Origin of the sequence: Dysgonomonas sp. GY75 (assembly GCF_015234155.1) — a bacterium.
Classification (GTDB): domain Bacteria; phylum Bacteroidota; class Bacteroidia; order Bacteroidales; family Dysgonomonadaceae; genus Dysgonomonas; species Dysgonomonas gadei.
This window is the reverse complement of record NZ_JADCLQ010000012.1, coordinates 57672-288357: the sequence shown is the minus strand read 5'-3', so window position 1 is coordinate 288357 and position 230686 is coordinate 57672. Positions and strand designations below refer to the sequence as shown.

At 40.3% G+C, this 230686-nt stretch carries 200 protein-coding genes and 1 riboswitch (1 of these 201 running past the window's edge); of the genes, 93 read left to right on the top strand and 107 right to left on the bottom strand.

The window, feature by feature from the left end; all coding sequences use genetic code 11:
• Positions 1-42 precede the first annotated feature (42 nt).
• The 4 genes from IR083_RS06570 to IR083_RS06555 are packed head-to-tail and all read right to left on the bottom strand — an operon-like array spanning position 43 to position 3755.
• Entirely contained in the window at positions 43-1128 is a 1086-nt protein-coding gene (locus tag IR083_RS06570) for an RnfABCDGE type electron transport complex subunit D (RefSeq protein WP_194223685.1), read from the bottom strand.
• Positions 1115-2401 carry an electron transport complex subunit RsxC gene (gene rsxC / locus IR083_RS06565; RefSeq protein ID WP_194223684.1) on the bottom strand — a complete coding sequence of 429 codons (1287 nt, stop codon included), beginning with the start codon at positions 2399-2401 and terminating at the stop codon, positions 1115-1117. Before rsxC ends, IR083_RS06570 begins: the two co-directional genes overlap by 14 nt.
• Before the next feature lie 28 nt (positions 2402-2429).
• Positions 2430-3353, bottom strand: coding sequence for an FAD:protein FMN transferase (locus tag IR083_RS06560; RefSeq protein WP_194223683.1), 924 nt, complete (start codon positions 3351-3353; stop codon positions 2430-2432).
• Between the two features lie 6 nt (positions 3354-3359).
• The gene (locus tag IR083_RS06555) at positions 3360-3755 is read right to left on the bottom strand and encodes a hypothetical protein (RefSeq protein WP_194223682.1); all 396 of its coding nucleotides are present in this window, start codon (positions 3753-3755) and stop codon (positions 3360-3362) included.
• A 165-nt stretch (positions 3756-3920) separates the two neighbouring features.
• Here IR083_RS06555 and IR083_RS06550 point away from each other — a divergent pair, with 165 nt between their 5' ends.
• Complete coding sequence (locus tag IR083_RS06550) at positions 3921-4445, top strand: hypothetical protein (protein ID WP_006798598.1); 525 nt, start codon at positions 3921-3923, stop codon at positions 4443-4445.
• 48 nt (positions 4446-4493) lie between these two features.
• On the opposite strand, the gene IR083_RS06545 is transcribed toward IR083_RS06550, so the two are convergent.
• Positions 4494-6143, bottom strand: a complete 1650-nt coding sequence (locus IR083_RS06545; protein WP_194223681.1) for an alkaline phosphatase — start codon at positions 6141-6143, stop codon at positions 4494-4496.
• Between the two features lie 604 nt (positions 6144-6747).
• On the opposite strand from IR083_RS06545, the gene IR083_RS06540 reads away from it, so the two are divergent.
• Together IR083_RS06540 and IR083_RS06535 are read left to right on the top strand one after the other, a co-directional pair.
• Complete coding sequence (locus tag IR083_RS06540) at positions 6748-7125, top strand: DUF3796 domain-containing protein (protein ID WP_006798596.1); 378 nt, start codon at positions 6748-6750, stop codon at positions 7123-7125.
• A 4-nt stretch (positions 7126-7129) separates the two neighbouring features.
• Entirely contained in the window at positions 7130-7330 is a 201-nt protein-coding gene (locus tag IR083_RS06535) for a helix-turn-helix transcriptional regulator (protein WP_044215596.1), read from the top strand.
• Between the two features lie 57 nt (positions 7331-7387).
• Here the strand turns inward: IR083_RS06535 and IR083_RS06530 are convergent, their stop codons facing one another.
• The 14 genes from IR083_RS06530 to IR083_RS06465 form a co-directional block, all read right to left on the bottom strand.
• Entirely contained in the window at positions 7388-8773 is a 1386-nt protein-coding gene (locus tag IR083_RS06530; RefSeq protein ID WP_194223680.1) for an NADH-quinone oxidoreductase subunit N, read from the bottom strand.
• A gap of 112 nt (positions 8774-8885) precedes the next feature.
• Positions 8886-10316, bottom strand: coding sequence for a NuoM family protein (locus IR083_RS06525; protein ID WP_194223679.1), 1431 nt, complete (start codon positions 10314-10316; stop codon positions 8886-8888).
• 16 nt (positions 10317-10332) lie between these two features.
• Positions 10333-12228: an NADH-quinone oxidoreductase subunit L gene (gene nuoL / locus IR083_RS06520; protein ID WP_194223678.1), complete on the bottom strand. Its 1896-nt coding sequence runs from the start codon at positions 12226-12228 to the stop codon at positions 10333-10335.
• Between the two features lie 6 nt (positions 12229-12234).
• Positions 12235-12558: an NADH-quinone oxidoreductase subunit NuoK gene (gene nuoK, locus IR083_RS06515; protein ID WP_006798591.1), complete on the bottom strand. Its 324-nt coding sequence runs from the start codon at positions 12556-12558 to the stop codon at positions 12235-12237.
• Positions 12559-12561: 3 nt separating this feature from the next.
• Complete coding sequence (locus tag IR083_RS06510; protein ID WP_194223677.1) at positions 12562-13065, bottom strand: NADH-quinone oxidoreductase subunit J; 504 nt, start codon at positions 13063-13065, stop codon at positions 12562-12564.
• A gap of 133 nt (positions 13066-13198) precedes the next feature.
• Entirely contained in the window at positions 13199-13735 is a 537-nt protein-coding gene (locus tag IR083_RS06505; protein ID WP_006798589.1) for a NuoI/complex I 23 kDa subunit family protein, read from the bottom strand.
• Positions 13736-13751: 16 nt separating this feature from the next.
• Complete coding sequence (nuoH, locus tag IR083_RS06500; protein ID WP_194223676.1) at positions 13752-14795, bottom strand: NADH-quinone oxidoreductase subunit NuoH; 1044 nt, start codon at positions 14793-14795, stop codon at positions 13752-13754.
• A gap of 78 nt (positions 14796-14873) precedes the next feature.
• Positions 14874-15920 carry a 2Fe-2S iron-sulfur cluster-binding protein gene (locus tag IR083_RS06495; RefSeq protein ID WP_194223675.1) on the bottom strand — a complete coding sequence of 349 codons (1047 nt, stop codon included), beginning with the start codon at positions 15918-15920 and terminating at the stop codon, positions 14874-14876.
• An 85-nt stretch (positions 15921-16005) separates the two neighbouring features.
• Entirely contained in the window at positions 16006-17379 is a 1374-nt protein-coding gene (nuoF, locus tag IR083_RS06490; RefSeq protein WP_194223674.1) for an NADH-quinone oxidoreductase subunit NuoF, read from the bottom strand.
• 5 nt (positions 17380-17384) lie between these two features.
• Positions 17385-17912 carry a complex I 24 kDa subunit family protein gene (nuoE, locus tag IR083_RS06485; protein ID WP_194223673.1) on the bottom strand — a complete coding sequence of 176 codons (528 nt, stop codon included), beginning with the start codon at positions 17910-17912 and terminating at the stop codon, positions 17385-17387.
• Positions 17913-18009: 97 nt separating this feature from the next.
• The gene (gene nuoD / locus IR083_RS06480) at positions 18010-19245 is read right to left on the bottom strand and encodes an NADH dehydrogenase (quinone) subunit D (protein WP_194223672.1); all 1236 of its coding nucleotides are present in this window, start codon (positions 19243-19245) and stop codon (positions 18010-18012) included.
• A 14-nt stretch (positions 19246-19259) separates the two neighbouring features.
• Entirely contained in the window at positions 19260-19793 is a 534-nt protein-coding gene (locus tag IR083_RS06475) for an NADH-quinone oxidoreductase subunit C (protein ID WP_006798583.1), read from the bottom strand.
• 9 nt (positions 19794-19802) lie between these two features.
• Positions 19803-20354, bottom strand: coding sequence for an NADH-quinone oxidoreductase subunit B (locus IR083_RS06470; protein WP_194223671.1), 552 nt, complete (start codon positions 20352-20354; stop codon positions 19803-19805).
• 105 nt (positions 20355-20459) lie between these two features.
• Positions 20460-20828: an NADH-quinone oxidoreductase subunit A gene (locus IR083_RS06465; RefSeq protein ID WP_006798581.1), complete on the bottom strand. Its 369-nt coding sequence runs from the start codon at positions 20826-20828 to the stop codon at positions 20460-20462.
• Positions 20829-21509: 681 nt separating this feature from the next.
• Between IR083_RS06465 and IR083_RS06460 the strand changes: the two genes are divergently transcribed.
• Both IR083_RS06460 and IR083_RS06455 read left to right on the top strand, forming a co-directional pair.
• A complete protein-coding gene (locus IR083_RS06460; protein ID WP_317174699.1) occupies positions 21510-24569 on the top strand; it encodes a SusC/RagA family TonB-linked outer membrane protein in 3060 nt (1019 codons plus the stop codon).
• A gap of 35 nt (positions 24570-24604) precedes the next feature.
• Positions 24605-26275, top strand: coding sequence for a SusD/RagB family nutrient-binding outer membrane lipoprotein (locus IR083_RS06455; protein WP_006798579.1), 1671 nt, complete (start codon positions 24605-24607; stop codon positions 26273-26275).
• Positions 26276-26403: 128 nt separating this feature from the next.
• On the opposite strand, the gene IR083_RS06450 is transcribed toward IR083_RS06455, so the two are convergent.
• Positions 26404-28446, bottom strand: coding sequence for a copper-translocating P-type ATPase (locus IR083_RS06450; protein ID WP_194223669.1), 2043 nt, complete (start codon positions 28444-28446; stop codon positions 26404-26406).
• Between the two features lie 149 nt (positions 28447-28595).
• Here IR083_RS06450 and IR083_RS24465 point away from each other — a divergent pair, with 149 nt between their 5' ends.
• From IR083_RS24465 to IR083_RS06430, 5 genes are all read left to right on the top strand, one after another.
• Positions 28596-28829, top strand: coding sequence for a hypothetical protein (locus tag IR083_RS24465; RefSeq protein WP_206759852.1), 234 nt, complete (start codon positions 28596-28598; stop codon positions 28827-28829).
• Positions 28830-29145: 316 nt separating this feature from the next.
• Positions 29146-29559: a methylmalonyl-CoA epimerase gene (gene mce / locus IR083_RS06445; RefSeq protein ID WP_006798576.1), complete on the top strand. Its 414-nt coding sequence runs from the start codon at positions 29146-29148 to the stop codon at positions 29557-29559.
• Between the two features lie 88 nt (positions 29560-29647).
• Entirely contained in the window at positions 29648-31198 is a 1551-nt protein-coding gene (locus IR083_RS06440) for an acyl-CoA carboxylase subunit beta (protein ID WP_006798575.1), read from the top strand.
• A gap of 20 nt (positions 31199-31218) precedes the next feature.
• Complete coding sequence (locus tag IR083_RS06435; protein ID WP_194223668.1) at positions 31219-31395, top strand: hypothetical protein; 177 nt, start codon at positions 31219-31221, stop codon at positions 31393-31395.
• A 15-nt stretch (positions 31396-31410) separates the two neighbouring features.
• Positions 31411-31863 (top strand): biotin/lipoyl-containing protein, encoded by a 453-nt coding sequence (locus IR083_RS06430; RefSeq protein WP_006798573.1) that lies wholly within the window; start codon positions 31411-31413, stop codon positions 31861-31863.
• Positions 31864-31928: 65 nt separating this feature from the next.
• On the opposite strand, the gene IR083_RS06425 is transcribed toward IR083_RS06430, so the two are convergent.
• Entirely contained in the window at positions 31929-32870 is a 942-nt protein-coding gene (locus IR083_RS06425) for a LysR family transcriptional regulator (RefSeq protein ID WP_194223667.1), read from the bottom strand.
• A gap of 109 nt (positions 32871-32979) precedes the next feature.
• Between IR083_RS06425 and IR083_RS06420 the strand changes: the two genes are divergently transcribed.
• A complete protein-coding gene (locus tag IR083_RS06420; RefSeq protein ID WP_194223666.1) occupies positions 32980-33576 on the top strand; it encodes an NAD(P)H-dependent oxidoreductase in 597 nt (198 codons plus the stop codon).
• A 71-nt stretch (positions 33577-33647) separates the two neighbouring features.
• On the opposite strand, the gene IR083_RS06415 is transcribed toward IR083_RS06420, so the two are convergent.
• From IR083_RS06415 to IR083_RS06395, 5 genes are all read right to left on the bottom strand, one after another.
• Positions 33648-35009 carry an alpha-amylase family glycosyl hydrolase gene (locus tag IR083_RS06415; protein WP_194223665.1) on the bottom strand — a complete coding sequence of 454 codons (1362 nt, stop codon included), beginning with the start codon at positions 35007-35009 and terminating at the stop codon, positions 33648-33650.
• Between the two features lie 21 nt (positions 35010-35030).
• On the bottom strand, positions 35031-36368 hold the full coding sequence (locus IR083_RS06410) for an SLC45 family MFS transporter (RefSeq protein WP_194223664.1): 1338 nt from the start codon (positions 36366-36368) through the stop codon (positions 35031-35033).
• A gap of 22 nt (positions 36369-36390) precedes the next feature.
• On the bottom strand, positions 36391-37425 hold the full coding sequence (locus IR083_RS06405) for a LacI family DNA-binding transcriptional regulator (RefSeq protein WP_194223663.1): 1035 nt from the start codon (positions 37423-37425) through the stop codon (positions 36391-36393).
• 37 nt (positions 37426-37462) lie between these two features.
• Complete coding sequence (locus tag IR083_RS06400) at positions 37463-39307, bottom strand: glycoside hydrolase family 13 protein (RefSeq protein WP_006798567.1); 1845 nt, start codon at positions 39305-39307, stop codon at positions 37463-37465.
• Between the two features lie 635 nt (positions 39308-39942).
• Positions 39943-42621: a 4-alpha-glucanotransferase gene (locus tag IR083_RS06395; RefSeq protein WP_194223662.1), complete on the bottom strand. Its 2679-nt coding sequence runs from the start codon at positions 42619-42621 to the stop codon at positions 39943-39945.
• Positions 42622-42953: 332 nt separating this feature from the next.
• Here IR083_RS06395 and IR083_RS06390 point away from each other — a divergent pair, with 332 nt between their 5' ends.
• Positions 42954-43754, top strand: coding sequence for a threonine/serine exporter ThrE family protein (locus tag IR083_RS06390; RefSeq protein WP_194223661.1), 801 nt, complete (start codon positions 42954-42956; stop codon positions 43752-43754).
• A 15-nt stretch (positions 43755-43769) separates the two neighbouring features.
• Positions 43770-44279: a threonine/serine exporter family protein gene (locus tag IR083_RS06385; RefSeq protein WP_006798564.1), complete on the top strand. Its 510-nt coding sequence runs from the start codon at positions 43770-43772 to the stop codon at positions 44277-44279.
• Here IR083_RS06385 and IR083_RS06380 read toward each other — a convergent pair.
• Genes IR083_RS06380 through smpB form a run of 5 tightly spaced genes read right to left on the bottom strand, consistent with a single transcriptional unit; the run spans position 44276 to position 52079 of the window.
• Positions 44276-45103 carry a metal ABC transporter permease gene (locus IR083_RS06380; RefSeq protein WP_194224016.1) on the bottom strand — a complete coding sequence of 276 codons (828 nt, stop codon included), beginning with the start codon at positions 45101-45103 and terminating at the stop codon, positions 44276-44278. The two genes, IR083_RS06385 and IR083_RS06380, sit on opposite strands and share 4 nt — an antisense overlap.
• 25 nt (positions 45104-45128) lie before the next feature.
• Positions 45129-46514, bottom strand: coding sequence for a DUF6056 family protein (locus IR083_RS06375; protein ID WP_194223660.1), 1386 nt, complete (start codon positions 46512-46514; stop codon positions 45129-45131).
• 4 nt (positions 46515-46518) lie between these two features.
• Positions 46519-50211, bottom strand: coding sequence for a methionine synthase (gene metH, locus IR083_RS06370; protein WP_194223659.1), 3693 nt, complete (start codon positions 50209-50211; stop codon positions 46519-46521).
• Positions 50204-51616, bottom strand: coding sequence for a DUF6056 family protein (locus IR083_RS06365; RefSeq protein WP_194223658.1), 1413 nt, complete (start codon positions 51614-51616; stop codon positions 50204-50206). The genes metH and IR083_RS06365 overlap by 8 nt, the downstream gene beginning before the upstream one ends.
• A 10-nt stretch (positions 51617-51626) precedes the next feature.
• Entirely contained in the window at positions 51627-52079 is a 453-nt protein-coding gene (gene smpB / locus IR083_RS06360; RefSeq protein ID WP_044215471.1) for an SsrA-binding protein, read from the bottom strand.
• 193 nt (positions 52080-52272) lie between these two features.
• Between smpB and IR083_RS06355 the strand changes: the two genes are divergently transcribed.
• Together IR083_RS06355 and der are read left to right on the top strand one after the other, a co-directional pair.
• Positions 52273-52866, top strand: coding sequence for a hypothetical protein (locus IR083_RS06355; RefSeq protein ID WP_194223657.1), 594 nt, complete (start codon positions 52273-52275; stop codon positions 52864-52866).
• 116 nt (positions 52867-52982) lie between these two features.
• Positions 52983-54296, top strand: a complete 1314-nt coding sequence (der, locus tag IR083_RS06350) for a ribosome biogenesis GTPase Der (RefSeq protein WP_006798557.1) — start codon at positions 52983-52985, stop codon at positions 54294-54296.
• A 69-nt stretch (positions 54297-54365) separates the two neighbouring features.
• Here the strand turns inward: der and IR083_RS06345 are convergent, their stop codons facing one another.
• The 3 genes from IR083_RS06345 to IR083_RS06335 form a co-directional block, all read right to left on the bottom strand.
• Complete coding sequence (locus IR083_RS06345; RefSeq protein ID WP_006798556.1) at positions 54366-55346, bottom strand: beta-ketoacyl-ACP synthase III; 981 nt, start codon at positions 55344-55346, stop codon at positions 54366-54368.
• A 76-nt stretch (positions 55347-55422) separates the two neighbouring features.
• Positions 55423-55608 (bottom strand): 50S ribosomal protein L32, encoded by a 186-nt coding sequence (gene rpmF, locus IR083_RS06340; protein ID WP_006798555.1) that lies wholly within the window; start codon positions 55606-55608, stop codon positions 55423-55425.
• Positions 55609-55673: 65 nt separating this feature from the next.
• Positions 55674-56252, bottom strand: coding sequence for a YceD family protein (locus tag IR083_RS06335; protein ID WP_006798554.1), 579 nt, complete (start codon positions 56250-56252; stop codon positions 55674-55676).
• 548 nt (positions 56253-56800) lie between these two features.
• Between IR083_RS06335 and IR083_RS06330 the strand changes: the two genes are divergently transcribed.
• Positions 56801-57064, top strand: coding sequence for a hypothetical protein (locus tag IR083_RS06330; RefSeq protein ID WP_006798553.1), 264 nt, complete (start codon positions 56801-56803; stop codon positions 57062-57064).
• A gap of 78 nt (positions 57065-57142) precedes the next feature.
• Here IR083_RS06330 and IR083_RS06325 read toward each other — a convergent pair whose 3' ends face one another.
• The 6 genes from IR083_RS06325 to IR083_RS06300 form a co-directional block, all read right to left on the bottom strand.
• A complete protein-coding gene (locus IR083_RS06325; RefSeq protein WP_006798552.1) occupies positions 57143-57859 on the bottom strand; it encodes a head GIN domain-containing protein in 717 nt (238 codons plus the stop codon).
• An 81-nt stretch (positions 57860-57940) separates the two neighbouring features.
• On the bottom strand, positions 57941-58330 hold the full coding sequence (locus IR083_RS06320; RefSeq protein ID WP_006798551.1) for a DUF423 domain-containing protein: 390 nt from the start codon (positions 58328-58330) through the stop codon (positions 57941-57943).
• A complete protein-coding gene (locus IR083_RS06315) occupies positions 58327-59688 on the bottom strand; it encodes a citrate synthase (protein ID WP_006798550.1) in 1362 nt (453 codons plus the stop codon). The genes IR083_RS06320 and IR083_RS06315 overlap by 4 nt, the downstream gene beginning before the upstream one ends.
• A 45-nt stretch (positions 59689-59733) precedes the next feature.
• The gene (locus tag IR083_RS06310) at positions 59734-60174 is read right to left on the bottom strand and encodes a GNAT family N-acetyltransferase (protein WP_006798549.1); all 441 of its coding nucleotides are present in this window, start codon (positions 60172-60174) and stop codon (positions 59734-59736) included.
• Positions 60171-60773 carry a DJ-1/PfpI family protein gene (locus IR083_RS06305; RefSeq protein ID WP_006798548.1) on the bottom strand — a complete coding sequence of 201 codons (603 nt, stop codon included), beginning with the start codon at positions 60771-60773 and terminating at the stop codon, positions 60171-60173. Before IR083_RS06305 ends, IR083_RS06310 begins: the two co-directional genes overlap by 4 nt.
• Positions 60774-60787: 14 nt before the next feature.
• Complete coding sequence (locus IR083_RS06300) at positions 60788-63052, bottom strand: aconitate hydratase (RefSeq protein WP_194223656.1); 2265 nt, start codon at positions 63050-63052, stop codon at positions 60788-60790.
• A 1215-nt stretch (positions 63053-64267) separates the two neighbouring features.
• On the opposite strand from IR083_RS06300, the gene IR083_RS06295 reads away from it, so the two are divergent.
• From IR083_RS06295 to IR083_RS06195, 20 genes are all read left to right on the top strand, one after another.
• A complete protein-coding gene (locus IR083_RS06295) occupies positions 64268-65314 on the top strand; it encodes a tetratricopeptide repeat protein (protein ID WP_006798544.1) in 1047 nt (348 codons plus the stop codon).
• A gap of 18 nt (positions 65315-65332) precedes the next feature.
• Positions 65333-65884: an RNA polymerase sigma factor gene (locus IR083_RS06290; protein ID WP_006798543.1), complete on the top strand. Its 552-nt coding sequence runs from the start codon at positions 65333-65335 to the stop codon at positions 65882-65884.
• A gap of 57 nt (positions 65885-65941) precedes the next feature.
• Entirely contained in the window at positions 65942-66280 is a 339-nt protein-coding gene (locus IR083_RS06285; protein WP_006798542.1) for a hypothetical protein, read from the top strand.
• A gap of 19 nt (positions 66281-66299) precedes the next feature.
• Positions 66300-66782, top strand: a complete 483-nt coding sequence (locus IR083_RS06280) for a hypothetical protein (RefSeq protein ID WP_006798541.1) — start codon at positions 66300-66302, stop codon at positions 66780-66782.
• Between the two features lie 262 nt (positions 66783-67044).
• The gene (gene hisG, locus IR083_RS06275; RefSeq protein WP_006798540.1) at positions 67045-67899 is read left to right on the top strand and encodes an ATP phosphoribosyltransferase; all 855 of its coding nucleotides are present in this window, start codon (positions 67045-67047) and stop codon (positions 67897-67899) included.
• On the top strand, positions 67896-68423 hold the full coding sequence (locus IR083_RS06270) for a GNAT family N-acetyltransferase (RefSeq protein WP_006798539.1): 528 nt from the start codon (positions 67896-67898) through the stop codon (positions 68421-68423). The genes hisG and IR083_RS06270 overlap by 4 nt, the downstream gene beginning before the upstream one ends.
• Positions 68424-68427: 4 nt before the next feature.
• Complete coding sequence (gene hisD, locus IR083_RS06265; protein WP_194223655.1) at positions 68428-69705, top strand: histidinol dehydrogenase; 1278 nt, start codon at positions 68428-68430, stop codon at positions 69703-69705.
• An 11-nt stretch (positions 69706-69716) separates the two neighbouring features.
• Positions 69717-70769, top strand: coding sequence for a serine hydrolase domain-containing protein (locus tag IR083_RS06260; RefSeq protein WP_194223654.1), 1053 nt, complete (start codon positions 69717-69719; stop codon positions 70767-70769).
• Positions 70759-71643 carry a GNAT family N-acetyltransferase gene (locus IR083_RS24630; protein ID WP_242052375.1) on the top strand — a complete coding sequence of 295 codons (885 nt, stop codon included), beginning with the start codon at positions 70759-70761 and terminating at the stop codon, positions 71641-71643. Before IR083_RS06260 ends, IR083_RS24630 begins: the two co-directional genes overlap by 11 nt.
• A gap of 97 nt (positions 71644-71740) precedes the next feature.
• Positions 71741-72319, top strand: a complete 579-nt coding sequence (locus tag IR083_RS06245) for a DJ-1/PfpI family protein (protein ID WP_006798535.1) — start codon at positions 71741-71743, stop codon at positions 72317-72319.
• Positions 72320-72427: 108 nt separating this feature from the next.
• A complete protein-coding gene (hisC, locus tag IR083_RS06240) occupies positions 72428-73456 on the top strand; it encodes a histidinol-phosphate transaminase (protein ID WP_006798534.1) in 1029 nt (342 codons plus the stop codon).
• Position 73457: 1 nt separating this feature from the next.
• Positions 73458-74573: a bifunctional histidinol-phosphatase/imidazoleglycerol-phosphate dehydratase HisB gene (gene hisB / locus IR083_RS06235; protein WP_006798533.1), complete on the top strand. Its 1116-nt coding sequence runs from the start codon at positions 73458-73460 to the stop codon at positions 74571-74573.
• 187 nt (positions 74574-74760) lie between these two features.
• Positions 74761-76848 carry a putative porin gene (locus IR083_RS06230; RefSeq protein WP_194223653.1) on the top strand — a complete coding sequence of 696 codons (2088 nt, stop codon included), beginning with the start codon at positions 74761-74763 and terminating at the stop codon, positions 76846-76848.
• Positions 76849-76855: 7 nt separating this feature from the next.
• The gene (locus IR083_RS06225; protein ID WP_006798531.1) at positions 76856-77665 is read left to right on the top strand and encodes a transporter substrate-binding domain-containing protein; all 810 of its coding nucleotides are present in this window, start codon (positions 76856-76858) and stop codon (positions 77663-77665) included.
• A 219-nt stretch (positions 77666-77884) separates the two neighbouring features.
• A complete protein-coding gene (locus IR083_RS06220) occupies positions 77885-79075 on the top strand; it encodes an AAA family ATPase (protein WP_006798530.1) in 1191 nt (396 codons plus the stop codon).
• Between the two features lie 94 nt (positions 79076-79169).
• Positions 79170-82739 carry a pyruvate:ferredoxin (flavodoxin) oxidoreductase gene (gene nifJ, locus IR083_RS06215; protein WP_194223652.1) on the top strand — a complete coding sequence of 1190 codons (3570 nt, stop codon included), beginning with the start codon at positions 79170-79172 and terminating at the stop codon, positions 82737-82739.
• Positions 82740-82940: 201 nt separating this feature from the next.
• Positions 82941-85133 (top strand): SUMF1/EgtB/PvdO family nonheme iron enzyme, encoded by a 2193-nt coding sequence (locus IR083_RS06210; RefSeq protein ID WP_194223651.1) that lies wholly within the window; start codon positions 82941-82943, stop codon positions 85131-85133.
• A 55-nt stretch (positions 85134-85188) separates the two neighbouring features.
• Complete coding sequence (gene gldL, locus IR083_RS06205; protein WP_194223650.1) at positions 85189-86139, top strand: gliding motility protein GldL; 951 nt, start codon at positions 85189-85191, stop codon at positions 86137-86139.
• 46 nt (positions 86140-86185) lie between these two features.
• Positions 86186-87757: a gliding motility protein GldM gene (gene gldM, locus IR083_RS06200; RefSeq protein WP_194223649.1), complete on the top strand. Its 1572-nt coding sequence runs from the start codon at positions 86186-86188 to the stop codon at positions 87755-87757.
• Positions 87758-87778: 21 nt separating this feature from the next.
• Positions 87779-88639: a gliding motility protein GldN gene (locus IR083_RS06195; RefSeq protein ID WP_194223648.1), complete on the top strand. Its 861-nt coding sequence runs from the start codon at positions 87779-87781 to the stop codon at positions 88637-88639.
• Between the two features lie 124 nt (positions 88640-88763).
• Here IR083_RS06195 and IR083_RS06190 read toward each other — a convergent pair whose 3' ends face one another.
• The 5 genes from IR083_RS06190 to ybaK form a co-directional block, all read right to left on the bottom strand.
• Positions 88764-89318, bottom strand: coding sequence for a 2-oxoacid:acceptor oxidoreductase family protein (locus IR083_RS06190; protein ID WP_006798524.1), 555 nt, complete (start codon positions 89316-89318; stop codon positions 88764-88766).
• 10 nt (positions 89319-89328) lie between these two features.
• Positions 89329-90087, bottom strand: a complete 759-nt coding sequence (locus IR083_RS06185; RefSeq protein WP_006798523.1) for a thiamine pyrophosphate-dependent enzyme — start codon at positions 90085-90087, stop codon at positions 89329-89331.
• Between the two features lie 32 nt (positions 90088-90119).
• The gene (locus IR083_RS06180; protein ID WP_006798522.1) at positions 90120-91202 is read right to left on the bottom strand and encodes a 3-methyl-2-oxobutanoate dehydrogenase subunit VorB; all 1083 of its coding nucleotides are present in this window, start codon (positions 91200-91202) and stop codon (positions 90120-90122) included.
• A 72-nt stretch (positions 91203-91274) separates the two neighbouring features.
• On the bottom strand, positions 91275-91505 hold the full coding sequence (locus IR083_RS06175; RefSeq protein ID WP_006798521.1) for a 4Fe-4S binding protein: 231 nt from the start codon (positions 91503-91505) through the stop codon (positions 91275-91277).
• A gap of 187 nt (positions 91506-91692) precedes the next feature.
• Complete coding sequence (gene ybaK / locus IR083_RS06170) at positions 91693-92181, bottom strand: Cys-tRNA(Pro) deacylase (protein WP_006798520.1); 489 nt, start codon at positions 92179-92181, stop codon at positions 91693-91695.
• A 115-nt stretch (positions 92182-92296) separates the two neighbouring features.
• Here ybaK and IR083_RS06165 point away from each other — a divergent pair, with 115 nt between their 5' ends.
• On the top strand, positions 92297-93319 hold the full coding sequence (locus IR083_RS06165; protein ID WP_006798519.1) for a DUF4349 domain-containing protein: 1023 nt from the start codon (positions 92297-92299) through the stop codon (positions 93317-93319).
• 49 nt (positions 93320-93368) lie between these two features.
• Here IR083_RS06165 and pdxH read toward each other — a convergent pair whose 3' ends face one another.
• The 6 genes from pdxH to IR083_RS06135 form a co-directional block, all read right to left on the bottom strand.
• Positions 93369-94007 carry a pyridoxamine 5'-phosphate oxidase gene (gene pdxH, locus IR083_RS06160; RefSeq protein WP_006798518.1) on the bottom strand — a complete coding sequence of 213 codons (639 nt, stop codon included), beginning with the start codon at positions 94005-94007 and terminating at the stop codon, positions 93369-93371.
• 682 nt (positions 94008-94689) lie between these two features.
• Complete coding sequence (locus tag IR083_RS06155) at positions 94690-95037, bottom strand: DUF2023 family protein (protein WP_006798517.1); 348 nt, start codon at positions 95035-95037, stop codon at positions 94690-94692.
• A gap of 15 nt (positions 95038-95052) precedes the next feature.
• A complete protein-coding gene (gene fldA, locus IR083_RS06150; protein WP_006798516.1) occupies positions 95053-95553 on the bottom strand; it encodes a flavodoxin FldA in 501 nt (166 codons plus the stop codon).
• A gap of 205 nt (positions 95554-95758) precedes the next feature.
• Positions 95759-96022 carry a 50S ribosomal protein L27 gene (rpmA, locus tag IR083_RS06145; protein WP_006798515.1) on the bottom strand — a complete coding sequence of 88 codons (264 nt, stop codon included), beginning with the start codon at positions 96020-96022 and terminating at the stop codon, positions 95759-95761.
• 19 nt (positions 96023-96041) lie between these two features.
• On the bottom strand, positions 96042-96353 hold the full coding sequence (rplU, locus tag IR083_RS06140; protein ID WP_006798514.1) for a 50S ribosomal protein L21: 312 nt from the start codon (positions 96351-96353) through the stop codon (positions 96042-96044).
• A gap of 128 nt (positions 96354-96481) precedes the next feature.
• The gene (locus IR083_RS06135; protein WP_194223647.1) at positions 96482-97006 is read right to left on the bottom strand and encodes a hypothetical protein; all 525 of its coding nucleotides are present in this window, start codon (positions 97004-97006) and stop codon (positions 96482-96484) included.
• A 259-nt stretch (positions 97007-97265) separates the two neighbouring features.
• On the opposite strand from IR083_RS06135, the gene asnB reads away from it, so the two are divergent.
• Positions 97266-98933, top strand: a complete 1668-nt coding sequence (gene asnB / locus IR083_RS06130) for an asparagine synthase B (RefSeq protein ID WP_006798512.1) — start codon at positions 97266-97268, stop codon at positions 98931-98933.
• A 57-nt stretch (positions 98934-98990) separates the two neighbouring features.
• Here asnB and IR083_RS06125 read toward each other — a convergent pair whose 3' ends face one another.
• Positions 98991-100199 (bottom strand): glycosyltransferase family 87 protein, encoded by a 1209-nt coding sequence (locus IR083_RS06125; RefSeq protein ID WP_194223646.1) that lies wholly within the window; start codon positions 100197-100199, stop codon positions 98991-98993.
• Positions 100200-100690: 491 nt separating this feature from the next.
• On the opposite strand from IR083_RS06125, the gene dapF reads away from it, so the two are divergent.
• From dapF to IR083_RS06110, 3 genes are all read left to right on the top strand, one after another.
• Complete coding sequence (gene dapF / locus IR083_RS06120; RefSeq protein ID WP_199343193.1) at positions 100691-101533, top strand: diaminopimelate epimerase; 843 nt, start codon at positions 100691-100693, stop codon at positions 101531-101533.
• A gap of 125 nt (positions 101534-101658) precedes the next feature.
• A complete protein-coding gene (locus tag IR083_RS06115; protein ID WP_006798509.1) occupies positions 101659-102891 on the top strand; it encodes an LL-diaminopimelate aminotransferase in 1233 nt (410 codons plus the stop codon).
• Positions 102892-103008: 117 nt separating this feature from the next.
• Positions 103009-105186 carry a glutamine synthetase III gene (locus tag IR083_RS06110; protein ID WP_006798508.1) on the top strand — a complete coding sequence of 726 codons (2178 nt, stop codon included), beginning with the start codon at positions 103009-103011 and terminating at the stop codon, positions 105184-105186.
• A 67-nt stretch (positions 105187-105253) separates the two neighbouring features.
• Here the strand turns inward: IR083_RS06110 and IR083_RS06105 are convergent, their stop codons facing one another.
• A complete protein-coding gene (locus IR083_RS06105) occupies positions 105254-105928 on the bottom strand; it encodes a flavin reductase (RefSeq protein WP_006798507.1) in 675 nt (224 codons plus the stop codon).
• 254 nt (positions 105929-106182) lie between these two features.
• Between IR083_RS06105 and gltB the strand changes: the two genes are divergently transcribed.
• The 6 genes from gltB (at position 106183) to IR083_RS06075 (ending at position 115459) form a co-directional block, all read left to right on the top strand.
• Entirely contained in the window at positions 106183-110700 is a 4518-nt protein-coding gene (gene gltB, locus IR083_RS06100) for a glutamate synthase large subunit (protein ID WP_194223645.1), read from the top strand.
• Positions 110701-110781: 81 nt separating this feature from the next.
• Complete coding sequence (locus IR083_RS06095) at positions 110782-112206, top strand: glutamate synthase subunit beta (protein WP_006798505.1); 1425 nt, start codon at positions 110782-110784, stop codon at positions 112204-112206.
• A gap of 146 nt (positions 112207-112352) precedes the next feature.
• Positions 112353-113042 carry a calycin-like domain-containing protein gene (locus IR083_RS06090; RefSeq protein WP_006798504.1) on the top strand — a complete coding sequence of 230 codons (690 nt, stop codon included), beginning with the start codon at positions 112353-112355 and terminating at the stop codon, positions 113040-113042.
• A 106-nt stretch (positions 113043-113148) separates the two neighbouring features.
• Entirely contained in the window at positions 113149-113691 is a 543-nt protein-coding gene (locus IR083_RS06085) for a C40 family peptidase (RefSeq protein WP_006798503.1), read from the top strand.
• A gap of 95 nt (positions 113692-113786) precedes the next feature.
• Positions 113787-114539 carry a C40 family peptidase gene (locus IR083_RS06080; protein WP_194223644.1) on the top strand — a complete coding sequence of 251 codons (753 nt, stop codon included), beginning with the start codon at positions 113787-113789 and terminating at the stop codon, positions 114537-114539.
• Between the two features lie 164 nt (positions 114540-114703).
• Positions 114704-115459: a creatininase family protein gene (locus IR083_RS06075; RefSeq protein WP_194223643.1), complete on the top strand. Its 756-nt coding sequence runs from the start codon at positions 114704-114706 to the stop codon at positions 115457-115459.
• A 5-nt stretch (positions 115460-115464) separates the two neighbouring features.
• Here IR083_RS06075 and IR083_RS06070 read toward each other — a convergent pair whose 3' ends face one another.
• The 4 genes from IR083_RS06070 to IR083_RS06055 form a co-directional block, all read right to left on the bottom strand.
• Positions 115465-116073, bottom strand: coding sequence for a hypothetical protein (locus IR083_RS06070; protein WP_006798500.1), 609 nt, complete (start codon positions 116071-116073; stop codon positions 115465-115467).
• Between the two features lie 28 nt (positions 116074-116101).
• A complete protein-coding gene (locus IR083_RS06065) occupies positions 116102-119341 on the bottom strand; it encodes a UvrD-helicase domain-containing protein (RefSeq protein WP_194223642.1) in 3240 nt (1079 codons plus the stop codon).
• A complete protein-coding gene (locus IR083_RS06060; protein ID WP_006798498.1) occupies positions 119319-119657 on the bottom strand; it encodes a translation initiation factor in 339 nt (112 codons plus the stop codon). The genes IR083_RS06065 and IR083_RS06060 overlap by 23 nt, the downstream gene beginning before the upstream one ends.
• Positions 119658-119746: 89 nt before the next feature.
• Positions 119747-120226, bottom strand: a complete 480-nt coding sequence (locus IR083_RS06055) for a methylglyoxal synthase (RefSeq protein ID WP_006798497.1) — start codon at positions 120224-120226, stop codon at positions 119747-119749.
• Positions 120227-120487: 261 nt separating this feature from the next.
• On the opposite strand from IR083_RS06055, the gene IR083_RS06050 reads away from it, so the two are divergent.
• From IR083_RS06050 to IR083_RS06035, 4 genes are all read left to right on the top strand, one after another.
• On the top strand, positions 120488-120916 hold the full coding sequence (locus tag IR083_RS06050) for a MarR family winged helix-turn-helix transcriptional regulator (RefSeq protein ID WP_194223641.1): 429 nt from the start codon (positions 120488-120490) through the stop codon (positions 120914-120916).
• On the top strand, positions 120917-122224 hold the full coding sequence (locus IR083_RS06045; protein ID WP_194223640.1) for a TolC family protein: 1308 nt from the start codon (positions 120917-120919) through the stop codon (positions 122222-122224).
• A 93-nt stretch (positions 122225-122317) separates the two neighbouring features.
• Positions 122318-123415 (top strand): HlyD family secretion protein, encoded by a 1098-nt coding sequence (locus tag IR083_RS06040; protein ID WP_194223639.1) that lies wholly within the window; start codon positions 122318-122320, stop codon positions 123413-123415.
• Between the two features lie 100 nt (positions 123416-123515).
• Entirely contained in the window at positions 123516-125123 is a 1608-nt protein-coding gene (locus IR083_RS06035) for an MFS transporter (RefSeq protein ID WP_194223638.1), read from the top strand.
• 106 nt (positions 125124-125229) lie between these two features.
• Here IR083_RS06035 and IR083_RS06030 read toward each other — a convergent pair whose 3' ends face one another.
• The gene (locus IR083_RS06030; RefSeq protein WP_006798492.1) at positions 125230-126153 is read right to left on the bottom strand and encodes a 3-phosphoglycerate dehydrogenase; all 924 of its coding nucleotides are present in this window, start codon (positions 126151-126153) and stop codon (positions 125230-125232) included.
• A gap of 75 nt (positions 126154-126228) precedes the next feature.
• Entirely contained in the window at positions 126229-127302 is a 1074-nt protein-coding gene (serC, locus tag IR083_RS06025; protein WP_006798491.1) for a 3-phosphoserine/phosphohydroxythreonine transaminase, read from the bottom strand.
• 379 nt (positions 127303-127681) lie between these two features.
• Here serC and IR083_RS06020 point away from each other — a divergent pair, with 379 nt between their 5' ends.
• The 3 genes from IR083_RS06020 to IR083_RS06010 all read left to right on the top strand — a co-directional run bounded on the left by IR083_RS06020 (position 127682) and on the right by IR083_RS06010 (position 132036).
• Positions 127682-128926 carry a DUF1015 domain-containing protein gene (locus tag IR083_RS06020; protein ID WP_194223637.1) on the top strand — a complete coding sequence of 415 codons (1245 nt, stop codon included), beginning with the start codon at positions 127682-127684 and terminating at the stop codon, positions 128924-128926.
• Positions 128927-129038: 112 nt separating this feature from the next.
• Entirely contained in the window at positions 129039-130202 is a 1164-nt protein-coding gene (gene pncB / locus IR083_RS06015; protein ID WP_194223636.1) for a nicotinate phosphoribosyltransferase, read from the top strand.
• Between the two features lie 268 nt (positions 130203-130470).
• Positions 130471-132036, top strand: a complete 1566-nt coding sequence (locus tag IR083_RS06010; RefSeq protein ID WP_194223635.1) for a sulfatase — start codon at positions 130471-130473, stop codon at positions 132034-132036.
• A gap of 93 nt (positions 132037-132129) precedes the next feature.
• Here the strand turns inward: IR083_RS06010 and IR083_RS06005 are convergent, their stop codons facing one another.
• The 5 genes from IR083_RS06005 to rfbB all read right to left on the bottom strand — a co-directional run bounded on the left by IR083_RS06005 (position 132130) and on the right by rfbB (position 137265).
• Positions 132130-132771, bottom strand: coding sequence for a DUF6891 domain-containing protein (locus IR083_RS06005; RefSeq protein ID WP_194223634.1), 642 nt, complete (start codon positions 132769-132771; stop codon positions 132130-132132).
• Between the two features lie 35 nt (positions 132772-132806).
• Positions 132807-134111: a UDP-N-acetylglucosamine 1-carboxyvinyltransferase gene (gene murA / locus IR083_RS06000; protein ID WP_006798486.1), complete on the bottom strand. Its 1305-nt coding sequence runs from the start codon at positions 134109-134111 to the stop codon at positions 132807-132809.
• A gap of 94 nt (positions 134112-134205) precedes the next feature.
• Positions 134206-135213, bottom strand: coding sequence for a UDP-N-acetylmuramate dehydrogenase (murB, locus tag IR083_RS05995; RefSeq protein ID WP_006798485.1), 1008 nt, complete (start codon positions 135211-135213; stop codon positions 134206-134208).
• 30 nt (positions 135214-135243) lie between these two features.
• The gene (locus IR083_RS05990) at positions 135244-136113 is read right to left on the bottom strand and encodes a phage holin family protein (protein WP_194223633.1); all 870 of its coding nucleotides are present in this window, start codon (positions 136111-136113) and stop codon (positions 135244-135246) included.
• A gap of 15 nt (positions 136114-136128) precedes the next feature.
• Positions 136129-137265: a dTDP-glucose 4,6-dehydratase gene (rfbB, locus tag IR083_RS05985; RefSeq protein ID WP_194223632.1), complete on the bottom strand. Its 1137-nt coding sequence runs from the start codon at positions 137263-137265 to the stop codon at positions 136129-136131.
• A 198-nt stretch (positions 137266-137463) separates the two neighbouring features.
• Between rfbB and IR083_RS05980 the strand changes: the two genes are divergently transcribed.
• Positions 137464-138798 (top strand): NADP-specific glutamate dehydrogenase, encoded by a 1335-nt coding sequence (locus IR083_RS05980; RefSeq protein ID WP_194223631.1) that lies wholly within the window; start codon positions 137464-137466, stop codon positions 138796-138798.
• Positions 138799-138856: 58 nt separating this feature from the next.
• On the opposite strand, the gene IR083_RS05975 is transcribed toward IR083_RS05980, so the two are convergent.
• Positions 138857-139453 (bottom strand): IMPACT family protein, encoded by a 597-nt coding sequence (locus IR083_RS05975; protein WP_194223630.1) that lies wholly within the window; start codon positions 139451-139453, stop codon positions 138857-138859.
• Positions 139454-140446: 993 nt separating this feature from the next.
• Between IR083_RS05975 and IR083_RS05970 the strand changes: the two genes are divergently transcribed.
• Entirely contained in the window at positions 140447-142975 is a 2529-nt protein-coding gene (locus tag IR083_RS05970; protein WP_006798480.1) for an ATP-dependent Clp protease ATP-binding subunit, read from the top strand.
• Positions 142976-143049: 74 nt separating this feature from the next.
• Here the strand turns inward: IR083_RS05970 and IR083_RS05965 are convergent, their stop codons facing one another.
• The 3 genes from IR083_RS05965 to IR083_RS05955 are packed head-to-tail and all read right to left on the bottom strand — an operon-like array spanning position 143050 to position 147595.
• The gene (locus IR083_RS05965; protein ID WP_194223629.1) at positions 143050-143652 is read right to left on the bottom strand and encodes a hypothetical protein; all 603 of its coding nucleotides are present in this window, start codon (positions 143650-143652) and stop codon (positions 143050-143052) included.
• Positions 143653-143683: 31 nt separating this feature from the next.
• Entirely contained in the window at positions 143684-147043 is a 3360-nt protein-coding gene (locus IR083_RS05960) for a DEAD/DEAH box helicase (protein ID WP_194223628.1), read from the bottom strand.
• Positions 147044-147049: 6 nt separating this feature from the next.
• Positions 147050-147595 carry a hypothetical protein gene (locus tag IR083_RS05955; protein WP_006798477.1) on the bottom strand — a complete coding sequence of 182 codons (546 nt, stop codon included), beginning with the start codon at positions 147593-147595 and terminating at the stop codon, positions 147050-147052.
• Positions 147596-147749: 154 nt separating this feature from the next.
• Positions 147750-147846, top strand: a riboswitch (TPP riboswitch).
• A gap of 113 nt (positions 147847-147959) precedes the next feature.
• Between IR083_RS05955 and IR083_RS05950 the strand changes: the two genes are divergently transcribed.
• The 17 genes from IR083_RS05950 to IR083_RS05875 all read left to right on the top strand — a co-directional run bounded on the left by IR083_RS05950 (position 147960) and on the right by IR083_RS05875 (position 167283).
• Positions 147960-150188 carry a TonB-dependent receptor gene (locus IR083_RS05950; protein WP_194223627.1) on the top strand — a complete coding sequence of 743 codons (2229 nt, stop codon included), beginning with the start codon at positions 147960-147962 and terminating at the stop codon, positions 150186-150188.
• A 72-nt stretch (positions 150189-150260) separates the two neighbouring features.
• Positions 150261-150857, top strand: coding sequence for a nicotinamide riboside transporter PnuC (gene pnuC, locus IR083_RS05945; RefSeq protein WP_194223626.1), 597 nt, complete (start codon positions 150261-150263; stop codon positions 150855-150857).
• Positions 150858-150964: 107 nt separating this feature from the next.
• Entirely contained in the window at positions 150965-152029 is a 1065-nt protein-coding gene (locus tag IR083_RS05940) for a glycosyltransferase (protein WP_006798474.1), read from the top strand.
• Entirely contained in the window at positions 152026-153090 is a 1065-nt protein-coding gene (locus IR083_RS05935) for a glycosyltransferase family 2 protein (RefSeq protein ID WP_006798473.1), read from the top strand. Before IR083_RS05940 ends, IR083_RS05935 begins: the two co-directional genes overlap by 4 nt.
• A 3-nt stretch (positions 153091-153093) precedes the next feature.
• Entirely contained in the window at positions 153094-154383 is a 1290-nt protein-coding gene (locus tag IR083_RS05930; RefSeq protein WP_194223625.1) for a hypothetical protein, read from the top strand.
• 93 nt (positions 154384-154476) lie between these two features.
• Complete coding sequence (locus tag IR083_RS05925; RefSeq protein ID WP_006798471.1) at positions 154477-155172, top strand: nucleotidyltransferase family protein; 696 nt, start codon at positions 154477-154479, stop codon at positions 155170-155172.
• Positions 155173-155190: 18 nt separating this feature from the next.
• The gene (locus IR083_RS05920) at positions 155191-155736 is read left to right on the top strand and encodes a D-glycero-alpha-D-manno-heptose-1,7-bisphosphate 7-phosphatase (protein WP_194223624.1); all 546 of its coding nucleotides are present in this window, start codon (positions 155191-155193) and stop codon (positions 155734-155736) included.
• A gap of 14 nt (positions 155737-155750) precedes the next feature.
• Positions 155751-156779, top strand: coding sequence for a dehydrogenase (locus tag IR083_RS05915; RefSeq protein ID WP_006798469.1), 1029 nt, complete (start codon positions 155751-155753; stop codon positions 156777-156779).
• A 5-nt stretch (positions 156780-156784) separates the two neighbouring features.
• Positions 156785-157618, top strand: a complete 834-nt coding sequence (locus IR083_RS05910; RefSeq protein WP_194223623.1) for a hypothetical protein — start codon at positions 156785-156787, stop codon at positions 157616-157618.
• A 16-nt stretch (positions 157619-157634) separates the two neighbouring features.
• Positions 157635-159068 (top strand): MBOAT family O-acyltransferase, encoded by a 1434-nt coding sequence (locus IR083_RS05905; protein ID WP_194223622.1) that lies wholly within the window; start codon positions 157635-157637, stop codon positions 159066-159068.
• A gap of 6 nt (positions 159069-159074) precedes the next feature.
• Positions 159075-160169 carry a hypothetical protein gene (locus tag IR083_RS05900; RefSeq protein ID WP_194223621.1) on the top strand — a complete coding sequence of 365 codons (1095 nt, stop codon included), beginning with the start codon at positions 159075-159077 and terminating at the stop codon, positions 160167-160169.
• A 94-nt stretch (positions 160170-160263) separates the two neighbouring features.
• Positions 160264-161325 carry a glycosyltransferase family 4 protein gene (locus tag IR083_RS05895; protein ID WP_194223620.1) on the top strand — a complete coding sequence of 354 codons (1062 nt, stop codon included), beginning with the start codon at positions 160264-160266 and terminating at the stop codon, positions 161323-161325.
• Between the two features lie 807 nt (positions 161326-162132).
• Entirely contained in the window at positions 162133-162834 is a 702-nt protein-coding gene (locus tag IR083_RS05890; RefSeq protein ID WP_194223619.1) for a succinate dehydrogenase cytochrome b subunit, read from the top strand.
• A gap of 44 nt (positions 162835-162878) precedes the next feature.
• On the top strand, positions 162879-164852 hold the full coding sequence (locus IR083_RS05885; RefSeq protein ID WP_194223618.1) for a fumarate reductase/succinate dehydrogenase flavoprotein subunit: 1974 nt from the start codon (positions 162879-162881) through the stop codon (positions 164850-164852).
• A 19-nt stretch (positions 164853-164871) separates the two neighbouring features.
• On the top strand, positions 164872-165627 hold the full coding sequence (locus tag IR083_RS05880) for a succinate dehydrogenase/fumarate reductase iron-sulfur subunit (RefSeq protein WP_006798461.1): 756 nt from the start codon (positions 164872-164874) through the stop codon (positions 165625-165627).
• A gap of 86 nt (positions 165628-165713) precedes the next feature.
• Positions 165714-165917 carry a hypothetical protein gene (locus IR083_RS24460; protein WP_206759851.1) on the top strand — a complete coding sequence of 68 codons (204 nt, stop codon included), beginning with the start codon at positions 165714-165716 and terminating at the stop codon, positions 165915-165917.
• Between the two features lie 430 nt (positions 165918-166347).
• Positions 166348-167283, top strand: coding sequence for a putative 2-dehydropantoate 2-reductase (locus tag IR083_RS05875; RefSeq protein WP_194223617.1), 936 nt, complete (start codon positions 166348-166350; stop codon positions 167281-167283).
• 52 nt (positions 167284-167335) lie between these two features.
• Here the strand turns inward: IR083_RS05875 and IR083_RS05870 are convergent, their stop codons facing one another.
• The gene (locus IR083_RS05870) at positions 167336-167986 is read right to left on the bottom strand and encodes a helix-turn-helix transcriptional regulator (protein ID WP_006798458.1); all 651 of its coding nucleotides are present in this window, start codon (positions 167984-167986) and stop codon (positions 167336-167338) included.
• Positions 167987-168237: 251 nt separating this feature from the next.
• Between IR083_RS05870 and IR083_RS05865 the strand changes: the two genes are divergently transcribed.
• Together IR083_RS05865 and IR083_RS05860 are read left to right on the top strand one after the other, a co-directional pair.
• The gene (locus IR083_RS05865) at positions 168238-169983 is read left to right on the top strand and encodes a hypothetical protein (RefSeq protein WP_194223616.1); all 1746 of its coding nucleotides are present in this window, start codon (positions 168238-168240) and stop codon (positions 169981-169983) included.
• 85 nt (positions 169984-170068) lie between these two features.
• Positions 170069-170803 (top strand): BT1926 family outer membrane beta-barrel protein, encoded by a 735-nt coding sequence (locus tag IR083_RS05860; RefSeq protein ID WP_006798456.1) that lies wholly within the window; start codon positions 170069-170071, stop codon positions 170801-170803.
• 778 nt (positions 170804-171581) lie between these two features.
• Here the strand turns inward: IR083_RS05860 and gldN are convergent.
• The 7 genes from gldN to IR083_RS05825 all read right to left on the bottom strand — a co-directional run bounded on the left by gldN (position 171582) and on the right by IR083_RS05825 (position 180054).
• The gene (gene gldN / locus IR083_RS05855) at positions 171582-172628 is read right to left on the bottom strand and encodes a gliding motility protein GldN (RefSeq protein ID WP_194223615.1); all 1047 of its coding nucleotides are present in this window, start codon (positions 172626-172628) and stop codon (positions 171582-171584) included.
• Between the two features lie 57 nt (positions 172629-172685).
• A complete protein-coding gene (locus IR083_RS05850; RefSeq protein ID WP_194223614.1) occupies positions 172686-174110 on the bottom strand; it encodes an SUMF1/EgtB/PvdO family nonheme iron enzyme in 1425 nt (474 codons plus the stop codon).
• Positions 174111-174261: 151 nt separating this feature from the next.
• Complete coding sequence (locus IR083_RS05845; protein ID WP_194223613.1) at positions 174262-175215, bottom strand: type IX secretion system membrane protein PorP/SprF; 954 nt, start codon at positions 175213-175215, stop codon at positions 174262-174264.
• A 354-nt stretch (positions 175216-175569) separates the two neighbouring features.
• Positions 175570-177261, bottom strand: a complete 1692-nt coding sequence (locus IR083_RS05840) for an LIC_10190 family membrane protein (protein WP_194223612.1) — start codon at positions 177259-177261, stop codon at positions 175570-175572.
• A 101-nt stretch (positions 177262-177362) separates the two neighbouring features.
• Positions 177363-178568, bottom strand: a complete 1206-nt coding sequence (locus IR083_RS05835; protein ID WP_194223611.1) for a DUF763 domain-containing protein — start codon at positions 178566-178568, stop codon at positions 177363-177365.
• Between the two features lie 20 nt (positions 178569-178588).
• Positions 178589-179503, bottom strand: a complete 915-nt coding sequence (gene miaA, locus IR083_RS05830; protein ID WP_194223610.1) for a tRNA (adenosine(37)-N6)-dimethylallyltransferase MiaA — start codon at positions 179501-179503, stop codon at positions 178589-178591.
• A complete protein-coding gene (locus IR083_RS05825; protein ID WP_006798447.1) occupies positions 179503-180054 on the bottom strand; it encodes an IS1096 element passenger TnpR family protein in 552 nt (183 codons plus the stop codon). The genes miaA and IR083_RS05825 overlap by 1 nt, the downstream gene beginning before the upstream one ends.
• A gap of 270 nt (positions 180055-180324) precedes the next feature.
• Between IR083_RS05825 and IR083_RS05820 the strand changes: the two genes are divergently transcribed.
• Positions 180325-180795, top strand: coding sequence for an outer membrane beta-barrel protein (locus IR083_RS05820; protein WP_194223609.1), 471 nt, complete (start codon positions 180325-180327; stop codon positions 180793-180795).
• 63 nt (positions 180796-180858) lie between these two features.
• On the opposite strand, the gene IR083_RS05815 is transcribed toward IR083_RS05820, so the two are convergent.
• Together IR083_RS05815 and IR083_RS05810 are read right to left on the bottom strand one after the other, a co-directional pair.
• Positions 180859-181377: a hypothetical protein gene (locus IR083_RS05815; RefSeq protein ID WP_194223608.1), complete on the bottom strand. Its 519-nt coding sequence runs from the start codon at positions 181375-181377 to the stop codon at positions 180859-180861.
• A gap of 77 nt (positions 181378-181454) precedes the next feature.
• Complete coding sequence (locus IR083_RS05810) at positions 181455-182912, bottom strand: ATP-binding cassette domain-containing protein (RefSeq protein ID WP_194223607.1); 1458 nt, start codon at positions 182910-182912, stop codon at positions 181455-181457.
• 828 nt (positions 182913-183740) lie between these two features.
• On the opposite strand from IR083_RS05810, the gene IR083_RS05805 reads away from it, so the two are divergent.
• The 3 genes from IR083_RS05805 (at position 183741) to IR083_RS05795 (ending at position 186499) form a co-directional block, all read left to right on the top strand.
• On the top strand, positions 183741-184403 hold the full coding sequence (locus IR083_RS05805; RefSeq protein ID WP_242052374.1) for an OmpA family protein: 663 nt from the start codon (positions 183741-183743) through the stop codon (positions 184401-184403).
• A gap of 232 nt (positions 184404-184635) precedes the next feature.
• The gene (locus tag IR083_RS05800; RefSeq protein WP_006798442.1) at positions 184636-184992 is read left to right on the top strand and encodes a BlaI/MecI/CopY family transcriptional regulator; all 357 of its coding nucleotides are present in this window, start codon (positions 184636-184638) and stop codon (positions 184990-184992) included.
• Positions 184993-185026: 34 nt separating this feature from the next.
• Entirely contained in the window at positions 185027-186499 is a 1473-nt protein-coding gene (locus IR083_RS05795) for a M56 family metallopeptidase (RefSeq protein WP_194223606.1), read from the top strand.
• A 45-nt stretch (positions 186500-186544) separates the two neighbouring features.
• On the opposite strand, the gene IR083_RS05790 is transcribed toward IR083_RS05795, so the two are convergent.
• The 3 genes from IR083_RS05790 to IR083_RS05780 all read right to left on the bottom strand — a co-directional run bounded on the left by IR083_RS05790 (position 186545) and on the right by IR083_RS05780 (position 189682).
• The gene (locus tag IR083_RS05790; RefSeq protein WP_006798440.1) at positions 186545-187819 is read right to left on the bottom strand and encodes a peptidase U32 family protein; all 1275 of its coding nucleotides are present in this window, start codon (positions 187817-187819) and stop codon (positions 186545-186547) included.
• Positions 187820-187964: 145 nt separating this feature from the next.
• The gene (locus IR083_RS05785; RefSeq protein WP_194223605.1) at positions 187965-188756 is read right to left on the bottom strand and encodes a tetratricopeptide repeat protein; all 792 of its coding nucleotides are present in this window, start codon (positions 188754-188756) and stop codon (positions 187965-187967) included.
• Between the two features lie 14 nt (positions 188757-188770).
• The gene (locus IR083_RS05780) at positions 188771-189682 is read right to left on the bottom strand and encodes a LysR family transcriptional regulator (protein WP_194223604.1); all 912 of its coding nucleotides are present in this window, start codon (positions 189680-189682) and stop codon (positions 188771-188773) included.
• A gap of 220 nt (positions 189683-189902) precedes the next feature.
• On the opposite strand from IR083_RS05780, the gene IR083_RS05775 reads away from it, so the two are divergent.
• Positions 189903-190559, top strand: a complete 657-nt coding sequence (locus IR083_RS05775) for a YceI family protein (protein WP_194223603.1) — start codon at positions 189903-189905, stop codon at positions 190557-190559.
• 78 nt (positions 190560-190637) lie between these two features.
• Positions 190638-191468, top strand: a complete 831-nt coding sequence (gene ygiD / locus IR083_RS05770) for a 4,5-DOPA dioxygenase extradiol (RefSeq protein ID WP_006798435.1) — start codon at positions 190638-190640, stop codon at positions 191466-191468.
• Between the two features lie 4 nt (positions 191469-191472).
• Here the strand turns inward: ygiD and IR083_RS05765 are convergent, their stop codons facing one another.
• From IR083_RS05765 to IR083_RS05740, 6 genes are read right to left on the bottom strand one after another with little or no spacing between them, the layout of a single operon-like run.
• Positions 191473-192342, bottom strand: a complete 870-nt coding sequence (locus IR083_RS05765) for a cation diffusion facilitator family transporter (protein ID WP_006798434.1) — start codon at positions 192340-192342, stop codon at positions 191473-191475.
• A 46-nt stretch (positions 192343-192388) separates the two neighbouring features.
• Positions 192389-193318, bottom strand: coding sequence for a hypothetical protein (locus IR083_RS05760; RefSeq protein ID WP_194223602.1), 930 nt, complete (start codon positions 193316-193318; stop codon positions 192389-192391).
• A 6-nt stretch (positions 193319-193324) separates the two neighbouring features.
• Positions 193325-194035, bottom strand: a complete 711-nt coding sequence (locus IR083_RS05755) for a histidine phosphatase family protein (RefSeq protein ID WP_194223601.1) — start codon at positions 194033-194035, stop codon at positions 193325-193327.
• A 38-nt stretch (positions 194036-194073) separates the two neighbouring features.
• The gene (locus IR083_RS05750) at positions 194074-194694 is read right to left on the bottom strand and encodes an outer membrane beta-barrel protein (protein ID WP_194223600.1); all 621 of its coding nucleotides are present in this window, start codon (positions 194692-194694) and stop codon (positions 194074-194076) included.
• A gap of 41 nt (positions 194695-194735) precedes the next feature.
• Positions 194736-195143, bottom strand: a complete 408-nt coding sequence (locus IR083_RS05745) for an acyl-CoA thioesterase (protein ID WP_006798430.1) — start codon at positions 195141-195143, stop codon at positions 194736-194738.
• 10 nt (positions 195144-195153) lie between these two features.
• Positions 195154-195564 (bottom strand): acyl-CoA thioesterase, encoded by a 411-nt coding sequence (locus IR083_RS05740; protein WP_006798429.1) that lies wholly within the window; start codon positions 195562-195564, stop codon positions 195154-195156.
• Between the two features lie 160 nt (positions 195565-195724).
• Between IR083_RS05740 and IR083_RS05735 the strand changes: the two genes are divergently transcribed.
• On the top strand, positions 195725-196891 hold the full coding sequence (locus IR083_RS05735) for a DUF418 domain-containing protein (RefSeq protein ID WP_194223599.1): 1167 nt from the start codon (positions 195725-195727) through the stop codon (positions 196889-196891).
• A gap of 60 nt (positions 196892-196951) precedes the next feature.
• Here the strand turns inward: IR083_RS05735 and IR083_RS05730 are convergent, their stop codons facing one another.
• The 5 genes from IR083_RS05730 to rluF all read right to left on the bottom strand — a co-directional run bounded on the left by IR083_RS05730 (position 196952) and on the right by rluF (position 205001).
• Positions 196952-198487, bottom strand: coding sequence for a hypothetical protein (locus IR083_RS05730; protein WP_194223598.1), 1536 nt, complete (start codon positions 198485-198487; stop codon positions 196952-196954).
• Positions 198488-198548: 61 nt separating this feature from the next.
• Positions 198549-202241 carry a phosphoribosylformylglycinamidine synthase gene (gene purL, locus IR083_RS05725; protein ID WP_194223597.1) on the bottom strand — a complete coding sequence of 1231 codons (3693 nt, stop codon included), beginning with the start codon at positions 202239-202241 and terminating at the stop codon, positions 198549-198551.
• Positions 202242-202462: 221 nt separating this feature from the next.
• Positions 202463-203071, bottom strand: a complete 609-nt coding sequence (locus IR083_RS05720; protein WP_194223596.1) for a hypothetical protein — start codon at positions 203069-203071, stop codon at positions 202463-202465.
• Positions 203061-203564, bottom strand: coding sequence for an RNA polymerase sigma factor (locus IR083_RS05715; RefSeq protein WP_006798424.1), 504 nt, complete (start codon positions 203562-203564; stop codon positions 203061-203063). The genes IR083_RS05720 and IR083_RS05715 overlap by 11 nt, the downstream gene beginning before the upstream one ends.
• Before the next feature lie 408 nt (positions 203565-203972).
• On the bottom strand, positions 203973-205001 hold the full coding sequence (gene rluF / locus IR083_RS05710) for a 23S rRNA pseudouridine(2604) synthase RluF (protein ID WP_006798423.1): 1029 nt from the start codon (positions 204999-205001) through the stop codon (positions 203973-203975).
• Between the two features lie 667 nt (positions 205002-205668).
• On the opposite strand from rluF, the gene IR083_RS05705 reads away from it, so the two are divergent.
• The 3 genes from IR083_RS05705 to dprA all read left to right on the top strand — a co-directional run bounded on the left by IR083_RS05705 (position 205669) and on the right by dprA (position 208888).
• Positions 205669-206988 carry a UDP-glucose dehydrogenase family protein gene (locus tag IR083_RS05705; RefSeq protein WP_194223595.1) on the top strand — a complete coding sequence of 440 codons (1320 nt, stop codon included), beginning with the start codon at positions 205669-205671 and terminating at the stop codon, positions 206986-206988.
• 106 nt (positions 206989-207094) lie between these two features.
• A complete protein-coding gene (locus tag IR083_RS05700; protein WP_194223594.1) occupies positions 207095-207766 on the top strand; it encodes an ABC transporter ATP-binding protein in 672 nt (223 codons plus the stop codon).
• Positions 207767-208888 (top strand): DNA-processing protein DprA, encoded by a 1122-nt coding sequence (dprA, locus tag IR083_RS05695; RefSeq protein WP_194223593.1) that lies wholly within the window; start codon positions 207767-207769, stop codon positions 208886-208888.
• 33 nt (positions 208889-208921) lie between these two features.
• On the opposite strand, the gene IR083_RS05690 is transcribed toward dprA, so the two are convergent.
• The 5 genes from IR083_RS05690 to IR083_RS05670 form a co-directional block, all read right to left on the bottom strand.
• Positions 208922-209569: a DUF1349 domain-containing protein gene (locus IR083_RS05690; RefSeq protein ID WP_194223592.1), complete on the bottom strand. Its 648-nt coding sequence runs from the start codon at positions 209567-209569 to the stop codon at positions 208922-208924.
• A 9-nt stretch (positions 209570-209578) separates the two neighbouring features.
• Positions 209579-210364 carry an IclR family transcriptional regulator gene (locus tag IR083_RS05685; protein WP_194223591.1) on the bottom strand — a complete coding sequence of 262 codons (786 nt, stop codon included), beginning with the start codon at positions 210362-210364 and terminating at the stop codon, positions 209579-209581.
• 181 nt (positions 210365-210545) lie between these two features.
• A complete protein-coding gene (locus tag IR083_RS05680) occupies positions 210546-213056 on the bottom strand; it encodes an outer membrane beta-barrel family protein (protein ID WP_006798417.1) in 2511 nt (836 codons plus the stop codon).
• Positions 213057-213275: 219 nt separating this feature from the next.
• Positions 213276-213626 (bottom strand): hypothetical protein, encoded by a 351-nt coding sequence (locus IR083_RS05675; RefSeq protein WP_194223590.1) that lies wholly within the window; start codon positions 213624-213626, stop codon positions 213276-213278.
• A gap of 104 nt (positions 213627-213730) precedes the next feature.
• A complete protein-coding gene (locus IR083_RS05670; protein ID WP_194223589.1) occupies positions 213731-214156 on the bottom strand; it encodes a DUF6249 domain-containing protein in 426 nt (141 codons plus the stop codon).
• Between the two features lie 791 nt (positions 214157-214947).
• On the opposite strand from IR083_RS05670, the gene IR083_RS05665 reads away from it, so the two are divergent.
• On the top strand, positions 214948-215502 hold the full coding sequence (locus tag IR083_RS05665) for an RNA polymerase sigma factor (RefSeq protein WP_194223588.1): 555 nt from the start codon (positions 214948-214950) through the stop codon (positions 215500-215502).
• Complete coding sequence (locus IR083_RS05660; RefSeq protein WP_006798413.1) at positions 215499-215879, top strand: hypothetical protein; 381 nt, start codon at positions 215499-215501, stop codon at positions 215877-215879. Before IR083_RS05665 ends, IR083_RS05660 begins: the two co-directional genes overlap by 4 nt.
• A gap of 1 nt (position 215880) precedes the next feature.
• On the opposite strand, the gene IR083_RS05655 is transcribed toward IR083_RS05660, so the two are convergent.
• Positions 215881-216426, bottom strand: coding sequence for a DUF4924 family protein (locus IR083_RS05655; protein WP_194223587.1), 546 nt, complete (start codon positions 216424-216426; stop codon positions 215881-215883).
• A 556-nt stretch (positions 216427-216982) separates the two neighbouring features.
• On the opposite strand from IR083_RS05655, the gene IR083_RS05650 reads away from it, so the two are divergent.
• Positions 216983-217807, top strand: a complete 825-nt coding sequence (locus IR083_RS05650) for an MBL fold metallo-hydrolase (RefSeq protein ID WP_006798411.1) — start codon at positions 216983-216985, stop codon at positions 217805-217807.
• A 61-nt stretch (positions 217808-217868) separates the two neighbouring features.
• Here IR083_RS05650 and IR083_RS05645 read toward each other — a convergent pair whose 3' ends face one another.
• Positions 217869-218591 carry a pirin family protein gene (locus tag IR083_RS05645; RefSeq protein WP_006798410.1) on the bottom strand — a complete coding sequence of 241 codons (723 nt, stop codon included), beginning with the start codon at positions 218589-218591 and terminating at the stop codon, positions 217869-217871.
• Positions 218592-218883: 292 nt separating this feature from the next.
• Between IR083_RS05645 and IR083_RS05640 the strand changes: the two genes are divergently transcribed.
• The 4 genes from IR083_RS05640 (at position 218884) to IR083_RS05625 (ending at position 222378) form a co-directional block, all read left to right on the top strand.
• Positions 218884-219579: a helix-turn-helix domain-containing protein gene (locus IR083_RS05640; protein WP_194223586.1), complete on the top strand. Its 696-nt coding sequence runs from the start codon at positions 218884-218886 to the stop codon at positions 219577-219579.
• Between the two features lie 408 nt (positions 219580-219987).
• Positions 219988-220758 (top strand): hypothetical protein, encoded by a 771-nt coding sequence (locus IR083_RS05635; protein ID WP_006798408.1) that lies wholly within the window; start codon positions 219988-219990, stop codon positions 220756-220758.
• Positions 220759-220788: 30 nt separating this feature from the next.
• Positions 220789-221781: an alpha/beta hydrolase family protein gene (locus tag IR083_RS05630; protein WP_194223585.1), complete on the top strand. Its 993-nt coding sequence runs from the start codon at positions 220789-220791 to the stop codon at positions 221779-221781.
• Between the two features lie 15 nt (positions 221782-221796).
• Positions 221797-222378, top strand: a complete 582-nt coding sequence (locus IR083_RS05625; protein WP_194223584.1) for a DUF1287 domain-containing protein — start codon at positions 221797-221799, stop codon at positions 222376-222378.
• 5 nt (positions 222379-222383) lie between these two features.
• Here IR083_RS05625 and IR083_RS05620 read toward each other — a convergent pair whose 3' ends face one another.
• The 5 genes from IR083_RS05620 to IR083_RS05600 all read right to left on the bottom strand — a co-directional run bounded on the left by IR083_RS05620 (position 222384) and on the right by IR083_RS05600 (position 226926).
• A complete protein-coding gene (locus IR083_RS05620) occupies positions 222384-223340 on the bottom strand; it encodes a tetratricopeptide repeat protein (protein WP_194223583.1) in 957 nt (318 codons plus the stop codon).
• Between the two features lie 486 nt (positions 223341-223826).
• A complete protein-coding gene (locus IR083_RS05615) occupies positions 223827-224303 on the bottom strand; it encodes a hypothetical protein (protein ID WP_006798404.1) in 477 nt (158 codons plus the stop codon).
• Between the two features lie 185 nt (positions 224304-224488).
• Positions 224489-225988: a PspC domain-containing protein gene (locus tag IR083_RS05610; RefSeq protein ID WP_194223582.1), complete on the bottom strand. Its 1500-nt coding sequence runs from the start codon at positions 225986-225988 to the stop codon at positions 224489-224491.
• A 12-nt stretch (positions 225989-226000) separates the two neighbouring features.
• Positions 226001-226336, bottom strand: a complete 336-nt coding sequence (locus tag IR083_RS05605; protein WP_006798402.1) for a PadR family transcriptional regulator — start codon at positions 226334-226336, stop codon at positions 226001-226003.
• Positions 226337-226344: 8 nt separating this feature from the next.
• Entirely contained in the window at positions 226345-226926 is a 582-nt protein-coding gene (locus IR083_RS05600) for a PspC domain-containing protein (RefSeq protein WP_006798401.1), read from the bottom strand.
• A 392-nt stretch (positions 226927-227318) separates the two neighbouring features.
• On the opposite strand from IR083_RS05600, the gene IR083_RS05595 reads away from it, so the two are divergent.
• Complete coding sequence (locus IR083_RS05595) at positions 227319-228446, top strand: GyrI-like domain-containing protein (protein ID WP_194223581.1); 1128 nt, start codon at positions 227319-227321, stop codon at positions 228444-228446.
• An 8-nt stretch (positions 228447-228454) separates the two neighbouring features.
• Here the strand turns inward: IR083_RS05595 and IR083_RS05590 are convergent, their stop codons facing one another.
• The 3 genes from IR083_RS05590 to gdhA form a co-directional block, all read right to left on the bottom strand.
• The gene (locus IR083_RS05590) at positions 228455-228985 is read right to left on the bottom strand and encodes a hypothetical protein (protein ID WP_006798399.1); all 531 of its coding nucleotides are present in this window, start codon (positions 228983-228985) and stop codon (positions 228455-228457) included.
• 7 nt (positions 228986-228992) lie between these two features.
• Entirely contained in the window at positions 228993-229733 is a 741-nt protein-coding gene (gene mtgA / locus IR083_RS05585) for a monofunctional biosynthetic peptidoglycan transglycosylase (protein WP_194223580.1), read from the bottom strand.
• 196 nt (positions 229734-229929) lie between these two features.
• On the bottom strand, positions 229930-230686 hold the 3' portion of the coding sequence (gene gdhA, locus IR083_RS05580; protein ID WP_194223579.1) for an NADP-specific glutamate dehydrogenase. 581 nt of this gene lie beyond the right edge of the window; only the last 757 of its 1338 coding nucleotides appear in the window; its start codon lies beyond the right edge, outside the window; its stop codon occupies positions 229930-229932.

Genomic DNA, 230686 nt, shown 5'->3' with positions numbered 1-230686 from the left:
TTTTGTATATAATACATGATCTTATTTGTTCTATGGCGACTGTTAATCATTAACTGTATCCCGCCTTATATCCTTAGCAATGAATCTCACCACACAATACAGGATGAAGATAAATATCAGATACATAATAGCTCCTAAGTGATGTAGGTATATTACAGCAAATGTAGCGATCAGAATAGCAGCTGTGACGGATAATGCCTGCCACAGACGTGTATATAGATCCAGCTTCTCTCCCCATACCTTTGGGCGGAATACCCAGTTGACTGGATGTACAAAAGCATTGAGCAGAAGAATCGAATAAGACATATATTCGTATTTCACATCATTGAGAATGCAGATAATAGCCACAATACCTATCATTGCGCCATAATAGAGTTTCCCACATTTAGTAGAGGCACTGGAGGGCATATCGGTAGCCATAAAGATAGCCCCCAATAACAAGCCTCCAAGAGAAAACTGTATTCTATATGAAGTATATGTAGAGAATATTAATAATAAAGCGGTGAATGCGATTAGTAAAGCAGTAGGTATATGCCAAGAAATCCGGCGACGTATCAGAAGAAATATCCCTCCTGCGACTAGCAGTAAAGCAGAGTATTCTCCTATTGCCCCCGATGCTTTATATATCAACTGGTCGAAAAAATTATCTCCGATAAGATTAAGTTCGGCTATATTAACGGCTGTTTTATCATACCATATGCTACGGGAAGTCATTACCACGGGAAAGAATATCGCCATAAACTCGCGCCCCACCAATGCCGGATTGAATATATTACGTCCGACTCCGCCCCATAGCAACTTTCCAAAGAGAACAGCCATAGCGCCGCCGAACGCAACAACATACAGCGGTGTAAAAGGCGCAATGGTAAACGATAACAGGATACCCGTTATAATGGCCGAACCATCAGCAATAGAATCAGTCTGTTTGAAAAAAATAGAGGAAAAGATAAATTCGGTTACCAATGCACTGCCCACTGCTACGAGTATCACCATCAATGGAACAAAGCCGAAGGCCAGATATGATATGGCTATACAGGGTAGTAAAGAGATAATGACATCGGTCATTATTTTGCTGGTACTCACATCTTTCCTTACAAAAGGAGCATATATCATTTTATCGTATTGCATCTGCCAGTTGTTTTAATTTGATTTTTCCCTCCTTTATACTCTCGATCAGGGGCACATTACTCGGACAGATATATTCGCAAGCAGCGCATTCTATACAGCTGCTAATGCTATATTTCTCGAGATTGAAGTATTTTCCCCTGCGGAAATTCTCTTCGAACTTCATCGGCATCAAATGCATGGGACATACATCGACACAATATCCGCAGGATATACAATTGCTTCGTTTAATTCTCTCTTTACGGAAGAACAGTACTCCGGATGATCCTTTCGAGACAGGTACATTCCAGTCGGTAATACCCCGTCCCATCATAGGGCCTCCTAATACAACTGTTTTATTGGTAACAGACAAGCCGAACAGGCCTATAAAATGACCGACAGGAGTACCGATCTTAACCTCGAAATTACCTTCGTTGAGTGATTCCTCTCCCGATATGGTTATTGTCCTGCTGATTACCGGATGGCGGTTTACCACTGCGTCATATATGGCACAAATAGTTCCTACATTACTGACAATAACTCCTATATCACGGGGACGTTGAGAGCGGGGCAACTCAATTCCCGTTACCGACCTGATAAGCTGGAGTTCGCCACCTTGAGGATATTCATTCGGGAGAACTACAACACGGTAGTTCTTATATCCGGCTTTTTGAAGAAATGGACTGAATATCTTCTGAAGCTCCTTATTCTGTTCTTCTATAGTGATGACAATATCATCTGCCTGAAGTATTCTGTTTGCTATGCCAATCCCTTTGAATAGTTCTTCTGTACGTTCTGCCATCAAAGCATAATCGGCCGTCAGGTACGGTTCACATTCTGTTCCATTTATGATAAAGGTATTTATCTTGTGCCCTTCAAGCTTATATTTCAGAGAGGCAGGAAACTGTGCTCCACCTTCGCCGACTATTCCGGCAGCTTCTATCAGTTCTATCAATTGCCCGGAAGTGTATAGATCAGTGTTATCTTTTGGCAGTTCGACCTCGGTCTCTTCAAAATCGTTACTTATCACAATTGTAGTCGCCATAAAACCGTCAGCCTGCAAAGCTTCCCTTATATCGGTCACTATTCCCGAAACGGGAGAATGCATATTAGCCGGCATATGGTTTATACTCCGTGCTATCAATTGGTATTTCTTTACCTTGTCGCCTACATTCACAACCGGTTCGGGCATACTGCCATAGGATCTGAGTAAAGGAATGTAAAGAACAGTGGCATCTTCGAGAGGCTGAATCTTTAGCTTCTTAGTCTTGCTCTTCATCGAAAAAATATGCATCATAAGCAGAATATTGATTATAAGTTATGAATTATAAATGATGAGCTAAAGCATCAAATCCTTTAGTACAGGTCATCCTGTTATTCTCATCTATAATGAAGCCTTCAAACGTGAAATAGGGAGCCAGCATATCTGCTTTTTGCAGAAATCCTTCCGCCGTTTCATTAAACAATGCGGTGGAGAGTATGTCTCCAACCATGCAACTATCGCTTATTATACCAATTTGTTTAGTGGTGGATGGAAATCCAGTTTTAGGATTCAATATATGTCCGTACTTTATCCCTTCTATATTCACAAAAGTCTTGTCTTGGGATGAAGTTGAGAAGCATTGGTTACTGATATCCAAGTTAAAAAGCAGTTGCTCATCATCAGGGTTTCTTGCTATTACCTGCCAAGCCGGATGCGATTCGTTATTGATTGCCCGTATAGTACTTCCTCCTGCATTGATAATAGCATCCGTAATACCAATATTGGCCATCTTTTCCACAAGTTTGTCAACTGCAAAAGCCTTGATAAACGAACCTGTGATAATCTCCTGACCTTCTGCTATCCTGACACGGTTTCCTTCTATTTCAATTCTGCGGTAATCAATTAGTTTCTTTGCCGCTATGAGTTCCTCAGAAGAGGGTATTCCTCGTTGTCTATCCTTGTAGAAACCCCATAGACGAAGCAGCGGCATGATAGTAATATCGTATGTACCATCGAAATAGGCGGAAAAGCTGATAATCCGCTCTAATATCTTAACCGTTTCATCGTCAACCTCAACAAAGTGTCCTGCATGTTTATTTATCCGGTCAATATATGAATCCGGCTGATAGGAGTTATATTTTTTGTCTATATCCTCCAAAACAGTATACAACTCATCCAAAATATCGTCCTCATAAAAAGCAGATATTTTAATTTTTATATGAGCATGAAATAGGAAACGCGTCTGTGCCTTGTATAATAACTCCATTATTTATTACTCGGTTCCTGAAGCTTCTTCCGGAGTCGCTTTTTCTATTATTGTTTGTTTTGGTTCTTCTACTTTCTTCGGCTCTTCTTCTATTTTCTTCTCCACTTCTTTTTTTACAGCGGGTACAGTAGATGCAGCTTTCGGTTTCGCCGGAGTATTCACAGGAGTTTCCTTCTTCACCTCTTTTGCTTGCGGTTCCGCAGGCTGTTCCGTTTGAGGTTTGTCTTCTTCTTTTTCAGTTGTAGCGACAGGCAGAACCTCTACCTCCTTAGTGGCCTTATCTTTCTCTTCTTCAGCTTTAGCTGTATTATTCGCTGCATTTACCTTGTAACCCCATATAATGAGAATGACACCGAAAAGGAATAGCGTTATTTTTTTTATATTTTGTATTATATTACGCATACTCTTAATAAGTTATGATTATTTAATTTCCTTGTCGCAAATGTAAAATAATAGTTTGACTTGAAAAAAAACATTAACTATTTATAGCATTTTGATTTTAGTATAGATAAAACTAATAAAGTTTTATACTTTTGCACCGGAACTAATTATATACTTATATTACTTATGATTAAAGCAAGACTTCTATTTATCCTCATCACATTTTGTTCATTACAAACATTTGCTACACCTCCCCGTACAAAAATAGAGAAAGACAAGGTTACTCTGACCTATATCGAAGTGAAAGACGAAGCTATTGAATTTGCAGCTTCCGATATACATAGTATGATTCTCCGGAAGAATAAAGGATTCTTATGGCCGGCTACAAAAATAGCATTCTCCAGGAAAAACGGTCAACTCTACTTTGACGTCACAGCGATAGATAACTCATGGTGCAATATGTTCCGTGCCGACGAAAACCCGTATGGCTATTTTGTTATCGGTGGAAGAATGTTCATCGTAACATCCAAAGGCAATGAGCCTATCGATCTGGCTGAATATTTTACCTGCGATAACGATATAGAAAGAACGTTCTATAAGCCGGATGCTACTGTGAAACCTGTAAGTAAAAATCCTGTCTGGTACTATCTCCATAAAGGGAAGATGGCAACCGTCCTGGATTCGATAAACATAGCAAGTTTAGGAAGATAAAATAAAAGGACTGAATTTTTCAGTCCTTTTATTTTATCACTATATTAATTATAACTTAGCGGCCAGGCTCTTCGGCAGATAAAATGTATCATTTTTATCTATATAGACTACAACTGAAGGCAGTGCAATAGGCTGATTATTTAAGTACACTACCGATTTGAAGGCGGGAACAGATAAAGTTACATTTCCTTTCTTTACTTTCAATACAGGAAAATCGGTAGACTTATCTATTGTATAGTCCATACCTTTAAATACATCCGTATGCTTTGCAAATATTTCCTGTCTCATTTCGGGTAAAGAGGTTTTCAACCCCAGCGCAGCGCACAGATACTGATTGATCTCCACATTTGTATTCATACCTACAGGTATGTCTCCATTGGGATGATAAGCTGCAAGAAATACTTCTTCTCCGGTGTGCCCTCCGGTGGTAAAGCCAAAGTAAGTATGTGAATCCATAATGTTAATAATGCTGGAACCCATATTTACGCTGTTGCTGACCTTCATATAATCTGCTTCTTTATAGTTCTTTGAACTCAACAACAGATTTAATTCTTCCTCGTTCAGATCAATATCCGTGTATTCTTTAAATATCGATTTAAAATCTTCCGGTTTAGATTTCAGTAAGATCCTTTCTAATCCTTCGCCTGTCTTCTTAAACTTCGATACATTCTTAAACAAGTCGTCAAGGGTTGCTTTATCATAGCTTTTCAAGTCTCTGCGACCGATAGTGAATCCACTGTTTCCATGATCGGGAAGTACTATAACTGTTGTTTCACCGTTTTTCTTTGCAAAGTCCATTACTGTAGCTACTGCTTTGTCAAAGGCCAGGTATTCTGTAATACATCCCACAGCATCATTTCCATGCGCCGACCAGTCTACTTTGCTGCCCTCCACCATAAGGAAGAATCCGTTTTCGTTCTGAGACAGCCTGTCTAGTGCTTTTTGGGTCATCTCCTGTAACGATGGGATTACTTCAGGGTCCCTGTCCAGATCGTACGGTAATTCCCTTTCATTGAATAATGCCCATACTTTTTCTTTTCCATTAAAAGACCTGAAAGTTTTGATGTCATCCTGAATCAGCGTGGTGCCGGTATTTTTGAAATGCTGTTTGATATCGTCTGTCAGTATGGAATTTCCCCCTCCAAACATTACATCCAGATTCTGGTATGCCATCTGAGACGCTATATATTCGTATTTGCCACGTGCGTAATAATGTGCCGAACAATCAGCAGGAGTAGCATGAGGAAACTCCACTGTTACTACCAGGCCTGTCGCTTTATTTTGTTGATATTTAGCAGCTTCTAATACAGTAGGCAAAGGCTGGTAGGCCATAGCCGGATCTACAGGTATCAGATCGTTTTCAGGATCAGCAACTGGATAAATAGCTACATTACCGGTCTGCTGTGGCATTCCCGTCATATAACATGAGGTAGTAGGGGCAGAATCACCAATAGGTGCATTGGATGAAAATGTTTTCACCGTACCGCACAGATAAGGGTCAACAGCCAGATTATCTCCACCCAGCTTATTATAAATCTGATACCAGCGTGCGGCCGAAACAACTCCGATAGATGTTCCATCCGGTATCATTACTATGACATTCTTTGTCGGTTTTACAGGTCTTCGATACTGCTGCTGGGCAAAAATAGTTATCGAAAATACAAAGAAGAGCAATAAGCCCACACTTACTTTTTTCATTTGTTTTTTTAGATTTTTCGTTTAATTAAGACTCTCAAAGTTACAAATTATTATTTAGCTAATTACAGACTATAAGCGCCAATATATCCTATATTAAAGATATTTATTATAAGATTCTTTTACTGGTAAAAATAAAAAGTAACAAAAGTAACAGGTATACTAATTAAATAACAGCACGTATTTGTTAAGAATAATTGAATATTTTCTACTTGTTTCACTAAAGTATAAAAGGTAACAAAAGTAACAGGGAAAGCAATTAAGAATTAAGAATGAAAAATTAAGAACTCTTTTCCTTATAACCCGTAACTGCGAAAGGTGAAGTAAATCGTAACTCTTAAAAAAGTAACAAAGGTTACAGTATTTTTACCTGATCCGGTATCTTGTCTACTCATATTTTTTACAAAAAGGTAACAAAGGTTACACTTATCACTCATTTGCTAATCTGCTAATTATTTTTTCAAAGAACTAATAACTCTAATCTGAAGGCTGATGGTTCCTATTCATAGATAAAGTTTTTCTATTATATTCTAACTTTTTTATGTGATATATTTGTCACTATAATAAAAAGTGATATATTTGTCACAAATCATAAATATATAACATTATGAAAGATGATAATAAGCAAGTAAAGTATCCGGCCAAATGGATGTGGATATTAGGAATTATAGGCTTTCAAGGTTTGGATTATTTTAAGACAGGAGATGTGAGTAAGTTATTTTTATTTTCATATTTTGCTTTCTTTGCCTATTATTTCTTAAATTATATAATCAGGCAAAGACAAGACGAGAGAATGCTGGAAAATCATAAAAAGGCGGTTACAATGGCAAGTAGAATACCCTTTCTGACTCTATTTGTGATAGGTCTTGTCCCTGCCTATTTCCCAGTGACTTCCATTTTCTTTATTGTGGTAAGTGCTTTTGGGGTTGCAGGATTTACTATAACGTATGTTAGTGCTTTCTTTTATTATGAGCGTTATACCTAACCCGATGCCGGAATTTATAAGTCATCTCAAGGAATACCGTATATTGGCAGGTCTCACACAGGAAGAACTGGCTGAGAAAGTAAATGTCCGCCGTGAAACGATTATTCGTCTCGAAGCAGGCAAGTATAACCCGTCTCTCAAACTGGGAATTGATATATCCAGAGTCCTTAAAGCACCGATAGAGGACATATTTGAATTTACATAAACTGAAAAGAGCAGACTGTCCGGCCTGCTCTTTCCATATATCATTTTTATTTCTTCTTTACAAAGTCAGTCCCATAATAAGATTAGGGAAGATACCCAGCAATAAATTGAGTACAATAGCTGCGACAGCAACCGCTTTATATTCGAATGGTACTCTCAATCGTTCGGTTGTTTCAGGTTCTTTTGTAATCATTACATTAGCAACGCCCAGATAATATGATACAGCTATTACAGAGTTGATTATACCGAATATAACCAGTATCAGATGGTTTGTTTGCAACATTTGTCCGAATACAAAGAATTTGGCGAAGAATCCGGCAAAGATGGGGATACCGCTCAGTGAAAGGAATGCGCATATCATTACTGCTGTCATCGCTGGTTGCCGTTTTATGAGCCCGAAGAAATTGGAAACATCTTCGTTGTCCTTACCTCTGCATACACCCAGTATAACAGCGAATGCGGCCACTCCGGCAAGACTGTACGCCGCAGCGTAATATAAAACTGTATTGGCAGAGCTTCCTATAGCCAGCAATGTCATCATCATGAATCCTGCATGCGAGATACCCGAGTAAGCCATCATACGTTTGATATTGGACTGTTTCATTGCGGTGATGTTACCTACTGTCATAGTCAGTATCGAAAGTACGATCAGGGCTATCTGATAAGCCGGGGTTATACCTGCGGCAAGGATACTTACTATTTTGTATAAAGCGCCTATTGCAGCTACCTTTACCAGCGTGCTCATTATAGCAGTGACAAGGGTAGGGGAGCCTTCATATACATCGGGTGCCCAGAAATGGAACGGAACGATAGATGCCTTAAAGAGCATACCCGCCGATATCATAATAAAGCCGATGCTGAACCATAAAGGCATTCCCGATAGCATCGAATTTACAGCTATTTCATTTATATCAAATGAGCCTGTTGCACCGTACACCAGAGCGATACCGAAGAGAATGAAACTGGAAGCAAATGCACCCATTATGAAATATTTCATACCCGCCTCATTACTTTTCAGGTTTTTCGGTTCGCTTGCCGCCAATACATAGGCTGCAATGGAAAGTACTTCGAGGCCAATAAAGAACATGGCGAAATTACCGAACGAAACCATTGCTACGGCTCCCGCGAGCATAAATACTTTCAGGGCTACATAGTCGGCGATTTTTACCATCTTGTCCTGATAGAATTTGGGGCTCATCGTAATGATGAGAATGGCAAGGACGATGAATAAAATGGAAAACCCTTGCGAAAATCCGCTTGTTACCACCATGTTGTATTTATCCGTGCCAAGGAACGACTCTCCCAGATAAAATTCGGTAACAGTCAATCCCAATGCTGCTATCAAACCGATAAGGGTGACAGGTATAAGGATCTTTCTTAAATTGAGAATCTCTAATAACAGGCAAATAATTCCTAATCCCGAGATGGCTATCAATGTACTCATTATATATCTGACTAAATTTTTATCTATTAAGGTCACAGACCTATTTGTTATTTTAGTATGTAAAACAGCAATAATAAATTATGATTCAACAATGTATCTTAAATACTATCTGCTACTTAATATGCATTACAATATCCTCTAAACTAGAAGAAACAAGGTCTGTTACCGGTTTTACATATACCCCGAAGAATATCAGCACGGTTACGATCAGACTAAACACGAATATTTCTGTTTTCGACAGGTCTCTGAACTTAGTTTCGGAAGGCTCTCCAAGCATTACTTGTTGAAACATCCGCAACATAAAGAGCGCTCCGAGGAATAATGATGTGCCTATTGTCAGGGCATACCATAGATTTACTTCATAGAGACCGTACATAATAGTAAACTCTCCGATAAAGTTAAATGTCAACGGCACTCCGATAGAGGATAATATGGCAAGGAAGAATGCTACTGTAAATTTGGGCGTATGAGATGCGATCCCTCCGAGTTTGCTAATAGATAATGTATTGGTACGGTTTTGTATTATGTCTACTGAGTAGAACAGCCCTACAATACCGAAACCGTGCGCAAGTATAAGCACCACCGCTCCCTGCAATCCGTCATACGTAAGCGCGTATGAACCTGCTGCCACAAATCCAACATGCGAAAGTGAGGCATAAGCCATAAAGCGTTTCAGGTCGTCTTGTCTCAAAGCCATTATTGCTCCATATACCACTCCGATAATACAGAGTATAAGAACAACCGTTCTTAGTTCCTGTGCTGCATAAGGTGTTGTCGGTATCTGCCAGCGTATAACACTGTATGCCCCCATTTTCGACATCAGACCCGCCAGCAGCATTGTGCCTACAGCCGGAGCTTTCTGGTACACATTAGCCTGCCATGTATGGAATGGAAAAATAGGTATTTTAATAGCATAAGCAAGGAAGAAGGCAAGGAATATCCATATTTGTTCCGTATTGCTCAGATTGGCATTATAGAATGCTTCTAACTGGAAACTGCCTGTCTTCGTATACATGTATATAATTGCAGCCATCATAAACAATGAGCCCGCGAATGTGAACAGGAAGAATGTCATGGCTGCCTTGCGGCGTTTGGTCATCTCTCCGTTACCCCATAGTATGATGATGAAGTAAATCGGGATAAGCGACATTTCCCAGAATACATAATATAGTAGCGCGTCACTGCTAAGGAAAGCCCCTGTCATGGCAAAAGCCATAAACATGATAAGGCTGAATAAGAGCTTTTCGTTCTTAAACTCGCGGTTATGCGCGGCCAGTATAATGATGGGTAATAGAATAGTTGTCAACAGGATCATGGCGATGGCCAATCCGTCGGCTTTGAGTGAGAATGATATATTCGGATTGCTTATCCACTCTGCACTGTAGTTTGTACCTGCGGCACCGAATTTTAGACATAGGGCAACAGAGAATATAGCCGCTGCGACACTGAACAGGATAGCAACCTTGGAGGCAAATCTGTTCCCTGAAAAATAAGTAAGAATTGCACCTACTAATAATATGATTAATATAATAGCGATATTCATGTTTCTTTAAAAATTTTTATACAAGGAATAAACAGATTATTAGTGCGCTGAAACCTAACACAAAGAAGAACAGATAAAATCCGAGGCTTCCGTTCTGCAACTTCTTGAAGTACGGTGAAGCAGCTTCGACAAGTTCGCCCCCTCCTTTGAAGAAGCCTTTGAGCCATTGTTCCATATATTTATCGAAGAAATTGGCCAAAGCATAGATTGGTTTCACAAATAATGCATTGTATATTTCGTCGATATAATATTTATTGTAAAGCACTTTTCCAAATCCTGTGATTTTATTATCCTCGGCAGGTACTTCCGATTTCTTAATATATTTGAAGTAAGCCAGTCCAAGACCTATAAATGCAATCAGAGATGAGATAATCACTGTTGTCAGCTGCATGTCCAGAGGCGGATGTTCTGCTGTTGCGCTTGGCAGTATCGGTGCAAGAAATCCGTTTAACCAGCTATGAACACCAAGGAAAGAAGGAAGGCTGATAACTCCGCCGAATACAGCTAAGAATCCTAATATGATTAATGGCATTGTCATTGTATTCGGTGACTCATGCAAATGATGCTTCTGTTCTTCTGTTCCTCTGAATTTTCCGAAGAATGTCAGGTATAGTACCCTGAACATATAGAAGGCTGTCAGCAGTGATGCCAAAGCGCCGAGTATCCATAGTATCTTGTTATGCTCGAAAGCTGTTAGCATTATTTCGTCTTTCGAGAAGAAACCTGCAAAGAGAGGTATTCCCGATATGGATAGTGTAGATACTAAGAATGTACAGTATGTTTTAGGCATGGCTTTCCTTAGTCCGCCCATCTTGCGCATGTCCTGTTCGCCACCCATCGCATGGATAACCGAACCCGAACCAAGGAAGAGACAGGCCTTGAAGAAAGCATGTGTGATAACATGGAACACTGCCACATGATATGCTCCCAGTCCTAAAGCGAGGAACATAAGTCCCAATTGCGACACGGTGGAATATGCCAGCACTTTCTTAATGTCGGTCTGTGCAATAGCTATCGATGCGGCGAATAATGCTGTTACTGCTCCCACAACGGCTATTAATAATCGAATACCTTCTGTTAAATCAAATAAGAAGTTAAGACGTGTCACCATAAAGATACCGGCTGTTACCATTGTAGCGGCATGTATCAGTGCGGAAACAGGAGTAGGCCCCGCCATTGCATCAGGCAACCATGTATATAAAGGTATCTGCGCACTTTTACCTGTAGCTCCAACAAATAGGGCTAAAGTAGCAACGCCGAGTAATGTGGAAACTTCAGGATTGGATGTTGTGGATACGGCCGTTTTCAATGTGTCGTAATCCACTGTCTTGAACAGATAAGCCAGTGTAAAGATACCGATAAGGAAGCCTAAGTCCCCGATACGGTTCATTATAAAGGCTTTCTTTGCAGCGTCATTGTATTTTTGATTTCTCGACCAGAATCCGATCAATAGATAAGAACACAGGCCGACGCCTTCCCAGCCGATAAACATAACCAGCAGGTTGCCTCCTGCTACCAGTACCGACATGAAGAAGATAAAGAGATTGAGATAAGCGAAGAAGCGATCTATATTTCTGTCATCGTGCATATATCCCATCGAATAGATATGGATCAGCGCACCAATACCTGTCACAAACAACAACCATAACAAAGACAGTTGATCGAGCGTGAAGGCCAGGTTTGTAGTGAACTCACCGAGAGCAATCCATTGAAATAAGTCTACATGTACAACTTCACCCGAAGAAAGTACACGGAGAAAAAATACAAGTGAGATAACAAAACTGACAAGTACAGCCGACGTGGCGATAATTCCGGGCATTGTCCGTCCCAGAAATTTTTTGCCAACGAGCAGATTGATTAAAAAACCAACAAAGGGGCTAAGCAGAAGTATTAATACTAATAGTGTGTCCATCCGTGTTTATCCTTTTAAGTTTTTTAATTCATCAATATCGATAGTGCCTATATTCCTGTAAATGGCTACCAGAATAGCCAGTCCTACGGCAACCTCGGCGGCGGCTACTGCCAGCGAGAAAATTACAAACACCTGTCCGCTGGTATCCTGATGGTAAACCGAAAATACTGCAAGCAACATATTGGCAGCTGCAAGCATCAGTTCTACCGACATCAGCATCACTATCGTACTCCGACGATACAACAACCCTATCGCACCCACCGTAAACAAAAGTATGCAGAGGTAGATGTAATTGTCGATTCCTACTTGTTCTAATATATTATTCAGCATAGCTTAAGCTTTTTTCTCTTTTTTAGAAATTAATACGGCTCCGATCATGGCTGTTATCAACAGTATAGAAGCAAACTCGAACGGAACAAGGTATTCGTCGAGTAGTACCTGTCCGATAATATTTACCGACTGGTAATCCAGCCCTTCAGCCTTATATGTCTCTACCACAGGCGCGGATTTTATCAATGCTGCCAGTAATACAATACCCATCAGGCAGGATGATACAGTGGCTGCTACACGGCTTATCACTTTCTTTTTAGGCTCGTGTTGCTCACTGAGGTTCATCAACATGAGGGTGAAAAGTAACAATACCATAATTGCTCCGGCATAGACCACAATGTTTACCACTGCCAGGAACAAAGCATTCAGCAACAGAAAATGTCCTGATATGGAAAAGAAACAGATAATCATATAGACTGCACTGTGGATAGGGTTCTTTGATATTACAGTCAAAATACCTGTACCGAGTGTAATGGCTGCCAGAATGTAAAAAATTACAGATATCATATATTATTAGTTAAAGCCCCTCCCGACCTCCCCGGAGGGAGGAGTGGTAAACCCACGATGGAGAGCGTTATATTATTATATTTTTTCGTCATTTCATTATTTCATTCTAAGTCCCCCTAGGGGGATTAGGGGGCTAATCGTATTTCCGTGCTTTACCATCTTCTACTGAAATCACCAGCTTATCCTTGCCATAGATAAAATCTTCTCTTTCCAGCTTAGGTTTTACCAGAAGCTTTGACTTGGTCAGGAAAATCGCTTCTTTAGGGCAAGCGTCTTCACACAGTCCGCAGAATATACAGCGCAGCATATTGATTTCATATGTAGCGGCATATTTTTCTTCCCGGTAAAGATGTTCCTCGCCCTTTTTACGTTCCGCAGCTACCATTGTAATAGCTTCTGCCGGACAAGCCAGAGCACATAGTCCGCAGGCAGTACAGCGTTCGCGTCCTTGATCGTCGCGCATCAGTACATGCTGGCCGCGATATACAGGACTGAACTCACGTTGCTGCTCGGGATACTGGATTGTGTTTTTCTTTTTAAAGAAATGCTTTATCGTAATCCACATCCCTTGCACAATAGCAGGCAAATAAATGCTTTCGATAAAAGTCATTTTTTTATCGGTGACTTCTACTTTCTTGCCTGATAACGATATATCTTTTATTGATGACATCTCAAATCCTTATTTTTTATTTAAAAATCAGAATAGCTATTCCCACAAGGAAGATATTCACGATAGCCAGCGGGAACAACATTTTCCATCCCAGTTTCATTAGCTGGTCGTATCTGAATCTCGGTATTGTCCAACGTACCCACATATAGAAGAATATGAAGAATGTTGTTTTTACCAATAAAGTCAGTACTCCAAGCCCATTTGCTATATTTAATCCCCAGTTTTCATTTACCCAGTCGATTCCCGGATAGTTATATCCCCCGAAGAAAAGTACGGATATGAACGCCGAAGAGAAGAACATACTTGCATATTCCGAGAACATGAAGAATCCCATTCCCAACGATGAATATTCGGTATGGTGACCGTTTACCAGCTCCGACTCACACTCGGCAAGGTCGAACGGTGTACGGTTACATTCTGCAAAAGAACAGACAAGGAAGATGATAAATGTCAGGGGCTGATACCATATATTCCATTGCAATCCATTCCATCCACTTTGCTGTTGAGTAATCTCTACAAGGCTGAGCGATCCGGTCATCATCACCAGCGCAATGATAGACAATCCCATCGCTATTTCATATGAAATCATCTGGGCACCTGCGCGGATACTTCCCATAAGCGAGTATTTGTTGTTAGACGCCCAACCACCGATTACCACACCGTAAACACTGGTAGATAATACAGCTACAATGTAGAGTACGGCTACATTTACATCTCCAATGTAACCCATTACTTCACCATAGCCCGGTATTTCGAACTTCTCTGCCCAGGGAATTACGGCAACACCTAACAAGGATACAGACATCGCAATGGCAGGAGCCACAACGAAGAGTATTTTATTGGGCGTGTTTGGCATAAACTCTTCTTTCGAGAAAAGTTTAGCGCCATCGCAAATAGGTTGCAATAGCCCAAATGGACCCGCACGGTTAGGCCCGTAGCGGTCTTGCAGGAATCCGGCGACTTTTCGTTCAGCATACGTGGAATACAATGCAAACAGCATTGTTACCGCAAATACGAGAACGATGAAGATTAATTTTTCTAAAATAAATGCAACTTCCATAAATTCAGTTATCAGTCATTAGTTAACAGCTATCATGATGTGAACTCATCATTCATAACTTATAACTCATCATTTATATCATTCTTCTTTTGTTTTCTCTATAGCTTCTTTTTCCTTTTCATCATAAGGCGAACCGGACATACTTATTTTCTTTCGGTCTTCATCCCTGCCTTCGAGTACAAGCTCCTCGGTTTCAATTTTTACCTTTTTCAGATGAGTGGTATAGTTATTGACATTGATTACAGATGGCTTCTCAAATTTACGAGGGCCTTCCACAATCCAGTCTTCTACATTCTTATGTTCGAAACGGCATTCGTTGCAGATGAAATCCTCTACCTCATGCCATTCATCCTTGCGTGCAGTAACACGCTGAACGGCATCTCCGAACATCCATAATGTAACTTTACCCGAACATTTGGTGCAATGACGGTGCGCATTGAAGGGTTTATTGAACCATACACGCGATTTGAAGCGGAATGTTTTATCGGTCAGTGCCCCTACAGGACATACGTCGATTACATTTCCCGAAAAGTCGTTGTCTATTGCCCGTTCGATGTAAGTAGATATTTCAGCATGGTCGCCACGTCCGACTACGCCATGAACTCGTTCAGGGGTCAGCTGGTCAGCTAATTTTACACAACGGTAACACAAGATACATCGGTTCATGTGCAACTGTATATACGGGCCGATGTTTTCGGGCTCGAAAGTACGTTTTTCTTCTATATAGCGCGATTTGAAGTTTCCGTTGCCATATGCGAGGTTTTGCAAATCACATTCTCCTGCCTGGTCGCAAACAGGGCAATCGAGTGGGTGGTTGATTAACAAAAACTCGGTAACAGCCTGGCGAGCCTCCAATGCGCGCGGAGAGTTAGCGCTTAATACTTCCATTCCATCCTGTACGGCTGTAACGCACGATGGCTGAAGTTTTGGCATAGGACGCGGGTCTCTCTCACTGCCTTTGCTTATTTCTACCAGGCAACAGCGACATTTACCACCGCAATCTTTGAGTTTGGAGTAATAACACATAGTAGGAGGAACGCTTGCTCCGCCAATCATGCGTGCAGCTTGCAGAACGGTAGTTCCTGCTTCGACCTCTATAATATGTCCATCTATTGTAACTTTCATTTTCTTAGCTGTTAGCCTTTAGCTTATAGCTATTAGCATTTTTAGAATAATATAAATATATAATGATAATCCGTTTTGCTAACAGCTAAAGGCTACTGGCTAACGGCTTCAATAAATGTCTGACTTTTTCCATCGGTTCATTTACAAAGTGGTTCCTGTCCTTAATCTTTTCAGGGAAACGGACATGATATTCGAATTCTTCACGGAAGTGACGTATGGCAGCAGCCACAGGCCACGAGGCGGCATCACCCAGCGGGCATATTGTGTTTCCTTCTATCTTGCTTTGTATACTCCATAGAAGGTCTATGTCTTCTTCACGGCCGAAACCGGTTTCGATGCGGTGAAGTATTTTATCCATCCATCCTGTTCCTTCGCGGCAAGGAGAACATTGTCCGCAGCTTTCGTGGTGGAAGAAGCGGGAGAAATTCCAGGTATTGCGAACGATACAGGCAGTATCGTTATAAACGATAAATCCTCCTGAACCCAGTGACGAACCTGTTACAAATCCACCGTCGGAAAGAGACTCGTAAGATAACAGGCGGTCCTCTCCGTTTGCTGTTTTGAATATATATTGAGGAGGCAGGATTGGCACGGAGCATCCGCCCGGTATAACAGCCTTGAGAGGGCGGTCGTCCAGCATACCGCCACAATATTCATCCGAATTAAAAAATTCATCGACGGACATGCCCAATTCTATTTCGTATACTCCCGGATTTTTGATATGTCCCGAAGCTGACATTAGTTTAGTACCTGTCGATCTGCCGACTCCGATTTTTGCATATTCTTCACCGCCATTGTTTATTATCCATGAAACGGTAGAGATGGATTCTACGTTATTTACTACAGTAGGTTCATTCCAAAGTCCGCTTACAGCAGGGAATGGCGGTTTGATGCGTGGATTTCCCCGTTTACCTTCGAGGGATTCTATCAGTGCGGTTTCTTCTCCGCAGATATAAGCTCCTGCACCACAGTGTACATAAAGGTCGAGGTCATATCCTGTACCTAATATATTTTTACCCAGCCAACCGTTGGCATAGGCTTCTTTTATTGCTTTTTCCAATATCTTGAATATCCACATATATTCTCCGCGGATATAGATATAAGAGAGATTTGCTTCCAGAGCATAGCTGGAAACGATAGCACCTTCGATAAGTAAATGAGGAATGTGGTGCATCAGGAAACGGTCTTTGAATGTACCCGGTTCCGATTCGTCGGCGTTTACTACCAGATGGCGTGGCTTTCCCGACTTCTTGTCGATGAAGCTCCACTTCATACCCATAGGGAAACCGGCTCCTCCACGACCACGCATGCCTGAAGTTTTCACTTGTTCAACGACTTCGTCGGGAGTCATTGTTTTCAGCGCTTTTTCTACAGATGCATAACCGCCGTTCTTGCGATAAACCTCGTATTCCTGTATTCCGGGAATATCTAATTTTTCAAATAATATCTTTTTAGCCATCGCAATTAATATAGGTTTACTTTTCCTTCTTTACAATCTTCTATGAGCGTATCTATCTTTTCCTTTGTCAGGTTCTCGTGATAGTTGTCTCCCAATTGAAGCATGGGGCCATAGCCACACGCACCGAGACACTCTACGCCCACAACACTAAACATGCCGTCGGGAGTAATCTCACCCTGTTTAACCCCGAGTTTCTGACAGGTATAGTCCATCAGGTCTTCTCCTCCGCGTAATCCGCAGCAAGCTGTACGGCAGAATTCAAACATATATTTTGCTATCGGTTTCTGGTTGAACATTGAGTAGAATGTCACAACTTCGTACACCTCGATAGGAGTTATCTCTAATATTTCGGCTACCTTATCCATGAGTTCGAGGCTCAGCCAGTTGTCATGAGCATCTTGCACAGCGTGAAGTACAGGAAGCAGCGCCGATTTCTTTTTGTCGGCAGGATAATGGCTCAACAATTCATTGATGCGTGCCATCAATTCTTCCGACATGTTTATTATTTGTTTGTAATCTCTTACTTGTTCCATTGTTTTTAGCTGTTAGCTGTTAGCCTTTAGCTATTAGCTTTTTTATATTATTATATTCAATTGGCACATTGACACATTTTCATATTGGTATATTAGATTATGCATCTAATTCTCCGGCAATAACATTTATACTTGAAAGGGTTGCCACGGCATCCGAAAATAGTCCGCCTTTTATCATTTCAGGGAATGCCTGATAATAAATAAAGCACGGCCTGCGGAAATGAACCCTGTATGGTACACGCGAACCGTCTGTAATCAGGTATACACCCAATTCTCCATTTGCTCCTTCTACCGAGTGGTATACTTCGGTTACGGGAACGGGAACTTCACCCATCACAATCTTAAAGTGCTGTATCAGTGCTTCCATCTCTGTATATACTTCTTCTTTCGGTGGAAGGTAATAATCAGGGACATCTGCATGGTATGAGCCTTCAGGCATATTGTCACGTGCCTGACGAATGATTTTCAGACTTTCTTTTATTTCGGCAGCACGTACACACCAGCGGTCGTAAGTGTCGCCCGATTCTCCGACAGGAACGGTAAAGTTGAAATCCTCGTATGAACTGTAAGGTTTTGCCACACGTACATCATAGTCGATACCGGTAGCACGGAGATTAGGGCCTGTAAAGCCGTAATTCATTGCTTTCTCTGCTGAGATTGCACCAACTCCGACAATACGATCCATAAATATACGGTTGCGAACAAAAAGAGCTTCGAGTTGTCCCCATGCTTTAGGGAATCCTTCGAGGAATTCATCCAGTTTGCGCCATGCAGCCTCACTCCAGTCACGCTCAAAACCTCCGATACGCCCCATATTAGTGGTTAGGCGGGCTCCACAGATTTCTTCATAGATTTCATATGCGAGCTCACGATACTTCATTACATAGAGGAAAGGAGTATATGCGCCCAGATCGACACCTAATATAGAATTACATATAAGGTGGTCTGTGATACGAGCCAGTTCCATAACTATGACACGCATATATTGCGCACGCTTCGGAACTTCGACTCCCAATGCTTTTTCTACAGTCATCCACCATGCCATGTTGTTGATGGGGGAGGAACAGTAATTGAGCCGGTCGGTAAGTGTTGTGATCTGATAGAACGTTCTGCGTTCGGCAATTTTTTCAAAAGCACGATGTATGTATCCGATCGTAGTATCTGCATCCAGAATACGTTCACCATCCATCAGCAGTATATTCTGGAATACACCATGGGTAGACGGGTGAGTAGGGCCGAAGTTTAATATATTCAACTCTCTTCCGTCATCGAACTTCTGTTCTCTTACTATTTTCGCAAAGCGATGTTCGGGATTTATTAGTTGGTCTGACATTTCCTTACTTTGCTTTATTTATTTGGTTCATAGTTGTTAGGCGTTCTTCCGAAGAAACGGTCGTCTTTGTCTGTACGGCCCGAATCTTCGAGAGGAAACTCTTTACGCATAGGGAAAGAGATCATGCCTTCATCGTTCAATATACGCTTCAGGTTAGGGTGTCCTTTGAAGATAATGCCGTAAAAATCATAGGTTTCGCGTTCCATCCAGTTGGCAGTTGCAAAAACTTCCACCAGAGTATCTATTTCCGGTTCGTCTCCGTTCAGGTACGTCTTTATTCTTACCCTAACATTATCTATCCAATTGTGTAGTAAATATACTACAGCAAATTGCGCACTTTTATCATTGTCGGGATAATGTACACCGCAAAGGTCAGTCATGAAGTTAAAACGTAGCGTTTCATCCTCTTTCATAAAACGGATCACGTCTTTAATGACAGCAGGTGTAGCCTCGAATACAAAAATATCGTGTTCCATTCTGAAGTTAAGAACTTCTGACCCGAACTTTTCACTTATCTTACTTTCAATAACTGTAGTTTCAAGTGCCATTATGCCTATTTATTCAAATTTATATGATTCAAGTAATTTGTCGTATCTGTCCGAACCTCTGCGATGGATAGATTCGTGTTTTACCAGTTCCTGCAATTGCATCACTCCATCGAGTATCTGTTCCGGGCGGGGAGGGCATCCGGGTACATATACATCTACCGGAATAACCTTATCTATACCTTGCAACACGGAATAAGTATCGAATATGCCACCCGATGAAGCGCAAGCCCCTACGGCGATGACCCATTTAGGTTCAGCCATTTGTTCGTATACGTGACGGAGAATAGGAACCATTTTTTTTGATATGGTTCCCATAACGAGTAACATGTCGGCCTGACGGGGAGAAAAACTGTTTCGCTCTGCGCCAAAACGTCCCATATCATAGGTTGAAGCCATTGTAGCCATGAATTCGATGCCGCAGCATGATGTGGCAAATGGTAAAGGCCATAGAGAATTGGCGCGTGCCAGTCCTATGACATAATCGAATTTTGTAGCAAAAAATCCATGTCCTGTGTATCCATCAGGAGCTGGTACTACATTTATATTAGAAGACTTGCTCATATTTCTTTTATATTAAAATCTTAAAACCTTATTAACCCTCTCTTTTGTGATAACAATAATAGCGGGTAATGGTTCTGGATTATAACTTTATATATCTTCTTTTAGTTATTTTTCCCACTCTAAAGCTTTACGCTTCACGATGTATAGATAACCTACAAGTAATAATGCAATAAATCCGCCCATTTTCAATAATCCATCCCATCCAATAGCCTTGAAGTTTACAGCCCAAGGGTACATGAATACGATTTCTATATCAAACAGAACGAAGAGTATCGCAACCAGAAAATACTTAATAGGGAAAGGCGAACGTGCATTGCCTATGGGATCGAGACCGCATTCGAAGTTTGCCTGTTTTCGTGCATTTTTGCGTTTTGGCCCTAACATATTTGATGCAAGTACTGTAGCAAAGACAAATACGACAGAAAAAGCTATCTGCATCAATATGGGTAAAAAATCATATAGATTTGAACTCATAATTTCTTTTTTAACATACTTTGTTTTACAGGACACAAATATACTTTTTTTATTTGTCAAAAAAGAATAAAATGACTCATATATTTTATCGATATTGGTAATTAAATGCGCACTGGGACAAAAATATAGCATTTTGTTCAGTGTAGATTGCAAATTGCGTTTAAAGAGTTTTTTTTAGACGTGCTTCATAGATGTTGTTTATAATGTTTTATTCCTTATAGTTTTATTTTATATTTTGCTCTTTTTTATGCAATTATTTCAATGTATTTTGTTTGTAAGATTCGTTTAGGTGTAGGTCTTATGGATTATGTTTATCTAGGTATAGATGCTTTTTATCAAATGTTAATTAAGATTTGGGTGCGAGTTTTTGGTTGTTGTGTTTTTTTTGAATATGTTTAATAACATATTTTCACAAATTAACTATTTTCTTTACATACTTTTACTTTGTTAAGTGTCCTATTATTAGTCTGTTGTTGTTTTGTGATTGTTTTTTAAGTTTTAAAATATCCAAAATGTTAATTAACACTTTGCATTATGTTTGTATTATTTTCTCTTATACATTTGCATATAAATGTGCTGAACCCTTAAATAAAAAAAACTATGATGTGTAAAATTAAAAGGAAAAGGATTAATCCTTTTGGGCGTAATGTCCATGCTTTCATTTATCTTCTTACATTTTTCATGATGCTGAGTGGTGCTGTTTACTCACAAACAGGAAGTAAGATTACAGTAAAAGGTGTGGTTACTGATGCTACCGGAGAACCTTTGGCCGGAGCTACAGTATCGGAAAAAGGTACTACAAACGGAACAATGACGGGCGTTGATGGAGATTTTACTCTTTCTGTTGCTTCTAATGGAACATTAACTGTGACCTATGTGGGATTTCACTCGAAAGAAGTGGAGGTTAACGGACAAACAACGTTTAAAGTCTCACTTATTGAAGACTCGAAGGTGCTTGATGAGGTCGTCGTTACTGCTTTAGGTATTAAGCGTGACCGGAAATCTTTGGGGTATGCTATGCAAGAAGTGAAAGGTGATAACTTGACTGAAACGCGTGATGCAAACGTGGCCAATTCTCTTGCGGGAAAAATTGCCGGGGTGCAGATCAAGCAAAGCGGTACTGGTGTCGGTGGATCGACAAGAATTGTGATTCGCGGTAATAACTCTATCGCGGGTAACAATCAGCCACTGGTAGTAGTAGATGGCGTGCCCATCGATAACTTCAGTAGTAAGACTGATGACTATTGGGGAAACAGCCTTGCCGATAAAGGCTCGGGGATCTCGGATATCTCGCCTGACGATATCGAAAGCATATCGGTGCTGAAAGGGCCTGCAGCTGCAGCTCTCTATGGTAGCCGTGCTGGTAATGGGGTTGTTATGATTACAACTAAAAAAGGGACTTCGGGTAAAGGGGTCGGTATTACATTTAATACGAACCTGACAATCGATAACCCGATGCAGACACCAGAATATCAAAATGTTTACGGGCAAGGATCTAATGGGAGTTTTGATAATAATCAGTTTGGTAGTTGGGGCCCTAAAATGGACGGTCAGACAGCTGAAATGGCATTGGGGAAATATCCTTATTCAGCCAGGGATAACAATCTGTACAAAGACTTTTTGCGTACGGGATCTAGTTGGACAAACAGTTTGGATGTAAGTAAGAATAGTGAAGATATGACATTCCGTGCTTCGGCGACACGCTTAGATAATAAAGCTGTGGTGCCTAACAGCGGAATGGACCGTACATCTCTTACTGTTCGTACGACTGCTAAACTGGCTAAATGGTTGTCTGTCGACTTTAAAGTCAATTATATTAATCAGAATACAAAGAACCGTATAGCTTTAGCCGCCGACCCTAACAATATATTTTATGACTATCTGATGATGCCTCGCAGTATAGGATTTTCCGACTGGGAGCCTTATCGGGGAAATGATTGGAAACGAGCTGATGGAAAACCGGCAGCTTATGTGCTGGATCATGGGTCAGCTCCTCGCAGTCCTTATTGGTCTACTGAGCGCAACAGAAACTCCGATAAGAGAGATCGTTATATTAGTTTTGCGGCCTTGGACTTCACTTTCACCGATTGGTTGAGCCTGAAATTACGTACAGGTATGGATAATTATAATTTCCGATATGAAACTATACGTGCTACAGGTAACCCATATTGGGAACAGGGAGGTAGTTACCGTGTTCAACAAGAAGGTTTTAAGGAGTTGAATTCAGACTTTCTGTTTACGGCTAAAGGCAACGCCGGTAAGTTTGGAGTGCTGGGTACTTTCGGTGGAAATATTATGTACCGTTCCACATCTTTTACCAATAGTTGGTCAGGAGAGTTAGAAATTCCGGATTTCTATTCGATAACAAATGGAAAAGCTCATCAGGCAGTAGAGGCAAGTACGAGTCGTAAAGAGATTAATTCTTTGTATGCAACAGCTTCTTTGTCTTGGGACAATTACTTGTATCTGGATCTGACAGGGCGTAATGACTGGTCTTCTACTTTGCCGAAAGATAATTACTCATATTTCTATCCGTCGGTAGGTGCTAGTTGGGTGTTTACGCAAATGTTGGAAAACATGGGGCATAATACAGGGCCACTGACTTTCGGTAAATTGCGTGCATCATGGGCACAGGTAGGAAATGATACAGATCCCTATATGCTTCGGGACTATTTCACTACTCTATATGATATAAAAGGAGGGATATACAATGTAACAAATAAAAACTGGATTGCCAATCTCGATCTTAAGAATGAAACTATCGAATCATGGGAGCTGGGCTTAGAGTTAAGAGGCTTCGATAATAGGCTCGGCGTAGATCTTTCTTATTACAAGAAGAACGCTAAGGATCAAATATTAAAGATATCTGTTCCGGCAGCTACAGGTTACCAGTATAAGATGATTAATGCAGGTAATATACAAAATAAAGGTTGGGAACTAGCCTTATTCGGTACACCTGTAAAGACGGCAAGCGGATTCCAATGGGAGACATTGTTGAACTGGTCGAAGAATGAAAATAAGATTGTCTCATTGTCAAAAGATACAAAAAAACAAATCTTAAGTGATGGAACCGGCATTAGTTTCTTACAGATAGTAGCAGAGGAAGGCGGTTCATATGGCGATATTTACGGTTATGCTTACGAGCGCAACAAAGATGGAAGTATCTTAATCGGGGATAATGGTATTCCTGTGCGTGCCAGCGAGATGAAAAAGCTGGGTAATAACCAGCCTGAATGGATGATGGGATGGACAAATACTTTTACTTACAAAAATTTGTCTTTAAGTTTCTTGATTGACCTCAATTATGGTGGGGATGTATATATGGGATCTATACAAACAGGTACACGTTATGGTAATTTGGCAATGACTCTGGATGGTCGTGATGGTATGGTTGTGCCGGGCTTGCTAGCTAATGGAACAGCTAATTCCACATCTGTTACTGCACAAAAATATTGGACCGAAATATCAGGTATTACCGAAGCCTTTATGTATGATGCGACAAATGCGCGTTTACGCGAATTGAATATAGGATATACTTTCCCTCGCTCTCTTTTGACGAAGACTCCTTTCAGTGGGCTTAAGGTTGGCTTTGTTGCACGTAATCTATTTATGATTTACAGCAAGACTAAAGGGTTCGATCCTGAAGCTGGATTTAGTAACGGGAATACTGTACAGGGGGTTGAGTTTGGTTCAATGCCTACAATGAGAAGCCTTGGATTCAATGTTAATGTTTCGTTTTGATGAAAAGGATTTATTCACTTAAAAAAGAATTCAATATGAAAATCACAAAAATATTTCTGGGATGTTTGCTCCTTACTTCGGTATTCGTGGGATGCGATATAACAAACCTCAATGATAATCCGAATGAGCCGACTGGTGATGTGGACTATAATATGAATAATTCCAGACTGGCTTCTGTTTTCCGCACGAGCATGCCTGCTATAGAAGGTGATGATGAGCAACGTGTGAAATCGCTTATGGTTGATTTTTACGCTCAAATGCTGGAGGGAGGTAACTTTACGACGAAGAATTATCAGATGAATGAAGATTGGCAACAGCGTTTGTATCGCCGAATACAGTCTCCGGTGGCTCAATTGAATATTGTTATCAGAAATCTCTCCGAAGAAAGTCCGGATTTATATGCAAACTCGATAGCTGTAGCTAAAATCTGGCGTGTATATGTACAATCGCAAGGAGTCGATTGTTTCGGACCTATTCCGTTTGCACCATATTCGGAAGTAGTTGACAATCCTCCGTATAAGTCGGTAGAGGATTCTTACAAAGAGTTCTTTAAAGAATTGGAAGAGGCGGCTGCTTTATTGGGCAAAGCCGGTTCTAAGCCTATTTTTACGGCTTCGAACTATGATATAATATATGCAAATGATGTTGCTAAATGGAAGAAATTTGCGAATTCGTTACGTTTGCGTTTAGCTTTACGTCTTTCAGAAGTGAATTCGAATCTCTGCTCAGAGCAGGCCAAGGCGGCTATTGCTGCCGGAGTGTTGGATAGTCCTGCAGATAATGCTTATTTACCACCTAAGGCGAATGGCGACTGGGGACAGGATTATAATTATACAATGTTTCAGATTTCTTGGGGCGGTCCTTTAATGATGACGACGTCGTTTGAAAAACTATTGACAGGTATCGGAGGTTTCGATTGGCCGACAGGTGTATCAAACAAAAGAGCCGCATTGAATGCTGGGACTGCAACTCCTGTTTCAACTGTTCATCCGGTAAAAGTAGATCCGCGCGGGCCGGTTATGTTCGATCCTGGATATGAAAATGGAGACTGGAAAGGAATCCCAGCGGGATTACCTTCAAATGAATATGGTACAGGGCAATACAAAACAGTATTGTATTCTGAATTGGGTATTCTTATACAGGCTGGAGCTCCATACAAGGCTCGCCCGTATGACCTATTCTTATACGAAGAAGTTTGTTTCCTGAAAGCCGAGGCAGCATTACGCGGATTCATTACAGGAAATGCCAAAGAGGAATACGAAAAGGGGGTAAAGGCATCATTCACTACATGGGGTGTCTCAGGGGTAACCGAATATCTTACTTCTATGGATAAGAATCAGGCAGGAACTAGCGCTAAATTTGAGGACATTGCCGGAGCGGGTAATACCCAACTGGAAAAAATTATTACGCAGAAGTATTTTGCTTTGTTCCCTGATATGTCTATGGAAGCATGGAACGATAAGCGTCGTTTGAATTTGCCTCGTATGGATGTACCGGTATTGCGTGATCAATTGCTGTATAATAATAGCGATAAGGATATTAAGAAACCCGCAAATTTTATCAGACGTGTACAATATCCTCAGAATGAGATTCAGATAAACAAAACTGAATATGATAAAGGTGTTCAGCTTTTGGGAGGAAAAGATAATGTAAGTACTTCGATCTGGTGGGATAAACAAGCCAACTATTGCACATCTGCAAATTAAGGAAAGTTTTACACTTTACAACTACTATTTCAGGGCCGCTCGAAAGAGCGGTCTTGTTTTTTTGCATATGGGTTAATATGTCGAAGAGCTCTCTTTATGCTGTTCTGTTTATAAGCGTATCGAATTTTTTATATTGGTTTTCTTCTCAATAGGAGGCTATTGCAGATGACACTCACCGAACTCAATGCCATAACAATGCCCGCAAACAGAGGGTCTAACAGAAAACCGTTTACGGGAAATAGTATGCCTGCCGCAACCGGTATCCCGATAGCATTGAAGATAAAGGCCCAGAATAGATTCTGGTGTATCGTTCTCGTAGTTATTTTAGATAGGTTTATCGTCTGTATCAGTTTATTCAGATCGGATGAGGTGACTGTGACCTGTGCCACCTCCATCGCTATGTCGCTGCCTTTGCCCATAGCCACACTTACGTCAGCCATTGCCAATGCACCTACATCGTTGATGCCATCTCCGGTCATGGCCACAGTTTCACCTTGTATCTTCAGGTCTCTTACGAAGGCTGCTTTGCCTGCCGGTAAAGCTCCGGCCATAACATTATCCGTATCTATTCCCACTTTTCTGGCAGTCATGTCGGCTGAGCGTTTGCTGTCTCCCGTGAGCATATACAGCTTCAATCTTGCCAACCTCATTCTTTCAATAGCATTCATAGACGTTTCTTTTACCGCATCGGTTATAGCTATAATAGCTAATAGAGAACTCTCATTTGCAAAGAGGACAATTGTATTTGACTTTTCGGTTTCCCGTTCTATCCATTCTTTCTCTTTATCCAAAATCTTTATGTTGTATTCTCCCAAGAGTTTAGATGTTCCCACATAATATTTATTGGTCGCGGTTTCTCCCATGAGTCCGCGTCCCGATAAAGAAGATACTGTCATCTCGGGTTTTATTCGCATGTCGTCTCTTATATAGTTTTTTACAGCATCGGCAAGCGGGTGTTCCGAATACGATTCGATACCATATAATATACCCTTCAGTTCAGGCGTAGCTCCTGTCAGCCATTTCATATCTGTAACTCGGAATATGCCTTCGGTTATTGTTCCTGTTTTGTCCAGAACAACTGCTGTTAGTTTCCGGGCGTTTTCGAGGGCTTCATCTCCTTTTATCAGGATGCCGTTAGCCGCGCCATTATCTATTCCTGCCATAATCGCGGTCGGGGTTGCAAGTCCCAATGCACATGGGCAGGCCATTATCAATACGGCTATCATCGAAGAAAGTCCCTGTGTAAAGCCATCTTCGGGAGATAGTAGTAGCCATGTCAAAAATGTAAGGATGGCAACAATCCCTACAATGGGAATGAATATAGATGAAACCCTATCCACCGCTTTTGAAACCGGGAGGCGGCTGCTTTCCCCCTCTTGTACCATTTTTACGATTTGGCCGATCAGAGTGTTTTTACCTACCTTATATGCCTCGAAGTAAAAGCTGTTGGCTTCATTGATTGTTCCTGCATACACTTTTTTTCCTTCACTTTTCTCCACGGGCATTGCTTCCCCGCTGATCATGCTTTCGTTGATAAAAGAACTACCTTGGGTAATTTTCCCGTCTACCGCAATTCTTTCGCCCGGTTTTACGAATATTTTATCTCCTATACGGATGTCTTTTATCGCAGTCTTTACCAGTTGCCCTTCTTTGACTACTGCGGCTGTGTCAGGCTGTAACCCTATCAGTTGTTTGATGGCTACAGTAATGTTCCTTTTTGCTTTATACTCCAGGTACCTTCCCAGTAGTACAAATGCTACAATCACTGCTGACACTTCAAAATATACATGCGCCTGCAGCCCTTTATCAGTCCAGAAAGAAGGATAAAAAGTATTGAACACACTTACAACATAGGCTGTACCTGTGCTCAGTGCCACCAATGTATCTACATTCGTTGTGAAGTGGCGGATTTGCACCCATGCTTTAATGAAGAATTGTTTTCCGAAGAGGATGATTACCGGAGTAGCCAGCAACCACATGATATAATTGACATAATTTATTTTACTGAAAAATATAGCTATAATCAATAGGGGAATACAGAGTAACATTGCATAAACGCAATTTTTTCTGATTCCGGCCAGATTATGGTTGTATATATCCACGATATCTTCACCCTCTATTATTTTCTCGATGTCCGATATGCTAAGAATATTTTCAGGATTGTTTGCCATGATTCTTAAATTTGAGATTCATATAAATCAACATCATAAAGTTATATAAAGTTTGGAGTCTGGCTCCTAATGCTGTTACTAATATTGGTATTCTGAGCTTGATAATTGAAAAAGTAACAAAGGTAATATGGAAACTGAAGCAATCTGTTATGAATCAAGACAAATATGCTTTCTCCCAATTGATTGATTTTTTTCTGGAATCAACCACTCTGATGTTATACGGGCCACTCTCAGACTGCGAAAGTATGCGTGATTTGTGTATTTTGGCCGATGCACACTACCAGAAACCGCATCGTTTGGGTTTTGGAAAGAATATAGCTCTTTTTACTCTATCCCGAGCTAACGCCAATCGTGATTATCGGATTTTTGAGAAATTTGCCTAAACGGATACTAATGATTATTAATTTTTAATTGCTTTCGTTAATATTGTTGCCTTTTTTTAAGAAATGCAATCAGAATTAAAAAATAAATGCAACTGGAAAAATCTAGATTTTTATCAACTGACCGCAACAAACTTCGCGAAAAAAGTAATACTTTAATGTTAAAAAACAAACATTTAGAAAAAGAAAAATGAACATTGCACACTTTTTGGTATTCTGTGCAAAAATGAAGTTTTTTTACAATTTTAATTTCGTTGTCTTATAATTTAATAGTACCTTTGCGCGGAACTAAATAATAACTTTTTATTCAGATAAAATCATGGATATTTCACACATTGAACATTTAGGTATTGCTGTAAAAAGCATCGAAGAACAACTACCTTATTACGAGGGTGTTTTAGGTCTAAAATGTTATAACATTGAAGTTGTAGAAGACCAAAAAGTAAAAACTGCATTCTTCAAAGTGGGACAAACGAAAATTGAACTTCTGGAGCCAACAAGCCCTGATAGTACAATTGCTAAATTTATTGAGAAAAAAGGAGAAGGCATCCATCATATCGCATTCAGCGTAGCAGACGGAGTAGCTAACGCTCTTTCCGAAATGGAATCGAAAGGTGTACAATTGATAGACAAAGCTCCTCGCGGTGGTGCAGAAGGCCTGAGTATAGCTTTCCTTCATCCGAAATCAACAGGAAGCGTCCTCACCGAACTGTGTGAACATCCAAACAAATAAAGTAAGAATGACTTTACTCACCCGATGATGATGTAAGGTCATTTTTATGTTGAACAGATTAATTTATTAGAATCTAAAATATTAAAACATGAGCCAACTTGAAAAGGTAAAAGAGCTAATGGAACTTCGTGCTAAAGCCCGTCTGGGTGGAGGTCAGAAAAGAATCGATTCTCAGCACGATAAAGGCAAATACACAGCACGCGAACGTATAGCTATCCTCCTTGACGAAGGAAGTTTCGAAGAATTTGACATGTTCGTAGAACACCGCAGTACAAACTTCGGAATGGACAAACAAAAATTCCTGGGAGACGGTGTTGTTACAGGTTGCGGTACTATCGACGGCCGTCTGGTTTATATTTTTGCACAGGATTTCACTGTAATCGGTGGTTCATTGTCAGAAACTATGGCGTTGAAGATATGCAAAGTAATGGATATGGCAATGAAGGTAGGTGCTCCGGTAATCGGAATCAACGACTCGGGTGGCGCACGTATTCAGGAAGGTGTGAACGCTTTGGCGGGTTATGCTGAAATATTCCAACGCAACATCCTTGCATCCGGTGTTATCCCTCAGATTTCAGGTATCTTCGGACCTTGTGCCGGTGGTGCAGTATACTCTCCGGCTCTTACCGACTTTACACTGATGACAGAAGGTACGTCTTATATGTTCCTTACAGGACCTAAAGTGGTAAAAACTGTTACAGGTGAAGACGTTACTCAGGAAGAACTCGGTGGTGCAAGTGTACATACAACAAAATCAGGTGTTGCTCATTTCTCTGTAGCAAACGAAGACGATGGACTTGCTCTTATCCGTCACTTATATAGCTTCCTTCCTCAAAACAATATGGAAGAAGCTCCTCGCAAAGAATGTACCGACCCGATTGCCAGAATGGAAGATTCATTGAATGAAATCATCCCTGACAACCCGAACAAGCCTTACGATATGTTTGAGGTTATCGGAGCGGTAGTAGACAATGGAGAATTCCTTGAAGTACATGGTAATTATGCTAAAAACATCATTATCGGTTTTGCCCGTATGAACGGACAATCGGTAGGTGTGGTAGCAAACCAACCTAAATATCTGGCTGGGGTGCTAGACATCAATGCATCACGCAAAGCTGCTCGTTTCGTGCGTTTCTGCGATGCATTCAATATTCCGTTGGTAACATTAGTAGACGTTCCGGGATTCCTTCCGGGAACAGGACAGGAATACGGCGGCGTAATCACTCACGGAGCAAAACTTCTTTATGCTTACGGTGAAGCTACTGTACCTAAAGTAACTGTGACTCTTCGCAAATCTTACGGTGGTTCTCACATTGTGATGAGTTGTAAACAACTTCGCGGAGACATCAACTATGCATGGCCTACTGCCGAAATCGCAGTAATGGGTGCTGATGGTGCTGCTGAAGTATTGTATGCTAAAGATATCAAAGAGGCTGAAAACCCTGCTGAAGCACTTGCCGCGAAGAAAGCTGAATACAACAAACTATTCTGTAATCCTTTCAATGCTGCACGTTATGGATATATCGACGATGTTATCGAACCGCGTAATACACGTTTCCGTGTGATCCGCGCTTTGGAACAACTGAGAACCAAAAAGCAAGTTAATCCTGCCAAGAAGCATGACAACCTGCCTCTGTAATCCTTCAAAATAATATAACAATGAGCGATCAGAATATATCAAAAGAAGTATTGGCGGCGATAGCACTGGCTATATATGATGCACAGCATCAGCATGACATAGAAAGCAATGTGCTTACTATAAAACATGTATCGAAAGATTATTTGCCTTGGGCCGACAAAAGGGAGGCTATGCTTCAAATGCCAGTAAGAAAATAAAATTCGAAAATCATCATGAAACAATTCATATACAGAATCAACGGCCAGGAATATATCGTAGCCGTAAACAAAATGGAAGGCGACCTTGCAGAAGTAGCTGTAAACGGAACTAACTACAAGGTAGAGCTGGTAAACAGCGACGAGGATGTAAATTTCGTTGCCCGCCCTGCTGCTAAAGCGGCACCAGCGCCTGCCGCCGCAGCTCCAAAAGCAACAGCTGCTGCCCCAAGTGCTAACAAACCTGCCGGAGGCGGCGCAGGTACAGTGAAATCACCACTACCGGGTATCGTTATCGGAGTTCAGGTAAATGTGGGCGATGAAGTGAAAAAAGGCCAGACAGTAGCTATGCTTGAAGCCATGAAAATGGAAAATGCGATACAAGCACCTATGGATGGCAAAGTAACTGAAATATATGTGAACGCCGGTGACTCAGTGCTTGAAGGCGTAGCCTTATTGGCGATAGGATAAAGAAAAATATCCCCAAATATGTAAAGAACACTGTATAATTTTATCTATACAGTGTTCTTACTTTATTACTTGCCTGTATCCTGTAAAAGTAAGATTTGATCTTTGACATCGATGGCCATATGTTTGAGAAAAACATCTTGTAACAATGCCAATTCTTTTTTATAAATCGTTTTTTTTCTTTGGGCAAAGTACAGCGTATTTTCTATTGGGCTGAAACCTTCCCACACAAGTTGGATATTTCCTTTTTCCAACTGCTTGCGACATAAAAAATCGGGAATAACAGCAAATCCTTCCTTACCAGATATACAACGTATAATCGAACTCATATTGGGAACAATATAGTTTGGCTTAAAATCGGCCCTTTTCTTGAAATTATGCAGCCAGAAATTGCGGAGATGCTCCATATCCCCTGTCGTTCCAAACCAGACCTGCTTATTCAGCCAGTCTTCAGCGGTTTCGGTATTGCCGGTATTTACAGCCTCTCTGAATCCGGATACATCATTCTTACTTCCCGCTATCAGTATCAGCCGCTCTTTCGAAAAAGGCGTATACTGAATATTAAACGTTTCGTCTTTTTGCGGTGAAATAACAAAATCGAGTAAGCCCTTATCCAAATCATTCAGCATATCCTGATATACTCCAAACTTTGTAATAAGATTGAAAGGTAACTCGCTGATAAAAGGCTCGAGCACATACTGGAACGTTTCAAAGCACATTCCAATGCTGATACTCGGCCTTACTGAATCTGCATTCCTGTAAAAATGCCCTTCAGCCTCCTCCAGTTTCTTCACGGCATCTACAATCGAATTATAGAGCATATTCCCATACTCGGTCGGCAACATCTTACGTGTCCCTCTATCAAATAATTTATTTCCGACATGTGCTTCCAAAGAATTCAGATGAAGACTGACACCGGGCTGGGATATGTAGAGCTTATTGGCAGCCGAGGTTAATGAACCTGTTTCGTATATTGCTTTAAATGTTCTGAACCATTCCAGATTTACCATAATACTTATTTATTATAATTATGATGCAAATATATAATTTATATTATTTTATTTATCAATAAAAAGGTTATAATTTTGTAGTAGAAAATTAAAAATAAGAAAAGCAATTATGAAAAAGATATTTGTAATAAACGGAGCACCAAAGTTTGCTCATTCGGGAGGAGAGTTCAACAAAACACTCACAGACTGGACAGTAGATTACTTCAAAAATAATAAAGGTTATGAAGTAAAAACTACAGATATCAATGACAGCTATAAACCTGAAGAAGAGGTAGAAAAGTTTGTATGGGCAGACGTCATTATCTACCATACTCCCATCTGGTGGTTCCAGTTGCCGAACGATTTGAAAAAGTATATAGACGAGGTTTTTACCGCAGGTCACCAGAACGGTATCTATTTCAGTGATGGCAGGCGCTCTGCCAACCCTACGCGCAACTATGGCACAGGCGGGCTGTTACAGGGACGGAAATATATGCTGACAACGACATGGAATGCTCCGGTTGAAGCATTTACCCTGGAGGATGAGTTCTTTAAACAACATAGCGTAGATAAAGGAGTTATGTTCGGCTTCCACCGGATGAATGCATTCGTAGGCTTAAAACCTCTTGATAGTTTTCATTTCTATGATGTAATGAAGAATCCGAATATCGAACAATCGGAAAAGAACTACAGGGCACATCTGGATATGGTATCCAAAGAGCTATAACATATATTATAGAATAATGAAGGCTCAGAATAATCTATCATCTGAGCCTTTATTATTGCTATAATTTCATTTTAGCGGGTAAATACTCTGTACTCCCATGCTTTCAGGGTATTAGGCAATTTGTCGACCTTCTTCCCTGAGAAATAGTCTACATAGTCATCCCTGTTTAAAGCGTCATTGCTCTGATAAGTAACGTTCTTTCCGGACAGGTTTAACATTACCATTATCTCTTTACCTGCCGCCTCACGCGAATAGATTAAGATATCTTTACTTGCAGATGATGTATAAAATCTTAGCTTACCACCTATCTCTCCTGCACGAAGGGCAGGGTGAGTATGTTTCAGTTCGTTTAGCTTCTTGTAAAAAGCGGTGGTTGCATTGGTTGTCCACGATGGTACCATATCTTTCTCGAAGAAAGAAAGACGCTTCTTCAAACCAACTTCCTGCCCTGTATATATCATTGGCATGCCATTCAGAGTATAAGTGAGCACGGCAAAAGTTTCCACTCCTTTTCCATAACGTTCAAACTCGGTACCATTCCATGAATTCTCATCATGGTTAGTAAGGAAATTCATCTTATACCCGTCCGGACACATAAGGCTATCCAGTTTCTGAACGTATGCCTGAATATCTTCGGCTGTCTTAGTTCCTTTATTCACGTCGGACATCATATGCATCAACTCCCATGAATAATTAGCATCGAAAGCATGCTCCAGTAAGTCATAATTTTCTGATTCAGCCAGCATAAATACAGGTTTGATGCTATCTAATGCAGGGCGTACATCGTTCCAGAAATCAGTAGGCACTTCATGTGCCATATCGCAGCGATAGCCGTCGATATTGAAATCTGTCACCCAATACTTCAACGCATCCGTCATTGCCGCACGCATATCCTTATTATCGTAGTTCAACTCGTAAGTATCCGTCCAGTCATATGGACTTTTTGGATTTCCGGCCTCATCCTTTACATACCAGTCGGGATGGTCAGAGAGCCATACATTATCACAACCTGTATGGTTGGCCACCCAATCCAGTATCACCTTAAATCCGGCTTCGTGCGCTTTATCGACAAGCCGCTTGAAGTCCTCTTTTGTTCCGTACTCAGGATTTATTCCTTTATAGTCCTTTACTGCATAATAGCTGCCCAAAGTTCCTTTACGGTTCTTCTCTGATATCGGATGTATCGGCATAAACCAAAGCACGTCGACGCCCAACTCTTTTAGCCGTGGCAGATGTTGCTCGAATGCTGCAAATGTGCCCTCTTTGGTATATTGTCTTACATTCACTTCGTAAATAACGGCATTGCGCGTCCAATCGAGATGCTGTACAGTACACTTTTCCTGTGGTTCATCAATTGCTGTCTGTGGCTTTTGTTTACATGAATAGCTCATAAGGGCTATTAAAGCGACCACAAATAATAGTTTATTTCTCATAAATTATATTTTAAATGGATATTACTTTATACTCTCCGGTTGTATCTCTGAATTCTTATCCTGTACAAATGCAACAGAGATTGCTGCCAATAACATAGATACGCCTGCTACTACCAGCATAGAAACAGAGCTTCCTCCCACAACATATTTCAATATCAATCCACCTGTTATACCCGCTACAATCTGCGGAATAGTTATAGTTGCATTGAATATCCCCATATATACACCCATTTTACTGGCTGGAAGCGCAGCCGACAGGATGGCATAAGGCATCGCGAGTATAGCCGCCCAGGCAATCCCCACACCGAGCATAGATACCAGCAGCATATATTTATCATCGAAGATATACATCGAAGCCAGCCCTAACGCTCCCATAAGCAGCGCGAACGAATATACTTTCTTCCGTCCCAGCTTATCTGCTATCCGAGCCATAAAAACAGAAAATACAACTGCAAAAACACCATATACCCCACTCAGTACACCATTCCAGTTGCCGGCATCGTTATAAGCCTGAGACAGGGGATCTGTCGTATGCCACACATTTTCGGCTATTCCTCCAATGGAATATACCCACATCAGGAATAAGGCAAACCAGGAGAAGAACTGCACAACTGCCAATTGAAGCATTGTCTTAGGCGTACTTTTAAGAATATCTATAAAAGACCGCTTCAGCTTTTCTTCCTCAGTGATGTTATTGTATTCTTCGTATTCTTTTGGAGGATATTCCTTAACCCTGAAGCTTGTCCATAAAACTGTCAGCAATAGAGCCGTCCCCCCTATATAGAATGACCAGATAACCGATGGTGCTACTTTTTCTCCTATGGCGGGTATATTTTGTATACCAATCCATGTAAGGATAAAAGGTAGGAAAGAGCCAACAACCGCACCTACATTGGTAAGGAAACTTTGGGTGGAATAACCCAGATTCCGCTGCTTGTCGTTTACCATATCACCTACTAAAGAACGGAAAGGCTGCATAGAAACATTAAAAGCACAATCCATGAACAATAACATAAATGCCCCGAAAAATACAGGAGGCATTATAGCTGCAACGAACTCCGAATTAGGCATAAAGAACATAGCTATAGCCGAGACTATTGCTCCTCCGAGGATAAACGGAATACGTCGTCCCAACTTTGTCCACGTGCGATCGCTCGACATACCTATAATCGGTTGTACAATCAGCCCGGCTATAGGGGCCGCAAGCCAGAATAAAGGTAGATGATGAGGATCGGCACCCAATGCCGACAATATACGGCTGGTCTGCGAACTCTGTAATGAATATCCTATTTGAATGCCTAAAAATCCGAAACTGAGGTTCCAGATCTGCCAAAAGGTAAGTGTTGGTTTTTGTTTCATGGTATAATTTAGTATGTATTAATCAATCTCCTCCTTCGGCGGGCAGTTTCCGTGTGGTTTGCCTTGCTATCAAAGAGGTCTTTATCAGTCTGTTCTTTCGCGATATATTTTCCGGATTCTCTATTTTCTCCAACATAAGCTGCATCGCTTCCTCCCCTACTTTTTTGGGATGCTGATCCATAGTAGTAAGCATGGGATCGGTATCCTGCGATATATTGGAATTGGAAAAGCCGAAGATTGAAACCTCTTCCGGCACTTTCAACCCAAGCTTTTTTGTAGCCAGTAATATACCCGAGGCTGTATAGTCGTTCATCGCCATAAATGCATCCGGCCTGTCAGGTTCCTGCAAGATCTCCATTGCTCTCTCATAACCGAGCTGCTTGGTATCAGCTATACGCATCAGATTTTCATCTACGGGCAGATGGTATTTGCGCAATGCATCCAGATAGCCATTTCTCCTGTTCTTGGATATTTCGAGATGCAACGGGGCCGAAAAAAAGGCTATACGCTTACAACCTGTCTTTATCATATATTCCACAGCGGTAAATGTTCCCGAATAATCATCTACCACTACCTTATCCGAGTCAATTCCCGTACAAATACGATCAAAAAAGATGACCGGTATATCATTATCTATCAACTCCTGAAAATGGTCGTATTTTGTAGTCATTTTCGACTGCGAAATCAACACGCCACATACACGGGCTTTGATAAGAGTCTGCACATTCCGTATCTCTTTCAGGTAATCTTCCGACGATTGGCATACAATCACATGATAGTCTTTCTCCTCAGCAATAGTCTCCATTCCCGATAATACTCCGGAAAAGAAATGGTTTGCCAATTCAGGAACGATAACTCCTATAATATTGGTATGCTGTGTTCTCAGACTCAAAGCCAACGCATTTGGCTTATATTTATATTTTTTCGCATAGTCCTGTACCAGTTTTCTGGTTTCGAGACTTATATCAGGATTATCTTTTAAAGCCCTCGACACAGTCGAGGGCGATATATTCAAATCTTTAGCAATATCTTTAATTGTTAACGGCCCTTTTTTCATCGTCTCCAAATTTTGAATTTACTTTGTATAAAAGTAATCAAAATTCTAATACCAAGACACTTCGAGGCTGCAATGTTAAAGACCCGTTACTTAAGTTTACAATATTTTCACTTATAACATCCTTTGCCTGACTCTTCGGCAACACTTCTTTATATGGCGAAAGGTCTATCGTTTTTTCACTATCCGATCCTGACAGGAATACAACAACGGACTTATCATTGTATTTACGTTCATAAACATAAACACTATTATTTGTCACAAAATGCTTTAGAGTTCCTTTTGACACAGCTTCATTCCCCTTTCTCCATTGCAATAATTTACGGAGGTAGTCGAAAGCCTCGTTCTGTTGCGGCGTTCTGTTAGCCGAAACGAACAGATCCGTCTTATCATCCTGCCATCCTCCGGGAAAATCGCGACGCAGATACCCGTCTCCTTCTCCTTTATCGGCAGCCATTAATATTTCAGTACCATAATATATTTGCGGGATTCCACGGGTAGTCAACAGGAATGCAAGAGCCTGTTTGTAACGGTTCAGATTAGAGGTTTGCTCTTCGGTCCTGTAAAAACGTGATGTATCATGGTTGTCAAGGAAGATAAGCAATTCCATAGGATCGGCATAAACTATATCCTGAGCCAGATATTCATGTATGCGCGACAGGCCTTGCCCCCAATCTGTAGTTTCCTGATCGAATGCACTGTTCATTATATCTGTAAGAGGAAAATCCATCACTGAACGCAGATAGGAATTTTTCGGATAAGCCAGCTTGCTGTCTTTCTGCCAATAAGCTACTCCTACATTGGTATTAAGCCATGTTTCGCCTACAATATTAAAATCGGGATATTCTTCTGTAACTTCCCTGCACCAGTCCGACATCATGTCATAATCGGCATACGGATGCGTATCCTGGCGAATACCGTCGATACCGGCATATTCTATCCACCAGATACTATTCTGGATAAGATATTTGGCTACATGCGGATTACGTTGGTTCAAATCGGGCATAGTCTCTACAAACCAACCATCCGCGGATCTCTTAAAGTCGTATGCTGATACGTGCGGGTCGAACTGTGTAACCGTCTTATATGAAGTCTGCACATATCCGTCAGGGTAATTGAACCAATCTTTAGATGGCCTGTCCTTAAAGAAGAAATGTTCACTGCCACAGTGATTGAAAATCATATCCATCACCACTTTCATCCCTTTAGCATGAACCTTATCCACTAAGTCTGCAAACTCCTGATTAGAACCGAAACGACGGTCTACTTTATAATAATCCGTTGTTGCATATCCGTGATATGAACCCTCCGGCATATCATTCTCCATCACCGGATTGAACCAGATGGCAGTTACACCGAGATCGTGTATATAATCCACACGGTCGCTTACTCCTTTAAAATCTCCGCCGTGACGGGCATATTGTCCGTTACGGTCTATTTTAGCTTCACGCATCCCTGCAATCACATCATTCGATGTATCTCCGTTTGCAAAACGGTCGGGCATAATCAGATAAAGCACATCCGAAGCATTGAAGCCTTCACGGTCGGCAGAGCCTGATTTCCGTTCTTTTACTTCATATGGAATTATTTTTTTGTCCTTACCCTGCTGTAACACAATATCGAACTTTTCCGGTTGAGATTCAGATAAGTCGAAATATAGGATAAGATAATTAGGACTTTCCAGCTTTACAGTTTCTTTCAGCCTTACCGATTTTGAGGTAATACTTACGTCCGATTTAGCCACACCTTCTCCGTGTATCAATACCTGCAATTCAGGATTTTTCATCCCTGACCACCAAAAAGCAGGATCTACTGTTTTTATATCGATTGCAAAAACCGATAAACTCAGAAAAACAAGTAATAATACTAAATAGATTTTCTTCATGTACTATATAATTTATATTTGATTTACGTCGATTTTGTCGCGCCTGCATTTTTTCAGTTAACAGACAATTGAAACAATATTCTCTCGCAAAAATGCAAAGTCTAACCCCGACATTTAATTCACGTTTATTGACTACATTTAGTTAAAACCTGACATATCTGACAGTTTTTTCATCGTTCTCACTTTCTCGTTTTTGCATCCGTTAACTACATTTAGTTAAAAGGTAACAAAGGTAACACGGAAAGCAATTAATAATTAAGAATGAAAAATTAATAATTAACTTGTCATACAGATCAGAGCGAAATATCCCGTCAGTGAATAGTCGTCAGTAAACAACTTGTATCTCGTGTCTTGTCTACTCGTATCTCATATAACTTTCAACTTACTACTTAAAACTCATTACTTGTTAAAAGGTTACAAAAGTTACAACCTTTCACTCATTTGCTAATATACTAATTTTAACTACACTTCGTTCTGTTGAACGATGTTTCAAATCTGCTAATTATCTTTTCAAAGAGCTATAAGCTAATAGCTAACGGCTAATAATATAGATAAAGTTATATAAAAAAAGTAACACCTGTTCAGTCATCAGTCACCAGTATAATATTATCTAATTTTTCACTCTTCCATTACATCTATTCCCTCCCCGATGAACCTACCATCGATTTAACCCTCCGGTTAAAATCTGTAGCTTCAAGTAATTCTTCCAGGGTAAGATGCATCCTGTACCGCCAATAGTGTTGCGATATAGCGGGGATATTTATGCGCTCGTCTTCAGCAACCGGACGTTTCAGTTTATCGTCTATCGACAGCCAGTCCTGAAGTGGCAGGATAGCAAGCATAGCCGGAGAATATAAATGATTACTTACAATCTGTGCACATAAATCAGATGTACATTCTTCGGGAGCAGCGCCCTGCTTCCACAATACCTGATTGTAATATTGCTGGGTCAGCTGCCTGTCTTCTTTCCACCACAAGCGGAGAGGCGACATATCGTGGGTAGATGTTGTGCAAACACTCAGGTATGGCAGGTGATGCAGGTCGTTGAACAATACCTCCCGTTCTTTTGGCATCCGTTCTATCTCGAGGCTCAATATCTGAAGTTCGTTCATCACCGAAGGCACAGATTCAGGTACCATACCCAAATCTTCACCGCAAACAAGCATCGAAGTCGAAGAAATAAGAGTAGGCAGCTTAGTCATCGCCTGATCGCGCCAATACTGCGAATGGCGGCGATAGAAAAATTCATTATATAGCCTGTTGAACGCTTCTTTGGCGCTATCGTCCAAGTCTCTGTACGAATAGTTGTACTGTGCGGTTATACGCGGATGGAACTTGTTTGGTTCGCGTTTGTCTCTTACAAACAGAACTTCGTTACATAAGCTGTATAAACCATCCCGGATAAAACTTGATTTTTCATCCTCCCTGCCGGCAAAATGAGCCTTAATCTTGGCCTGCGTATCAAATTCTTCTTTCAGCTCGAAACGCTGCCATCCGGTAGGTCGAAGGTATTTTTCAATCACCTCAGGCACATGGCTGCCGAATATATCAGCCAGGAAACTTTCGTGAATATAATGTTTCAGCATCCTGTCCTCATCGAACCAAAGGCCGTAAGAACGGATTTCATCGGCCGTAAGGGGAAGAGCCGGGCTAAAATATCCCAACAATCCCTGAACAGATGACAAAGGTATTTCCCAGATGCGGAAAAATCCCAGAATATGATCGATACGGTAAGCGTCGAAATAGTCTGCCATTTTGCGGAAGCGTTTCAGCCACCAACGGTAACCATCCTTTGCCATTTCTTCCCAATTATATGTAGGAAATCCCCAGTTTTGTCCGAAAAACGAAAAGTCATCAGGTGGCGCCCCCGTCTGTACATCCAGGTTGAACAGATGCGGCTCCACCCATGCTTCCACACTATCGCGGCTGATACCGATAGGGATATCACCCTTGAGAACGACCTCATTCTGGTGTGCATACTCTTTTACATCTACCAGTTGTTTGTGGAGCAAGTATTGTGTGAAACATGACAATTCGATATGATGTTTTGCTTCTTTGTCTGTTTCGGCCAGTTTAATAAGTTTCTTTTTGTCAAAAGCACTGTTTGTCTTCCAGTTTCTGAAATTGGCGGTTTCATATTTATCCCGAAGATAAGAGAAGCAGGCATACGGGAACAACCATTCTTCGTTCTGCTCATAAAAGGCCAGGTAGTCTTTGCTTTTTAATGTATTTGTGCCTGATTGGGTGAAAAGATCTTTTATATAACGCCATTTCAAAGCCAGAACCCTGTCATAATCGACATTCTCCAGAACGTTGAGTTCGCCTGCTTCTCTTTCGTATTTATTATATAGATTTTCATCTTTCAATGGATATGCTTTCAGCCCCAGATAGATGGGATGCAATGCGTAAATGGAGATCGCATTGTAAGGATACGAATCTATCCAGGTGTATGTAATAGTAGTATCATTGATCGGCAATACCTGTATTATTTTCTGTCCGGTCGCCACAGCCCAATCGATCATCTTTCTCAGGTCAGAGAACTCACCTATACCGAAACTGTCGTTCGAACGTAATGAAAATACGGGGATGGATACGCCCGCCGCTTTCCAGTTCAGCCAGCCATAACGGTAGGCGATGGATTCCACCTTAACCAGATCTTCTTTTGCCGGAGAGGAAGGCAATGGTGATAAGACACGGTTGAAACCCTCTTCCCAATGTACAATTTTCTTCGTGCTATTATCATAGATCGCAAGTTTGTATTCCAATGTGGTTTTTATCTGTGGTGCATTGATTGCTACCTGCCAGCTCCCGAATCTTACCTGCGTAAGAGACAGTGCATCTTCAGGTTTCCAATCTCCTAATGCTTTCGAGGCTCCGCAAAGTATCAGTTTCTGATTTTTCTTCACATTCACACAGGTAACATTAATAAGGATAGTCTTCTTATAATATTTGACTTTCGCATTGTCACCATGAGCAAAAAAACTTTCCGAGAAACACGATGTGTAAAGGAATTTCTGTTGAGGTACCCCCCGCCATACATCCTGCACATCGAACTGTTTATCAGTCTCTGTCCTTAACCAGTGCGGGCTTCCCCATTCGTGAGCTACTATGTTGCTTTGGTCTTTTACCAGATATTGGTATTCTATGTCGGTGACATCACCGGCTTCGATCTCCAGTTCCCATATGGATGGAGAAATATTTTTCATTTCCGCGGCTTTATCCTTCTCCCAATTACCCAAAGCAGGCACTGAACCGCAAACATATACAGTCTGTCCCCAATCGGTATGGTAATCTATTTGTAGTTTTAGTCTCATGAATGATGCTTTTTATGGTTTTTAGACTTATGCACTTTGTACATGGCTTTGTCCTAAACAAATCTACATAATAATGAGTTAGAATATATCCGGCTCCTCATTATTTTAGTCGAAATTAACTTGCAAACGATTGCAGGGAGCATGCTAACGAGTTACAAACAGGCGAAATACAAGTTGTTAACTGTTGTCTGTTAACTCTTAACTGAAAATTCTTATCTTTGCATCAGAATTATATATAAGTAAAAGAAAGTATTTAATAATATACTTTTAGTCTATAACAGTCTTTGGTTGTTATACCTACCAAAGTAATAAAAAGGTCTGAGACCTTAACAATGCCGGAATTTAGAAAAATAAACGAAAAAGAAAAAATATCAGCACAGCGGTTTGCCGATCTTATACTCGATATAGGGACATTCCTGCTGGCATCGGGTGCGCATTGCGGACGTCTCAGTAGCAATATAGGAAGGCTGGCCACGACATGGGAGTTCGATATAAATATGAGCCCTACTTTCAACGGCCTCACAGTTACAGTGAAAGACAAGAACGACCCTTCCAATTCCGTCACCTGCTATAAAAACTCTCCTCCACACAATGTACATCTGGCTATACTGACAGCCGTATCGCACATGTCGTGGAAAGTACAGGAAGAGAACCTGCCCATATCTTACGTGGAAAGGGAGTTTACCAGGATAAAAGCCAAGCCTAACTACAAAGATATTGTAGTGGCTGTAGCTGTCGGATTTTCGTGCGGAGGTCTTTGTCTGTTCTCGGCAGGGGACGAAAAAAATGCACTGGTAGCTTTCGTTGCTGCATTTATCGGTTATCTGGTAAGAGTTTTCTTTGCCAAGAAGAAATTCAATCCGATGATATGTATATCTATTGCTGCTTTTATCACAACGTTGATAGCAGGGTTTGGCAGATTATACGGATTCGGGGAGCATCCCGAAGCCGCCATGGCGACCGGAGTTCTATACCTGATACCGGGTGTACCTCTTATAAATTGTGTCATAGACCTGATAGAAGGTTATCTGCCTTCAGCTCTGAACCGGGCTTTATTCGGAGGGTTTATTCTGCTTTGTATCGCAGCAGGTATGACACTGTGTATTACACTGTTGGGAATAGGTAATTTTTAATCAGAAAATTAGCAAATGGAAGAACTGACAATCATAAATATATTCCGCGACTTTATCATCGCTTTCCTCGTAGGCTTTTGTTGGGCAATACTGTTCGGCTCGCCTAAACGTCTGTTGTGGGTTGCCGGACTGCTTGGCGGTATGGGGCATGCCCTCCGCTTCATCCTTATACAGCTCGATTTCGGGATGATAACGGCTACATTAGCCGGTTCGGTACTGATAGGGCTGATCGGCATTTTCGCGGCACACAGGGTAGACAGCCCGCCGGTAGTATTTACCATGCCGGCCTGTATTACAATGATTCCGGGTATGTTTGCCTATAAAACGATGCTGGCGGGAATAAAGGTTACCGACCTGCCTACAGTGGAACAAAACCCGCATATACTGATAGAGATGTCGCACAACCTGATGCTTACCATGTCATTACTGTTTACATTGGCGATAGGCATCTGTATAGGGGCACTGCTTTTCAGAAAGTCGAGCGTGAAAAATATATCGTTTAAAGATGTGATAGGAAAGGGTTAAGAAAGAGCCTTTTCCCGCTTACTTTTCTGAATGGCCTTCACTATCCATCGCGATACGAGGAATACGACTATCTGTGTGAAGATGATAAATACCCCTGATGGAACATCCAATACCGCAGACATAAACAGGCCTACAATACATCCGAAAAATCCGATAAGGATGGAAAGGATAATCATCTTTACAAAGTTGGAAGTAAATAAATTAGCCGTCATCTGAGGAACGGTGAGTATGGACATCAGCAGCACAATGCCGACAAGGCGTATCGATAGTACGATGGTAATAGCAATCGCCATCATCATGGCATACTTTATCAGGTTGACGGGCAGATTGCGTGTCTTAGCAAAATCGGAATCGAAAGCCGCGAACAGTATCTGACGGCCAAAGAGCAAAAAGACAATAATCAGCACTATGGACAAGATGGCCAGATAAGTGATATCAGGCTTTGTAATGGTGAGTATATTACCAAAGAGATAATCGGAAAGATTAGGAGCAAAGCCGGGTTTGATATATATAAAGATAATACCGACAGCCATTCCAAGCGACCAAAAAGAGCCTATTGCCGAATCTTCCCTCACCCCTTGTCTCGATGATAGCCATTCGATACCGAAAGCCGACAAGATGGAAAAGACCATAGCAGCGAGGATGGGATTCCAACCGAAATAGAAACCCATACCGATACCTCCCAGCGAAGCATGTGTTATTCCCCCGCTGATAAATACAAGGCGGCGTATAACCACATACGAGCCTACAATGCCACAGGCAATACTGGCAAAGAGACTACCCAACAGGGCATTCTGAAAAAAAGTATATGAAAGGAGGTCTATAAATTCCATAATTACAATAATAAAACTACTTAATTGAATCAGGCACTATCAGGCGAACTGATTGTATCTCGTAAAAACGTGAATAACAGTCATTCTCCCAATATCCGGGATCGTCTGAGAGGTCGGATATATAGTATTCCTCCGGCAACTCGAACCTCTTGGTGAAGACAATATCATACTCGCCTTTCTGTTTCTGTGCGTCAATATATGCCTCGCGCTCAGTCCAGAAGGAAGTTACATAGGTCAGGTTATCATATACTGTTTTATACTGAAAACCGTATATCAAAAGCAATGCAACGAAGACAATAACAGCAGGAACCTTCAAATAGTTCGCCCTAAAGTCTATATTAGCTAGCATAATTCCTATCGGTATAAGGAGTAAGACAATGATACCGAATAATGCCCTTTCGGGAAAGATTGGAGATACTACCATTACTACAAGAGCAACAGCAGCCGTAAGGATAAACAAGATAGAACTGTATATTACCTTCTGTTTATCATCTTTCTCTCTGGGAAACTTATTATATACGAATAATAGTACCAGATATATAGCAAATATAATGAGCAGGTGATTCCAGATATGAGTCAGTATATAGTTAATCCCCATCAGGAATATGTCTTTATACATTATTTCTGTCTGACCGAAAGAAGTGGTAACATCCTCAAGACGGACATAATTACCCGGAGCAGCCAGCATAATAATACATCCGATAATTGCTCCTGCAAGCCCTGTTACAGCCCATGCCGGAATTCTTAGCTTCTCATATTTATAGAGGACTAATGAAGCTATAATATAGAAGATAAGCGCTATCGCCATATTCTCGTTCGTCCATCCGGCAATGATACCGAACAGGAAGAAGAGAATAGCTTTCAATATATTATCATTAGTCACCCGTGAACGGTAGTATGCATAATACGAATACAGGAACAAGAGTATAATAAGCGTTCCCCACAGATAATTTGCCGCTCCTGTCTTCCACAATATAGTTGCAAAGAAAGCAGGTTGTGTAAACCAAATAAGCAGGCTGAATAGGAAGAATAGCACAGGATTCGGTTTATTACCCCTGTTAGCTATCATATATATTACATAGACGAAGGCTACAAATGCAAGCGAGTTTAGTACACACGTCCAGAAAAAGCCTGTCATCAGCATTGTTTCAGCTATAAAATGGACTACGCTACGTCCGCCCCAGGTCATGTAATGATTGTATTGCGAGGTGAATATATCTGAGAACGATTTTATTCTGGTAGCTTCTTCCCCGTGAACAAAGCTATAATTCCAATCATCGGCATAGAGAGGATACAAGCTATTTAATATATAGATCAGGACAAACATAACAAGCCCGGCCAGAAGCATAAGCGACAGCCTTACTTTATTATCCTTCAATATATCACCGGAAGATTCTTTCATTAAATCATATCAGGTTTGCACTCAGAAACTTGCGAATCTGCTCAGCATCCTCACCCCTTCTTTCTATATATGCCTGTAACTGGTCGTCGAGTATGTTGCCTATATTGAAATACTTGGATTTAGGATGTGAAATAATGATACCGCTCACCGAAGCATTCGGAAGCATCACGCCGTTTTCGGTCAGCTCTACACCTATTTCTTCGGATTGCAGCAAATCCTTGTTCAGCAGGAAATTGATTGACTGGTCGGGTATGGACGGATAGCCCACTGCCGGACGGATTCCCTGATATTTAAGTGTAAACATATCATTTACACTTATATTTTCATCGGGTGCGAACGCCCAGTACTTCCGCCTTATTTCGGCATGCAGCCATTCGGTAGTTGCTTCCGCCAGACGGTCTAAAACCGACTTGAGAAGCAATACTTTATATTCATCGCCCTGACGCTCGTATTCGCTCATCAGTTCATTCGCACCTACCCCTGCCGTTACGGTAAATCCTCCTACATAGTCTTTCTTTCCTGAAGACTTAGGTGCAACGAAATCGCATAGAGAGAGGTACTCCTTTTTGTCATTTTTCTTCTGTTGGCGCAGCATCGGGAAACGTATGCCGTCGATATACAGGGATTCATTATCGCTATATGATTCATAAACGCCGAATACAGCATTGATATAACCGGCCTTGTCATATACCAACTGATCGAGCAATGCCTTGGCATCTTTATACAATTGCATACCCTCGGCAGCTTTTTCCCTTTCGTGTTCAGGAAAAGAATTCAGCCATGTAGCCTTGCATGAAGGGCAATCATCTATATTCTGCACGGTGGCATAGCGTGCCGACAAATTCCATGAGTGGAAGAAGAACTTCCAGTCTATATAAGGTACAATAGTCTCAACGGGAATATGTTTCAGCGTCTGACGTCCTTTCACCTGTGGTTCGGGAGTTTTATAATCCCCCCAATTCAGTTTCATGCCCTTATCCAGCACTTCGCACAATGGAAGTAAATCCGCTTTCTTATCACCCGCCGTATCACGCAATGAAGCATATTCGGTGCGTACATCTTTTATATAGTCTTCCTTTGTTTTCGGATTTATCAACTTACCCACAGCCGCAGGCGCTTGAGAAGCATCCTTGACATATACCACCGAACCGTTATTGTATTTCGGGTCTATCTTAATTGCAGTATGCAGCTTAGATGTAGTGGCCCCGCCGATCATCAGCGGAATGGTAAAGCCTGCCTTTTCCATTTCATGCGCAACGATGCTCATTTCTTCCAGAGAAGGGGTTATCAGACCACTCAGACAGAGTATATCGGGCTGTTCTTCTTTTACTTTCTGAATAATCACTTCCGGCGGAGTCATCACCCCGAGATCGATTACTTCATAGTTGTTACAAGCAAGGATAATAGATACGATGTTCTTACCGATATCGTGCACATCACCTTTCACTGTGGCAATAACCAGTTTCCCGGCTTTATTACTTCCTGCCGAAGATGCCTTTTGTGCTTCCAGAGTCGGTTGCAGGATAGCCACTGCACGTTTCATTGTACGGGCAGTTTTTACAACTTGCGGAAGGAACATCTTACCGGAACCAAAAAGATCGCCTACCTTGTTCATACCATCCATCAGCGGTTTATCAATAATATCTACGGCCTTCGGATATACCTGAAGCGCTTCCGTCAGGTCTTCTTCCAAATAGTCGCTGATACCTTTTATCAGAGAATATTGGATACGTTCATCGAGCGGATAAGAACGCCATTCTTCCACTTTCTGCTCTGTCTGTCCTGTATTTTCATTCTTTATCTTTTCGGCATATTCAATCAGTTCATCCGTTGCCTCTGCCCTACGATTGAAGATAACATCCTCCACAAGATTTCTCAGATCGGTAGGAATATCATCATATACAACAGATTGCCCCGGATTTACGATACCCATATCCATACCCCGCTGAATGGCGTAATAAAGGAATACGGCATGCATAGCCTCACGCACATAATCATTTCCACGGAACGAGAATGAGAGATTACTTACTCCTCCGCTGATTTTGGCATGCGGCAGGTTTTCTTTTATCCATGTTATCGTTTCTAAGAAGTCGACTGCATAGCCGCGATGTTCTTCTATACCGGTGGCGATAGCAAGTATGTTGGGGTCGAAAATAATATCCAATGGATTGAATCCGTCATTGACCAATAGATTATAAGCCCTTTTGCAGATTTCGATTCGGCGGGCAAATGTATCGGCCTGACCTGTTTCGTCGAAAGCCATGACAATGACTGCCGCACCATAAGCCTTAACCAGTCGTGCCTGGCGAAGAAAATCTTCTTCTCCACCTTTTAGCGAAATAGAGTTTACAATCGGCTTACCCTGCACACATTTCAGTCCGGCTTCGAGTACCTCCCATTTCGAAGAGTCTATCATTACAGGAATGCGTGACACATCGGGGTCGGATGCCATCAGATTGAGGAAAGTGGTCATTTCCTTCACTCCGTCCAGCAAACCTTCATCCATGTTCACATCCAATACCTGCGCACCGTCTTCCACCTGCTTGTGGGCAATAGTCAACGCTTCTTCGTATTTCTCTTCCTTTATCAGACGGAGGAATTTGCGGGAACCCGCCACATTGAGACGCTCCCCTATATTTATAAAGTTGATCTCCGGCTTTGCTTCCAGTAATTCCAGTCCCGACAGCCACATATATTCAGGCTTCCGGGCAGGTTTATGCGGAGTCGCACCTTGTATGAGATCTACATATTTTGCAATGTGATCGGGGGTTGTACCGCAACATCCACCCAGAATATTTACAAGACCTTCGTCAATATATTCTTTTATCTGGCCTGCCATTATTTCGGGCGTCTCGTCATATTCTCCAAACTGGTTTGGCAGTCCGGCATTCGGATAGGCTGAAATAAAATTAGGAGCTATGCGTCCCAATTCTTTCAGGAATGGCTTCATATCTGATGCTCCGAATGAACAGTTAAGTCCGATAGATAAGAAATCGATATGACTGACCGATGCCACAAATGCGCCGACTGTCTGCCCTGACAATGTCCGTCCCCCCTTATCGGAAAGAGTAACAGAAATCATTATCGGCAGGTCAATATTGCGTTCTTTCCTCACCTCATCGGCTGCAAATAAAGCCGCTTTGGCATTCAATGTATCGAAGATAGTCTCGATAAGCAATAAATCCACGCCTCCGTCTGCAAGTCCTTCAATCTGCTCTTTGTAAGCATAATACAGATCATCGAAAGTCACCGCTCTGAATATCGGATTTTCAACTTTGGGACTCATCGAAGCTGTCTTGTTAGTAGGTCCTATAGAGCCGGCAACAAACCGTGGTTTATCAGGATTGCGCTTCGTATAATCGGCGGCGGCTTTCTTTGCCAGTCTGGCCGCTTCTGTATTTATCTCCTTTACCAAATCGGACATATGATAGTCTTCCATGGATATGGAAGTCGCATTGAACGTATTGGTCTCAATGATATCGGCGCCTGCTTCGAGATATTCACGGTGGATAGCTTCTATCACATCGGGACGGGTAAGGCAAAGCAAGTCATTGTTACCTTTCAGTAATGTAGTCGAATCTTTAAACCTGTCTCCGCGGAAATCCTCCTCTGTCAGTTTATAGCGTTGTATCATGGTGCCCATGGCACCGTCGAGGATAAGTATTCTATCCTTCAGTATATCGTGTATTTTACTCATTTTTATCTTCTATTTTCTTTATCCTTATGGTATTGACTCCCATATATAAACCAAACTTTTCAATCCAGAAATGCCCCTCTCCCACATAGGCTTCTTTTAGCGTGAAAGCAGCGAAAGGAGATGCTTCCGAGTTGAAATCAGTGTATACTACTATATCTTGTATTCCTTCTTTTTTCTGCCGTTCTATTTCTACAACCCACTCTTTATACCGCATATCAAACAACTTCATCTCGGAATATGTTTCTTTTGCCGAATAAATAAATGTAACAAGTGCGACTATAACCAGAATATAGTTTATTATTCTCAAAGGCAGGAACGATATATCTATATTAGCATATAATATCATAATAGCAACTATCAGGAAAATAAAGATACCACACCATGCCCGAGACGGAAAGTATGGCGCGCCCGACATAACCACTGTGGCAATAAGTGCTACCCCCAGAAACAGGAAAGACAGAATTAATTTTTTCCTCCGCTCTATTTTATCTTTTGGCCCTTTCCTCAAGTATATCAGCAACACACCTGCATATACAGCCATCGGCAAAAACAAGTATATATATGCCAGTTTGATAACTGTAACGAAACGGTAAAAATAGAAAGACAGACTAACATCTTCAAATCCGTGCACATTCAGTAGTTCAAACTTTCGCCTTATATTATTCCCTGGTGAAACTTGCAATATGATGCATCCGATAATAAATCCAATGATACCGAATATCATCCATTTGGGAACAGCAATCTTTTGATACCTCATTATCAAAACCAATGCAATCAGAAAGACGACAAAGGCTAACGATGTATTTTCGTTGGTCCATCCGGCAATAACACCGAATAACAATAAAAAGACACTTCTGAATGCTGCATTATTCCTTTCCCGAGCATCTAAATAATAAGAGACGAACGGATAGATAAACATCAGGATAATCAACGATCCCCAAAGGTAATTGGCACTACCTGTTATCCAGAATAAATTCTGGGACAAATCGGGTAGTAAAAACCATACCGACACAAGCAATACAATGAAGAATATGATATTTGTCTTGTTATTCTTATTTGCTATAGCATAGATAAACAGTAACAGGAGTATAAATGCAGCAGCATTGAGTATATCGGCCCATAGAGGATTTATCCAGAGTAGAAACTGAGCTATGAAATGGCCCACACAGCGTCCTCCCCATGTGAAATAATGACAATACTGACTTACAAAGATATCCCAAACAGAAGTAATCTCACTTTCGTCGCAAGCGCTGAATGCATATGCCCAATCGTCCATATATACAGGATACAGCCGATTGAGAAGAAAGCAATATACTCCCAATATAAGTATAATTGAAGCAAAAACAACTTTTACTACTTTCGATGAAGTATCACTGTTTTTTTGCATCGATCTAAATAAGTCCATCTTTGATATATTATTGTTTCATCGCCCTGTCCATAGCCCGTTTATCGTCTTTTTCACGTAGACTCTGACGTTTATCATATTGCTTTTTACCTCTGGCAACGGCTATATTTACCTTTGCAAGCCCTCTGTCGTTAAGGAAAACACGGGTAGGAACAATGGTATAGCCAGTCTCTTTTACAAGGCGTTGCATCTTTTTCAATTCTTTCTTATTCAGGAGCAATTTGCGGTCACGACGTGCCGAGTGGTTATTATAAGAACCATAGAAATACTCGGCAATATACATATTGCGAACCCACAATTCGTTTTTCTCGAATATGCAGAAAGTATCCACCAGACTGGCTTTTCCTAAACGTATCGATTTTATTTCTGTTCCGGTAAGTACAATCCCGGCAGTATATGTCTCGATAAACTCATAGTCGAAGCTAGCCCGTTTGTTCTTTATATTTATGTTTGGTTGATTCATACTTTTTGTTCTGATAACACACAACTTTTGTTAACTTACAAAAATAGTAAATATTTATTGATCTGCTTTACTGTGATTACGAATCTTCGTTCGCTCCTACCACAGTTTTTCAGTTATACTATATCCGGACTAAGAATTATAAGCTGATAAGGCAATTTTTTATTTATCTTTACATCCGAAAAGAAGTAAAGAAATGAAAAAGCTTTTATTTTTAATACTTCCCGTAATGATTGCTTTTGCTGCTTGCGGAAGTGACGATGGGATAAGTCCGATTAAAAGATGGACGGGAACAAACGACATAAGTGACTTTCAGGCGTATGTAGGTGCAACCGGAGGAGCAAAACCTATTACATATGCGCTGGACACAATGGGAAGGATCGATAGTGCAAGAAACGCTTTTTATACAAGAAAAATGAACTCTGTATACAATGCCGACCTGTTTAAAGAGATGAGTGTTTATTTCAATGAAGACAAAGTAACATATGTCGATTCGATGGGATATTATAAAATAGTATCAACCTATCATTTCAAAGACGACTCTCTTTTCGTTCTGAAAGGCGGAAATAAAGATCTGTTTATTGCTATGGGAAATATGGATACCTTATACAGGACAAAAGGCTATGCCCGCTATATAAGCCCTAAGACAGGGAATGATACGACCTCATATCATGATTTCCTTCTCACACCGGAGATAGTGGCCCGGCTGGCGGGATTCTCAGGAACAGCTGCTATGACCAATACAGGAGATACCATTGTGTGGCTCAACGCCAAATATATATTTAAATAACAGAATCTGAAGAATATTTTTTAACGGTTTGTATTTTACAAGCCGTTTTTTATTTATCTCAGATTCCGATAAAAATGCGTACCTTTGCAGCAAAATTTAAAGAGTACAAGTATATTATGGGAAATTTAGTAGCTATAGTCGGTCGCCCCAATGTGGGTAAATCAACATTATTCAATCGTTTGACCGAAAGCCGGCAAGCTATTGTAGACGAAACTTCAGGAACAACCCGCGACCGCCAGTACGGAAAAACGGAATGGGGCGGACAGGAATTCTCTCTGGTAGACACCGGAGGCTGGGTTGTCAATTCAGATGACGTATTCGAAAGCGAGATAAACAAACAGGTATCCATAGCGATAGAGGAAGCGGATGTCATCCTTTTCCTTGTGGATGTAATGAACGGGCTCACCGATCTGGATTCGAGCGTAGGTAATATGCTTCGCCGTTCCAAGAAACCTATCATATTGGTATCCAACAAGGCTGATAACTTTAACCTGCACCACCAATCGGCAGAGTTCTATGCTTTGGGATTAGGGGATCCGGTAAACATTTCAGCCATCAACGGAGCAGGAACAGGAGATTTGCTGGATTTGATCATCACCAAGTTTACAAAGAAAAGTGAGGAAGAACACCTCGAAGACATTCCGCGTATAGCCATTGTCGGACGTCCGAATGCAGGAAAATCTTCTTTTGTAAATGCTCTGATGGACGAGGAACGGAATATTGTAACCAATATAGCAGGAACTACCCGTGACTCTATATATACCCGGTTCGACCGCTTCAATATGGATTTCTACCTTGTGGATACGGCAGGTATACGCAAAAAAGGAAAGGTTACGGAAGACCTCGAATACTATTCGGTTATCCGCTCCATCAAAGCGATAGAAAACTCGGACGTATGCGTGCTGATGCTCGATGCCACACAAGGTATAGAGAGTCAGGATTTGAATATATTCTCGCTGATTCAAAAAAACCGTAAAGGACTCGTTGTCTGCGTAAACAAATGGGACTTAGTGGAGAATAAGGAACAGATCGTTATTAAAACGTTCGAGCATGCTATACGCGAACGCCTGGCTCCTTTTACCGATTTCCCGATAATTTTTGCTTCGGCCGTAACTAAGCAAAGAGTATTGAAAGTACTGGAAACCGCTAAAGAAGTATTTGTCCGCAGAAAGACAAAGATACCTACTCACAAACTGAACGAGGTATTACTTCCTATCATCGAGCACACTCCACCGCCATCGAACAAAGGAAAATACATCAAAATAAAATATATCACACAGTTACCTAACACACAGGTTCCCACGTTTGTATTCTTCTGCAATCTGCCACAATGGATCAAAGACCCTTACAAACGATTTCTGGAGAACCGTATACGTGACAACTGGGATTTGTCGGGTACACCTATTAATATTATTATCAGGGAGAAATAGAACCATATATTAAGTACAAAAAAAGGACAACCTGATGGGGTTGTCCTTTTTTAATATTATGATTTTCTATCAATATGCCCATTTCAGATATAAGGCGCCCCATGTGAATCCGGCACCGAATGCTGCAAGGATGATATTATCCCCTTTTTTCAGTTTCGATTCCCATTCATACAGGCACACAGGAATAGTACCCGAACTAGTGTTGCCATATTTCTGTATATTCACCATCACCTTATCGGCAGACAAACCCATACGGTTACCTACAGCTTCAATGATACGAATATTCGCCTGATGAGGAACAAGCCATGCCACATCCTCTTTCGACAAATTATTGCGTTCCATTATTTCTACGGAAGCGTCCGCCATCCGTGAAACTGCATGCTTGAATACAACCTGACCTTCCTGATATACATAGTGCATATCATTATCCACAGTTTCGTGTGAAGCGGGATAAACCGAACCTCCACCACGCATATGCAGATGTGGTATCCCCACACCATCGATATGTAACGAGGAATCCATTATACCGACTTCTTCAGTAGTAGGTTCCAACATTACAGCTCCAGCGGCATCACCAAACAGAGGACAGGTGGTGCGGTCTTTGTAGTTGGTTATTGCGGTCATTTTATCTCCGGCAACCACCACTACTTTTTTGTATTGTCCTGAGCGAATGAAATTAGATCCGATTTCCAGTGCATAGATAAAACCTGAACATGCAGCCTGTATATCAAAACCTAAAGCATTTTTTATACCACAAGCTTCGGCTGTCATTGCTGCTGTAGACGGAAATATAAAGTCGGGAGTAGTGGTGGCAAAAATTACAACCTCAACTTCCTCCGGCTTCGTATTTGTTTTTTCCAACAACTCCTTTACTGCTTCGGCTCCCATAACAGAAGTGCCGAGACCTTTGCCTAATACATGACGTTCTTTGATACCTACACGCGACATAATCCATTCGTCGGTAGTATCAACTATTTTCGCTAATTCTTCATTGGTCAGAATATCCTTGGGGATATATGCGCCAATACCGGTAATTGCGGCTCGAATCATTATTATTTTCTGGTTTTGTGAGTACTTAATAAAAAAAATGCCCTATGCAGGGCCTGGAGTTTTAGTAAAATATAAATTAAACTGCAGCTCCTTTTTCTATAGCTAATTTGCCTCTGTAGTATCCGCACTCAGGACAAACTGTGTGGAATACATGCCAAGAACCACAATTAGAACATACAGCCAATGTAGGTGCAACTGCTTTGTCGTGAGTTCTTCTTTTAGCCGTTCTTGATTTCGACTGTTTTCGCTTCGGATGTGCCATTTTCTTGTTTTATTTAGTTATTTTTATTTATCTGAATTAGAAAAATCAATTTTCTATTATAGTATTCAATCTTCGTCTACAGGGACATCTTTAAGGCCATCCCAACGGGAATCGGTAAATGATGAATCATCTTCATCCAGTGATATATCATCATCTGAATCGTCGTCCGGATCATCATCTGCACTCTTAGCCCTATGTTTATTTAACTTAGAAGACATCGCTTTATTGCATGTGCCCGGAGGGTGTACCTTTTTGGCAGGCAGGCTCAATACAATAAACTCATATAAGAACCATGCAATATTAATCTCGCCGTCTTCTTCCGGTATAATGACTATTTCGTCACTCTCTTCCGAGTATTCTTTTCCGAATTTAACGATCAGTTTGTTCTTTGTATCGACATCCATCGGTATATCATCCAGACATCTGTCACATGGAACATGCACTGTTCCGGTTATATCAAAATTCAGTTCGAAAGTAACGGATGTCTTCTTCAAAGATACCACAACTTTCAAATCTCCCTTTTTAACGTCGGCTGTACCGTCGTCAATCAGAGCGAAAAAGCTTTTATCCAAGTCGTACCTGAACTCATGCTTTCCTTCCGACAAACCTCTGAGAGGTATATTATATAAGCTAAACTTTCCCACGTCTGTATATATAACTCAAAAAAGAACGGCGCAAAGGTACAAAGTTTTTTTTGAATTAAAGAATAATTAATTCAAGTTTTCAGAAATTGGCTTTATCAGGCTTTTCTTCCCTTTATTTTGTATTTCGAAAAGAGTAAAACCGTAATAAATTGTAAATATGAAATTCATTTATCTATACAGGAAAAGCTGCCAGCTTATACCTGAGCGCTCTTTGAAAGATTGATACGAGAATTTAAAGTTTAAAAATTGAAAATATGTAACAGTCTTTTCAGTCTTTTTATTTCCTTTCTTGGGACAAGGGAGCTTGTTCAATCTTTCAAAGAACACATAGCTTTCAGCTATATGCATAGATAAAGTTCTCTTGGAAATATCCGATGAATACCTGTTATATTTTAAATGGACGGTGAAAATGTGAAAATATATTGATAAATAAATTCGTTTGCATAAAAATATAGTGTTAAATTGACGCTTTGAATGAACAATTTATATCCCTTGTTCCTTTTAATTAATACACCATTTATGTTTCATCTTTTAAAGTGAAGGCCGCTATGAGATTACAAGGAACTTTAAGAGTTGGGGATATTTTATACAGAGTAGACCCCAAAAGATTGTCAGTAAAGGTATTCCGGATAAGTAATGCTGATGAGAAGCAGCAGATACCGACCACTCATGAAAACTTCGTGATGGAGAAGAAAGAGTCGAGATCATTTCCGATACCTGTTGAGAAGTTCCCGTTTGAGTTTAAAGGCTTATTGTATTTTTTGACAGAAGATGATGCGAATCATTACATCAAGACTCAGATAGGAATGTGAAGCCTCCTAAAAAAACAAAAGGCCGTGAAATCATTTGTTTTTTACGGCCTTTTTATTTTGAGATATACTATTACTCTATTACTGTACTTTAACAACCTTTCCCGAGCCTGAGATGGCCTGGTCTACCTGTGCATTACCTTTGTATTGTACATTGCCGCTGCCCGATACTCTTACAGTCAGCAACTTTTCGGCATATACGGAGAAATTACCGCTACCTGATACGGAACATGTAACCGTGTCGGCTTGCATATCCATCGTATTTGTTTTGCCGCTACCTGATATACTGCTTTCTATCCGGTTTGCTTTACCGGTCATTGTAATATCTCCTGAGCCGGAAACTTTTGTAGTCACGCTTTGTGCTACGATGCTGTCACCAAGGATATTCGCACTACCCGAAACAGACAACACCAAGTCGGTAGTTTCCAGTTTACCTTTGATGTGGAGCTTGATAGAACCGCTGGCGCTCACCCGGGCCAGAGCTGACGAATTGGTATAAATATTATATTTGGTAGGGCTCACATTTTCCTTATTTCTGATAGAAAGAATGCCATCATTGGATTCTACAATCAGCAGAGGAAAAATATTTTCATCTGTTTCTATCCTTAGATATGGTGCGGCATCTGGTTTTTGCTCATAAACAATGCTTGAGCCTCCGCTAAATTCTATCTCCTTGTAATCTGAGATATTGACTTCATTCTCTGTTATGTTTCCGTTTCCTCTCACCGAATTGAATGAACAGGACTGGGCGCTTAAAACTAATAGCGTAATACCGATTGTGTACAATAGTGTTTTCATCTTAATATTCTTTTTTGAAATGATTATTTATAGGTATGACGCATCCCTTTCTAATTTGGTTACATCAAAATGGAAAAAATATCAGAAAATTTTATTTTTAATAAAAAATATAATCAATAACAGCCATCCTGCAATCAGGAATAATCCTCCCAGAGGCGTTACCGGGCCTAAGAAACGCAGGTTTATACCCCAATGTCCGGCAAAGGATAAAAAGTAAATGCTGAATGAAAAAAGTAGGACTCCTGTAATAATACAGATAGCAGCCCATTTCTCCAGTGGCGATGTAAACGACAAGGTTAGGCCTATAACCAGTAATACGATGGCATGGTACATCTGATAACGTACTCCGGTTTCGAAACTGATAAGTTTTTCCGGTGTGAGTATGTCTTTAAATGCATGTGCGCCGAATGCTCCCAGTATTACCGAGAGCATACCGTATATAGCAGCGATAATTAATACCGTTTGTTTCATTTTCTATCGGCAATAGGTATATATTCTTTTATGTCGGCGGCATTCTTGTATGCTGGGCGGATAATGCGCTTTTGCTTGAAGTTGAGTTCTTCGATCCGGTGGGCACACCAGCCCACGATACGCGCCATCGCAAACAATGGAGTGTATATTTCCTGAGGCAGGCCTATCATATCGTATACGAAGCCCGAATAGAAGTCCACATTGGCACATACCTGCTTGTTGACATTCTTTCCTTTCTTCTCCATAAAGTTGAGGATAGCTCTTTCTTCAAGTAATTTGTAGAAATTATATTCTTCTTCCCGTCCTTTCTCTATAGCAAGGTCGCGTGCCATTTCTTTGAGCAGCATGGTTCGCGGGTCGGATATTGTATATATGGCATGTCCTATGCCATAAATAAGGCCTGTTTTGTCATAAGCTTCTTTGTTCAATATTTTTAGCAGATAGGAGTCTACTTCTTCAACGCTTGTCCAGTCTTTCACATTGGCCTTAATGTTTTTCATCATATCGATGACTTTCAGGTTTGCGCCTCCATGCAGAGGTCCTTTCAGTGAACCTATACCCGCAGCGATGGCAGAATAGGTATCCGTGCCTGTCGAACTGGTGACACGTACCGTAAAGGTGGAGTTATTACCTCCCCCGTGATCGGCATGTACCATAAGCGCGAGATCGAGGATTTTCACATCCAACTGTGTATAGTGGTGTCCTTTCATCATATACAGGAAGTTTTCGGCAAGTGATAGGTTCGCTTGCGGATGTCTGATATGGAGAGACTTGCCGTTGCTGTGCCTTAATGCATTGTGTGCATAGGCGATAATGGTAGGGAAAGTGGCAACAAGGTTCAGCGATTGGCGTATCAGGTTTTCGGGGGTGGTTTCATCCGGTTTGTCGTCGAATGTATATAATTCGAGTACACAACGGGAAAGATAATTCATAATGTCACTTCCTACGAGGTCGAGTATATGCATTACAATCTTCGGTTTCAGATCCATAATGCAGCTCATCAGTTCCGAGAATTCTTTCAATTCTTCCTTTTTAGGCATATTTCCCGAAAGGATAAGATAGACTACCTCTTCAAATCCCAGCCTGTTTTCTTTTTGGGCACCCCTGACTATGTCTTCGAGGCTGATTCCCCTGTATATAAGTTTGCCGGGGATCGGTGTCAGCTTGCCATCCTCACTGCGCTCATATCCCACAACGTCGCCCACTTTGGTAAGTCCTACAACTACCCCGGTATGGTCTTCGTTTCGAAGGCCACGTTTTACATTCATTTTCTGGAACAGTTCGGGGTCGAAGTTACTAGTTACCCCCACTGTTGCCGATATCTTATCCACTATTTCCTTATCCAGTAATCTCTCCATAGTATATTTTGTTATATGGTTTATATTTTGAGTTTAAATTATGGCTTAAAATAATAAGTCACAATTTCGTTCCACTTCATTAATTGTCGCACCCAGACCCTCATAAAACTTTATCGCAGGATGGTTCCATTCCGAAACCTGCCAGCGCAGGCCATTACAGCATTCTTCTTTAGCATAAGCGATCACTTCATTGATAAGGAGTGTACCTATGCCCTTTCCTCTGTATGCCTGCCTGATATATAAGTCATCCATGTACAGGGATTTACCTGTCCATGTATAATAAGCGAAGAAGTAAGTCGCATACCCGATAATGGAGCCATCCTTATCCCTGGCTACAAAGCCGTGAAAATAATTCTTTTCTTTTAGCATTTGTCCGACCGAATTAGTCATCTTTTCAGGTAATTTTTCAAAGGTGGCAAATTCCAGAAAGAGGGAGACCAACTCTTCAAAATCGGATTCCATTATGGGTTGTATATCTATATTCATTTAATCTGCTGATTGCAAAAGTTATCGGTGCTTTCATCTTCCTGCCAATTGTATTCTATCCTGAAAGCTATCTTCCGGGCTTCTTCTGTCCCCAGCGTGTCGCGAATAAAGCCTAAAGCCATATCCATTCCGGCACTGACGCCCGATGAGGTATAATACTTGCCGTCTTTTACCCAGCGTGCCTGCTTTATCCAGTTTACTTTGGATGAGGCACTTTCCACCCAGCCGAAAGCGCGTTTGTTTGATGTCGCGCTTCTGCCGTCCAGTAAACCGGTTTTAGCTAATAATGCACTACCCGTGCAAACAGTAAGAGTATATTGACTGCTGCCGGCTAACGTACTTATCTTCTCTATAAAGACCGGATTGTCTATTTCCTTTCGTGTGCCCGTTCCTCCGGGAATAAGCAGTATATCTGTTTCCTCCGGCGTTAATGATTCTATCGGATCGGTTTTTATTTCAATATTGTCCGTGTTGCGGATAAGGCCTCCGGTTTCAGAATAATATCTGATTGTACTACCTTCAACCTTACCGAATATTTCCACAGGCCCGAATACATCGAGTGTTTCAAAACCGGGAAAAAGAAGTATATTGAAAACCATGCAGACTCCGGTTATTATTGTTTCATATAATTCAGGGCACTGCCTGCCTTAAACCATTCTATCTGCGTATCGTTGTAGGTATGGGCTACCTCGAACGATTCTTTTTCACCGTTTTTATGGGTGAGTTCGACGGTAAGGCTCTTTCCCGGTCTGAAATCGGTTAGCCCTCGTATGCTTATTTTATCATCTTCGCGTACCTTGTCATAATCATTCTTATCGATAAAGGTAAGGGCAAGCATACCTTGTTTTTTGAGATTGGTTTCATGTATGCGGGCAAAAGACTTTACAAGTATAGCCTTCACATTCAGGAACCGGGGTTCCATTGCTGCGTGTTCACGGGATGAGCCTTCCCCGTAGTTTTCTTCAGCCACTACGACAGATCCAAGCTCTTCCGCTTTGAATTTCCGGGCAAGTTTAGGAACTGCGATATATTCACCGGTTTCCACATCCAGAACAGTGTTTGTTTTGTCATTGAATGCATTGACAGCTCCTATCAGCATATTGTCGGATATATTATCCAGATGTCCGCGGAAACGTAGCCACGGGCCAGCCATCGAAATGTGGTCGGTAGTACATTTGCCTTTTGCTTTTATTAATAGCGGCTGGGCGGTTATATCTTTTCCGTCCCAAGCAGGGAACGGTTTCAGCTCTTGCAGGCGTTGTGAATCGGGGGCTATTTTTACTTCAATTTTTGAACCGTCCGCTGCCGGAGCGATAAACCCGTCATCATCTTTCTTGTATCCGTTCGGAGGCAGTTCATATCCCTGAGGTTCCTGTAGTTTTACATGTTCCCCGTTTTCATTTACCAGTGTATCCGTCATCGGATTGAAGCATAGATCTCCGGCAATGCTGAGTGCCGCCACAATTTCCGGTGATGTAACAAAGGCATGGGTATTCGGATTACCGTCGTTGCGCTTGGCAAAATTACGGTTAAACGATGTTACGATTGAATTGGGACGTTCCGGGTTGTCCGACTCCCTTTTCCATTGTCCGATACACGGGCCGCAGGCGTTTGCCATAATCGTTGCCCCCGCTTCTTCAAAGATCGGTAATATGCCATCTCTTTCGGCTGTATAGCGTACCTGTTCCGAGCCGGGATTGATTATAAATTGAGCTTTTACTTTTATATTTTTCTTTTTGGCATCAGCGACGATCGATGCCGCACGCGACATGTCTTCGTATGAAGAGTTTGTACATGATCCGATTAGTCCCACTTCCATCTTTTGCGGATAACCGTTTTCTTTTACCGCTTTGGCAAACAGAGAAATAGGATGCGCCGCATCGGGTGTAAAAGGTCCGTTTACATATGGTTCGAGTGTGGATAAATCTATTTCAATTATCTGGTCAAAATATTTTTGCGGATTACTTGCTATCTCTGCATCAGGTTGCAGATGTTCCATTATCTTATCGGCCAGTTCTGCCACGTCACTGCGGAAGGTAGCTTTAAGATATTCGGACGATTTTCTGTCATACGGGAAAATGGATGTTGTTGCACCTACTTCCGCTCCCATATTGCAAATAGTACCTTTTCCCGTGGCTGATAATGAAGCGGTGCCTTCACCGAAATATTCGATAATGGCATTTGTCCCACCTTTCACGGTAAGTATACCTGCCAGTTTCAGTATGACGTCTTTGGGAGAAGCCCAACCCGACAATTTTCCGGTCAGTTTTACCCCGATGATTTTCGGCATTTTCAGTTCCCAGGGCATTCCCGCCATTACATCTACCGCATCGGCTCCTCCTACGCCTATGGCTACCATACCCAGCCCTCCGGCGTTTGGAGTATGCGAGTCTGTCCCGATCATCATCCCGCCGGGGAAAGCATAGTTTTCGAGTACCACCTGATGGATGATACCTGCGCCGGGTTTCCAGAAACCGATTCCGAATTTATCGGATACGTTGCTCAGAAAGTCAAATACTTCTTTGTTTGTAACCTCGGCAGAGTTCAGGTCTTCCTTTGCCGATTTGTATGCCTGTATCAGGTGGTCGCAGTGTACTGTCGATGGTACAGCTACTTTTGTGCGTCCCGAATTCATCAATTGCAACAGGGCCATTTGTGCAGTAGCATCCTGCATGGCAACCCTGTCCGGTGAAAAGTTCACATAATCCGTTGCGCGTATAAAATCCTTAATGGCTTCATCTTTCGATAGATGTGCGTATAGGATTTTTTCGGACAGTGTCAAAGGGCGTTTCAGTTTGTTTTTAGCCTCTTCAACCTTTGATGGGTAGGATTCGTAGAATCTGCGAATCATATCTATATCAAAAGTGCTACTTTTCATTATAATTGAAGTTTTTAGTTAATTTCTAATTTCCCTGAACTAACAAAAATAATAAAAATATTCTATGAAATGACGCCTTTTATATTACATTCCTATTTCGGCTAATTCTAAAACCCGACAAATCTGATGTTTGTCTTTCTGTTTTTAATCGATTGTTGTTTGGTGATAATTTTGTGTTTTAGGGCTTTATGTATGGATATTTGCAACTTTTTGTTTTAAAAAGTAAGACATATTGAAATTTGATAATCCGCTGGTGTGAGAGATTCTATTTATCATTGATAGAAAAATAAGATAGGAACTTCACTTATTCTTCCCTTTATTAGTTCGGTCTGGAATATCTCTTTACCTTCTGGAGTTGCTAAGCTGAGTAGTAATATTCCCTTTGCCGGGTGACAACAGACTGTATTCATTATTAATGCCAATCAGTAGTTAAAGTAACTATTGTAGTATAAAATTGTTCAATTCCATTAGTCGTTTTTCGTGACTCGGCATAAGCAAAATAAATTTAGCTTCTGCTCTCGCTACTTAAAATGTTCTATTTTTTCTAACGCGCCGTCCGGCTTGTTTTTCTTAACTTTTTCTTGATAAAAAGTTACAAAAATCAAGGCTGCATCCCTCCGGCGACCCAAAACCGCAGTTCCGGTGGGGCAAAATAATACGGAATCATTTTTTACCGGCTTATCAGCCGTGTATAGCAGCTACCCTATTTTGCCCTACACCTCCGCTTTACGGATTGGGTGCCCCGCCTGCGGGACGAGGCCGTTACCGCGATGCGGCGACAGGACAGAGGCTCTTCATGCTTTAGCTCCACGTGCGTCAGCCCTTGCGCATTAGTGACGCGGGCGGGGTACCCAATCCGTTGCAGGCGGCGTAGAATCAAACGGGGCGATAGCCCGTTTGTTTGATTCAGCCGACGAAACGGTTTTGGGTCGCCGAGGAATTGAAAATCGAGGAGCGTAGGCGACTCAACAGAAGCGCTAGCCTTTTGGTTCGTTTTGGGCAATGCCAAAATGAACATTTAAGCGGAACAAAGTGAAGCAGAAAATAATAGAACGTTTCTATCCTACAATAATTGCTTTAACTACTGATTGGTATAGTCATATAATTCAAACAGCTTCTTAAACCTTCCTTCTATAAAATTGTCAAAGAATCTGAACAGAGAATGTATTTATAGAGTATTTTCTTACTTTTGTATTTTTAAAAAGTAAATATTGCATGAGAAACGGCTTAATTATATTATTCTTATTATTCACAACTTTAACAATATATTCACAACCATCTTCCGAAAAATTAATAAGGCAGGGTGTGGCATTGCATGATAAAGGGCGTTATAAAGAGGCAATTGCCTGTTATGAAGAAGCACTGAAAGTGAACCCAACATCAATGTCGGCTGTTTATGAAATGTCATTATCATACTTACAACTTAAAGATTATGATAAAGCCATTCGCAACAGTACAAAAGTGATTACGGCTAATTTTCAACCTTTATTGATGGATGCATATATTGTAAAAGGTACGGCACTGGCAAATCAGGATAAAATGGGGGATGCTCTTAAAATCCTAAATGAAGCATTAGAGAAATGCGGCGATGAATATTTACTGCATTTCAATCTGGGTTTGTGCTACTTCAATAATAAAGATAATCGTATGGCTGTTCAGCATCTGCGGAAAGCGATTGAAATAGATGCCACTCATTCCAGTGCATTTTTGCTTTATGCCTATGCTTTAAATGATTTGGGGCGCTGGGTACAAAGTTTTTATGCATTCCATTTCTTCTTGTTGCTGGAGCCTAATACAGAACGTTCGAAAGATGCATTCGGAGAGATGTTTGATATAGTTTCGGCAAAAATTGATCCGGGTTCGGAAAAATTATCACCCGAGGATGGCGTAGATAGGCGTTATCTTTATGACTTGATACAAAAGCAGAAGACAGGGGCTACAGATGATATTTCACAATACACATTTTTTGTGGAATCGTCTAAATTGATATTTTTCACATTGGCCCAGATGCAAAATGATTCTCAGAATGGTCTGTTATGGTATTTTTTTGTGCCTACCTATGAGGAGATTCTGGGCTCGGGACATTTCGATACCTATTGCCGCTACGTGAGTGTCGCTTATTTTCCCGAATCACTTAAATGGTGGGAGAATAATAAGACGCATGTTGATAACTTCATCGAGTGGTTCGAAAACGGGCAGGGCGGAATGGAAGAAGACGCCTATTTTGGAGATGATTCCGATCTGGAGGATAGCGGTCAATAAATAAGGATTTTGAAATAAATGTTACAGGATACAGAGAATAACTTACTAGAAAGGCTGCATGACCCCAAAACCCAGCAGGTTGCCTTTTCTGAACTTGTAAAAGAGTTTAGCGAGGTGCTTTATTGGCAGATCCGTAAAATAGTACTTAGTCATGACGATGCTAATGATGTCCTTCAGAATACCCTTATCAAAGTCTGGACCAGCATCGAGAATTTCAGAGGGGATTCCAAACTGTCGACATGGCTCTATCGCATAGCGATAAACGAAGCAATTACATTTTTGAATAAACAACGAGCGCAAAATAATATATCGATGGACGATGCAGATACATTTCTTATCTCACGTCTCGAAGGTGATGAATATTTTGATGGAGACGAAGCGCAACTTAAATTGCAGAAAGCGATATTGACACTTCCTGAAAAACAACGTATCGTTTTTAACATGAAGTATTTCGATGAAATGAAGTATGAAGATATGTCGGATATACTGGAAACCTCGGTTGGTGCCCTGAAAGCATCATATCACCATGCAGTGAAAAAAATTGAAGATTTTTTATCTACTGACGATTAAACCTTTTTATCTATTTACAGTCTATAGTATAGATGGAGTTATTAAAGAATAGTAGTTATGTTGGATAATTTTGACAAAAAGAAGAGTCCATTTAAGGTTCCCGATAATTATTTCGAGAATTTTAATGCTGAAATAATGGGTAAACTTCCTGAAAAAGAAATAGAAAAAAGGAAGATTGTCCCGTTGTGGAAAAAGGTGTTGCCTTGGACAGCAGCGGCAGCCGTATTTTGTGGAGTCATATTTTCAACGGGAATACTGAATCAAAAAACGACAGCCGAACCTGAGCCTGTTGTAGCTTCTGCTATGGCTTCCTCTTCAGAAGAAGAAGATTATTATTTGTTTCTTGAGGATGAAGTGGCAAGAGCTAAATACAGGGATGTGATGTATAGTAATTAAACCAAAAAACGATGTTTATATGAAGTTTAGAAGTATTCTGGTCTTATTGATTCTTGCAGTGTTTACAACACTCTCAATAAAAGGCCAGGGTCTGAAGCGAGGCGGTTTTGATATAGAAACTATAAAGAAAGAAAAAGCAGCTTTCCTGATAAAAGAGTTGGAGCTGACAGATGCCGAAGCCAAGGTTTTTATCCCTTTGGAGTCGGAGTTTATGTCCAGAAAGTTTGCAGTAAACAGGGATGCACGCCGGGAAACCCGTGCGTTGAATGAGAAATCTAACAAAACTGAAGAAGATTACCAACGTATAACCAAATTGAATTTGGAATCGGAAAAACGGGAGGCTGAGCTTCAGATAGAATATTACAAAAAATTTGGAGAGGTATTATCTGCTCAGAAGATTGAGAAATATCGGGCGGTGGATATGAAATTCAAAGAACATATGCTAAAAAAGATCGAAGAGCGCAGAAAAGGAAACCCGCATCGACAAGGACAAAAAAAATAATTTGACATAAAGTTTGTTTTATTGCGAAAAATATATACTTTTGTTTTTGTAAAGATTATAATTATGTACAATAAAGCACATCATCATCATTTTATATTACTGCCAATCGGTAAGTAACGTATCTTGATGTGATGATAGCGAAGATATAGTAAGAGCTTACCTGATAAGGGTAGGCTCTTTTTTTGTTTTTCAGTTTACAGATATTTGGTTGTCTACTTCCAATCTTTAAATATTGAAATTATTAAATCTTGAAATATATATTATGGTATTAAGAATTGCAGTACAATCGAAAGGTCGATTATTTGAGGAAACGATGGAGCTTCTGCAGGAAGCAGGTGTAAAATTGAACAATATTAAGCGTACATTGCTTGTCCCGGCAAAAGGGTTTCCTGTAGAAATACTTTTCTTGCGCGACGATGATATTCCCCAGGCAGTAGCAACGGGAGTTGCCGACATAGGAGTGGTGGGAGAGAATGAATACATGGAAAAAAATGAGGACGCAGAAGTTATTAAACGGCTGGGCTTTAGTAAATGCCGCCTCTCCCTGGCTATACCCAAAGATGAAAATTATGAGGACATAAAATGGTTTGAAGGAAAAAAGATCGCAACTTCTTATCCTTTTATCCTGAATAAATATATGAAAGAGCAAGGGATTAATTCCGATATACATATTATTACAGGTTCGGTAGAGATTTCACCGAGTATCGGATTATCGGATGCAATTTTCGACATTGTCAGCTCCGGAGGTACACTTGTCAGTAACCGGTTGAAAGAAGTAGAAGTGATTATGCAATCTGAAGCTTTGCTGATTGCAACAAAGAATCTTTCGCAAGAAAAGAAAGATATCCTTGACGAATTGATATTCAGAATTGAAGCAGTGCAAACCGCAACTGATAAAAAATATGTACTTTTGAATGCGCCCGAAGATAAATTGAGCGAAATTATTGATATTCTTCCCGGAATGCGTAGTCCTACTGTGACTCCGTTGGCAACAAAAGGTTGGTGTTCGGTGCAATCAGTAGTGGAAGATAAGCGTTTTTGGGAAGTAATCAGTAAGCTGAAATCCTTGGGTGCAGAAGGAATACTGGTGTTACCAATCGAAAAAATGATATTATGATACAGGTTTCGGACGATATAGTATTATATCCGTTGTCAGTGGATGATATTTTTAAGATTTTCAATACGTTGAATAACGAACGTGAATATATGCGCGAATGGCTACCCTTTGTAGATTCGACAAAAGAAGTAGAGGATACCGCCAGCTTTGTAAATCATGTTTTACAGACGGCAGATAAGCAGTTTACCATTTATTTTCAGGAACAATTTGTAGGCTTAGTCGGCTTTAAAGATACTGATTCGATCAATAAAAAGATCGAAATAGGCTACTGGCTATCTCAATATGCGCAAGGGAAAGGTATTATGGTACATTCTGTCAGAAAATTGCTTCAATGTGCTTTTTCCGAAATGGATATAAACCGCATACAGATAAAAGTGGCAGTAAACAACCACAAAAGCAGACGGATACCTGAAAAGCTGGGCTTTCAGCTGGAGGGGATTGAGCGTGATGGTGAATTGCTCGTTGATAATGTATTTACTGATATTGCAGTATATAGTTTATTGAAAAAAGAATACAAAGGTTAGACAAATGCAGATAATAAGATATCCGGAACGTTTGGAATGGGCTTCTATATTGGTTCGCCCCCAATTTGATACGTCTTCGTTGAATAATACAGTGAGTGCGGTGCTTGCCGATATAAGGGGGAGAGGAGATAAGGCTATTCTTGAATATGAAGAAAGGTTTGATAAAGTGAAACTTTCTTCGTTAACAGTAACCCGCGAAGAAATAGAGGCTTCCGAATCTTTAGTTTCTGAAGAATTGAAAGCGGCTATTCGTTTGGCAAAAAGGAATATACAAACTTTTCATCGCAGTCAGATTTTCGAAAGTAAGAAAATTGAGACTATTCAGGGAGTTACATGCTGGCAGAAAGCTGTAGCTATAGAAAAGGTCGGCTTATATATTCCGGGGGGGACAGCACCCTTGTTTTCCACAGTGCTTATGCTTGCTGTTCCTGCAAAGATTGCGGGCTGTAAAGAAATCGTACTTTGTACTCCACCGAATAAAGAAGGTAAAATACATCCGGCAATACTTTTTGCCGCACAGGAAGCCGGAGTAGATAAGATATTCAAGATAGGGGGGATACAGGCCATCGGAGCCATGGCCTATGGTACCCAAAGTGTGCCGAAAGTATATAAGATATTCGGGCCCGGCAACCAGTATGTAATGGCGGCTAAACAACTTGTAAGCCTTCGCGATGTTGCTATAGATATGCCTGCCGGACCCTCGGAAGTGCAGGTAATAGCTGATGATACGGCAAACCCGGCATTTGTAGCGGCGGATTTATTATCTCAGGCAGAACATGGAGCTGACAGTCAGGTGATACTGACTACTACGAGCGAACCGTTTATTGCAGATGTGTTGCAGGAAATAGAGCAGCAATTGGTTGAATTACCCCGTCGTGAAATAGCGGAAAAGGCTTTGCAGAATAGTAAACTTATTCTGTTAAAAGACAACAATGAAATAATAGATATGACGAATCAATATGCGCCGGAGCATCTGATTATAGAAACATCCGATTATATGGATATTGCGGATGAGGTCATTAATGCAGGTTCGGTCTTTCTCGGGCATTATACGCCTGAAAGTGCAGGTGATTACGCTTCGGGGACGAATCATACTTTGCCTACCAACGGTTATGCAACAGCTTATAGCGGTGTAAACCTGGATAGCTTTGTCAAGAAAATCACTTTCCAGAAAATCACAAAAGACGGTATACGTAATCTGGGTCCGGCAATAGAAGTGATGGCGGAGAATGAGGAATTATATGCGCATAAAAATGCTGTAACATTACGGTTGAAAGAATAGCATCATATAGAATGAGAATAGTATTATTAATAGCAGTTAGTATAACAATTATAATTTTCAGTTTTTCTTGTAAAGGTGTGAACTCCGAATCGTCTAAAGTCGCTATGGCTATTGACTCTTTAATGAATCAGTCGGATAAGCCGTTTAACGGGATTATTTTGATTGCTAAAGAAGATAAACCCGTTTTCTTCCGGATGTATGGGTGTTCGGATTTGGAAAACAAAGTACCTTTTAAGGAAAAGGACCAGTTTGTTATAGGTTCGGTCAGTAAGCAGTTTACGGCAGCAATTGTAATGCAGTTATATGAAAAAGGATTGATCGATTTGCATATTCCCATACGGGCTTATTTGCCGGATTTGCCTATGGCATGGGCAGATACAGTGACAACTCATCACTTACTCTCTCATACACATGGTATTATTGCTTTGGATCAGCCTGTGATATTTTCAGCCGGAAGCCAATATGATTATTCTCAGATAGGATATGATTTACTGGCAAAGATTTCTGAAAAAGTATCGGGTAAGTCATTTAATGAGCTGTCTGCCGAATTATTCAAGAGTTGTGGCATGAATAATACCTTCCATCCCGATAGGAAAGAATATAGAAATCTGGTGAAAGGTTATGACGAAAATGAAAATAAAGCGTTGATCTATTCAGATGAGAGTTTAAAGCAATATCCGGCTGCGGGAGCTTTTATTTCATCCGCTTTCGATTTATTGTTATGGAATCAATACTTTTTTGGAGACAGGTTGTTGAAGCCGGAGACATTAGCATTAATTACAGAGAAAAAAGAGAAGGCAGTAAGAGACCATCCCATATTCGGGTATACAGAATATGGCTATGGCATCACTGTTGCCAATGGGAATAATATAATACAATGGGGACAAACAGGTTATGCTCCCGGATTCGTATCAATGAATTTCTATTTTCCACACACAAAAACGAGTGCTATTGTTTTGGAAAATGTATGTTATAGTACTGACGATATTAAAGAGACATTTTTTTATCATAATGCGATTTTAGATATTATAAAAGAGCAGCAAAAAAACGGTAATGAATTTTAAGATAATCGAATACCAGACAGACGAGTATCAAGAGATGCTAGCCCTCCGCACAAGAATATTGAGGGAACCACTCGGCTTAATTTTTACCGATGAAGATATAAAAATGGACAAGGATGATATGCTTCTAGGACTTATTTTGCCAGAGAAACAAAAGATGGTCGCCTGCTGTATCCTTACCCGTATTGATGATAAGGTTGTCAAAATGCGACAAATGGCTGTAGACACAGACGTGCAAAAAAGCGGACTGGGTACAAGTATGCTCTCTTTTGCCGAATATGTGGCCGAGAGGGAAGGTTTTGAAAAAATCGTGCTGCATGCCCGCAAGGTCGCTGTGGATTTTTATCGGAAATATGATTATAAAATAATAGGAGATGAATTTACGGAGGTGGGTATTCCTCACTTTGAAATGGAAAAGCAAATAAAAATGGAAAAAGAAAAACAACAGGTAATTGACGAAGTTTCGAAATATATCGATATTACACTTACTCCTTTTGGTAAGCCGCAGCGTGGTGTGATCGATGTGGAAAAGCGTGACCCTATGTACGGCGGGAATGGTGTGGTATATATGCTCTCTGTCTTTGAGAAAGGAGAGTTGGTAAACAACCGCATCGGTACATATATGGTTCTGCTGAATAAGGGTGATCAGGCGGGGTTTCATGAGCATGGAACCAAAAAAGAGCAGGAACTGTATGTGCTTGTACATGGTGAAGGAGAATATATAGAACGGGAAGGCCAGGATAAAATAACAAGGAAATTTAACCTGAAAAAAGGAAATGTGACATCTATACAGGGTGATGATAATTACCATTCTATCATCAATACCGGAGATGAACCGTTGATCATATTTGTGGTGACGACATACGAAAAGGCCTGATTAATTATTTTTTACTATCGGAACCTGTTCAATTTTAACAATTATCCTTATATTTAGGCTAGTTTATTAATTGTCGAATATCTAAATCTATTGTATTATGGGTAAAAGAATATTGATGCTTGCAGGCGATTTTGTTGAAGATTATGAATTGATGGTTCCTTATCAGGCTCTTTGCAGTATTGGCTTTCATGTCGATGTAGTATGTCCGGGAAAGAAAGCCGGGGATCAGGTAGCAACAGCAATACACGATTTTGTTGGTTTCCAGACGTATGTGGAATTGAGAGGCCACAATTTTACACTGACAAAGAGTTTCGACAGTGTGAAACTGGAAGATTATGCTGGGCTTTATATCACAGGTGGGCGTGCTCCTGAATATATTCGTCTCGACCCTAAGGTGATAGAATACACACGCTATTTCTTTGAAAAGAATTTGCCTGTAGCTGCTATTTGTCACGGCATTCAGATACTGACAGCCGCCAATGTGGTAAAAGGACGTACATTGACTTGTTATGTAGCCGTAGGCCCGGAAGTAACATTGGCCGGTGGTAATTATAAAGATATTCCGGCAACGGAAGCTGTTACAGACGGTAATTTGACAACTTCCCCTGCATGGCCGGGACATCCTGCTATATTAAGGGAGTTTTATAAATTGCTGGGAGTAAGGGTAGAACTATAAATAGTCAGCTTTTGCAGGCTGATTGAAGATAAATAGTTTTAATGTCCTTTGTGCTAAGTTTTTGATTTGTGCAAAGGGCATTGATTTTAAATGATAATTGAATAAATAATGAATCTGCAACAATTAGTCCGCAAGAATGTATGGAATATGAAGGCCTATTCTTCGGCCCGTGACGAGTTTAAAGGGGAGGCTTCCGTATTTCTGGATGCAAATGAAAATCCATTAAACGATAAGTACAACCGTTATCCCGACCCATTGCAATGGGCATTGAAAGAAAAAATATCGAAAGTGAAAGATATTCAGCCGGAGAAGATTTTCCTGGGCAATGGGAGTGATGAACCCATAGACCTTGTCATTCGTATATTTTGCGAGCCCCGTATAGATAATATTGTGGCTATCGATCCTACATACGGTATGTATCAGGTGTGTGCCGATGTAAACGATGTGGAATATCGCAAAGTATTACTGAACAGCAATTTTGATCTTGATGCCGGTACACTGTTGGAAAAGACCAATGAGAATACAAAATTGATATTCCTTTGCTCTCCAAATAACCCGACAGGTAATTTGCTGAACAGAAAAGAAATAGAAAAAGTATTGAATTCTTTTTCCGGTATTGTAATCGTAGATGAAGCCTATATCGATTTTGCATCTGAAAAAACATGGCTGAATGATTTAGAAAAATATCCGAATCTGATAGTTTTGCAAACATTTTCCAAAGCATGGGGATTAGCCGCTGTCCGTTTGGGGATGGCTTTTGCGTCACCGGAAATTATCAAACTATTCAATAAGGTAAAGTATCCGTACAATGTAAATATTCTCACACAGAACTTTGTGAAAGGGGAACTGGATAAACTGGAATTGAGGAAAGAATGGATTCAAATCCTACTGAAAGGGCGTGACTTTCTGAATGAAGAATTGATAAAACTCCCTTTTGTAGAGAAAATATATCCGACCGATTCTAATTTTATATTGGTCAGGGTTACAGATGCAAACGGATTATATAAGCATCTGGCCGATAAGGGCGTGATTGTACGCAATCGTAATTCGGTATCTCTCTGTGCAGGCTGTCTGCGTATTACTGTCGGTACAGATGAGGAAAATAAGATATTGATAGAGACTTTGAGAAATATTTGAAATGAAGAAAAGAGCATTATTTATAGATCGTGACGGAACAATTGTGATAGAGCCACCGGTAGATTACCAACTGGATAGCCTTGAAAAACTGGAGTTCTATCCCAAAGTTATCCGTAACCTTTACTTTATCCGTAAAAATCTGGATTTCGAATTTGTGATGGTAACCAATCAGGATGGACTGGGGACCGTGTCGTTTCCCGAGCATACATTCTGGCCGGCACATAATCTGATGCTGAAAACATTGCAGGGTGAAGGGATTACTTTCGACGATTTACTTATCGACCGCAGCTTTCCCGAAGATAATGCACCTACCCGGAAACCCCGTACAGGGCTATTGGGTAAGTATATGAATGAAGAATATGACCTGGCGCATTCATTTGTAATCGGCGACCGTCTGACCGACGTGGAGCTGGCAAAGAACTTGGGGGCGAAAGCTATATTTTTACGTGACAATATGGATATTCCTTCCGGATTACAAGATACTTGTGTATTGCAGACTGCCGACTGGGATGTTGTCAGCGAATTTCTTTTTGCAGGAGAGCGAAAGGCTGAAATAAAGCGTACAACTAAAGAAACGGATATTTATATCGCCTTGAATCTGGATGGAAAAGGTATTTGTGATATAACTACCGGTCTTGGATTCTTTGACCATATGCTCGATCAGATAGGCAAGCATTCGGGTATGGATCTGACCATAAGAGTAAAGGGTGACCTTAATGTTGACGAACATCATACTATCGAAGATACTGCAATTGCTCTCGGTGAAGCCTTATATAAGGCTTTTGGCGATAAACGCGGTATAGAACGGTATGGATATTATCTTCCAATGGATGATTGCCTGTGCTCGGTGGCTCTTGATTTTGGCGGGCGTGCATGGTTGGTTTGGGATGCCGATTTTCAGCGCGAACGGGTGGGGGATATGCCTACCGAAATGTTCCTGCATTTCTTTAAATCGTTGAGTGATTCGGCAAAGATGAACCTGAATATAAAAGCGGAAGGAACAAACGAGCATCACAAAATAGAAGGTATATTCAAAGCTTTTGCCCGTGCCGTTAAGATGGCAAAGAAGCGGGATATTTTCAACTATGAACTTCCATCTACCAAAGGAGTAATCTGACTTATTGGTTATTTTGATAAGGTCGCAGACCTTTTTATTACTTTGCTAAGTAAAATAATAATCGTAAGTTATGATTAGGGAATATATCATTAAATTCTATCCGATGCTTACAATAAATAAACGCTAATCTCTGTTTTTATAGAAACATTAACTTCTAATTTTTCATTTTTTGTGTAAGTTTGCACCGATGAAAAAATATATACTGACAGCATTTCTATTTTTTGCCATATTTTCCGTGCTGAATGCTCAGGATAGCAGGCGTAGACCCAATCGGACTACTCCCACTGTTCAAAAGCAACAAACGGATTCGGTAGCACCGGTTCCGGATAATTTTCCGGTAACGGGTACAACGGTAGATACTGCCAAGGTCGACATTCCACCTATATATGGATGGAAAATTTCGCCTCGTCTGGGAGAGCGGATTTTTTTACCAATGGATACAGCCATCATTAATTTTCATCAGAGTATGCTGGTCGATGGCCTCGATGTCAATGTGGGTTATCTGGGGAATGTAGGTTCGCCGGCGCAATCGATGATATTTTTTGACCGCCCCGAATCCTCCCGCTTTGTATTTCTCGATGCCATGCACTATTGGCGTAAAGATCCGCAGGATAAATATTATCTCAATACAAAAGTTCCGTATTCCAATGTCCGCTATCAGACAGGAGGCGGAGGGCAGAGCGCTGAGCAGCGCTTGCAAACGGAGATTTCCATGAACATGGGTAAGAAACTTAATGTTGGCTTTGACTTCGACTATGTATATTCGCGGGGAAATTATACTTCGCTGTCCAATAAGCAGATGAATTATGATTTTTATGCCAGCTATATAGGCGATAAATATAAGATGCATGCCTTTCTGTCAAATAACAATTTCAACAATATAGAAAATGGCGGGATCACCAATCCTTTATATATTACCAATCCGAATTCGGATGAAATAGTACAGACGCAATTCAGAGGCAATTCTCTGGACATTCCTGTGAGGATGCAGAGTACATGGAATAAGATGCGGGGTAAGCATCTCTATGTGACCAATCGCTACGATCTGGGCAATGACGAAGAGGAATACATGGTAAATGATACGACTAAAGCCTGGCGCAAAAAAGCAAATTATATTTCTCCGGCCAGTGTGATATTCACAACTCATTATACAGATCAGAAACGCCGTTTTCTGTCCGATTATGCAGGGATGGATACGCTGTATCATTATTATAATAATATAGACGGAGAAAGTGTTGATTTGGAACCCAAATATATGAGTAATATAAATGACTTTATGTCGTATTATTCATTTAAGAATACATTTGCCTTGGCCATGAATGAAGGTTTCCGTAAATGGACTAAGTTCGGGCTGACAGCTTTTGCCGAATACGATATGCGTAAATATTCAATGCCGGGAGGATTGCCGGGGCTGCATGAAAGGTATGGTGAAAATGCGTTGACTATAGGGGGTGTATTATCAAAAGAAAAAGGAAAATATCTGAGATATAAGGCCTCGGCAGAATTTAATATTCTGGATGGGAAGGATTATAAACTTGAAGGCGAAATTACCACCATGCTGAATCTTTTTGGTAAGCAGGTTTCGGCAAAAGCGAACGGATATATAAAAAGTATTAGCCCTAGTTTCTTTCAAAAGAATTTTTCTACCAAGTATTGGAACTGGGATAGTGAGAACACCAACTTTAGTAATACCAACAGAGTATATGTAGGCGGGGAAATTAACTTTCCGGAATTATCCTTTTCCAAAACACGTATTAGCGGGGGAATGGAAAATATAAAGAATTATATCTACTATAATGAAAAAAAAATAACGGCACAAGAATCCGGTAGTGTTCAGGTTGTTTCTTTACGGTTAGATCAAGAGCTGAAAGCCGGGATCTTTCATTGGGATAACCAGATTGTATACCAGAAGTCCGGAAATGAGAATGTCATCCCTCTGCCCCAGCTCAGTATATATTCCAATATTTACCTGATGACCAAGATAGCAAAGGTATTGACGCTGCAAATGGGCGTTGATGGGCACTTCTTCACAGAATATTATGCTCCCGGTTATGAGCCGCTCACCATGCAGTTTTATAATCAACGGGAGGAAAAGATTGGTAATTTCCCGATAACAACGGCATATGTAAACTTACACTTGAAATTTACCCGTTTCTATATTATGATGTATAATCTGACAAATGGAATGGGGAATGGGGAATCATTTACACTCTATCGTTATCCGGTAAATCCCCGGATGTTAAAACTAGGCATTTCGTGGCGGTTCAATAATTAATTGCACCATGGCAAAGAAAAAAAATCTTGTGTCTGTTGTCCTATTTATTATAGTACTAATAATTATTTCGTTTTTTGTATTCAGGAAGAATGGGCAGCCCAAGGACTTTGCCCAGATAAAAAAGGGCGGAGTATTGCATATTGTTACAGATTATAACTCTGTCGGATACTTTGTCTCCGGAGATACTATTGCTGGGTTTAATTATGACTTGATTCAGCTGATGAAAGAGCGTATTCCCTTGAGAATAGAGATCTTATTAGAAGCCAGTCTCGATAAGAGTATTGAAGGGCTTAAACAGGGAAAGTATGATGTCATGGCACGTAATATTCCGGTTACTTCCGAATTGCGGGGTACTCTTGTTTTTACTGAACCTGTTGCGCAAAACAGACAGGTCCTGATACAGCGGAAGCAAGAGTTTAATGAAGGTGTAGAGCCTTTGCGTAGCCACCTCGCTCTGGCTAAAAAGACATTGTATGTTCCTCTCAATTCACCAGCCATATTGCGTATAAGAAATTTATCGCATGAGATAGGGGATACGATCTATATAAAAGAAGATCCTACTTATGGAGCTGAACAGTTAGCTATGCTGGTAGCATCTAAGGATATAGATTATGCAGTCTGCGATGAGAAAAGTGCGGAGAAGGTAGCTCAATCTTTGCCCGAGATAGACTATTCCACATTAATAGGTTTTACGCATATTGAAGCGTGGGCTGTAAGTGAAAAATCCCCTGTACTCTTGGATTCACTCAATACATGGATAAAGCAAATCAAAGATTCCAAAGAGTATCGTGCTATCTACCAAAAGTATTACAAATAGGATTCCGAATCTGCTATTTGCTATACAGGTCTTCTATGTTTGATAAATTATCTTTATAATATTACCTTTGTTCTCGCTTATTGTAAGTTACAGTTGTTTTTTAGCTGAATTCCATTGTTTTTTGATAAAAAATGATTAAAATTGCTATGTAGACTTTGCAATGACGCAAAAAAAAAGTACCTTCGTCAGATTTTAATTTAGATTATTAAGATTACAGAGTTGGAATCATTCTTTCGTACACATAGATATTTAGTAGAACACCTTGACAGTGTTATTCCACGATTGTTGATGAAGCAGATTGACTGGTCTCAGCGGTTGATAGGGATAAAAGGTACCAGAGGGGTTGGGAAAACTACATTTTTACTCCAATACGCAAAAGAGTTTTTCGATATAAACAGAAGGGACTGTCTCTACATAAATCTCAATCAGTTTTATTTTACCATCAGATCTATAACCAGTTTTGCCCGTGAATTCGTAGAACGTGGTGGCAAAACTTTGTTGTTGGATCAGGTTTACAAGTATCCGGACTGGGCAAGAGAGCTGAAAGAGTGTTACGAGTATTACCCGCAATTGAAGATTGTATTCACAGGTTCTACCGTTATGAAACTTCATGAAGATGAAGGCCTTTCTCCTATTGTGAATGTATATAATCTGAGAGGATTCTCTTATAGGGAATTTCTCAATATTCAGTTCGAAAAGGATTTTTCGGCATATACACTCGATGAGATTCTGACAGATCATGAAAGGATAGCCGAGGAAATTTGTACAAGGATAAGACCTCTCGATAATTTCTGGTCTTATATGCATCACGGTTATTATCCGTTTTATCTGGAGAAAAGGAACTTTTCAGAAAACCTGCTGAAAACGGTAAATATGATGCTAGAGGTAGATGTTATGTCTATAAAGCAGATAGAGTTGAGTTATCTTCCTAAATTGAGGAAGTTATTATATTTATTAGCACAATCGGCACCCGACAAGCCAAATATAAGCCAGTTGAGTATCGATTGTGAAATATCGAGGGCGACAGTTACTAATTATATGGAGTATCTGCGCAGTGCACGCCTTATAAATATGTTGTACAGAGAAGGAGAGGAATTTCCTAAAAAACCGGATTTGGTATATATGCACAATACCAATTTAATTTTTCCGCTGAAGATGTCCCAGATAGAGGATCAGGCTTTGCGGGAAACATTTTTTTACAACCAGATACATCATAGCGATTGTAAGCTAAAAAAGGGAGTCAAAAGTGGTATGTTCGTTGTAGAAAGTGATGAGAAGATATATAAATTTAAAATAGAAGGGCAAAAAAGCAGAGGTAAGAATAAGTCCGATATGTTCTATGCTGTAGCTAATCTCGATACAGGCGAAAAGAATATTATTCCTCTTTGGCTCTTCGGCTTTTTATATTGAAAATGATAACGGTTTGATCGAATATAGGTTTATATAAATCAAGCCAGCGAATTATAAAGTAAACTAAATAAGATAATCAACTATTACAAAAGGTATGGCTAAACAAAAAAAATTCCTGACTTGTGATGGTAATCAGGCTGCAGCACATATTTCATATATGTTCAGCGAAGTAGCTTCGATCTATCCTATCACACCATCATCAACAATGGCAGAGTATGTTGATGAATGGGCGGCTGCCGGACGCAAAAACATATTCGGCGAAATACTAAAAGTACAAGAAATGCAATCTGAGGCCGGTGCAGCAGGTGCGTTGCACGGTTCACTGCAAGCAGGTGCTTTGACAACTACATATACAGCCTCACAAGGTTTGTTGTTGATGATCCCTAATATGTATAAAATTGCAGGAGAGCTTCTTCCGAGCGTGTTCCACATTTCTGCACGTGCATTAGCTGCTCAGGCTCTTTCTATCTTTGGAGACCATCAGGATGTTATGGCTGCACGTCAGACAGGCTTTGCCATGTTCTTCTCAGGTTCGGTGCAGGAAGTTATGGATCTTTCAGCAGTTCCTCATCTGGCAACGCTTGAGGCTCGTATTCCATTTATGAATATTTTCGATGGTTTCCGTACTTCTCACGAAATACAGAAAGTAGAAGAAATGGATCAGAACGATCTTATTCCTCTGATTGACCAGAAAGCATTGAAAGAATTCCGCGAAAGAGCTTTGAATCCTGAAAATCCGGTAACACGTGGTACGGCCCAGAACGATGATATTTATTTCCAATCCCGTGAAGCTGCAAATAAATTTTATGATGCAGTACCTGAGATAGTAGAAAAGTATCTTGCTGAAATAACCAAGATAACTGGTCGTAAATATGGCTTGTTTGATTATTACGGAGCAGAAGATGCAGACCGCGTAATTATAGCGATGGGATCAGTAACCGAGGCTATCAAAGAGACTGTAGACTTTCTGAATGCTAAAGGTGAGAAGGTAGGTCTTGTTGCAGTTCACTTGTATCGTCCGTTCAAGGCCGAAGCATTTATGGCTGCTATACCAAAAACAGCTAAGAGAATCGCTGTACTTGACCGTACAAAAGAACCGGGTTCTCTTGGACAGCCGTTGTATATGGATGTAAGAGACTGTTTCTATGGAAAAGAAGAAACTCCTACTATCGTTGGCGGTATTTATGGTCTTTCATCCAAAGATACCACTCCGGCTCAGATAATGTCAGTTTATGAAAATCTGGCAATGGCTATGCCGAAGAACGATTTCACAATAGGTATTGTGGACGACGTAACATTTAAATCTCTTCCGTTGAAAGACGAAGTTTCGGTGGATGAGTCTGCGTACGAAGCTAAATTCTACGGACTAGGATCTGATGGTACAGTTGGTGCAAATAAGAATACTGTAAAAATTATTGGCGATAATACGGATAAATATTGTCAGGCATATTTTGCTTATGACTCTAAGAAGTCGGGAGGTTTCACTGCTTCTCACCTTCGTTTCGGTGACAATCCTATCCGTTCCACATATTTGGTTAATACACCGAACTTCGTAGCATGTCACGTTCCAGCTTACCTTCATCTTTATGATGTAACTAAAGGTTTGAAGAAAAACGGTACATTCCTTCTTAACTCAGTATGGGATAAAGAAGATGTAGGAAACTATCTTCCTGATAATGTGAAGAAATATCTGGCTGTAAATAATATCAATTTCTATATTATCAATGCAACTAAGATTGCTACTGAAATTGGTCTTGGAGGTCGTACAAACACGATCCTTCAATCTGCATTCTTCAAAATTTCGAATGTGATTCCTTACGATTTAGCTGTAGAGCAGATGAAGAAATTCATCGTTAAGTCATACGGACGTAAAGGAGAAGACGTAATTAAGAAGAACTATGCTGCGGTAGACCGTGGTGTTGAAGTAGAAAAAGTAGAAGTACCTGCCGAATGGGCTAATATAGTAGTTGGTAAATCTGTAGAAGATGATGCTCCTGAATTTATCAAGAAAGTGGTACGTCCGGTTAATGCACAGCGTGGTTACGATCTTCCTGTATCTGTATTCGTTGGCCGTGAAGACGGTACATGGGATCATGGTACAACCGAGTACGAAAAACGCGGAGTGGCAGCTTTCGTCCCTGTTTGGGAAGCTGAAAACTGTATACAGTGTAACCAATGTGCTTATGTGTGTCCTCATGCTACTATCCGTCCATTTGTACTGGATGCAACAGAACAGTCTAGGGTTCCGGAAGGCGTAGAATTGCTTAAGGCTCAAGGTAAACAATTTGATGGAATGGGATTCCGTATTCAGGTAGACGTGTTAGACTGTCTTGGTTGTGGAAACTGTGCTGATATCTGCCCTGGCAAAAAAGGTAACTCAGCACTTAAGATGGTTGAAATCGGCACACAATTCCCTGAACAAAATAACTGGGATTTCATGATAAAGAATGTAACCAGCAAGGCTCATCTTGTGGATACTAAACTGAATGTGAAAAACTCTCAGTTTGCAACTCCATTATTCGAGTTCTCCGGGGCATGTTCCGGTTGCGGTGAAACTCCATATATCAAACTTGTTACTCAATTGTTTGGTGATCGTATGTTGATTGCTAATGCAACGGGTTGTACTTCTATCTATGGTGGTTCGGCTCCTTCAACTCCTTATCGTAAGAATGAAGAGGGTAAAGGTCCGGCATGGGCTAACTCTCTATTCGAAGATAATGCTGAGTTTGGTCTAGGTTATGCTCTTGCAAACATCACAATGCGTGATCGTATCCAGAAATTGATGACTCAGGCTCAGGACTGTGATAAATGCTCTCCTGAACTGAAAGCTCTTTATAAAGAATGGATCGAGAATAAAAATGAAGCAGAAAAAACAAAAGAACTTCATGCTCAGATAATGCCATTGCTTGAAGTAGAAAAAGAAAACTGCGAATATTGTAAAGAAATCTATTCATTGAAACAATATATCATCAAACGTTCTATCTGGATCTTTGGTGGTGACGGTTGGGCTTATGATATAGGTTTCGGAGGTCTTGACCATGTGATTGCTTCGGGCGAAGATGTAAATATTCTTGTACTCGATACAGAAGTTTACTCCAATACAGGAGGTCAGTCTTCGAAATCTACTCCGGTAGCTGCTGTTGCTAAATTTGCCGCTGCAGGTAAGAAAATCCGTAAGAAAGATCTTGGTATGATTGCCACCACTTATGGTTATGTATATGTAGCTCAGGTGGCGATGGGCGCTAATCAGGGACAATGTCTGAAAGCGATTAAAGAAGCAGAAGAATACAAAGGTCCATCATTGGTTATCGCATATTCACCATGTATCAGTCACGGATTACGCAAAGGAATGGGGCATGCACAAGATGAAGAAAAAGCAGCAGTTGCTTGCGGATACTGGCACTTGTGGCGTTACAATCCGATGTTGGAGGAAGAAGGAAAGAATCCGTTCACTATGGATAGTAAAGAACCGGATTGGTCTAAATTCCAAGAGTATCTGGGTAGTGAGGTTCGTTATACTTCTCTTCAGAAATCGAATCCGACAGAAGCATCAGATCTGTATAAAGCTGCTCAGGATAATGCGATGTGGCGTTACAAAGGCTATCAGCGTCTTGCTGCTGCCACATTTGAAAAATTCGATGAAACATCCGAGCTTCAAAATTAATGCTTGTTAGTTATTAATATATAATAACATTTAGAGGGCCGGTCATTATGACTGGCCCTCCTTTTTTGTTAAAAGCCTTATCTCTACATGTTTATTAAAAATAAAGAATGTCAATTTAATATATAAAAGAATTCTAAATTAAAAAATATGTATTATCTTTGCCAAACCTGATATATAGTTATTATAACTGATACAAAACATATGAACAAAAAGACTTTACTGACTTCACTACTATTGATTTGTGTATCAATAGTTTCCTTCGCACAGACAAACCAATCTGAGCAATATTCCGTCCCGACGCGGAATGAATATTTACAGAAAGACCCTGTTTGGTTTATTTCCATAGGAGCCGGAGGGCAGGTTTATTTCGGAGAAGATGATAATGGAGTACCGGGCAATCGTATAGGCCTGGATAAAAGAGTGACTTTCGCGCCCACATTGACAATCGGGCGACGAATGAGTAATATAATAACCCTTCGCTTGCAACTTTCGGGCGGTAGTCTGCATGGTTTCAATGATGGTTGGAACGGGACTTACACCCGCTGGTGGAAAGATGGAGCTAATGGGGAGGATTTTATGCGCCTATCTAAAGACCCGCAATGGGATTATATGGGTTGGGTAGAATCTACTGATGGAGTTAATGGTGATTATTATTATGGGCCTGTAGATGGTACAGGAGTGCCTGTATATCATCCGGTAAGAGGAGGTAAGTTTGGTGCCGAAAACCAAAATTACTATATGCAGCATATGCGTTATTTTAGTGCAACAGGAGATATCTCGTTGAATTTGTTGAATCTATTAAAAGGATATCAACCAAATCGTAGATTTGAAGTGTCACCTTTTGCGGGTGTGGGTTGGTATCAACGTTTTGCGCATATGGGTACACTCAATAATACATTCTTTGGCGGTAGCTTAGGTCTGAATTTAGGTTTTAACTTAACCAGAAAGTTTCAAATCTTTGCTGAAGGTAGAGGTGTTATTGTAAACGATAAATTTGATGGACAACAAGGTGATATGAGTAATAATGGTATTGCTCAGGCTACAATGGGGGTAACATATAAATTCGGAGAGCCGAAATATATTGATCCGGCTATTGAAACGCGTTTAGTTATGCCATATAATATAGCACGGGGGTGTGACAATATGGTACTTGTACCCGGAGGTAATATAGAGATGGGTACCGGTGTAGACCCACTTTGGGGCGACTCGGTTCCACGCAAATTGGTTGCAGTAAGTCCTTTCTGGATGGATGAAACGGAAGTGACGAATAAACAATATCGTGAATTTGTTTACTGGGTACGTGATTCCATCATCAGGGAGCGTTTGGCAGATCCGGCTTATGCAGGAGATCCTACATATAAAGTATTGGTGAGACCAAGTGATAATTCTTTCACTTCTGTAGGGCAACGTTTGAACTGGACTAAACCAATTCCGTGGAAAAATCCGACAAGCAGAGAGTCTGCCGCTATTAACAGTGTAGTAGGAGGGAATCCTTTTGGAGCAGATAAAGGTGGATTGCTTGTTTCGGCAATGAATTATAAATATGATTGGTTCGACTCTAAGAGTTATTATGCTTTCTTAGGTAAGATGCGTGCAGGTGAAGCTACTGCTATCGCTATTACAAAAGATACAGCATATGTAAATTCGAGAGGGGATATTGTTCGCGAAACATTGTCAAGGATGTCTCACGGTGACCGGATCGATTTTACGAATACTTATATAGTAAATATATACCCTGATGTAATGAGCTGGATGACAGACTTCGCGAATGCAAAAAGCGAGCGTTATGTAGAAAGCTATTTTACAACTAAGGCTTATGATAATTTCCCTGTGGTTGGTGTATCCTGGGAAGCTGCCGATGCATACTGCGCATGGCGTACAGACCGTTATATTGCTGAAGGTAAATGCACTCAGGCTGGTTTTGAAGGTTATAGATTACCTACAGAAGCAGAGTGGGAGTTTGCTGCCAGAAACGGACGTTCCGAATTGGAGTATCCATGGTATTCGGATCAAACCCATACAACAGATGGTTTGGCACATGCTAATTTCAGGGCATCTAAAGACTTAAAAGATTTGGTATCTCCTGTGGCAACATTCCTGCCTAACCGTTTCGGTTTGTATGATATGGCCGGAAATGTAGCCGAGTGGACTACTACATCATTTACCGAGTCTGTAGACCGTATGGCTGATGAGGCTAATCCGGATTTCAGCTATAGAGCAGTACTGGCTGACCCTGCTATCCTTAAACGTAAAATAGTAAAGGGTGGTTCATGGAAAGATGCAACAGTGCGTTCGGGAGACAGATCTGTGGAGTTCCAGGATAAAGGCCGTTCATTCATCGGTTTCAGATGTGTGAGATCATGGGGTGTTGATGAAAAGGGAAGATTTAGATAATAAATCCGTTAAATATAAGTTTATACTTATATAACATTACATATAGTTAAGCAAAATGACGAAGAAGGAGAGCATTAAACATTTTATATCCAGCCGGAAAGGTCAGATAATATTCAACTATTTATATAGTTGGGGAGCTGCAGTAGTTATTATTGGAGCCATGTTTAAGATAATTCATCTTCCTTTTGCCGATTATATATTAATGGCAGGGATGATTACCGAGGCGGTGGTTTTCTTTATCTCAGCATTCGATTATATCTCTCCGACTCCGGCAACAGAAACTGTTTCTAATGCAGGGGTGATTATTGGCAGTAGTGTAACAGGCGGTACAGTTGTAACTCCTCAGACAGCAGCTACTGTAAGAGCAGAATCGGTTAAGGGTAAAGTCGAAGGCTCTGGCCCCGTAGTTGTTGTTGCAGGTGGCGGAGGTGGAAATATCTCCGGAGGAAGTTTTTCAGGCTCAGGGACGACATCTGCCGGTAGTGGCGGAGGTGGTAATGGAGGTAATGCCGGAGTGAATCAGGCAGCGTCAACGGGAACATATTCTTCAGGTGCGTCAGGTGGAGCGAATACTTCAGCAAAAAATATAACGCCTGGATATGCTCAGAGTTTAAATGATACTGCTCAAAATCTGGAAGAATTTTCTACTACTATACAATCGTTGAATGAAGCATCTCAGAAACTGTTGGGAGCTTATAAGCACATTACCGAAACTCAAGGTTTTGTAGATAACTTAGCGACATTAAATCAGAATGTAAGTGGGCTGAACGATGTATTCAATACACAGCTACAGACTATAACAGAGCAAATGTCGGCCATCAGATATATAAACGATAGTTTGATCCGTATGAAAGGTTTATATGACGGAGCTATCGGCGATAGTTATATGTTCAGAGAAGAATCTGCAAAAATGACTAAGCATATAGAAGCGTTGAACAACGTATATGCTCGTTTATTACAGGCTATGACAACAAATAATAACAATATGAACCCAACTAATTTTTAAGTAAAGGTCATTAGGCTTAATTTGAAAATTAAAAAGAAGATAACTGATGGCATTAAGTAGAGGGCAAATGACGCGGCAGAAGATGATAAATCTGATGTATCTGGTTTTTATTGCTATGCTCGCTTTAAATGTATCCACAGAAGTACTCGATGGATTCGTATTGGTAAATGATAATCTTCAGGAGAATATAGAGGTCACATCTGCACGGAATAAACAGATTTATGCAGATATAGATCAGGCTTTTAATGCAAATTCGAAAAAGAATAAGACTGTTTACGATATATCACGGGATGTAAGGCGTGAAACCGATTCACTTTTCAACTATATACAATACCTGAAACAGGAGATTGCAAAAAAAAGTGATGGAGCGGATGCCGATATTAATAATCTGAAGTCGAAAGACAATCTTGATGCTTCTTCCGAAATAATGATTTCTCCCGTTGGCGGACAAGGAAATAAACTGAAAAAAGCGTTGGATGAATACAGAGAAAGCATATTAACCCTGATATCTGATAATACAAAGAAAGATGTGGTTAATAAGACTTTGTCTACTCAGCCAAATGAAAGAGCTAAGAAAGACGGGAAAAGCTGGTTACAGGCTTCTTTCGATAGAATGCCAAGCATTGCCGCTATAACTTTTTTATCGGAGTTGCAGGTGAATGTGAAGCAGGCGGAAGGAGAAGTTTTGAATAATTTGATTCAGGATATTGATATAAAAGACATGCGGGTCAATCAATTGAGTGCTTTTGTCGTTCCTCAATCTAGCATGGTAATGCGAGGGACAACATATTCGGCACAGATTATCATGGCTGCGGTTGATACAACACAGCGTCCCCGTATCGTTGTCAATGGCAAAGAGTTGCCGGAAGATAAAAAAGGTTTATATGAATTTGCCGCTACAGGTACAGGAAAGCAGACTTTCAATGGATTCATAGAGATGAAAAACAGGAACGGAGAGCTATTGAAACGAGAATTTAATCAGGAATACACAGTTATGGAACCGATGGCTACAGTTGCACCTTTATTGATGGATGTACTATATTCGGGTATTCCTAATCAGATAAGTATATCTGTTCCCGGTGTTCCAATTAGCGAAGTTTCGGCAAGCGCTGTAGATGGTGGAACTTTGAGTGCATCAGGCAATGGAATTTGGGTAGCTTCGCCTTCTCCGTCTAAAATAGGGCAAAAATTTGTAATTGCCGTATCTGCAAGAGTGAATGGAGCAATTCAAACTGTAGCAAGAAAAGAATTCAGAATACGTCCATTACCTCCGGCATTAGCATATATTGATTATAAAGATGCTAATGGTAATCAGAGGAAGTTTAGAAAAGGCGCTTTGTCCAGAGCTCTGATACTAAATTCCCTGGGGATTAAGGCTTCAATAGATGATGGTATTCTTGATATTCAATTTACGGTATTAAGTTTCAGAACATATTCGTTTGATGCAATGGGAAATACTACACCGGAATTATCGAATGGTGCTAATTTCTCTCAACGGCAGATAGAACAAATAAGAAAAATGAATAGAGGGACACGTTTCTTCATTGGCGATATCAAGGTAAAAGGCCCTGATGGAGTCGAACAGGAAACAAACCCAATGCAAGTAACGATCAATTAATTAACACAAAAATAGCATATTATGAAATCTATCATTTCATTAATGTTTGGCGGATTACTGATAACAGGTTCGCTTTTCGCACAAAACTACGCAAATAACAGACCTCGGATCTTAGATGAAGTATCAGTTGTAACTTCTACATCAGAGGATATGGTTACTGATATCTCTACAAGAGAATTAGCAGTTATGGAAAATTCAATGAATGATTATTCTTCCTCAATCTGGTCGCGCGAGATTTACCGTCAGATTAGTGATGTAGAAGGCAATGAAACATTCTTTTATCCTCAGACATCTACAGAGCAGAGAGCCAATCTGTTCTCGTTGTTAGTAAACCTTTTGAGTACAAATACAATAAACGGATATAAATACGAAGCTCAGCCGGAGTTGGGGGTGAAACTCACCGGAAAAGAAACTCTGGAAGAAGCTGCTATTCCTTTTATGGAAGCTAGTGATAAAACTCTTAATGTGAAAAGAGAAGATATCCCGTCCGATAAGATAACCCACTATCTGGTGAAAGAGAGATGGTATTTCGATGCCAAGACATCCAAAGGAGATGTGCGAGTGACACATATTTGTCCGGTACTGTTCGAAAAGGGTAAATATTTCCCATTATTCTGGGTTCGCTTCGATGATGTCAGTGTATATCTGGCAAGAGCCGTATCGCCGGTAGGGGTAGCTAATGTAACTCCTGTTTTGACGAATACTTCTATGTTTGATATTATCCGTAACAGATGGTATAGAGGTTGTATATATCAGGTGGGAATGAGACAATTGTCTGCTCACTTCCCTGAAATGAAAGACCTGATAAATGAACGTAAGCGTATCGAGAATGAACTGGACTATATACAGTCTAAATTCTATGCTGCGGAAAGAAGAAGATAAGAGGAATTAGTATTATATAATAAGCCTTGTAGAAATATCTATAGGGCTTTTTCTTTTTTATAGAAAATTAAAAATCCCCTGAGCCGATTATCAGGGGATTATATATTCTTTTTAATCGTACCTATTAGCTAGGCTTCTGCACCTCCTGTATTATCTCCATTCCTTTCAGAATAGCTTGTTCATTCATCGGTAGTAACTTATGATGACGTTCAGGCAGTGATTTTTTCAGCCCCAGCATAACATTATCAAGTTGCACCATCGGAGATACTTTAAGAAGGCCACCCAGCACTATCATATTAAATGCCTTTGTATTCTGCATCAATGTAGCTGTATCTATTGCCTCTATTTTGTAAATATATATATCTTTCCTTGTCGGCGGGTGTTGGAATCCGCTGGGATCATATATTAATATTCCTCCTGGTTTTACATGTGGCTCGAACTTGTCGAGTGAAGGCTGATTGAGGATAATTGCTATATCGTATTCGTTCACAATAGGCGAACTGATGGCATTATCGCTTAGTATAACTGTTACGTTAGCAGTACCACCACGTTGTTCCGGACCATATGATGGAAACCATGAAACTTCCTTATCTTCCATCAGCCCCGAATAAGCCAGTATCTTACCCATCGACAGCACTCCTTGTCCTCCAAAACCTGCTATTATTACTTCTTGTGTCATACCTTCTCTTTTAGATATTTTTTAAGTCGCCCATTGGATAAACAGGGAACATATTTTCTACCATCCAGTCATTTGATGCCTGTGGCGTCATTTTCCAGCCGGAACTACAAGTTGATACTATCTCAACGATGGATGTCCCTTTATTCTCCATAGAGTTTTCAAACGCTTTGCGAATCATGCGCTTTGCCTTTTTTACGGTTGCTGCTGTATGCACACTCTGACGAGTCGCAAGGCATACGCCCGGTAATTGTGCCAGCAAATCGGTTATCTTGAGAGGGTAACCATTTTCATACACATCGCGTCCGTTGGGTGTTGTGGCAGTTTTCATATCCAGAAGGGTAGTCGGCGCCATCTGTCCTCCGGTCATACCATATATACCATTATTAATAAATATAATAGCAATATTTTCTCCTCTGTTCGCAGCATGTATTGTTTCTGCTGTACCGATGGCTGCAAGGTCTCCGTCACCCTGATAAGTGAATACCATTTTTTCGGGATTAAGACGTTTGACGGCCGTAGCTACTGCCGGAGCACGTCCGTGAGCTGCCTCTTGCCAGTCTACATCCAGATAGTTGTATGCGAAAACGGCACAACCTACAGGTGCAATAGCGATGGTTTTGTCCATGATTCCCATTTCTTCCACCACTTCGGCAATTAATTTATGTACAACCCCGTGTGAGCAGCCGGGGCAATAATGCATCTCGACATCGTTCATTAATGCAGGTTTTGCATATACGAGATTAGCCGGATCTATAATATTTGTACTCATAATCTTAAAATTTGAATTTGAAAATACTGTTTTTAGCAGTCAAACTTACGTTGCAGAGCATCTACCACTTCGCTTGGAGTAGGTACAATACCTCCCAGACGACCATAATGTTCTACTTTTACTTTTCCGCTTACAGCCAGACGAACGTCTTCTACCATTTGGCCGGCATTCATCTCTACTGTAAGTATTCCTTTTATTTTGGATGCATATTTGTCTATTTCTTTTGAAGGGAACGGCCAAAGCGTGATAGGGCGGATAAGTCCTACTTTTATACCCTGTGCACGTGCCAGATCCATTGCTTTTTGGCATATACGTGCTGCAGAACCGAATGCTACCAATATGTAGTCGGCATCTTCACAATTGATTTCCTGATGCAGGCATAGTTCTTTTTCAATTTTCCTGTACTTTGCCTGAAGACGGAGATTGTTTACCTCCATTTTATTCGAATCCAGTTCGAGAGTGGTTATTATCGTAGGCTTCTTTCCCGGTAGCCTGCCTAATGTAGCCCATGGACATTGTTCTCTGATTTCGGCATCTGTTCTTCTGCGTGTGTATGCAGGAAGTTTGACTTTTTCCATCATCTGACCTATAACTCCATCGGTAAGTATCATTGCCGGAGTTTGATATTTAAAAGCGAGATCGAATCCCAAAGTGACAAAATCTGCCATTTCCTGTACAGAACTGGGAGCAAGTGTAATTAATTTATAATCTCCGTGGCCTCCTCCTTTTACAGCCTGAAAGTAATCGGCCTGCGATGGCTGTATGGTACCTAATCCGGGACCTCCACGCATTACATTTACCAGTAAGCAAGGCAGTTCGCCTGCGGCGATATATGACACCCCTTCGAGCATAAGGCTCATCCCGGGGCTGGATGACGAGGTCATAACTGCTTTTCCACAGCCTGCGCCACCGTATACCATGTTGATAGATGCAGTTTCACTCTCAGCCTGAAGTACAACCATTCCTGTCGTTTTCCAGGGAGCCTCGGCCATTAATGTTTCCATTATTTCCGATTGAGGAGTTATTGGGTATCCGAAGTAGCCATCAGCACCGTATCTGATTGCAGCATGAGCTATGGCCTCGTTGCCTTTCATTAAAAATATTTCTTCTGACATAAGCTTTTGATTGATTAAAAAAACGAATCACGGATCGTCGGGCCTACTGGCACAGACAGGTAATTCGTTATACTACTCAAATTTTTTCTTGTAAATAGTGAGACATCCGTCAGGACATACATAACCACAATTGGCACAACCGATACAAGCTTCGGGATTTTTCATGAAAACGTAGTGGTATCCTTTCTGATTTACATTTCGGGGCTGAAGCTCCAAAACATCGCAAGGGCATGAAACTACACATAGATTACAGCCTTTGCAGCGTTCTTCATTAACTACGACTGTTCCTTTGATTTTGGCCATTTCCTTATAATAATTATTTTAGCATTACTTTTCCGCTAGGGAATTTTCATAAGATCCTAACACAAAGGTATGCGTATTTATTTTTATATTCCTCTTTTTGGATAATAAAGATGTTAAAAAAAATCATGTCTCTAAACATATTATTATTTTTTAGGAGAATATGAGTGCTTGAATTTCAGTTGGTTGTCTATGCAATATTGCATTCCGCTATTTTTTCTGTCTTTATGTCAACTACTTGGATTAAATCGTCCGGCCTTATCTGAATCTGCAGACCTCTTTTTCCTGCGCTTACATAGATAAAGTTATACTCTTTGCATGAAATATCTATATATGTCGGAAATTTCTTTTTCATTCCTATGGGAGAGCAGGCTCCTCTGATATAACCTGTGACATTCAGCAAATCTTTCATCGGTATCATGTCACAACTCTTGTTGCCGGATACCTTAGCCGCTATTTTCAAGTCCAGTTCTCCGTTTCCCGGAATAATGCAGACAAAATAACCCGATTTATCCCCTTTCAATACCAGTGTTTTGAATAGTTGTTCTACAGGCTCGTTCAGTTGTTCGGCAACATGTATGGCACTTAGGTCTGATTCGTCGACTTCATAGGGAATAAGTTTATACTCTATTTTTTCTTTGTCCAGTAATCTAACCGCGTTTGTTTTCTCTATTTTCATAGCTGGCATACCTTACTTTTTTCGCTGTTTAAAACAAATAATTTATCAAGATGTTTATGGAATTAACCATTTATAGTCATCTATTAACTAAAACACGAATTTAAACATTTATATCATGAAAAACATAACTAATCTTTTTATAATAGCTATCATAGGATTTTCTGGCATGTTGTCCTGTGGCAACAGTAATAAGAGTAATCTGTCTGAACAATCTTATGAGATGTCAATGACTGCTGTAGAAGATGAAAAAAGCAGTGCAGATCAAGCTCTCGACGAAGCATATGAAGTGGTAAAGAAAGAGAAAGCTCCTGCTACTACACTCAAATTCACTCCGCCACAGATTGTTCCTAACTTTATTACCTCTTCTGCTGCCGTTGCCACCTACGATGATGGTGTACATAAATTTATTCGTACTGCCTCTACAAAATTCAAAGTGAGAGAGGTTGTTTCTGCTACGCAGAAGATAGAGGATATAGCACTAAAAAACAGAGGCTTTATTATTAAATCTGCCATTAATAACGAGAACTTATATTCGGAGACTGTTGATATTTCAAAGGATTCCTCAATAGTCAACTATTCGTGTAATCTTATTGCGACCATCGAATTGAAAGTTCCTGCATTATTGCTCGATTCGGTATTGCGTCAGATAGCTCCTTTGGCTGTTTTAGTAGATTACCGCACGGTAGATGCACAGGACGTTACTGTTAAGCTGATGTCCGATCAATTAGCGCAGATTCGCCTGGCTAAGAGGCAAAAGCGTATATCTAATGCGATCAGTACAACCGGACGTAAACTCGATGATGTAATGGTTGCCGAAGATGCTTTGGATGCAAGCCTCGAAGATGCTGACAGGAAAGTGATCTCCGAATATATGACTAATGAGCAGGTTGCATACAGCACTATAAGTATAAGCATGTATCAGGACAGAATAGAGTATTCTGAGAAGATACTTCGCAAAACCGCAGTTAAGGAGTACACCCCGGGTTTTGGATCCAAATTGTTAGATGCATTGGCCGGCGGTTGGTCTATTATCAGCGCTATATTTCTTATGCTGGTATATGTCTGGCCACTCATCATTGTTTCTGCTATTGGTGTATTTATCTTTCTGAAGATAAGGAAAAGGAATAAGCAGAAATAATTATAGTATGAAGGAGATAAATAATTTCTGTATTTGTCTCCTTTATGCTTTATGGAGCTAAACGCTCGATCTTCCAGTCCCCGTCTACCCTTGTATATTGTATCCGGTCGTGCAGGCGGCTTTTGCGTCCCTGCCAGAATTCAATGAGAGTTGGCTTAACGATGTATCCTCCCCAGTTTTCGGGACGGCTTATCTCTTTCCCTGCAAAACGGGCTTCGAAGTCAACCATAAGTTGCTCCAGATATTGTCTGTCAGGTATTACCCGGCTTTGAGGCGATGCCCATGCCCCCAATTTACTCTTGGCAGGGCGCACTTCGAAATATAAGTCGGAATCAGCTTCCGCTATTTTTTCTACAATACCTTCAATCCTCACCTGCCTTTCCAGTTCATGCCATGCAAAGTTGAGGGCGCAATGGTTATTCTCAGCTATTTGTATTGCCTTCTTACTATCGTAATTAGTAAAGAATACAAAGCCTTCCGGTTTTATTTGCTTTAGTAAAACAATACGGGAAGATGGTTTGCCGTCACTGGTCGCTGTAGCCAGATTCATGGCGTTAGGTTCCAATGCTTCGGCAGCTACAGCTTCATTAAACCAGCGTTCGAACATGTTAATAGGGTCGGGTGTAACTTCCTTTTCTTCCAGTGTTTTTAGGGTAAAGTCTCTGCGTATATTGAATAGATCAGTCATTTTATCGGTATTTATTGATTATCAAAAATACTTAAAAGTTGACAAAGTTGACACTTTTTACAGGAAACAGTCAACAATAATTCTCTCGCAAAGATGCGAAGACACAAAGTCTAACCCATTGCCCTGTTTGTATTTATTAACTATATTCAGTTAAAACCTGACACATCTGACAGCTTTTCCATTATTTTTATCTTGCGTATTTTGTATCCATTAACTATATATAGTTAAAAAGTAACAAAAGTAACGGAAACAATTAAAAATTAAGAATGAATAATTAAGAATTGTGTTTTTGTTACTTTTTCAAAAACCTGACAAAGTTGACACTTTTGCAATGTTTTTCATTGTTACCTTTCCAATTTAAAAAAGTAACAAAGGTAACACTATTTTCAGTTAACAGTTAGCAGTCATCAGTCATCAGTTAACAGTTAGAAGCCCTTTATACTTATTACTCAATACTTACTACTTTGAAAAGGTAACAAAGGTTACACTTTTTATACTTATTCTTTTTAGCCTCATTGTAAGTCCTAGGGGGCCATCAATATTTCAAAGAACTAACAGCTATAAGCTAAAGGCTAGTAGCTCCTACCTATAGATAAAAGATTAGAAATAATATAAAAAAATTCCCGCTGACATCTCGTCTGCGGGAACCTAAGATCAACTAAAAAAACTATCAATAGAAAAGTTATGCTAAACAAAGTATGTTCTTTTCCTTTTCTTTTTGCTTTTTACAGTATCGGTTGCATTGTTCACTGATACTGTATCCGAGTAATATGCCAAGTATAAAGTCTTCTTCGGGAGTCAGCAGGTTCAACGGCTTGTCGCCACAAATCCTGTTTGCCACATTCAGGCATTCATCTTTTCCGAAGAACACATTTATATTGCCATTTTTTAATCGTTGTATTTTGTAACTGATTCCGTTTTTCTCCAATTTCCAGATTACTTTTTCTTCTGTATCTGCGGTCAGGGTGCATAGCATCAGGTCGCGGACACCTTTCTTGTATTCGTAAATGAGATGGTAGAAAACACGCATAAATCGGTTGGTTTATTAAATTACCTTTTTCAAATCTTCAGTCCAGAGCGCAATACGTTGGTCTGTCAGGCTCGATTCGTTATCATTGTCTATTAACAGGCCTACAAACTGGCCGTCTACTACAGCTTCCGAACTGTCGTATGTGTAACCTTCCGTACTTACCTGACCGATAAACTCACAGCCTTTGCCTTTTATTGCATCATATATTTTACCTACTGCATCTCCGAATGTATCGCTGTATGATGAGGAATCACCGCAACCAAAAAGAGCGACTTTCTTACCACTCAGGTCAGCGGCTTTCACCTTGTCGATATAATATTCCCAGTCGTCTTGCAAATCTCCAAGACCTAATGTAGGTGATCCGAACAAAAGAACGTCATAAGCCGCATAGTTCGTATCAGCTTTAGATACGTCGTGTAAATCAGCTTTATCTACATTTAGCTTTTTTGCAATTTCTTCTGCAACATCTTGTGTGTTTCCGGTTGTAGAGCCGTAATATATTCCAATCTTAGACATATTGTAAATGAATTATAATTTAGTAATGCAAAGAAACAGGATATATCGGAGTGGGGCAATACCGAAAAATAATGAAATTTATAGGCAAAACTACTTACTTATGAGTAGGAGCATGCTAATTCTTTTGTGTTTGTGCAGAATATTCAAAATAAAAAAAGCAGACTGAATAATCAATCTGCTCTCTTTATACCGTTTAAACTATATTTTAAGCTTCTGCCTTAGGAAGAACAGAAACATAAGATCTATCGTTTTTCTTTTTGCGGAATGATACTACTCCGTCTGTCAATGCAAACAAAGTATGATCTTTTCCGATACCTACATTTTCACCAGGGTGATGTGTTGTACCTCTCTGACGAACTATAATATTCCCGGCTTTAACTATTTCTCCGCCGAATGCTTTAACGCCTAATCGTTTACTTTCCGATTCACGGCCGTTTTTCGAACTACCTACACCTTTCTTGTGTGCCATTTTCTTCTGTTTTTACTGATTAAGCAATAATTTCTTTAACTACAACTTCTGAAAATTGTTGACGGTGACCGTTCAATTTACGGTATCCTTTTCTTCTTTTCTTGTGGAATATAAGCACTTTGTCTCCTTTTGCCTGAGATATTACTTCTACTACCACTTTAGCGCCTTCTACAGTAGGAGCACCTACAGTTACAGCACCATCTTTGTCAACTAATAATACTTTTTCGAACTCTACTTTAGAGCCATTTTCTGCGTTGATTCTGTGAACGAACAACTTTTGGTCTACTTCAACCTTCATTTGTTGCCCCTGAATGTCTACGATAACGTACATCTGTTTTTATATTTACAGGTTATGTGCCTGAGGCGAACCGGTTTACACAGGTTTCTTGTTAGCCTATTAGCAATCGGGTGACAAAAGTAATGAAATATTGTGGAATATTCAAATTTTTTTATACGATATTATTCCTTATTATCTATAATAGTGAGGGTACCTTCTATATTGTCCAGCATTGGTATGTTTATATCGCCGCCTATTTCGGTTATAATGGCTTTGATTGCCTGTTTGTCAACTTTGGATATGGTGGTGAGCCTTCTGCCTGTTATGATATTTGTCCCCGACATGTAACCTAGTATACCGTCTACGATAAATATACTGTCGCCCTTTGTTGTGTATGTACTCTTTCTATTTCTTGCATAAGTGCCGTTTTGCGGATTTACAGCCAGGGTAGTTATAGCCCCCATGGTCGGGTTATTTTCATCTACATCGAAAACTCTTCTTATTTCGAGTAATTCTGCATCTCTTACAAACATACTGTTTACACGTTCATCCACAGTAGGGTCATTGGATTTTAGTACACGCTTCTCATTAAGCCATTCACCGTCTAGCGATGCAGGAGGCTTTGGTTCATAATCATCGCCGCATGAATAAAAACAGATACTGATGATGATAATAAGCAGTGTGAGGAAGATGTTATTTTTATTCATCTGTCAAAGGTTTGTTTTGTAAAATGTTTCTGCAAAGATATATATAATTTTTTCTTCAATGAATTTATCATAGTTAAATGGTGTGTATGAACGATTATAACGAATTTGTTATATTTTTATTGCGTGTTGACAATTTGAAATAAAATATAAACAAAATGTGTTATATTTATGTTTTATATTTTGAATTAAGAATAAAATGATATAAATTTGCCGAACTGTGGCAAGGTATAAAACTAACTAAAAAAATAATTATAAATATATGTGTGGATTTGTAGGTGTATTTGATTTAACCCAAAATATAGATGTCCTTCGTGGCCAGGTGCTTCGCATGGCAAAGAAGATTCGTCATCGTGGTCCCGATTGGTCGGGGGTATATTGTGGCAGTAAATCTATCCTTGCCCATGAGAGGCTTTCCATTGTGGGTGTTGATTCGGGGAAGCAGCCCCTGTATAGTAAAGATAAAAAGCTGGTATTGGCTGTTAATGGCGAAATATATAATCATAAAGAGATAAGAAACCGGTATTCTGATTATGAGTTCCTTACTCATTCCGATTGTGAAGTTATCCTTGCTCTGTATAAAGATAAAGGAGCGGATTTGTTCGAAGACCTGAATGGTATATTTGCATTTGCCCTCTATGACGTCGAAAAAGATCTTATATTGATTGGCCGCGATCATATGGGTATCATTCCTTTGTATATGGGATACGATGATTACGGGCAGTTTTATGTAGCCAGTGAGTTGAAGGCGCTGGAGGGTGTTTGCCCCAATATTCAGGAGTTCTTGCCCGGGCATTATATTTTTAGTGGAGATGGAACGGCTCCTAAGCAGTGGTATAAGCGCGACTGGATGGAGTATGATAACGTGAAAGATAATAAATCGGATATTGAAGAGTTGAGAGCATCTTTGGAAGCGGCTGTGCATCGTCAGTTGATGTCGGATGTCCCTTATGGAGTCTTGCTTTCCGGTGGACTGGACTCGTCTATCATATCGGCTGTAGCGAAACGTTATGCAGCGCGACGTATAGAGGATGATAATAAAACGGAGGCATGGTGGCCGCAGCTCCATTCTTTTGCTGTAGGGCTTAAAGATGCTCCGGATTTAATTGCTGCCCGTAAGGTGGCGGAGTATATAGGCACAGTTCATCATGAGATTAATTTTACGGTGGAGGAGGCTATAGATGCGCTGAGTGATGTGATTTACCATATCGAGACATATGATGTGACAACGGTACGGGCATCTACTCCGATGTATTTATTGGCTCGTTTTATAAAGTCTATGGGAGTGAAAATGGTGTTGTCAGGCGAAGGTTCAGATGAACTTTTCGGTGGTTACCTTTATTTTCATAAGGCACCGGATGCAAAGGCATTGCATGAAGAGACGGTTCGAAAGCTGGACAGGCTTCATTTATACGATTGTTTGCGTGCAAACAAATCATTGGCAGCATGGGGGGTAGAAGGGCGTGTGCCTTTTTTGGATAAGGAATTTATGGATGTGGCTATGCGCCTGAACCCTCAGGATAAAATGTGTGGCAATGGAAAAATAGAAAAGCATATACTCCGTAAGGCTTTTGAAGATTATTTGCCGGCCAGTGTTGCGTGGCGGCAAAAAGAGCAATTTTCCGACGGTGTAGGGTATAATTGGATAGATACATTACGTGAGGTTGCGGACAAAAAAGTAAGCAACCGTCAGATGGAACATGCGGCCGAGCGTTTTCCTATCAATCCGCCAATGTCGAAAGAAGAGTATTGGTATCGCACAATGTTCGAAGAGCATTTCCCTTCGGCATCTGCGGCTCATACAGTGCCATCGGTGCCATCTGTAGCATGTAGTACGGCTACGGCTTTGGAATGGGACGCTTCGTTTAAGAATAGGGTAGACCCGTCTGGTCGTGCAGTAAAAGCTGTGCATTCCGAGGCTTATGAGTAATGATTGTGGTATATAAAAATATAGAAGCAGAGAAGTGCGTATTTCTCTGCTTTTCTTTTATATACCTTCTTTTATTCTTTCTTCTTTGGTGTAATCGTTCGGATCGAATTGTTTTATTATGCCCCGTGATGTGACTAATTGATATACGAGTATAAGCCATACGGCAAGGCTTGGAATTGCTTTCAGTGAATATCTTTTAAATACATCGTCGTGTATACTCTTCGGGAATATATGGGACGATGTTATCAGTGTCCAGAATATGGTGAATATCAGTAGTCCGGCTATCCATTTGTTTTTCGGGTACTTTTGCAGGCTGTACCAAAAGGCTAAGGCTGTCATGGCAATAATGTATGTCTCTTTTTCGGAGCCGGTGCTGAAAAGGACAATAAAGAATAAGGCGGATGCCAGAATGCCGATTTGGTAGGTCAGGTCGTCGTAACATTTGATCTTTATGTATTGAAGGGCAAATAATACAAGTCCCGGTACAATTATATATAATGGTGATGCGTCCAGAATATTGAAGCATCTTCTTATGAGGCCGATAGCGGATATGTCCTGTGAAAAATTGGTTATATTCATTACATTTTTAGCAGATAGAGCGTGGAGCCAGTCTTGATAGCTCTGTACGACAAATCCAGGGGAAGATATCGACATTGGCAGGGCAAAGAATATGGCAGCCCAGACTACCATGTATATTATAAGCTTCCCTTTGTGTTTTGAGAAAAAGAATAAACTCAATCCCACTATGCCATATAGTTTTATAAAAGTGCCGAGCATAATAAAACATGCAGCCCAGAAATCTTTCTCTTTCCGTATGCAAATAAAGCTGCCGATAACTAACGCGGCAATCAGGCCGTTTGTCTGGCTGTTCATTACGCAGGTGTAGAGGTCTACTCCTATTATGTAGAAAAACAGGTATTTTCTTCTCCAGGCGATTGGCAGATAGTAAACGGCAAAGAACAGGGTCAGGCTCATTGCTACATCCCAGAGTAATATCCCGAGCCTGTCGGGCAGGAGTGCAAACGGCGCTATAATCACAGTAAAGACAGGGCCGTAATAAAACATGTCGTGATGCTCGGCCGGATAGGGTGCGTATATATTGACCTGTTCAAGAGCATGATAGAATGAACCACTGAATATTTTATAATTATTATGGATGCGGCTGGCCTTCAGTGCACCTATTACGGGAATGAGAGTCCATACAAAAAGAAGAAATCTTTTGTCGGAAAATATAGGTTTTCTGAAAAAATTAACAATAGATCTCATGGTTCTATCCGTTATTATCCGATAATTAAAATGGTAGTCTGTGCGTTTTGTAAAAGGGCAGGCTACACGTTATTCCAGGTTGTTATTTCTTCAAAATCTAAAATCCGGATTTTGAAGGGTACAAAGATGGAAATTTTATATGGAATAAGGAATTATTTTCTTAACATTTCATTCTGAAATATGGACTTTGTGTAAGGTCGTTTTAATGTTGGATATTATAAGGTGTTTAAAAGAAATATTTTGCTCAAATAAATAGTGAAAATATGGATTAAAGGTGTCTAATTTAAGAAAGGGGTGACATTTGTAAATCATTTGGTCTTGCGTTCTGTCTTTATGATTGTTATTTTGAAAATTAACAAGTCAAAAAGATTTTTTATTTTATTAAAAATGAAAAAATGATACAAATTTCTTGCGAAATCGAATAATTTGTACGAAATTTGTGTCTTGAAAATAGAAATAATATAACACTCAAAAAGAGGACGGAATAGAGGATGAAGAAATTGAAATTTACCAAAATGCAGGGTGCCGGCAATGACTATATTTATGTGAATGGATTTACTCAGCAAATAGAGAATCCTTCTGAGTTAGCAGTCCGCTTGAGTAACCGTCACTTTGGTATTGGTTCCGATGGGTTAGTACTGATATTGCCCTCAGATATATGCGATTTTAGAATGCAGATGTTCAATTCTGATGGTTCGGAAGCTGAGATGTGCGGTAATGCTTCGCGCTGTGTAGGTAAATATGTGTATGATAACGGGCTGACCGATAAAAAAGAAATAACGCTGGAGACCAAAGCCGGTGTGAAATATATCACATTAAAAGATGGGGATGCTATTGCACGTAAAGTGACAGTGGATATGGGTGAACCTATACTCGCTCCTACTTTAATTCCTGTACAGGTGGCAGAGGAGCCTGTATTGGAATACCCTTTGGATATAGATGGTAAGATATGGAAGATATCGTGTGTGTCGATGGGAAATCCACACGCAGTGGTATTTATGAAAGGAATTAAAGATTTGGATTTGCCTGTATTGGGCCCTAAATTCGAAACGAATCCTATTTTCCCGCGCAAGACAAATACGGAATTTATCGAAGTGGTAGATCGCAATACTTTAAATATGCGTGTTTGGGAGCGTGGAGCAGGGGAGACGTTGGCTTGCGGGACCGGAGCATGTGCTGCCGCTGTAGCTGCTGTATTGAATAATCATTGCGACAGGGATATAACGATACATTTGCTGGGTGGTGATCTCAAAATAGAGTGGGATGTCCTTAATAACCATGTATATATGACAGGTGAAGCTGTTACAGTATTCGAAGGTGAATTAATTGGCTAATGTGCCGATATGTGAAATAAGTAGTAAATTGAGAAGAAACGAATTAATAAAATAGACAGACCGATCTTGTACGTCGCATTGCGAAACTGGCACATCGGTATATTGTCCATCATCAAATTAGGAAAATGATATTAATAAACGAAAATTATACAAAGCTCCCGGGAAGCTACCTATTCTCGGATATTGCACGCAAAGTAAACGAATTTAAAACTGCACACCCCGACGCAACTATTATCCGTCTGGGTATTGGAGATGTGACAAAACCTCTTCCGCAGGCTTCGATAGAAGCGATGCACAAAGCTGTGGACGAGATGGCCCATGCAGCTACCTTCAGGGGATATGGTCCGGAGCAGGGTTATGACTTCCTTGTAAATACAATTGTAGAAAACGATTATAAGGCACGCGGGCTGGATATTTCGGCAGATGAAGTGTTTGTCAGTGACGGTTCTAAGAGTGATACAGGTAATATAGGAGATATTCTCGGACTTGATAATATTGTTGCCATTACTGATCCTGTTTATCCTGTTTATGTGGACACTAATGTGATGGCTGGTCGTGCCGGTGATTTGCTAGACAATGGCAAATGGAGTAAGGTTGTATATCTTCCATGTACTGCGGAGAACGACTTTGTGCCTTCGTTGCCAACCGAAAAAGTAGATATAATCTATTTGTGTTATCCGAATAATCCGACAGGTACGACTTTGACAAAAGATCAGTTGAAGATATGGGTAGATTATGCCTTAAAGAACAAAGCGCTTATTCTTTTCGATAGTGCTTATGAAGCATTTATCACCGAAAGTGATGTTCCTCACAGTATCTACGAGATAGAAGGAGCAAAAGAAGTCGCTATTGAATTTCGCAGCTTCTCTAAAACTGCAGGGTTTACCGGTACGCGTTGTGCATACACCGTAGTGCCAAAAGCGCTGATGGGGTATACTAAATCCGGAGAGAAGGTGTCATTGAATAAATTGTGGAACAGACGGCATACTACCAAATTTAATGGTGTACCGTATATTATACAACGTGCTGCCGAAGCCTGTTATTCTGTCGAGGGTAAAAAGCAGGTGAAGGAGACGATCGGTTATTACCTGAATAATGCTAAGATTATCCGTGAAGGGCTTAGTGCGCAAGGTCTGAAAGTTTATGGAGGAGTTAATTCTCCATACATTTGGGTGAAAACCCCTAGCGGTATGACTTCGTGGGGATTTTTCGACTATCTGCTCAATGAGTTGAATGTCGTAGGTACTCCCGGAGTTGGATTTGGTCCAAGTGGAGAAGGGTATCTGCGGTTGACGGCGTTCGGTACGTTAGAGAATACAAAAGAGGCGGTAAGCCGTCTCAGGAAGATATCTATTTAATAATAATATTCTGTATTTTATTGGTATACAAAATATTGAAATCTTGAAACATGAATTGAAAATCGGCGTAGGCCAAATTTTGAAATAAAATCTATATAACTCAATAAAAACAAGTTTATGACAAAGTTACGTTTTAGAGCAGTAGCGATGGCCTCGGAAAGAAAACCGGTAGAGGTGCGAAAACCGGAAAAGAAGACATCGGAATATTATGGAGAGAAAGTGTTTAATCGTAAAGCTATGACCAAATATCTTTCGAAAGAAACTTTCAAAGCGCTGAATAATGCTATCGATAAAGGAGGTTCTGTAAATCGTAACCTAGCTGAGCACGTAGCTGCAGGTATGCGTATGTGGGCTTTGGAAAATGGTGTGACTCACTATACACACTGGTTTCATCCGTTGACGGACGGAACTGCCGAAAAACATGACGCTTTTGTAGAACATGACGGACAGGGCGGCCTGATAGAAGAATTTGAAGGAAAGCTTCTGGCGCAACAGGAACCGGATGCGTCCAGTTTCCCATCGGGAGGTCTTCGCAATACATTCGAGGCTCGCGGATACTCGGCATGGGATCCGTCTTCTCCTGCATTTATTGTTGGCAATACATTGTGTATCCCTACTATATTTATCTCTTACACTGGTGAGGCACTCGACTATAAAACTCCATTGCTGAAAGCACTGGCGGCAGTAGATAAGGCTGCGACCGAAGTGGTTCACTATTTTAATAAAGATGTAAAGAAAGTACAATCCAATCTGGGTTGGGAACAAGAATACTTCCTTGTAGATGAAGATCTTTTCATGGCTCGCCCCGATCTGGCTCTGACAGGAAGAACGTTGATGAGTCACGAGAGCGCTAAAAATCAACAGTTGGAAGATCACTATTTCGGTTCTATACCTGAGCGTGTACAACGCTTTATGGAGGAGCTGGAGTATGAGTCTTATGCTTTGGGTATTCCTGTAAAGACCCGCCACAACGAGGTTGCGCCTAACCAGTTTGAGTTGGCTCCTATATATGAAGAGTGTAATCTGGCCGTAGACCATAACCTGCTGGTGATGTCGGTGATGGATAAGGTAGCGCGTAAACATTCATTCCGTATATTGTTCCACGAAAAACCGTTCAAGGGAATCAATGGTTCGGGTAAGCATAATAACTGGTCGCTAAGTACCGATACAGGTATCAACCTGCTGTCTCCGGGTAAAGATCAGGTGGAAAACCTGCGCTTCATCACTTTTGTGGCGAATATTCTTGCGGCAGTGCATAAAAATAACGGATTGCTGAAAGCATCTATATCTTCTGCTACAAATGCTCACCGTTTAGGTGCAAATGAAGCGCCTCCCGCTATTATATCCGTTTTCCTTGGCTCACAGGTAAGCGATATACTCGATAAGTTTGAGAAGAGCGCGGTTAAAGACGCCATTGTGGTTGACAGCAAAAAGCAAATCAGCCTTGGTGTAGGGCAGATTCCTGAAATCCTTCTAGATAATACCGACCGTAACCGTACATCTCCGTTTGCCTTTACAGGTAACCGTTTCGAATTCCGTGCAGTAGGTTCATCGGCAAACTGTGCTTCTGCTATGACGGCGTTGAATGCTTCTGTTGCCGAGCAACTTCGACTGTTTAAAGAAGAAGTGGATGGCCTTATATCTAAAGGTAAATCTAAAGAAGAAGCCTTGTATGAAGTATTGAAGAAATACATCAAAGAATCACGTCCTATCCGTTTCAATGGAAATGGTTATAGTGATGAGTGGAAGGCTGAAGCTAAGAAACGTAAGTTGGATTGCGAAACCAGCGTTCCTGTGATTTATGATGCGTATACATCGAAACAAAGTATCAAAACGTTTACAGGTATCCTTTCGGAAGTAGAATTGCATGCCCGTAACGAAGTGAAATGGGAAACTTATACTAAGAAAATTCAGATAGAATCACGTGTACTCGGAGATTTGGCTTTGAATCACATTATTCCTGTGGCAATCTCTTACCAATCTATTTTGCTGACTAATGTATCGAAACTGAAAGAAGTCTCAGATGATTATAAGACATTGGGAGCAGAGCAATTGAGGTTGATCGAAAAAGTTTCTACTCATGTGAATGCAATAAATGCTAAGGTACACGAAATGATAGACGCTCGTAAGATTGCGAATAATATCGAGAGTGAACGCGAAAAAGCTATCGCATACCACGATAATGTGGCACCTTACCTGGACGAGATCCGTTATCATGTCGATAAGCTGGAGCTGATCGTAGATAACGAAATGTGGCCATTGGCTAAATATAGAGAGTTACTTTTTATTCGCTAATCGCTTTTATTATAATGAAAAATCCCGGCTTCGTAAGAGGCTGGGATTCTTTTTATTTATATCCGTTCTATTTCCTTATCCACACTGCTGTAATATCGCCAAATACAAGTTTATGGTATTCCTTGCCATTTCCGTCTTTCTTTCCTTTTTCTACAAACTCTTTTCCTTTTTCAGAATAGAAGTCTTTCGGATTGGTCTCCGTGATTTCCACCAGTTTACATTCTATTATTAGCTTGGCTTCTTTGTATGTGATATTGCCTGATGGAGTTTTCACATAGGTCAATGTTGTTTCTTTCATCTTGTCGGAGCTTCTTCCGCTCTTGCTGCCGAATGCTATCACTTGATCTTTGAACTGATCGGGGAAGTATGTCATGGTATAACTCTGTTCTTTCTTTATAAATTCCAGTGTGTAACGGCTTGCATTCAGGAAGCACCAGGTAACTGGCACTTCGAATAGTTGTCCCCAGCCACCCCAGCTTGCAGTCATCGAGTTGTAGAGAGAATCGGAGCCGGCTGTAATCACCGAATAATCTTTACCTACTAGTTTGAATACATTTTCAGTCAACTCGGTAGGCTCTACTTTTCTGAACAAATCGTCGAAAGATTTGTCTTTTACATCCGCGTAGGTTATAACATCAGTTGAATCTGTAGTTGATTTTTCTGAAGATGTGGTGTCTTTGTGTGCCCCTCCACATGAAAACAAGAATGTTGTCATGATGATTGCTGACAGGAATTTTTTCATAATTCTTATGTTTTAATTTAATGAGTGATATGTCAAAAGTAATAATTAACAATTATATTATCAGATATTCAGTATAAAAATAATTTTAAATAGATTTTTGTTAAATAAAGCAGTGTTAATCTATTCTTTTTATGTAAAAAATCATTTTTTCGAACAAAAGGAGATTTTATGTGTTGAAAATTTGTATATTTGTCATCTGTCTTAGTTTGGGGCGGAAATCGAATTTTCTATCAATTATATATCAACTAATAACTATGCAGGATTTAAAATCAGCAGTACAGCACGGATTATATGACCCGGCCTATGAGCATGACGCATGCGGGGTAGGGATGGTGCTTCATATGAAGGGTGCTAAATCCCATGCCATCGTTGAGAATGGTCTCCGTGTATTGGAGAACATGACTCACCGTGGGGCAGAAAATGCAGACAACAAAACCGGAGACGGTGCCGGTATTATGTTGCAGATACCACACGAGTTTATACTACTACAAGGGATTCCAGTCCCTGAAAAAGGACATTATGGAACAGGGCTCGTCTTTTTGCCTAAGGGTGAAAAAGAAATGGAGTCTTGCATGATTACCCTTACACAATATATCGACAAGGAAGGATTAAAGCTTCTGGCAGTACGTGATGTACCTGTCAATAGCGATATATTAGGTGAAATGGCTCTTTCGAATGAACCGAATATAAAACAGATATTTGTAGTTGGAGAAGAGGGTATGTCCCAGGACGAACTGGAACACCGGCTCTATATCCTTCGTAAGAAGATAGAGAAGGAGATCTTCAATTCGAAGGTATTCTCTTTAGATACAAAGAAAGCTTTCTATATAGTTAGTTTATCCACAAAGCGTATTATATATAAAGGGATGTTGTCGTCGGAGCAGCTCCGTCATTATTTTCCCGATTTACTGAACCCGCATCTGACAAGTGCTATTGCGCTTGTACACTCGCGTTTCAGCACCAATACATTTCCTACATGGGATTTGGCACACCCTTTCCGTATGGTGGCGCACAATGGGGAGATCAATACAATAAAAGGTAACCGCCTGTGGATGGAAGCCCGCGAAAGTGTGCTAAAATCGGAATTATTAGGTAATATCAGCGATCTATGGCCGATTGTACAGCCGCATATGAGTGATAGCGCTTCATTCGATAATGTACTTGAATTTCTTGTGATGTCCGGGAAATCGCTTCCGCATGCTATGGCTATGATGGTACCGGAATCATGGAATGATAAGAATCCTATTTCGAATGATCTGAAAGCCTTCTATGAATATCATAGTATATTTATGGAGCCGTGGGATGGTCCCGCTACATTGCTGTTTTCTGACGGACGATATGCAGGAGGATTGCTTGACCGCAACGGTCTGCGTCCTGCGCGTTACCTGATGACTCATAGTGGTATTATGGTAGTGGCTTCAGAGATGGGAGTACTTCCGTTCGAACCGTCCGAGATAAAGGAAAAAGGACGCCTTCGTCCGGGTAAGATGCTGATGGTAGATACCGAAGAGGGTACTATACAATATGATGCCGAGCTAAAAGAAAAACTTGCAAAAGCATATCCTTATCGCGATTGGTTGGCAAAGAACCGTATTTCACTCGATGATATTTCTTCAGGAAGGACTCCTAAATATAATGTGGAAGACTATACCAAAATGCTGAAAGTATTCGGCTATTATAAGGAAGATATAGAAAAGATACTGACGCCTATGGCAGCGGAAGGAAAAGAACCTACCGCCTCAATGGGTAACGATGCACCGGTGGCTGTTTTGTCGAACAAGCCGCAACGCCTGTTTACGTACTTCCGTCAGTTGTTTGCGCAGGTAACAAACCCGCCTATCGATCCTATTCGTGAAGAGTTGGTAATGTCATTAGCCGGATATATCGGTTCGCTTCACAAGAATATACTGGAGCCGATGCCGGAACATACAAAGATGGTTGGTCTGTCAAATCCATTCCTTTCCAACAGGGAACTCGACTTGTTGATCCACCTGCAATACAAAGGCTTTAAATGTGAAGTCCTGCCAATGCTTTTTGATCCTAAGCAGGGTGGTGCAGGTCTGGAAAAAGCCATAGATGAACTGTGTAAAAAAGCTGAAAAAGCCGTTGACAACGGTAATAATTATATCATTCTCAGCGACAGGGGCGTTAATCCCGATAATGCGGCTATTCCGTGTCTGCTAGCCGTATCCGCCGTTCATCATTATCTGGTGGAGCGTCGCAAGCGTATGCAGATAGACATTGTGGTGGAATCTGCCGAACCGCGCGAGGTAATGCATTTCGCATTGCTGTTCGGTTACGGGGCAAATGCTGTGAATCCGTATCTGGCACTGGCTGTCATCGAAGAATTGGTGAAGAAGGGGGATATACATCTCGATTTCCATACAGCCATGAAGAATTATGTGAAAGCCATCAACAAAGGTTTGTTGAAAACCATGTCTAAGATGGGTATTTCAACATTGAAAAGCTATATTGGCGCACAGATATTCGAAGCTGTCGGCATCAGTTCGGCAGTAATAGATAAATACTTCAAAGGAACAACATCTAAAATAGAAGGAGTCGATTTGAACGATATCGCCAGTGATACGATAGAAGCCTATTACGAAGCATTCGAGGAAGATTTTACAGACCCTTCATTGATAAGTCAGGGTATTTATGCATGGCGTCGCAATGGTGAATACCATGCATGGAATCCCGAAACGATAATGAATCTCCAGATGTCTACACGTTTGGGAAGTTATAAGAAATTCAGGGAATATACAAATTCGATCGACAAAAAAACGGAGAAGATTTTCCTGCGTGACTTCCTTGATTTTGATTTGGCAAAGAAACCAATCGACATTTCAGAGGTAGAACCTGTATCGGCTATTACCAAGCGTTTTGTAACAGGTGCCATGTCATTCGGTTCTATCAGCCGTGAAGCACATGAAGCTATGGCTGTGGCCATGAATGCTATCGGGGGTAAAAGCAATACCGGAGAGGGAGGTGAACTGCCCGAACGTTTTGCAACAAATGCCCGTTCAGCTATCAAGCAGGTGGCATCCGGCCGTTTCGGGGTAACTACCGAATATCTGGTAAATGCCGACGAACTCCAGATCAAGATAGCACAGGGAGCAAAACCGGGTGAGGGAGGACAACTTCCGGGCTTTAAGGTAGATCAGATTATAGCGAAGACCCGTCACTCGATTCCGGGTATTTCGTTGATATCGCCACCACCGCACCACGATATATACTCTATTGAAGATTTGGCGCAGTTGATTTTCGACCTGAAAAGTGTAAACCCGGTCGCACAGATAAGTGTGAAACTGGTATCCGAAAGCGGAGTGGGAACTGTGGCCGCCGGAGTGGCGAAAGCAAAAGCCGACCGCATTGTCATCAGTGGTTGCGAAGGAGGTACAGGAGCAAGCCCTGCCAGCTCGATCAAGCATGCCGGACTTCCCTTAGAGATTGGTTTGGCTGAGGTGCAGCAGACTTTGGTACTCAACAATCTGCGCGGACAGGTATATTTGCAGACAGACGGTCAGTTGAAGACCGGACACGATATTATTGTAGCTGCTATGTTAGGTGCTGAGGAATTCGGTTTTGCAACCAGCGCACTGATAGTATTAGGATGTATTATGATGCGTAAGTGTCACCTGAATACCTGCCCTGTCGGAGTTGCTACACAGAATGAAGAGTTGCGGAAGAAGTTTATTGGCCGTAGTGAATATCTGATTAACTACTTCAATTTCCTTGCCGAAGAAGTGCGTGAGCATCTGGCATCATTAGGAGTGAAGTCGTTGGATGAGATAGTAGGCCGTGCCGATTTGCTGAAATATGTGAAAAGTGAAGCAAATTCAAAAGTAGAGAAACTGGATTTATCCCGTCTTATCTATTTTCCTGCCGAGACGAAGGAAAATGCAATACACCGTATAAAGAATCAGGAGCATAAACTGGATGATGTACTGGATCTGAAGTTGATTACAACATCACGTCTGGCTATCGATAAGGCTATGCCTGTAGTTATTTCCCATACAATACGAAATACGAATCGTACGGTAGGTGCTATGCTTTCGGGTGAAATAGCTAAGAAATACGGTAACGCCGGACTTCCTTCAGATACTATCCAATGTACATTCCAGGGGGCAGCCGGACAGAGCTTCGGAGCATTTCTTGCTCATGGTGTTACATTCAAACTTGAAGGCGATGCCAATGACTATGTGGGCAAAGGCCTATCGGGAGGTAAGATCATCATTGTACCTCCGGCCGTATCTACTTTCAAGCCCGAAGAAAATATCATTGCCGGTAATACCTTACTGTATGGTGCTACTTCCGGCGAAATATATATCAACGGACGGGTCGGAGAGCGTTTTTGTGTACGCAATAGCGGTGCAACAGCCGTTGTGGAAGGAGCCGGAGACCATTGTTGCGAATATATGACGGGTGGCCGTACGGTAGTGCTTGGAAAGACAGGACGGAATTTCGCGGCGGGTATGAGCGGCGGGGTTGCTTATGTGTATAACATAGACGGCGATTTCGACTACTATTGCAATATGCAGATGGTCGAGCTTACACTGATAGAAGACACTTACGACAGTAAAGAGCTTCGTCAGCTGATCACCAATCATTATGAATATACAAACAGCCCTCTGGCAAAACATATCCTCGACAACTGGAATACAGAGGTAGAGAAATTCATGAAAGTAACCCCTATTGAATACAAGAAAGTGTTACAGGATGAAAAACTGGAAGCTATAAAGAAAAAAATAGCACAAGTAGAATTCGATTATTAATTAGCAAATTAGCGAATTAGCAAATTTGAGAATGTATTTACATTTGCTAATCTGCTAATTTCCGAATTTTCAAATTAGAAAATGGGAAATCCAAAAGCATTTTTAACAGTAAAGAGGAAAGACGCAGGATACCGTCCGGCACAGGAGCGTATCCTCGATTTTGGTGAAGTAGAACAGACCCTAAATACAGAAGACCGCCGCGAACAGGCATCACGTTGTATGGATTGTGGTATCCCGTTTTGTCATTGGGGGTGCCCGCTAGGCAATAAAATGCCCGAATTTCAGGAGTATATATACAGAGGTAACTGGAAGCTGGCGGCAGAAGTACTGATGCAGACAAACGACTTTCCTGAGTTTACAGGACGTATTTGTCCCGCACCTTGTGAGAAATCGTGTGTACTGTCGATACACCGTGCTCCTGTAACAATTCGTGAGAATGAGGCATCTGCATTGGAACACGCTTTCAATGAAGGTTTTATTCAGCCTAAAATACCTGCACACCGTACAGGGAAAAAAGTGGCCGTGATAGGTTCGGGGCCATCGGGATTGGCTGTGGCAAATCAGCTGAACCAGAAAGGGCATGACGTGACTGTTTATGAGAAAAATTCCAATATAGGAGGCTTGCTCCGTTTCGGTATTCCTGACTTCAAATTGAATAAGAATATTATCGACCGTCGCTTGAAGCTGATGGAAGCCGAAGGTGTGAAGTTTGTAGTAAATACTGAAATAGGTAAAGATGTAAAAGGCAAAGATATTCTGAAAGAATATGATGCAGTCTGTGTTGCTATCGGTTCACAGGTTCCACGCAACCTTCCGGTTGAAGGCCGCGAACTGAAAGGCGTCTACTATGCTATGGAATATCTTACCACTCAAAATAAGATGATTGCAAAGGAAGAAATTCCTGCCGACCAGATTATTGATGCCAAAGGCAAGAATGTTCTTGTCATCGGTGGCGGAGATACAGGTTCTGACTGTATTGGTACTGCAAATCGTCAGGGAGCGGCAAGTGTTATGCAGATCGAAATTTTGCCTAAGCCACCAAAATTAGAAGATATCGACAATCCGTGGCCAATACCATTTCCGGTTGTACTGAAAACTTCTTCATCACACCTTGAAGGCTGTGAGCGTCGCTGGTCGCTGAATACGAAGCGATTTATTGGTGAAGATGGTAAACTAACCGCAGTGGAACTTGTTGAAGTAGCATGGGAACAAGACGAAACTGGCAAACATATAATGAAAGAAGTAGGAGAGCCTGAAATCCATAAGATAGACCTTGTTTTCCTTGCTCTTGGTTTCGTTCATCCTATACAGGAAGGCTTATTGAAAGAGCTTGATATAAAGACCGATGATATTCGCCGTAATGTAGCAACCGATTCTAAAAGAGCAACTAATATAGCCAAAGTATTTGGCGCAGGCGACTGTGTAAGCGGACAATCATTAGTTGTAACGAGTATTGCTTCGGGAAGAAAGACCGCACAACATATCGATGATTATTTGAGTAAATAAAGGTTAATTTTAGTTAACTTTTGTGCTGTCAGATATAGTTATGGTGTTATAACTTTTGCGAAGTTGCATATCTTTATGCAACTTTGGCTTTATAGAATGCATCAATATATCTAGGACACTAATTTTATTAACCAAATAAATTCATTATGAACAAGAAACTTTTATGTTTATTAATGTTTGTCTTTTCATTAGGACTGACTTTTACAGCATGTAGTAGTGACGATGATGATCCGGTGAACCTGACATTGGAAAAAAGCGAAACCAGCGTTGATCAGGGAGCTACTGTGACAGTAAAAATAACTCAGGGTAATGGAGACTACAAAGTAAGCTCTGCAAGTGAAACGACTGCAACCGCTTCGGTAAGTGGCGATGTAATTACTGTATCTGGTGTAGCCGCAGGCGAGACTACTATAACAGTTACCGATAAGGATAAAAAAACAACTACTCTTAAAGTTACAGTTGTCGGTCTTGCTGACCAGGTTGCAGGAACATATAGTGGAACACTTTCTGTATTAGGCCAAGATTCTGAAAGTGAAATAACTCTTGAAAAAATCTCAAGTGATAAAGTTAAAGTAAGTCTGAAGAATTTCTCATTTTCTGAGATGGAATTGGGTGATATTATTGTAAGTGATATTCCTCTGACATTAAGTAATGGGAAAGTAATATTAGAAGAAACTTCTACATCTCTAACATTAACAATGATGGGTAATCCGATAGAAGTTGATGTTGCTGTTTCAGGAACTGTCGAAGAAGTATCTATGAACTTGGCTATTGCAGTAACAAAGGTTCCTCTATTAGGAAGCATAGATGTAACTTTCTCAGGTGATAAAAAATAATGACGTCTATTAATTTCTTTATTTAATATACGGAAAGCGGTTTTTGGAAACAAGAGCCGCTTTTTCTATTATATAATACTTACCTTTAGCATGTAAACCAGATTTTATGAAAAGATTTATCCTCTATTCCATACTATCCGTCCTGTTGATTCTGTTGGTTACTTCCTGCGGAACACAAAAAACTCCGGGCGGGCAATTGTATGATCCTAAAGAAGTAGCGGAGCTTTCCAAAAAACTAGGTATACCTCTCAGTAATACAGATAAGGATGATGATAAGAATATGCCGTTGTATGCCGAAGTTTCCCAATGGCTAGGTGTGCCATACCGTAATGCGGGACTGTCACGGAGAGGTCTTGACTGCTCCGGATTTGCATTTCTGATGTATCAGAAAGTATATAGGATGAGGATTCCAAGGTCGACATCGGACCTGTCGGATATGAAGATGCACAAAGTATCTAAAAATAATCTGAAAACGGGTGATCTCGTTTTCTTCGCCACATCTAAGAATTCAAACCGGATCAACCATGTAGGGATTTACCTGAAAAATGGAAGTTTTATACATGCATCAACCTCAAAAGGTGTGATCGTAAGCCATCTTGACGAAGGTTACTATAGTCGCACATGGAAAAAGGCCGGCCGGATAAAATAGTTAAAAGAGTACTTAAATAATTATAAAAAACACAGTTGCTTAGCCTTATATTAAGTTGATTTTCCTACTTTTATCCGATTTAAAATTTAACACCCATGCTTGCACAGAAGAAATTTTTGAGAATATCCATTATGCTATTAGTGTTTTCAATGGGATTTATGCCAATAGCAGCGATAACACCAAAACATTCAAAAACAGGTAAGAAAAAATCAAAAACAAGTGCAATTACTACAAAAAAGGTAAAAGTAGAACAATCAGTCCACAACATAGAAGTTGAAACTACCGATGGCAATATAATTGCGTTGCCTCAGGTGAAGCAGACATTGGAAGACCATTCATCCCTATTCCCTTCGTCAGATAATTTGATGGCTGATGCCAGTCTATCAAGGACGATGGATGCGCTCCAAAAACATATGATAGAAATTAAAGAGATGCAGGAATTGTCATCTCAATTAGGGGTTTCTGTAAAGGATGTATCTTTTCTGCCTTTGTACCGTGAAGCCGCCGATTGGCTGGGTACGCGATACAGAAGAGGGGGGATGAGCCGTAAGGCAGTTGATTGTTCCGGTTTCACCAACATTATTTATAAAAACGTATTCGGGCAGCAGCTGGACAGGGTGAGTACCACTATTGCTAAAAATGTGAAGGAGTCTATCCTTGATAAAGAAGATCTTCTCCCCGGCGATATGGTATTCTTTTCTACTTTCAACAAAAAATATATCAACCATGTGGGTGTGTATCTGGGAGAGGGTAAATTTATCCATGCATCTATAAAATATGGTGTTATAGTAAGCTCTTTGGCCGAAGGTTATTACAGCAGGACTTGGCGTAAAGGCGGAAGAAATTAATATTTAGTTAATATTGACATACGGGAGATATCGAAAGATATCTCTTTTTCTTTTTATGTAAATACTTAAGATGAATTCCGGTTTCATTTCTATCGATAAAATCATTTGGAATCCATTATCATTTATTAGCTTTGTTATTCTTATTCATTCTAAAACTGAAATACATGAATCCTTCGTTCGATATCCTTACCGCTATATATAATGATACCAAAGGGCAGACGTATGATTTTGCTGTTCTTCCGTGGGGAGCAACCGAACCTCACAACTATCATTTACCATATATCACCGATTGTTATCTTGCGCATGGTATATCAGTAGATGCTGTGATAAAGGCATATGATTCGCAAAAGATAAAAGGTATGGTGTTGCCCCCGATTCCGCTGGGTTCACAGAATCCCGGGCAGAGGGAGCTTCCTTTTTGCCTGCATGGCCGGTACGAAACTCAAAAGGGTATACTGACCGATATTGTGGCTTCTCTCGATTGTCAGGGGATATATACGTTGGTTATAGTGAATGGTCATGGCGGCAATAGTTTTAAAAACATGATCCGTGACCTTGCTGTAGATTACCCTCATTTTCTGATTGTGGTCAGTGATTGGTTTGCAGTCTTACCTCAGGCCGGATATTTTGAAGAAAGGGACGACCATGCCGGAGAAATGGAAACTTCGGTAATGATGCATTACTATCCCGAACTTGTGAACTTATCTCTGGCCGGAGACGGGGCTTATACTCCGTTCAAACCGGAAACATTACGTGATGGTACCGGATGGACCCCGCGAAATTGGGCGCAGGTATCATACGATACAGGTATAGGAAATCCTAAGAAGTCTACCGCTGAAAAAGGCAAGGTGTATGCCGGAGCTGTTAGCCAGAAATTGTCGGAACTTTTTGTCGATTTAGTAAAAGGTGAAATATATTGAGTATACTAGTCCTCTTTATTATCCATCAATTTCTGATAAGTACTTAGTGTCTCGTAATAATCGTAGTTCATAATGTCCGATACAACTACCTGCTTTAACTGACTCCATTTCTGGCCTTCACGTTTATATATAAGCATTTCGTACGGTATGGTTACACTATAGTCCCCTTTGTTTGATAAAGTATCAGCGATCAGATATTGAGCAGGTATATAGCGGCCAAACAGGCAGAAGTCTTCAATATCTAAATCTTTTCGTAGTATCTCATCTATATTTTTCGCTGTTTCATCATCATAGAAGAGATTTCCTTGCGAATCTTTAATCAGTTGTATATTATTCTTTTTCTCAAAATCTTTATATTTTAATACGCCTTCATCTGTTTTCGGTACATACAGGATTGAATATTGACCTTTACCCTCTATTGTGTAGACTGCTGAAGGAATCTCCATCATCAGGTCTATCAACAGACTCTTATTCAGATCGAAATTATTAATGATTTCCTCATGGTTGAAGCCCTGTTCTGCAACTGCGGACTCCGTATTCTCTTTATTTTTATTATTACATGATATCAAGCCGATAGCCAGAGATATAATAAAAGTAAATTTAAATAACTTCATATATATTGTATTCGAATTTTTATTGATTTCAAATTTCCACAGTCTTCTCCAGAGTAAGATAACAAATATAGCCTTTTACATCCGTATATCCCATTTTTTTTATCTGTTCTACATAATATTTTACCTGGCGGATGTATCTTTTATCCTCTTTTTCGCCAAACTTATAATCAATGACAACGACTTCGCTACCTTTTATCATTACACGGTCGGGGCGGCTAAATGTTCCTCTTGGTTGCAATATCTGCACCTCGTTCAGCACTTTATATTCGCCGGAATACCAGGCGGAAACTGTTGGGTCGGACAGGTAATTGTGAAGTAATTCAATTACCGATTTTTTTTGTTCCAGAGTTATATCGCCCGAAATATGATATTCTTCCACTGCATTTTCAATATCTTCTATAGTTTGCACATTACTCACTATCTCATGCATCAGGGTACCATAGTCGCGTTGTCCCGAATCGGAAAAATAATACTTGTTTTTTAATAGCAGTTTTACCCGCTCGTCATACGGTGTACCGGATAAGGTATCTATATTTACTTCCTCGACAAGAGACTTTTTCTCTTTTTTTACGGGAGAATACGCTTTATTTATTTCAAATATACCTTTTTCTTCATTCAGATATTGAGGCAAGTCGATATATGCCGGCTTATCAGATAACAGGGTAGGAGATGTGTTTACACAAGCCCATAGTAAAGAAGATATATTGCTTACCTCATCTTTTTTCGGGCGCGGAGCAAAAACGATCAGTTCATTTTCGGCACGGGTGAAAGCCACATACAACACATTTATATTGTCGATAAATGCGTGTAGGCGTTCATCGAAATATTCATAGTCGAAGATTGTATTTTTCAGTTTCTGCGAATACTTTACGGGTACGAGGTGTAGCCGGTTGAATGGCTCGGCTAGTGGATGGCACCACAATATAGTTGTCAGCTTATGATCTATCTCCCAATTGCAAAAAGGAATGAGTACTACTTTAAATTCCAGTCCTTTCGACTTGTGTATGGTCATGATACGTATAGCATCCTGTCCGTCGGGAGTAAATATAGTCTTGCTTACACCTGTTTCGTCCCACCATTTAAGGAATGCGTCAAGGTCTGACGAGTTGCGGATTGTGAAATCAAGCACCATATCGAGGAATGACTGTATATAAATCTGTTCGTTGTCTTCCATTGCGCTGCGGAACAATTCAAACATCTCCTCCGTCATTTCATATAGAGGCAGTTCCCTGATGCGGTTCAGTTTGTCTCTGACCTCTTCGGGCAAATCATCCTTTGCCGAAAAATATTTCTGTAAAGCCTCTTCTGCACTCAACTGGTTGCTATACTTGAAATATTCGTAAACGGCCAGAACTTTCAGAGAATTATCCAGAGGGTTATGGAGGTATTTCAGCAGGGCGATAATCAGCTTTATACTTTTGGAGTTTCCAACAAACAACGCTTCATCGGAAATGATATCGTACCGGTATTTTGCATCCCTGTGTTCGCTTTTATATTCCAGCAGGCGGTTGGCTACATCTGCACCCTCCTTTTTTGTGCGAACGAGGATCGCGATATCTTTCAGCTTATAGCCCCTGTCCTGGAGGCTTTCTATTTGTTCCGGTAACTGTTCCAGTGCATAATCCTGCCATACATGTTCATCGGTATCTATAAACTCTACTTTGACATGCCCTTCGTTGCTTTTATGGCTCTCCGGTATTTCCTGGTATAATTCGTTATATGCTTTGGTTATACGGGAAAAAAAAGGCTGTAAGCGCTTATCATCGGTATCTTGCAGTGGCTTGTTGTATGTATCTTGCAACAGATTTGCTCCGATGGTAAAAATGGCATTGTTGAACGCTATTACATTGTACGAACTACGCCAGTTAGTTCCGAGTGTTTCATGATTGATGCCCTCATTAGCGAAATCTTTGTCGAGCTGTTCGTCCAACAGCTTCCAGTCCGAATTCCGCCAGCGGTAGATACTCTGCTTTACATCCCCTACAATGAAATTCTTATTACCTCCGCTCAGGCTGTCACGCACCAGCGGCAGGAAGTTCTGCCATTGCATACCTGATGTATCCTGAAACTCGTCTATCATATAGTTATTGACGCGCAGTCCTACTTTTTCGTAGATAAACGGTGATTCATTTCCCTCTATGATACGGCTAAGTAATTCGGTAGTATCCGAAATTAGCATGACGTTGTTTTCCGCAGCATACTCCCGTATTTTTTTATCCACATCACCCAGTATTCCAAGCGTGAAGAAATAGCGGTTTATTTCGTATGCCGTCTGATAGGTACGTGAATTGTCGTAATGACTTATTATATTGCAAACGCAAACGTTCAGTTCCGGATATGCGCCTTCTATTTTGCTTCTGATCTCCGCTCCGGTTTTTGCCGTGCACCAGCCGGATACTTCATCGGCCATCGTGCGGAAGGTATTAGTAGGTTCCTCTATCGTGCCGTTAGCCCATTTCAGGAATGAGAAGAAGGGAGAACGCGACCCTCCTTTAAAATCTTCCGGTTTCAGTCCGTAGCGGGTCATTATATTCAGTGCTTTTTCGCCTGTCTCCTGTGAAGTCTTTTCAAAGGTTTGGATGATGGCGAAAAGCATCTCCTTGTAGTCTGCCATCAGCTGCTTGTCGGAGATGTTTTCCTGTACCTGATTGCTGTATGTTTTAAAACTTTCTTTGAATATCTCTTTCGACAGGGATTGTATGTCGTTGCGGATATTCCATGTTTCACCATTCTCCACTTTTTCTTCCGAAAAACGAATGAGCCAGTCCAGCAGTAGTTTGTTGTCTTTGCTTTCCAGATCGTAAAGCATGGAGTCGATGGCTTCACCCAATATTTTGTCGGTATCCAGTTCCACGTTGTATCCTCCGCCCAATCCTATTTCGCGGGTAAAGGCTCGCATGGTTTGCTGGAAAAACTTGTCGATGGTACTTACCGAAAAGGCTGAATAGTCGTGCAGGATACGTACAAGGACATTATATGCTTCTTTTCTCAGCTGCTCTTCGCTGAAGCTGTACTCATCGGTTAATAGTCCGATGTAGTCGGAATCACGGCCTAGTGCCAGATTTGCCAGTTCGGCGATGATACGCCTTTTCATCTCGTCCGTAGCCTTATTGGTGAAGGTTACAGCCAATATGTGCCGGTAGGCAAAGGGCGATGAAAATAACAGGCACAGATACTCGGCGGTCAGGCGGTGAGTTTTTCCCGAGCCTGCCGACGCTTTATATACATGCAGATTTATTTCATCGTCAAATAATGCGTGCTTTGGCATATCCTTCCTTTTGCAGGAGTTCCAATATTTTGTTTCTGAAATCGCCTTGTATGATGATCTCACCGTCTTTAGCAGAGCCTCCGACGCCACATTTTACTTTCAGCAACTTACCCAATGCTTCCATGTCTTCGGTAGTGCCGATAAATCCGGTAATCAGGGTGACCGCTTTTCCTTTGCGGTTTCGTTTATCCAAAGAAATGCGCAATGCCTGCTTTTCTTTTGGCAAAGTATCCTGCTCTTCTTCGCCTTCTTTTTCATATTTAAAGTCCGGATTGGTAGAATATACCACATTCAGACGGTCTTTCCAGTCGCTCATAAGTAGGTAATTAACAATTAATAATTAACAGTTAATAATTGAAAATATCATCTCGTTGTTAATTATTAATTCTTCATTCTTAATTATTCTCACTCTTTTAATCTTCTGAAACTTGCGTCAAAATTAGCCCTGTCGAAATTTTCGTATCTCGGGCTTGTAGGCTTGTAGTCGTCGTTGTCCCACAAAGTACTTGTCAGCATCAGGTCGGCACTATAGCGATTACATGCGATAGGCACATTATGTACGCGACACTGACGAAGCAACATCATAATATCTGCCTCATGTGGTTGCGGGTTCAGGTCGTCGATAAGGAAAATAGCCATATCCACTTCGTGCCGGACAACCATAGCGGCTATTTCCGCATCTCCACCCATAGGTCCTGAGTTCATACGTGTTATCTCCGCATTTATTCCTTTTTCTTCGAACGCCTCTTTTATCAGGGTTCCGGTGGTTCCGGTACATACCAGATGATGTTTTGCCAAAAAATCGGAGTTGTAATAACACCATTCTACCATGTCTGCTTTGCGGTGATCGTGCGCTACCAGAGCTATTGTCAGTCTTTTATTCATATTCATTATTTTTTTAGATTGTGAAATGATTATACTATCACAAAGTTTTATTATTAATTATTCCAAAGATAAGACATTTCTGTGTCTTTTTAGCTAAGGATCGGTTAAGTAAAGAAAGATAAGTCACTACATTTTTATTACTACAATAATTATTGCCAACATCTCACAATATTATTTTATGACAAATATAAAAATATATATTAGTTAAACATTCAACTAATTATTTTGTTATATCTTTGCATACGAAAAAACTGAAGAGATATGATGCAAACATTTGTACAGACAATATTGCAGACTCAGTCTTTCTACCGTCAGATAATCCATCGAAAAATGCGAGAACATAATATAGATGTAACATTCGAAATGTTGCATATATTAAGGTGTTTGGACAGTGTTGATAGTAAAGTCAATCAACAGGAACTGGCAAATCTGACGTATAAAGACAAATCGAGTCTTTCCTATCTGATAAAGAATATGGAAAAAAGAGGACTGATCTCACGTGAAGAAGATCCGTCCGACAAACGCAACAAACTTGTGGTATTAACGGCTAACGGGGAAAAAATGCATACAGAAATCAGGGAGATAATAGAAGACGTATATACGAAACTGGAAGAAAATGTTAATTCACGGCATATTCAGCTATGCATAGAATATATGAAGGAATTTACGGATATTAATAAGGAAAGTTAAGTGAAAACAACACTATACATATTACTGGCTACATTAATATACACATCATCGCTTACTGCACAGAATACATACAGGCTTACGGTAAACGAATTATTTGAACGCGGGTTGCAAAACAGCATAGCAATACAATCATCTGTGATAAAAACACAGATATCGGAAGATAAGGTAGGCTTGGCAAAGAATAAACGATTGCCCGATATTTCGGTTAGCGGCCTGTTCGGTTATGTGGGTACGCCAACCATCCTCGATAGAGACTTATCATTCCTGAAGCACTCCGACACTCCCGACTGGAAGCAGAATTATCAGGTGGCGGCAACTCAGCCCATATATCAGGGTGGACGGATAAAGAACAGCATAGAGAAAGCGGAATTGGAAAAAGAGATAGCTCAATTATCCTTACAAAAGGATAAATCGGAGCTGAAACTCTGGTTAATAGGTAAGTACCTCGATTTATTTAATTTATATAAAGAACGGGAAGTATATGCCAAGAATATTGAAGAGGCTCAGATCCGTCTGCGGGACATTGAGAAAATGAAAGAGGAGGGGATGATTACGACAAACGATGTTTTGCGTAGCCAACTGCTTCTCACAAATTATGAATTATCGTATAAAGAAACGGAGAATAATATCACCCTTACCTCCCAGCAACTAGACATTGTAATGGGAATGGATGAAAATACAATTCTTGAACCGGGTCAGAACCTGCTGTTATTCCAACTTGATATACAGCAGGAAAACGACTATATATATCGGGCTTACGCACAATATCCGGATATGAAAATTATGGAAAAGAATATTGCTTTAGCTCAAAATAACCTGAAACTGACAAAGGCCGATTACTTGCCTGTATTATCATTACAGGCGAGCAATACACTGGCCCGCCCCATTCCGAATGTCTCACCTGCTCAGGACTTATATCTGAATGCGTGGGGTGTGACGCTGAATCTGTCGTACCACATTTCTTCATTATTCGACAGGAAACATGCCACCAATGCGGCAAAAAGCCAGATACACCTGCAGGAACTTGCACAGGAACAGCAAAGGCAAAACATCCGTACAGGCGTGAAAGCAGCATTTGTAAAACATCAGGAGGCACTGGACAGAATAAAAACATTGGAAAAATCTGTGGAGCAATCGAATGAAAACTACCGGATAGTAAAAAACAGATACTTCAACCAGCTGGCTATACTGACCGATTTGCTGGATGCAAATACAGTACAGTTGAATTCGGAGTTACAACTTACTACTGCAAAAACAAACGCGATATATACATACTATCAATTACAAAAAGTTAGCGGAAACCTATAAGGTCGCGGACCTATTTATTACTTTGGTAAGTGAAATAACCAGAGTTTGTTATATTTTATAAATATATGATTAAATCCTTTCAGTTACTTAATTATGGATACAGATAAATCGAACTTAGCTGGCAGAAAAGACGAAAAAGAAGCCTATCGTAAACTGAAAAAGAAGCGCATACGCAATATTATACTCAATATCATCAGTATATTATTAGCGTTGGGCGGTATCGCGTGGGGAGTGAACTTCTTCATCCGTTACTATCGCTACGAAATAACAAACGATGCAACAATAGAGCAATATATAACACCTATCAACTCACGTGTATCGGGTTATATAAAAGAAGTGCGATTTACCGAACACCAGTGGGTAAATGCGGGAGATACCCTATTGATAATAGACGACAGGGAATTTAAAATAAAAGAGATGGATGCCGAAGCCGCACTGATGGATGCCAAGAGTTCTTCATCTGTACTTTCGTTAAATATAATTACCACATCTGCAAATGTTACTGTTTCGGAAGCAAATATAGAGGAAGCAAAAGCGCGCCTATGGAAAGCCGAGCAGGATCTGAAACGTTATAAGAATCTACTGGATGCCGAATCGGTTTCCCGGCAACAGTACGACCAGATAAAAAGTGAATATGATGCTCAAAGCGCGCATTATAACGCTTTGCTCCGGCAGAAAGAATCCCTGAGGTCGACATCTGCCGAAGCCGCAAAAAAACAGGGGAATGCGGAGGCCACAATCCTCCGCCGCGAAGCAGATCTGGAAATGGCTAAGCTAAATCTGTCATATACTTCTATTATTGCCCCGTATAGTGGTTATGTAGGCCGTCGCACCCTTGAATCCGGACAACTGGTTCAGGCCGGACAAACAATAACCAACCTGATCAAAAACGATAATAAATGGATTATAGCCAACTACCGCGAAAAACAGATTGAAAATATTTACATCGGGCAGAAAGTAAATATAAAGGTAGATGCTATAAGCGGTAAGACATTTACAGGAACGATAACAGCGATATCCGAAGCTACGGGATCCAAATACTCAATGCTGCCGACCGATAACTCCGCCGGAAACTTTGTGAAAATACAGCAACGGATACCTGTCCGTATCGATTTTGAAGGTATATCGCCCGAAGATATGCAGAAGTTGCGTGCGGGAATGATGGTGGTTACCGAGGCGATAAAAGAATGAGGAGTTAATTAAGAATGAAAAATTAAGAATTAAGAGTGGCGTAAGCGGCTTGTAGCTTGTAATTTCCCGAAGGGGAAAGTAACTCGTAACTAATATAAAAATGATAATTCCTGTAATACGCACAACGACAATCAGCCCTTTCAGAAGCTGGGTTCCGAACTGGCTCAAGGTGGTTGTTGCCCTGACTATACTTATTCCTGTATTACTGGTCAACGGTGCATACACAGGCAGTAATATAGACATATCCAGTTATCTTGGTGTAATATCCGAGGATATCAACATGGCTTATTATGCGTCATCGGTCGGTATGGCCGTTGCATATCTGGTTATACCGAAAATAAAACCTTTGGCTACAGCCAAAACAATTATTCTAGTGGTACTTTTATTCCAAGTATTACTCAGCCTGATATGTGCCGAAACAGACTACATAGAAGTAATCATCGTTTGCAGCTTCTTTATCGGTTATTTCAAGGCTTTTTCGATGATTGAGACTATCAACATATTGATGCCGGCATTAAGCCCGAGCGGAACACGTAACGAGTTCTATGCAAAGTTTTATCCTATTACATTGATATGTGGACAATTGTCTTTAGTCCTCACAGCCGAGCTGGCTTACCTGTATAACTGGCAGTATATGTATTATTTTATGATACTGATGTTGCTGGTCGCCATTATTGCAGTGGTTGTATGCATGTCGTTTGCCCGCAGACTGGTGCGTATTCCTTTCAGGGATATAGACTGGCTGAGTTTTTTCCTTGTATCAGTCTGTTTTATGGCTATTGTATATGTGGCAACATATGGAAAAACGAAAGACTGGTTTTCTTCAACCAGTATCATAATAGCAACAATACTGATTCCGCTGACAGGCTGGATGTTTATACGCCGCCAGTTTTCCGATGCTCCGTTTCTGGATATGAGTGTGCTGAAAAACCGTAATTCGGTAACGGTATATCTCCTTTCTTTCGTACTGATGTTTTACGCATCATTCAGTATACTGATATCTTCTTATACTACCAATGTACTGAGACTGGACAGTACGCATATGAATGAACTGTATTTGTATATGATTCCGGGCTTTCTGGTAGGAGGGGTTATATGTTATTACTGGTTTGTAAGAGAAATCCGTATGGCCTGGCTTATCTTTATGGGTTTTGCCTGTTTTACAATTTCACTGGCGCTCCTGTATTTTATGATAACGCCTGCAGGCTTGTACGAAGACCTTTATCTGCTGATGTTTCTCAGGGGTGTAGGTATGTTGGTGCTGTTTGTGGCATTTGCTATTTATGGCATATACGGACTTTCTCCTAAACAGCTTATATATAATGCATTCTTTATGATATCGGCCCGTTCGGCTCTTGCTCCGGCAATCGGCGCATCAGTGCTTACAAACTGGCTGTATCGTTTGCAACAAAAAAATGTCAGTATCCTTTCAGAAGGTGTGGATATGCAGAATGCTTTGGTCGGCAGCCAGTTTACCACATCAGTAAATACTGCATTGTCACAGGGCTGGAGCCTCGAGGACGCGCAACGTATAGCGACTAACGCGTTGTATCAGAAGATACAGATACAAGCGGTAACAGTCAGTATAAAAACTATTGCAGGCTGGATGTTGATTCTGGGTATTTTCCTTTTAGTCTGTATCGTACTTTATTTTCTTCAGTTTAAACCTGTGAGATTGATGAAGATGGGTAACGATATGTCAGGGTAAGCAATTAGAAAATTAGCAAATAAAAAAGCTCCAGTGTTTTACTGGAACTTTTTTCTGTACATTAGCTTATTGTATTGTCAAATTTGCTAATTTCCGAATCTGCTAATTACTTTTTATTCACTCTGAAACGTTCATTTCCGTTCTTAATGAAATCGACGATCTGGCTGGCTGCTGCTATACCTGCATTGGTATTAGCTTCGGCGGTCTGCGCACCCATTTTTTTAGGAGTGGAGAAATACCGTCCTGCAAATTTCTCCGCCATTTCAGCATGGTTGCCCGGCATAATGTCGGTGACATATTTGAAGTCTTTACGATCTTCCATCAGTTTCACGATTTCGGCTTCGTTGATAACTTCCTTACGTGCCGTATTGATGAGTAATGCATTTTTCGGCATCTTACTCAATAGCGTGTAATTGATAGAATTCTTAGTCTCAGCAGTTGCCGGAATATGCAATGAAACAAACTGGCAGGTAGTATAAAGATCTTCGGCTGAAGCCACCGCTTTCACTCCTTCTTTTTCGATAGCTTCCGCAGTCAGGAACGGATCGTATGCATACACTTCCATACCGAAGCCTTTTGCTACGCGCGCCACATTGCGCCCTACATTCCCATATGCGTGAATACCAAGTTTTTTACCCATAAGTTCGGTGCCTGATGTTCCGTTATAGAAGTTACGCACTGCATATACAGCCAGTCCAAGAGCCAACTCTGCTACAGCATTCGCATTCTGTCCCGGAGTGTTCATTACACAAATATTGTTTGCTGTGGCAGCATCCAGTTCAATATTGTCGAAACCTGCACCTGCACGCACAACGATTTTCAGATTTTTTGCTGCATCCAGTACTTCTTTATCGAATATGTCGCTGCGAATAATTGCCGCATCAACATTAGCTACAGCATCCAGTAATTGTTTCTTCTCAGTATATTTCTCAAGTAAAACAAGTTCGAAGCCTGCTTTTTCGATTACATCGCGGATACCGTTTACTGCTTCCGCTGCAAAAGGTTTATCTGTTGCTATTAATACTTTCATGTTTGGAGTTTACTAGTTTTTAGTTTACTGGTTTACTAGCGTCTTCTAGTAGACTTGTAAACTAGAATTCTTGTTTTATTTTGCGATTTGTTTTTCAAATTCTTTCATTGCATCCACTAATGCCTGTACGCCTTCAATCGGCATAGCATTGTATATGGAAGCACGGAAGCCGCCGACAGAACGGTGTCCTTTCAGTTCGTACAATCCTTTCGATTTGGCAAATTCAAGGAATGCAGCTTCATTTCCTTCATATTCCGAAGAAAGAACAAAACATACATTCATCAGTGAACGGTCTTCGATAGCGCAGGTACCTTTAAATACAGGGTTACGGTCTATTTCATTGTAAAGCAATGCTGCTTTTTCCTTATTGCGTTTGTACATGGCTGGTACACCTCCATTAGCTTTCAGCCATCTCAACGTTTGCATAGCTCCGTAAATAGGCACTACCGGAGGAGTATTAAACATAGAACCGTTTTCGATATGTGTGCGGTAATCCAACATTGTCGGTATCGGACGAGTTACTTTTCCCAATAATTCGTCTTTAACAATTACGAATGTTAGTCCGGCAGGGGCAAGGTTCTTTTGTGCGCCGCCATATATTAAACCATATTTGGAAACATTTACAGGACGGGAAAATATGTCGGAAGACATGTCGGCTACCAATGGAACCGGAGAATCCAAGTCTTTATGTAATTCGGTACCAAAGATTGTATTATTGGTAGTAACATGGAAATAATCCGCGTCGGTAGGGATAACATAATCTTTAGGAATATATGTAAAGTTGGCAGGTTTTGATGTTGCCACTTCTACTACTTCACCGAATAATTTAGCTTCTTTCAATGCTTTGCTAGCCCATGTACCTGTATTGAGATAAGCTGCTTTTTTCTCCAGCAGGTTGTATGGTATCATACAGAACTGAAGACTGGCACCTCCGCCGAGGAAGATTACTGAATAACCTGCGGGTACTTCCAATAGTTCTTTGAACAACTCAACAGTTTCGTCCATTACTCCCTGGAAATCTTTCCCACGGTGGCTCACTTCCATCAAAGAGAATGACGACCCGTTGAAATCCAGTATGGCTTTCGCTGTTTCCTCTATTGTTTGCTGAGGAAGAATTGAAGGACCTGCACTAAAATTATATTTCTTCATTGTTATAAAAATTAGGAATTAGTATTCTTCTGCGTTATTTAAATAAAAGTGAATATTTAATTATATATTTTTCTGATTATAAGTGATTTATTGCTATCTTGTCAGCCGGGATCAATAAAAGGCCCGAGGCCTTAAGGCTCTCAAAATTAGTAATTATATCTTAAAACAACATATTTTAAAAGGATTATTCTTACCTTTATTTTGAAGGTGGTGTCAAAATGTTTTTTACAACATATTTAGAATCAATTATTCGATAAAACCACTCTTGTTTTTCATTGTTTTTATATATTTGTAACTGACAAAAAGAAAGTATTCATTATTGAAAACTCAATGCCTAATTTGAAGTATTGTTTAACCTTATTATAAAAAACAGAGTGTCATGGCTGTAATTAAACCGTTCAGGGGAATAAGACCTCCCAAAAGTATTGTAAAGGAAGTAGTTTGCCGTCCTTATGATGTCTTGAGCTCACTCGAGGCCCGTCTCGAAGCCGAAGGCAATGAGAAATCACTGTATCGTATAATTAAGCCTGAGATTGATTTTGAAACAATAATTGACGAGCATCATCAGGACGTTTACAACCGTGCGGTAGAGAACTTTAATAAATTCCAGGAAAAAGGCTGGCTGGTACAAGACCCCGAAGAATACTACTATGTATATGCCCAGACAATGAACGCAAAAACGCAGTATGGGCTTGTTGTTTGCTCCCATGTGGAAGATTACATGAACGACAGGATAAAAAAACACGAATTGACACGCAGGGATAAGGAAGAAGACCGTATGAAGCACGTACGGATAAATAATGCCAATATAGAGCCTGTTTTCTTTGCATATCCGGATAATAATGAACTGGACAATATAGTAAAGAGAATCATTTCAGGTACAGCAGAATACGACTTTATAGCAAGTGACGGTGTGGGGCATCATTTCTGGGTGATAAAAGATAAGAACGATATACAACGGATTACAGAACTCTTTGCCACAATACCTGACCTGTACATAGCTGACGGACATCACCGCTCGGCAGCTGCGGCACTGGTAGGCGCGGAAAAAGCAAAACAGAACCCGGATCATAAGGGGGATGAAGAATATAACTTCTTTATGGCAGTTTGTTTCCCCGATACTCAGTTAAATATAATAGATTATAACCGTCTGGTGAAAGATCTGAACGGATTGTCAACAGGTGAATTCCTAAAAAAGTTGAAAGAACATTTCACTGTGGAAGAAAAAGGTGCGGATATAACACCTCCTACCGGACTGCATAATTTTTCTGTCTACCTCGAAGGTAAATGTTATAGTCTGACTGCTAAAGAAGGCACTTATGACGACAACGACCCTATCGGTGTACTGGATGTGACCATCTCATCAAAATATATCCTGGACGAGATACTGGGGATTAAAGACCTGCGTTCGGATAAGCGTATCGATTTCGTCGGAGGGATCAGGGGATTAGGCGAATTGAAAAAACGTGTCGACAGCGGTGAAATGAAACTGGCGCTCGCTTTATATCCTGTGACCATGAAGCAACTGATGGATATTGCCGATTCCGGAAATATTATGCCGCCGAAAACAACATGGTTCGAACCAAAACTCCGTTCGGGACTGGTGATACACAAACTCGATTAAAAACGTTCAATTATATAATAAAAGCCGATTTTGGATTTCGATTCAACTTCGGCTTTTGTTTTTTTGTTATATAAAAAACTTATATTTGTTATTTCATTAAAAATCCGGATGTATGATAATTAAACATTTCACCGACAACGACCTTTATAAATTCTCCGTAATGCTTGCCATACAGAAACTATATCCGTGGGCGTATGTCAAGTATGCATTTACCAACCGGGGAGGGACACAGTTTCCGGAAGGTTTTGCCGAAAGAATGCGGGAAGAAGTGGCAGCAATGGCCGATCTGAAACTGACGCAGGAAGAAAAGAAATTCGTAAAGACTAAATGCTATTTCTTTGATCCTGTATTTGTCGACTTTCTCGAAGGATTCAGATATAAGCCCGAAGAGGTCACTATCGTACAAGAGGGGGGAGACCTCAGCGTAATTATAGAAGGTTATTGGTATCGTACTGTATTGTGGGAAGTTCCATTGTTAGCTATCATATCCGAGTTGTATTTCAAAATGACCGGAGTTACGCCGGCAACTGTGGAAGAGAAAGCTGTGGTAAAAGCTAAAGCGCTGAGTGGGATAGAAGCCGATTATTCGGAATTCGGTACACGGCGCCGTTTCTCCTTTGAGGTACAGGACAAAGTGGTGGGGGCACTGAAGGCCCATTCGGGAGAATATTTCAAAGGAACAAGTAATGTGTATCTGGCTATGAAATATAATACTACTCCTATCGGTACTATGCCGCATGAATGGTTTATGTATCACGGGGCTATCTATGGATACCGCTCGGCAAATATAAAAGGACTGGAAGCATGGGTGGATGTATATGACGGCAGTCTGGGGATTGCACTTACGGACACATATACGACTGACGCATTCTTTGACTCGTTCAGTCTCAAACACGCAAAACTGTTTGACGGTGTACGCCACGATAGTAGTGATCCCTTGGTGTTTGCAGACAAAGCAATCCAGTTTTATGAGAAAAACCGTATCGACCCAACATCAAAAACCCTCGTATTCAGTGATTCCCTGAATCTGGAATCCGTAAAGGCTATAAAGAATCATGTGGCGGGGCGCATGCATGATACATACGGTATCGGCACATTCTTCTCTAACGATGTAGGAGTAAAACCCCTGAATATAGTAATAAAGCTTACTGATGTGAAAGTGCATAAGAAAGACTCTAATTATTTGAAAGCTGTAAAACTATCAGATGTTGCAGGAAAGCATACAGGAGATGAGAGAGAAATTGATCTGAGTCTCCGTACCATGGGATTGATATAAAGTGTTACATTTCTAAATTTATTTTATCTATACAATGCAGAAAACAAGTGTGTTATATGATAAAATAGTGACAGCGTAAAAAAAACGAAAAAAGTTGTTACTTTTGTTACTTTTTAAAGGTTTTTGTATTGATTATAAGTCTTATAGGTGTTTCGGGTAAATGATAAAAGTGTTACTTTTTTATCCGATATCTTTAGTGTTGATCGTTCTATATGGCTTTAATCTCGCGTAATTCGTAAATAAGTATGCAAATCCTGAAATCTAAAATATGATAAATAATATTGGTGAAAAAATATTGGCAGGTGTATCATTTTCTACATGTGTGATACTTCCTGTTTTCACACAAAATACATCAAAGAATCCGAATGTCATTATTATAATGGCAGACCAGTTGCGTGCAGATTTGTTGCAGCGGGAAGGATACCCGCTGAATACAATGCCTTTTGCCGATAAACTGGCAAAAGAGGGAGCATGGTTCGACCGCGCATACACATCCGCGCCGGCCAGTGGTCCTGCACGTGTGTCTATGCTGACCGGGCGTTTTCCCGGTTCTACTCATGTAAGGTCCAATCATAATATTAAAGATGCTTATTATACGAAAGACCTTTTCGATGTGGCAAGAGAGAAAGGATATGCGACTGCTATGATTGGTAAAAACCATTCGCATCTGACTCCTGAGCGTGTAGATTATTGGAGTCCGTACGATCATGGAGGACAGCCGTCGAATAATAAAAGTAAGATAGGCGAAGCATTCGATAAATTTCTGGGAACACTGGATATGTATGCCAGTATGACTCCTTCGCCCTATGGCCCCGAAGGGCAGTTGCCTTACCGTATGGTAGATGATGCTTCCCAATGGATAGATTCTCAGGGAGAGAAGCCTTTTCTGATGTGGTTTTCGATAGCAGAGCCGCACAATCCTTATCAGGTCTGTGAACCTTATTATTCAATGTTTCCACCGGAATCACTTCCTCAAATGGGAAGTTCAGCTAAAGATCAGGAAACGAAAGGAGCCGAATATCAGCTTCTTGCCGAAATGATGGGGCAGGGGCACATCGGATATCAGCAGAATCTGCAACGCTTACGCTCTATTTATCATGGAATGTTGCGTATGATAGATGATCAGTTGGCTCGTTTTGTGAGTAACTTGAAAGCGAAAGGAGTTTATGATAACACGATCATTATATTCGTTGCAGATCATGGAGATTATGTAGGAGAGTATGGATTGATGAAAAAGGGTGTAGGTATGGATGATGCCATCACCCGTATACCAATGCAGTGGACCGGGCCGGGGATAAAAGCCTCCGCAATGCCACAGAAATCGCATATCAGCCTGATAGATATATTTCCTACCGTATGTGAAGTTATCGGTGCAGATATTCCGGTGGGAGTGCAGGGACGCAGCCTGTGGCCGATGTTGCAGGGAAAAGAGTTTCCTGAGAAGGAATTTGCAAGTGTGATGGCTCAGGATGGATTCGGCGGTATGTATTATACCAAAGCTGATGCAACTGATTATAAAGAGGAGGGAGCTGTGGGTAAAAAAGGCTTATTCTTTGATGAACTGAATACATGGACACAGAGTGGGACCATGCGTATGCTTCGCAAAGGAGACTGGAAACTGGTATATGATATGGATGGTAACGGCCGGCTTTATAATCTGAAAAATGATCCGTCTGAATTGAATAACCTGTTTAGGGATGAGAATTATGGCGATATAAAAAACGAAATGATTGAGGTCTTGCTCAGATGGGATATTTCTACTCAGGACCCTTTGCCTGTACCTCGTCAACGCTATCGTTTCAAACGGAATGAACATAATTACTTGTTTTATTAATAGCAAGGTTACATTGTGATTGTTGGACAAGTCGGGATAAAAAATAAGAGACTGATATGTAATCAGCCCCTTATAATTCTTATCGGAGTCCTTTTATTCTTCCATCAATTGCAAAACGCGGTCATAGCCCCATTTCTCTTCCACATCGTCATCCGATGTAAAGACGTTTTTCCATTTGAAATCCTGTATCTCTATTCTTTTTGAGGCAGAACCATTCCAGTCGATCGTAAATCCTGCATCTTTAAGAGCTGCTACTACTTTATTGCCAATAAGAATGGCTTCTTTATCATTCTTCTCTTTTTCCCCATAGAACCCGATACAAAGCGTTCCGGTTTCTATCACACGTTCTAAATCCTGTCCGTGGTAATAACAGTAGCCGATAGGTTTAATACCTTCGTCTTCCAGATCTTTCCATACATCCTGTACGTCATAGATGGCATCAGACTGGGTGTATCCGGCGTTGTGCAAAGCAACTATCTTTTCCTTGCAGAGGGTATCGAATACTACGCGTAGTTTTTCCGTATCAGTCGGATGCTGCCATGTTTTGCTCTCGTCCTCATTCTTTTTGTACTCCCTTTCAAATGTTTCACGAATCCATTCTTCGGAAATTTCGCTCTCCCAGCCTTCATCTTCCACAGCCTCCAGCGCATCGTTAATAATATCTTCTAATGCATCAAATCCTGATTTTATACTAATAAGGAAATGATCGTAGAGATATTTCTCATTTTCTGTCATAGTGTAAAAATTGAAAAATTGTATTATATCATATTTTAATCCAATCGCATGATGTTAGCACCGAGTTGATTGAGCCGGACATCTATATTCTGATATCCACGGTCAATCTGTTCTATATTATGGATTGTACTTTTTCCGTCGGCACACATTGCAGCTATAAGCAAAGCAATCCCTGCGCGGATATCAGGTGATGTCATCGTAGTAGAGCGCATCGGACGCTTGCCTGTACCGATAACTGTCGCCCGGTGCGGATCGCATAATATGATCTGCGCACCCATATCTATCAGTTTATCGACGAAGAACAGGCGACTTTCAAACATTTTCTGATGAATCAGTACACTGCCCTTTGCCTGTGTAGCTACTACCAGCAATACACTGATGAGGTCGGGTGTCAGGCCCGGCCACGGTGCATCGGCAATAGTGAGTATAGACCCATCGATAAATGTGTCTATTTCATACTCTTTCTGAGCAGGGATATGTATATCATCGCCTTTCCTTTCCAGATGGATACCCAATCTGCGGAAAGTGTCGGGGATAATTCCCAAATCGTCGTATGCTACATTCTTTATCGTAATTTCAGAACCTGTCATTGCGGCCATCCCTATAAAACTACCTATTTCGATCATATCTGGCAAAATACGGTGTTTTACTCCTCCGAGAGAATCTACTCCTTCTATTCTTAGCAGGTTAGAGCCTACGCCCGAAATTTTAGCTCCCATCTTATTCAGCATTTTGCTCAACTGCTGCAGATATGGTTCACAAGCAGCATTGTAGATCGTTGTTTCCCCTTCTGCCAATACGGCAGCCATCAGTATATTTGCCGTACCGGTTACCGATGCTTCATCAAGCAACATGTATGTACCATGCAGCTTCTCGGCAGTGATGTTATATATCTGTTGAGCATCATCATATACAAAGTCGGCACCCAACTTCTGTATGCCTATAAAGTGAGTGTCTAAACGGCGGCGGCCTATCTTATCACCTCCCGGTTTTGGCAACATTGCCTTTCCGAAGCGGGCTACGAGAGGGCCAATAATCATTACCGATCCCCTGAGAGATGCACTTTTCTTTAAGAATTCAGGTGTTTGTAAATAATCGATATTTACATTTTCGGCTTTGAATGACCATGTGTCTTCTCCCAATCGCTTTGTTTCCACCCCCATTTCGCCCAGCAGGGCAATAAGGTTGTTTACATCCAGTATATCCGGAATATTTTCTATTATTACTTCTTCTGGTGTGAGTAATACTGCACAGATTACCTGTAATGCTTCGTTTTTTGCTCCTTGTGGAGTTATTTCGCCGCTGAGGCGGCAACCGCCTTGTATGATAAATGATGCCATGTTATTAGTTATATGTTTAGTTGTTAGCTATCAGTTGTTAGCTATTAGCTTTTGCACAAATGGCTATAGGCTAACCGCTATGGACTAATAGTCATCAAAATATTCTTACTTCGGGTTCCAATTCTATATTGAATGTGTCTTTTACGGCACTTTGTATTTCACGCATGAAACGCACAATGTCGTTTCCATCCGAAGAACCATAATTCACGATGATAAGCGGCTGGTTAGGATATGTGCCTATATTGCCGATTCTTATTCCTTTATACCCGGCTTTATCGATAAGGAAAGCGGCTGATGTCTTCACCGATCCGTCTTTCTGTAAAAAGGCCGGGAGTTCGGGATAATCAGTCTTTATCTTTTCTACGTGTTCCTGGCTTATATATGGATTCTTAAAAAAGCTGCCGGCATTAGGCAATACTTTTTCGTCCGGTAATTTCCGTTGACGGACGCGTATTACAGCGTTGCGTACATCTTGTATCGTGGGTTCTTCTATATCTTCCAGTTCTTTGTTCAGGTCAAAGTATTTCGGTGTATAAACAAAAGTCCGTTTCAGATGGAATACAACTGAAATAATAAGGTATTTGTTCGTACGTTTAAAGATGCTGTCCCGGTATCCAAATTCGCATTCCGCATTAGAGAAAGATACCGCCTCACCTGTCACCATATTTATGGCTACAACTTCGTGGATAACGTCCTTTACTTCTGCTCCGTATGCACCGATATTCTGGATGGGCGCGGCACCTACAGTGCCGGGGATAAGGGAAAGGTTTTCGAGTCCGGCAAAACCGCGTTCGACACAATAGGAAACAAATCCGTCCCAATCTTCAGACGCATTTACTTCAATGAATATGTCCTCGTCTTCTTCCTCTTCGTCCGATATTTCACGAAGGCCTTTCAATTCGGGATGGATAACAAGCCCGTCAAAGTCTTTTGTGAAAAAGAGGTTACAGCCGCCTCCTATAATTAGTTTTTGTTCGTATGGATGCTCTGTGAGACATCTTCGGAGTTCTTCTACATTTTTGGGCTGACAAAATATCTTTGCCGATGCTTCTGTCTTGAATGAATTGTAATTTTTTAGCGAGAATTGCCTATAATAGTCCATTTCGGGAATAATTGGTTCGACATAATCCGGTTACCGCTTTCGCTTAAACCAGAAGAATAATATGGCTAAAACAGCCAGTACACCGATAATAATCAGTATGGTTTGCCAATGGAGCATCACAAATTTAACAATAAAAATCAAAGCTACCACTATAGCAACAAGCCCTGCCACCTGAATAACTCTTTTAATAATGATTTTACGTCTGGCTGCAAGTTCTTCTTCACTTAATCCGTCTTCGATTTCCTCCTCATATGTTTCAACTTTGACTTCTTTCTGTTCGGATTCTATGATAGCTTCGGTAATTGTATCCGGTTCTGTTTCGGAATCAGGATATAATTCCGATTCATAGTTTTCTTCGGACTCTAATGATATACCGGTTTCATCAGTCTCACCTACCGGATTTATATCTTCGAAAGGTACATAATTTTCCGTGTCTTCTTCAGGTGAGGATTGTAATTCTTCGTAATCTATATCTTCCGTATGGACAATCTCCATAGGTATGTCGTCCACAGAAGCATATTGAGATACTCCTTCATTTTCCTCCGGCAGATCTGCAGTTTCATCTTCTTCTGTAATCAGAATCTCATCGGGATTGTTTTCCGTATTCTCAGGTTCTGTAATTTGAGGTATGACAATCCTGCCGGCCTGTGCCGCTTCGGTATCTGTCAGACGAATGATTGTATCTACACGTGATGAGGCAACTTTAGTGTCAAAATCGCCGTTTTCAACCATTTTTATCAGTTCGTCCTCAATGGCAGGATATCTCTTCATCAGAGTCTGGCAAGCGTTAGCAAAGTCACGGAAACGTTGCATCTTGTCTATTTTTGACTTCACTTCATCACCACTTGCGGATGATATATCCAGTATTTTATCGGCCAGAATTGCTTTTAAGCGTTCCATCTTTTATTGTGTATATTATCGGTTTCCATACATTTGCTTGTAATACTTCATATAGTCACCTGAGGTAACCTCTTCTACCCAAGTCTGGTTGTTGAGGTACCAGTAGATTGTTTTCACAATGCCTGTATCGAAGTTTGTTTCGGGCAGCCACCCAAGTTCCGTGCTTATTTTTGTGGGGTCTATCGCATAGCGGTGGTCATGCCCCTGACGGTCTTTGACGAATGAAATCAAGCTGTCATTTATCCAGCTTATATCTATGCTGCCATCAGCAGCGACTTCCTTTTTATTCAATACTTCACGGTACCGGGGCTCTTTTTCCATAATATCGTGGATAGTCTTGATAACGAGCTTTACTATATCGAGATTTTTTTTCTCATTGTGTCCGCCTACATTGTAAACTTCATCGATGCGCCCTTTGTGAAGAACTGCGTCTATAGCCTTACAGTGATCTTCAACATATAGCCAGTCGCGCACATTGCTGCCGTCTCCATATACGGGCAGCTGTTTGCCGGATAAGATGTTGCGTATAATAAGCGGGATCAGCTTTTCAGGGAAATGGTAGGGGCCGTAATTGTTCGAACAACGAGTTATATTCACAGGCATTTTATATGTTTCGCCATAGGCACGCACAATCAGATCGCCTCCGGCTTTGCCTGCACTGTATGGTGAGCGGGGATCCAAGGGAGTGGCTTCAGTGAAATAGCCTTCGTCGCCTAACGATCCATATACTTCGTCTGTAGATACTTGCAGGTACTTTACGCCTTTGCGCCATATAGGATAATTATTTTCATCTTTGCCTGTTGTCCAGTGTTTTTTTGCAGTATCCAGCAAATTCTGGGTACCGAGAATGTTCACCTGCAGAAATAGTTGTGGATTTTCGATGCTTCTGTCAACATGACTTTCGGCAGCAAAATTGATGACATAGTCGATAGTGTGTTCCGAGAACACTTTCTCGGTTGCATTCCTGTCACAAATGTCCCCTTTTACAAAAGTAACTCTGGTATCTTTCAGTTCTTCTGATAATGTTCCAAGGTTTCCTGCATATGTGAGGGCATCAAATATGATAAGTTTTGCATCCGGATACACGGCCAGCATGTGTTTCACAAAATTCGAGCCGATAAAACCGGCTCCGCCTGTGATTAAATATGTCATTTCTTTTTAAATTATATTATTCGCAAAAATAAGAAAAAAACGATATTAAAAAGCATCTGTGTCACAATATATATGGTAAATATATGGTTATTCTTAATTTGAAATGAATAAATTATCGCTTTTTTGAAACAAAAGTTAACAAATGGATATTTTTTTTCTATATTTGTAGCATCCATAAATCAAAATCCGTAAATTGAAATGAAAGTAGAACAAGTACTAGAGGACTTAAAACGTCGATTCCCAAACGAGCCTGAGTACCATCAGGCAGTGCATGAAGTATTAGAATCCATTGAAGAAGAGTACAACAAACATCCTGAATTTGAAAAAGCTAACCTGATAGAAAGGCTCTGTATTCCGGACCGTATTTTTTCGTTTCGTGTAACATGGGTCGATGATAAAGGAAATACGCATACCAACATGGGATACCGTGTGCAGCATAGTAATGCTATTGGCCCGTATAAGGGTGGTATCCGTTTGCATGCATCAGTGAATCCTTCGATACTTAAATTCCTTGCATTTGAGCAAACATTTAAAAACTCTCTTACCACACTGCCTATGGGTGGAGGTAAAGGTGGTTCAGATTTTAATCCTAAAGGTAAGTCGAGCTCCGAAGTTATGCGTTTTTGTCAGGCTTTTGTGACGGAACTGTGGCGTCATATCGGTCCTGATACGGATGTTCCTGCCGGAGATATAGGTGTAGGCGGTCGCGAAGTAGGTTATATGTTCGGGATGTATAAGAAGTTGGCTCGTGAGTTTACAGGAACTTTCACGGGAAAAGGTCTTACATTCGGGGGATCTTTGATTCGTCCGGAAGCTACAGGATATGGAAATGTGTATTTCCTGCTGGAGATGCTGAAAACCAAAAATATAAATATAAGCGGTAAAAAATGCCTTGTGTCCGGTTCGGGTAACGTGGCGCAATATACCTGTGAAAAACTGATAGAACTGGGAGCGATACCTGTAACATTGTCAGATTCGAGCGGTTATATCTACGATCCGGATGGCATTACGGCAGAGAAACTGGAATATGTGAAGGAGTTGAAAGAACTTTACAGGGGACGTATCAGTGAATATGCCGAAACTTACGGGTGTAAATATGTAGCAGGTGCCCGCCCTTGGGGCGAAGAAGGCGATATTGCTTTGCCTTCGGCGACACAGAACGAGATTAGTGGCGAAGATGCGCAGAAACTTGTAGCGAATGGTGTTATTGCTGTTTCGGAAGGTGCAAACATGCCGTCGACGCCGGAAGCCATTGCTGTATTCCAGAAGGCAAAAATCCTTTATGCACCGGGTAAGGCCGCCAATGCCGGAGGTGTTTCTGTATCTGGTCTGGAGATGACTCAGAATTCGGAGCGTCTTAGCTGGTCGGAAGAAGAAGTAGATAGCAAGTTGAAATGGATTATGGCTAATATCCACGAGAACTGTGTGAAGTACGGTACAGAGCCTGATGGTTATGTGAACTATGTGAAAGGTGCAAATATCGCCGGATTTATGAAGGTCGCTAAAGCTGTAATGGCTCAGGGAATAATCTAAGGCTCAGAATAAATATTTTAAGTTTAGCGGCTGTCTTTCAGAGGATGGCCGTTATTTTTTATTCAATAAATTTCAGACTTTCTACTTTTTCGAGACGGTTTCTCAATTCTTCGAATTTAGCTTTACGTATTTCGAGAGTCATCAGGCAATCCATTTCGTAGCTCTGATTTAAAATGGTTGGCTCCAGATCTTTCACGATTTTCATCACATCATTCATAAAAGGATATTCAAAACCAAACGAAATTTGGCAATCCACAGTCTTTTTTACTATTTCTGCTTCCCTGATTGCTTCGGCTGCCGCTTCTCTGTATGCCACAATCAGTCCGCTTGTGCCAAGTTTTATCCCACCAAAATAGCGCACTACGGCAATAAGGATATTTGTCAGCTCATTGGAGTTTATTTGCCCGAGGATCGGCTTTCCTGCTGTGCCTGAGGGTTCTCCATCGTCATTTGCCCGGAAGTCTTTTCGGTCGGCACCTAGCATGTATGCCCAGCATACATGGCGGGCATCGTAATATTCTTTCCGTAATTTTTCTATTTCAGCTTTAACCTCATCGGCAGACAATACAGGAATAGCGTAGGCTATAAATTTGCTTCGCTTTTCTGTATAGATTGCTTTGGATGCATTGACGATTGTTCTGAAAGTATCTTCCATAGTCAGCAAAGATAATCTTTTCTCTTAATATTAGCTTTGAGGTGAATGTAGTAAAATATTTATAGGGAACTTTATCTATGTATTAGCTGATGGCTTTGGACTGTTAGCATTCAGCTCTTTGAAGTATTGGATTTAGGATTTAAAAAATTTGATGTTTAAGGATTCAATAATTAAAATGCGTAAAAGCTATCACTTTTGTTATTTTTTGTATAGTGTTCTTTGTGTAAGTCTTTGTGTCCCTTGTGGTAAAGAATTTTAACCACCAGGTATACGAAGAAAATCACAAAGGGTGCAAAGGGTGAAAAAGCTGTTACTTTTGTTACCTTTTAACAATTAGTAAGTATTGAGTAATAAGTTGAAAGTTATATGAGATACGAGTAGATAAAAAACGGTATACAAGTTGTTAACTGATGACTGCTAACTGTTCACTGATATATCTGTTACCTTTGTTACCTTTTTTAATATTAATTATTGATAATAAATGACTTAAATTGATAGGGGAAAGCAAAGTCAATATAAATGACGGACAGTAACAGAATAAAGAAATGAGGTAAAGAGAGGCATCAATTGGTCTTCGGTTTTCCAATTTAAAAGGCGGAAAATAGGTGGAACGAAACCCTATAAAATAGGAATGGTTGTCTCACGACAACCAATCTTCACTCCTAACCATAAATCTAATACCATGAAAAATACTTTACAAAAGTATAGAACTATTTTTATATAATCAAGCAAAAAGTAATTAAAATTATTTATTTAACATTAATGTAATATTTTTGTAATGGTTAAATATTCATATTGTCAAATATATATCCTAAAGTTTTACAATTTGAAATATTGTGTTTAGATTTGCATAACAGGTGTAAACATTATGGCATCATTTTTGTTTGAATATAATAAATTAGATTATTAAGATTTTATCTGAAATACATTTTAGAAATAAATCTTATATTTGTAACATACGCATAATTGCATAAAACATCAAATAAGACGGTTATGGAAAATAATTTTTCACCAAGAGTTCGCAAAATCATGACTTATAGTCGTGAGGAGGCCGGACGTCTGCAAACGAATTATCTAGCGCCCGAACATTTGATGCTTGGAATACTCCGCAACGGAGAAGGATTAGCCATACAGGCATTGAAGGATTTCGGAATAGATCTAATTGAGTTAAAAGACAGTATTGATAATAACATATTAAAGCAACAGGAGGATGCATACCCAAACAGTGAGATCGTATTAAGTAAAAGTACTGAGAAGATTTTGAAGATGAGCATACTGGAAGCGCGTTTGACTAAGAGTCAGGAAACTGACTCCGAGCACTTACTTCTTGCTATTCTGAAAGATCACGACAATGTTACGGCGATGTTACTGGAAGAAAATCATATGGATTACAACGGAGCTTTCACCTATATTAAAAGCATGGGTGATATAATACATAAAAACAGCAAGGAATCGCCCCGTATGGGAGCTGATTTCACAGATGATGACGACGATGACGACGAAGCTGTAGGCGGTAGCTCAAATGTGAATACCCAACAGCCGCGTCAGGCAACTGATACCCCCGTATTGGATAATTTCGGTATGGATATGACAAAAGCCGCACTGGAAAACAGACTGGACCCAATAGTCGGCCGTGAAAAGGAAATAGAACGTTTGGCGCAAATCCTGAGCCGCCGCAAGAAGAACAATCCTATACTGATAGGTGAACCCGGAGTGGGTAAATCTGCTATTGTAGAAGGACTGGCTTTGCGTATTACTCAGAAGAAAGTGTCACGTGTATTGTTCGACAAGCGAGTGATCGCTCTCGATATGGCTTCGGTGGTTGCCGGTACCAAGTACCGCGGACAGTTTGAAGAACGTATCAAAGCAATACTTAACGAATTGTCGAAAAATCCGAACATTATATTGTTCATCGACGAGATACACACCATTGTAGGTGCAGGAGGGGCAACCGGGTCACTGGATGCTGCCAATATGCTGAAACCGGCATTGGCCCGTGGCGAGATACAATGTATCGGTGCAACTACGCTTGACGAATACCGTAAGAATATAGAAAAAGACGGAGCTCTTGAACGCCGTTTCCAGAAAGTGATGGTAGACCCTACTACCGCTGAGGAAACATTGCAGATATTGCATAATATCAAGGAGCGGTACGAAGAGCATCACAATGTGAAATATACGGAAGATGCACTCGCAGCCTGTGTGAAATTGACCGACAGATATATTACAGACCGTAACTTCCCGGATAAGGCTATTGATGCCCTGGACGAAGCGGGTTCCCGTATGCATATCGCAAACATACATGTTCCTAAGGAGATAGAAGATATTGAAAAGGAACTAAAGGATGTTGTGGAACAAAAAGGTGAAGCGGTGAAGGCTCAGAAATATGAACTGGCAGCCAGCTTCCGGGATACACAACGCCAGTTGATGGCTAAACTGGATGCGGCAGAAGCTGAATGGAAAGCTTCACTGAAAGAAAAACCGGAAACTGTAGATGCAGAGATGGTTTCTGAAGTAGTCTCCATGATGTCGGGGGTGCCTGTGCAACGTATTGGAGAGTCGGAAGGGGTTAAACTTGTAGGAATGCAGGACAGCTTGAAGGCCGCGGTAGTAGGACAGGACGAAGCTGTAAACAAGATTGTGAAAGCCATACAACGCAACCGTATAGGGCTGAAAGATCCTAATCGTCCGATAGGTTCGTTTATGTTCCTTGGGCCTACAGGGGTAGGGAAAACCCATCTGGCAAAGAAGATTGCAGAACAGTTGTTCGACTCTGCCGATGCCCTTATCCGTATCGACATGAGTGAATATATGGAAAAATTCAATGTATCGCGCTTGGTCGGAGCACCTCCGGGATATGTAGGATACGAAGAAGGTGGCCTATTGAGTGAAAAAGTGCGCCGTAAACCATATTCTGTGGTGTTACTGGATGAAATAGAGAAAGCTCACCCCGATGTGTATAATATCTTGTTGCAAGTGATGGACGAAGGTCATTTGACCGATAGCATGGGGCGTAAGATAGACTTTAAGAATACGATACTGATAATGACTTCCAATGTTGGTACACGCCAGTTGAAAGACTTTGGCGGAGGTATCGGGTTCAATAAACAGTCTGCCGCTAACCGTGAGTATTCGAGAAGTGTGCTTCAAAAAGCATTGAACAAGACTTTCTCCCCTGAGTTCCTGAACCGTGTGGATGATATCATCACATTCGACCAGCTGGACAAGTCTTCTATAGAAAAGATCATTGATATAGAGCTGAAAGGATTCTATAAACGTATGGCCGAACTTGGTTACACGATCGAGCTGACTCAGGAGGCAAAAGACTTCCTAGCCGATAAAGGTTATGATGTTCAATTCGGCGCCCGTCCGTTGAAGCGTGCTATCCAAAACTATGTGGAGGACGAAATAGCCGAACTGATACTCTCGGGTGCAGCCAAGGAAGGCAGCACTATATCCTTCGAAGTAGATAAAGAGAAGGATAAGTTGAAAGCTGTGGCTCATGAACTTGCGCAAGCTTAATCGTAAGATCATTATAATAAAAGAGGTGCTGATTGTAAAAGTCAGCACCTCTTTGTATCTTATTTTAAGGTCTTTTAGTTGAGGTTTCGTACATGCCTTAATAGCTCCTCTTTGATCACTGTAATCCCAAGACTGACAATCCGGTTCGCTTCTATGAAATCCTTATCATCATCCAGCTTTCGGTGTCTGCGAACAAAATCTTCGAGGCTATCGGCATCCGTATAGCCTTCAAATATCAAATCTTTAGCTTGTTTTGCAGCTTTTACTTTTGTTGCAATATCATTTAATGAGGGAATAAGGCTCAATGTCTCTAATGCTTTATCCAGCAGTTGATAATCGAGGGATATCCCGAAATCTTCGGCTTCTACGACCCGTAGCCATTGCAGGATATTACCGATATTCTCTTTAGTGACACCATCGATCGGCTGATAGTTTTTATCATAGATATCTTCTTTGATATTAGATACAGCCCTGTTGATATCGAATTTTTCAGCTTCGTAATATTCGGCGGCAGTCTGTTCATCACAGCCTGTTTGTTCACATATCTCTTTGATGGATTTGGCTTTGAACAGATAGACGCATTTTTCTACATCCCCGTCATTTGCTTTCAATAGCTGCAAGGCTTCATGCATCGGTACCGGGACTATTCTCCGTAATTCTTTTATTTTATTGGTCATTGCTTATTCTTTTTTAGACGAAATGTAGTTATCATGGATTGATAACCGACTTATTTACAATCTCCCTGTAGATTGGGCTCTGATTCAGGATATAATCATTCCCAATCATAAATAGTTGTTCACGAGCCCGGGTGAGAGCTACATTCAGTTTGCGGTCTACAGTACGCTCGCGGTTCAGATTACTAAAGAATCTCAGTTGGTATGGCTTGTTGAAACAAAAAGAAAGGATGATAATATCCCGCTGGCTACCCTGATAGCGCTCTACGGTATCTACCATAATGTTGTTCAGTTCCGGAATTTCTGTTTCTTCCAGTTTATGCTTTATCAGGGCAATCTGATTACGGTAGGGAGTTATTACACCTATGGTCTTCCGGGTGTCAAAAGCCATGTTGTTAAGTCTGTAAATCTCAAGTATTGCTTTTATTAAAGAGATAACAACATCTGCTTCCTGTTTGTTCAGCTTATCCGAATTGTTTGTGTTGTCTGTTTCTCTGACGGGGAGAAAGGCTACCCGTTTTGTTGCGATTAATGAATGTAATTTATCTGATCTGTCGTATGTTTGATATGCCAAAGGCTTGTATTGCCTGTCAGTAGCTGCATGTAGCATATTGTCATAGAAGCTTATATTGACAAGGGACGCAATATCTTCATGCATCCTTCCGTGATAGGTCAAGGTATCATATGCTTGTGTCCAGCCTTGTTTTTGGCAGATATGAAACAGCCGCTCGAATAAGGATTCGCGGCAATCGGATAGTTGAATGTCGTTTAATACGGCCTCTTCCACTTTCGACTTACTTTCATCCTGTAAAGTGATTGTAGACAATTGTTTATGGTCTCCTATCATAATGAATTTGTCGAATAGGGGTAGAAGTCCGATAATCTGTGGTTCCAGTATTTGAGATGCCTCGTCTATGATAGCAATATTAAACCTTTTCAAGTCGAATAGTTCTGGCTTCCCGGTAATAGACGCAAGGGTACCAACAAAAATACGAGTATTATCTATGGTTTGGAGCAACTCTTTTCTACTGTCGGCCTGATGGGAGATATTTTGCAGCAGGCGATGACGGTAACCTTCACCGCACGAGAGTTCCGAACCTATACGGATATATTTGTCACACTCGTCTTCATTTTCGCTAAATGCCTGACAGATGGAGGCGCATAATTCATCCACAGCGCGATTGGTATATGCTATTACAAGGATATTTGTATTTTTCAAGGCATATAAGCATTCTATCAGTTGCCGGGCAAAAATAGATGTTTTGCCGGTTCCCGGAGGTCCTACAATCAGAAAATAATCTTCCGCAGCCAACGCTTTATCTATGATGTTCTTCTGTTTTGCCTCTTTTGTGGCATCCGTCGTTAATTCATACAGGGTGGATGAGAGCGGTTCCCGCAAGCCAAGTAATAACTCTTTTTTGTCATTGGGAGCGGACAGAAAGGCATACAGGCTCTTGTACATGGCGTTATAACTATGGTCTAGCTTGTCATGTTCCACAGCCCAGTATTTGTATCGGGAGAAGAAGTTGCGGTTTCGTTGTTTATATCTGAATCTCAAGACTACATGATATGAAGAGATCTCTACTACAGTACCTTTCAATATCTGATTTGTCAGTACTGATTCTTCACTTTTGTGGCGGGGGTAAAGAATACATATTTCTCCTTCACGGAAATTGACACACTCATCTTTGTCCCTGCTGAAGCGGATAATCATATCCCGGCCGGAATCGTCGATATCTTCTATTTCAAGATTGGCAATGAGGTCTAGAGAGTCTTGCCGTTCTTCAAAAGAAGTATTCCATAAGGCGGATACACTCATGGATGTATTATAGCCTTCGTCCCCAGTCTTTTGAAGATATAGCTCTCTGGTGATGAACCTGATATAGCGATAGAAATATATCCTCTCTAATGGAGTAGCCTTATCTATTACTTTTTCTAACTCTGCCAACTTGTCTATAAAAAACTGGGGGACACGTCTGTAATTATCCAGATTAAAAAGATTTCGGAACACTTTCTCTGCATGTTGCGTATCGCCGATATATAAATCATGCTCGGTAGCTACAATGAGATTCCGCACATTTATAATTTCTTTTTCCAGTTGCTGGTAGATCGCGGCAAAGCGAATGTTCTCTCCTGCATTTTCAGCCGAGGAATAAAGAATAGTAGGATATATATGTCGTGCATCCTTCTCGAATACACTTTGTATCATCAGGCGATAGATAGCCGTTTGTGTCTCATGATTGGGCGCTATTTTGGTCACGTCTTCGCGAGGATAAGGAGGTTTCCCCGATTTCAGTTCGATTATGCGATCTATACCCGTTTCGTCATTTGATAGCTGAAGTAAATCGAGCCGACCCTGAAACCCGTATTTCTCACAAAAGAAAGATGGCTCAAGCGTACAGGATGACGCATCGAATCCGTTTGCAGGCATATCGTTCAACACTACACGTTTTATGTTTTCGAACTGGCTCCGGGCTTTGACCATAAACTCTTTGAAAGCACCGTTATCGCTAATTTCTTTACATGCTGCATATTCGAATGGCATGGAACGGAATGATTTCATGAATATTTCTTCGAATGACAGGCTATCGGCATCCCCGGCATAAATGAGTTCATCCAAAAAGAAGTTGGCAAGATTCCCCAATAGTATGTAATGAGTGTTTGCATTGGGTTCGAATTTACGGCGGAAATAGTGCAGATATGAACTGCCATATGATTGAAAGCACTCTGCCATTGCCGAAGCATCTATCAGATAATCGGGTTCGAGTACAAACATTTTAGGAATATAGACTCCCGCATCGTCTGTTTTTACATCGATCAGGTTGAGCTGCGCGCCAATCCAAAGGCGTTCAATGGTTTCATTGAATATATTATTAACCGGAGAGACGTTGTATCTCACTATTAAACTCTTTCCGATAAGGCTTTCGGACTGGCATATAAGAAGTTCGTTTTCGGTATCTATTTCCAATACCTGTACACGTATCTTGTTGGATAAATCGTGCGGCACAGGTTCATAATCGAAAACAGTATCTTCCACATAGTTGAAATCCTGTTTTTCGCCTTCTATATATAAAAGGAAATTTTCCAGACCTTCCTTTGCTTGCTGATACTGGCCGGGAGATACCAGGTTCTTATTGTTTTGCTGCAGGAAAGATGCTTTTATGCGTATATTCTGCAACTGCCATTCCAATGATTTTGGCAATTCATATTTTTGACTGATAAAGACAAGGCGGGAGAATAAAGAGGGAAACTGCAAAGATTCACCGGCGGTGATATCCTTGCAGCCTCTCTCAAGTATCCGTTTCAGACGGATATATTTATTTCTTAATGATAGGTCGGAGCTATCTATTTGTTGTATTTCGGAGAGATAGTCAGATTGAATGAAACCGGACATGTTGGATTATCTTCGAACGGTAACATCAAGTGAGCTATCCAGATATATTTCCATTTCTACATTTCCGATACCTACTCCTTGATAGTTTGTAATATATCCATCCACAACAATATTGATCCGTCCATCTCTATAAAATTTGTACATAACATCATTCATAAAATTATAAAATTCACGATCGTTAGAAGTGTTAAATACAATCTTTTCATAGTCTTTATATACTTCTATGTCAGAGGCATAAAGGAAATCACCTACGCCCTGAACACTGATGTATAGATCCCGGATAACATCTCCTTCTCGTATATCTCCTGTAATTGTAAGAGTAGTACCCCTATATTCCATGCCTATAATATCGCCATAGCCTAAATCAGGTAGATCGCGGAACGAATAACTTCCTCCACCATTACTGGCAAAATAACCTTTATTATTTGATGTTGATAAAAAATCGCAGTACAATCCACTTCTAACTAGATAGTCATCATCGCTTTCACATGACGAGAAAGAAACCAACGCTACAATAGAAAATAGAACCGCAATAAAAATATTCTTCTTCATGTTTTTTAAGTTTTATGTTACAAAGGTACTTAATTTTATCTAATACTATATATGACTAGGAAAATCCCGTTTTGTAACATTGGAAATCCTAGTTATAGAAAAATTTTATAATAGGTAAACACTTATTTATTAAAATGGTTTAATTATCTTTGTCTCGAAATCTTAGGGGTGCCTTAAAATTACAGGCTGAGATCACACCCATTAAACCTGATCCGGGTAATGCCGGCGTAGGGAAAGAAGATGCTATTGCGCACGTGCATATTCTTAAATTCCGGGAAATCATCTTATTAAACCCCTTTTTTGTTTAACGTCAAAGTATGAAACAAGAGTGATTGTCTTATGCTTATAAAAATTTAGTATGTAAATGAAAAAGGTATTTTTAGCTTTTGCTGCTTTTGTAATAACTGGAGCAGGAGCTGTTTATTCACAACAACAGGCGGATAGCCTTAAACTCATAAAACTGGAGGAGGTTGTCGTATCTGCCACCCGGGTAAGCCGGGGAGCACCTATCTCGTATTCAGATTTGGGAGAAGTGGAAATTAAAAAGGACAATGCCGCAAAGAACATTCCTTTTATATTACAATCCTTACCATCGGTAGTCTCATATACCGAAGGCGGAACAGCCGTAGGAAACACGGCGCTTCGTATCAGAGGTACGGATGCGAGCCGTATAAATGTGACATTGAACGGTATGCCGCTAAATAATCCGGAAAGCCAGGAGGTATATTGGGTTAATCTGCCGGACTTGTCTAACTCATTGCAAAGCATGCAGGTGCAGCGGGGAGTGGGCACATCGACAAACGGCACGGCCTCTTTTGGAGCCAGTATCTCTATGCAGACAGCCGGAGGAAAGGGAAATAAAGCCTATGCCGACCTGTCATCTGCCTATGGGCAATACAATACTTTATTGCTGACAGGCGCAGCCGGAACAGGTATCATGAAAAGCGGACTGTCGCTCGATGCCCGCTATTCGTATATCAGGAGTGACGGATATATCCGCAACGGAAAGGTAGACCATAAGAATATATATGCGGCGTTGTCACACTATTCCGATAAACAACTGATTCGTCTTATTTATATGAATGGTATTCAGCATACGGGTATTACATGGGAAGGTATAAGCCCTGATACGCTAAAAATTAACAGACGCTACAATCCTGCCGGAAAATATAAAGATGATAATGGCAGAACCCAATATTATGATAATGAAACGGATAATTATTATTCTAATATCGGGCAGTTGATTTATACCCGTTATCTGACAAACAGGCTGACTCTGAATGTAAACCTGAGTTATAATAATGGTTACGGCTATTACGAGAATTATAAAGTGGATGAGGCTTTTGCAGATTACGGACTAGGAAAACAAATTGTAGGAGGGACGACTTATGAGAGTTCGGATCTTACATTGCGTAAACTGATGCAAAATGACTTCTATGTAGGCGGTTTCAATCTGGATTATAAAGCGGGTAAGCTGGGCATTACGGCCGGAGCAATGTACAGCTACTATGATGGATCGCATTATGGTAGACTATTGTGGGTAAAGCATAATGAGGATATCCCGGAAGGGTATAACTGGAATCGGAATACAGCCGTGAAACAGGACATGAACGCCTTTCTTAAAATGGAATACCGCCCGGTAGATAACTTGTCGCTATTCGCAGAGGTACAAGAAAGGTATATAGATTATCGCATGAATGGATTGGATGATGATCTGATGGATTTGACCAATAAGAATTATTATAATTTTATAAATCCGAAAGGAGGTCTTTCGTTCCGGTTCAGTAACTATAATGAGATCTACGGATCATTCGGCATTTCAAATAGGGAACCATTACGGGCTGACCTGAAAGAATCACTGAAAGGCGGAGGTTCGCGAAGTATTGCTCCCGAAAGGTTATATGATTATGAGTTAGGTTATAAGTATGCTAATTCGATAGTTTCGTTCAGTGCCAATTTTTACTATATGGACTATAAAGACCAGTTGGTGCAAACCGGAAAGCTGAATGATATCGGTTATAAGTTGCAGGAAAATGTACCTGACAGTTATCGTACAGGCATAGAATTATCATTGGCTTATACCCCTACCGAATGGTTGCGTTTGGATGGGAACCTGACATTGAGCCGTAATAAGATAAAGAATTATACGGTTTATTACGATCTGTATGATAATCAGAATGACTGGAATCAGGTAGGACAAGTTTCGGAATTCCATAAATCAACCGATATTTCATTCTCTCCGAATACGGTAGGTAGCCTCGGCGTTACATTCAAACCATTCGAGAAAGAAGATTTTACGCTGTCTTTTATCAATAAATATGTTGGTCGTATGTATTATGATAACACTTCGAACGCCGATAATCGTTTATCCGATTATTTTGTAACCGATATGGTGGCTTCATATACACTGGATGCCCCTAAAATTGGTAAATTTGACCTTCAGTTCTTTATCAATAATCTGGCAAGTATCAAATATAGTGCGAACGCATGGGTATATACCGCCCGTTTCAAAGATGGAAGCGAATCGGTTGACCGTGGATTATATCCTCAGGCAGGAGCGAACCTGCTGGGAAAAATAAGATACCGTTTCTGATAGAAATGTAATAATAACGGCGGAGTATCTCATAGCCATACCGAGATGCTCCGCTAATTTTGGAAAATAACGATGGATATAATTCTTTCTTTTGTAGAAAATAACTGGGTAAGCATAACCGGCGCAATTATAGGGCTGGTTTTCCTATATCTGGAATACAAGGCAAATGTATGGATGTGGGCGGCAAGTATCGTTATGGCTGCATTCTATATCTATATATTCTATAAGACGGGCTTGTATGCCAGTATGGGGATTTATATCTATTTTTTTCTGGCCTCAGTCTATGGATGGATAGTATGGATCATGCGTAACAGGGACAAAGATTCGGGAGCGGAGATTATTACCCATGTCGGGAAACGATTTATTATTCCCATTATCTTAGGAGTGATAATTATTTCGTTGTTGATTTATCTTATTCTGATACAATTTAGCCACAACCCGTCCTTTGTTACTATCGGGGATGCCCTTACCACATCGCTCAATATTGTCGCGTTGTGGATGATCTCCCGTAAGTGGGCCGAGCAGTGGTTGCTCGTAATACCTGCGAATGCTGTATCAGGCATATTATTATTCGTACAACAAGATATTATGTCCGGTATATTATTTTTCATCTTCTTTATCGTTTCTATTTTTGGATATATCAATTGGCGAAAGATGATTGTCAGATAATTAAGGATTTTAAAATAAACTAAAGAAAATATATAAAAGTCATATTTTTCTCAATAATAGATTATTCCTATTATCTTTACAATTCAAAATTGTAGGCAAAGCATTAAATGAAGATTTTCCAGATCATAACAGTTTCAGAATATGGGGGAGCGCAGACGATTGTGGCAAATCTGGTTAAAACTTTGAGTTCCGAACACGAACTATTTGTTTTATATGGAGGAGATGGTGAAGCGTGGAACGCTTTAGGAAATAATTTTACAAAAATAAAATTAAACAATCATCGCAAAGAGGTATCGATAAGAGATATAAGTCTGCTCTTCAAACTTTATTATTATAGATTCAAATATAATCCCGATGTAATACATCTTCATTCCTCGAAGATGGGTGTATTGGGACGTATTGTCTTCAGTCGTAAAAAAACAGTATATACGGTTCATGGATTTGACTCGATACGGAAAGCGTTTAATCGTTTTTTGGTTGTCGAACGTTTTCTCAAAAACAGTGTATATCGAATAATAGGGGTCAGCCAATACGACGTAGATAGTATGCGTGAGGAAGGTATCTATAAGAATGTAGAATGTATATACAATGGCGTTACGGACCAGTATCTGGAGCAAATTGAAATAAAGGACCGGATTACGACAGAACTGGACAGATTGAAATCATCCTATTCTAAAATAGTAATGTGCATATCCCGTATCTCAAAACAAAAGAAATTTGACCTTTTCCTTGATATAGCGAAACAAATGCCGCAATATGCCTTTGTGTGGATTGGAAATAAAACAGATATGAATGACGTTCCTTCCAATGTCTTTTGCTTGGGTGAGGCACATCTGGCATGCTCCTACCTGAAATATGCAGATTTGTTTATACTGCCGTCCAACTATGAAGGATTACCCATGTCCCTGTTAGAGGCATTGGCTTTCGGAGTTCCGGTGGTTGCTTCGGCCGTAGGAGGTATAACAGAGGTCCTTGACGGTAAAAATGGATTTGCTGTAGATAATGATGTAAATCTCTTTACAGAAAAGATAGAATACATCTTTTCGGATGAAAATATAAAAAAAAGCATGTCAATACATGCAAGACAATCATATCTTGCTAACTTTACAATCGAAAAAATGGTAGACGGATATAAATCCGTCTTTAACGCAATCCTTGCAAATAAAAGATGAACAAGCCTCTGGTCTCGGTATTGATGCCTTGTTACAATGTGGAGAAGTATGTGGAAGAATCGATGAACTCGATTTTGAATCAGACATATACCGATTTGCAGATTGTAGCAATTAATGATTGTTCTACTGACAATACCGGCCGGATATTACATGAACTGGCAAAAAAAGATTCCCGGATAACGGTCGTGGAAAATGAAGAAAATCTGAAACTTATAAAAACACTGAATAAAGGAATCAGCCTTTGTAAAGGTGAATACATCGCCCGCATGGACGCGGATGATATAGCTTTGCCTACCCGTATAGAGAAGGAGGTCGCATTCCTGGAGAGAAATAAAGAACATGATATTGTCAGTACACTTTTTTATGCTTTCAGAACAGAGAATGCCGGTAAACGGGATTTGCATCACAGCCCTCTGAAAGATGAAGAATTAAGGGCATATTTGCTGTTTAAATCGGGAATTTGCCATCCGGCTGTAATGATCCGAAAACGCTTGTTCACAGAATTAGGACTGAGTTTCGAGCCTGAGTATCTTCATGTCGAAGATTATGCTTTATGGTCTAAAGCTATGTATAAAACGAAACTTGCTAATATTGGAGAACCTCTTCTTTTGTACCGTGTTCACCAACATCAGGTGTCGTCATTAAATGAAGAATTACAGACAGATAATAAGAAAAAAGTTTTTAAAATCCATTGTTTCCGTCTAGGCTTACCTACAGACGATGATTTTCTGGAAATATATTCATCCGTAGCTGAATGTGTACCTCTGCATTCATCTTTCAGGTATTTAGACCAATGTGAAGAGTTTATGCTCTCATTAATTCGGGTAAACAGGGATAACCCATTTTGTGATGCGGCATATCTTGAACGCATGCTATCAGTTCACTGGCTCCGGTTATGTGCAAACTCGCGTCTGGGATTGAAGGTGCTGCGCAGGTTGAAAGAGTCTCCATTGTATAAGGAAGAGAATTATACCTCAAGAGATTTTGCTATTCTTTACACAAAGTGTACTTTTAAACTCAAATATAGAAAGTCGCTTATTTACAAATTTGTATTCAGGTAATATATGTCCAAGCTAAAGCAGATTATACCGATGTTTTTGCCGTTGATACTGATGTTTTACTTCATATATCCGCAGGCACTTGACGTACGGGGGTCTTCCTTTATTCTCTTATCCGGGGTATTGGGGCTGGGGCTATACACTTATCATAACTTTCCATTCAGGGAGGTGATATATGTAATAGCCGGCTTGCTTGTGATGCTTTTTATATTTTACACTTCGGGGTGGCTGAATAATATGAGTGACCCTTATACATTTGGTTATATCAGAAGTCAGATCGCATGGTTCTTTTCGGCATATCTGGTTATTTTCTCCATATATAAGATACATAAGAAACCCTCATTCAACACAGTTCTACTGTATATTGCCGCAGCTATAGGATTGCAGGCACTGATCACATTCGGAATGAATCAGAGCGATGCTATACATGATTTTTTCTTTTCTATACAGATGCAGGCCGAATATACAGAAGATGTTATGGAAGAAGGAGGAAGTCAACGGCTTATGGGGTATGGTATCGCCTTCTTTGGGGCAGGGGTTATAAGCGGGATAGGACTTATTGTAATTTCCTATCTGCTAATGAGGCTGAAATTAAACAGTATAGGTTTTATTACATTAGCCATGCTATATGTCTTTACCTTCTATATCGGTCTGTTTATGGCTCGTACAACAGTTATCGGGGCTGCTGTTGGCTTGGCCGTCATCGGAATTTTATACCTATGGGATAATAAATCGGAGAGAAAGCAGGCGAAGATATTTCTGATTTCTTCCATTTTTATGATGGCAGGAGGATATATTTTTGCGATGTTTTATTTCCCGCATTTTTCTGATTGGGCTTTTGAGCTGTTTACAAACTTTATAAGAACAGGTAAACTGGAAACCCGCTCGTCTAACGGATTGGAGGAAATGTTTCTGATTCCGAAAGATTTGGATACTCTTATTTTCGGTTCCGGAAGAATGTCTTTCTTTGGAACAGATGTCGGATACTCGCGAATGCTCTTCTGGGTAGGGGTTCCAGGGACTATTTATTTTTATTGTTTTGCAATGTTCGTAACCCGGCTTTATTTAACTAAAGACTGGGCCGTAAACCTGATGTCGGCGGCGATAATTGTCTATTCATTAGGATTGAATGTGAAAGGATGGGTCGATCTAAATCTGATTATATATCTGTTCTTCTTTTATTTCATGTTCTATAAATACTATATCTATATACCAAGCCGTAATATAGGAACGAGGACCCTGGCTAGCTTCAGAAATGAAAAGAAAATAAGAAGCAGGAAATCGACCATATCATAAGTAGCTGAAAGCAAAAAAGAGATTTAGTCACAACTAACCGTGGCTCTTATATATAAAAGGAATAAACAGGTCAGAGACCTTAATTAAAAAATAATGAAAGAGTGTATTATTTTGGCAGGAGGCTTTGGTACACGTTTGCAGTCTGTTGTGAGCGATGTACCTAAATGTATGGCCGAAGTTGCCGGAAAACCATTTTTACAATACTTATTTGATTATGCAGCTAATGAGAAATTCGATCATCTGATATTGTCATTAGGATATAAATCTGATATTGTTATCAATTGGCTTGAAACACAAAACAGGCCTTTCGAAATTTCATATGCAGTAGAAGAATATCCTTTAGGTACAGGCGGGGCTATAAAGCTGGCATTCGGAAAAGTAAAAGGAGAAGAAGCCTTCGTTATAAACGGTGATACATTTTTCGATATCGACTCCGGTCTGTTTTTGGATTTCCATAGAAGTCATGGAGCTGATCTGTCGGTTGCCCTTAAGCCAATGGCCGACTTTGATAGATACGGTTCGGTTGAACTGGATGATAATGAGCGTATTGTCTGTTTTAATGAAAAGCAGTACAAGAAAGAGGGGTTGATTAACGGAGGTGTATATATAGTGGCAAAGAATCTGTTTACCAGATTACCTTTGCCTGAAAAATTTTCTTTTGAAAAAGATATAATGGAGTCGCACATCGGCGATATAAATATATATGGTTGTTCGCAAGATAACTACTTTATAGATATAGGAATACCTTCCGATTTCGAAAAAGCGAATGTGGATTTTTCGAAGAAATAGGAGAGGTGAAAAAGAAAAATGAATAATTTGAAGAAATATAAATACCTTTTCTTAGACAGAGATGGTGTAATCAATGTGGAACGTCCCGGTGATTATGTAAAAAACACATCTGAGTTTGTCTTCGAAAAAGATTCATTAAAGGCAATAGCGTTGTTATCTCAGGCTTTTGCTTATATATTTATTGTAACAAACCAAAGAGGAGTGGGGCGAAATGTAATGTCCCTGTCCGATCTGGAACATGTACATAGTCATATGTTACATGAGATAGAAAAATGCGGAGGCAGTATTACCGGTATATACTTTTGTACCGATTTGGATTCTGCGGCTATAAACCGAAAACCAAATGTAGGTATGGCTTTCCAGGTCCAGCGGGATTATCCTGTAGTTGATTTTGCCCAATCAATAATGGTAGGTAACAGCAAATCAGATATTGAGTTTGGTAATAAGCTGGGGATGTTAACTGTATTGGTAGGTGATAAATATAAAAAAGAACATAAAATATATGAGACTGTAAATGCTTATTACGAAAATCTATATAAGTTTGCAGTTAATTTTACAAAATAATAAAAAATCCGGCCATGATTGTAAGAAGTAAGGCGCCTTTCAGATTGGGATTAGCAGGCGGGGGAACGGATGTTTCTCCATATTCGGATCTGTATGGCGGCTGCATACTGAATGCTACTATTAGTTTGTATGCATACGCTAATATAGAGCCACGTAATGATAATAAAATTGTATTTCGTATACCTCAGAATGATGAGGAATATGTGTTCGATTCAGCTTTGGAACTTCCCATATTGAATGATAAGGCGGATCTGATGAAAGGTATTTACAACAGGGTAGTGAAAGATTTTATATGTAAACCACTATCTTTTACTCTTACTTGTGCTTTGGAGGTCCCTTTTGGATCGGGACTGGGAACTTCTTCAACGTTAGCTGTCGCCATATTAGGGGCCTATGCAGAATGGCTTACATTGCCTTTGGGCGAATATGATCTGGCGTATCTGGCATATCTTATCGAACGTGCCGACCTTAAACAGGCCGGAGGAAAGCAGGACCAGTATGCCGCCGCATTCGGAGGATTCAATTTTATGGAGTTCTACTCTGATGATAAGGTTATTGTAAACCCGTTGCGGATACGTAACGAGACAATAAATGAATTATCAAATAATATGTTGCTTTATTATACCAACACAGGCCGTAATTCGGGTGATATAATAGAAAAACAGCAAAAGAATGTAAAAGAACAAAAGGCAAAGTCGATAGAGGCGATGCATCAGATAAAAAATCAGGCATATGAGATAAAAGAGGCCGTTCTTAAAAATAATCTTGACGAAATAGGACATATTCTGCATCGTGGGTGGACATATAAGAAGGAGATGGCAGATGGTATATCGACCCCATTGTTTGAAGAGATATATAATACGGCTATAAACGCCGGTTCGTCGGGCGGAAAGATATCCGGTGCAGGCGGAGGTGGTTATGTCTTTTTCTATTGTCCGGGTAATACACGGTTTGCAGTGTCTAAGGCCTTGGAGAGCCTTGGGGGAAGAGTACAGCAGTATTCTTTTACTAAAAAAGGATTGGAAACCTGGCACACAAAATAAACAGAATGAAGCTGGCTGTTCTTATACGTGTTTATGATAGAATCGAGGATTTGAAATATAATCTTCAGATTATTTCCGATACATGGAAAGAGAATGATTATTATATTATAGTTGTAAGTAACGGGAAGAAAAACGGATACAATATTTTACCCGAATCTATTCCTCATATAGATAAGCTGGTAATACTCGAAGAAAACGCAGGGCACAGGAAAGGTAACTCCCAACTGCTGATGGAAGGGGCGAAGTATATCCCCGAGGATTGTAAATATACGCTGATACTGGAGGCCGATACATGGGTTTATGGGGATAGCATCCAGTCTAAATATACGAAATTGCTGTCGGAGAAGACTGATGCGGTATGGGCCAGCGCCGACTGGTATGATAAGTATTATGCCTTGGCGACAGACTTTGCAATTATAGAAACGAAATATATAAAAGATAACCCCGGAATATTTGATTTTGAGCTTTTTCCGGAATGTCATATCACAAACTTTTTACGAGATACAAATGTTAGATTTATATGGATAAGAGAAAATATGCCGGTGCATGTACCCAGCTATATTCGATACAGCTATCCATATGTACCCAATATAAAAGAAGGACGTTTTTATGTATTCCCAAAATCCAGAACAGTGACTCATCATATCGAGTTCTTGAAAGGTGGGATGGAGCAAAAGAAACGTTATTTTAATATTCTGGCCGATACGGATTATTTTCCGCAGGTGAAATCCGGAAATAAGGCTTGGAGCCGCTTTAAAATGAATTTCTGGATAGGACTGAGCAAGTGTTTTGTAAAACGTAGCTGGTACAGTAAAAAAACATACAAAATTATAGAGTAAGCGATTTTTCTTATTTATGATATTTTCCACATATATATTCACTCTTGTCTTTTTGCCGGCAGTATTGATTCTTTATTTCGGCATGTCACGTTATGTATCCCGGAAGATACAGCATTTACTTCTTATATTCGCATCATTAGTATTTTACGGGTACAACCATATTTCTTATGTATGGCTTATCCTTATTTCCATATCTGTCAATTACATAATGGCAACAGGGGTGCAGAATGCCGTGAAGCCTCTTTTTAGAAAGGTCTGTTTTGTTACCGGAGTTCTGTTCAATGTTTGTTTACTGGGATATTACAAATACTATAATTTCTTTCTGGATAATATCAATACTTTGTTTGATACTGATTTTGTTCTCAAACAGATCATATTGCCATTAGGGATCAGCTTCTTTACCTTCCAGCAGATAGCATACCTGATAAGCGTGAATAAGAGGCAGGAAAAAGTGCCCGGAGTATTGGATTATGTTCTTTTTATCACCTTTTTTCCTCAATTGGTAGCAGGGCCTATCGTCTTTTCTCAGGATGTAATGGCTCAATATCAGGATGATAAGAATAGGTTCTTCAATATAGATAATTTTGCACAAGGGCTTTTTATATTTATTATCGGCCTTTTTAAAAAAGCTGTTGTAGCCGATACGTTGAGTATTTTCTCGGGGAATGCTTTTTTTGATCCCAATCACCTGACTTTCGCCAGTGCATGGCTCGGTTCTCTGGCCTATACATTCCAACTATTCTTCGACTTTAGCGGTTATTCCGATATGGCAATAGGCTTGGGTAAAATGTTTAATATAAACCTGCCTGTGAATTTTTATTCACCATATAAGTCGAAAAGTATTACCGAGTTCTGGAAACGATGGCATATTACACTGGGGCGATCTTTGTTTGTCCTTATTTATATTCCGCTCGGAGGTAACAGGAAAGGATATGCCCGTACCTGTTTCAACCTTTTTGCGGTGTTCTTCGTCAGCGGGCTTTGGCATGGAGCTGCATGGACGTTTGTACTATGGGGTTCGTTACACGGGCTTGTCCGTGTATTTGAGAAGATATTTGACAAGCAACTGGAAAAAATACCTGACTTGATAAGGATTTTCCTTACTTTCCTGTTTGTGAGTTCGGCACTGGTGCTCTTCCGTTCATGGACAGTGAGCGATGCTCTGATAATGCTGAAGACGATGTATATTCCGGATGTAATTTCGTTTGACCGAATATCACATCTGGCGTTCAATACCACATTGGCTTATCCGGATATTATCCAGTCGATATTTGTAATCGGAATTCTTTTGATAGTGTCTTATTTTGTATTCCTGTTCCCGAAAAACAGCATCGATTTGTATAATGAATTCAAACCGAAGCCGAAAATAGCTATATTGTCGGCCGTTCTGTTTTCAATAGCTGTAATTCATTTTTCGAAAGTGGGTGCTTTTATCTATTTCAATTTTTAGCAGATTATGGATATATCAGGTAAGAAATATACATCTAAGAGCTTTCTGACAGCATTTGCGATATCACCAGTTTTAGTGCTGTTCATAATCGGGCTGACTTGCTATATAGTAGACCCATTCCTTCAATTCAGGGTAAATCCTAAATCTCGTTATATATTGAATCCCCGTTTTGTAAATGGAGGGTTGGCGAAGAATTATGAATACAATACGGCACTTATAGGTTCATCGATGGTACAGAGTTTCAATATCTCTACTTTGCGTAATGCAAATGAAGGGATGAAACCTGTAAAACTGTCTTCCGGAGGTATGAATCTGGCAGAAATGGAACTGTTGTATTCAATAGTACAGGAGAGAAATGTGAAGAATATTATAATCAATGTCGATATGCCTTTTTTCAATCAGGCCGGGGTTGTATCCCGTTATCCGGGCTACCTGTACGCAGACGGCTTTATGAACAAGCTGCAATACTTGTATAGCTACGAGGCTCTGATACAATATATTCCTGTCGATCTGGGGCTAGAGTTATATTTTAAGATAAAGGATGGGAATCTGCCCGATGTATATAAAATGAAAACAGATCTCGATCAGATAGGTACCGAAAGTTATGCAAAAACTTATAGTGCCGAATTTGTAAAAAACTATTATCTGGCAGGAAACAGCGTATTATACCAGCATGTGGAAGATATGGAGGGGCGGATGGATAGGAGCCTGACTTCCTTTATTACCAATCTGGAAATAGATAAACACAAGGATGTGAATTACACATTTATGTTCCCGTCCTATTCGGCCTTGTATTGGTATCATACGCGCAGGCATAATTATTATAACCAGTTTCTCGGTTTTGCGGCTAAGTTTACCCGTATGGTAGAGAAGTACGATAATGTAAGGGTAGTTTCTTTTCTCGACAGGACTGAAATCACAGACCTGAACTATTATGGGGATGTTACCCATTTTAGTCCCGCTTTGGGTGATACTATAATGATGAATATGTTTAATCCTGAGTTTGAAATCAATTCTTCGAATGTGGATGTGATGAGACACCGGGTGGATAGTCTTGTGGATGTATTTATTGAAAAAAATAAAGACTGGTTGCCAAAATAAGGGTGCAGGCCTGTTTTCACTTTGGTATGTATAACAACAAGAAGTAGTTGTATTCTAAAATGTATAAAAATAATTTCTATTACTTAAAGTTTATATGTTTGTAGTCAACGGACGATATCTTACACAAAAGCCAACAGGCGTTCATCGTTACGCATTTGAAATATGCAATAAATTGCATGATATGGGTGTGGATTTCCATGTAGCTATCCCTCAGGAAATACATCCCGATTACAAGTTCAGCTTCAAAACGATAAAGTGCGGTTCGCTGAAGACTCATTTGTGGGAACAAATCTCATTGCCCCGTTATCTGAAAAGTATAGGTAATCCGTTGCTTGTCAGCTTTACAGGTTGTGGCCCATTATCTTATAATAACCAGATAATGACAATCCACGATGTATCGCATGAGCGTTACCCCGAATGGTTTTCGAAGAATTACTACCGTTTTTATCATTTTATGATGCCCCGCATAGGCAAAAAAGCGCACGCGGTACTCACTGTAAGTGAGTTTTCTAAAAATGAGATTGTAGATACATTAGGGATAGAGGCAGCTAAAATACATGTGATACATAGCAATGTCCCGTTTCATAATAAACCTGCGCGGGAAGAAATCTTGAATTATAAGCCTGATCCGGACAGCGAAAAATACATAATCGCAGTATCATCTATGGACCCCCGTAAAAACTTCAGCCGTTTGGTAGAGGCATTCGATAAGATAGACGATAAATCTGTAAAGCTATATATTATCGGCATGTCATTTAAGGCGTTCAATACTCCTGACCTGAAAAAACTCATAGGAGAGAATGTGTATCTTCCGGGTTATATTCCTGACGATCAGTTGCAAAAGATGTATCAGAATGCACTGTTGTCGGTTTATCCTTCTCTGTACGAAGGATTCGGGTTGCCTCCCTTGGAATCTATGACCTATGGCTGCCCGGCAATCTGTTCCGATATTCCAGCTCTGCGTGAGGTTAGCGAGGATGCCGCTTTGTATGTAGACCCTTATGATGTGAAAGATATGACATCGAAAATAAACCGATTATTGAAGGATCAGGATTTAAGGCAGGGATTTCGTCTTAAGGGGCTGGAACAGATAACGAAATACTCATGGGATAAGTCTGCCGGGCAAGTTTATGAGCTAGTGCAGAAATATATATAAAAAGCTTCGATAGAAAAGATCAGGCCGGGGGTAGAGTATACTTCCGGCCTTGTTATGTTTACATTTTTGATTTATCTATATGGTGAGCTTAACGGCTTATCGCTCTTTGAAATTTTTTGAACCTGTAAAACAGAGAGGCGCTAAAAAGTAACAGTAAGAAAAATCTGTAAGAAGTGTTACTTTTACATACGCTTTGCTCCTGTGACCGTTGGTTGTAGCTTTTTCCGAAAAAGTTACAAGTTACTCTGCTATACGGGCAGTTACGAGTTATAAGCGTTTAGGCTAATGGCTAAAAGCTGAAATATGTGTTACTTTTGTTACCTTTTGGGTAGTTGTAGGAGCGAAATATCTTTCGCTCGTCGATCATTGCAGGCGAAAGATATTTGGCCCCTACAAAAGCCATAACAACTGTTACCTTTGTTACTTTTTAACTAAATATAGTTGAGAATATGAATTTAGAATAAAGGGTCAGTCGTGGGATAAAAAGCAAATCTGAACTTAGAGGAATTATTGATTTTTCATTCTTCATTATTAATTACTTTCTGTTACTATTTCCACTCAAAATTTACATTATGATTATTACTGTAGTCCCTCGCTGTGAACAAAATAGAATATACCGGAAAATATGTTCACGGATTAACAAATCATTTTACTTTTTAATCAAAAACGCATTCCATTTCTTTTGAAAATCCCTTTATTTAATCTATTTTTGCATGACAATAGAAAAAAGCAATTGCATATGGTTATTTTCTATCACTATCAGCTAAAAATTTAACTATTCTAAATAACTAAAAACAATTTTAATTTATGAGTTGGTTACTTAAATCTTCTATTGGTAAGAAGTTGATAATGAGTATCACTGGTATCGCTCTTATCTTGTTTTTGCTGTTTCACGCTTCGATGAACGTGACGGCTGTATTTTCGGAGGATGCCTACAATACCATCTGTGCTTTATTAGGAGCTAATTGGTATGCTGTGGCGGGAACTGCTGCTTTGGGTGCACTTGTTGCCATCCACTTCATCTACGCTCTTATTCTGACTTTACAAAACCGTAAGGCCCGCGGAGGTGATGCTTATGCAGTAAACGTGCGTCCTAAACATGTGGAGTGGGCATCACAAAACATGTTTGTCCTGGGTGTGATTGTCATTGGTTTCATGGTGCTTCACTTTAGCCAGTTCTGGTATAAGATGATGTTTACCGAACTGATGGGACATCACGAAGTGGCACTTGGTGGCGAAATGGTTTCTCCTCAGGATGGAGCCGCTTTCATCAAGTATTATTTCAGTCAGACTTGGGTTGTGATCGCATATCTAGTTTGGTATGTTGCGTTGTGGTTCCACTTATCTCACGGATTTTGGAGTGCAGTTCAAACTATCGGTTGGAACAATCTGGTTTGGATGAATCGCTGGAAAGTGATCAGTCAGGTACTTGCCACTATTATTTGTCTGGCATTTGCTTTTGTAACCATCTACTTTTATGCAAGACATTTACTTTGTCCGTTTTGTTAAGTAGACACTGATTATTTTTGTTAAAGATTAAAAGAAAAACAGATATGAGTAATATACTAGATCCAAAAAAAGATTCAAAAATACCTGAAGGGCCATTGACAGAAAAATGGACCAACTATAAGGCGCACCAGAAATTGGTGAATCCTGCTAACAAACGTCGCCTCGACATTATTGTAGTAGGTACAGGCCTTGCAGGAGCATCGGCAGCCGCTTCTCTTGGAGAAATGGGCTTCAATGTGCTTAACTTCTGTATTCAGGATTCTCCCCGCCGTGCGCACTCGATCGCAGCACAGGGAGGTATTAATGCTGCAAAGAATTATCAAAATGATGGTGACTCGGTTTACCGTCTTTTCTACGATACTATCAAAGGTGGTGACTACCGTGCCCGCGAAGCAAATGTTTACCGCCTTGCCGAGGTTGCAAACAGTATCATCGACCAGTGTGTGGCTCAGGGAGTTCCTTTTGCCCGCGAATACGGAGGCTTGCTTGACAACCGTTCGTTCGGTGGTGCACAGGTGTCGCGTACATTTTACGCTAAAGGACAGACCGGACAACAGCTGTTGCTGGGTGCATACTCTGCATTGAGCCGTCAGGTACACAAAGGTAGCGTGAAACTATATACCCGCTATGAGATGCTCGATGTTGTTCTTGTCAAAGACAAAGACGGAGAAGAGCGTGCACGTGGTATTATTGCCCGCAACCTTGTTACAGGTAAACTTGAGCGTTTCGCAGCACATGCGGTCGTTATTGCTACCGGTGGATATGGTAATACATTCTTCCTTTCTACCAATGCAATGGGCTCGAACGGTTCTGCGGCTATTCAGGCTTATAAGAAAGGCGCTTACTTTGCGAATCCTTGTTTCGCTCAGATTCACCCGACATGTATTCCTGTTCACGGTGAATTCCAGTCTAAACTGACTCTGATGTCAGAATCGCTTCGTAACGATGGCCGTATCTGGGTTCCTAAAAAGAAAGAGGATGCTGAAGCTATCCGTGCAGGCAAACTGAAACCGACTCAGTTGAAAGAAGAAGACAGGGATTATTATCTGGAAAGACGCTATCCTGCCTTCGGTAATCTTGTGCCTCGTGACGTTGCGTCACGTGCAGCTAAAGAGAGATGTGATGCCGGCTTTGGTGTAGGTTCTACAGGCCTTGCCGTTTATCTTGATTTCTCTGATGCTATCAACCGTCTTGGAAGAGACGTGGTTGAAGCCAAGTATGGTAACCTGTTCCAGATGTACGACAAAATTGTAGACGAAAATCCATACGAAACACCGATGATGATTTATCCGGCTATCCACTACACAATGGGTGGTATCTGGGTAGACTATGAGTTGATGACTTCGATCAAAGGTTTGTTTGCGCTTGGTGAAGCTAACTTCTCTGACCATGGAGCTAACCGATTGGGGGCATCTGCTCTGATGCAGGGACTTGCAGACGGATATTTCGTATTACCATATACAATCCAGAATTATCTGGCCGACCAGATTTCTGTTCCTCGCTTCAGCACCGATCTGCCTGAATTTGCGAAGACAGAAAACGAGATTAAAGAAAAGGTTGCCAAGCTGATGAATATCAAAGGACAGCGTTCTGTCGACTCTATTCATAAAGAACTGGGACTTATCATGTGGGATTTTGTAGGCATGGGCCGTACAAAGGAATCTTTGGAAGCAGCAATCGAGAAATTGAAAGCTGTGAAAAAAGAATTCTGGTCAAATGTACGCATACCGGGTGAAGCTACCAGCCTGAATACAGAGCTTGAAAAAGCATTGCGTTTAGCAGACTTTATCGAGATAGGCTTATTGATGGCATATGATGGATTGAATCGTAATGAGTCTTGTGGAGGCCACTTCCGTGAAGAATACCAGACACCGGAAGGTGAGGCTATGCGTGATGATGAACATTATTCTTATGTTGCCTGCTGGAAATATGAAGGTGAAGAGCAAGCTCCTGAGCTTGTGAAGGAACCTCTCGACTATGAATTTGTAGTTAGACAACAAAGAAACTATAAAGCGTAACTTGTAACTCAGAAAAACGATGGAAAAATTAATCAATATAACATTAAAAGTTTGGCGTCAGAGAGGTCCTCAAGAAAAAGGGGCTTTTGAGACATATCCATTAAAAGGCATTTCTACAGAAAGTTCTTTTCTTGAGATGCTGGATATTTTAAATGAAAACTTAATCAACGAAGGCAAAGAGCCTGTCGTGTTCGACCACGACTGCCGCGAAGGTATCTGTGGTATGTGCAGCCTTTATATAAACGGACATCCTCACGGGCCGGACGAAGATATTACAACATGCCAGCTGCATATGCGTAAGTTTAAGGATGGCGAAACCATTACAGTTGAGCCTTGGCGTTCGGCAGGTTTCCCTGTTATCCGCGACTTAATGGTGGACCGTACTGCTTTCGATAAAATCATGCAGGCAGGAGGTTATGTTAGTGTAAATACCGGAGGTATACCTGATGCTAATGCAATACCTATTCCTAAGACAGATGCTGACGAAGCTATGGATGCAGCATCATGTATCGGTTGTGGGGCATGTGTTGCTGCATGTAAGAACGGATCGGCTATGTTGTTTGTATCCGCTAAAGTAAGCCAGTTGGCGCTTCTTCCTCAGGGACGTGTAGAAGCAGCACGCCGTGCGAAAGCAATGGTTAGCAAAATGGACGAACTTGGCTTCGGTAACTGTACAAATACACAGGCTTGTGAAGTACAATGCCCGAAGAACGTATCTATTGCAAATATTGCCCGTATGAACCGCGAGTTCCTGAAAGCAAAATTCAAAGACTAGTAAGTTTTGATTATAGAATTGAAAGCGGCTATCAGAAGATAGTCGCTTTTTGTTTTGTATATTTGAAGTTCGACTACACAAATTTTATGTCTAATAGAAAAAAGATTAAAAATAACAGAAAGGTTCAGAAGAATAAAGAAAACGAAGATGAACTAAATCTTTTCATGAAGATTATAATCATTCTGGCGATTATAATCTTGCTATTGGCAAGTACAATCTTTCGAGGAAACAAATCTGCTATTGACTATTATCCCGGTAAATGGTTTGATGATATACGCAGAGAAAGATAGTCGCTTTTGTTTTGTATATTTGATAGAAAAATTTATCTATATATAGTTATCAGTTTACTAGTTTACAAGAAAAAGAGTTCTTTGAAAGTTGAGAATTGAAAGTTGAATTGAAAATCGGCGGAGCCAAAGTAACAAAACAAAAAACGAAAAAAGTGTAACTTTTGTAACTTTTTGCGTCTTAGCGTAACAATACTGTTAACAGAAAAACCTGTTACCTTTGTTACCTTTTTATTTTTAACCACGGAGTAGAAGGAGTAACACGGAGTTTTTAGAAGAAAAAGTAACAATAAAAAATTGTATAAAAAGTCAGGTTTGTCAAGTTTTGTGCATAAGTTATTGGTTATCAGTTAATAGCTGTTTTTTTTGTTACCTTTGTTACTTTTTAACCAAATACAGTTAATAAGTGTGAATTAATATAACATTATAATATATGTCATTAAAATATGCAGTAATAGGCACAGGAGCCATAGGAGGATACTATGGCGGACGGCTGGCTAATTCGGGACAGGAAGTTCACTTCCTGCTTCATTCCGACTATGAGTATGTAAAACGGAATGGTCTGAAAGTAGATTCCGTTCATGGGGATTTTTACTTGAAGTCGGTACACGCATATAGTTCAACATCGGATATGCCGAAATGCGATGTCGTACTTGTTGCCTTAAAAACAACAAATAATAAGTTACTAAAAGAACTTTTGCCACCTCTGCTACATAAAGATACGGTAGTTATACTTATTCAGAACGGCTTGGGACTGGAAGCCGATTTACAAAAAGATTTTCCGGGACTGAGCATTGCCGGAGGACTTGCTTTTATCTGTTCCAGTAAAATAGGGGAAGGGCACATAGGGCATTTCGATGAGGGGCATCTCAACATTGGCTCTTATTCGTGTACCAATCCCGAAATATTAGAACAGGTATGTAATGATCTCATACAATCTGGTGTGAGAACACAGGTGCTCGAACTGGAGAAAGCCCGCTGGATGAAGTTGATCTGGAATATCCCTTATAATGGTATGACAGTTGTCATGAATTGCACCACAGCTAATTTAATGAGTGATCCGGTTATGGTAGATTTACTTTACAGCATTATGCTCGAAGTTGTGCATGGAGCTAATTCTGTTGGCCGGGGCAGGTTTTCTATACCCGAAAGTTATGCAAGGGACATATTGGAGATGACACGGCATATGACACCATACTCTCCCAGTATGAAACTGGACTTTGATAATCGGAGGCCTATGGAGATAGAGTATATATATTCGCGTCCTATTTCCGAGGCTCAGAGTGTGGGTTATAAAATGACGCGGATCACTATGTTGAGAAGTCAATTACAGTTTGTAGAAGCACAGTATTTATTCTGTGATAAATAGGATATGGAGTGGCTGACGGTTGGAAATCAGCCTTTTCTCTATTTGTATAAGTTTATAACACTTTTGTAGAAATTACACCCTTAACTAAAAACAAGCGGCGTATAAGAGATTTATCCAGAAGCATTTCATCATAATATTCGGTATTACGTGGAATAAGCCGCAACAGAGCGTTATTCTCATTTACAGTTCTTAGATATTTAATTGTTGTGTATTTATCAGTTACGATCAGGTACATTTCTCCCGGGAGTATCAGATGCAGATTTATTTCTTTCAGTGCAACTATTGACCCCGATGGTATCTCCGGCTTCATTGATTCTCCGACAAAGAGTGCTGCAAGATCACAATTAGCTAGTGATGGCACCTCTATGTAATATAATGGTTCGGGAAGAGTGATTTCGGTCTGTGCATCCGAGTCCATTATTATAGAATCATAGAATGGTATTTTCTTTTTAGATGAAGATTTCCTGTTTTCTTCAGATTCGTTGATATACATCGTTCCTTCCCCGGTAAGTAGCCAGGCTTTACTTATATTGCAATATTTTGTTGTAATTTGTTCTGCCAGATCCTTGCTTATTGAATTCTTGCCTTTTTTTATGCGGTACAAGTTTTCAGATCTTTTCAGACCTATTGACGTTGCAAATTTATTGATAGAGAGATTAGTCGATTCTATGACTTTTACAAGTCTATCCCAGTTGTTGTTCATTTTCCTTTTACAAATTTTAAAATAATATCAAAAAAACTTTTATATACAATATAAAATTGTATATTTGCAATCAAATATTGCAATGGTAGATATTGTTTATTTATCTACAGAATATATAAACAAGTAAAGTTAGATAATTATCGTAGAAACATGTCTTTTTGATATATTTTAATATTTAAAAACAACATATACAATCACATAAATAACTGAATTGATAAACAACTAATTTATTAACAACTAGCTTTTTTATTATGAAAAAACTTAAGTTTTATATTCCTGTATTGGCAATAGCGTGCGCAGGGATTGTATTTTCTACAACATCATGCGTTGATGACTCCGAGTCGCAAAGTGTAACGAATCTGCGTGGAGCTAAGGCAGACCAGTTGAAAGCAGAGGCTGCTCTTGCCACAGCACAGGCTGAAGCTGCCAAAATAGCTGCAACGGCCGAAGCTGCATTGAAAAATGCGCAGGCCGAAGCTGCAAAAGCACAAGCTAAATTAACAGAAGCGGAGGCTGCGTATAAGGCCGCGCAAACAGAGGCCGATAAAGAAAAATGGGCTGCCGAGATAGAACTGGCAAAAGAAGCTGCAAGACAAGCGAAAGCGCAGGCTGATGTTGCTGTAAAGGCTGCTGAATACCAATTGGCGCAAATGAAGCTCCAGGCAGAAATAGAGCTCCTCAACTTACAGAACCAACTGGAAATGTTGAAAAATGACGATCCGGTATTGGTAGACGCTATCGGCAAGTACAGTAATTTTATCGGTCAGGTAAATGCGAAAAAAACGCAGATAGCTGAGAAGAATCTAACTTTGACTAAGATGAATGCCTTGCTGGCAGACAAGACTGCTTCAAAAGAGGAGGCCGCAGCAACCCAGATTAAATACAAAAACGAACAGATTGCGTCTGTTACAGAGGCTATTGAAGCAAACAAGATTGAAATTGCAAACTGGAATGTCCTTCTGGCTAAAGGCGGAGCTGATATCGAAGCTGAGATTGCCGAATTGAAAAAACAAAGGGATGATCTTGTCTATAACAAGTCTGTAGTTTCCCATAAAGCCTTGCAGGCTGCTACCGATGCGACTGAAGCCGCATATCAAGAGGTTATGGATTTCAGAGATCTCAATACAGTGAAAACGTGGTTATCTTATGATTATGACAAGCAGATACAGATGGTAGGGTACTATACTGTAGGCGAATTGAAAAACAGGTTGACTGACGAGAAGACTTATCTAGCCAATATGGAGAAGTCTCTGCTGGAAATGGAAACTAAATATAATGAAGCAGAGAAAAATATAGAAAGCCTTTACAATGCTTACCTGGCAGCTCAACAGGCTGTGGTTAAAGCTGAAGCTGACAGAGATGCCGTTTATGCTAATGTGGCTTCTACCCAGGATCAAAAAGATGCCGCGGATGCAGCTGTTACGGCAGCTTATACAGCACGAGGTGTTGCTTATACAAAATATACAGATGCCCAGAGCGATTTGGATAGCTACCAAAGCTCAATCGTGTATTATAAAGAATACATCGCTGACGCGAAATCTGGTATTGCAGACCTGGAGACAGCTATAGCTGCTTATAACAATGATTCGAATGCGCCGCGTACTTTGGAAACAGCTTATTACACAGCGCTTACCGCAAAACAGGACGCTCAGAAAGCTTATAGCGACCTGCAAGCCGAAATCAGCGCATTGGAAAGTGAGATGTATCAGTTGAGCAATATATATTACAGTGAAGGTTACACTACTTCGGCTAGCATTGATTACATAAAAGGCCAGATCGAATATCTTGAAAATGCTAACATCGATAACACCAACTATATTGCACAATTGAATAGGGATATTAATGAAATTAAAGAAAACAAAACTGTTGATATCGCTCTCCTGAAACTTGATATCTCAGAGTTGGAAGCTGAAATCGCTAAACTTACAGTCGAACTGGGCGTAGCTCAGAAACAAGCCGATGCTGCAAAAGCTATAGTTGACGCAAGAACCAAGTAATTACGAAAAGTAAACCTATTCGGTAATGAGTTGAGGAAACAATATTCCTTCCTCAGCTCATTCTGATAAAAAAACAGAAGCTAAAATGAAGAAAATATTATGTTTAACAATGCTCCTGTCCTTTGCTTTTTCGGCTTTTGCTCAAAACTCAAGTGACGTGGCTCCGAAAAAAGGTGACTGGATGGTTTCGGTCAACTTTGGAGTCGGGTCATATATCGGGACAGACGCTCCGGCTCCCAACAATCCGGCCTATACGTTGTCGGCATCTACATCGGCATGGTTCGATAAGAATCCGATACTGGATATAGAAGGCAGATGGTTTGTGTCGGATAAGTGGGCGCTAAAATTGACGGGAGGATTTAATTTCAGCCACAATCCGGCTTATAATGAAGTTACCGGTACTGGCTCAGAAGCCGGTGATATTCCTACCTATAATGCTGTACCTGGCAGAGACAATATCCAATTCTCGGTAACAGTAGGTGCGGATCATTATTTCAAAACGAAATGGGATCAATTGCATCTGCGTGTAGGAGGTGAATTCGGTTACGCTTATGGCCGTGTATCTGCAAATGCCGAAGATAGTGAAGACTATCTGGGTGCAAGTGTCGGTGAAGCTTTTGCCTTGAAGGTAGCTCCGGTTGTAGGTGCGGACTATTTTATGAATTCCGCTTTATTCTTAGGATTCGATATTCGTCCGGTGGCTTATCAGTATTCAACTTACAGCATCCGTCCTCAAGCGGGACTAGGATTGCTATCATCAGATAGTCACTCTTTTTCAATCTTATCACAACCAATGATAAAATTAGGAATCAGATTTTAAATGATCTGTTACTAATTAGTTAAGATAATTAATGTGAGAGAGGAGGTTTTCCGTGAGGAAAGCCTCCCTTGTTTTTTATATGGTTACAGATATGAAAAAGTAACAAAAGTAACAGAAACTAATTAATAATTAAAAATGAAAAATTAATAATTCTGTAAGTTCAGATTTGCTGTTTCTCTCACTACTGATCCTTATTCTAATTTCATATTCTCAACGATATTTAGTGAAAAAGTAACAAAGGTAACAGAGAAAGCATTTAAAAATGAAGAATGAAAAATTAAGAATTAAGAACTAACGGTTAGTGGAACTAATTTTTTCCCTCGTAACTCATAACTGCCCGTAGGGCGGAGTGACATGTAACTTTTTCCAAAAGGTAACAAAGGTAACATATATATCAGTTAGCAGTGAACAGTCAGCAGTTAACAATATTTTCTCGCAAAGACGCTAAGTAAGGTGCAAAAGAAAAGGTAACAAAGATAACAAAGGTAACAGAAATCAATGTGCCGATTAATCAATTTGCCGATGTGCGAATGTTTTTAACGAAAAATGAAAAACGAAGAACGAAAAATATTTTCACTTTTCACTCTTCACTTTTAGTTTAAAACATTTGCTAATATGCTAATTTACAAATATGCTAATTAATTATGTCAAAGAACTATTTCTTGATGAAAAAATCCATCAGCGATATTCTATAGATAAAGTTTTAGTGGAAGAGTAACAAAAAAGCAGCAATCTAATGACCGCTGCTTACTTATATTTTTTATTTAGTCAGAACCTTTTATCTTCTGTCGCGTGCTGAATAGGTTGCATTAGATGAAGAAGATGATGATTTCGGTTTGCTGGCCTTTGAGACTTTTGTTTTCTTCGGATTCATATCCCCTGCCGCTTTTATCGAGTCATTGATGACCCATAGGCCTTTGTCGAAATCTTTCAGTTGGGTTTCGATGCTGTCTTGTGCATGTTTCAATGCCTCCGGAGTAGTAAATTTCTCTTGCAGGAACTTATTCTCCATATTGGTCGTCTTGTATATCTCCCCTTCGTATAGCCTGAGCCTGAAATAATCGTCGATGGTTTTATTCATTACATTATTCAGGTCGGAAGTCATAATCGGCATACGCGCTGCATATGGCCTTACATATTCGTATGGTATCCAGAATTGCGGTTCGCGGGAACCTGTAGCCGATACAGATGCGTCGAGGTCATCATCACCAAAATAACGTTGGCGGAACAAGACCGGGCATATGGCCACTGTTTTCACTCCCAATACTGAATTCGACTGATCGAAATACCAGGCTTCTTTTATATAATAGCCCAGGGCTTCGTTGCTGGGAATACTAAACTCGTCGAATGTATAAATATTACCGTTTTTCTGATATGGAATTTCAAGCCGGTTGAGCACATCGCCAAAATCTATAATGAGGTTGTCCGTAAATAAATCCTGTCCCTGATTCCAGTCGTATCCGATAAGGCTTCCGTTAGCCATCAGTTTAAAAATCATTGTGTACAGGTTCATTTTCTGCCCTACGGGCTGTACCGGATATAGTAATGCTGCATTTTTTCCTTTGGTCAGGTCCAGAAATCGGTATACTTCGCGTATCCATGTGGCATTTGCCAGATCCTGTGTCTGATTTTCGTTCATCATTTCGGCACGAACGGATAATTGAGGAACCTTAGGGCCGTTGTTCTGACCTTGCGCTCCTTGTTCTTGCTGCTGTTTTCGGGCCAGTCTGTCACGAAGCGATTCTTGCTGGTTCTGTGCCTGCATTATATTGGTCAGGCTGAGGATACAGAGCAGTATTGTTGTTATATGGAATATTCTTTTCATTATTTTAGTTACAAGTCGCTTACGCCATTATTAATTATTCATTTTTAATTAATATCTTCATTTCTTTGATTTTGCAAAGCCTATTTGTGTCCTTACACATCTGAAGCCGATGTAAGAGCGTGGTTGGTTCTGGAATTCACCTTCTCTCAGATCTCCTCTGATGTTGCGTCCTATGTCTTTCCACGAACCGCCTTTTACGACTTTTTTCTTTACAGCATAAGGGTCTTCTTTTGCTGCGTCGTATTTGTATTGTGGATTCATATCATTCATCAGTTCTGTGCCCGATTCGGTGTAAGACGTTGATGTCCATTCCGATACATTCCCTGCCATGTCGTATATCCCAAAGCGGTTTGGAATATAAGATGCTACACGCGAGGGTATCAGGTTGCCGTCTTTGGTATAGTTTCCTTCCCCCGGTTTGAAATTAGCCATGAAGCAGGCTTTTTCGTCCATTGTACCTTCCCTGTCCCACGGATATTTATTCTCGCTACGCCCGTTTCGTGCGGCAAACTCCCATTCACCTTCGGTAGGTAAGCGGAAATTCTCTATCGGACGGGCATTCTTTGGCTGTCCCATACGGTAAAACATTGTACGCCATTCGGCAAAAGCAGTGGCTTGTTCCCACGAAACGCCTACTACAGGATAGTCGTTGTAGCCCGGATGGGAAAAATACATCCTCATATAAGGTTCGTTGTAGGCATTATTGAAGTCATTCACCCAGACTGTTGTATCAGGGTATATATTTACAATCTTGGTGTGGACAAAGTCGAAAAGCGAACTCAAAGGACGGACGATTGTTTCGTTCACCGGAAGTCCTTCTTCATTGATGTATGCAGTATCTTTCGAAATCATTACCACTTGGGTGGGGTCTACAGTTATGTCCGTATTTAAAATCCGGTCTTGCGGATTCAGCCTGTTTCTGCGTTTGGCTGCTTCCGTATAGTCAAACCATTCATATTTGAAATTCATCTGGGTAGGGTCCAAACCTCTCTTTCCTGTGATCGGGTGAATGGTAGTTACACTGTTGATGGCACGCTCTTCCTCTTCCAAAGGTCTTTTGGGGATTGGCTTTTTCCAGTCCAGATAAGGTTTTACAGGTTCTCCGTAGCGGTCTTCTGTTATTTTAAATGTTTCATCTCCACCGAAAGCGGGGTCGGCCAGACGTTCGCGGATAATAGAATCCCGTACCCAATATACAAACTGACGATACTTGGAGTTAGTCACCTCGGTTTCATCCATCCAGAAGTTATCGACGGATACACCTTTCGGATTGGCTTTTATATCCCACAGGGAATCGTTTTCGGCAGGGCCCATTTCTATCGAACCTCTCGATACCAGTACCATACCGTAAGGTGACGGTTCGGCCCATGATGAGCCTTTTTCGCCCGTTACTTCACCGCCAATGCCTGAACCACCTGTCGACCTTCCGCAGGAAGCCAGTAATACAAGTGAAGCTATAGTTACAAAAAACAGTTGTTTCATATATATGTATGTTAGCCTTCGGCTACTTATTTTTTAGGCTTGATTTTAATAGTTTGTCGTAATTTTGTAAAATATATTTTTTAATCTGCAAGATACAAATAAACAAGTTGTGTTGTAATGATAGCAATTCATAACTTATAATTTATAACTTTTATAATATCCTTATACTCTTGCTCGCTTTTACTTCCCGTTTCTTTTGTAACGGAATACTGTAGCGTATAAACAACTCATGGCTTCCATGACTGACTGTCGACACATCCGATGTCAATAAGTCGTATGAATAGCCTGCGTCTATGTTCCTTATTTTTACGCCCAACAAAAATACAAAACCTTCGTCTTTTCTCCAAGATATTCCTCCATTGAACAGCTTATTATATTCAATTTTTGCCGTAATATCAAACTGATAGGTCACAGCATCAGATTTAAAGAAAGCAGAAGGCTGCAATTCTATCAACGGATTATTCAGCTTTATATTGTATCCCCCCATCAAATAATAAGCACGGCCTACAAATGCTGAACTGTTGTCGTTCAGGTCGAACTTCGGTTCCCAAAGGTGTGTAGCCGAAAATCCTACATAGTAGTCGGGTGTAATCCACGCTACTCCCAACCCTGCATCAATGATTTTACTTCCCGCAGCGGAGGGGAGTGCAGGGTCTTGCTCTTTTGGGGTGTGATAGTCACTTGTGGGAATGCGTATGCCGGCAGCATCGAAATTTACATTGAGCAGGCCGCCCTGTAATCCTATATGCAATACCTTATTATTCTTAAACTTGAACTTATAAGCATATTGTCCGAGAAAATATGTGTTAGAAAATAGTCCTGCTTTTTCGTTTGTGACTATAGCTCCAATGCCATGCTCTTTACCAAGGAAATTGAAGGGCATATTCAGTGATACTACAGAAGTAACGGGGGCATTGGTCATACCTACCCACTGGCGACGGTGAAGCATCGAACTTTCAATATTGCCCGTTTCGCCGATAAAGGCAGGATTGTAGAAGTTTTTCATCCGCCAGTATTGGCTTATCTGGGCATCCCACTGTCCGTAAACAGTACTGAAACCTAAGACAAAAAACAAGACGGATAATATGATATATTTAAACCTCATTCACAAACTTAGTGGATTATGGTATGCAAAGTAACGATAATTTATTTGTAAAGGTCTCGGACTCATTTATTATTTTTGTATTTACAACTGCAATAGCTACTACTGATTTGATAGCGTACCTTTAAACTTTATACTGTTACTTATCAACGGTTAAACACCTGATAAATTGTATAGTTCAGTCTTCGATACTTTTAGAATCTGTTTAAATTTTTCAAGAATATGATTTTGAAGGATAAAATGAGCTATTTCGAAGTCAAAATTTTTGAGTTTAGCGGGCTAAACGATAAAATTTCTGACAAGATAAGAGCCGTTTTAGATTCAAAATGCTTCATTGACTAAAATTTAAACAGTTTCTTAATTCTTCTTTTCCCTGAAACCTTCCTGCAAAGTTTTACCTCTCATCTCCAGATTCTTTATATAATTATTACTGCATGGTAAAGCATGATCGTAGCAACCACCATCAAGGGGTTTATAGAAGTCTATGTTGTTCAGATTGAATACTTCCATTGTTACGGGATATTTGTCGAGACGGGTCTGTATGCTCTGTGGCTTATAGAGTATCTCTGTATAAGAAACGTAAGGTTCTTTTACAACAAGGAAGTAACGAACAGATAATACTCCGAAATAGGCTATTGTAGCTATCAGCAGTACATTGGCTGATAGAATCCTGACCGGGTTTTTCAAATCTTTGAACAGCAGATATACAGGGATGGAAAATATGATAGCTATAAATCCATACCCGAATCTTACAGCCGGAGCCATTACCAGCCAGAATAAAAAGCCCATCAGCCCTATAATCCATACAAGCAGTAGCGTAGAATAATCTTTTACAAATCCTTTCTTCCTGAATAACGCACCGAGCATCAGCAATGGAGATATCAGCCCTGCACCTGCGATACAAATGTCCAGGGGATGCCTTTCACCCAGCCATTTCTGGACTTTTACCGCCAAGGGCATATCCAGAATATAATCACTGGAATTGTACATGGCATCGTAACTGATGGCAAAAGATTCGATATACCGTTTCGATTCTATGGAATATTCGACAGGCAGCTTCCAGTCGAAGGTGAATAAGTCGACAGCAGGGTAGGGGTGTATCAGGTAGCCTGATATGATAACATTGCGCACCAGCCACGGGGCAACGACTATCAGGGCAATAATACAGATAAACGCAGTGGCTTTATAATCTTTCTCTCTGATAAGCAGGATAACAAGATACAGTGATACGAGGCATATAAACACAGTGGATACTTTCAGCGTAATGCAGAATATCGGTATCAGCCAGAACAGGATACTTTTCTTCCTGAGGTTTTGCTGGTCTGTCAAAAGCGTAAACAACAGGTATACAATTAGTAAATTAGGCAGCAAATCGGCAGAAGAACAGCCTATATGCGTCTTGTATTCCATAAAGAATGGAATAAATACCGTGATGAATAGCGCCGTAAGGAATAATTGACGGTGGCTTGCCTGCCTTACAATATATATCATCATAAATGCCATGCATAGCGCATTTATACCAAAGACGAATTCTCCGAATAGCGGGCGCAGGCCAAATGCAGAGCATAAAAGGAACAGGTTGCTGTTGAATCCGAAACGTTCTTCCAGATTTGCCAGTCCGGGCACAACATGGTACTGCTCATTCCACAATATATTTTGCATGTGATAATAGTATATATCAGGGAATTGAGGCGGAACCAGAAAGAATAGCATAAATAGTAATCCGGCAGAACCAATTAAGATAATCTGTAATGGTGACAGGCTTTTGATTGTCGCACATCCTTTACTTACAATATCTTTTCTCTTGACAGTAATCAGATAGGAAACAGAGATTACACCCAGAGCAAGGGCAATCTTTATATCGGAAGGCAACCAGATGGATGATATACAGATTATTGTCCCGGTAACACACAAGCCGATAAGAAATGTCTCAAAGAAAGAATAACTTTCTTTCCTTTTCAGGACTTTCGAATAAAGGCTGATGAAAATATCTCCAAATGAGAAGAAAACAAGTGTTGTTAAGAACCAGCATACTATGGCGGCAATCATTCGGGTTGTTTTAAAGTTTTATAAAGAGATTGCAAAATTACGAATTTATTCCGTGAAACAAGCATACTTCGCTCTGTATTAAGCAGCTTCTAAACTCTTTGTCAGTCCCACAGTTTCAGCTGCGTCCCTTCATCCTTTGGTTTCCTGGCATCTCCGAATACGGTTTTCCCCCCATATTTGTATGAAGTATTCCGCTCGTGTTGTACCAAGTCGTCAAAGTAATTGTTCGGGGTATATCCTTTCTCCATATCCTGCGATATTTTAGAAAGGTTCTTGAGCGCCTCCGATTTGTCTTTATCTCCCAGTTTTGCCTGATGGATAGCTTTGTCGAATATTTCGATAGTCTCATCATATACCCGGGTCGGAACAGGGAACGGATGCCCGTCTTTCCCTCCGTGGGCGAAAGAGAAGCGTGCCGGATCGGAAAACCGTGAAGGTGTGCCATGTATCACTTCGCTGACCAGAGTAAGCGATTGTAATGTGCGTGGCCCTACACCTTCGAGCAGCAAGAGTGATTCTATATCAGAAACATTGGTTTCGTGAGCAAGAATGAGCGCGGCTCCCAGACGTTTCAGATTTACATCTTCGGCTCGTACGTCATGATGGTTCGGTAAAATGATGGAAACCTCATTCATCAGTTTATCCGGAGTTTCTTTTGTCAGTTCCAGTATCCCCTCTTTTGTTGGTACAGCGAGCTTATCTGTCAGGTTCAGTATTAAACCCTGATTCTTCCCGCAAACAGAAGTATGTGGTTCTTCCATAAAGGATTCAAGGGACGACGAAAGCCAGTGATAACGTCGTGCCATACGGTTGCTCCCGTTCATGCCCTGCTGAATAACAGTCCATTCTCCATCGATGGTTACAACAAAAGAATGCAGGTATAGTTGGTAGCCATCCTGAACGGCTGTGTTGTCCACTTTGGCCGATAATTTACTGTTTCTTACCAGTTCATCCCCGTCCAAACCTGTTTTGTTGGCTATCTCGATAAGTTCGGCAGGTGTTTGCCGTGAAGACTTCCCTCGTCCGCCACAAACGTAGACGCCCAACTCGGCAGAACGTTTGTTTATTGCCTTTTTCAGAGCATTCATCACAGAGGTGGTTATACCCGACGAGTGCCAGTCCATACCCAATACACATCCTAATGACTGAAACCAGAACGGATCGCTAAGCCGTTGCAACAATGCCGGACGCCCGTATTCGACAACGATGGCCTCGGCAATAGCTCCACCCAGAAGACTCATTCGCTGAGCCAGCCAGGGGGGTACAGTTCCGTAGTGGAGGGGTAAGTCGGCATGTCCTCGTTTCATACGTCTAAGGTAGGAAAAAATTACAGATGATTACCTGCGATAGAAATTATTTGTTGTAAAGCTTCTTCTTCAGTCGTTTCCGACAGATTTATCCAGTGTATATCTTTATCCCGCTTAAACCATGTCATTTGCTTACGGGAATAGATGCGGCTGTTCTGTTTAATTTTGTCGATAGCAAAATCAAAAGTCCATTCACCGTCGAAGTATTTGAACAGTTCCTTGTATCCTACCGTATTAAGAGAGTTGAACTGGCGTTGCGGATAGTATTGCTTCGCCTCTTCGAGCAGCCCTTGTTCTATCATCTCATCCACCCGTCGGTTGATACGTTCGTAAAGCTGTTCACGTTCGCGCATCAATCCTATCTTTACAATGTTGAATGGCCGTGGCTTTTTTGTATTGGTACGGAAGGAGGAATATGGTTTGCCTGTCATCAGGCATACTTCCAGTGCATGGATCACCCGTTTGTGATTTTTGAGGTCTACTATGTTGTAAAAATCCGGGTCGAGGGCTTTTAATTGTGCACGGATAGGTTCTAATCCGCCTTTTTCGTAAAGGTCATATAACTCTTTCCTTAGCTCCTCATCTATTGTGGGCACATCGTCTATGCCATTACATAATGCATCTATATACATCATGGAGCCGCCTGTGGCAACCAGTACGTCATGTGTCTTATGCTGCTCAGCTATTATATCCAATGCATCCCGCTCAAATTCGCTGGCGCTGTAATAGTCTGTGATACCGAGCATGCCAACAAGAAAATGCCGCACTTGCGACAATTGTTCTGTCGTTGGTGCAGCAGTACCTATTTCCAATCCTTTAAAAAATTGCCGGGAATCGGCAGAAATGACAGGCGAATGATAGTACTCTGCAAGATTGAGGCTAAGCGCCGTTTTTCCTACACCGGTAGGACCAAGCAGGACTATAAGCTGTTTCATCAATACTCCTCGTCGCTCGGTAGCGGGGCATTATCCAGACCGTCGAAACCTTCGGCATCGAGTTCGTCCATGTCATAGCCTTCGTCACCATAGAAATTCTCACCTATATCGAGAGAGGTAGATGTTGCCGCTACTGTGTCGAAATCAACCACTTGTGCAGGCGGATTACCGATAGATTTAGTACAGGTGGCTTCATCGAGATTCTTTCCTGTGATGATTTCGCGTAACTCCATGAAGAATGCGCGTTCGGTCAGATAATCGAATACATACATCAGTTTTTGGCGTTCATCTTCCAGGAAGTCGTTTAATATAGATGCCTCCATTGTATAGGAGTCTTCTTCGGGGCTTGTATCCATTTCCACAAGGGTAATTTCCTGCTCTTTTTCCCAATCGTCGCTGCAAATGAAAAATGAAGTCATCTCACCTTCTTTGTAGTCGACCGATTTGACAATAGCTTTGTGCAGATCAAAGAATGTAGCATCTGCATCTATCTGAATTTCACGTTTGAAGTCTTCCACTTCATCCGATAAAAGTAAAAATCTGAATACCATTTTAAATAGACATTTTTAATCCTAATTCAAAAGTAATAATTTTTTTACAAAGAGCATAGAATCATATAAAAAATGACTTCAATAAAGGAATTCTTTTCATTTTAGTAATACAGGTGAATGAACCGAATGAATAATCTTGTTGTTATAGAGAAAAGAAAATCGAGAAAGATTCACTTATTCTAAACTAATTTATCATAAATAGTAATAATTTTGCTGTTGCTAAAGAAAATCGATAAAAATTCATTTATTTATAAACTAATTTATCACAAAATGAAAAAATTACTCTTAGTATTAGTTCTGGCAGGTCTCTCTATTGGGGCTTTTTCTCAAAGCGGTTCCAAGTCAGTATTAGTTAAAGCCGGATACCAATCGGATTATGAAAGATTTGGTTTAGGTGTTGAAGGACGTTATTCTATAACAAATAATCTTCGCCTGGCACCGGATTTCACTTTCTATTTTCCAAATAATCATCTGACCGGATTGGATTTTAATGCAAATATACATTATGTATTTCCTATACAGAGCGGTTTTTCATTGTATCCATTGGCTGGTGTTGCCATGGTAAATAATCGCTTATCTATTGGCGGATATTCCGATAGCAGTACTGATTTCGGTGTGAATATAGGAGCCGGAGGTAGTTTCGATATAGGTAATAATGGTTATTTGAACGTAGAATTTAAATATTCGTTCCAGGATGTAGATAATGCCAATATCATGTTGGGATACGGTGTAAGATTCTGATTACCGGATAAAATAAAAAAATGGGATAAGCAAATGTCGCTTATCCCATTTTTTTGCTCTGTATTATTTAACCGCAAACTTTACAATCGAATCGCCATTGTAGAAAGCAACCGAATCTACATTCAGGCTTGTATCGAACGTGAAAACTTTGACAGGAGTTATTGTAAACGATCGTTCGGCAGATTCCTGCATAATAGAATATACTATGTTGAGAGCTCTTCCTTTCAGGTACGAACTGTCCAGCGAGATAGTGACATCATTTTTTGTTTCGGGCAAAATGATAGCTGCTGCCTTTTGCGTATCAAAATCTATTATGGTCAATACATTATTTAATGTCTTTGCTGGGTGGAAATGCTCGTTGAAATCCGTTTCGTTTAGCAGCATAACTTCGGGAGAAGTGACCTTCTTTGTCGAAAAATAACCATCCACCTCTGTTAGCTCCACGTTTTTCAGATTTTGAAGGTCATTCTCCGATTGGGATACATTTACCCCCGTGGTAGATTTCGTAATATCATTACTTTTGTTTTGTCCGCAGGATGAAACCAATAAGAACAAAGCAGCAAAGTATAGTATTGTCTTCATAAAATTGTATTATTTAATTTATTTATATTAACAACTTCTGGCTTGCAATGTTTAATGATTGCGAAAGAGTCCGGTATTTATACGTTTTTGGTCAATACCAGCCGTTTGTTCACAATATCAGGTATTTCGTCTTCGTAATGTGTAACATATATCAAGGATTTATCCTTATCGCAAAAATCTTCTATCAGTTTTTTTACACGTTTTTTATTTGCGATATCAAGTCCATGAAGCGGTTCATCCAGAATAAGTAAATCGGGATTTTTTATAAATACCCGTACCAATAGCACTAACCGCTGCTCTCCTGATGATACATTGAGAAACGAGATGTCTTTGAGGTGGCTGATATTGAAGGCTCTCATCCATTCCAGTGCAAGGTTTTCCTGTTCCGGATTACATTTACGGTACAGGCCGATTGTATCGAAGAACCCTGAACCAACAACATCGAGACATCTTACATTTTTCTGATAATATAAATGCATCTCAGGCGAAACATAGCCGATCCTTTTCTTTATATCCCAGATACTTTCTCCTGTTCCTCTCTTCCGGTCGAAGAGAGTGATGTCGTTTGCATAGGCTTGCGGGTTATCTCCGCAGATAAGGCTAAGCAGAGTTGATTTTCCTGAACCGTTGACACCCAGTAATGCCCATTTTTCGCCACGCTTTACTTGCCAGTTCAGATCTTTTAGTATTGTGCGATCTCCATACCGGATGTGTATATTTTTCATATCCGCGGCGTATGCGAATGAATACGATTCGTTGCCAAAATCATTTTTCAGAGAAGTAATGTCCAGTTTACCTGCTTGAGTAAATAGTGAGGCCTTCAAATCCGCATCGTTAAGAAAACCTTTGCAAGATAGGGCTGGCAGCACTTTTTTATTGTATACGGGCAGCACATGTGTAATGGCTTCGGGTATATCGTGCGGGTTAGAAAGGATGAGGACAATCTGAAGGTTCTCTAATTCGGCCAGACGCGCCAGCAAGCCGTTTAATACAGTTCGTGAAGCCGCATCCAGGCCTATAAATGGATTGTCGAGTATAAGGATGCGCGGCCTGGACAGTAGTGAGCGCACGATAAGGAATTTGCGAAGTTCTCCGCTCGATAACATATTCACTTCCTTATCCATCAATTCAGATATGCCAAACCACTCCAGCAAAGTGTTCAGCCATATAGGGTCGGCTTTGGATACAAGCTCTTTGACCTGTGGTATTTCCTGTTCGTCGCCCTTGTTCCATCGTTGCTGGTAATAGCTGTTTTGGGAATCAATGATGCTGTATATGTCGCGGAAAGCGACGCTTTTGACTACAGATGATATCGGCAGGTTTTCTCCTTTGCTGTTCTTGCAGGCTATTTCACCGGATTTAAGAGCGTATTTTCCCAATAGAATGTCTATTAATATCGTTTTTCCGCTTCCATTAGGACCTATAACAGCCCAGTGTTCCCCGCTTTTTATCTGCCAGTTGATGGCTTCTTCAAATTGTAGATGCTCCAAGCGGGGTACGGCCGCTGATATTTCTATGATTGTTTCTTGCTCCATTATTTTCTTATGTGAAATGTATAAAAGAGTAACAAAAGTAGTGTTTTATTTATATTTTTCTGTTTTTTTCTGCTCCACTTTGTTTCACTTAAATGTTCATTTTGGCATTGCCCAAAACGAACCAAAAGGCTAGCGCTTCGCTCCTCGGCGACCCAAAACCGTCTTGACGGCTGAATCAAACACACGGGCTATCGCCCCGTTTGATTCTACGCCGTCAGCAACGGATTGGGTACCCCGCCTGCGTCAATAATGCGCGAGGGCTGACGCACGTGGAGCTAAAGCATAAAGAAACACAGTCCTGTCGCCGCATCGCGATTCCGGCCTCATTCTGCAGGCGGGGTGCCCAATCCGTAAAGCGGAGGTGTAGGGCAAAATAGGGTAGTTGCTGTACACGGCTGATAATCCGGTTAAAGATGACTCCGTATTATTTTGCCCACCGCAGCTGCGGTTTTGGGTCGCCAGAGGGATGCAGCCTTGATTTTTGTAACTTTTTATCAAGAAAAAGTTAAGAAAAACAAGCTGGCAGGCACATTAAAATATAGAACATTAAATCTCAACTACTGATTCGCATAATTAAATAATTTCGGGTGTGCCCTATATTGAATAACTTTATCAATATAGATTATTATCCGGCTTTAAAACTGATGGGAAACGAATATTCTTTCGACTAAATAGCTGAAATACTCTTATTTATCGTTAAAAATGAATCTTTTCATAAAAAATAAAAAATAATTTGAGAATAATGTCTAAATTTGTATCCTAGAATAAAACTTTGAACTCACTAAAACTGTAATAGGTATTACCTTAACACCATATGAAATTATGAAAATGAGATTTTTATTACTGCCAATCTTGTTTTGGGTGCTGACTTTTTCTTTAAGTGCGCAAGACAATAAGGCTAATCCGGACCCTTGCAATTGTGAAACTTCCAGAGATTCTATACTTCTTCAACTGAATAGTGGAGAGGAAGTGATAGTTGTAAAAAGAAGTGCGCAACAATTAAGTGTGAGCCAGTCAAATATGGCTAAGCGCAGAAAATATTTCGATTGTCCAGATATTTTTGCCCCTCCGGCTCCGCAACCGGAAGATCCTAAAATAGAAGTTACTCAACCGACATTACCTCAGACTCCGGCTCCGGAACCACCTGTAAAAGGTAAGCCATTCTTTTTACCGGACCCGGTATTTTTCCGAATCAATAAATGGGTAATAGACCCGACAGAATGGTCTAAGATTGAGTTGGCTGTTAATTATCTGAATGCAAATGCCGGATCTACTGTAGTTGTTACAGGGTATGCAGATAAGAAAACCGGTAATGCCGCAATTAACCTGCGTCTCTCAAAAGAGCGCTCAAATGCTGTGGCAAAGGCGTTGGAAGAAAAGTACGGTATTAGCAAGAATAGAATTTCCGTAAACTGGAAAGGTGATGGATTGCAACCGTTCGAACTTGATAATGACAAGAACAGGGCAGTACTGTTCCTGATAAATCCATAAAAGAAATATTTATAGATAGAATGAGAAGACCGCTAATTTAGCGGTCTTTTTTTTTATTTATAAGTATTGTAATGTGCTTATTTATAGTTTAATGTGTTGTTTGCGGGCAAGTGTCTCTGTATTGTAAAACAGTTAACTATTGTTAATAATAGTAATATAACTATATTTTATAGTTGTTTTACTGGGAAATATAGTTAAGTTTGTGATATAGTTATTATAAAAGAATATTTCCATGAAAAAACTGACGCAAAAAGAAGAAGAAATTCTTGCTTGTTTCTGGAGTAACGGTCCGATGTTTGTGCGTGAATTACTTGATTTGCAAGAAGAACCCAAACCCCATTATAATACCCTTTCCACGATTGTGCGTACACTGGAAGAAAAGGGATATATAGGCTATAAGGCTTATGGGAATACATATCAGTACTATGCTCTGATCTCAGAAGACGATTACCGTAAAAGTTCGCTCAGCAATGTAGTAGATAAGTATTTCGGCAATTCGTATACACGTGTAGTTTCATCGTTGATCGAAGAAGAAAAGTTATCGATAGATGAACTGCAGGAATTAATCCGCCAGATTAAAAACAAATAGGGCAGTGTCAATACCTTAAAAATCCCGGAAAACAATGGAAGCATTTCTTCTATATATATTCAAAGTCACTGTGTGTCTTACTCTATTTTACATTTGGGTGAGAGCTATTCTTACTAATGAAACTTTTCATCGTTTCAATCGTGCGGTTATCCTTATTGGTACACTGGCCTGCTTTGCCTTACCTCTGGCCGAGATGGATATTCAGGAATATAGTACTATTCAGAAGCCCTTTGCCCTCATAGAAGAAGCCCTCGTTCCTGTTGAAGAATCTTCTCATCCGGAATTATATCAATATGACGTGAGTGTCTTGCCTCCCTTGTCCGAACCTGAGAATCCGGCTTTATCAATTGGTACGGTATTACTGCTTATATACCTGATAGGTGGCGTAGTTAATCTGATAATACTGAGCAGGTCGATTTATTCGATGTACCGCCTTATCCGGGGGGGACGTAAGATTGTACAGGGCAGGCATATATTTGTTGTAGTTTCTTCCGATATAAATCCCTTTAGCTGGGGCAGGTATATTGTTTTGTCGGAAATGGATTATGCAGGTAATTCTTCAGAAATTATAACGCATGAGATGGCTCATATCAAGCATCGGCATTCTATTGACCTGATTTATATGGAACTGGTTATCCTTATGCAGTGGTTCAATCCGGCTGTATGGCTGTTGAAAAGAGAATTGAAAGATATACACGAATATCAGGCGGATATAAGTGTTTTAGAATCCGGTATCGATGCGACAAAATATCAACTCTTATTAGTGAAAAAAGCCGTTGGCGCAAGCTCCTACACTCTAGCCAACAGCTTTAACCACAGTAAAATTAAAAAACGAATTACTATGATGTTAAAAGAAAAATCAAACAAATGGGCACGGTTGAAGCTCTTATTATTGCTCCCGTTAGGTATACTTACTGTATACGCTTTTGCCCGCCCTTCAGTAAATGAGCCATTAAGTACGCTCATCAATTACGAAAGTACGAATAATTTTCAGAAAAAGAAAGAAGTACCACCACCCCCTCCGCCGCTGAATGCCAAGCAGCAAAGTAAGAGCAATACACCTCCACCACCACCTCCTTTACAGAATTTTCAGAAAGGTGCTGTGAATATGAAGCAGCAAAGGGACAGTGTAAGTAAAGTTCTCAGTGAATATATAGATAACACCGGCTATAAATCGGAAACAAGAATCGGTAATCCTCCGACAGGTAAGTTTGAAGTAATAATGATGAGTGACGCACGAGATCTGGAAAATAAAACTACAGTTTTTCCAAGGTCATTCAATAAAAAAGCAGACGGGGATAAGTCGGGTTATCTTCGCATCTATTGGTATGTGATAGACGGAAAGAAATATTCATGGAACAAATTTATGGATAAATGCCGTTATGGTAAAGTCTTTTTTGACAGGAGTAAGATAAAACCGGAAGATGGCAAGATAACAGAACTATATGGAATTACTACAGATGGGGCTAAGACTCCGGGTTTCTACATGGTAGGATGTAAAGAATAAAAGTAAAAGGCTGCCCTAGTTTTGCTTATGGGGCAGCCTTTTTTATTATGCTTTTTCTACAAACTTCTTTTTCCGTTCCACTTTTACTAGCTTGAAAAGCTTATCCGAAGGACGGATTTTATCATTCACTTTTATAGAAAATTTCTCACCTTTAACTGTTTCCTCAACAGATTTGAGGTCGACACGAATCTCTTCTATTGTTTGAAAGACAGCTCCGGTAGTAGGGCCTGTAATCAATATTTCGTCTCCGACTTTCAATGACTGGGTTTCCATCAGAAATTCTGCGACACCCAGATTGGAGAAATATTTGATTCCTTTTGCAATATATACTTTCCGTTTGGTCGCTCCCGAGCCATAATTGCTGGACCATTCACCGAGTCTTTGCCCAAGGTAATAACCATCCCAGAATCCACGGTTGAACACAGTAGCCAGCCGTTCATCCCAGTTCTCAACTTTTTCTTCAGTGAATGTACCTTCACAATAAGCTTTTATGGCCTCCTTATAACATTCTACTACGGTCCGCACATATTCGGGTCCGCGGGCACGGCCTTCTATTTTGAATACACGTACACCGGCGTCCATCATTTTATTCATGAAATGGATCGTCTTGAGGTCTTTGGGCGACATGATGTATTCATTGTCTATCTCAAGCTCTATATCCGTTTCCTTATCTTTCACAATATAGCTGCGGCGGCATATCTGGTTGCATGCACCACGGTTTGCCGACAGGTCGCGTTCGTGCAGGCTGAGGTAACATTTGCCCGATACGGCCATACAGAGTGCGCCGTGTGAGAACATCTCAATGCGGATAAGTTCCCCGTTAGGACCTTTTATATTCTGTTCTACAATGTCTTTATATATAGCTGCTACCTGATCGAGATTCAGTTCGCGGGCCAATACTACGACATCGGCAAACTGCCCGTAGAACTTCAACGCTTCTGTATTGGTAATATTCAATTGGGTGGAGAGGTGTACTTCCACACCGATACTGCGGGCATACATCATTACCGATACATCGGACGCAATGATAGCTGATAATTCGGCTTCTTTGGCGGCATTTACTATCTGATGCATCAATGAAATATCATTATCATAGATAATGGTGTTGACTGTAAGATAACTTTTGAGACCGTTCTCCTTACAGACGGATGCTATTTGTTTCAGATCGTCGATAGTGAAATTGTTGGATGACCTTGCACGCATATTCAGTCCTTCAATGCCGAAGTATATAGAATCAGCTCCTCCTTGTATAGCTGCTGTAAGAGAGTCGTATGACCCCACAGGCGCCATTATTTCAAAATCGGATATATTATTTTTCATTATGGATGATTAAATATTTTCAATGTAAAATACATGATGTTTCCAGATAATAAGAAGTCTGATCTGAAAAAGATGTGCAAAATTATACTTTTTAAACTGAACGGACAACTTTGGAGTATAGATAGCACCTATGCTTTCATTAATTTTATATATCAGCTATCTTTTCTTTTGTTGCGCGTATACTGATTTCTATATCATTTTTTATATCGCTATCACTGTCTGCACCGAGATTGTCCAGTGCCGACTGGTAATCTTTCAAGGCCTCTTGGTAATTGGCCAGTTCGTAATGTGTGTTTCCTCTGTTGTACCAGGCTACAGGTGAACCCTCCAGGGTTATAGCTTCATTAAAATCGGCTAGAGCCTCTTCGTAATGTTCCATTTTTTCATGTGTCAACCCCCTGTTGTTATAGGCGCTGGCATAGTCGGGTAACAATTCTATAGTCCGGTTAAAATCATTCAGAGCTTTTTCGTATAATCCGATATTGCTATAAATAGAACCTCTGTTGTAATACGCCATTCCGTCTTTAGGATCAAGCTCTATAATCTTAGTGCATGTATTGAGTGTCTCCATTTCGTTGCCGGTCTGGTAATAAATAGTTGCAAGATGCATATATGTTTTTACCAGTACTTTATCCCGCCATTCAGCATCTTTCTTATATTTCTGATCATTATTGATGCGCTCGATCAGATTGTTCAGCATATTTATTTTCTGCTGAGGAGCAGATAGTTTGTTGAGCGCAATATAGATGTCATTATTAAATTTTACAAGGCTTTTTTCTCCCTGTTTACGCCTTTTTGCAATCAGAAAAAACATGACCGCAAAGAGTATAAACATCAGCGCAAACATAGCAATAATGCCTGCAATACCGAATCCTGCAATAGAACTTACATTACAGGATGTGAATAAGAAGGGTATGGATATTATAATATATTTCATGTGGCAGATAGAGTTTATTCAGTGGTATTAATATATGTTTTTATAAAGGTTCTTACTTTTTCTACATATTGAGGTTGTATTTTATCCTTATTGTAAGCCAGATAAAGAGTATTTGTTGCAGGTATATTTCCTTTCCAGAGTATTTTTACCAATCCTTCCTCCAGGGCTTTTCCCGCAATTAAATCGGACGATGCAGCCAGTGCGTCGCTATTTCCTACTGCCCGCAGTATGGCGTCATTGTCAGGTATGGTCGCATGCAGTTTCAGGATAGGACGTTTCTTGAAGTTCTCCCGCCAGAATCTTCTTATTAATGCCAGATCGGTACTATAAGCAATCCATTTCTGAGCCTTAAGCCATTTCTCGATATCTTCTATATTGTTCTTTTCTGCACAGACGTCAAAATCTGTCGTATTCATAGCCGGATTGCAGACAATCATAAACGATTCGGTGAATAAGGCTTCGTAGGTAAGATTATCCGCCGATTTGTTCTGTCGTGTGATGATAGCTATATCTAGATCGTGACTGATGATTTTCTCGGTCAGAGTATCAGCAAGACCGTATTCTACTGTCAGATGGAGGTCTTTCTGGTTACCGACATGTTCGGCCAGGTAATCATTAAAGATTTCGGCGGGTGTGCCTAAACGGATGCTGGGGGCCTTATTCAGAACGGTACGTTTAAATTCGGTTTCTACCCGTTCCAGATTGTCTATCGATTCTACTATTTGTGTATAGAGCTGTTTGCCATATTCGGTGGGCATCATTTTCCGGGGCAGCCTTACAAATAATTGCTGGCCGATATAGCTTTCCAATGATGCCAGCTGAATGCTCATATTAGGTTGAGATATCATCAGCTCCTGTGCAGCCCGTGTTAGTGTTCCGTATTGATAAATTGCTTTGAATGTTCTATACCATTCCAGATTGACCATAAAATAATTTTGATTTATAGTTTTATAGAGTGAACATGTCGTATATCAAATCTGTTTACTCTTTAGTTATAGATATTTATTTAATTGATTTATTCTGCAAATCTATTAATTTTTTTATGATTATGTATCAATATAACTATTTTGATAATAGAATAAAGTATTTTAACTTTGCGACATATTTAAATCAAAATTATATTAATATTAAAAAAGGAAATTGAAAATGAAAACATATTTATTAGCAATCGCATCATTGATATTCGTAGCATCGTGCAACAATGCTGCCAAAAATAAAGTGGAAGGAACTGACGCTCAGGCGGCAGCATCGGGAACCGGAGTTGAACTAACGGTAGACCCTTCAGCTTCATCCATCCATTGGGTAGGATCTAAAGTAGGAGGTTCTCATCATGGAACTATCGGTATAAAGAGTGGTAGCCTTGCTGTTAATGGAGAGGAAGTGGCCTCGGGTTCGTTCGTAATAGATATGAATGCAATTGTAGATGAAGATCTTACCGAAGCTAAAATGAATGAAATGCTGGTAAACCACCTTAAGAGTGAAGATTTTTTTGATGTCGCAAAATATCCTGAAAGTACTTTTACTATTACTAAAGTAGAAGCTCTGGCAACACCGAACGACAGTGTAAACTATACGGTTAGCGGAAATCTGAAGCTGAAAGATGTGGAAAAGAATATCTCTTTCGGCGCAAAAGTTACCAAAGAAGGTGAACTGTATAAGGCTGTTACCGTTCCGTTTACTATCGACCGTACTCAATGGAATGTGAAATACGGTTCAAAAACTTTGTTTGCCAATCTGAAAGAAAATATTGTAAACGATAATATTGAATTGCAGATAACAGTTGTAGCTAAAGCGGCTCAATAATACATTAAACGGTATTTTTATTATATACGGCTTTGACTATAATGTCAAGGCCGTTATTTTTATTAATAACATAAATTTATGACACTAAAAGATTTACATAAACGAGCCATGCAATTTCACGATACACCGCTTATGCCGGTTGTATTTGTCGGACATGGTACACCGATGAATGCCGTTGAGGATAATGAGTTTGTACAGGCATGGGGCAGATTGGGGCAGAATCTTCCGCAACCACAGGCTATTCTTTGTATTTCAGCCCATTGGGAAACACGCGGAACTTTCGTCACAGCCATGAACGAGCCTAAGACAATACACGATTTCTATGGCTTTCCCCGTGAATTGTTTGCCCAACAGTATCCTGCCCCGGGATCGAAAGAACTGGCGCAGTTAGTCAGAGAACAAATAAACGATGTTGCCATCGGGGAAGATTACGAATGGGGGCTCGACCACGGTAGCTGGAGCGTGTTGAAACATATTTATCCCTTGGCGGATATTCCGGTAGTGCAGATGAGTATAGACCATTTCAAAGGAATGCAATATCATTATGATCTGGGGCGGGAACTGGCTTTTCTGCGTCGCAAAGGCGTTTTGGTGATCGGTAGTGGAAATATGATCCATAATCTGCGGATGGTACGCGTCGAAGGGGATGATTTTAATACGGAATATGGTTACGACTGGGCTTTCGAGCTGAACGATTTATTCAAAGATAAGATATTGAACGGCGATTTCCATTCCCTGATAGATTATACCCGTTTGCATGACGCGTCCCGTCTGGCTATTCCTACTCCCGAACATTATATTCCGTTGCTCTACACCTTGGCCTTGAGGGAGAGGGATGAACCTGTCCGGATATTCAACGATAAGGTAATCGCGGGGTCGCTCAGTATGACCTCTCTTGTAATAGGTTAGAGGTTTATCTCGAAGGTTCTACATGTATCAGTATATCAGCTATTTCCGGCTTATGGGCTATTAGCCTGCGTTTAAGTTCGTGAGCGATTTCATGACCGTCTTTTACTGTAATGTTCTTATTCACAATGATATGTAAGTCTACATAGTAAGACATTCCCGTTTTGCGGATATGGCATTTTTCGGTATCTACTACTCCGTCTACCGTTTTTGAAAAGTTGCAGATATCGTTGGCCATATCGGTATACATATCTTTATCCATCATTTCTCCCCATGCTGGTTTAAGTATGCGATAGCTGTTGTAGAGAATAATAAAGGCTGCGAACAATGCTGCCCAGTCGTCAGCGGATTCATAACCGTCCCCTTTATAAATAGCGATGGATATCCCTATAAATGCCGCAACGGAAGTAATAGCGTCGCTGCGGTGATGCCAGGCGTCGGCTTTGAGAGATGTGCTGTCTGTTAGTTTTGCTTTTCTTATTACCCATCTGTAGGATGCCTCTTTCCATAATATGATTGCTCCCAATACGAATAATGTAAATAGTTTGGGGCCTTCGTGAGGAGTGCGTATATTCTCTATGCTTTCTATCGCAATGATCGTAGCCGAAACAATCAGAAAGCCTACAACAGCAAACGTAACAAGCGGCTCTATGCGGCCATGCCCGTATGGGTGGTCTTCATCCGCAGGTTTACTGGCATACCTTAAGCCTAGAAGAACGAGAATAGAGGAAAATATATCGGCGGTGGATTCAATCGCATCGGCAATCAGAGCATAGGAATTTCCGAAATATCCGGCCAACCATTTACATACCGCTAAAAGAGTATTGCCTATTATACTAAAAATAGATGCCTTTTGGGCTGTCTCGGTTTTATCCATCTATCTATATTTAAAGTACAAATATACAGTTTTAAGTAATTGAAATTTATTTTGTACTCGTAATTTTATCACCTCTGAAAGTCAGGTTTCCGGCAGGATAAAACCATTGTTCGGTATTTCCGTTTTCTTTTATGTCTGTAGGCTCACCCCATGCCAGACGGGTCATTTCCTTTGTCATCCCAACCCTGATTTTGTTTTGCAGGATACGGCGAAAATTATTCGCATTATATTTTCTTGTCAGGGCTGCGGCTTCAGCCGCAGTATATACTTTCCTGATGCTCTCATTATTCAGTGTAACAGAGTAGGGGACAGCTGTTTTTATACCCTTTGCATTTTGCAGAACCAATGAAAGTTCGTTAGTTGTATTATCCATTGTCACATCCGTACATTTCCATGTCTGCCCGGTGGTGAAAGCCAGAGCCTTGCCTGTAACCAGATTACGCGACATTCTTAATATATCGTCCGATACTACATATTCTTTTCCGGTGAGTAATTCTTTCTGCTTTTCGAAAAAGCCTTTTACGATAAAAGGAAAAGTATATTCAGATTCTGCGTTGTATTTATAGTACATGATATCTCCGCTCGATAGTTCTTGTAATTTCAGATAGAATTCGTCACTATAATCTTTTCCTTCTGTTTTTGATTTCGGGTGTCGGATCACTTCTATTACATGAAAATACTTTCCGGCCATATCTTCGTAACGGGAATTGTAATTGTCGTTCGGCTTATATATATTCTTTTCGTCGTTCAGCAGGTCGTCGTCTTTCTTATATTTCAGTATAAAACCGCTATATCCGAAAGATTGGGATGATTTATCCAGCCCTTTCAGATATAGTTCCTGCCCGGTGTATCCCATTGCATTTTTGCCCAGGAAGTTAGCAGTACTATCATATGCAAACGTCGGGACTGCCTCTTTCTGTGCAAACAGAGCAATACTAAATAAGGTGAGAGATATTATTATATATATTTTTTTCATTGTTTTTTATATTGCAGCCGCTTCTTTTTTACCTTTTTCCACATAACTCATATCTGCCATCGATTCCACTGTAAACTTACCATCCTGATAAATAACTTTACATACAGCAGCATTTTCCAATGGCTTCTTGAATAATTTGTCTCCCCCCAATCCTAATAACATGGCCAGTATACTCATTCCATGCGAAATGACCAGTATATTGCCATCACCGTACCGAGACTCATTCTTTGCTATTTCGAGAAGGCTTTCCTGTGTGCGTGCTTCCACTTGGGAGAAGTTTTCGGCCATGCCCATTTTATCCAGTTTTTTGACGGCATCGAGCACCTCCCGGTAGCTGATTTCTTTCTCCATAATCGCTTTGATCATACTTTCCGAAGACGTATGGTGGAGGTATAAAGCGGCACTGTTCCACATATGATGATTAAAGTCAGCCTCGAAACTACCAAAGCATGCTTCGCGTAATCCCGCGAGCTCAATCACGGGAATATCTTCCTGTCCTTTGGCTCCCAGAACTATCTTGGTTGTCTGCACAGTCCTGCGCAGATCGCTGCAATAAGCAGTACGGAAATTTATATCGCTCATTCCGTAACCCAGATAACGGGCTACATCTATACCTTCTTTTGTTAACGGTGAGTCACACCATCCCTGTACCCTGTCGAGGGTATTCATCATCGTCTTGCCGTGACGGGCAATGTATAACGTAATTTTAGAACTCATCTTTATATATTATTTAAACTATCCACAGCATCTATCTTTTACAAGCTGCATGTTATTCCTAACTTTATCCCGGATTCCCAAACACGTTGATGATATCTCTCGGAGGAAAAAGGTACTAATGTATGAAGTTTAAAATATGGATTCAGGTATGCAGACACACCTGATTCGAAATCATATTTTGCTCCGATACCCAATATTGTTCCCATTCCGGTTTGTTTATCTATCGAATTGCTTCCGGAGATATCAAAATCCAGTATGATCCCGCCGTTAGCAAATATGTATTTTCCGAAATATACATTTGCAACCACAGGTACAGATATCAATTTGAAGCTTTCTGTCCTATAGGAATAGTCTACTCCTTCACCGGTGAAAGCGGGTTGTATTTTTACATTGTGCTTCGAATATTCAACTCCTGTTTCAATCGCTATTCGCTTATTCAGACTATGCAAATAATTTACACCTAAAGTAAAAAAGTTATCATTCTTATAACTTCCGGATCCATCTAAGCTTTCGAATGTAAAAATTTCATTTACTCCGAAAGAAGCAAAATAAAGCCCGATTTTTCCTGCCTTTTTGTTTTCCTGCGCAATTCCTGTTCCTAATCCGCCAAAAAGGAAGCTTATTAGAATACAGGCGGAAATAAAATTTTTCTTATTCATAAAGATACATATTGTTGATGATTGATATAATAAGCAATAGTTTACTTCCAATCTATGTAATCTGCAAAAGCTTTGTCGAACATTTCGGGCGCAGAAACCTTGCCATCCATTAAACAGACTACCTCTATAACAGCACTGGCGCATAAAGTGTTGTCAGGCACACGGATTATTTGTTGATGAAAGTAATATCTGACGCCTTTGCGTTCTATGTTGACAGAGCAAACGAAGCGTTCTGAACCTCGCAAAGAATTCCTGTAATTGATATTTGCATTACGTACAACCGGGATGATATTAGCCTCAGTAAGATCACGTAATCGCAAACCGCATTTTTCCATCAGTTCGTGGCGGGTAGCTTCGAAGTAATGAAGGTAGATAGCATTGTTGACTACACCTTGCGAATCACATTCGTAGTCGCGTACTTTCATGCTGTTTTCGTATGTAAGTGCCATGATTTTATAATTAGCTAATAAGCAAATGTCCGAGAGTTTTATCGAATAATTCAGGCTTTCCTACTTTTCCATTTACCATACAGGCTGTTTCTACTCTTGCTGTCGAACAAACTTTATTATCTTTCAGCCGGATAATTTTTTGGTTGAAGATATAGCGGATGCCATCTTTTTCGATGGAATCAACGGTGCATACAAAGTCGTTGGCTCCGCGCAGGGAATGTTTGTATCGTATATAAACACTCACTACTACTGCATCTATACCTTGCTCATGTAATTCATAGAAATTCAATCCGTGTTGCTCCAGGAATTCGTGACGCACTACTTCATAATAATGCTGATAATTGGCATTGTTTACTATGCCCTGCGCATCACATTCGTAGTCGCGAACTTTCAATTTATATTCAAATATGGATTCTGCCATGTAATATATTATTCAGTTTATTTAAAGTGCAAATATACGATTTTCCGCTTTATCATCTTGTCAAAAGTCAGATGGACTTCTATTAATATAATAATGGGGAAAGGCTGTGTTTCTAAATAATTATAATAGTTTTGTACTTTATTTTATATAAAGCCAATAAATGAGAAATACCACAGCACGCATCAATGTTGTAGATGCACTGAGAGGATTTGCCATTCTGGGAATTCTGATGATGCATAGTTTAGAACAATTTAATCTTTTTGATTATCCGACGGTCGAAAACCGGTTATTATTATTTACCGATTCTGTTTTCAATAACTCCATACCTTTTCTCTTTGCAGGAAAAGCTTATGCAATATTCGCACTGCTTTTCGGATTGAGTTTTTTCATCCAGAATGATAATCAATTGCAGAAAGGGAAAGATTTCAGGGGTAGGTTTGCATGGCGGTTGGTACTTCTTTTTGGTTGGGGAGTAATTAATTCTATATTTTATACGGGGGATGTGCTCATTCTGTTCTCCATGCTTGGTTTTTTACTGATTATAACCACAAAGCTAGCGGATAGAACAGTGTTTATTCTAGCTGTTTTCTTTTTCTTAATGCCACTCCAATGGGGCAAAGTTATTTTTTACCTGTTCAATGCCGAGCTGCCTCTCGAAGCGCAGCCACATGTTCCTTTCTATCTGCAAACCCTGACAGTAATGAAGAGTGGTAATTTTATGGATATGGTTACAGGCGTTGTCAACAGCCAATTGTATAGCTTCCTGTGGTGGACATGTCAAGGCCGCATATTTCAGGTAGCCGCACTTTTTCTGCTGGGTATGCTGATTGGCAGGAAAGGACTTTTTATCAATACGGATAATAATATCCGGTTCTGGGGAAAAATGCTTATGGTAAGTATAATTTGTTATTTTCCGCTGGCAGGACTTCTGCCGATAATGGAGATGCTTGTGGAAAATGAGAATGTAAAACAACAGTTAAATATTATTCTCGGGTGTTATTCGTCTTTTGCTTTTTTATGTATACTTGCCTCCTTATTTGTACTTTTCTATTATAAGAGCAGTTTCCACAAATGGTTATCAAAATTGGAACCGTATGGAAAAATGAGTCTGACGATGTATATTTCACAGTCTGTAATAGGAGGATTTATATTCTATAACTGGGGATTGGGCTTGGCTAAGGAATTATCGGTTACCTTCTCTATATTGGTTGGCATGGGAATCTTTGCCATTCAATATACTTTTGCTTACTTCTGGCTGAAAAAACACAGGCATGGCCCATTGGAATATATTTGGAAAAAGGCGACGTGGATTGGGGCGAAGAAGTAATTCTGATATATCTGAAATAAAAATGAGGTGTAAGTTTTTAATTTGCACCTCATTTTTTATTTAAGCTATATTCTTTCCCTTCTTATATGCAATTATCCGGTTATATAAGATATATATAACTCCAAAGAAAACGGCATTCATCGGTATCCAGAATCGTGTGGAAACCGGACTGGCAAACGTGGTAGCAGCATAATATATTATTCCCACTGCTGCGATTATCCAGAATATCTTCCGCTCGTTCTCTGCCCATACCAACTGTTTCCTCCATACTATGGATAGTACAGCTGCTACGGCAATAATGAGCCATGTAATAAGGTAAGACATTGTTATCGGTATATCTAAAAAATCACTGTAAATAGTGCATTTGGCATCCATATTAGTACCCTCGGGAATTTTGTACCATTCCAATACATTTTTCATATTTATCGGATAATACTTCCCGATGATTTCGTGGTGGTCGGGATAGAATACTTCCTTGCTGTTCGGCAGATAATAGTATCGAGCAAACTGCAAAGGATAGTGGCTGATAATATAAGTGCCATATTCTTTGTAATTACGGCTTCCCAGCCATATCCACGAAGGAGAATATCCTTGTCCGGTCTGCTGGATATATGAGAACATGAACTGCTTCAGCGGCAGGTCGTTTATCCACATAAATGCGGCAACGGCTTCCGACCCGTCTTTCGTCCGTTCTTTTATTACATCGGTTTGCGTGAGCATATACTGATGCAATATTCTCATTTCGGGGTCTTTTATCTTTTCAGGCTTCAGGTCTATGTAAGGCACTACATGCATTGCATTGTTAGCCAGCTGCCATCCGTCGAATCCGGTCGAAAACTGGTTGAATCCCGTAGTTTTACGCATATCATTTTTTACCTGATTGTAAAAAATGAGTGTTACGGCGAGTGTCATAGCTATTCCTATCCAGCGCATCTTTCCTTTTACCATAAAGAAAAAACATACAAACAGCACAGGGAACATAATGGCCGAATAGCGGATATGCAGAGCGAAGAATAATGACAGTACGAACAGGCAAAGTGCTATCCATCCTTGTGTCTTGATAAAGTAGATGAACGATGTCAGCATGAAATAGATCATTATGGCAAACAGCAGATCGCTCATCAATGCATTCGACATATAGAGCGCTACAGGGCTGAAGACAAACAAAAACAACAAAATGCGCCAGAATATGGAGCTGACAGGCGGAATTACATATTTCAATACAAAGGAAAAAGCTGCAACGGAAAAGAAATACAATATAGTTTGTGCAATAAATACCGCATGAATGCTGCCGGATATGGCATGCACTATTTGCAGGAAGTATGAATATCCGAACGGACGGTAGAATGTAAACATATCTTCAGCCGCCGCGTGCACATAAGTACCCGAATCGGAGATTGTAGCAGGGTAAGGATAACATATTTTCAGTACGATATATCCGATTATACAACTAAGGATTAGTATAACCCAGTCTATTCGTTGCTCTTTCGCTTTCAGGAATGAGAAGAAAGAGGTCGATGTATCGTTGTTTTTAGTCATTGGTGCAAGGATATGATTTACAATTATAAGGATAAAAGGCACAGGCTGTAAACCCATGCCTTTTTATTATCTTAGCTTATACTCTCATTGCAAGTCCCCCTTGGGGGATTTAGGGGGTTCATTCACTTTTCACTTTCTTCACCCACTCCCTTGCATTTACAAATGCCTCCATCCAAGGGGTAAAGTCATCTTTCCGATGTTCGAAAGGATGGTGTCCACATTGCCAAGGGAACAGTGAGCGTTCGAGGTGAGGCATCATTGCCAGATGGCGTCCGTCTTTCGAAACAACACCTGTTATATTATAATCGGAACCGTTTGGATTTCCCGGATATTCACTGTAGATATATTTGGCTACTACGTTATATTCGGATTCGACCTTTGGCATCGCAAAACGTCCTTCACCATGTACTGACCATATACCAAGTGTGCTGCCTGATAGTGAACCTAACATGACAGAGTTGTTTTGCGGAATTTCTACGCTCACATAAGTCGATTCGAATTTATGGGATGTATTGTGTTCCATTTTCGGGTGTTTGTCATGTTCCGGATAAATGAGGTCGAGTTCCATCATTAGCTGGCAACCGTTACATACTCCGAGGCTCAGTGTATCTTTGCGTTCGTAATATTTACGAAGGGTCTCTTTTGCTCTATCGTTGTAGATGAAGCTACCGGCCCATCCTTTTGCCGAACCAAGTACATCCGAGTTGGAAAATCCTCCGCAAAATACTATCAGATTGATGTCTTCCAATGTTTCACGTCCCGAAGCAAGGTCGGTCATATGGACATCCCTTACGTCGAAGCCGGCAAGATGCAGGGAGTAAGCCATTTCACGTTCGCTATTTGTACCTTTCTCACGTATAACAGCAGCTTTCAGCCCTGTTGGGGCAGTTCTGTTAGGATCGATTCCGTATTGAGCGAATTTACCTGTAAACGAAGGGTTGAACTTGAATTGAAGTGGTTGTTTCTTATAGTTTTCGAAACGTTGCAACGCCAGTTTTTCGGTACTTTGTTTCCTGTCGAGTAGATATGATGGTTCGTACCAGGCATCACGCAGTTCGTCTATATTGAATTCCTGACTGAAAGTATCTTTTTGGATAACAAACTTACGCTCTTCTATCGGGCGGGCAACAATGGCGAAGCCGATACCATAATCGTCCAGTATTTTTTCTACCAGATGATGATGCTTCACCTGAATGAGGATACCCGGATTTTCAGAGAATAATACTTTGACCAGGTCTGCATGGTGCAGTTTGTCAAGGCGGGCTTCGAGTCCTCCCTGCGGATTGGCAAAACACATTTCCAGCATGGCTGTAACAAGTCCTCCGGCAGATATATCGTGTCCGGCAAGTACCAGACCTCTGTCTATCAGTTCCTGCACTGCATTGAATGCATTTTTGAAATATTCAGGGTCTTTCACGGTCGGCACTTCTTCACCCAGTTTGCTCATTGTCTGAGCAAAAGCGGAACCTCCAAGTTTGAAGGTGTCGAAAGAAAAATCGATGTAATAAAGGTAAGTACCTTTGATATATGCCAATACCGGAGATACAATCTTGCGGATATTTTTCACTTCACCCGCAGCCGATACAATTACCGTACCGGGTGAATATACTTTGTCATCTCCATATTTCTGTGTCATCGACAGAGAGTCTTTACCTGTAGGAATGTTTATTCCCAGTTCGCAGGCAAATTCCGAACATGCCTCTACGGCTTTGTATAATCTTGCGTCTTCTCCCGGATTCTTACAAGGCCACATCCAGTTTGCACTTAATGAAATACCTTTCAGTCCATCCTCGATCGGGGCGAAGATAATATTTGTCAACGATTCGGCTATTGCCAGTACAGAACCTGCACCCGGGTCTACCATCGCAGCCTGCGGCGCATGGCCGATAGATGTCGCAATACCAGCCTTTCCTTTATAATCGAGGGCTACGGCGCCAAGGTCACTCAATGGCAACTGAATTTCCCCCTGTGTCTGTTGGCGTGCAACCTTGCCTGTAACCGAGCGGTCAACTTTATTTGTCAGCCAGTCTTTGCAGGCAACGGCTTCCAGTTGGAGCACGTTCTTTATATATTCTTCCAGTTTGGATAGATCATATTCAGGATTTGCATAAACTTCGTCGATTGTCTCGTCGCGCATGATTGTCTTAGGCGCTTTTCCGAAGAAGTCTTCCAGTTTGAGGTCGATAGGACGTTTACCGTCAGCCTGTTCGAAAACAAACTTCATGTCGTTTGTAGTTTCACCTACAACATACATAGGAGAACGTTCGCGTTCCGCAATACGTTTAATCCTGTCGGCAGCGTCGGCAGGGATAAGCAAGCCCATACGCTCCTGACTCTCATTTCCTACAATTTCTTTTGACGAAAGGGTAGGGTCACCGATAGGAAGTTTGGATATGTCTATTTTTCCTCCGGTAGCTTCTACAAGCTCCGAAAGACAGTTCAGATGTCCTCCTGCGCCGTGGTCGTGAATAGAGACAACCGGATTATTATCCGATTCTGCCAATGCACGTATCACATTTGCGGTACGTTTCTGCATTTCGGGATTGGCGCGTTGTACAGCGTTCAGTTCTATACCGCTTGAGTATTGTCCTGTGTCAACTGACGATACAGCGCCTCCGCCCATACCAATACGGTAATTGTCTCCTCCGAGGATGACCACTTTTTCGCCGGGTTTCGGCTCGCCTTTCAGTGCGTCGCGCTTGTTCGCAAAGCCGACACCTCCGGCAAGCATGATTACTTTATCGTATGCAAATTTCTTCTGGTTTTCCTGATGCTCGAATGTAAGCAAGGAGCCGCAGATAAGCGGTTGTCCGAATTTGTTTCCGAAATCGGATGCTCCGTTCGAAGCTTTTATAAGTATTTCTTCCGGTGTCTGGTATAGCCAAGGGCGTTCCGGCATAGTTTCTTCCCATGCCTTCCCTGCTTTTGTACGGGGGTAGGACGTCATATATACGGCGGTTCCCGCGATTGGCAGGGATGCCTTTCCTCCGCCCAGACGGTCACGGATCTCACCTCCCGAACCGGTAGCAGCACCATTGAACGGCTCTACGGTAGTAGGGAAGTTATGGGTTTCGGCTTTCAGTGAGATAACAGATTTGATTGTTTTTTTCTGATAAAGACTCGGCTCTTCCCCTTTTTCCGGTGCAAATTGTTCTATTTCAGGTCCCTGGCTGAAAGCTACATTATCTTTGTATGCGGATACCAGCTTGTTGGGGTTTACCTGCGATGTTTTCTTTATTAATTTGAAAAGCGAACTTTCTTTCTCTTCTCCGTCGATGATAAATGTACCGTTGAAAATCTTGTGGCGGCAATGTTCCGAATTTACCTGTGAGAATCCGAATACTTCGCTGTCGGTCAGTTTCCTGTTCAGTCTTTTGCTTACTTCGTTCAGATATTCTATTTCATCTTCGCTAAGGGCTAGGCCTTCCTGCTTATTGTATGCTTCTATATCATCTATTTCGATGATCGGTTCAGGTTGCTTGTAAATATTGAATACTTCCTGATTAAGCCCGTCATAGATGCGTTGAAGCATCGGGTCGTGTTTTACATCGTTTGTATCTACCGGAAAAAATTCCTCGATACGGATGATTCCGTCGATACCCATATTCTGCGTGATTTCCACTGCATTTGTACTCCATGGTGTAATCATTTCGCGGCGGGGACCAACAAAAAATCCCGGAACATTTTCTGCTTCGAGCAAGATCGCACCACTGAATGCCCATGTGAGGCGTTGGATAAAATCGGCGTTAAGACTTGAGTTTGTTTGAACAGCAATGATGTTCTTGGAAGGGGTTTGAAAGAAGGAAACCATATTTTTATTTCAAGTTAATAAATTGACTTTTTAATAGGCATACAAAGGTAGTGAAAAGAATTATAAAATAATAAAAATATGGATAGTGAACGGTCATTAATTTTAAATTTCCGAACAGATTTATTTTAGTACATGACAAAGAAAACTATATTGCTTTTGGAGCCTGTTTAAACTTTATATATATAAAATTCAAACAGGCTCTTGGATTTTGATGCTATTCTTTATTTCTCCCAGTCTATTTGCTGATATAATTTTCTGAGGTTATACAGATTCTTTATCCGATTATTCCTGTTTTTTCGGGCTATGAGATAAGCCACAGGCACCCCGACAAAAGTTCCCACGAGCAGGGCTGTAAAGAATTCGGGAGACAGAAGGAATTCCAGATAAGGCTTGTTTGCTATATATACATTGACAGAAATGAGCGTAAGTATGAAAACGACCGGAGGAACAAACTGATTCGATAATGAATATGACGATTTCTCCAAAACGTCTATTCTATATTTGAGCCATGCTTTCAACGGTTGATCGGGGGCGTATCTGTTCATTTTAGAGAACGATATAATCTTAAATATATATGTCGCAATCATTGAGACTGCAAGGATCGTATTGCCTATTACAAAAAGAGGATCATGTAAACGGCTTACGGCCGATAATACCAAATACAGCAAAAATGCCACCGCTATAAATGGCAGGGTATCGAGAGGGTAGAATTTGCGTATCGAAGTTCTGGCCTTGGCCAATAATATTTCGTTTAGTTCATCTTTTGTATAATTGCTTACTTTGTTGTCTATTTCTGATTTCCAGAAATCTTTTAATGTACTATCTTCCATGACTTAATCTATTTAATTGGATTTTCAATTCATTCTTTGCCCTGTTTATCCGTGTCCCTACATTCGACTTCGATATGCCGAGTATTTCGGCAATCTCTTCATAACTGCGTTCTTCGAGATAGAGCAGCATCAGCGATTTGTCGAGGTCGTTGAGCCGGTGAATAGCTTCGAGTAATATTTCCATATCCTCTTTTTTATCCATTCCCTTGTGAGGGTCGAGCCCCTGTTGCGAATCCGGAAAAGACTCCTGTGCGATAAAGCGGCTGTCGGTACGTATCTTTGAGATAGAGGTGTTGATGGCTATATTGTACATCCACGAACCTATCTTTCTTTTGTCTTCCAACTTGGGAAAAGATCGCCATAGCTGATAAACGACCTCTTGGAAGTTATCCTGCCTGTCGGTTTCTGTGCGGAAATACACAAGACAAATTTTGTGTATGATTCCCTGATAGTTGGAAAGAATTTCAAGGAAATCTTTTTTGAGTGATTCCATTACTTAAAATATTCGATGTTACTATATAGTCGGACTCGACAGGGATTTATTACAAAAAATACAATATTTGTGTTGAATATTATTATCGATTTCTTTTTTATCCGTCCAGGGTTCACAAAAAAAAACTGAATTCTAAATCTCTGCCAAATTAAAAAGGGTTTTATTTAGCGGAGATTTAGAATTCAGACTCAGTGAAAAATAAGAAGCTGTTTGAATTATACCGGAATAAATAAAAACAAACTTTTAACAACCTTTACCAGCCTCTGTTTGGCTGCTTTAAGTATCTTTTTAACCTTTTTCTCTTGGTTTAGCCCGCTAAATCTGCGATAAAAAGGCTAAAAATCTATCTTAAATCAGCTCAAAACAGGCAGGCAATATAACTCAAACAGCTTCTAAGAATTGAAAATCCTATTTCAGAGGTTTCTTTTTAGATTGATTTTTCGCTTTCGGTTTCGGACCTCCTTTTGGTTTGTTCGCAGCTACTTTTTGTTTGCCTACGCGTAGTCCGCTGGCAGGTTTACCTTTTCGTTTCGGTTTTGCCTTGTGTTCATTTTCGTCAGAGGATGGTGCAGCGGTATTTGAAGATTTACTATTTGTGCTGCCCGGCTTGTCTGTCTTGTCCTTCTTTCCGTACTTTGCAGCAATACTGGCTTTTCTATAGTCCGTTTTTATATCAAACTCTTCAAGGGCTTTGTTAAAAGCTTTATTGCTCGGCGCCTTAGACATCTGAGTTTTTTCTGAGTTTTCCAGCATATCGAAAAGTCCTTCCAGTTCAGTCGGTGTCAGGTTGCGCCAGTTACCCTGTCCCAGATCGCCGAGTTTGATATTCATTATCTGTATGCGTTCCAGCTTGAGTACTTCATAATCGAAATATTCGCACATACGTCTGATCTGCCTGTTTAGCCCCTGTATAAGCGATATGCGGAACATGTAGGGGTTTATCTCTACTATTTCGCATCGGCGGGTAACGCGGTCCAGTATGGGAACACCCTGTGCCATGCGTGTAAGGAAGTCTTTGGTAATAGGACGGTTCACTTTTACAAGGTAATCTTTTTTGTGATTGTTCCCTGCACGCAATATTTTATTTACAATATCGCCATCATTGGTTAACAGAATTAACCCCTGAGAATCTTTATCAAGTCGTCCGATAGGAAATATCCGTTGTTCGTGCCGGATGAAATTGATAATGTTATCCCTTTCCTGCGGATCGGTAGTGCTGACAATACCTACCGGTTTATTGAAAGCGATGTATACCGGCTCGATTTTATTTACGATAAGTTCTCCGTTTACTTTTACTTTTTGTCCCGGAAGAACACGCATTCCTACTTGGGCGCGTTTGCCATTGATAGTCACACGGCCTTCTTCGATGAAGCGGTCGGCCTCGCGCCGGGAGCAGAATCCGGAGTTGCTGATATATTTATTTAATCTATATTCCATTTTTAGTATAAGTGATGTCGGAGATGATTTTGTGCAAAGATAATTAATTTGTTTCGTTTATTTCTTTTGTTGGAATATTCATTGATAAAGAGAATTAGTGTTGGAAAACTTTATCTATATCGGTGGCTGATAGTTATTAACTATTAGAGAATAGTTCTTTGAAGTATTGATTAGCCCGCTTAATCCTCCAAGGGGGACTTACAATGAGGGTAAAAAGCAATAAATAGAACAAGTGTAACCTTTTAAGCCCTCCAACCTCTCCGAGTGGGAGGCTATAGGGAGAGTGAAAAACTAATTATTAATTGTTTTCTGTGTAACCTTTGTTACCTTTTGGGGAAACTGTAGGGGCGAAATATTTTTCGACGGCAATGATCAGCGGGTGAAAGGTGTTTCACTTCTACAAAAGACATAAAAACTGTAACCTTTGTTACCTTTTTTTTATTGTTTTAATGAAAGTGATTGGTAATTAGTTTGTTATATTGAAAGCTGTGAGGAGAGATGTTTTCTAATCTGATAATGTCTAAGATTTTTTAATTGGATTTGCACATTAATGCTTATGCGTACGTATTTACTAAAAATATATTATCTTTGTGCCAGAAAATCAAACCTGTTAAGTTTATATATTATCACAAGTATTTATAAAACGCAAAAATAAAATTTATCATTAATGAAAATAGCAATAGTTGGTACGGGGTATGTGGGTCTTGTTACGGGGACTTGTTTTGCCGAAATGGGAACAGGAGTCTACTGTGTTGATATAGACCAGAGGAAAATTGAAAACCTGAAGAATGGCATTATACCTATTTTTGAACCCGGGCTGGATGAAATGGTAGAACGTAACCATAAAGCGGGGCGCCTGCAATTCACTACCGACTTGAGTTCCATTATTAATGATGTTGATATTGTGTTTTCAGCTGTGGGTACACCTCCGGATGAAGATGGTAGTGCAGACCTCAAGTATGTGCTTGAAGTTGCCCGTACAGTAGGAAAAAACCTAAATAAATACATGGTGATTGTCACCAAAAGTACTGTGCCTGTAGGAACAGCCAAATTGGTAAAAAAGACTATACAGGAAGAACTGGACAAAAGAGGTTTATCTGACTTGAAGTTCGATGTGGCTTCCAATCCTGAATTTCTGAAAGAAGGAGCTGCTATTACAGACTTTATGCAGCCCGACCGTGTAGTTGTGGGTGTAGAATCGGGAGAAGCTCAAAAACTGATGGAAAAACTATATAAACCATTTACACTGAATAACTACCGTATTATCTATACAGATATTCCATCTGCCGAGATGATTAAATATGCAGCGAATGCTATGCTTGCTACACGTATCAGCTTTATGAACGATATAGCAAATCTGTGTGAAATTGTAGGAGCAGATGTAAATATGGTGCGTAAAGGGATCGGTTCGGATGCCCGTATTGGTTCTAAATTTCTGTATTCCGGTTGCGGATACGGGGGCAGTTGCTTTCCTAAGGATGTGAAAGCGATTATAAAAACAGCAAACAAACTCGGGTATAAAATGGAGATACTTGAGGCAGTGGAAAATGTAAATGAACGCCAAAAAAACATCCTTTTTGATAAGCTAATGAAATATTACAATGGCGATATCAAAGGAAAAACCATTGCTGTATGGGGATTGGCTTTCAAACCGAAGACCGATGATATGCGTGAGGCTCCTGCTCTGGTGCTAATAGAAAAAGTGATAAAAGCCGGAGCGAAAGTACGTGTTTATGACCCGGTAGCAATGGAAGAAGCAAGAAAGCACCATTTGGGAGATACAGTAGTGTATGCGAAAGATATTTACGATGCGACCCTCGATGCTGATGCTATACTGATGGTGACAGAATGGAATGAATTCCGTCTGCCAACATGGGAAGTGATTAAGAAAACAATGAATAAACCTGTCGTTTTTGACGGGCGTAATATCTATAATAAACAAGAGATGAATGATGCAGGTTTCGATTATTTCGGAATAGGTATCTAATTTTAATTGGCAGATTAGCAGATTTGAAAATTAGCAAATGAGCCCTAAAACTCTGTTATTTAATTTGCTAATCTGCTAATTTTCGAATTTGCTAATTGATAATAAAATGATTGCAGTAGAAGGAATTACCAAAAGCTTTGGTTCTCTCAAAGTATTGAAAGGGATAGACCTCCGTGTAGAAAAAGGGGAGATAATATCTATAGTGGGTGCCAGTGGTGCGGGTAAAACCACTCTTCTGCAAATTATGGGGACGCTGGATAAGGCTGATAGCGGAACTGTTTATATTAATAATGAGAATCTGAGCAGACTGAATGATTCTCGCCTTTCGGATTTCCGTAACAAAAATATCGGATTTGTATTTCAATTCCATCAGCTATTGCCGGAATTTACAGCATTGGAAAATGTAATGATCCCGGCTCTTATAGGAAGAGTGAAGGAATCGCAGTCCAAAGCCAAAGCGAAAGAACTTCTGGATATGCTTGGATTATCGCTCCGTATGGAACATAAGCCTAATGAGTTGTCGGGAGGGGAAAAGCAGCGGGTGGCCGTTGCGCGTGCGCTGATAAATAATCCGGCTGTGATACTTGCGGATGAGCCTTCAGGCAGTCTTGATTCTGAAAATAAAGACGAGTTGCACCAACTGTTTTTCAAACTACGTGATACGCTTGGTCAGACTTTTGTTATTGTAACGCATGACGAGCATCTGGCCTCTATAACTGATCGCACCATCCATATGAAGGATGGTATGATATTAGGAAACCTGTCTGAAACTTTATAAATGAGTATATCTGCTGATAAGCGTCTTTATCAGATCGCCCTTACCCGGATATTAGGGGTGGGCGATATTACCGCGCGTAATCTGCTGCAGGTGGTAGGTGATGAAGAAGCAATATTCAGGTCGGGCAGGAAATCGCTATTAAGTATTCAGGGACTTTCGCCCAAACTTGTTGGAGAGATATTAAATCCGGAAGTATTGAATAGGGCAGAGAAAGAACTTGAGTTTGTAGAAAAGAATGGTATTTCTACCTACTTTATCAGTGATAAAGATTATCCCCACCGTCTGAAAGATTGTGCCGATGCTCCGGTACTCTTTTATTTCAGAGGGAAAGCTGATTTTAATGCGGACAAGATAATAAGTATTGTTGGTACCCGCAATTCAACGAATTATGGCAACAGCTTTTGTGATGCATTTTTAGAAAAGATATCCGCAGTGTTACCCGATACACTTATTGTTAGCGGGCTTGCTTATGGAATAGATATACATGCCCACAGAGCTGCTCTCAAATATAACCTGTCCACGGTGGGAGTGCTGGCCCATGGCTTGGATATGATTTATCCGGCTGTACATAGGCAAACTGCGATAGAGATGTTAGAAAAAGGAGGGTTACTTTCCGATTTTCCGAGCAAGACCGATCCTGACCGCTATAACTTTGTTCGCCGGAACCGTATTGTGGCAGGCATGGCAGATGCTGTTGTGGTTGTGGAATCGGACGAAAAAGGAGGCTCACTGATAACTGCTGAGATTGCAGGCTCGTACTGTAAAGATATATTCGCTGTACCCGGCCGGATGTCGGACAGGTATTCGCGCGGATGCAATAAACTGATAGCCTCTCATAAAGCGGATTTGTTCCAGTCGACAGAATATTTCCTTCAGCAAATGGGTTGGGACGATGCGTCGCAGAAAAAGAAGAAAATGCCGCGTCAGCAAAACCTGTTTGTCGTTCTTACAGACGAAGAGAAGATCATTACAGATAAGCTGGGCACAATAGATTCGCTACATATAGATCAGCTGGCCAGAGAACTGAATATCCCGGCGTATCAATTGTTTACCACTCTTCTGGAGTTGGAAATGAAAGGGCTGATAAAGAACCTTCCGGGCAATATGTATGCTCTTGCCTAAATAAAAAAGGGCGGATATTATCGCCCCATTTTGTTATTGATTGTTCTTTAGCCATTGCAAACGCCGCTGATCCGGCAAATGAGTAACCTTGAAATTTTCGAATTTAGCGTCGAAGCCTTTCCCATCCGGGCATGCCGCCATTAGCCCCACCATAACGGGGATATTGTCCTGTAGATGGGCATTGCGCATCATTGTATAAGTTTTGTCATCGAAGGAATAGAATACTTCCACAGCATCGAGCCTTCTTACTGCTTTGATCCAGACAAATGAAGGTGTATTATCCAATGCGATAACGCTCCAGTCACTCGTTTTGTGAGTAACGACCGTGCTCAGGTTAAACTTTCCATCGACAAATTCCACACCTGCTTTTATGTAATTTTCGTGGTCTATACGAAGCATTAGCCCCATCTGGTCGAAGCGGGCTTTATAATCGCCTGTGATTTTTACTTTCACCTCGAATTCACCGCCATAGGTTACATAGTAAAAAGGTGCGTCATCTACTGTGAAGCCATAATGCGAGATACGCCAGTAATCGCTTTGCGGAGTAACAAACATACTTAATGTATTATTTTTTATTTCCCATTTTTCGGGTTCGTTGAACCATTGCATCTTTTCGAGGCTTTGAGCCATTGCTGACTGAACTGAGGCAATTGCCAGAAGGCAAATGATAACTTTTTTCATCTTATTATTTTATTTTAATTTATGTTTATAGCCGATGTTTTGGGATATTTCCAACCCTGCATTACGAGTCTGCAAACCTACACTTCTGACTTTGTCTTCGGATAGCCGCCCTGCCGGGCCTGATGTCCATATGCAGGCGATTGCATTGCCCCGTTCGTCGAAGATGGGTGCGGCAATACAATGTACTCCTTTTACTGTTTCGTTCAGGTCAAGGGCATATCCGTCTGTAACAATTCTGTCGAGTTCCTTCTTTAATAGGCCTTTCTCCGTGATGGTATACTCGTTATGTGCTTCGAAATGGATTTCTGAAAGTTTCTCTCTTTGGTCTTTCTCAGGCATAAAAGCTAACAGGACTTTACCCGGAGCAGTCGAATGTAGATTAAACCGCATTCCCTGTTGTAGGGTAAATACGAAATCGAGGTTACCTTGTACTTGTTTAATCAGAACTACTTCTGTATCTACAAGTGTCCCTATCATGACTGATTCACCCACCTTGTCTCGCAACCGTTTCATATATTCTTCCGATTTTTCTATGATGTCGTAACTGCTGACAGCGGTCAGGCCAAGCAATAGCAATTTGTGAGACAGAAAATAACGAAGGCTGTCCGGTTCACGGCCTATATAACCCAGATCGAGAAGATTAGTCGCTATTTTGTATATTGATGATTTGGGATAATCGAGTATGCCTACTATCTCCTGCAGAGTCAATCCCTTAGGGTACTTTGATAGGGATTCCAGCAACTCCATTGCTTTTGTAATCATTGATATATTCGTTCTATCTCTATTTTCAACCATAAGTTCATATTTATGAATCATATTGCTCTTTATTTCTATATGTGTATATAGTCTCTGTTTGTGTATAAATGTAATATTTATTATTTTTATTACAAATGAAAAATCGGTTTTTGATTTGATATAAAACAAAAAGAGGCTTTTCAATTATTGAAAAGCCTCCCATATATTATTAAGATGCCGGCTAATTCTGTCCGCCACCTTGTCCGCCTTGAGTACCTTGATTACCTTGTCCGCCACCCATATTATCATCATTATTGATGCTTCGCTGAGCTTTCTTTATCTGGGCTTTCATCTCTCCGAAGCGGAACGAAACAGAAATACCGAATTGGCGCATCCTGCCCTTCATTATTGACTCTGTATGGAATGTATCTGTGATGGTTTTGGTTTTGAACTCATTGTCTTTCTTAAATGGATTTTGTGCATAGGCACGGAATTGCAATCTATCTTGCATAAATCCTTTCGAGAAGGAGATGCTATGAAAGAAGAAAGACGGGCCTTCACCTTGCAGGTTTATTTGACGGCTGAAAAATCCGGTGTTTAAATATGCTTTAAAATTTTGAGGAAATGAGTATTGCCCTCCGGCGAATATATTACCGGCAAAGCCGTTGTTGCTTGTTTTTTCATTGAGAATGGAGGTCCTGTTAGATTTTATATCCACATATCTTCCCGACATGTTACTGTATATACGGATCTTGTCATTAGGACTCCAGTTTACATAAGCCGACAAACCAAGATTTTTTCGTTCGCCTATATTTTCATAGGTTGTTGTAGAAACTCCATCTTCGCGTGTAGTAATATTTTCAATGCCATTGTCTTCGAAATCATAAGACAGATTTGCATTGAAATTTAACTTTTGGCTAAATGAACCGAAATTTAAACTGAAGTTATGATTCTTTACAGCATCCAGTCCCGGATTACCCTGCTGGATATAATTGGGGTTCGTTGTATTCACATAAGGATTCAGTTGATAAATTCCCGGACGCTGTATGCGCATATTATATCCGAAGCGGATATTCTGAGCCGGTTTTATTTGGTATGTAAGGGTTGCAGACGGAACCAGATTGGAGTAATCGACTTTGAAGTCCATATCGTCTTTTTGGGGGAACTTTGCGTCCAACCAAGTGGCTTCGTATCTTAGACCTGTTTTAACGCCCCATTTCTGGAATTTAGCGCTATATCCACCATAAGCAGCAAGGATATCCTGTTCGTGCCTGAATTCGTCATAGATTTGTGGTACATTTACCCATTGACCTGATCCATTAAGGATATCATAGCCGCTGTTGCTCTGATTGAGCCGGATGATGTATTTAGCACCTGCTTCAAGGTTGTGTATCTTACCGAATGGTGTGACAAAGTCTACTTGGAAAGTATGTTCTTTCATATCGGCATCGGTATATTGGCGGTTAGTGACAGCTGTAGCTGGTTTTGTCCCGCTTAAGAGATTTATATCGCTGTTTGATTCCTGATCATTAGGACTGAGACTGAACCTGTAAGATGCGGTCAGTAATTGATCTTTCTTGCTAAATGTACGTTGATAATCGACATTGACATCGGTGCCTCCATAGTTTTGCTTCGAATGACTGTCGTTGTTATATTTATATTGTGAATCACGATCTTTATTCAGCATTTCCACGACTTGCTCCGATTGGGATTTGCCGTTTCCATAATACCGGTTGAAGCCTACATTGATAAGATTGAGAGTGTCCAGTTCAAAGCTTATTTCACCGTTTCCGTACTGGCCGTTTCCATTATTTTTTGATGCTCCATCCTGATACAGATATTTGTTATTGGTACTCGTATAATCTTCAGTAAATGAGTTTGAACTTCCCCATGGACGTTTATACTCATAATAATTATATCCACCTGTAAATCCTAGTTTTCCATATTTCATTTGCAAATAAAGGCCGCCTCCGAATCCGCCCAGATCATCTACACGTCCGTTTAATGTAGCGGTATAGCCACCCATCGATGTATTTTTCTGGGTTATAATATTAATAATCCCTGCAACACCTTCCGCATCATACTTTGCTCCCGGGTCGGTAATGACCTCTATATCCTTTATAGAACTCGCCGGCATGCTGCGCAATACATCTTTCGGATTGCTTGTTATCATATTCGATGGTTTGCCGTTGAGGTATATTTTATAATTAGAGGAGCCTTTGAGCTGTATGTTTTCTTCTCCATCGACAGTTACCATGGGTACTTTTTTCAACATATCCAATACGTTGTTGGTTTTAGACTCGGGATCATCTTCCATACTGTACGTGATTTTGTCCAAATCTACTTTCACCAGCGGTTTCTGAGCCGATATGACCACTTCCGACAGAGCCTGGGCATCATCAGGCATAAGGATTGTGCCGAGATCGAGTGTTTTTGCATTTCCGATTTCAATTGTTTTTGTAACCGTTTTTTTTCCGATAAATTCGGCAGTGAAAAGGTACTCGCCTTTTTTGTTCATAGTCAGCTGAAACTTACCGTTGTCGTCACTTGCTACAGCTTTTAGCAATTGAGGAGTGGCTCCTTTGTCTGTTATTTTAATTGTGGCATAAGGCACTGTCTCATTTGTCAGAGAATCTACCAGCTGTCCTTTCACAAGAACATTTACGATATTGGCAGCCGGGGTACTGGTCTGTGCCGACATAGATGAAAAACCTGTAATAAACAGGACGATTAACAGGATACGGATTTTCATAAAGAAATTTTTATATGTTTTTTTAGTTCAATTTGGGATGGCTAAGATATAAATTGATTTTACTTATCGATCCACCTTCTACGAATTTGTCGTAATAATTATATTTTTATCACTAAGTGTCGATTTATTTTATTCTTTTTAACAAAATAATGCATTTGTTATATAAAAAAAGCGCCTGTAAACAAAGTTTGGCGCTTTAAGTATTATATAGTCACAATGCTATTGACAGACAGGCAACTCTTTGACATGGTATATTTTACCGTAAAGTTCAAGATAATGAACATTTACCGTATCAATCTTAAATGCCATATCATTCCGGCGGTCTCTGGATACATTTAAGTCGATATGCAGTATGTTGTCGTTGTATCTGCTTGTGCTCCATCCTGTAATTCCATATCCGGGAATCTTGCTTTGGATGGATATAACAGTATCCTTTACATTGAAGCATATACTGAAATCATCAGCTGTTTTTCTGAGAAACCAGCCCTGACGGTTTCCTGCAAACCATGCACCAAAGACGATTACCAAAATAATAAGAGTGAACAATATCGGAGATAATCTATCTTTCATATTCAATAGATATTAAGGTCGCGGACCTATTTGTTACTTTGTTTAGAATAAATACAATAAGCAGTTAGATTGAAAATATTATATCATCAGATACTATCTTCTGCTTATTCTTCATTTCTTTTCGATTTCTTCTCGTTCTTTTGTTCCACAAAGTAGGCTATAACCAGTCCTATGCCACCAAAAACAGCCGCACATGCAGGATAAAGTACCGAAATGGTGTTCCTGAACTCGTGATACATTCTGCTGTCCGTGTCAACCGGCGCTACAGCAAGGAGGTCAACAACGGTAGCAGTCACTACTCCCAGTCCCACACCTACAAGTAGCAATCCGATGCGGATAGCCCATGATCCGACCATAATATCCCTGTATTTCTGTATTTGCAGAGGGTTGTTTAATATCTGCGGATCTATACCCGATGAAAGTTTCTCTATCATTGCCATACGTTCCCTGCGGCGTGCGAATAATTCGAATAAGCGGTAGACTCCATAAGTGATTATGCCTACAACGCATACAATTCCTATCATTTCCATAATTTTCTAATTTTAGAAGTTAAACATTCTTGTTTTGTTCGTTTGTCCATTTTGACGCAAGGGTTACAGAAAGGTTACAAAATAAATGAAAAAATATTTATTGCCGGATTTCAACATTATATTAGCAGGGCAAACGCACGAAATATGTGTTTTTATGCAGAAAGTTTATCTATATGGATAGCTGTTAGCTTATAGTTCTTTGATGTATTGATAGCCCCCTAAATCCCCCAGGGGGGACTTACAATGAGAGTAAAAAGAATAAGTAGAAAAAGTGTAACCTTTGTTACCTTTTTAACAAGTAATGAGTTTTAAGTACTAAGTTGAAAGTTATATGAGATACGAGTAGACGAGGTACGAGATACAAGTTGTTGACTGTTGACTGTAAATAGTGTTCTTTGTGTAAATCTCTGTGCCCCTTGTGGTAAAGAGTTTTTACCCACTAAGTACACGAAGGAAATCACAAAGTACACGAAGGCTAAAAAGACTGTTACCTTTACATACGCTTCGCTCCTGTGACCGTTGGTTGTTACCTTTTAACTATATATGATTAATGGATGTAAAAATGACAGTGCGGAAATAGTCCAAAAAGTGTCAGATGTGTCAGGTTTTAACTATATATAGTTAATAAATGAAATGAGACCAATGGCTAAAATCCTCTATTTCGTGCGTTTGCCCTATTATACTAGGTCACAATTGTTATAGATAGATGGTGACTATGAGCTTTAAAATATTTTTCTGAAATTTTTTCATTTACATTTGTAACCTATTCAATCTTGTTGCGTCATACGGGTATGGCAGATTTTGATGACATTTATTATGTACGCCGGATCAAAGATGGTCATACTGATGCTTTCGTGCATATAGTACGCCGCTATCAGAGAATGGTATTTACCATTGTCAGCAAAATCGTTTCCCGCAAGGTAGAGGCCGAAGATATTACGCAGGAAGTATTTATCAAGGCGTTTCAGTTTCTGGATAAATTTCGCGAAGAGTCTGAATTTGCTACATGGCTATACCGCATCGCTTATAATACAACGATATCGGAATTGCGCAAACGGAAACATGAATTTACGGCCATAGAAGATAATTTTGCCAATATGCCCGATGCGGAAATCGCTGATACAATTGACGAAATAAGTGTTGAAGATAAATTGCAATATCTGGATATAGTGCTTAAAAAGCTGCCTCCGGACGATGCTTTGCTTATTTCGATGTTTTATCTGAACAACCAGAGCATACAGCAGATAAGTGATATAACCAACAACAGTATCGCAAATGTGAAAGTAAAGTTGCACAGGATAAGAAAATTTATGAACTTTGAAATAAATAAACTCATACAATTATGAAAGCAGAAGAAAAAGACAAGCTCAGGAGTTTATTTCAGGAAGTGAAATTAGACGAGCCGTCAGCCGATTTCGAAAACCGGTTGATGAAGCATGTACATATAGCTGCTGCAAAGCAAACTAAACGGAGGAGTTTGAAATCTACTCTGGCTATTGCCGGAGGAATTATCGGGATGCTCGGTATTCCCGCTCTTATTTTCTGGCTATTCGGCGTGGTGTCTATACCGGAATTGAAGCCAGTGGAAATTGATCTGACATTTACCATGCCCGAGATGAAATTTGATCCGTTAATTATCTCCATAGCGTGTGTAGTACTCTTGCTTTTGATAGGCGATACATTGATCCGCCGCCGTATCTGGGAGAAAAAACACAAGGACTAAGTTACTGGATATTCAGGCTGCCATCTCTGTCAGCCTTATACCTTTGTGACAAGATACGCAGGAATGAAGATATTTGTGATATAGCTGCCTGTGTTTCTCCCGAAATTTCTTTCTTTTGCAATCTCATCAGCAAATAACCGTATAATGCTGCAAAACATGTTTCCAGTTCCGGAATATTTTTGTCTGGCGATTTGGAGCGCAATTCTACAATGAATGGCAATGTCTTGTAATATGCTGCCGAATAATCACTTTCATCCGGAGCCTTTAACAGGCGGAGATGCAGATCGGTGAGTTCCGAGATCACATTTTTATTTATAATCAGGTGCCCCCGTTGGGCGACGTCTTCCCGGTGCATCATCCCGATAAGGTTTTCGTACCATTCCCTTATTTCTTTTTTTACATTGTCCGGCTGATCGAAACGGGATATAATCTGTTCATCGATTTTGTCGATATCAAGGCCGTTGGCACGTATCATGTCTTCTACCTGCCACATATATAAAAGGTATTCACCTATGTTTTCCTCTTTCAGTTTTTTAGCTATAAGCATTGTATAGTAATTATGAATTATAAATAATGGATTGAGTACTGATGTTATTGCAGATTTTCAATTTTATAAATTCTCTACAAAGGTAAATAATATATGGTGAATGTTAGAGCCTGTTTGAATTTTACCAAAATATTTTGTTATAGTTCTTTTTTCGTTCATTTTCAGTCTCTTTTTGCCTAATTTATCCTTTCACTCAACTCGAATAGCCCGCTATTATCGCTTTGTGGAAGAACAAATTATCCTAAAAACAGCTCTGAAAATTAGAACGAATAAAATTTAAACAGGCTCTTAAATAAATAGCCTAAATATGTGTGTAGATGGGATTTATTCTTTAATAAATAAAATATATAACAATAAGATTGAACAAAGATATATTAATCAGTGTTCTATCTACAAAACAGGTTCTTACTTTTTTCATAGTGTGTTAGATAGATTGTTTAGTTGATTTTTTATTACCTGTTTTTTAATCATAGTATATGTTAGTTTTATATTAGTGTTAAGGTCTGGAAGAGGTGGTTGTGAGAACCGTCTCTTTCTTTTTTATATCTTTAGAGCTATGTTTGATATAAAGATTATAGAAGCAGGATATATTATGGCTGACGGTGGGGCTATGTTTGGCGCCATACCTAAGCGTGCGTGGCAGCGAAAATATACAGCCGATACAGATAACCTGTGCCCGCTGGCTATGCGGTGTGTATTGGCGACTACAGCGGATCGCCGGATACTGATAGACGCCGGTATGGGAGATAAGCACCTCGACAAGGTATCTTATTACCGTCCATATGATTTGAAGTGTGCAGACGAGTCTGTAAAAGAATCAGGATATACGGCCGGTGAAATAACTGATGTGGTGCTTACGCATCTTCATTTCGATCATTGCGGAGGTGCCACCCGTATAGATGAAAAAGGACGGCTGGTTCCATCTTTTCCGAATGCCCGTTACTGGCTCAGCCGGAAACAGTGGGCAAATTTTCTGAAACCTAACCGTTTGGAGAAGGATTCTCTTTTTGCAGATAATATCCTGCCTGTGTACGATTCGGGGCAATTACATTTAATAGATGAAGATACGCTACTGTGCGATGGGATTGAGTTACAGCTTTTCGACGGACATAGCGAAGGGCAGCTGGTTGTGTATATCAATGGCGATGACGGAATGTATGCTTTTCCCGGCGACCTGATACCTACATCGGCTCATGTGCCGCTGGAATGGATTTCGGCTTATGATATTTGTGCGCTAACGTCGTTGTCTGAGAAAGAACGGTTTCTTGTAGATGCAGAAAAAAGAGGATGTATACTTATATACTGCCACGATGCCGTAGTAAAGATGAGTAAGGTGAAAAGGCTTAATGATGATTATATAGCTTCAGATAAAAATAAATAAAAAAAGCCCGGAGTTTTTATTTCCGGGCTATTCATCTCGCTTACTTATACATTACTTACCATTAAAATTCCATTGGCACATCTATTAATAAGATGCGGGCATTATCAGAATCTGCTGTTATTTTAACCGTATCGGTATCTTGTATGCCAAAGCCGTCGCGGTGGTGCAGCTTCTGCCCTTCTACTGTGAACTCACCTTCTACTACCATGGCGAAAACACCGTTACCTTTTCCTTTTATTTTATATTCTATCTCTTTTCCTTTTTGGAATGTACCGATATTGAACCAGGCATTCTGGTGTATCCACAAACCTGTATTGTCGGCGTCATCCTTTGGCCCTACTATCTGTACAAGCTGATTTTTGCTGTGCATATAGTCAAAAGCCCTTTGGTCGTAGCGTGGTGTTACGTTCCTCTTGTCAGGGAAAACCCAGATTTGAAAGAAATTGACAGGTTTGTCCTCATTCGAATTGTATTCGCTATGGGTAATACCTGTTCCCGCACTCATCACCTGTACTTCTCCGGCACGTATAACTTCGGTATGTCCCATACTGTCTTTGTGCTCAAGGTCTCCATATAAGGGTATAGATACGATTTCCATATTGTCGTGAGGATGTGTGCCGAAGCCTTCCCCTCCTTTTACTATATCGTCGTTCACAACACGAAGTGCACCGAAATTGATACGGTCAGGATTGTAATAATTAGCAAAACTGAATGTATGGTAGGAGTCCAGCCATCCATGATAAGCATGCCCTCTCGAAGATGCGCGGTATAATGTTGTTTTCATAAAATGATCCTTTCTGTTTGTTGAGTAAATCTTTTGAATATAAACATCTTAAATTGTAAAATGTTTTTTTACACTACAAAGATAAGGTTTATATATGTATTTGTAAAATAATAAAAATCATAGTTATGTATAAATATATTTATGATTTTGCTGTTGAAATGTAATGAAATTTAAATTCATTTATCTATAGTAAAAGAGTTGTTAGCTAATAGCCATTAGCTTTATTTATTAACAAATACGGCTTGCCATAGTCCCTTTGCGGGGAATTAGGGAGCCGAAAAACTTAAACCTTATGAAGTATAAAGAAAAAATTGCAACAGAGATTATCCGGATGATAGAGCAGGATTTGTGTAGCATTTCCGAAATCTGCAAATCGTTTAAAATCAGCCGAAAGACATTTTACGAATGGAAAAAAGAAAAGCCCGGGTTTAAAGAAGCGGTAGAAGAAGCCATCGACCACCGCGAAGAGGTGATGATAGCCTCGGCACGTATAGGGTTGAAGCAATTGTTAGAGGGCTATGTGCAGAAAAAAGAGAAGATCACCTATATCCCCGACAAAAACGACCCGGTGAACGATGTGGAGAAATGCCGTATGGTGGAAAAGAAATTTTGTCCGCCGAGCATCCGCGCGATAAAGTATGTACTCGACCGTGAGGAAAGGAAGAAAGACAAAGACCGGTTACTGGCATCGGAGCGCCGTCCGCTGGTCATCGAAGTACAGGACGAGGAAACCAGACGTCAACTGATGATTTTACAGGAGAACGGTTTCCGTCCGGGCGGTTCGCTCAATGCGGAGGTAGTTGCGTCCGTGGATAAGAAGTTGGAAGAAGAACTAAAAACGAAAAGTGAAGAACGGAAAGTGGAAAATGGGCAAGAGCAGACGGAACAAGGGCAAGTTATGGAACAGCCGCCTGCTGCTCCGGTAGAGAAGCCCAAGGTGAATCTTTATCCGTTTCTGCCTCCGGGATATACATCGAGGACGGATTGAGGAAGAGGAAAGTCGTAAGCAATGAGTAGTAAGTTGAAAGTTATATGAGATACGAGTAGACAAGATACGGGATACAAGTTGCTAACTGTAAAGTCTCTTGTGCGATAGCTTGTGTTAACGGCTAATAGCTATTGGCTAAAAGCTGAAATATATGTTACCTCTGTTACTTTTTATTTAAACACAGAGTAAAAGGAGTAGCACGGAGTTTTTTTATAAACAGGATACTCCGCTCTGCTCAACACGATAAGCTAATTATTAATTTTTCATTCTTAATTATTAATTGTTTTCTGTGTTACCTTTGTTACTTTTAGAAAAACATGAAAAAACATATATATAATAATAAATAGCCTTTTTTTAACAACAATAAATTATTAACTTTACAGTTAAAGTAATTAAATACGGAAGGTTATGAAAAAACTGGTTTTTATATTACTACTGGCAATTTCAGCTACTGCGTATAGTCAGACAGAAGTGCCCAAGGATAGTTTTCCTCCTTTGAAAAAAGAGTCGTTGAACCTGAATGAAAAACTTGATAATTATTTGCAGCTTAATAATGAGAATGCAACTAATCAAGCTAAGACAAAAGCCTCTCTTTATCATCCTCTGATAAATGAGGATGAAATGTACCAACTGCCGGATGTAAATTTGCCCCCGTTGGATGTTTATCTGGGGCCTCCACTCGAAAGCAATACGTTTACAAGTTTTCCCTTCGCTAATGATTTTAGCTTTTATGGAGGGCAAATCATTTCTGATCAGATGTGGTTGTCTTCATCATCGTCTTATAATACATATCCTCTGGTAGGGGCAACAAGAAATGTCGGGATGAATTTTAATTATCAGCCTCTCGACTGGCTGGTTGTCTCGGCCGGACCATACGGAGCAAAGTATAATTTGTTTGGTGCTACTTATAATGATGTGGGTGTTAACGGTGCCGTCAAATTTATTTTGCATGACCGGATTCGTCTCAACGGTTACGGACAATATTCTGTAAATGGAGACCGTAACGGAGTGGCCGGGCCATTAATGAATATGTATCCGCAAACTTATTATGGAGGCACTATAGAAGTGAAAATAACCAAAAACTTCGGAATAGAAGGCGGAGTAATACGCGAACTGAATCCATTTAACGGAAAATGGGTGAACAGGCCTTACTTTGCGCCTGTGTTCTACACAAAATAAGGCTGAGTCTATTTATGGATTACCCTGATAATGAAATATAAAAAGCATCTTAAAATAGGGCTTGGTATATTAATCGCAATATTTATATTACTAAATGTCGCCATTATTGCTCAGGCATATAGTTTATCCCATTTCGACGAGAATGCCAGACCGTTAACACTCGACTATAAACCGACGTTTTTGGAGTCGGTTAAGATCGCAATAACCGGATTAGACTTACCCAGGCCCCGCACCAAAGCATTTCCTTCACAACCATATGATTCGCTCCGTATCCCGGCCGGTGAGGGTCAGCAACTGGATGCATGGTTGCTACACACAGATACACTGAGGCGAGGACTGGTGATCGCATTTCATGGATATATAGATGAGAAATCGTCGATGCTGGATAGGGCAGAGGTATTCCTGAATATGGGGTATGATGTTATGCTTGTGAATTTTATGGGAGCAGGAGATTCTTATGGAAACCAGACAACACTAGGTTATCTGGAAGCTGAGAATGTAAAATATGCACATAACTATGCCGTGAGCCAGTTGCAGGAAGATAATATTATACTGATAGGTTTTTCGATGGGAGCGGTAGCTATAATGAAAGCCCAGGCCGATCATAACCTGTTGGTAAAAGCCATTGTAATAGAAGCGCCTTATGCCACATTTCAAGAGACAGTAAATGCCCGGCTGGATAAACTGCGCATGCCGCATTTTCCTGTGAGCGGAATGTTTACTTTCTGGTTTGGCAAGATTAACGGTTTCGATGCATCTAAGGCCAATCCTCAGGATTATGCGGGTCAGATTCATGTCCCGGCATTGCTTATGTGCGGAGGAAAAGACCCTAATATTCCTGAAGAGGAAACCGAAAGGATATTCGGCAGGCTTGCTTCCAAGCGTAAAGAGTTGAAGATATTTCCAGATTCACCTCATGAGAGTTATCTGTTGAAGTATGAGAAGGAATGGCATAATGTTGTTTCTGCTTTTGTAGGTAATCTGGAGGAGATGGATGTGTATAGTGAGGAAGGTGATTTATAGTTAAACTACACATGTATGAGAAGACTACAGATAATACTTTTGTTCTCTTTCCTTAATCTATGTATTTATGCGCAGGAGGCAGATTTTTACAAGCGTTTGTCGGCGGCAGCTATAGAGTTGACGAAAGATAAAGTCACTTACGATCCCCGTTATTATTCTATCCCGTATCCTAATGGGGATGTGCCATCCGATAAAGGTGTGTGTACGGATGTGATTGTAAGGGCATACCGGAAATTGGGTATAGATTTGCAGCAAAAAATACATGTGGATATGAAAGCTAACTTCAGCAAATATCCTAAAAAATGGGGACTGAAGGGTACGGATAAGAATATTGACCACCGCCGGGTTCCTAATCAGGCTATGTACTTTTCACGTTTTGGAACTATACTGAAGGTATCGGACAAAGGAAGTGATTATTCGCCGGGAGATATAGTTACATGGGACTTGGGAGGAGGAATCACGCATATTGGAATCGTTACCGACCGCATGTCTTCGGATGGTAAGCGCCCCCTGATCGTTCACAATATAGGGAGAGGGCAGGTACTGGAAGATTGTCTCTTTAGTTTTAAAGTAACAGGACACTACCGATATCAATAAGCGACTTATTTGTGCTTGGAGAGAGGTCTTAGCTTCTTTATCGCTTTTCTTACAGTCTCGTGTGTGTCGAACTTATCATGCGGATCGAGAGTAAGGATTTTTCCGTAGTCATCCAATGCTTCACCGTATTCCTTTTGAGCTTCGAAGATCGATGCCCGTTTTTTGTAGGCATTTATATTTGTAGAGTCTAAGGCGATGGCCTTGTTGCAGTCGATCAGAGCCTTATCATATTCTTTCTGTATAATATATGCTCCAGCTCTGTTGCTGTATGCTTTTATATTGGTAGAGTCTATACTCAATACCTTACCATAATCGGAGATAGCTTTGTCATACGCTTCTTTAGCCAGATAAGTATTTCCGCGGTTGGTATATACATCGATAATATAGGATGGGTTCAGCTTAATGGCTCTGTTGTAATCTTCCAGCGCCTTGTCATAATTGCCAGACTCTTCGTAGATAATACCGCGGTTGTAGTAGGCGTCTGAATAATCAGAGTTTAGTTTTAACGCTTTGTTATAGTCAAGTATGGCTAAACTGTCTTCGTCCAGTATCTGGTATATACAACCCCTGTTATAAAATCCTTTTGGGGATGTGGAATCTATTCCTATTATAATATTGGTGTATTTGATTGCTTTTTTATAGTTCTCCAGACTAAGATATTCATTGCTGATAAAGGTATTTCCTTCTACGAGTAATATATTTTTTTTCCGGGGGGTAATCAGGTCTTCGTCAGCCTCTATGTTCTCAATGATTTTCTCAAAGGCTTTTATACGTTCTTTGTGATTATCCAAACTGTCCATAATCCGGTTCATCCGGTATCTGAATTCAGCTATATGTTTGTCTTGCTTGATTTCCTTATCGAAAAGCCCACATGACGATACACATGCCGAAAACATAAGGATCGTGATAGCCAAACGTGATTTTAAGAATATTTGTAATGTTGCGTTTATTATCTTTATCATATCTCATACATGAAATTAATGAGCCCGTCTTACCCGATATATTGCGGAACAAAGATATTAAAAAAAATGTATAATGTGATAATAATAGTATTATCGTATCCATAATGTTATTTCAGAAACTTTATCTATACTATAAAATCTGTTAGCTGTTGGCTGCTGGTTTATCGCTCTTTGAAAAATTGATTATATGGATTTTATTTATTGTATAAGGATGTATAAAAAGTGAAAGCATCTATCCTCTCGGATAAATGCTTCCTGATTAGTAGTGTTATTTTTATCTAAAATAAAAAGTAATATGTGTATTGTGCTCTTTATATATTTAACGCAAAAAAAGACTGATGTGTTACATCAGATATATTATTTGTGATTTTTTAATAAAAGTCTTATTGTTACTTAATAGTATAAGTGTTTACCATACGGAAAGGATAGAGGTCTGTTTGTCGCCTTTTCTTTTAATCTTGTGATCATCCGGAATATTCCAGGGTATTAATGTGAAAACAATCCACGTTCAAAGATATCCATGGTGTTGGCTTTCAGTATCTTATTTTTGTCTATCTTCAATTCCCGGGCTACTTCATCTTTTATGTCAGATACTATATAAATGATAGAGTCTTTGTAGGAAAGAGTTTTTACTCCTTGCAGATCATCCATTTTAAAATAGTTCTTGTCTATTGTTTTATATATGCCTTTTAGAGGTTCGGCATAATTTTTATAGTAATAATAGGTTTTATCATTTTTAAACTCATAACTCACCTTATAAGTCTTGTTTCTGTCATTGATGTAATCTTCTATTGTTTTCTTTAGAGAAGGCTCAGTGACATATACTTCGGCTTTTGTTTCTGCATATACCCAATGCCCTTCTATACTTTTGGCATAGGCATTGTCTTCTCTGTCGCACGACGATAGCAGAAACCCCAGAGTCAATATTGATATTAAAATGTACGCTCTATATTTACCTTTCATAACCCAATAATTAAGGTTATTTCACAAAATTATATATTATAAACGAGAAAACTCGAATTTTGTTGTGTTTTTTTAATGAAAATCGGACAAAAATTTCGATTTTTTGCCCGATTTAACAGATGGAACTAAATTCTATTTATTATCGAAATGAAATAACGTTTCAATTGAGGATTTTGTTGAGTAGTTCAATCAAAATCAAAATCATAATGATAACCAAAGCAATCATAGCGGTTGAATCTTATAGAATTGATATGATAGGACTCTTTAAGGGGTGTTTCCATGATCACTTTCTTGTTGCTCGGAGCAGTAACAATAACCTCAAATGATTCCAGGTTCCACTTGTCTGTATTGCTGTACCATTTCGGGTTGATAGTAATCAGTGAGTCGGTTATATTATAATCCAGCTGTAATGCTTCAGCTTTCCTTTTTGCTGTAATATTATTGTCGGCATAATCTTTCTTGAGTATTTCCACTTTGTAATCTGTCAAAGATGTATCTTGTTTGACTTTTATATATGGTAGGATGCAAACCTGTCTGTCCTTCATTTTTTCCCCTTTGTAAAACATGATCGGATTTTGAGGTTGAGGATTTGCAGTCAGATATTCATCCCCAAGCTTTATAATCAGGGTGTCTGATTTTGTGTTTACAGGTAAATGGTCTACAGCTTCAGCCTGTTCTTTATGTGAATGAGCAAACTTGATACTCTTATTGCTGATATATACTACTGCCCCTATCCAGATCACCAATCCGATGATGAAGCTGACCAGCGTCTGTGATGTGAATGATGAGCGACGTAATATTTTAATCAGTAAGCTGAGCAAAGCTCCTATAGGAATTAACGTTGCCAGTACAACAGCTATTTTCAGATTGATGGAGTTGTATCCAAGCAACACCAGATAATTATTCAGCCCAAATAATTCTGTATCCATATATAACCATACTAATGTGATAATCATACTCAGCATGGTGAAAAAGATAATAATGGCAAAGACCCCGACAATGATATTTATTATTATATTGAGTATGGTTCCTATGGCACTGCCCTTATACTTTCGTGGAGCAGGCTGCGAGCGGTCTTCTATATTTTCAATGGAGGGATCGGCTCCGGTCATGGATAATTTTTGATTGAATGTCCTTGCCACCGGCATGACTATCCATAGCACAATATATGCCAGTACGATTGTTCCCACTACTTTGAATGAAAGAAAGCTGAAGAGGAATACAATACCTGCCAAAAAGATACGGACTGCTGTAGGGTCAATCTTGAAATAATGACCGAAACCGCTGCATACACCGCCTATAAGCTTGTTATTTTCGTCCCTGTACAGTTTCTTTTTAAAGAAATTAGAAGAATCATCTCTGTTTTCACTATCATGGTAGGATTCGTTTTTAGGCGTACCTTCTTCCGCTTCTCCGGATGCGGATTCATCGAAATCCTTCGGATTACCCATTATTTTTGTGATTTCCTGAGCATCGGTTATTGATACTACGCCATCGTTTCCATTGATTCTCATTTGCAGTAATTCGCTGAGGCGCGACTCTATATCTGCAATAATTTCATCGGCTTCTGGGTTTCCGCTGAAATGCCTTCTTAAAGATTTCAGATAGCTGTCGAGAACCTGGAAAGCATCTTCTTCAAGATTGAATGCCAATCCGCCTATGCTCACTCTTACAGTTGGTTTCATTGTATTTAGGTTTTATTTGTTTCTAATATTGTCTATAACCCTGACCAGATCTGTCCACACGGTATCGAGTTCGTCTAATACGGCACGGCCTTTATCTGTGATTGTATAATATTTTCGCGGAGGTCCCTGTGTTGATTCTTCCCAGCGATAACTGAGCAAACCCTGATTTTTCTGGCGGGTAAGCAGAGGATAAAGTGTTCCTTCCACAACGATCATTTCCGATTCTTTCAGTTCGTTGATAATGGCTGATACATAAGCGTCGCCTTTCGACAGTATGCTGAGGATACAGTATTCCAATATTCCTTTGCGCATCTGGGCTTTTATATTGTCTACATTTATTGTTTCCATATTGTATATTATTTGCGTTGTGATGTAAATTTTCTGATATTATCTGCTGTGGGGGCATACCCCCTCAATTCAAGCTTCTGGGCTATGGTTTCGGCCCTTGGCGATACGATCCACAGGATGAAGTAAGCGAGAATAGCACTTCCATATGCAAAAGCCAGTGCAACGAATATTAGTCTTATGATGGTGACGTCCACTCCTGTATATGTTGCAATTCCGCTACATACGCCAGCCAGCATTTTGTCGTCCATGTCGCGATAAAACTTTTTGTTCCCCTTGGAGTATTCTTCTCCCGGATCATAGCTGCTTTGCGATGAAGCCTGGTTCTCATTTTGGTTTTTGGGTTCCACTTCGCCCAGGTGGTCAATGACAACTTGTACAAGTCTCATATCTACCACCTGATTCGAAAATTTCATTTCTTTCTGAAATATTTCGGCAACACGCGCTTCCACGTCTTCCATTACTTCACGCGCTTCTTTTTTGTCGGAAATAGTTTCCTCAAAACGTCTCAGGTATTCCTTTAGTCTGTAATAGGCATCGTCTTCCATTGTGAAGTTGATCCCTCCTATGCTAACTTCTATAACTTTTTTCATAACCTACTATTGTTTTATGCCACTTATTATACTATACATTGTTGTTTGTATTGCAAATATATAAATAAATATTAGTACTATGCAATACATAATACTGTATAAAATTAAGAGTTGATAATTATTGTGTTGATTATATGTAAATTACGTATTTTTAAATTTTAAATATTAACTTTATTTAACTTTGTTGGGTGGAAAATATTCTTACTTATTCCCATCTTTCGCAAGAATGGACAAACGATAATAAGAACATATTTTATACTTTTGGTTGAAGAATGATTGTCCAAATATGGAATTGAATAAATTAGCTTATAAAATCAAACGCTGTGATTATTTGGAACCTTTTGTATAGGTTTACTGATCAATAAGCGTGGAATAAAGAAAGTCTGTCTGATATGAAAAACGACATATGTCAAAGCTGTGGCATGCCTATGGCTTCAGTTGAATATTTTGGTACAAATGGAGATAAAAGTCTGAATGAAGATTTTTGTTGTTTTTGCTTCCGGAATGGAAAATATACCGATGATTTCAATTTTGAAGAATTTGTCAAGGATTCTTTACAATATCATGATGAGGCTGAAAAACTGGATGGACGCACTCTTACTCTGGATGAGGTGAGCTTAAAAACAACAGTCAAACTGCCCGGTTTAAAGCGCTGGCAATCTCATCAGTTTACACATCTGGAATATTACAAATCGGTAAATAGGGCAGTAGACTATATAAATGATAATCTCTCGGCGGTCATTAATCTTTCTGATCTGGCAAGCATAGCCGGGCTTTCGAGTTTTCATTTTCACCGGATATTCAGGGCTGTAATGAATGAAAGCCCCGGCGATTATATACAGCGTTTACGATTAGAGAAAACGGCTTTTAAGTTACATACTACGGGATTTTCACTGGCTGATATTGCAGAACAAACAGGCTATCAAAGTCCTCAGGCATTATCAAAAGCGTTTAAAAAGAGATATGGCATTACGCCATCGGCATATCGTATGCAGTCCGACGATCTTACTGTGCCGATGAGTAGCCCTGTGGAGAACCTTTTTTTAGAACCTGAAATAAGGAAAATAGCGTCGAAAGAAGTGTTTTACCTGCGTGTGGCAAATCCTTACAAGCAGTCAGGCGCATTCCTCAAGGCATGGGATAAGCTGATCAGTATCATAGGTGTGAGTGGAATCCCCGATAATAACCATGAATATCTATCATTAAGCCGGGATATTTCGACAATAACAAGTCCTGAGAATTGCAGGATATACACATGTATAAATACTGAGCGCGCGCTTAGGCCTGGCGGGCGTCTGGGACGGCAAACAATAGAAGGAGGCTTATATGCGGTTTTTACTTATCGGGGAACGTATAAGGATATGGATAAGGTGTATTGTAACATTTACCGGTACTGGATACCAAAGAGTGAATATGAATTACGGGACAATATGTCTTTCTCCAAATTCCTGAATAGCCCTGTGCTGGTTCCTGAAAGTGAATTACTGACAGAAATATATATTCCTGTCAGTAAAATTTGAGGGAAACCTCAGTATTTAGAAGGTACGTATCCGGTTAGCTTCTCCAACTTCTTTACATAAATATGTAAGAAACAGAGCGGGATTATTCCGAATATACAAAATGAGCTGTCTATCATTCTCCACCAGAAGGGAATGCCGCGCACCGCACCGCATATAAGAGCCAGAGGCACTACACCCAAACAGGCAATCATCCCAAAATATACTATCCATATATTTCGTACAGGTTTCCTGTACAGGCCGATGAATGCTACTGCGATCACCAGATGTGAAAATGCCAGCCAGTCTGTTCCGTAAGCAAGGAAAGGGTAGTCTCGATTAGTATTTATTAAACCGTTGGCAACGGTGGCTATCCAGTAATTGAATCCTTCGTAACTATCGGGAGAAGCATCAAGTGATATGCCCATAATCTGGCAAATAATCCGGATCTCGGTTTCGACAGGAAAGGCTGTAACGCCCCAGAAGAAAAGAGCGAAGATATAGAAGATCGTCAATGCTCTGACTTTAAATAGTAGTTGCTTTTCAAGTGTTTGTGTTTCCATAATGATGTTATTTTTTAGTGTTCTTTTTAGTACTTTTCTTTACATCTTTCTTGGGTTCGGGTTCCTTATCAAAATCAACCGGGTTTACTTTTCCCATCAAGTCCAGTATCTTTCCCTGACGCTTTATTATATAAGGTGAAGGCTTTGCCGAATTGAACCGTATGGGGTTGGGTAATGTGGCAGCTATCAAAGCAGATTCGCCGGCAGTCAGCTTTTTCGCTGTTTTTTTGAAATGGGCTTGTGCGACGGCTTCCGCTCCATAAATATTTTTACCCATTTCTATAGAATTGAGGTATACCTCCATAATACGCTCTTTGCCCCAGATGGTTTCTATGAGGAATGTGTAATAGACTTCCAGTCCTTTGCGGATGTAGGAACGGCCGGACCAAAGGAAAACATTTTTTGCCGTTTGCTGGCTGATCGTACTTGCTCCCCGTTGGCGTTTGCCCTTTTCGGCTTCGTTCATCGCTTTTTCTATCTGGTCAAAATCGAATCCCGAATGATCTAAGAATAAATTGTCTTCGGATGCTACCACAGCCAATGGCAGGTACTTGGATATTTCATCGAGCGAAACCCATGTATGTTTGCAAACAACCTCTTCTCCCGAAAAGAGTTGTATCGTATTGTTCCATACCATGAGCGGAGTGTAGTACACAGGGACAAATTTGAAAACGATAACTTGTAATATGCTGAATACAAACAGAAATATTACGATTCTCTTTATCCATTTAAAAATCTTTTTCAGCATATTTCTTTATATAAAAAGGGTCATTATATATTTTACTTTGAAATACAAAGTTAATGACAATTATTTGACATATGCAAAAATATATGGTGTAAAATTCAGGGTAAATATTCCGGTATACAGCCGGCATCTTTATAAGTCAAAAAGCCCCTTGGATTTCTGTATCCAAAGGGCTTTTCTCTCGATTGATTAAATTAAGTTATACAACTCCCTGCGCAATCATTGCACGGGCTACTTTCATAAATCCCGCAACATTAGCACCTTTCACGTAGTTGATATATCCTCCATCCTCTTTTCCGTATTTCAGGCTTTGAGCATGTATATTTTTCATTATCTGATGTAGTTTCTGGTCTACTTCCTCTTCTGTCCATTGCAGATGCATAGCATTCTGGCTCATTTCCAGTCCCGATGTGGCGACACCTCCGGCGTTCACAGCCTTGCCCGGAGCAAAGAGTGTTTTCTTCTCGATGAAGAAATCCACGGCTTCGGCAGTACATCCCATATTAGATACTTCAGCTATACAGGTAGCGCCGTTGGCAACCAGTGTTTCCGCATCTTTCAGGTTCAGTTCATTCTGTATGGCGCATGGCAGTGCGATGTCTACTTTCTGTTCCCATGGCTTTTTGCCTGCAAAGAATTTAGAGTTAGGATACTTATCTGCATATGGAGCTACGATGTCGTCACCGCTGTTGCGAAGTTCGAGCATGTATTCTATCTTTTCGCCGCTAACGCCATCCGGGTCATAAATATAACCGTCAGGTCCCGAAATGGTAATAACTTTAGCTCCGAGTTCTGTCGCTTTGGTGACTGCGCCCCATGCTACATTGCCGAATCCCGAAACTGCTACGGTTTTTCCTTTCAGGTCTATATTTTTGGCTTTCAGCATTTCGTTCACAAAGTACAGAGCACCGAAACCTGTAGCTTCCGGACGGACCAGCGAACCTCCGTATTCGAGG

Excerpts from the sequence above, each read along its gene's own strand:
- IR083_RS06460 (WP_317174699.1), top strand. The coding sequence starts at position 21,510 with ATGATGCTGAGTGGTGCTGTTTACTCACAAACAGGAAGTAAGATTACA.
- pnuC (WP_194223626.1), top strand. The coding sequence starts at position 150,261 with ATGGATATAATTCTTTCTTTTGTAGAAAATAACTGGGTAAGCATAACC.
- IR083_RS05750 (WP_194223600.1), bottom strand. The coding sequence starts at position 194,694 with ATGAATAAGAAAAATTTTATTTCCGCCTGTATTCTAATAAGCTTCCTT.
- IR083_RS05755 (WP_194223601.1), bottom strand. The coding sequence starts at position 194,035 with ATGAGTTCTAAAATTACGTTATACATTGCCCGTCACGGCAAGACGATG.
- gldN (WP_194223615.1), bottom strand. The coding sequence starts at position 172,628 with ATGAAAAGAATATTCCATATAACAACAATACTGCTCTGTATCCTCAGC.
- IR083_RS05935 (WP_006798473.1), top strand. The coding sequence starts at position 152,026 with ATGAACAAGCCTCTGGTCTCGGTATTGATGCCTTGTTACAATGTGGAG.
- IR083_RS06525 (WP_194223679.1), bottom strand. The coding sequence starts at position 10,316 with ATGAATATCGCTATTATATTAATCATATTATTAGTAGGTGCAATTCTT.
- IR083_RS06475 (WP_006798583.1), bottom strand. The coding sequence starts at position 19,793 with ATGGCACTTGAAACTACAGTTATTGAAAGTAAGATAAGTGAAAAGTTC.
- IR083_RS05800 (WP_006798442.1), top strand. The coding sequence starts at position 184,636 with ATGAAAAAACTGACGCAAAAAGAAGAAGAAATTCTTGCTTGTTTCTGG.
- IR083_RS06030 (WP_006798492.1), bottom strand. The coding sequence starts at position 126,153 with ATGAAAGTATTAATAGCAACAGATAAACCTTTTGCAGCGGAAGCAGTA.
- IR083_RS05720 (WP_194223596.1), bottom strand. The coding sequence starts at position 203,071 with ATGGAAGATAGTACATTAAAAGATTTCTGGAAATCAGAAATAGACAAC.
- hisC (WP_006798534.1), top strand. The coding sequence starts at position 72,428 with ATGAATCTGCAACAATTAGTCCGCAAGAATGTATGGAATATGAAGGCC.
- IR083_RS06110 (WP_006798508.1), top strand. The coding sequence starts at position 103,009 with ATGACAAAGTTACGTTTTAGAGCAGTAGCGATGGCCTCGGAAAGAAAA.
- IR083_RS05640 (WP_194223586.1), top strand. The coding sequence starts at position 218,884 with ATGAAGTATAAAGAAAAAATTGCAACAGAGATTATCCGGATGATAGAG.
- IR083_RS05600 (WP_006798401.1), bottom strand. The coding sequence starts at position 226,926 with ATGAAAAAAGTTATAGAAGTTAGCATAGGAGGGATCAACTTCACAATG.
- IR083_RS06535 (WP_044215596.1), top strand. The coding sequence starts at position 7,130 with ATGCCGGAATTTATAAGTCATCTCAAGGAATACCGTATATTGGCAGGT.
- IR083_RS05700 (WP_194223594.1), top strand. The coding sequence starts at position 207,095 with ATGATTGCAGTAGAAGGAATTACCAAAAGCTTTGGTTCTCTCAAAGTA.
- IR083_RS05960 (WP_194223628.1), bottom strand. The coding sequence starts at position 147,043 with ATGTCCGGTTTCATTCAATCTGACTATCTCTCCGAAATACAACAAATA.
- IR083_RS06495 (WP_194223675.1), bottom strand. The coding sequence starts at position 15,920 with ATGAAAGTTACAATAGATGGACATATTATAGAGGTCGAAGCAGGAACT.
- IR083_RS06090 (WP_006798504.1), top strand. The coding sequence starts at position 112,353 with ATGAACAAGAAACTTTTATGTTTATTAATGTTTGTCTTTTCATTAGGA.
- IR083_RS06060 (WP_006798498.1), bottom strand. The coding sequence starts at position 119,657 with ATGAGCGACTGGAAAGACCGTCTGAATGTGGTATATTCTACCAATCCG.
- IR083_RS06455 (WP_006798579.1), top strand. The coding sequence starts at position 24,605 with ATGAAAATCACAAAAATATTTCTGGGATGTTTGCTCCTTACTTCGGTA.
- IR083_RS06425 (WP_194223667.1), bottom strand. The coding sequence starts at position 32,870 with ATGGTAAATCTGGAATGGTTCAGAACATTTAAAGCAATATACGAAACA.
- IR083_RS05735 (WP_194223599.1), top strand. The coding sequence starts at position 195,725 with ATGAGAAATACCACAGCACGCATCAATGTTGTAGATGCACTGAGAGGA.
- IR083_RS06005 (WP_194223634.1), bottom strand. The coding sequence starts at position 132,771 with ATGACAGAAAATGAGAAATATCTCTACGATCATTTCCTTATTAGTATA.
- IR083_RS06545 (WP_194223681.1), bottom strand. The coding sequence starts at position 6,143 with ATGAAAAAAGTAAGTGTGGGCTTATTGCTCTTCTTTGTATTTTCGATA.
- IR083_RS06165 (WP_006798519.1), top strand. The coding sequence starts at position 92,297 with ATGAAAAACATAACTAATCTTTTTATAATAGCTATCATAGGATTTTCT.
- purL (WP_194223597.1), bottom strand. The coding sequence starts at position 202,241 with ATGGTTTCCTTCTTTCAAACCCCTTCCAAGAACATCATTGCTGTTCAA.
- IR083_RS05625 (WP_194223584.1), top strand. The coding sequence starts at position 221,797 with ATGAGAAGACTACAGATAATACTTTTGTTCTCTTTCCTTAATCTATGT.
- IR083_RS05665 (WP_194223588.1), top strand. The coding sequence starts at position 214,948 with ATGGCAGATTTTGATGACATTTATTATGTACGCCGGATCAAAGATGGT.
- IR083_RS06330 (WP_006798553.1), top strand. The coding sequence starts at position 56,801 with ATGAGATTACAAGGAACTTTAAGAGTTGGGGATATTTTATACAGAGTA.
- IR083_RS05865 (WP_194223616.1), top strand. The coding sequence starts at position 168,238 with ATGAAAAAACTTAAGTTTTATATTCCTGTATTGGCAATAGCGTGCGCA.
- IR083_RS05760 (WP_194223602.1), bottom strand. The coding sequence starts at position 193,318 with ATGAAAAAAATATATATAATAATATCTCTCACCTTATTTAGTATTGCT.
- IR083_RS06065 (WP_194223642.1), bottom strand. The coding sequence starts at position 119,341 with ATGCCAAAGCACGCATTATTTGACGATGAAATAAATCTGCATGTATAT.
- IR083_RS06405 (WP_194223663.1), bottom strand. The coding sequence starts at position 37,425 with ATGAAAAAAGGGCCGTTAACAATTAAAGATATTGCTAAAGATTTGAAT.
- IR083_RS06450 (WP_194223669.1), bottom strand. The coding sequence starts at position 28,446 with ATGGCAAACAATCCTGAAAATATTCTTAGCATATCGGACATCGAGAAA.
- IR083_RS06095 (WP_006798505.1), top strand. The coding sequence starts at position 110,782 with ATGGGAAATCCAAAAGCATTTTTAACAGTAAAGAGGAAAGACGCAGGA.
- IR083_RS06570 (WP_194223685.1), bottom strand. The coding sequence starts at position 1,128 with ATGCAATACGATAAAATGATATATGCTCCTTTTGTAAGGAAAGATGTG.
- IR083_RS05835 (WP_194223611.1), bottom strand. The coding sequence starts at position 178,568 with ATGAAACGAGGACATGCCGACTTACCCCTCCACTACGGAACTGTACCC.
- hisD (WP_194223655.1), top strand. The coding sequence starts at position 68,428 with ATGCAGATAATAAGATATCCGGAACGTTTGGAATGGGCTTCTATATTG.
- IR083_RS06470 (WP_194223671.1), bottom strand. The coding sequence starts at position 20,354 with ATGAGCAAGTCTTCTAATATAAATGTAGTACCAGCTCCTGATGGATAC.
- IR083_RS05970 (WP_006798480.1), top strand. The coding sequence starts at position 140,447 with ATGGAAAATAATTTTTCACCAAGAGTTCGCAAAATCATGACTTATAGT.
- IR083_RS05590 (WP_006798399.1), bottom strand. The coding sequence starts at position 228,985 with ATGGAAACACAAACACTTGAAAAGCAACTACTATTTAAAGTCAGAGCA.
- IR083_RS06125 (WP_194223646.1), bottom strand. The coding sequence starts at position 100,199 with ATGAGATCTATTGTTAATTTTTTCAGAAAACCTATATTTTCCGACAAA.
- IR083_RS05610 (WP_194223582.1), bottom strand. The coding sequence starts at position 225,988 with ATGAAACCAACTGTAAGAGTGAGCATAGGCGGATTGGCATTCAATCTT.
- IR083_RS06155 (WP_006798517.1), bottom strand. The coding sequence starts at position 95,037 with ATGCGTGTTTTCTACCATCTCATTTACGAATACAAGAAAGGTGTCCGC.
- IR083_RS06055 (WP_006798497.1), bottom strand. The coding sequence starts at position 120,226 with ATGAATAAAAGACTGACAATAGCTCTGGTAGCGCACGATCACCGCAAA.
- IR083_RS05880 (WP_006798461.1), top strand. The coding sequence starts at position 164,872 with ATGGAAAAATTAATCAATATAACATTAAAAGTTTGGCGTCAGAGAGGT.
- nuoF (WP_194223674.1), bottom strand. The coding sequence starts at position 17,379 with ATGGCTAAAAAGATATTATTTGAAAAATTAGATATTCCCGGAATACAG.
- IR083_RS05620 (WP_194223583.1), bottom strand. The coding sequence starts at position 223,340 with ATGATAAAGATAATAAACGCAACATTACAAATATTCTTAAAATCACGT.
- IR083_RS06270 (WP_006798539.1), top strand. The coding sequence starts at position 67,896 with ATGATACAGGTTTCGGACGATATAGTATTATATCCGTTGTCAGTGGAT.
- rpmF (WP_006798555.1), bottom strand. The coding sequence starts at position 55,608 with ATGGCACATCCGAAGCGAAAACAGTCGAAATCAAGAACGGCTAAAAGA.
- IR083_RS05675 (WP_194223590.1), bottom strand. The coding sequence starts at position 213,626 with ATGAAAGATAGATTATCTCCGATATTGTTCACTCTTATTATTTTGGTA.
- IR083_RS05740 (WP_006798429.1), bottom strand. The coding sequence starts at position 195,564 with ATGGCAGAATCCATATTTGAATATAAATTGAAAGTTCGCGACTACGAA.
- IR083_RS05890 (WP_194223619.1), top strand. The coding sequence starts at position 162,133 with ATGAGTTGGTTACTTAAATCTTCTATTGGTAAGAAGTTGATAATGAGT.
- IR083_RS06325 (WP_006798552.1), bottom strand. The coding sequence starts at position 57,859 with ATGAAAACACTATTGTACACAATCGGTATTACGCTATTAGTTTTAAGC.
- mtgA (WP_194223580.1), bottom strand. The coding sequence starts at position 229,733 with ATGCTGAAAAAGATTTTTAAATGGATAAAGAGAATCGTAATATTTCTG.
- IR083_RS05815 (WP_194223608.1), bottom strand. The coding sequence starts at position 181,377 with ATGAAGACAATACTATACTTTGCTGCTTTGTTCTTATTGGTTTCATCC.
- IR083_RS05645 (WP_006798410.1), bottom strand. The coding sequence starts at position 218,591 with ATGAAAACAACATTATACCGCGCATCTTCGAGAGGGCATGCTTATCAT.
- IR083_RS06385 (WP_006798564.1), top strand. The coding sequence starts at position 43,770 with ATGGAAGAACTGACAATCATAAATATATTCCGCGACTTTATCATCGCT.
- IR083_RS05875 (WP_194223617.1), top strand. The coding sequence starts at position 166,348 with ATGTCATTAAAATATGCAGTAATAGGCACAGGAGCCATAGGAGGATAC.
- IR083_RS05940 (WP_006798474.1), top strand. The coding sequence starts at position 150,965 with ATGAAGATTTTCCAGATCATAACAGTTTCAGAATATGGGGGAGCGCAG.
- IR083_RS05825 (WP_006798447.1), bottom strand. The coding sequence starts at position 180,054 with ATGGTATTCAGATTTTTACTTTTATCGGATGAAGTGGAAGACTTCAAA.
- IR083_RS05715 (WP_006798424.1), bottom strand. The coding sequence starts at position 203,564 with ATGGAATCACTCAAAAAAGATTTCCTTGAAATTCTTTCCAACTATCAG.
- IR083_RS05685 (WP_194223591.1), bottom strand. The coding sequence starts at position 210,364 with ATGGTTGAAAATAGAGATAGAACGAATATATCAATGATTACAAAAGCA.
- fldA (WP_006798516.1), bottom strand. The coding sequence starts at position 95,553 with ATGTCTAAGATTGGAATATATTACGGCTCTACAACCGGAAACACACAA.
- IR083_RS06280 (WP_006798541.1), top strand. The coding sequence starts at position 66,300 with ATGAAGTTTAGAAGTATTCTGGTCTTATTGATTCTTGCAGTGTTTACA.
- IR083_RS05805 (WP_242052374.1), top strand. The coding sequence starts at position 183,741 with ATGAGATTTTTATTACTGCCAATCTTGTTTTGGGTGCTGACTTTTTCT.
- IR083_RS06230 (WP_194223653.1), top strand. The coding sequence starts at position 74,761 with ATGAAAAAATATATACTGACAGCATTTCTATTTTTTGCCATATTTTCC.
- IR083_RS06355 (WP_194223657.1), top strand. The coding sequence starts at position 52,273 with ATGAAAAAGCTTTTATTTTTAATACTTCCCGTAATGATTGCTTTTGCT.
- IR083_RS06185 (WP_006798523.1), bottom strand. The coding sequence starts at position 90,087 with ATGAGTACAAATATTATAGATCCGGCTAATCTCGTATATGCAAAACCT.
- IR083_RS05680 (WP_006798417.1), bottom strand. The coding sequence starts at position 213,056 with ATGAAAATCCGTATCCTGTTAATCGTCCTGTTTATTACAGGTTTTTCA.
- serC (WP_006798491.1), bottom strand. The coding sequence starts at position 127,302 with ATGAAGAAATATAATTTTAGTGCAGGTCCTTCAATTCTTCCTCAGCAA.
- IR083_RS05655 (WP_194223587.1), bottom strand. The coding sequence starts at position 216,426 with ATGCTTATAGCTAAAAAACTGAAAGAGGAAAACATAGGTGAATACCTT.
- IR083_RS06260 (WP_194223654.1), top strand. The coding sequence starts at position 69,717 with ATGAGAATAGTATTATTAATAGCAGTTAGTATAACAATTATAATTTTC.
- rsxC (WP_194223684.1), bottom strand. The coding sequence starts at position 2,401 with ATGATGCATATTTTTTCGATGAAGAGCAAGACTAAGAAGCTAAAGATT.
- IR083_RS06135 (WP_194223647.1), bottom strand. The coding sequence starts at position 97,006 with ATGAATAAAAATAACATCTTCCTCACACTGCTTATTATCATCATCAGT.
- IR083_RS05705 (WP_194223595.1), top strand. The coding sequence starts at position 205,669 with ATGAAAATAGCAATAGTTGGTACGGGGTATGTGGGTCTTGTTACGGGG.
- IR083_RS24460 (WP_206759851.1), top strand. The coding sequence starts at position 165,714 with ATGTCTAATAGAAAAAAGATTAAAAATAACAGAAAGGTTCAGAAGAAT.
- IR083_RS06375 (WP_194223660.1), bottom strand. The coding sequence starts at position 46,514 with ATGAAAGAATCTTCCGGTGATATATTGAAGGATAATAAAGTAAGGCTG.
- mce (WP_006798576.1), top strand. The coding sequence starts at position 29,146 with ATGGATATTTCACACATTGAACATTTAGGTATTGCTGTAAAAAGCATC.
- IR083_RS06245 (WP_006798535.1), top strand. The coding sequence starts at position 71,741 with ATGGGTAAAAGAATATTGATGCTTGCAGGCGATTTTGTTGAAGATTAT.
- IR083_RS05820 (WP_194223609.1), top strand. The coding sequence starts at position 180,325 with ATGAAAAAATTACTCTTAGTATTAGTTCTGGCAGGTCTCTCTATTGGG.
- ybaK (WP_006798520.1), bottom strand. The coding sequence starts at position 92,181 with ATGAAAATAGAGAAAACAAACGCGGTTAGATTACTGGACAAAGAAAAA.
- pdxH (WP_006798518.1), bottom strand. The coding sequence starts at position 94,007 with ATGACTGATCTATTCAATATACGCAGAGACTTTACCCTAAAAACACTG.
- IR083_RS06075 (WP_194223643.1), top strand. The coding sequence starts at position 114,704 with ATGAATCCTTCGTTCGATATCCTTACCGCTATATATAATGATACCAAA.
- IR083_RS06020 (WP_194223637.1), top strand. The coding sequence starts at position 127,682 with ATGGCTGTAATTAAACCGTTCAGGGGAATAAGACCTCCCAAAAGTATT.
- IR083_RS06420 (WP_194223666.1), top strand. The coding sequence starts at position 32,980 with ATGAAAAAGATATTTGTAATAAACGGAGCACCAAAGTTTGCTCATTCG.
- IR083_RS05955 (WP_006798477.1), bottom strand. The coding sequence starts at position 147,595 with ATGAAGAAGAATATTTTTATTGCGGTTCTATTTTCTATTGTAGCGTTG.
- IR083_RS06315 (WP_006798550.1), bottom strand. The coding sequence starts at position 59,688 with ATGGAGAGATTACTGGATAAGGAAATAGTGGATAAGATATCGGCAACA.
- IR083_RS05905 (WP_194223622.1), top strand. The coding sequence starts at position 157,635 with ATGATATTTTCCACATATATATTCACTCTTGTCTTTTTGCCGGCAGTA.
- IR083_RS06415 (WP_194223665.1), bottom strand. The coding sequence starts at position 35,009 with ATGAGAAATAAACTATTATTTGTGGTCGCTTTAATAGCCCTTATGAGC.
- IR083_RS05850 (WP_194223614.1), bottom strand. The coding sequence starts at position 174,110 with ATGAAACAACTGTTTTTTGTAACTATAGCTTCACTTGTATTACTGGCT.
- IR083_RS06175 (WP_006798521.1), bottom strand. The coding sequence starts at position 91,505 with ATGGCCAAAATCAAAGGAACAGTCGTAGTTAATGAAGAACGCTGCAAA.
- IR083_RS05885 (WP_194223618.1), top strand. The coding sequence starts at position 162,879 with ATGAGTAATATACTAGATCCAAAAAAAGATTCAAAAATACCTGAAGGG.
- IR083_RS05925 (WP_006798471.1), top strand. The coding sequence starts at position 154,477 with ATGAAAGAGTGTATTATTTTGGCAGGAGGCTTTGGTACACGTTTGCAG.
- IR083_RS06180 (WP_006798522.1), bottom strand. The coding sequence starts at position 91,202 with ATGTCAGAAGAAATATTTTTAATGAAAGGCAACGAGGCCATAGCTCAT.
- IR083_RS06365 (WP_194223658.1), bottom strand. The coding sequence starts at position 51,616 with ATGGACTTATTTAGATCGATGCAAAAAAACAGTGATACTTCATCGAAA.
- IR083_RS06085 (WP_006798503.1), top strand. The coding sequence starts at position 113,149 with ATGAAAAGATTTATCCTCTATTCCATACTATCCGTCCTGTTGATTCTG.
- IR083_RS05895 (WP_194223620.1), top strand. The coding sequence starts at position 160,264 with ATGTTTGTAGTCAACGGACGATATCTTACACAAAAGCCAACAGGCGTT.
- IR083_RS05595 (WP_194223581.1), top strand. The coding sequence starts at position 227,319 with ATGAAAAACGACATATGTCAAAGCTGTGGCATGCCTATGGCTTCAGTT.
- metH (WP_194223659.1), bottom strand. The coding sequence starts at position 50,211 with ATGAGTAAAATACACGATATACTGAAGGATAGAATACTTATCCTCGAC.
- IR083_RS06105 (WP_006798507.1), bottom strand. The coding sequence starts at position 105,928 with ATGAAAAAATTCCTGTCAGCAATCATCATGACAACATTCTTGTTTTCA.
- murB (WP_006798485.1), bottom strand. The coding sequence starts at position 135,213 with ATGGACTATTATAGGCAATTCTCGCTAAAAAATTACAATTCATTCAAG.
- IR083_RS05845 (WP_194223613.1), bottom strand. The coding sequence starts at position 175,215 with ATGAGGTTTAAATATATCATATTATCCGTCTTGTTTTTTGTCTTAGGT.
- IR083_RS06305 (WP_006798548.1), bottom strand. The coding sequence starts at position 60,773 with ATGGTTTTCAATATACTTCTTTTTCCCGGTTTTGAAACACTCGATGTA.
- IR083_RS05870 (WP_006798458.1), bottom strand. The coding sequence starts at position 167,986 with ATGAACAACAACTGGGATAGACTTGTAAAAGTCATAGAATCGACTAAT.
- IR083_RS05965 (WP_194223629.1), bottom strand. The coding sequence starts at position 143,652 with ATGACCAATAAAATAAAAGAATTACGGAGAATAGTCCCGGTACCGATG.
- IR083_RS06035 (WP_194223638.1), top strand. The coding sequence starts at position 123,516 with ATGATAATTCCTGTAATACGCACAACGACAATCAGCCCTTTCAGAAGC.
- IR083_RS06390 (WP_194223661.1), top strand. The coding sequence starts at position 42,954 with ATGCCGGAATTTAGAAAAATAAACGAAAAAGAAAAAATATCAGCACAG.
- IR083_RS06080 (WP_194223644.1), top strand. The coding sequence starts at position 113,787 with ATGCTTGCACAGAAGAAATTTTTGAGAATATCCATTATGCTATTAGTG.
- rpmA (WP_006798515.1), bottom strand. The coding sequence starts at position 96,022 with ATGGCACACAAGAAAGGTGTAGGTAGTTCGAAAAACGGCCGTGAATCG.
- IR083_RS05790 (WP_006798440.1), bottom strand. The coding sequence starts at position 187,819 with ATGAAAAATAATATATCCGATTTTGAAATAATGGCGCCTGTGGGGTCA.
- IR083_RS05950 (WP_194223627.1), top strand. The coding sequence starts at position 147,960 with ATGAAAAAGGTATTTTTAGCTTTTGCTGCTTTTGTAATAACTGGAGCA.
- IR083_RS06290 (WP_006798543.1), top strand. The coding sequence starts at position 65,333 with ATGTTACAGGATACAGAGAATAACTTACTAGAAAGGCTGCATGACCCC.
- IR083_RS06435 (WP_194223668.1), top strand. The coding sequence starts at position 31,219 with ATGAGCGATCAGAATATATCAAAAGAAGTATTGGCGGCGATAGCACTG.
- IR083_RS05910 (WP_194223623.1), top strand. The coding sequence starts at position 156,785 with ATGAAGCTGGCTGTTCTTATACGTGTTTATGATAGAATCGAGGATTTG.
- IR083_RS06400 (WP_006798567.1), bottom strand. The coding sequence starts at position 39,307 with ATGAAGAAAATCTATTTAGTATTATTACTTGTTTTTCTGAGTTTATCG.
- IR083_RS05630 (WP_194223585.1), top strand. The coding sequence starts at position 220,789 with ATGAAATATAAAAAGCATCTTAAAATAGGGCTTGGTATATTAATCGCA.
- IR083_RS06430 (WP_006798573.1), top strand. The coding sequence starts at position 31,411 with ATGAAACAATTCATATACAGAATCAACGGCCAGGAATATATCGTAGCC.
- IR083_RS05615 (WP_006798404.1), bottom strand. The coding sequence starts at position 224,303 with ATGAAAGGTAAATATAGAGCGTACATTTTAATATCAATATTGACTCTG.
- IR083_RS05930 (WP_194223625.1), top strand. The coding sequence starts at position 153,094 with ATGTCCAAGCTAAAGCAGATTATACCGATGTTTTTGCCGTTGATACTG.
- IR083_RS06550 (WP_006798598.1), top strand. The coding sequence starts at position 3,921 with ATGATTAAAGCAAGACTTCTATTTATCCTCATCACATTTTGTTCATTA.
- IR083_RS06115 (WP_006798509.1), top strand. The coding sequence starts at position 101,659 with ATGATATTAATAAACGAAAATTATACAAAGCTCCCGGGAAGCTACCTA.
- IR083_RS06345 (WP_006798556.1), bottom strand. The coding sequence starts at position 55,346 with ATGATTCGAGCCGCAATTACCGGTATTGGCGCATATATCCCCAAGGAT.
- IR083_RS05920 (WP_194223624.1), top strand. The coding sequence starts at position 155,191 with ATGAATAATTTGAAGAAATATAAATACCTTTTCTTAGACAGAGATGGT.
- IR083_RS06555 (WP_194223682.1), bottom strand. The coding sequence starts at position 3,755 with ATGCGTAATATAATACAAAATATAAAAAAAATAACGCTATTCCTTTTC.
- IR083_RS05980 (WP_194223631.1), top strand. The coding sequence starts at position 137,464 with ATGAAAGTAGAACAAGTACTAGAGGACTTAAAACGTCGATTCCCAAAC.
- IR083_RS05775 (WP_194223603.1), top strand. The coding sequence starts at position 189,903 with ATGAAAACATATTTATTAGCAATCGCATCATTGATATTCGTAGCATCG.
- der (WP_006798557.1), top strand. The coding sequence starts at position 52,983 with ATGGGAAATTTAGTAGCTATAGTCGGTCGCCCCAATGTGGGTAAATCA.
- gldM (WP_194223649.1), top strand. The coding sequence starts at position 86,186 with ATGGCATTAAGTAGAGGGCAAATGACGCGGCAGAAGATGATAAATCTG.
- IR083_RS05690 (WP_194223592.1), bottom strand. The coding sequence starts at position 209,569 with ATGAAAAAAGTTATCATTTGCCTTCTGGCAATTGCCTCAGTTCAGTCA.
- IR083_RS06225 (WP_006798531.1), top strand. The coding sequence starts at position 76,856 with ATGGCAAAGAAAAAAAATCTTGTGTCTGTTGTCCTATTTATTATAGTA.
- IR083_RS05730 (WP_194223598.1), bottom strand. The coding sequence starts at position 198,487 with ATGGGTTTACAGCCTGTGCCTTTTATCCTTATAATTGTAAATCATATC.
- IR083_RS05660 (WP_006798413.1), top strand. The coding sequence starts at position 215,499 with ATGAAAGCAGAAGAAAAAGACAAGCTCAGGAGTTTATTTCAGGAAGTG.
- IR083_RS06190 (WP_006798524.1), bottom strand. The coding sequence starts at position 89,318 with ATGACACAAGAAGTAATAATAGCAGGTTTTGGAGGACAAGGAGTGCTG.
- nuoD (WP_194223672.1), bottom strand. The coding sequence starts at position 19,245 with ATGTCAGACCAACTAATAAATCCCGAACATCGCTTTGCGAAAATAGTA.
- IR083_RS06295 (WP_006798544.1), top strand. The coding sequence starts at position 64,268 with ATGAGAAACGGCTTAATTATATTATTCTTATTATTCACAACTTTAACA.
- IR083_RS05810 (WP_194223607.1), bottom strand. The coding sequence starts at position 182,912 with ATGGAGCAAGAAACAATCATAGAAATATCAGCGGCCGTACCCCGCTTG.
- IR083_RS06510 (WP_194223677.1), bottom strand. The coding sequence starts at position 13,065 with ATGATATCTGTAATTTTTTACATTCTGGCAGCCATTACACTCGGTACA.
- miaA (WP_194223610.1), bottom strand. The coding sequence starts at position 179,503 with ATGAAACAGCTTATAGTCCTGCTTGGTCCTACCGGTGTAGGAAAAACG.
- IR083_RS06320 (WP_006798551.1), bottom strand. The coding sequence starts at position 58,330 with ATGAAACAAACGGTATTAATTATCGCTGCTATATACGGTATGCTCTCG.
- IR083_RS24630 (WP_242052375.1), top strand. The coding sequence starts at position 70,759 with ATGAATTTTAAGATAATCGAATACCAGACAGACGAGTATCAAGAGATG.
- dapF (WP_199343193.1), top strand. The coding sequence starts at position 100,691 with ATGAAGAAATTGAAATTTACCAAAATGCAGGGTGCCGGCAATGACTAT.
- IR083_RS06195 (WP_194223648.1), top strand. The coding sequence starts at position 87,779 with ATGAAATCTATCATTTCATTAATGTTTGGCGGATTACTGATAACAGGT.
- pncB (WP_194223636.1), top strand. The coding sequence starts at position 129,039 with ATGATAATTAAACATTTCACCGACAACGACCTTTATAAATTCTCCGTA.
- IR083_RS24465 (WP_206759852.1), top strand. The coding sequence starts at position 28,596 with ATGAATCAAGACAAATATGCTTTCTCCCAATTGATTGATTTTTTTCTG.
- IR083_RS05840 (WP_194223612.1), bottom strand. The coding sequence starts at position 177,261 with ATGATTGCCGCCATAGTATGCTGGTTCTTAACAACACTTGTTTTCTTC.
- IR083_RS05605 (WP_006798402.1), bottom strand. The coding sequence starts at position 226,336 with ATGGAAACAATAAATGTAGACAATATAAAAGCCCAGATGCGCAAAGGA.
- IR083_RS05650 (WP_006798411.1), top strand. The coding sequence starts at position 216,983 with ATGTTTGATATAAAGATTATAGAAGCAGGATATATTATGGCTGACGGT.
- IR083_RS05975 (WP_194223630.1), bottom strand. The coding sequence starts at position 139,453 with ATGGAAGATACTTTCAGAACAATCGTCAATGCATCCAAAGCAATCTAT.
- IR083_RS06440 (WP_006798575.1), top strand. The coding sequence starts at position 29,648 with ATGAGCCAACTTGAAAAGGTAAAAGAGCTAATGGAACTTCGTGCTAAA.
- gltB (WP_194223645.1), top strand. The coding sequence starts at position 106,183 with ATGCAGGATTTAAAATCAGCAGTACAGCACGGATTATATGACCCGGCC.
- IR083_RS05635 (WP_006798408.1), top strand. The coding sequence starts at position 219,988 with ATGAAAAAACTGGTTTTTATATTACTACTGGCAATTTCAGCTACTGCG.
- IR083_RS06465 (WP_006798581.1), bottom strand. The coding sequence starts at position 20,828 with ATGAGTTCAAATCTATATGATTTTTTACCCATATTGATGCAGATAGCT.
- nifJ (WP_194223652.1), top strand. The coding sequence starts at position 79,170 with ATGGCTAAACAAAAAAAATTCCTGACTTGTGATGGTAATCAGGCTGCA.
- hisB (WP_006798533.1), top strand. The coding sequence starts at position 73,458 with ATGAAGAAAAGAGCATTATTTATAGATCGTGACGGAACAATTGTGATA.
- rfbB (WP_194223632.1), bottom strand. The coding sequence starts at position 137,265 with ATGACATATTTAATCACAGGCGGAGCCGGTTTTATCGGCTCGAATTTT.
- nuoE (WP_194223673.1), bottom strand. The coding sequence starts at position 17,912 with ATGGAACAAGTAAGAGATTACAAACAAATAATAAACATGTCGGAAGAA.
- IR083_RS05915 (WP_006798469.1), top strand. The coding sequence starts at position 155,751 with ATGATTGTAAGAAGTAAGGCGCCTTTCAGATTGGGATTAGCAGGCGGG.
- IR083_RS05670 (WP_194223589.1), bottom strand. The coding sequence starts at position 214,156 with ATGGAAATGATAGGAATTGTATGCGTTGTAGGCATAATCACTTATGGA.
- smpB (WP_044215471.1), bottom strand. The coding sequence starts at position 52,079 with ATGAATCAACCAAACATAAATATAAAGAACAAACGGGCTAGCTTCGAC.
- IR083_RS05765 (WP_006798434.1), bottom strand. The coding sequence starts at position 192,342 with ATGGATAAAACCGAGACAGCCCAAAAGGCATCTATTTTTAGTATAATA.
- IR083_RS06040 (WP_194223639.1), top strand. The coding sequence starts at position 122,318 with ATGGATACAGATAAATCGAACTTAGCTGGCAGAAAAGACGAAAAAGAA.
- nuoK (WP_006798591.1), bottom strand. The coding sequence starts at position 12,558 with ATGCTGAATAATATATTAGAACAAGTAGGAATCGACAATTACATCTAC.
- IR083_RS06505 (WP_006798589.1), bottom strand. The coding sequence starts at position 13,735 with ATGTCATCAATAAAAGATATATCGTTATCAGGCAAGAAAGTAGAAGTC.
- IR083_RS06540 (WP_006798596.1), top strand. The coding sequence starts at position 6,748 with ATGAAAGATGATAATAAGCAAGTAAAGTATCCGGCCAAATGGATGTGG.
- IR083_RS05900 (WP_194223621.1), top strand. The coding sequence starts at position 159,075 with ATGGATATATCAGGTAAGAAATATACATCTAAGAGCTTTCTGACAGCA.
- nuoH (WP_194223676.1), bottom strand. The coding sequence starts at position 14,795 with ATGGAAGTTGCATTTATTTTAGAAAAATTAATCTTCATCGTTCTCGTA.
- rluF (WP_006798423.1), bottom strand. The coding sequence starts at position 205,001 with ATGGAATATAGATTAAATAAATATATCAGCAACTCCGGATTCTGCTCC.
- IR083_RS06210 (WP_194223651.1), top strand. The coding sequence starts at position 82,941 with ATGAACAAAAAGACTTTACTGACTTCACTACTATTGATTTGTGTATCA.
- nuoL (WP_194223678.1), bottom strand. The coding sequence starts at position 12,228 with ATGGACACACTATTAGTATTAATACTTCTGCTTAGCCCCTTTGTTGGT.
- IR083_RS06310 (WP_006798549.1), bottom strand. The coding sequence starts at position 60,174 with ATGAATATAGATATACAACCCATAATGGAATCCGATTTTGAAGAGTTG.
- murA (WP_006798486.1), bottom strand. The coding sequence starts at position 134,111 with ATGGCATCATTTATCATACAAGGCGGTTGCCGCCTCAGCGGCGAAATA.
- ygiD (WP_006798435.1), top strand. The coding sequence starts at position 190,638 with ATGACACTAAAAGATTTACATAAACGAGCCATGCAATTTCACGATACA.
- IR083_RS06410 (WP_194223664.1), bottom strand. The coding sequence starts at position 36,368 with ATGAAACAAAAACCAACACTTACCTTTTGGCAGATCTGGAACCTCAGT.
- IR083_RS06010 (WP_194223635.1), top strand. The coding sequence starts at position 130,471 with ATGATAAATAATATTGGTGAAAAAATATTGGCAGGTGTATCATTTTCT.
- dprA (WP_194223593.1), top strand. The coding sequence starts at position 207,767 with ATGAGTATATCTGCTGATAAGCGTCTTTATCAGATCGCCCTTACCCGG.
- IR083_RS06070 (WP_006798500.1), bottom strand. The coding sequence starts at position 116,073 with ATGAAGTTATTTAAATTTACTTTTATTATATCTCTGGCTATCGGCTTG.
- IR083_RS06300 (WP_194223656.1), bottom strand. The coding sequence starts at position 63,052 with ATGAAAAGTAGCACTTTTGATATAGATATGATTCGCAGATTCTACGAA.
- IR083_RS05860 (WP_006798456.1), top strand. The coding sequence starts at position 170,069 with ATGAAGAAAATATTATGTTTAACAATGCTCCTGTCCTTTGCTTTTTCG.
- IR083_RS06560 (WP_194223683.1), bottom strand. The coding sequence starts at position 3,353 with ATGGAGTTATTATACAAGGCACAGACGCGTTTCCTATTTCATGCTCAT.
- gldL (WP_194223650.1), top strand. The coding sequence starts at position 85,189 with ATGACGAAGAAGGAGAGCATTAAACATTTTATATCCAGCCGGAAAGGT.
- IR083_RS05785 (WP_194223605.1), bottom strand. The coding sequence starts at position 188,756 with ATGAAATATATTATAATATCCATACCCTTCTTATTCACATCCTGTAAT.
- IR083_RS06395 (WP_194223662.1), bottom strand. The coding sequence starts at position 42,621 with ATGAGACTAAAACTACAAATAGATTACCATACCGATTGGGGACAGACT.
- IR083_RS06050 (WP_194223641.1), top strand. The coding sequence starts at position 120,488 with ATGATGCAAACATTTGTACAGACAATATTGCAGACTCAGTCTTTCTAC.
- asnB (WP_006798512.1), top strand. The coding sequence starts at position 97,266 with ATGTGTGGATTTGTAGGTGTATTTGATTTAACCCAAAATATAGATGTC.
- IR083_RS06285 (WP_006798542.1), top strand. The coding sequence starts at position 65,942 with ATGTTGGATAATTTTGACAAAAAGAAGAGTCCATTTAAGGTTCCCGAT.
- IR083_RS05780 (WP_194223604.1), bottom strand. The coding sequence starts at position 189,682 with ATGGTCAATCTGGAATGGTATAGAACATTCAAAGCAATTTATCAATAC.
- rplU (WP_006798514.1), bottom strand. The coding sequence starts at position 96,353 with ATGTACGTTATCGTAGACATTCAGGGGCAACAAATGAAGGTTGAAGTA.
- IR083_RS05745 (WP_006798430.1), bottom strand. The coding sequence starts at position 195,143 with ATGGCACTTACATACGAAAACAGCATGAAAGTACGCGACTACGAATGT.
- IR083_RS05990 (WP_194223633.1), bottom strand. The coding sequence starts at position 136,113 with ATGGAACGCTTAAAAGCAATTCTGGCCGATAAAATACTGGATATATCA.
- IR083_RS06530 (WP_194223680.1), bottom strand. The coding sequence starts at position 8,773 with ATGAGTACATTGATAGCCATCTCGGGATTAGGAATTATTTGCCTGTTA.
- IR083_RS05795 (WP_194223606.1), top strand. The coding sequence starts at position 185,027 with ATGGAAGCATTTCTTCTATATATATTCAAAGTCACTGTGTGTCTTACT.
- hisG (WP_006798540.1), top strand. The coding sequence starts at position 67,045 with ATGGTATTAAGAATTGCAGTACAATCGAAAGGTCGATTATTTGAGGAA.